At 31.5% G+C, this 182,640-nt stretch carries 186 protein-coding genes and 1 pseudogene; 114 read left to right on the top strand and 73 right to left on the bottom strand.

What is annotated here, in order from left to right; genetic code table 11:
• Window positions 1-82 precede the first annotated feature (82 nt).
• Both Q0998_RS05190 and Q0998_RS05185 read right to left on the bottom strand, forming a co-directional pair.
• Window positions 83-208: a hypothetical protein gene (locus tag Q0998_RS05190; protein WP_299667162.1), complete on the bottom strand. Its 126-nt coding sequence runs from the start codon at window positions 206-208 to the stop codon at window positions 83-85.
• A 62-nt stretch (window positions 209-270) separates the two neighbouring features.
• Entirely contained in the window at window positions 271-798 is a 528-nt protein-coding gene (locus tag Q0998_RS05185; protein WP_299667159.1) for an RNA methyltransferase, read from the bottom strand.
• Window positions 799-921: 123 nt separating this feature from the next.
• On the opposite strand from Q0998_RS05185, the gene mutS reads away from it, so the two are divergent.
• Window positions 922-3,495 carry a DNA mismatch repair protein MutS gene (gene mutS / locus Q0998_RS05180; protein WP_299667156.1) on the top strand — a complete coding sequence of 858 codons (2,574 nt, stop codon included), beginning with the start codon at window positions 922-924 and terminating at the stop codon, window positions 3,493-3,495.
• A gap of 101 nt (window positions 3,496-3,596) precedes the next feature.
• On the opposite strand, the gene Q0998_RS05175 is transcribed toward mutS, so the two are convergent.
• Window positions 3,597-4,862, bottom strand: coding sequence for a D-alanyl-D-alanine carboxypeptidase (locus Q0998_RS05175; RefSeq protein ID WP_299667153.1), 1,266 nt, complete (start codon window positions 4,860-4,862; stop codon window positions 3,597-3,599).
• A gap of 95 nt (window positions 4,863-4,957) precedes the next feature.
• On the opposite strand from Q0998_RS05175, the gene tatA reads away from it, so the two are divergent.
• Complete coding sequence (tatA, locus tag Q0998_RS05170) at window positions 4,958-5,239, top strand: twin-arginine translocase TatA/TatE family subunit (RefSeq protein WP_299667150.1); 282 nt, start codon at window positions 4,958-4,960, stop codon at window positions 5,237-5,239.
• A 457-nt stretch (window positions 5,240-5,696) separates the two neighbouring features.
• Here the strand turns inward: tatA and Q0998_RS05165 are convergent, their stop codons facing one another.
• From Q0998_RS05165 to Q0998_RS05155, 3 genes are all read right to left on the bottom strand, one after another.
• The gene (locus tag Q0998_RS05165; protein WP_299667147.1) at window positions 5,697-6,338 is read right to left on the bottom strand and encodes an O-methyltransferase; all 642 of its coding nucleotides are present in this window, start codon (window positions 6,336-6,338) and stop codon (window positions 5,697-5,699) included.
• A gap of 155 nt (window positions 6,339-6,493) precedes the next feature.
• Window positions 6,494-6,754 (bottom strand): hypothetical protein, encoded by a 261-nt coding sequence (locus Q0998_RS05160; RefSeq protein WP_299667144.1) that lies wholly within the window; start codon window positions 6,752-6,754, stop codon window positions 6,494-6,496.
• 3 nt (window positions 6,755-6,757) lie between these two features.
• Window positions 6,758-7,324 (bottom strand): sigma-70 family RNA polymerase sigma factor, encoded by a 567-nt coding sequence (locus Q0998_RS05155; protein WP_299667142.1) that lies wholly within the window; start codon window positions 7,322-7,324, stop codon window positions 6,758-6,760.
• 185 nt (window positions 7,325-7,509) lie between these two features.
• On the opposite strand from Q0998_RS05155, the gene panB reads away from it, so the two are divergent.
• From panB to Q0998_RS05125, 6 genes are all read left to right on the top strand, one after another.
• Complete coding sequence (panB, locus tag Q0998_RS05150; RefSeq protein ID WP_299667140.1) at window positions 7,510-8,328, top strand: 3-methyl-2-oxobutanoate hydroxymethyltransferase; 819 nt, start codon at window positions 7,510-7,512, stop codon at window positions 8,326-8,328.
• A 184-nt stretch (window positions 8,329-8,512) separates the two neighbouring features.
• A complete protein-coding gene (locus Q0998_RS05145; protein ID WP_299667137.1) occupies window positions 8,513-9,451 on the top strand; it encodes a 2-hydroxyacid dehydrogenase in 939 nt (312 codons plus the stop codon).
• Between the two features lie 25 nt (window positions 9,452-9,476).
• Window positions 9,477-9,935, top strand: coding sequence for a DUF1801 domain-containing protein (locus Q0998_RS05140; RefSeq protein ID WP_299667135.1), 459 nt, complete (start codon window positions 9,477-9,479; stop codon window positions 9,933-9,935).
• 1 nt (window position 9,936) lies between these two features.
• Window positions 9,937-10,323, top strand: a complete 387-nt coding sequence (locus tag Q0998_RS05135; RefSeq protein WP_299667132.1) for a VOC family protein — start codon at window positions 9,937-9,939, stop codon at window positions 10,321-10,323.
• Window positions 10,324-10,349: 26 nt separating this feature from the next.
• Entirely contained in the window at window positions 10,350-10,787 is a 438-nt protein-coding gene (locus tag Q0998_RS05130; RefSeq protein ID WP_299667129.1) for a hypothetical protein, read from the top strand.
• 9 nt (window positions 10,788-10,796) lie between these two features.
• Complete coding sequence (locus Q0998_RS05125) at window positions 10,797-11,195, top strand: DoxX family membrane protein (RefSeq protein WP_299667126.1); 399 nt, start codon at window positions 10,797-10,799, stop codon at window positions 11,193-11,195.
• A 143-nt stretch (window positions 11,196-11,338) separates the two neighbouring features.
• On the opposite strand, the gene Q0998_RS05120 is transcribed toward Q0998_RS05125, so the two are convergent.
• Genes Q0998_RS05120 through Q0998_RS05105 form a run of 4 tightly spaced genes read right to left on the bottom strand, consistent with a single transcriptional unit; the run spans window position 11,339 to window position 18,004 of the window.
• Entirely contained in the window at window positions 11,339-12,196 is an 858-nt protein-coding gene (locus Q0998_RS05120; RefSeq protein ID WP_299667123.1) for a class I SAM-dependent methyltransferase, read from the bottom strand.
• A 60-nt stretch (window positions 12,197-12,256) separates the two neighbouring features.
• A complete protein-coding gene (gene mnmG / locus Q0998_RS05115; protein ID WP_299667121.1) occupies window positions 12,257-14,134 on the bottom strand; it encodes a tRNA uridine-5-carboxymethylaminomethyl(34) synthesis enzyme MnmG in 1,878 nt (625 codons plus the stop codon).
• Between the two features lie 43 nt (window positions 14,135-14,177).
• Window positions 14,178-14,591 (bottom strand): rRNA maturation RNase YbeY, encoded by a 414-nt coding sequence (ybeY, locus tag Q0998_RS05110; RefSeq protein ID WP_299667118.1) that lies wholly within the window; start codon window positions 14,589-14,591, stop codon window positions 14,178-14,180.
• Entirely contained in the window at window positions 14,591-18,004 is a 3,414-nt protein-coding gene (locus Q0998_RS05105; protein WP_299667115.1) for a DUF4175 family protein, read from the bottom strand. Before Q0998_RS05105 ends, ybeY begins: the two co-directional genes overlap by 1 nt.
• Before the next feature lie 110 nt (window positions 18,005-18,114).
• Here Q0998_RS05105 and Q0998_RS05100 point away from each other — a divergent pair, with 110 nt between their 5' ends.
• The 4 genes from Q0998_RS05100 to Q0998_RS05085 all read left to right on the top strand — a co-directional run bounded on the left by Q0998_RS05100 (window position 18,115) and on the right by Q0998_RS05085 (window position 22,828).
• Window positions 18,115-18,951 carry a hypothetical protein gene (locus tag Q0998_RS05100; protein ID WP_299667112.1) on the top strand — a complete coding sequence of 279 codons (837 nt, stop codon included), beginning with the start codon at window positions 18,115-18,117 and terminating at the stop codon, window positions 18,949-18,951.
• A gap of 301 nt (window positions 18,952-19,252) precedes the next feature.
• The gene (gene gltX, locus Q0998_RS05095) at window positions 19,253-20,797 is read left to right on the top strand and encodes a glutamate--tRNA ligase (RefSeq protein WP_299667109.1); all 1,545 of its coding nucleotides are present in this window, start codon (window positions 19,253-19,255) and stop codon (window positions 20,795-20,797) included.
• Window positions 20,798-20,800: 3 nt separating this feature from the next.
• On the top strand, window positions 20,801-21,763 hold the full coding sequence (locus Q0998_RS05090) for a GDSL-type esterase/lipase family protein (protein ID WP_299667106.1): 963 nt from the start codon (window positions 20,801-20,803) through the stop codon (window positions 21,761-21,763).
• 138 nt (window positions 21,764-21,901) lie between these two features.
• Window positions 21,902-22,828 carry an SPFH domain-containing protein gene (locus Q0998_RS05085; protein ID WP_299667103.1) on the top strand — a complete coding sequence of 309 codons (927 nt, stop codon included), beginning with the start codon at window positions 21,902-21,904 and terminating at the stop codon, window positions 22,826-22,828.
• 270 nt (window positions 22,829-23,098) lie between these two features.
• Here the strand turns inward: Q0998_RS05085 and Q0998_RS05080 are convergent, their stop codons facing one another.
• From Q0998_RS05080 to rnr, 4 genes are all read right to left on the bottom strand, one after another.
• A complete protein-coding gene (locus Q0998_RS05080) occupies window positions 23,099-23,287 on the bottom strand; it encodes a twin-arginine translocase TatA/TatE family subunit (RefSeq protein ID WP_299667100.1) in 189 nt (62 codons plus the stop codon).
• A gap of 69 nt (window positions 23,288-23,356) precedes the next feature.
• Entirely contained in the window at window positions 23,357-24,046 is a 690-nt protein-coding gene (locus Q0998_RS05075) for a head GIN domain-containing protein (RefSeq protein WP_299667096.1), read from the bottom strand.
• Between the two features lie 185 nt (window positions 24,047-24,231).
• Window positions 24,232-24,558, bottom strand: a complete 327-nt coding sequence (locus tag Q0998_RS05070) for a heavy metal-binding domain-containing protein (protein ID WP_299667093.1) — start codon at window positions 24,556-24,558, stop codon at window positions 24,232-24,234.
• Between the two features lie 134 nt (window positions 24,559-24,692).
• Window positions 24,693-26,918 carry a ribonuclease R gene (rnr, locus tag Q0998_RS05065; RefSeq protein ID WP_299667090.1) on the bottom strand — a complete coding sequence of 742 codons (2,226 nt, stop codon included), beginning with the start codon at window positions 26,916-26,918 and terminating at the stop codon, window positions 24,693-24,695.
• A gap of 112 nt (window positions 26,919-27,030) precedes the next feature.
• On the opposite strand from rnr, the gene Q0998_RS05060 reads away from it, so the two are divergent.
• From Q0998_RS05060 to Q0998_RS05040, 5 genes are all read left to right on the top strand, one after another.
• The gene (locus Q0998_RS05060; protein WP_299667088.1) at window positions 27,031-27,972 is read left to right on the top strand and encodes a diacylglycerol kinase family protein; all 942 of its coding nucleotides are present in this window, start codon (window positions 27,031-27,033) and stop codon (window positions 27,970-27,972) included.
• Window positions 27,973-28,043: 71 nt separating this feature from the next.
• A complete protein-coding gene (locus Q0998_RS05055) occupies window positions 28,044-28,217 on the top strand; it encodes a hypothetical protein (protein ID WP_299667086.1) in 174 nt (57 codons plus the stop codon).
• A 641-nt stretch (window positions 28,218-28,858) separates the two neighbouring features.
• On the top strand, window positions 28,859-29,287 hold the full coding sequence (gene rpiB, locus Q0998_RS05050) for a ribose 5-phosphate isomerase B (protein ID WP_299667084.1): 429 nt from the start codon (window positions 28,859-28,861) through the stop codon (window positions 29,285-29,287).
• Between the two features lie 46 nt (window positions 29,288-29,333).
• Window positions 29,334-29,774, top strand: a complete 441-nt coding sequence (locus Q0998_RS05045; protein WP_299667082.1) for a GNAT family N-acetyltransferase — start codon at window positions 29,334-29,336, stop codon at window positions 29,772-29,774.
• Window positions 29,775-29,786: 12 nt separating this feature from the next.
• Window positions 29,787-29,954, top strand: a complete 168-nt coding sequence (locus Q0998_RS05040; protein WP_299667080.1) for a hypothetical protein — start codon at window positions 29,787-29,789, stop codon at window positions 29,952-29,954.
• Window position 29,955: 1 nt separating this feature from the next.
• On the opposite strand, the gene Q0998_RS05035 is transcribed toward Q0998_RS05040, so the two are convergent.
• Both Q0998_RS05035 and Q0998_RS05030 read right to left on the bottom strand, forming a co-directional pair.
• Window positions 29,956-30,525 carry a pseudouridine synthase gene (locus Q0998_RS05035; RefSeq protein WP_299667077.1) on the bottom strand — a complete coding sequence of 190 codons (570 nt, stop codon included), beginning with the start codon at window positions 30,523-30,525 and terminating at the stop codon, window positions 29,956-29,958.
• A complete protein-coding gene (locus Q0998_RS05030) occupies window positions 30,518-31,318 on the bottom strand; it encodes an aldose 1-epimerase (protein ID WP_299667074.1) in 801 nt (266 codons plus the stop codon). Before Q0998_RS05030 ends, Q0998_RS05035 begins: the two co-directional genes overlap by 8 nt.
• 112 nt (window positions 31,319-31,430) lie before the next feature.
• On the opposite strand from Q0998_RS05030, the gene recA reads away from it, so the two are divergent.
• Window positions 31,431-32,441: a recombinase RecA gene (gene recA / locus Q0998_RS05025; RefSeq protein ID WP_299667072.1), complete on the top strand. Its 1,011-nt coding sequence runs from the start codon at window positions 31,431-31,433 to the stop codon at window positions 32,439-32,441.
• Between the two features lie 208 nt (window positions 32,442-32,649).
• On the top strand, window positions 32,650-33,186 hold the full coding sequence (locus Q0998_RS05020; protein ID WP_299667069.1) for a GNAT family N-acetyltransferase: 537 nt from the start codon (window positions 32,650-32,652) through the stop codon (window positions 33,184-33,186).
• Between the two features lie 2 nt (window positions 33,187-33,188).
• Here the strand turns inward: Q0998_RS05020 and Q0998_RS05015 are convergent, their stop codons facing one another.
• Together Q0998_RS05015 and dut are read right to left on the bottom strand one after the other, a co-directional pair.
• Window positions 33,189-33,341 (bottom strand): PspC domain-containing protein, encoded by a 153-nt coding sequence (locus tag Q0998_RS05015; protein WP_299667067.1) that lies wholly within the window; start codon window positions 33,339-33,341, stop codon window positions 33,189-33,191.
• A 150-nt stretch (window positions 33,342-33,491) separates the two neighbouring features.
• The gene (dut, locus tag Q0998_RS05010; protein ID WP_299667065.1) at window positions 33,492-33,923 is read right to left on the bottom strand and encodes a dUTP diphosphatase; all 432 of its coding nucleotides are present in this window, start codon (window positions 33,921-33,923) and stop codon (window positions 33,492-33,494) included.
• Between the two features lie 97 nt (window positions 33,924-34,020).
• On the opposite strand from dut, the gene Q0998_RS05005 reads away from it, so the two are divergent.
• The 3 genes from Q0998_RS05005 to Q0998_RS04995 are packed head-to-tail and all read left to right on the top strand — an operon-like array spanning window position 34,021 to window position 36,992.
• Window positions 34,021-35,016 carry an NAD(P)H-dependent glycerol-3-phosphate dehydrogenase gene (locus tag Q0998_RS05005; protein WP_299667063.1) on the top strand — a complete coding sequence of 332 codons (996 nt, stop codon included), beginning with the start codon at window positions 34,021-34,023 and terminating at the stop codon, window positions 35,014-35,016.
• Between the two features lie 43 nt (window positions 35,017-35,059).
• Complete coding sequence (locus Q0998_RS05000; RefSeq protein WP_299667061.1) at window positions 35,060-35,719, top strand: hypothetical protein; 660 nt, start codon at window positions 35,060-35,062, stop codon at window positions 35,717-35,719.
• A gap of 4 nt (window positions 35,720-35,723) precedes the next feature.
• Window positions 35,724-36,992, top strand: a complete 1,269-nt coding sequence (locus tag Q0998_RS04995) for an MFS transporter (RefSeq protein WP_299667059.1) — start codon at window positions 35,724-35,726, stop codon at window positions 36,990-36,992.
• Between the two features lie 2 nt (window positions 36,993-36,994).
• Here Q0998_RS04995 and Q0998_RS04990 read toward each other — a convergent pair whose 3' ends face one another.
• Window positions 36,995-37,756 carry a DUF547 domain-containing protein gene (locus Q0998_RS04990; RefSeq protein WP_299667057.1) on the bottom strand — a complete coding sequence of 254 codons (762 nt, stop codon included), beginning with the start codon at window positions 37,754-37,756 and terminating at the stop codon, window positions 36,995-36,997.
• Between the two features lie 22 nt (window positions 37,757-37,778).
• Here Q0998_RS04990 and Q0998_RS04985 point away from each other — a divergent pair, with 22 nt between their 5' ends.
• Complete coding sequence (locus tag Q0998_RS04985) at window positions 37,779-38,483, top strand: TIGR04283 family arsenosugar biosynthesis glycosyltransferase (RefSeq protein WP_299667055.1); 705 nt, start codon at window positions 37,779-37,781, stop codon at window positions 38,481-38,483.
• A 60-nt stretch (window positions 38,484-38,543) separates the two neighbouring features.
• Here Q0998_RS04985 and Q0998_RS04980 read toward each other — a convergent pair whose 3' ends face one another.
• Window positions 38,544-40,202 (bottom strand): glycerol-3-phosphate dehydrogenase/oxidase, encoded by a 1,659-nt coding sequence (locus Q0998_RS04980; protein ID WP_299667053.1) that lies wholly within the window; start codon window positions 40,200-40,202, stop codon window positions 38,544-38,546.
• A gap of 163 nt (window positions 40,203-40,365) precedes the next feature.
• Here Q0998_RS04980 and Q0998_RS04975 point away from each other — a divergent pair, with 163 nt between their 5' ends.
• Complete coding sequence (locus Q0998_RS04975) at window positions 40,366-40,800, top strand: TerB family tellurite resistance protein (RefSeq protein ID WP_299667052.1); 435 nt, start codon at window positions 40,366-40,368, stop codon at window positions 40,798-40,800.
• A 13-nt stretch (window positions 40,801-40,813) separates the two neighbouring features.
• On the opposite strand, the gene Q0998_RS04970 is transcribed toward Q0998_RS04975, so the two are convergent.
• Genes Q0998_RS04970 through Q0998_RS04960 form a run of 3 tightly spaced genes read right to left on the bottom strand, consistent with a single transcriptional unit; the run spans window position 40,814 to window position 41,920 of the window.
• Window positions 40,814-41,356 carry a pyridoxamine 5'-phosphate oxidase family protein gene (locus tag Q0998_RS04970; RefSeq protein ID WP_299667048.1) on the bottom strand — a complete coding sequence of 181 codons (543 nt, stop codon included), beginning with the start codon at window positions 41,354-41,356 and terminating at the stop codon, window positions 40,814-40,816.
• Between the two features lie 11 nt (window positions 41,357-41,367).
• A complete protein-coding gene (locus tag Q0998_RS04965; RefSeq protein WP_299667046.1) occupies window positions 41,368-41,652 on the bottom strand; it encodes an addiction module antidote protein in 285 nt (94 codons plus the stop codon).
• 13 nt (window positions 41,653-41,665) lie between these two features.
• Window positions 41,666-41,920 carry a type II toxin-antitoxin system RelE/ParE family toxin gene (locus Q0998_RS04960; RefSeq protein WP_299667174.1) on the bottom strand — a complete coding sequence of 85 codons (255 nt, stop codon included), beginning with the start codon at window positions 41,918-41,920 and terminating at the stop codon, window positions 41,666-41,668.
• Window positions 41,921-42,105: 185 nt separating this feature from the next.
• On the opposite strand from Q0998_RS04960, the gene Q0998_RS04955 reads away from it, so the two are divergent.
• The gene (locus Q0998_RS04955; RefSeq protein ID WP_299667044.1) at window positions 42,106-43,581 is read left to right on the top strand and encodes a Na+/H+ antiporter NhaC family protein; all 1,476 of its coding nucleotides are present in this window, start codon (window positions 42,106-42,108) and stop codon (window positions 43,579-43,581) included.
• Window positions 43,582-43,949: 368 nt separating this feature from the next.
• Here the strand turns inward: Q0998_RS04955 and Q0998_RS04950 are convergent, their stop codons facing one another.
• From Q0998_RS04950 to pheS, 4 genes are all read right to left on the bottom strand, one after another.
• Window positions 43,950-44,345 (bottom strand): hypothetical protein, encoded by a 396-nt coding sequence (locus Q0998_RS04950; protein WP_299667042.1) that lies wholly within the window; start codon window positions 44,343-44,345, stop codon window positions 43,950-43,952.
• Window positions 44,346-44,412: 67 nt separating this feature from the next.
• Window positions 44,413-44,703 carry a helix-turn-helix transcriptional regulator gene (locus Q0998_RS04945; RefSeq protein ID WP_299667040.1) on the bottom strand — a complete coding sequence of 97 codons (291 nt, stop codon included), beginning with the start codon at window positions 44,701-44,703 and terminating at the stop codon, window positions 44,413-44,415.
• Complete coding sequence (locus tag Q0998_RS04940; protein WP_299667038.1) at window positions 44,687-45,043, bottom strand: type II toxin-antitoxin system RelE/ParE family toxin; 357 nt, start codon at window positions 45,041-45,043, stop codon at window positions 44,687-44,689. The genes Q0998_RS04945 and Q0998_RS04940 overlap by 17 nt, the downstream gene beginning before the upstream one ends.
• 165 nt (window positions 45,044-45,208) lie before the next feature.
• Complete coding sequence (pheS, locus tag Q0998_RS04935; protein ID WP_299667036.1) at window positions 45,209-46,243, bottom strand: phenylalanine--tRNA ligase subunit alpha; 1,035 nt, start codon at window positions 46,241-46,243, stop codon at window positions 45,209-45,211.
• A 197-nt stretch (window positions 46,244-46,440) separates the two neighbouring features.
• Between pheS and gdhA the strand changes: the two genes are divergently transcribed.
• From gdhA to Q0998_RS04845, 18 genes are all read left to right on the top strand, one after another.
• Window positions 46,441-47,796 carry an NADP-specific glutamate dehydrogenase gene (gdhA, locus tag Q0998_RS04930; RefSeq protein ID WP_299667033.1) on the top strand — a complete coding sequence of 452 codons (1,356 nt, stop codon included), beginning with the start codon at window positions 46,441-46,443 and terminating at the stop codon, window positions 47,794-47,796.
• A 217-nt stretch (window positions 47,797-48,013) separates the two neighbouring features.
• Window positions 48,014-48,499: a LysE family transporter gene (locus tag Q0998_RS04925; protein WP_299667031.1), complete on the top strand. Its 486-nt coding sequence runs from the start codon at window positions 48,014-48,016 to the stop codon at window positions 48,497-48,499.
• An 83-nt stretch (window positions 48,500-48,582) separates the two neighbouring features.
• Window positions 48,583-49,206, top strand: a complete 624-nt coding sequence (locus Q0998_RS04920) for a LysE family transporter (RefSeq protein WP_299667029.1) — start codon at window positions 48,583-48,585, stop codon at window positions 49,204-49,206.
• Between the two features lie 290 nt (window positions 49,207-49,496).
• On the top strand, window positions 49,497-50,336 hold the full coding sequence (locus Q0998_RS04915) for an alpha/beta hydrolase (protein ID WP_299667026.1): 840 nt from the start codon (window positions 49,497-49,499) through the stop codon (window positions 50,334-50,336).
• Window positions 50,337-50,415: 79 nt separating this feature from the next.
• Window positions 50,416-50,811, top strand: a complete 396-nt coding sequence (locus Q0998_RS04910) for an ACT domain-containing protein (RefSeq protein ID WP_299667023.1) — start codon at window positions 50,416-50,418, stop codon at window positions 50,809-50,811.
• A 2-nt stretch (window positions 50,812-50,813) separates the two neighbouring features.
• Window positions 50,814-51,896, top strand: a complete 1,083-nt coding sequence (gene dinB / locus Q0998_RS04905; RefSeq protein WP_299667020.1) for a DNA polymerase IV — start codon at window positions 50,814-50,816, stop codon at window positions 51,894-51,896.
• A gap of 114 nt (window positions 51,897-52,010) precedes the next feature.
• Window positions 52,011-52,517: a GNAT family N-acetyltransferase gene (locus tag Q0998_RS04900; RefSeq protein ID WP_299667017.1), complete on the top strand. Its 507-nt coding sequence runs from the start codon at window positions 52,011-52,013 to the stop codon at window positions 52,515-52,517.
• A complete protein-coding gene (locus Q0998_RS04895; protein ID WP_299667014.1) occupies window positions 52,514-52,963 on the top strand; it encodes a GNAT family N-acetyltransferase in 450 nt (149 codons plus the stop codon). The genes Q0998_RS04900 and Q0998_RS04895 overlap by 4 nt, the downstream gene beginning before the upstream one ends.
• Entirely contained in the window at window positions 52,964-54,088 is a 1,125-nt protein-coding gene (locus tag Q0998_RS04890; protein WP_299667011.1) for an FAD-binding oxidoreductase, read from the top strand. It begins immediately after the preceding gene.
• Window positions 54,089-55,255 carry an NAD(P)/FAD-dependent oxidoreductase gene (locus Q0998_RS04885; RefSeq protein ID WP_299667008.1) on the top strand — a complete coding sequence of 389 codons (1,167 nt, stop codon included), beginning with the start codon at window positions 54,089-54,091 and terminating at the stop codon, window positions 55,253-55,255.
• Window positions 55,255-55,980, top strand: a complete 726-nt coding sequence (locus Q0998_RS04880) for a methyltransferase domain-containing protein (RefSeq protein ID WP_299667005.1) — start codon at window positions 55,255-55,257, stop codon at window positions 55,978-55,980. Before Q0998_RS04885 ends, Q0998_RS04880 begins: the two co-directional genes overlap by 1 nt.
• 145 nt (window positions 55,981-56,125) lie before the next feature.
• Entirely contained in the window at window positions 56,126-57,178 is a 1,053-nt protein-coding gene (locus Q0998_RS04875) for a type III polyketide synthase (RefSeq protein ID WP_299667002.1), read from the top strand.
• A 60-nt stretch (window positions 57,179-57,238) separates the two neighbouring features.
• Window positions 57,239-57,799 carry a transposase gene (locus Q0998_RS04870; RefSeq protein ID WP_299666999.1) on the top strand — a complete coding sequence of 187 codons (561 nt, stop codon included), beginning with the start codon at window positions 57,239-57,241 and terminating at the stop codon, window positions 57,797-57,799.
• 55 nt (window positions 57,800-57,854) lie between these two features.
• Complete coding sequence (locus tag Q0998_RS04865) at window positions 57,855-58,295, top strand: 3-hydroxyacyl-ACP dehydratase FabZ family protein (RefSeq protein ID WP_299666996.1); 441 nt, start codon at window positions 57,855-57,857, stop codon at window positions 58,293-58,295.
• A gap of 112 nt (window positions 58,296-58,407) precedes the next feature.
• The gene (locus Q0998_RS04860) at window positions 58,408-59,682 is read left to right on the top strand and encodes a beta-ketoacyl synthase (RefSeq protein ID WP_299666993.1); all 1,275 of its coding nucleotides are present in this window, start codon (window positions 58,408-58,410) and stop codon (window positions 59,680-59,682) included.
• 83 nt (window positions 59,683-59,765) lie between these two features.
• Entirely contained in the window at window positions 59,766-60,017 is a 252-nt protein-coding gene (locus tag Q0998_RS04855; protein WP_299666990.1) for an acyl carrier protein, read from the top strand.
• A complete protein-coding gene (locus Q0998_RS04850; protein WP_299666987.1) occupies window positions 60,017-60,583 on the top strand; it encodes a 4'-phosphopantetheinyl transferase superfamily protein in 567 nt (188 codons plus the stop codon). Before Q0998_RS04855 ends, Q0998_RS04850 begins: the two co-directional genes overlap by 1 nt.
• The gene (locus Q0998_RS04845) at window positions 60,573-61,034 is read left to right on the top strand and encodes a 3-oxoacyl-ACP synthase (protein WP_299666984.1); all 462 of its coding nucleotides are present in this window, start codon (window positions 60,573-60,575) and stop codon (window positions 61,032-61,034) included. Before Q0998_RS04850 ends, Q0998_RS04845 begins: the two co-directional genes overlap by 11 nt.
• Here the strand turns inward: Q0998_RS04845 and Q0998_RS04840 are convergent.
• Both Q0998_RS04840 and Q0998_RS04835 read right to left on the bottom strand, forming a co-directional pair.
• Window positions 61,021-62,220: an NAD(P)-dependent oxidoreductase gene (locus Q0998_RS04840; protein WP_299666980.1), complete on the bottom strand. Its 1,200-nt coding sequence runs from the start codon at window positions 62,218-62,220 to the stop codon at window positions 61,021-61,023. The two genes, Q0998_RS04845 and Q0998_RS04840, sit on opposite strands and share 14 nt — an antisense overlap.
• A gap of 32 nt (window positions 62,221-62,252) precedes the next feature.
• Window positions 62,253-63,215, bottom strand: a complete 963-nt coding sequence (locus Q0998_RS04835) for an ABC transporter ATP-binding protein (RefSeq protein ID WP_299667171.1) — start codon at window positions 63,213-63,215, stop codon at window positions 62,253-62,255.
• A gap of 396 nt (window positions 63,216-63,611) precedes the next feature.
• Between Q0998_RS04835 and Q0998_RS04830 the strand changes: the two genes are divergently transcribed.
• On the top strand, window positions 63,612-64,649 hold the full coding sequence (locus Q0998_RS04830; RefSeq protein ID WP_299666978.1) for an NAD(P)/FAD-dependent oxidoreductase: 1,038 nt from the start codon (window positions 63,612-63,614) through the stop codon (window positions 64,647-64,649).
• A gap of 93 nt (window positions 64,650-64,742) precedes the next feature.
• Here Q0998_RS04830 and Q0998_RS04825 read toward each other — a convergent pair whose 3' ends face one another.
• Window positions 64,743-66,818 (bottom strand): M13 family metallopeptidase, encoded by a 2,076-nt coding sequence (locus Q0998_RS04825; protein WP_299666977.1) that lies wholly within the window; start codon window positions 66,816-66,818, stop codon window positions 64,743-64,745.
• A gap of 64 nt (window positions 66,819-66,882) precedes the next feature.
• Entirely contained in the window at window positions 66,883-69,045 is a 2,163-nt protein-coding gene (locus Q0998_RS04820) for a prolyl oligopeptidase family serine peptidase (protein ID WP_299666974.1), read from the bottom strand.
• Window positions 69,046-69,216: 171 nt separating this feature from the next.
• Here Q0998_RS04820 and trxA point away from each other — a divergent pair, with 171 nt between their 5' ends.
• The 18 genes from trxA to atpG all read left to right on the top strand — a co-directional run bounded on the left by trxA (window position 69,217) and on the right by atpG (window position 83,612).
• Complete coding sequence (trxA, locus tag Q0998_RS04815; RefSeq protein WP_299666972.1) at window positions 69,217-69,576, top strand: thioredoxin; 360 nt, start codon at window positions 69,217-69,219, stop codon at window positions 69,574-69,576.
• Between the two features lie 319 nt (window positions 69,577-69,895).
• On the top strand, window positions 69,896-70,234 hold the full coding sequence (locus Q0998_RS04810; protein WP_299666971.1) for a helix-turn-helix transcriptional regulator: 339 nt from the start codon (window positions 69,896-69,898) through the stop codon (window positions 70,232-70,234).
• Between the two features lies 1 nt (window position 70,235).
• Window positions 70,236-70,883, top strand: a complete 648-nt coding sequence (locus tag Q0998_RS04805) for a hypothetical protein (RefSeq protein WP_299666970.1) — start codon at window positions 70,236-70,238, stop codon at window positions 70,881-70,883.
• A gap of 1 nt (window position 70,884) precedes the next feature.
• Entirely contained in the window at window positions 70,885-71,301 is a 417-nt protein-coding gene (locus Q0998_RS04800; protein ID WP_299666968.1) for a hypothetical protein, read from the top strand.
• A gap of 265 nt (window positions 71,302-71,566) precedes the next feature.
• Window positions 71,567-72,265, top strand: coding sequence for a hypothetical protein (locus Q0998_RS04795; RefSeq protein ID WP_299666965.1), 699 nt, complete (start codon window positions 71,567-71,569; stop codon window positions 72,263-72,265).
• A gap of 118 nt (window positions 72,266-72,383) precedes the next feature.
• On the top strand, window positions 72,384-73,850 hold the full coding sequence (locus tag Q0998_RS04790) for a DUF5687 family protein (protein ID WP_299666962.1): 1,467 nt from the start codon (window positions 72,384-72,386) through the stop codon (window positions 73,848-73,850).
• A 22-nt stretch (window positions 73,851-73,872) separates the two neighbouring features.
• A complete protein-coding gene (locus Q0998_RS04785) occupies window positions 73,873-74,568 on the top strand; it encodes an ABC transporter ATP-binding protein (RefSeq protein WP_299666961.1) in 696 nt (231 codons plus the stop codon).
• A gap of 53 nt (window positions 74,569-74,621) precedes the next feature.
• Window positions 74,622-74,804: a hypothetical protein gene (locus tag Q0998_RS04780; RefSeq protein WP_299666959.1), complete on the top strand. Its 183-nt coding sequence runs from the start codon at window positions 74,622-74,624 to the stop codon at window positions 74,802-74,804.
• Window positions 74,805-75,251: 447 nt separating this feature from the next.
• Window positions 75,252-77,483 carry a tetratricopeptide repeat protein gene (locus Q0998_RS04775; protein WP_299666956.1) on the top strand — a complete coding sequence of 744 codons (2,232 nt, stop codon included), beginning with the start codon at window positions 75,252-75,254 and terminating at the stop codon, window positions 77,481-77,483.
• Between the two features lie 2 nt (window positions 77,484-77,485).
• Window positions 77,486-77,905 carry a polymer-forming cytoskeletal protein gene (locus tag Q0998_RS04770; RefSeq protein WP_299666954.1) on the top strand — a complete coding sequence of 140 codons (420 nt, stop codon included), beginning with the start codon at window positions 77,486-77,488 and terminating at the stop codon, window positions 77,903-77,905.
• Window positions 77,871-78,089 (top strand): AtpZ/AtpI family protein, encoded by a 219-nt coding sequence (locus Q0998_RS04765; RefSeq protein ID WP_299666951.1) that lies wholly within the window; start codon window positions 77,871-77,873, stop codon window positions 78,087-78,089. Before Q0998_RS04770 ends, Q0998_RS04765 begins: the two co-directional genes overlap by 35 nt.
• Entirely contained in the window at window positions 78,082-78,471 is a 390-nt protein-coding gene (locus Q0998_RS19380; RefSeq protein ID WP_366943599.1) for a DUF6168 family protein, read from the top strand. The genes Q0998_RS04765 and Q0998_RS19380 overlap by 8 nt, the downstream gene beginning before the upstream one ends.
• Window positions 78,472-78,551: 80 nt before the next feature.
• Entirely contained in the window at window positions 78,552-79,688 is a 1,137-nt protein-coding gene (gene atpB / locus Q0998_RS04760) for a F0F1 ATP synthase subunit A (RefSeq protein ID WP_299666949.1), read from the top strand.
• 35 nt (window positions 79,689-79,723) lie between these two features.
• Window positions 79,724-79,912 carry an ATP synthase F0 subunit C gene (gene atpE / locus Q0998_RS04755; protein WP_027076586.1) on the top strand — a complete coding sequence of 63 codons (189 nt, stop codon included), beginning with the start codon at window positions 79,724-79,726 and terminating at the stop codon, window positions 79,910-79,912.
• 97 nt (window positions 79,913-80,009) lie between these two features.
• Window positions 80,010-80,510, top strand: a complete 501-nt coding sequence (locus tag Q0998_RS04750; protein ID WP_299666944.1) for a F0F1 ATP synthase subunit B — start codon at window positions 80,010-80,012, stop codon at window positions 80,508-80,510.
• A gap of 6 nt (window positions 80,511-80,516) precedes the next feature.
• On the top strand, window positions 80,517-81,074 hold the full coding sequence (gene atpH / locus Q0998_RS04745; protein WP_299666941.1) for an ATP synthase F1 subunit delta: 558 nt from the start codon (window positions 80,517-80,519) through the stop codon (window positions 81,072-81,074).
• Window positions 81,075-81,095: 21 nt separating this feature from the next.
• Window positions 81,096-82,673: a F0F1 ATP synthase subunit alpha gene (gene atpA, locus Q0998_RS04740; protein WP_299666939.1), complete on the top strand. Its 1,578-nt coding sequence runs from the start codon at window positions 81,096-81,098 to the stop codon at window positions 82,671-82,673.
• 72 nt (window positions 82,674-82,745) lie between these two features.
• Complete coding sequence (atpG, locus tag Q0998_RS04735; protein WP_299666936.1) at window positions 82,746-83,612, top strand: ATP synthase F1 subunit gamma; 867 nt, start codon at window positions 82,746-82,748, stop codon at window positions 83,610-83,612.
• Between the two features lie 212 nt (window positions 83,613-83,824).
• On the opposite strand, the gene Q0998_RS04730 is transcribed toward atpG, so the two are convergent.
• Complete coding sequence (locus Q0998_RS04730; protein WP_299666933.1) at window positions 83,825-85,366, bottom strand: aldehyde dehydrogenase family protein; 1,542 nt, start codon at window positions 85,364-85,366, stop codon at window positions 83,825-83,827.
• Window positions 85,367-85,479: 113 nt separating this feature from the next.
• Here Q0998_RS04730 and Q0998_RS04725 point away from each other — a divergent pair, with 113 nt between their 5' ends.
• The gene (locus Q0998_RS04725) at window positions 85,480-86,532 is read left to right on the top strand and encodes an isoaspartyl peptidase/L-asparaginase family protein (protein WP_299666931.1); all 1,053 of its coding nucleotides are present in this window, start codon (window positions 85,480-85,482) and stop codon (window positions 86,530-86,532) included.
• On the opposite strand, the gene Q0998_RS04720 is transcribed toward Q0998_RS04725, so the two are convergent.
• The 9 genes from Q0998_RS04720 to Q0998_RS04680 form a co-directional block, all read right to left on the bottom strand.
• Window positions 86,520-86,864, bottom strand: coding sequence for a hypothetical protein (locus Q0998_RS04720; RefSeq protein ID WP_299666929.1), 345 nt, complete (start codon window positions 86,862-86,864; stop codon window positions 86,520-86,522). The two genes, Q0998_RS04725 and Q0998_RS04720, sit on opposite strands and share 13 nt — an antisense overlap.
• Window positions 86,865-86,938: 74 nt before the next feature.
• A complete protein-coding gene (locus Q0998_RS04715) occupies window positions 86,939-88,264 on the bottom strand; it encodes a hypothetical protein (RefSeq protein ID WP_299666928.1) in 1,326 nt (441 codons plus the stop codon).
• Window positions 88,265-88,267: 3 nt separating this feature from the next.
• Entirely contained in the window at window positions 88,268-88,792 is a 525-nt protein-coding gene (locus Q0998_RS04710; RefSeq protein ID WP_366943602.1) for an RNA polymerase sigma factor, read from the bottom strand.
• A gap of 22 nt (window positions 88,793-88,814) precedes the next feature.
• Window positions 88,815-89,216 (bottom strand): hypothetical protein, encoded by a 402-nt coding sequence (locus Q0998_RS04705; RefSeq protein WP_299666925.1) that lies wholly within the window; start codon window positions 89,214-89,216, stop codon window positions 88,815-88,817.
• Window positions 89,217-89,236: 20 nt separating this feature from the next.
• The gene (locus Q0998_RS04700; protein ID WP_299666923.1) at window positions 89,237-89,932 is read right to left on the bottom strand and encodes a hypothetical protein; all 696 of its coding nucleotides are present in this window, start codon (window positions 89,930-89,932) and stop codon (window positions 89,237-89,239) included.
• A 10-nt stretch (window positions 89,933-89,942) separates the two neighbouring features.
• Window positions 89,943-90,311, bottom strand: a complete 369-nt coding sequence (locus Q0998_RS04695; protein WP_299666921.1) for a DUF4377 domain-containing protein — start codon at window positions 90,309-90,311, stop codon at window positions 89,943-89,945.
• Window positions 90,301-90,669 (bottom strand): hypothetical protein, encoded by a 369-nt coding sequence (locus Q0998_RS04690; RefSeq protein WP_299666919.1) that lies wholly within the window; start codon window positions 90,667-90,669, stop codon window positions 90,301-90,303. Before Q0998_RS04690 ends, Q0998_RS04695 begins: the two co-directional genes overlap by 11 nt.
• A 3-nt stretch (window positions 90,670-90,672) precedes the next feature.
• Window positions 90,673-91,083, bottom strand: a complete 411-nt coding sequence (locus Q0998_RS04685; RefSeq protein ID WP_299666917.1) for a hypothetical protein — start codon at window positions 91,081-91,083, stop codon at window positions 90,673-90,675.
• Window position 91,084: 1 nt separating this feature from the next.
• Entirely contained in the window at window positions 91,085-92,302 is a 1,218-nt protein-coding gene (locus Q0998_RS04680) for a serpin family protein (RefSeq protein ID WP_299666915.1), read from the bottom strand.
• 78 nt (window positions 92,303-92,380) lie between these two features.
• Here Q0998_RS04680 and Q0998_RS04675 point away from each other — a divergent pair, with 78 nt between their 5' ends.
• The 5 genes from Q0998_RS04675 to Q0998_RS04655 all read left to right on the top strand — a co-directional run bounded on the left by Q0998_RS04675 (window position 92,381) and on the right by Q0998_RS04655 (window position 95,261).
• Window positions 92,381-93,355 carry an acyl transferase gene (locus Q0998_RS04675; protein WP_299666912.1) on the top strand — a complete coding sequence of 325 codons (975 nt, stop codon included), beginning with the start codon at window positions 92,381-92,383 and terminating at the stop codon, window positions 93,353-93,355.
• A gap of 40 nt (window positions 93,356-93,395) precedes the next feature.
• Window positions 93,396-93,854, top strand: coding sequence for a large conductance mechanosensitive channel protein MscL (gene mscL, locus Q0998_RS04670; RefSeq protein ID WP_299666910.1), 459 nt, complete (start codon window positions 93,396-93,398; stop codon window positions 93,852-93,854).
• A 205-nt stretch (window positions 93,855-94,059) separates the two neighbouring features.
• On the top strand, window positions 94,060-94,419 hold the full coding sequence (locus Q0998_RS04665) for a hypothetical protein (protein ID WP_299666907.1): 360 nt from the start codon (window positions 94,060-94,062) through the stop codon (window positions 94,417-94,419).
• A gap of 2 nt (window positions 94,420-94,421) precedes the next feature.
• Window positions 94,422-94,604 (top strand): type II toxin-antitoxin system HicA family toxin, encoded by a 183-nt coding sequence (locus Q0998_RS04660; RefSeq protein WP_299666905.1) that lies wholly within the window; start codon window positions 94,422-94,424, stop codon window positions 94,602-94,604.
• A gap of 210 nt (window positions 94,605-94,814) precedes the next feature.
• The gene (locus Q0998_RS04655) at window positions 94,815-95,261 is read left to right on the top strand and encodes a YHS domain-containing (seleno)protein (RefSeq protein WP_299666903.1); all 447 of its coding nucleotides are present in this window, start codon (window positions 94,815-94,817) and stop codon (window positions 95,259-95,261) included.
• 55 nt (window positions 95,262-95,316) lie between these two features.
• On the opposite strand, the gene Q0998_RS04650 is transcribed toward Q0998_RS04655, so the two are convergent.
• Both Q0998_RS04650 and tyrS read right to left on the bottom strand, forming a co-directional pair.
• On the bottom strand, window positions 95,317-96,084 hold the full coding sequence (locus tag Q0998_RS04650) for a sterol desaturase family protein (RefSeq protein ID WP_299666900.1): 768 nt from the start codon (window positions 96,082-96,084) through the stop codon (window positions 95,317-95,319).
• A 9-nt stretch (window positions 96,085-96,093) separates the two neighbouring features.
• A complete protein-coding gene (gene tyrS, locus Q0998_RS04645) occupies window positions 96,094-97,386 on the bottom strand; it encodes a tyrosine--tRNA ligase (RefSeq protein ID WP_299666897.1) in 1,293 nt (430 codons plus the stop codon).
• A gap of 167 nt (window positions 97,387-97,553) precedes the next feature.
• On the opposite strand from tyrS, the gene Q0998_RS04640 reads away from it, so the two are divergent.
• Window positions 97,554-98,552, top strand: coding sequence for an NAD-dependent epimerase/dehydratase family protein (locus Q0998_RS04640; RefSeq protein WP_299666895.1), 999 nt, complete (start codon window positions 97,554-97,556; stop codon window positions 98,550-98,552).
• A gap of 5 nt (window positions 98,553-98,557) precedes the next feature.
• Here the strand turns inward: Q0998_RS04640 and Q0998_RS04635 are convergent, their stop codons facing one another.
• From Q0998_RS04635 to Q0998_RS04620, 4 genes are read right to left on the bottom strand one after another with little or no spacing between them, the layout of a single operon-like run.
• A complete protein-coding gene (locus Q0998_RS04635; RefSeq protein ID WP_299666893.1) occupies window positions 98,558-99,070 on the bottom strand; it encodes a DUF4296 domain-containing protein in 513 nt (170 codons plus the stop codon).
• A 1-nt stretch (window position 99,071) separates the two neighbouring features.
• A complete protein-coding gene (locus Q0998_RS04630; protein WP_299666891.1) occupies window positions 99,072-100,412 on the bottom strand; it encodes a dihydroorotase in 1,341 nt (446 codons plus the stop codon).
• 8 nt (window positions 100,413-100,420) lie between these two features.
• The gene (locus Q0998_RS04625) at window positions 100,421-100,885 is read right to left on the bottom strand and encodes a GNAT family N-acetyltransferase (protein WP_299666889.1); all 465 of its coding nucleotides are present in this window, start codon (window positions 100,883-100,885) and stop codon (window positions 100,421-100,423) included.
• Window positions 100,882-101,613 carry a polyprenol monophosphomannose synthase gene (locus tag Q0998_RS04620; RefSeq protein WP_299666887.1) on the bottom strand — a complete coding sequence of 244 codons (732 nt, stop codon included), beginning with the start codon at window positions 101,611-101,613 and terminating at the stop codon, window positions 100,882-100,884. Before Q0998_RS04620 ends, Q0998_RS04625 begins: the two co-directional genes overlap by 4 nt.
• Window positions 101,614-101,692: 79 nt before the next feature.
• On the opposite strand from Q0998_RS04620, the gene Q0998_RS04615 reads away from it, so the two are divergent.
• Both Q0998_RS04615 and Q0998_RS04610 read left to right on the top strand, forming a co-directional pair.
• Window positions 101,693-102,334 carry a DUF4271 domain-containing protein gene (locus Q0998_RS04615; protein ID WP_299666885.1) on the top strand — a complete coding sequence of 214 codons (642 nt, stop codon included), beginning with the start codon at window positions 101,693-101,695 and terminating at the stop codon, window positions 102,332-102,334.
• Between the two features lie 18 nt (window positions 102,335-102,352).
• Window positions 102,353-103,099 (top strand): uroporphyrinogen-III synthase, encoded by a 747-nt coding sequence (locus Q0998_RS04610; protein ID WP_299666883.1) that lies wholly within the window; start codon window positions 102,353-102,355, stop codon window positions 103,097-103,099.
• A gap of 68 nt (window positions 103,100-103,167) precedes the next feature.
• Here Q0998_RS04610 and radA read toward each other — a convergent pair whose 3' ends face one another.
• The 6 genes from radA to panC all read right to left on the bottom strand — a co-directional run bounded on the left by radA (window position 103,168) and on the right by panC (window position 107,559).
• Window positions 103,168-104,529 (bottom strand): DNA repair protein RadA, encoded by a 1,362-nt coding sequence (radA, locus tag Q0998_RS04605; protein ID WP_299666880.1) that lies wholly within the window; start codon window positions 104,527-104,529, stop codon window positions 103,168-103,170.
• A gap of 130 nt (window positions 104,530-104,659) precedes the next feature.
• A complete protein-coding gene (locus Q0998_RS04600) occupies window positions 104,660-104,956 on the bottom strand; it encodes a type II toxin-antitoxin system RelE/ParE family toxin (protein WP_366943601.1) in 297 nt (98 codons plus the stop codon).
• Window positions 104,957-105,226, bottom strand: coding sequence for a hypothetical protein (locus tag Q0998_RS04595; RefSeq protein ID WP_299666874.1), 270 nt, complete (start codon window positions 105,224-105,226; stop codon window positions 104,957-104,959). It abuts the gene before it with no gap.
• Between the two features lie 154 nt (window positions 105,227-105,380).
• Window positions 105,381-106,331 (bottom strand): lysylphosphatidylglycerol synthase transmembrane domain-containing protein, encoded by a 951-nt coding sequence (locus tag Q0998_RS04590; RefSeq protein WP_299666871.1) that lies wholly within the window; start codon window positions 106,329-106,331, stop codon window positions 105,381-105,383.
• Between the two features lies 1 nt (window position 106,332).
• Window positions 106,333-106,683, bottom strand: a complete 351-nt coding sequence (panD, locus tag Q0998_RS04585; protein WP_299666869.1) for an aspartate 1-decarboxylase — start codon at window positions 106,681-106,683, stop codon at window positions 106,333-106,335.
• A 27-nt stretch (window positions 106,684-106,710) separates the two neighbouring features.
• Window positions 106,711-107,559, bottom strand: a complete 849-nt coding sequence (gene panC / locus Q0998_RS04580) for a pantoate--beta-alanine ligase (RefSeq protein ID WP_299666867.1) — start codon at window positions 107,557-107,559, stop codon at window positions 106,711-106,713.
• 97 nt (window positions 107,560-107,656) lie between these two features.
• Between panC and Q0998_RS04575 the strand changes: the two genes are divergently transcribed.
• The 3 genes from Q0998_RS04575 to glmS are packed head-to-tail and all read left to right on the top strand — an operon-like array spanning window position 107,657 to window position 112,030.
• Complete coding sequence (locus Q0998_RS04575; protein WP_299666865.1) at window positions 107,657-108,466, top strand: glycogen/starch synthase; 810 nt, start codon at window positions 107,657-107,659, stop codon at window positions 108,464-108,466.
• A 10-nt stretch (window positions 108,467-108,476) separates the two neighbouring features.
• Complete coding sequence (locus Q0998_RS04570) at window positions 108,477-110,147, top strand: DUF4270 family protein (RefSeq protein WP_299666863.1); 1,671 nt, start codon at window positions 108,477-108,479, stop codon at window positions 110,145-110,147.
• A gap of 26 nt (window positions 110,148-110,173) precedes the next feature.
• Window positions 110,174-112,030, top strand: a complete 1,857-nt coding sequence (glmS, locus tag Q0998_RS04565) for a glutamine--fructose-6-phosphate transaminase (isomerizing) (protein ID WP_299666861.1) — start codon at window positions 110,174-110,176, stop codon at window positions 112,028-112,030.
• A 48-nt stretch (window positions 112,031-112,078) separates the two neighbouring features.
• On the opposite strand, the gene Q0998_RS04560 is transcribed toward glmS, so the two are convergent.
• The 3 genes from Q0998_RS04560 to Q0998_RS04550 all read right to left on the bottom strand — a co-directional run bounded on the left by Q0998_RS04560 (window position 112,079) and on the right by Q0998_RS04550 (window position 114,162).
• Window positions 112,079-112,825, bottom strand: a complete 747-nt coding sequence (locus tag Q0998_RS04560; RefSeq protein ID WP_299666859.1) for an energy transducer TonB — start codon at window positions 112,823-112,825, stop codon at window positions 112,079-112,081.
• 145 nt (window positions 112,826-112,970) lie between these two features.
• The gene (locus tag Q0998_RS04555; protein ID WP_299666857.1) at window positions 112,971-113,576 is read right to left on the bottom strand and encodes an NAD(P)/FAD-dependent oxidoreductase; all 606 of its coding nucleotides are present in this window, start codon (window positions 113,574-113,576) and stop codon (window positions 112,971-112,973) included.
• A 1-nt stretch (window position 113,577) separates the two neighbouring features.
• A complete protein-coding gene (locus Q0998_RS04550) occupies window positions 113,578-114,162 on the bottom strand; it encodes a MarC family protein (RefSeq protein WP_299666855.1) in 585 nt (194 codons plus the stop codon).
• Window positions 114,163-114,247: 85 nt separating this feature from the next.
• Between Q0998_RS04550 and Q0998_RS04545 the strand changes: the two genes are divergently transcribed.
• The 15 genes from Q0998_RS04545 (at window position 114,248) to tsaB (ending at window position 126,743) form a co-directional block, all read left to right on the top strand.
• Complete coding sequence (locus Q0998_RS04545) at window positions 114,248-114,817, top strand: DUF3109 family protein (protein ID WP_299666853.1); 570 nt, start codon at window positions 114,248-114,250, stop codon at window positions 114,815-114,817.
• 109 nt (window positions 114,818-114,926) lie between these two features.
• Window positions 114,927-115,664 (top strand): energy transducer TonB, encoded by a 738-nt coding sequence (locus tag Q0998_RS04540; protein ID WP_299666851.1) that lies wholly within the window; start codon window positions 114,927-114,929, stop codon window positions 115,662-115,664.
• A gap of 68 nt (window positions 115,665-115,732) precedes the next feature.
• Complete coding sequence (gene deoC, locus Q0998_RS04535; protein ID WP_299666849.1) at window positions 115,733-116,479, top strand: deoxyribose-phosphate aldolase; 747 nt, start codon at window positions 115,733-115,735, stop codon at window positions 116,477-116,479.
• A gap of 2 nt (window positions 116,480-116,481) precedes the next feature.
• Complete coding sequence (locus tag Q0998_RS04530) at window positions 116,482-117,054, top strand: acyltransferase (protein ID WP_299666847.1); 573 nt, start codon at window positions 116,482-116,484, stop codon at window positions 117,052-117,054.
• A gap of 1 nt (window position 117,055) precedes the next feature.
• On the top strand, window positions 117,056-119,134 hold the full coding sequence (locus Q0998_RS04525; RefSeq protein WP_299666845.1) for a gliding motility protein RemB: 2,079 nt from the start codon (window positions 117,056-117,058) through the stop codon (window positions 119,132-119,134).
• Window positions 119,135-119,341: 207 nt separating this feature from the next.
• Complete coding sequence (cyoE, locus tag Q0998_RS04520) at window positions 119,342-120,244, top strand: heme o synthase (RefSeq protein ID WP_299666843.1); 903 nt, start codon at window positions 119,342-119,344, stop codon at window positions 120,242-120,244.
• Window positions 120,245-120,253: 9 nt separating this feature from the next.
• Window positions 120,254-120,838, top strand: coding sequence for a cytochrome c oxidase subunit 3 (locus Q0998_RS04515; RefSeq protein WP_299666842.1), 585 nt, complete (start codon window positions 120,254-120,256; stop codon window positions 120,836-120,838).
• 56 nt (window positions 120,839-120,894) lie between these two features.
• The gene (locus Q0998_RS04510) at window positions 120,895-121,875 is read left to right on the top strand and encodes a cytochrome c oxidase subunit 3 (RefSeq protein ID WP_299666839.1); all 981 of its coding nucleotides are present in this window, start codon (window positions 120,895-120,897) and stop codon (window positions 121,873-121,875) included.
• A 19-nt stretch (window positions 121,876-121,894) separates the two neighbouring features.
• Window positions 121,895-122,233, top strand: a complete 339-nt coding sequence (locus Q0998_RS04505) for a cytochrome C oxidase subunit IV family protein (RefSeq protein ID WP_299666836.1) — start codon at window positions 121,895-121,897, stop codon at window positions 122,231-122,233.
• A gap of 87 nt (window positions 122,234-122,320) precedes the next feature.
• A complete protein-coding gene (locus Q0998_RS04500) occupies window positions 122,321-122,974 on the top strand; it encodes a hypothetical protein (RefSeq protein ID WP_299666833.1) in 654 nt (217 codons plus the stop codon).
• 6 nt (window positions 122,975-122,980) lie between these two features.
• Entirely contained in the window at window positions 122,981-123,625 is a 645-nt protein-coding gene (locus Q0998_RS04495; protein WP_299666830.1) for an SCO family protein, read from the top strand.
• Window positions 123,618-124,181: a DUF420 domain-containing protein gene (locus Q0998_RS04490; protein WP_299666827.1), complete on the top strand. Its 564-nt coding sequence runs from the start codon at window positions 123,618-123,620 to the stop codon at window positions 124,179-124,181. The genes Q0998_RS04495 and Q0998_RS04490 overlap by 8 nt, the downstream gene beginning before the upstream one ends.
• Window positions 124,174-124,398, top strand: a complete 225-nt coding sequence (locus tag Q0998_RS04485; RefSeq protein ID WP_299666824.1) for a hypothetical protein — start codon at window positions 124,174-124,176, stop codon at window positions 124,396-124,398. The genes Q0998_RS04490 and Q0998_RS04485 overlap by 8 nt, the downstream gene beginning before the upstream one ends.
• A gap of 222 nt (window positions 124,399-124,620) precedes the next feature.
• Window positions 124,621-125,964 (top strand): TolC family protein, encoded by a 1,344-nt coding sequence (locus tag Q0998_RS04480; protein ID WP_299666821.1) that lies wholly within the window; start codon window positions 124,621-124,623, stop codon window positions 125,962-125,964.
• A gap of 92 nt (window positions 125,965-126,056) precedes the next feature.
• Complete coding sequence (tsaB, locus tag Q0998_RS04475) at window positions 126,057-126,743, top strand: tRNA (adenosine(37)-N6)-threonylcarbamoyltransferase complex dimerization subunit type 1 TsaB (RefSeq protein WP_299666818.1); 687 nt, start codon at window positions 126,057-126,059, stop codon at window positions 126,741-126,743.
• Here tsaB and Q0998_RS04470 read toward each other — a convergent pair.
• The 3 genes from Q0998_RS04470 to Q0998_RS04460 all read right to left on the bottom strand — a co-directional run bounded on the left by Q0998_RS04470 (window position 126,733) and on the right by Q0998_RS04460 (window position 128,218).
• Window positions 126,733-127,533, bottom strand: a complete 801-nt coding sequence (locus Q0998_RS04470; protein WP_299666816.1) for a mechanosensitive ion channel domain-containing protein — start codon at window positions 127,531-127,533, stop codon at window positions 126,733-126,735. The two genes, tsaB and Q0998_RS04470, sit on opposite strands and share 11 nt — an antisense overlap.
• Before the next feature lie 83 nt (window positions 127,534-127,616).
• Window positions 127,617-127,973, bottom strand: coding sequence for a DUF1304 domain-containing protein (locus Q0998_RS04465; RefSeq protein ID WP_299666813.1), 357 nt, complete (start codon window positions 127,971-127,973; stop codon window positions 127,617-127,619).
• A gap of 44 nt (window positions 127,974-128,017) precedes the next feature.
• Window positions 128,018-128,218, bottom strand: a complete 201-nt coding sequence (locus Q0998_RS04460) for a dodecin family protein (protein WP_299666810.1) — start codon at window positions 128,216-128,218, stop codon at window positions 128,018-128,020.
• A gap of 164 nt (window positions 128,219-128,382) precedes the next feature.
• Here Q0998_RS04460 and Q0998_RS04455 point away from each other — a divergent pair, with 164 nt between their 5' ends.
• Complete coding sequence (locus Q0998_RS04455) at window positions 128,383-128,736, top strand: nicotinic acid mononucleotide adenyltransferase (RefSeq protein ID WP_299666807.1); 354 nt, start codon at window positions 128,383-128,385, stop codon at window positions 128,734-128,736.
• Window positions 128,737-129,182: 446 nt separating this feature from the next.
• Here the strand turns inward: Q0998_RS04455 and Q0998_RS04450 are convergent, their stop codons facing one another.
• The 6 genes from Q0998_RS04450 to Q0998_RS04425 all read right to left on the bottom strand — a co-directional run bounded on the left by Q0998_RS04450 (window position 129,183) and on the right by Q0998_RS04425 (window position 140,998).
• Window positions 129,183-129,902: an energy transducer TonB gene (locus Q0998_RS04450; protein WP_299666804.1), complete on the bottom strand. Its 720-nt coding sequence runs from the start codon at window positions 129,900-129,902 to the stop codon at window positions 129,183-129,185.
• Window positions 129,903-129,966: 64 nt separating this feature from the next.
• Complete coding sequence (locus tag Q0998_RS04445; RefSeq protein WP_299666802.1) at window positions 129,967-130,251, bottom strand: VanZ family protein; 285 nt, start codon at window positions 130,249-130,251, stop codon at window positions 129,967-129,969.
• A gap of 58 nt (window positions 130,252-130,309) precedes the next feature.
• A complete protein-coding gene (gene gcvH / locus Q0998_RS04440; RefSeq protein ID WP_299666800.1) occupies window positions 130,310-130,690 on the bottom strand; it encodes a glycine cleavage system protein GcvH in 381 nt (126 codons plus the stop codon).
• 27 nt (window positions 130,691-130,717) lie between these two features.
• The gene (gene sprA, locus Q0998_RS04435) at window positions 130,718-137,887 is read right to left on the bottom strand and encodes a cell surface protein SprA (RefSeq protein ID WP_299666798.1); all 7,170 of its coding nucleotides are present in this window, start codon (window positions 137,885-137,887) and stop codon (window positions 130,718-130,720) included.
• Window positions 137,888-137,891: 4 nt separating this feature from the next.
• Window positions 137,892-138,473: a Holliday junction branch migration protein RuvA gene (gene ruvA, locus Q0998_RS04430; protein ID WP_299666795.1), complete on the bottom strand. Its 582-nt coding sequence runs from the start codon at window positions 138,471-138,473 to the stop codon at window positions 137,892-137,894.
• A 242-nt stretch (window positions 138,474-138,715) separates the two neighbouring features.
• Entirely contained in the window at window positions 138,716-140,998 is a 2,283-nt protein-coding gene (locus Q0998_RS04425; RefSeq protein ID WP_299666793.1) for an NADP-dependent malic enzyme, read from the bottom strand.
• A gap of 746 nt (window positions 140,999-141,744) precedes the next feature.
• Between Q0998_RS04425 and Q0998_RS04420 the strand changes: the two genes are divergently transcribed.
• Both Q0998_RS04420 and Q0998_RS04415 read left to right on the top strand, forming a co-directional pair.
• On the top strand, window positions 141,745-144,210 hold the full coding sequence (locus Q0998_RS04420; protein ID WP_299666790.1) for a DUF5686 and carboxypeptidase regulatory-like domain-containing protein: 2,466 nt from the start codon (window positions 141,745-141,747) through the stop codon (window positions 144,208-144,210).
• A gap of 13 nt (window positions 144,211-144,223) precedes the next feature.
• Entirely contained in the window at window positions 144,224-144,466 is a 243-nt protein-coding gene (locus tag Q0998_RS04415) for a MoaD/ThiS family protein (RefSeq protein WP_299666787.1), read from the top strand.
• A 263-nt stretch (window positions 144,467-144,729) separates the two neighbouring features.
• Here the strand turns inward: Q0998_RS04415 and Q0998_RS04410 are convergent, their stop codons facing one another.
• Window positions 144,730-145,002, bottom strand: a complete 273-nt coding sequence (locus tag Q0998_RS04410; RefSeq protein WP_299666785.1) for a DUF3817 domain-containing protein — start codon at window positions 145,000-145,002, stop codon at window positions 144,730-144,732.
• Between the two features lie 127 nt (window positions 145,003-145,129).
• On the opposite strand from Q0998_RS04410, the gene Q0998_RS04405 reads away from it, so the two are divergent.
• On the top strand, window positions 145,130-145,552 hold the full coding sequence (locus Q0998_RS04405; RefSeq protein ID WP_299666783.1) for a molybdenum cofactor biosynthesis protein MoaE: 423 nt from the start codon (window positions 145,130-145,132) through the stop codon (window positions 145,550-145,552).
• A gap of 76 nt (window positions 145,553-145,628) precedes the next feature.
• Here the strand turns inward: Q0998_RS04405 and Q0998_RS04400 are convergent, their stop codons facing one another.
• Window positions 145,629-146,687 (bottom strand): COX15/CtaA family protein, encoded by a 1,059-nt coding sequence (locus Q0998_RS04400; protein WP_299666780.1) that lies wholly within the window; start codon window positions 146,685-146,687, stop codon window positions 145,629-145,631.
• A 401-nt stretch (window positions 146,688-147,088) separates the two neighbouring features.
• Here Q0998_RS04400 and Q0998_RS04395 point away from each other — a divergent pair, with 401 nt between their 5' ends.
• The 5 genes from Q0998_RS04395 (at window position 147,089) to Q0998_RS04375 (ending at window position 155,212) form a co-directional block, all read left to right on the top strand.
• Window positions 147,089-148,363, top strand: coding sequence for a ribonucleotide-diphosphate reductase subunit beta (locus tag Q0998_RS04395; RefSeq protein WP_299666777.1), 1,275 nt, complete (start codon window positions 147,089-147,091; stop codon window positions 148,361-148,363).
• A gap of 3 nt (window positions 148,364-148,366) precedes the next feature.
• Window positions 148,367-150,145 (top strand): ribonucleoside-diphosphate reductase subunit alpha, encoded by a 1,779-nt coding sequence (locus Q0998_RS04390; RefSeq protein WP_299666774.1) that lies wholly within the window; start codon window positions 148,367-148,369, stop codon window positions 150,143-150,145.
• 250 nt (window positions 150,146-150,395) lie between these two features.
• A complete protein-coding gene (locus tag Q0998_RS04385; protein ID WP_299666772.1) occupies window positions 150,396-151,064 on the top strand; it encodes an SMI1/KNR4 family protein in 669 nt (222 codons plus the stop codon).
• A gap of 83 nt (window positions 151,065-151,147) precedes the next feature.
• Window positions 151,148-152,485 (top strand): deoxyguanosinetriphosphate triphosphohydrolase, encoded by a 1,338-nt coding sequence (locus tag Q0998_RS04380; RefSeq protein WP_299666770.1) that lies wholly within the window; start codon window positions 151,148-151,150, stop codon window positions 152,483-152,485.
• 51 nt (window positions 152,486-152,536) lie between these two features.
• Window positions 152,537-155,212 (top strand): T9SS type A sorting domain-containing protein, encoded by a 2,676-nt coding sequence (locus tag Q0998_RS04375; RefSeq protein ID WP_299666768.1) that lies wholly within the window; start codon window positions 152,537-152,539, stop codon window positions 155,210-155,212.
• A gap of 496 nt (window positions 155,213-155,708) precedes the next feature.
• Here the strand turns inward: Q0998_RS04375 and dxs are convergent, their stop codons facing one another.
• On the bottom strand, window positions 155,709-157,484 hold the full coding sequence (gene dxs / locus Q0998_RS04370; protein WP_299666766.1) for a 1-deoxy-D-xylulose-5-phosphate synthase: 1,776 nt from the start codon (window positions 157,482-157,484) through the stop codon (window positions 155,709-155,711).
• Window positions 157,485-157,594: 110 nt separating this feature from the next.
• Between dxs and Q0998_RS04365 the strand changes: the two genes are divergently transcribed.
• From Q0998_RS04365 to Q0998_RS04355, 3 genes are all read left to right on the top strand, one after another.
• Window positions 157,595-158,044, top strand: coding sequence for a nucleoside deaminase (locus Q0998_RS04365; protein WP_299666764.1), 450 nt, complete (start codon window positions 157,595-157,597; stop codon window positions 158,042-158,044).
• A 5-nt stretch (window positions 158,045-158,049) separates the two neighbouring features.
• Window positions 158,050-159,273, top strand: coding sequence for an NAD(P)/FAD-dependent oxidoreductase (locus Q0998_RS04360; RefSeq protein WP_299666762.1), 1,224 nt, complete (start codon window positions 158,050-158,052; stop codon window positions 159,271-159,273).
• Between the two features lie 117 nt (window positions 159,274-159,390).
• Window positions 159,391-161,901 (top strand): DPP IV N-terminal domain-containing protein, encoded by a 2,511-nt coding sequence (locus tag Q0998_RS04355; protein WP_299666760.1) that lies wholly within the window; start codon window positions 159,391-159,393, stop codon window positions 161,899-161,901.
• 292 nt (window positions 161,902-162,193) lie between these two features.
• Here the strand turns inward: Q0998_RS04355 and Q0998_RS04350 are convergent, their stop codons facing one another.
• The 3 genes from Q0998_RS04350 to Q0998_RS04340 all read right to left on the bottom strand — a co-directional run bounded on the left by Q0998_RS04350 (window position 162,194) and on the right by Q0998_RS04340 (window position 165,152).
• A complete protein-coding gene (locus Q0998_RS04350) occupies window positions 162,194-162,892 on the bottom strand; it encodes a Bax inhibitor-1 family protein (protein ID WP_299666758.1) in 699 nt (232 codons plus the stop codon).
• Window positions 162,893-162,954: 62 nt separating this feature from the next.
• Window positions 162,955-163,392 carry a translesion error-prone DNA polymerase V autoproteolytic subunit gene (gene umuD, locus Q0998_RS04345; RefSeq protein ID WP_299666756.1) on the bottom strand — a complete coding sequence of 146 codons (438 nt, stop codon included), beginning with the start codon at window positions 163,390-163,392 and terminating at the stop codon, window positions 162,955-162,957.
• Between the two features lie 260 nt (window positions 163,393-163,652).
• The gene (locus tag Q0998_RS04340; protein ID WP_299666754.1) at window positions 163,653-165,152 is read right to left on the bottom strand and encodes a PLP-dependent aminotransferase family protein; all 1,500 of its coding nucleotides are present in this window, start codon (window positions 165,150-165,152) and stop codon (window positions 163,653-163,655) included.
• Window positions 165,153-165,219: 67 nt separating this feature from the next.
• Between Q0998_RS04340 and Q0998_RS04335 the strand changes: the two genes are divergently transcribed.
• The 3 genes and pseudogenes from Q0998_RS04335 to Q0998_RS04325 all read left to right on the top strand — a co-directional run bounded on the left by Q0998_RS04335 (window position 165,220) and on the right by Q0998_RS04325 (window position 168,346).
• Complete coding sequence (locus Q0998_RS04335; RefSeq protein WP_299666752.1) at window positions 165,220-167,046, top strand: TonB-dependent siderophore receptor; 1,827 nt, start codon at window positions 165,220-165,222, stop codon at window positions 167,044-167,046.
• 27 nt (window positions 167,047-167,073) lie between these two features.
• Window positions 167,074-167,355: pseudogene (locus tag Q0998_RS04330) on the top strand (flotillin family protein); the annotation flags it as partial.
• Window positions 167,356-167,470: 115 nt separating this feature from the next.
• Window positions 167,471-168,346 (top strand): cupin-like domain-containing protein, encoded by an 876-nt coding sequence (locus Q0998_RS04325; RefSeq protein WP_299666750.1) that lies wholly within the window; start codon window positions 167,471-167,473, stop codon window positions 168,344-168,346.
• A 278-nt stretch (window positions 168,347-168,624) separates the two neighbouring features.
• Here the strand turns inward: Q0998_RS04325 and rseP are convergent, their stop codons facing one another.
• Entirely contained in the window at window positions 168,625-169,971 is a 1,347-nt protein-coding gene (gene rseP / locus Q0998_RS04320; protein WP_299666748.1) for an RIP metalloprotease RseP, read from the bottom strand.
• Window positions 169,972-170,142: 171 nt separating this feature from the next.
• Here rseP and Q0998_RS04315 point away from each other — a divergent pair, with 171 nt between their 5' ends.
• The 8 genes from Q0998_RS04315 (at window position 170,143) to Q0998_RS04275 (ending at window position 180,441) form a co-directional block, all read left to right on the top strand.
• A complete protein-coding gene (locus Q0998_RS04315) occupies window positions 170,143-170,823 on the top strand; it encodes an SCO family protein (protein WP_299666746.1) in 681 nt (226 codons plus the stop codon).
• Window positions 170,824-170,874: 51 nt separating this feature from the next.
• Window positions 170,875-171,105: a FeoA family protein gene (locus Q0998_RS04310; protein WP_299666743.1), complete on the top strand. Its 231-nt coding sequence runs from the start codon at window positions 170,875-170,877 to the stop codon at window positions 171,103-171,105.
• The gene (gene feoB, locus Q0998_RS04305; RefSeq protein ID WP_299666741.1) at window positions 171,105-173,213 is read left to right on the top strand and encodes a ferrous iron transport protein B; all 2,109 of its coding nucleotides are present in this window, start codon (window positions 171,105-171,107) and stop codon (window positions 173,211-173,213) included. The genes Q0998_RS04310 and feoB overlap by 1 nt, the downstream gene beginning before the upstream one ends.
• A gap of 192 nt (window positions 173,214-173,405) precedes the next feature.
• A complete protein-coding gene (locus Q0998_RS04295; RefSeq protein WP_299666735.1) occupies window positions 173,406-173,957 on the top strand; it encodes a DUF2911 domain-containing protein in 552 nt (183 codons plus the stop codon).
• A gap of 134 nt (window positions 173,958-174,091) precedes the next feature.
• Window positions 174,092-177,598, top strand: a complete 3,507-nt coding sequence (locus Q0998_RS04290) for a class I tRNA ligase family protein (protein ID WP_299666733.1) — start codon at window positions 174,092-174,094, stop codon at window positions 177,596-177,598.
• Between the two features lie 149 nt (window positions 177,599-177,747).
• Complete coding sequence (locus Q0998_RS04285) at window positions 177,748-178,002, top strand: SemiSWEET family sugar transporter (protein WP_299666731.1); 255 nt, start codon at window positions 177,748-177,750, stop codon at window positions 178,000-178,002.
• Between the two features lie 177 nt (window positions 178,003-178,179).
• Window positions 178,180-179,589 carry a HAMP domain-containing sensor histidine kinase gene (locus Q0998_RS04280; protein WP_299667165.1) on the top strand — a complete coding sequence of 470 codons (1,410 nt, stop codon included), beginning with the start codon at window positions 178,180-178,182 and terminating at the stop codon, window positions 179,587-179,589.
• A gap of 63 nt (window positions 179,590-179,652) precedes the next feature.
• Window positions 179,653-180,441, top strand: coding sequence for an enoyl-CoA hydratase-related protein (locus Q0998_RS04275; RefSeq protein WP_299666729.1), 789 nt, complete (start codon window positions 179,653-179,655; stop codon window positions 180,439-180,441).
• Between the two features lie 73 nt (window positions 180,442-180,514).
• Here the strand turns inward: Q0998_RS04275 and Q0998_RS04270 are convergent, their stop codons facing one another.
• Window positions 180,515-181,114, bottom strand: coding sequence for a DUF3244 domain-containing protein (locus tag Q0998_RS04270; RefSeq protein ID WP_299666726.1), 600 nt, complete (start codon window positions 181,112-181,114; stop codon window positions 180,515-180,517).
• A gap of 195 nt (window positions 181,115-181,309) precedes the next feature.
• Between Q0998_RS04270 and Q0998_RS04265 the strand changes: the two genes are divergently transcribed.
• Both Q0998_RS04265 and Q0998_RS04260 read left to right on the top strand, forming a co-directional pair.
• On the top strand, window positions 181,310-182,179 hold the full coding sequence (locus tag Q0998_RS04265; protein WP_299666723.1) for an AraC family transcriptional regulator: 870 nt from the start codon (window positions 181,310-181,312) through the stop codon (window positions 182,177-182,179).
• 16 nt (window positions 182,180-182,195) lie between these two features.
• Complete coding sequence (locus Q0998_RS04260) at window positions 182,196-182,378, top strand: hypothetical protein (RefSeq protein ID WP_299666720.1); 183 nt, start codon at window positions 182,196-182,198, stop codon at window positions 182,376-182,378.
• The last annotated feature ends 262 nt before the right edge of the window (window positions 182,379-182,640 follow it).

The following is a 182,640-nucleotide window of genomic DNA, read 5'->3' as shown; positions in this document are numbered from 1 at the left end:
TATATCTTGTCCTTCAAATTGTTCCATTATCCTAGTTTTATTGACTTAAATATACGGAAATTAAATGACTAACTCAACAATATTATTTATTTTTATTTGGATCATCTTCTCCATCACCACCTTCGGTTCCATCTTCTCCAGTTTCTACATCTCCAGTAGGGTTTAAATTCATTGTAATTTCTTCTAAATGTTCTTCTTGTAATTTCATTGTATTGGGGTTTTATGTTTAAGGCTCTAAAAATAGTTTTTTCGATTTGAAAAACAACTTTTTTATTGCATTTTAGTAAACAAATCCCAAATAACAACACCTGTAGTTACAGAAATATTTAAAGAATGTTTGGTACCTAATTGCGGAATCTCAATACAAAAATCAGAAGCATTTACAACTTCTTGTTGCACACCTTTTACTTCATTTCCCATTACAATTGCATATTTTTGATGTGGAATTGGATGAAAATCGTTCAGTTTTGTACTATTTTCTGCTTGTTCAATAGAAAGTACTTTTACACCTTCATTTTTCAACTTTTCAACCAATTCTAAAGTATCTTCCACATACTCCCAAGCCACAGATGCTGTTGCACCCAAAGCTGTTTTATGAATCTCTTTGTTTGGCGGCGTTGCGCAAATTCCGCAGAGATAGATTTTTTCAATCAAAAAAGCATCTGAAGTTCTAAACACAGAACCAATATTATTTAAACTTCTAATGTTGTCTAAAACGACTATTAAAGGTGTTTTTTTTACGGTTTTAAACTCATCAACTGTAATTCTACCTAACTCGTTATTCTTTAATTTCCTCATACTTTGTGAATAAGTTCACCGTAAACTGCTACTGAATACTGCCTACTAATTTTTATATTCGCAAAACTAACTACAAATTTTTAAACCTTGGCACAATCCAAAGTAAAAAAGGTAACTCCTTTAATGAAACAATACAACGCGATTAAGGTGAAATATCCTGATGCAATGCTATTGTTTAGAGTGGGAGATTTCTATGAAACTTTTGGTGAAGACGCAAAGAAAGCAGCAGGAGTTTTAGGAATTGTATTGACAAAACGTGGCGCAGGAAGTGAAACTGAAACTGCGTTGGCTGGTTTCCCGCATCATTCTTTAAATACGTATTTACCAAAACTGGTAAAAGCAGGAATGCGTGTGGCCATTTGCGATCAATTAGAAGATCCTAAAATGACCAAAACCATTGTAAAACGTGGTGTTACAGAATTGGTGACTCCTGGAGTTTCATTAAATGACGAAGTTTTACAAAGCAAAACAAACAATTTCTTAGCTGCGGTTCATTTTGACAAAAAACAACTCGGAATCTCTTTTTTAGATGTTTCTACAGGTGAATATTTGGTTGCGCAAGGCAATGCAGAATACATCGATAAATTATTACAAAATTTTTCTCCGAGTGAAGTTTTAGTCCAAAAACAACACAAACAACCATTTTTAGAACTGTTTGAAAACAGGTATTATACGTTTTATTTAGACGATTGGGTTTTTCAGAAGGAATATGCCAATGAAACTTTACAAAATCATTTTGAAGTAAAAAGCTTAAAAGGTTTCGGAATTCAGGATGTAAAAAACGGAATTATTGCAGCGGGTGCAGTGTTGTATTATTTGTCTGAAACACGACACAATCAGCTAAAACATATTCAATCTATTGGCAGAATTGCAGAAGACAATTATGTTTGGATGGATCGATTTACCATCAGAAATTTAGAGTTGTACAATCCGAATTCTATAAATGCAGTCACACTTTTAGATGTCATTGACAAAACCATTTCGCCAATGGGCGGACGTTTATTAAAACGCTGGTTGGCACTTCCTTTAAAAAATATTGATGAAATAAAAAATCGGCACGAATTGGTCAAGTTTTTTATAGATTCTGAAGCTTTTTCACAAACGGTAACCTATCAATTAAAACAAATTTCTGATTTAGAACGATTGATTTCTAAAGTGGCCACTGGTAAAGCATCACCAAGAGAAATTGTCTTATTAAAAAATTCTTTAAAAGCAATTTTACCGATAAAAGCATCCGCAGAAAAAAGTACAAACAAAACGGTAAAAGAGCTTGGGAATCAATTGCATACCTGTGAGGATTTGATTGCAAAAATTTCTGAAACTTTGTTTGATGATGCCCCTGTAAACATTAATAAAGGAAATGCAATTGCAAATAGTGTTCATCAAGAATTAGACGATTTACGTGCCATTTCTAACACTAGTAAACAGTATTTAGACGATATGTTACAGCGTGAAACAGAACGCACAGGAATTAGCAGTTTAAAAATTTCTTTTAACAATGTTTTTGGATATTATATAGAAGTTAGAAACTCACATAAAGACAAAGTTCCTGAAGAGTGGACGCGCAAACAAACCTTAGTAAATGCAGAGCGTTATATTACGGAAGAACTAAAGGAATACGAAACGAAAATTTTAGGAGCGGAAGAGAAAATTCAGGTTTTAGAACAAGAAATTTTTTCTAAATTACTACAATATATCATTCAATTTGTACAAAAAGTACAAGAAAATGCCCAAATTATTGCAAAAATTGATTGTTTGCTCTCTTTTTCAGTTCTAGCGATTGATAACAATTATGTGCGTCCGCAAATGGATGAAAGCACAGATTTAGATATTAAAAACGGAAGACATCCTGTGATTGAAAAACAATTGCCAATCGATCAAAATTATATTGCAAATGATGTGGTGTTGAATAGAAATCAGCAACAAATAATTATGATTACGGGACCCAATATGTCTGGTAAATCTGCCATTTTAAGACAAACAGCATTGATTGTTTTATTAGCACAAATGGGAAGTTATGTCCCTGCTCAAAATGCAAAAATAGGAATTGTAGATAAGATTTTCACCAGAGTTGGCGCCAGTGATAATATTTCTATGGGCGAATCTACATTTATGGTAGAAATGAATGAAACGGCTTCTATTCTAAATAATGTTTCTGACAGAAGTTTAATTTTATTAGATGAAATCGGTCGTGGAACCTCAACTTACGACGGAATTTCAATTGCTTGGGCAATTTCGGAGTTTCTACACGAGCATCCATCAAAAGCAAAAACATTGTTCGCAACCCATTACCATGAACTAAATGAAATGACGGCTACTTTTGAGCGCATTAAAAACTTTAATGTCTCTGTAAAAGAATTGAAAGACAGCATTATTTTTCTACGTAAGCTCGTATCTGGTGGCTCTAATCATAGTTTTGGGATTCATGTTGCCAAACTTGCTGGAATGCCAAATATGGTGATTCATAGAGCAAATAAAATACTAGCTCAACTAGAAAAAAACAACAAAAATGCCGAAGTAAAAGAGGTTTTAAAACAAACGCAACACGAAGAAATGCAATTGAGCTTTTTTCAGTTAGATGACCCCTTATTAGAAAATATTCGTGAAGAAATTTTGGCTACGAATATTGATACGCTAACGCCAATAGAAGCGTTGATGAAATTGAATGAGATTAAGCGAATGTTAATGAAGAAGTAGATTAATGTTTATAATATCTAAAAAGATTCTAGTCTTTTTAATCTGAATTATAATTTGGAATGGATGAATCTCACTAAATTCTTAACAATAATTTAAAACAACTAATACGTATCTCTTAACCACTCAAAAGTAGTTTGCATTTTTTCTTTTATCGCATTGTTAGTGTGCATGTAGTGGTTGTTCATATAGCTAAGTATTAATACTTTGCCTGACTTGGTAATTAAATATCCGCTAAGGCTATAATTGTTTCCTAAGGTGCCAGACTTTGCATAGATATAAGGTACTGGATTTCCTGAAAACCAATTTTTTAACGTCCCCGATTCTCCTCCTACAGGAAAAAATTGAAACAATCTTTCTTGTGGAATTTTTGCATACATATCTGTTAAAACTTCAACAAAAGAAATCGGTGAAAACAAATTATATCTACTCAAACCAGAACCATCTACCCAACGTGGTTTCTGCTGTAAATTTTTTAGTTGATGCTCTAAAATGTATGTTCTCGCTTTAGAAGAACTTAAGGTGTCTGATAAAGTAGAGGATGCTAAAATTAAAATTTGTTCTGCTAAAAAATTATCACTTACTTCCATCATTCTTTTAAATAAAGAATCTTTAGGAATGCTATATGTAATGGTAGAAGGCAAAATACTAGAAGATTTTAATATTGTTATTTTATTCGGAGCAATGTCATCCCATAAATTTTTAAGTAATGGAACATCTACAATCATGGGGATTTCTGTTTCACGCTTTCTGTTTTTACTAAAATAAAAATTATTATTTCTCTCTTCTCTCCCATATCCGTTTTCTGTAATGGCTACTTTTTTCTTAAAAAAGTTGGGTGTAACACGTAATGAATCTTCATTTTTAATTGTAACTACATTTCCGTACATAGGAAAAGCACTTCTTTCTGGGCTAAAATAGCTATCAAAATCTTCCCAAGCCCAACCAGGTCCGTATCTTTTATCAGAAATATTATCTAAAATTAAATGAACTTTTTTATAATTTTTTATCTTTTTTAATGCTGTACTATCTTTAAAATAGGGATGTAAAAAGGTAGGATCTCCTGTACCTTTTAAAATAATGGTGTCTTTATTTATAGCATATTTAAAGGCAGGTATAGAATCTGGCAATAACGCTAAGCCTGTAAAAAGCGTAAATATTTTAACATTGCTTGCGGGTGTAAAATACTTTTCTGCTTGGTAATTATAAACCACTTTCTCTGCAGCTACATCATAAATGTAAATTCCTGTAAACTGATTCTTATAAAATGAAGTATTGATATTCTTTGCAAGGTTTCTAGAGATTTTTGTTGTCTTACAACCTGATATCAACAAAGCGGAAATCAATAAAAAAACTAATTTTTTCAACATAAAAAACTGATTTTAAAGGCTTTTAACCTCTAAACTACAAATAAATTCTTTTGTTATCTTTAAATCTTTAATAAATATTTACCTTTGTATAAGTTATGAATACAGTCTTCTTATTTATTAGTGGTCCAGAAATTATGGTTATCATGTTAATTGTGGTAATGGTTTTTGGTGCAGATAAAATTCCTGAAATCGCAAGAGGTTTAGGCAAAGGAATTCGGCAAGTAAAAGATGCTACCAATGATATTAAAAGAGAAATAAAAGACAGTTCGGAAAAAACAGGTCTTAATACAGATATAACGAAAGACATCACCAAAGAAATTGACTCGGTTAAAGACGATATTGATGATTTTACGGGGCCAATTAAAAGACAGTTTTAGTTTCTCCCGAATTTGTCATTGCAAAAGAGGAACGATTGAAGCAATCTCTTTCATAAAAAAGAACAGATTACTTCGACATTTTTTCTACCGTTTATTTTAAAATGTTTAAGAGTTCTCGACTCCGCTACCATTGACGTAGCTTGTAAGTTGCTGTTTTACAGGTTATTAATATATGTCTGGTCGAGCGCAGTCGAGACCTAATTAAAACCTCTCGATAGCTTCGCTATGTACTTTCAATGAAAATGTATTTTCATTTCAGTAATGCTCGAGGAGACATTACGTCATTCCAATCGCTTGATAAAAATTTTTCTCGGGTCTCGAACAGACATGTTTACATCAATTCCTATCACTTAATTAAGATATTCCTCAGGTCTCGAACGAACATATTTACAGATATTTATTCTACCGCTTAATAAGTTTTTCAACATTTCTCGAGTTCTTACAATAGACTAGAAAACTATTTCACTCTACTAATGGTTAAGCCATCTCTAATTGGCAATAAAACGGTTTCGATTCTAGTATCTTGATTCAGTAATGTATTATACGCTAAAAGTACTTTTGTGTCCTCGTCTTTTGGGTCTAATTCTTCCACTACTTTTCCGCTCCATAAAACGTTATCTGATAAAATGATGCCACCAGCATTCATTTTATCAATAATTAAATGAAAGTAATTGATGTAGTTAGACTTGTCTGCATCAATAAACACCAAATCAAATTTTTCATCAATTTTTGGGATAATTTCCAACGCATTTCCAGAGAATTGCTCAATCTGATTTCGGTAACCCGATTTTTTAAAATATTTATTTTGAAGTGTTTCTAATTCTTCATTTTTATCTATCGTAAAAATTTTTCCTTTAGAAGAGAGTCCTTCTGCTAAACAAATGGCAGAATAACCTGTATAAGTGCCAATTTCTAAAATATTTTTTGGTGAAATTAACTTAGAAATCATTGCTAAAACTCTTCCTTGAAAAGCACCGCTTAACATTCTAGGATTTAATACTTTTTGCCAAGTTTCTCTTGTTAATTCTTGTAAAATTTTTGGCTCTTGTTGTGAATGAGCTACAACATAATTGTCTATTTTTTCTGGTAGAAAATGCATGATCTGTTTGGCCGAGCGCAGTCGAGACCTAATTTAAATTTCTTAAAAAAAATATCCCTCTCGACTGCGCTCGAGCGGACAAATCCAAAAATACAAAAAAACGGAACTTATAAATCATAAGTTCCGTTGAAATCTTTTTTAGTGAAGTAAGTACGCTAGTTTCTTTCTTCAAGTACTTTTTTTAACTGATTTTTATCTTCTAAAGACATACAGTGTTTAATTTCTTTACAGCTTTTAGAATAGCCTTTATAAAAGCTAGTTAATCTCATATTCTGTTTTGTATACAATGCGCATATTCTACATCTTATAAAATGAATATTCAATTTTATCAATTCTAAAATTGAAGCTTCTCCATATTGATTTTTATCGCAAATGGTTGTGGCTTCATCGCAGGTTATTTTTAAATTTTTAAACATTTCTTAATTATTAAACCAGTTATCTTCCATGCATTTTCTTAGCTGTGTTCTTGCCCGATGAATGATAACCCATAAATTTGACGAAGTAATATCTAACTCCTTACAGATTTCTTCCGTTTCGAATTCTTGCACTGTTTTCATTCTAAAAACCATCGCATATTTTTCTGGCAAGTTATTGATACAAGCCTCTAATTGATTTCTCAACTCCTCGTTTTCTATATTTTTTTCAGATTGATTGTCCCAACTTTGCGGCACACGTTCTTCAATCCAATTTCCTTCATTTTCTCCACTTTGATAGAAATTCATTCTAACTTCAGCTTGTCCTTTTTTCGAATTAATTTTTCTATAATAATCTATAATTTTTCTCTTCAATATAGAAACCAACCAAGTTCTCTCTGAAGCTTTTCCTTGAAAATTTTTCGCAGATTTTAACCCTGCAAAAAAAGTTTCCTGCACAAGATCTTTGGCTAAATCGCTATTATTAACACGAGAAATAGCATAATTATACAAGTAGTCTGCATAATTATCTATCCATTTATTCGAATTTATAGTATGTTTTTTTTCGGTCATTCTTTTAATAAAGTACCAAATATAATGCTAATTTTTTTATTGTTTTTCTTAGAATTGTTTGTACTAATGATGCTTATAAAACAAATAATTTATCGGGTGCAAATTGTGTTTGCAGCTCTTAAACAATCTGTAATAAGATATCTATTGCTTTTTCTTACTTTTACCACTTTAAATATATAAAAAATATGTCTGTAGCTAAAAAGCAATATAAACGCGTAACGGTAAAATCTTTGGTAGAAATGAAAGCTAACGGAGAGAAAATCTCTATGCTTACTGCCTATGATTATACGATGGCAAAAATTATAGATAGTGCAGGAATTGACGTAATTCTTGTGGGTGATTCTGCATCGAACGTTATGGCTGGTCATGAAACCACCTTGCCAATTACTTTAGATCAAATGATTTACCATGCAAGTTCTGTAATAAGAGCTATAGAACGTTGTTTGGTGGTGGTAGATTTGCCTTTTGGAAGCTACCAATCTGATCCGAAAGAAGCTTTGCGTTCTGCGATTCGAATTATGAAAGAATCTGGCGGACATTCTATAAAGCTAGAAGGTGGTAAAGAAGTAAAGGAATCTATAAAAAGAATTTTAAACGCGGGCATACCGGTTATGGGACATTTGGGTTTAACGCCGCAATCTATCTATAAATTCGGAACCTATACGGTAAGAGCCAAAGAAGAAGAAGAAGCAGAACAATTAATGGAAGATGCTTTACTATTAGAAAGAATTGGTTGTTTTGCGTTGGTTTTAGAAAAAGTACCTGCAGAATTGGCTAAAAAAGTAGCAGATGCTTTAACGATTCCTGTGATTGGTATTGGCGCCGGAAATGGTGTTGATGGCCAAGTTTTAGTGACACATGATATGATTGGTATGACGCACGAATTCCATCCTCGTTTTTTAAGACGTTATTTAGATTTGTATGCAGACATGACAGGTGCTTTTGAGAATTATATTTCAGATGTAAAAAGTGGTGATTTTCCGAATGATAAAGAGCAGTATTAAGAGCCCATCCTAACCTTCCCAAAGGGAAGTAACTTGTTGTGAAAAAATTTAAATAATGATACAAGGACTTTTTGAAACTCATATTGAAGTTCATGAAGGAAAACCAAGACCAGAAAAACGAATTATTTCTTATGAAGAATGGTTTCAATTAAAAAGTCTATAACTTTTCGTATAAAAAACAATTATGAAGATTTTACATATTGATACAAATCACCCGTTGCTACTAAATCAACTCAATGATTTGGGTTTCAAAAATGATGAAGATTATGCATCTTCAAAATCAGCAATTGAAGCGAAAATTCATTTATATGATGGTTTAATTATTAGAAGTAGATTTTCTATTGATAAAAACTTTCTAGACAAAGCCACAAACCTAAAATTTATTGGACGCGTTGGTGCGGGTTTAGAAAATATAGATTGTGAGTATGCAACATCTAAAAATATTGAGTTGATTGCTGCGCCAGAGGGTAACAGGAATGCTGTTGGTGAGCACACATTGGGCATGTTATTATCACTTTTTAATAAATTGAATAAAGCTGATAATGAAGTTAAAAACGGAAAGTGGTTTCGAGAAGAAAATCGCGGAATCGAACTCGACGGAAAAACAATTGGTTTAATTGGCTATGGAAACATGGGAAAATCATTCGCGAGAAAAATGCGTGGTTTTGATGTCCAAGTGCTCTGTTATGATGTAAAACCAAACGTTTCAGACAAAAACTCTATGCAGGTTTCCTTGTCTGAATTACAAGAAAATGCAGATGTTTTAAGTTTACATACACCAGAAACAGCACTTACGAAAAACATGGTAAATGCTAATTTCATCAACAGTTTTAAAAAGAATTTTTGGTTGCTAAATACAGCACGAGGCTCATCTGTGGTTACCAAAGATTTAGTGACCGCTCTAAAAGCTGGTAAAATTTTAGGTGCTGGATTGGATGTTTTAGAGTATGAAAAAACATCTTTTGAAAATCTTTTTTCTGACAATAAGATGCCAGAAGCCTTTACCTATTTAATTCGTTCAGAAAACGTATTATTATCTCCCCATATTGCTGGTTGGACGGTTGAAAGCCACCAAAAATTAGCTCAAACAATTATAGATAAAATAAAACAAAAATTTTACTAACTTGTAAGCATCAAAATTTGATGTTATGCAGTACAAAGCAAATTCTCCAGAAGATTATATAAGGCAAGTTCCTGAAGACCGTCAAAATGCGCTAAAAAAACTACGAAAAACAATTATAGATCATTTACCTAAAGGGTTTGAAGAAGGCATTCAATATGGAATGATTGGGTATTTTGTGCCACATTCAGTATATCCAGAAGGGTATCATTGCAACCCAAAAGAACCGTTGCCTTTTATGAGTTTTGCTTCACAAAAAAACTCCATCAATTTATATCATAGTGGAATTTACGCAATTCCGGAAATTCATAATTGGTTTGTAAATGAATATCCAAAACATGCTACTCGAAAATTAGATATGGGAAAAAGTTGTATTCGTTTTAAAAAAACAGAAGAAATTCCTTTTGATTTAATTGGAGATTTGTGTACAAAAATTTCTCTTAAAGAATGGATTCAAATTTATGAAACGAATATAAAAAAGAAATAAAATGAAAAATAGAGTTACAGGAATTGGTGGTTTATTTTTTAAATCGGAAGATACTAGAGCGGCCAAAAATTGGTATAAAAAACACTTAGGTTTTAAAACAGACGATTATGGTGCCACCTTCTGGTGGAAAGATACAAAAGGAAAAGAAGCCTCTACACAATGGAGTCCGTTTACAAAAGACACCAACTATTTCGAGCCTTCAAAAAAAGAATTTATGTTCAACTATAGGGTTGAAAACTTGGTTGAACTTCTTAAAGAATTAAAGAAAGAAGGGGTTACTATTGTAGGTGAAATGGAAGAATATGATTATGGAAAATTCGGTTGGATTTTAGATAATGAAAATAATAAAATAGAGCTTTGGGAACCCAAAGATCAAGCATTAAAATAATATAATATACTTAAAATCAATTAATTATGAATAAAAAAGAAGATAAATTAGAACCAGAAGAAATTAAAAAAACAATTTCTGAAGAATCTAAAGAAAAAGTAGATAATTTCAAGGAAAAAGCAAACGAAGTGAAAGACTCTGCTAAAGAGAAAGCTGTTGAATTTAAAGAAGATGCAACCAAAGCCTTTGACACTGCAAAGGAAAAAATTAACGAAACTTTTTCTGATAAAAATATGGATAAAGTAAAAGAAAAGTTAGCATCATATACAGAAGAAGCCAAAGAAAAAGTTGCGGAGTTTACAGAAGACGCAAAAGATGTATATGGAGATGTTGCCGAAAAAGCGGCTGAGTTTGCAGGGGAAGCTGCTGAAAGTTTAGCGGATTTGGCAGAAGATGCAAAAGAAGAAATTGAAGAAGCCACTAAAAAAACGAAGAATTTCTTTCAAAGGTTATTTGGTAAATAAAAAACACAGATGAAAATTTTATCAAATTATCCCGCAGAAGTTTTAATTCTCCTTTTCTTAATTGTCACGTTTATTCAATCTGGAATAGATAAACTTTTAGACTGGACAGGAAATGTTTCTTTTATAAAAGAGCATTTTAAAAATTCGCCACTAAAAAATAGTGTTCCTTTCTTATTGGCAATTATTTTAGCCATTGAAATTGTTGCTGGTGCTTTAATGCTTATTGGAGTCTATCAATTATATACTTCTGAAGTCAAAGAGTTGGCAATTTTAGGAATTGAACTTTCCGCAATTACTTTAATTTTTTTATTAATAGGGCAACGTCTTGCAAAAGATTATGCAGGAGCAATGTCCTTAGCGGTCTATTTTATAATAGCAATTTTAGGCATCTACTTGCTAAATCAATAAAAACTATTTAATAAAACAGAATTATAATTATTTTCTATATAAAAACTCCTTAAAACAGCTGTTTTAAGGAGTTTTTAATTTCAATTAAGTGGTTTCCACATTATAGTAGGTTATTATTATAGAATATCCCCTAATATTCGATTTTAGTAGTTTTTTATCACATATATAAGAGAAGAATACTCAGAAGTCTTAATTGCTTTTAAATTAGAAATAAAACCTCTATAAAATGCTTTCGCTGGTTTCATTTTACCTGATTTATATTTTTCGCTTAAAAGAGAAACATAATAGGCATCAAATTTCATGGGTAGTGTTGTATCTACAATCATTTTTATTTCAGAAAAAAGTTTATGAATAGATGTTTGTGAAAAATGCCACAAATGCCTCGGAACATCATAAGCAGCCCAATGTTCTTTATAATATTCCGCGTCACAACTTTTGTAGTTAGGCACTGCTACAATAATTCTTCCTTTCGGTTTTAATATTCGTTTTAAGAATTTAATGGTCTCTTCTAAATCTTCTACATGTTCTAAAACATGCCAAAGTGAAATCACATCAAATTGCTGATTCTTGATTTCTTGGATTCTCTCCATTAAATGAATTCCTTTTTTTTCTGCAATGTTTCTTGCGTCAAAACTTGGTTCAGTTCCAAATACTTCCCAGTGATTATTTTTACAAACTTTTAAAAAATCTCCCGTTCCTGCCCCAATATCTAAAACCGTTTTTGTTTTTGTTTTAAAAGAATTTAATAAAGATAGTTTTTGTTTTAAAGTATGGTTTTTTACAGATTGATACACCTTATCAAAAAAAGATTTTTTACTGTCTGTGTGAGAAATATAATTTTCACTTTTATAATAATTCTCTAGATTCTCAGGAATAGGATAGGTAACCAACATCTCATATTCCTCATTTTTCATTATTTTAAAATGGTTTTGAGAAACCGTATAATCTTTACAATTTAAATAAGGAATTAAATTGTTATAGAGTTCTTTTTCTTTCTCCATATTTTTTTTTCAATTTTTAATATTGTTCCACGAGGAACATTTTGCAATTTTTTTATTTTTCTACCTTCCCATATACACTAAAAGCACTGAAATATCACTAGGAGAAACACCGCTAATTCTACTAGCTTGAGAAATAGAAGTTGGTTTGATCTTGTTTAATTTTTCTCTTGCTTCAAAAGATAAAGATTTTAGTTTGTCATATTTAAAACTGGAGGGAATCACCACATTTTCTAACCTGTTTAACTTGTCTGCGTTGTTTCTTTCTTTCTCAATATAACCAGCATATTTTAAGTCGATTTCTGCTTGTTCTATAATCTCTTTATCAATGCCATTTTCTTCTAGAAAAGCATTTACTTTTGGAATCACTTTAAAGTCTGAAAAATCTAATTGAGGCCTTGCCGCAACTTTATAGAGCTTTACAGATTGATTGATTAAAGCCAAATTCTTTGCTTCTAAAATAGGATTTACCTCTTCTTGCTTTACACTGGTTTCATGTAAAAATTGAATTAATAAATCTGTTTTTTCTTGTTTTTCTACAACTCTATTTAACCTTTCTTGAGATGCCAAACCAAGTTTAAAACCTAAAGGAGTTAACCTTAAATCTGCATTGTCTTGTCTTAACAAAGTTCTATATTCTGCTCTTGAAGTAAACATTCGATAAGGCTCTTCTGTACCTTTAGTAATTAAATCGTCAATTAAAACACCAATATAAGCTTCGTTTCTTTTTAAGATAAAAGGTTCTTTTTCTTGTGTTTTTAAAGCTGCATTTACACCTGCCATTAAACCTTGAGCAGCGGCTTCTTCATATCCGGTAGTTCCATTAATTTGACCTGCAAAAAACAAGTTTTCAATTAATTTGGTTTCTAGTGAATGTGTCAATTGAGTCGGCTGAAAGAAATCATATTCTATCGCATACCCATATCTTAAAAATTTTACGTTTTCAAAACCTTCAATAGAACGGATTGCTTTGTCTTGAATATCTTCTGGAAGGGAAGTTGAAAATCCGTTTACATACATTTCAACAGTTGTCCAACCTTCTGGTTCTACAAAAATTTGATGCCTCTCTTTTGTTGCAAACCGATCTATTTTATCTTCAATGGAAGGACAATACCGAGGTCCTGTAGATTGTATTCTACCATTAAACATGGGTGATCTGTCAAAACCTTCACGCAATAAATCGTGTACCTCTAAATTGGTATAAGTAAGCCAACAAGATCGTTGTTTTTGTAGCGATTTTGTAGTGGGTAAATAAGAAAATTTTTCTGTGATTTCATCTCCAGGTTGTTCTGTCATTTTAGAATAATCCAAAGAACGCCCATCAACTCTTGGAGGCGTTCCGGTTTTCATTCTCCCAGATTCAAAACCTTTGGCTACCAAGTCTTCTGTGATTCCTGTGGAAGCTCCTTCACCTGCCCTACCGCCACCAAAACTTTTATCACCAATATGAATCAATCCGTTTAAAAAAGTTCCAGCAGTTATGATAACTGTTTTCGCTTTTATTTCTAAACCTAAAGCCGTCTTTACGCCAATAATTTTATTGCCATCAAACAACAAACCATTTACAGAATCTTGATAAAAATCTAAATTATCTGTTTGCTCTAACATGGTTCGCCAGCATTCTGCAAATTGCATTCTGTCTGATTGTGCTCTTGGACTCCACATTGCTGGTCCTTTAGACTTGTTAAGCATCTTAAACTGAATTGCTGTTTTGTCTGTAACAATTCCGCTGTAACCACCCAAAGCATCAATTTCTCGAACAATTTGGCCTTTTGCAATACCTCCCATAGCAGGATTGCAACTCATTTGCGCAATATTTTGCAAATTCATTGTAATTAACAATGTATGAGCACCCATATTTGCACTTGCTGCCGCTGCCTCGCTTCCTGCGTGACCACCACCAACTACTATAACATCAAATATTGTTGAAAATAAACTCATTTCTTATAGTTCCACGTGAAACTTATTTTTATATTACTGATTATCAAGTACTTAATTCAGATAAAGCGCTGTTTTCTTGAACTGTCATCTCTTTCTGATCTTCTTCGGTCTTATCTTTAAAACCAATATAATGCAAAACACCATGAATCATTACTCTGTACAATTCTTCTGTAAAAGAAACTTTAAAATCTTTTGCATTTTCTGCTACTCTTTCCAGAGAAATAAAAATATCTCCGTTTAATTGATTTCCTAAGGAATTATCGAAACTTATAATATCAGTTAAGGTATCATGTTGTAAAAACTCAACATTTAATTTGTGCAAATAAACATCGTCACAAAAAATATAATTGATTTCTCCTTCTTCACAATTATGCATTGCAATGATTTTATGGATCCAACTTTCAATCGATTTTTCGGTCTCTAACTTAAAGTTTGTTTCGTAATTAAACGTAATCATTATTCTTTCTTCTGAGGCTCAGAAAAATATTCTCGAACCTTTGTTTTATAATTTTGCTGCAAAGGTAAGGATTGTCTGTTTAATATTTCTATTTGATTGTAAAACTGCTTTTTAAAGGACAATGCTTTTACTTTATTTCTTTCAGATGCTTTTAAATTTGCTGAAGATTTGCGTTTTTTATCTTTGCCTTGTTCTAAAGCTGCTTTGTCTAATTTTAGCAATTCATAATTTAAGCGTTGCATTTTCTGAATGGTTCCTGCGTTAAAACCTTTCTCTAAAATTTCGTTTTCTAATTGTTCCATGGTTTTTAACGCTTTTTTAGCATTGCCATTTCCATTGGGGTTTCCTATTTCGGCTTCTTTAATTGCGTCTTGTAGTTGTTGTCTTAATTGAGATTGTTGTTTGTAGATTTCATACAGTTCGCCATCTAAATCGTCATTTTCTCCATTCCCTTCAGCATTTTCTCCTGACTTTCCTCCTTTGCCACTTTTTCCGCTCTCACCTGATTTGCCATTTTTTCCAATTTTCCCATCTTTCCCTTCTTCTCCCGCTTTTCCTTCTTTTCCATCACCTGATTTTTCCCCAGGTTTCTGACCAGGCTTATCTCCTGGCTTTTTTCCTTTCTTCTGCCCTTCTTTCATTTTTTCTGAAAGTTCGCCTTGTTTCTTAATAATGTCTGGTAAACTAAAACCACTTCCCTTGCCTTTTCCCTTCCCCATTTTCATAGAAGCGTTTTTCATACTGTTTAGCATGTTACTTAAATAATCTGCTAAATTATTTGTAGCAGTCATCACGTAACGCTGGTTAGAAATGCCGTTGTTAAATCTGTTCTCTGAGAAGTTTTCTAAAGACTGTTCTAAATTATAGTGCACCGTAGATAAATCGTCATTAATCTTCGCCGAAATCTTTGGCAAACGCATAGAAAGCACATACAAACTATCATCTATATGCTCAAAATAAGTTCTAATATCATTTTGACTTTTTAAATCTTTACCAAAGTCTGGATGTGTTGTAGAAATCTCATTAAATTTATTCATTAAATTTTCTTGCTTAAAAGAAAAAGTAACTAAGTTTTCTAAAATTTTACGCAAATCTTCCATATTTTCCTCAATAGATTCGCCTTCCATTTCCATCATGGCTTTCTGCATTTTAGCACTCATTTCTTTCATTTTCTCAGCACTTTTCTTCTGACTTTTCTTTGCTGATTTTGTGTCTTGCTTTTTTAAGTTTTCTTCAGACTTTTTTAATTCTTCATCAATTGCTTCTTTTTCATCTTCAACATCTGGCATTTCCATTGGCTCTTTTAACTTTTCGTTGTCCTTTGCCAATTCATCCAACTCTTCTTTTAGTTTTTTAAACTCTTTATTTATGTTCTCTTGTTCTTCTAAACTTGGAGCTTCTTTTTGTTCTAAAACTTCTTGTTTTTTAGCCAATTCTTCTAGTTTATTAGCAATTTGCATCGTTTTTTGTTCCACATAAAAACGTTTTGTTAATTCTAACATACGTTCTAAACTACGTTGCTGTTGCTTGTTCTGTTGTGCTAATTCTTTGGCTTTTTTTACGAGTTCTTCTTTGTTTAATTTTTCTGCTAATTTTGCAATCTCATCTAAAAGCTTTTGCTGTTTTTCTGTTTTTTTTAGCTCTTCGATACGTTTTTTGAGTTCTTCTTTCTTATCCTGAAGATTTTCATCTTTTACTGTTTTTTCATCTAAATTTTCTTGCAATTGGTCTGTTTGACGTTGCATCATCTTTTTGTACTGTTCCTGACGCTTTATAAAACTTTCAACTTTTTTCTTATCATTCCAACTAATTTTTTTCTTATTTTGTAACTCTTGTTGAATTTTATATAATTCCTGCTGTTGTTTTTGTTGTTTCTGAATAGAATTTTCTAAACTATTGATTGTATTTCTCTGTTCTTGCAGCAACTCCTCTTCTATTTCATCGTTTGTTTTTTGTCTGTAATTAAAAACTTTGCTTTTTGCTTTTTTATTTCCGTTTACTGCATCATTGTCAAAAACCTCGAAAAACAATTCGTAATTCATGCCTTTTTGAAGATTGAGTCCTTCAGGAAATTGATAAAAGAAGGTTTGAATATTTGCCTTAGAAATTGGTAAAACATGTGTTTTTTGGTCTTGCGGAATATTCTCATCGTAATACACCAACTGTAACTTCTTTAGTCCATAATCATCTGAAATCTGACCAGCAAATTGTGCAGTACCTCTAGAAATGCTATCTATATTTGTTTGTACAGCAATTTCTGGAACTTCATCTTTTATTACATTTACAGAAAACTGCAAATTCTCATAATCCTGTAAATTTTTGTTTGATGAAGAGATTTGATAATTTAACGGATTTCGAATTCGTTTAGAAAACTCAAAATTATTTGTAGCAATCTTATTAAAAACATTTCGCTTTTTATTATTGATAAAAACTACCTCATCTGTTTGCGATGTTGCTACCTTCCATGTAATTTTTGTACCTTCTGGTACAATTAAATTCCCTGAGTTCTGTATGGTCTCATTCCTTTTACCTATATAAAAAGGATAGGCCAACTGCAAAGAAATATTGCGAATTGTTGGCGTATTTATTACTTTTACTTGATAGTCTTGAGATTGAATTCCGTTTGCTTTTACAAAAAAAGAAATCGGTTTTTTTACGTCAGAAAAAGTATAAGAAAAAGAACCGTTTCCGTTATTTTGAAGATAATACTGCTGATTGTTAAAGATTATTTTTGCTTCCGAAGGTAAAACGGTTCCAACAGTTGCTATAGCAATTGTAATTGATTTTCCTTGAATAACTTGTAGACTTTCATTTACCAAAGAGAAAGAAAATGGCGCTGGTGGCGTATATGCTGTTCTATGATTTACAACACGCTCTAAACTTTGGGTAAAAACACCATTATTCCCTGTAAACAATGTGATTAACCAAATTAAAATAGGCACAATCGCATATTTGAGATACTTTTTATTTTTTCTAAAATCTACTGCTTTTACAAAAGGAATGGGTTGTAATTCTGCTGCTTTTTGATTGATACTTGCCAATAACAAATCAGATTGATTCGGGTTTTCTTTTAACTGCAGAACATTTAGTAATTTGTCTTTTACTTCTGGAAAATGATTTCCAATAATTTTTGAAGATTCTTTTAAAGAAATTCCTTTTCGTAAACCTATCAACTTAAAAATAGGAATGGCAATGAATCTGATTAATAAAAAACCTTCTACCAAAATAAAGACCCAAAACAAAAAGGTTCTGGCAGTTGGTTTCAACCATAAAAAATACTCTAAAAACAATGTAAAAAATAAGTACAAAAATCCTAAGGAGAAAAATAAAATAACTCCTTTAATCAATTCGTTTACGTAATATTTTTGGGTAAACTGATGTAGTTTTTTTTCAATTTTTTTAAATCCGCTCATAATTAACTAATAAAAATACTATTTTTGAAAGGATTCACAACGAAATTATTTGTTAAATGAATTGTAAGTATTTCAAAGCCAATCCTACTAAACTTCCATAAAAACAAGTTATGAAACATATTTTTGCAATGATACTCTTAGCTTTTACAACAACAGTGCTAGCACAAAGCCCTTGGACAAAAGAAAAAGGAGATCTATTTATCAACCTTTCTTACACCACAATTTCTGATTATAATGTACTTTTTGGAAATCCAGAATTTGTTCTTCTAAGAAATGTTACAGATAAAACGCATCAAATTTATGGAGAATATGGTTTTACAGATCAAACTTCTTTGGTTTTTAGTCTTCCTTTAAAAAGTATAAAAACAGTAGGGTTCAATAATAATGCAAGCATTGTTTTTGCAAATATAGAAGAAGGTTCTAAAACTTCTTTTGGAAATATTCAATTAGGTTTAAAACATCAATTTTATAATAATGGTTGGGTTTTGGCTGGGCAATTCGTTACAGAAATAAACACAAGTTCTTATGATGATGCAACAGGAATTAGAACGGGTTATGATGCTTTTACGTTTACGCCACAATTTTTAGTAGGAAAAAGTTTTGGAAAAACATTTTTACAAACACATATTGGTGCAGATATAAGAACAAATGATTACAGCAATAATTTTAAAGTTGGTGGTGAGTTTGGAGGGAAAATATTAAAAAATATTTGGTTAATTGGGTATGTAGATGTTGTAAAATCTTTAAATGATGGAAATTTTATTTCACCTATAAATAACTTAACTACAGGTTTATATGTAAATGACCAAGAATATGGTGCTTATGGTTTAAAAGGTATTTTACAATTGTGTGATTTGGGAATTACCGCAGGTTTTGGGAACGCTTTTTTCGGAAACAGTGTACCGAAACAAACGGCTATTTCTATTGGAATTTTTAACACTTTTTAGGAAGGAGATTTCTAAAAAAATTGCCACGAATTCACGAATAAATATATTTTTCAGACCTCAAAGGTTTTAAAAGACTGAAGGGTCTTTTAGCGATATAGTTCTATGCTTTCTATGAATCTATGAGGTCAACTTTTTTTAAGAAGTATTAATTTGTGAATTCGTGGCAAGGTTTTTCATTAAAAACTATCTTTGCAACACGAAAAAAGCACCTTAAAATTTCTTTAAGGTTCATTAAAAAGATCTTTCCTGAGACTTGTGCTGAACTTGTTTCAGTAAAGCAGGAATTTAAAAAAACAGAAAAATGGAATCTAATGTTCGTGTTCGTTTTGCACCAAGTCCCACAGGACCTTTACACATTGGTGGTGTAAGAACAGCTTTATACAATTATTTATTTGCTAAAAAACACAACGGAACTTTTGTGTTAAGAATTGAAGACACAGACCAAAATAGGTATGTTGCAAATGCAGAACAATACATTATCGATGCTTTAAAATGGTGTAACATTCCTTTTGATGAAGGTCCACGTTCGTCTACGCTCAGTGCTGGCTTAACAAATGAAAAATTTGGTCCTTACAGACAATCTGAGCGTAAAGAAATTTACAAAAAATATGCTGCTATTTTAATTGAAACGGGTTGGGCATATTATGCTTTTGATACTTCCGAAGCATTAGATGCGCACAGAAAACAACACGAAGCTGAAGGAAAAACCTTTATTTACAATTGGCATAACAGAGCAAAAGGGCGCTTAGAAAATTCTTTGGTTTTATCTGATGAAGAATTGCAAAACCGAATTAATAACGGCGATAATTATGTCATTCGTTTTAAAACTCCGCAAGATGAAGTTTTAGAAATGGAAGATGAAATTCGTGGGAAAATTACAATCGATACCAATACTTTAGATGATAAAATTTTATTTAAATCTGACGGAATGCCAACCTATCATTTAGCAAATATTGTAGATGATCACTTGATGGAAATTTCTCATGTTATTCGTGGTGAAGAATGGTTGCCTTCAATGCCATTGCACGTTTTACTATACAAAGCATTTGGGTGGAATGCTCCAAAATTTGCACATTTACCGCTAATTTTAAAACCAGTTGGAAAAGGAAAATTAAGCAAACGCGATGGTGATAAGTTAGGTTTCCCTGTGTTTCCTTTGGCGTATACAAATGAAGAAACTGGAGACGTTTCTCGTGGATACAAAGAAGATGGTTATTTTGCAGATGCTTTTATAAATATGTTGGCCTTTTTAGGTTGGAATCCAGGGACAGAGCAGGAAATTTTTTCACTAGAAAATTTAATACATGAATTCGATTTGAATCGTGTTAGTAAGTCTGGTGCAAAATTTAATCCTGATAAAACAAACTGGTTTCAGCAACAATACATGCAAACAAAAGAGGATGCAGAATTGACTGATTTATACATCCCTATTTTAGAAGAAAAAGGGATTTTATCAACTAGAGAGTACGTTCAAAAAGTAGTTTCATTAATAAAAGAAAGAGCTGTTTTTGTAAATGATTTTTGGGAATTATCTTCTTTCTTTTTTAAAGCGCCAACCGAATATGATTCAAAAGCTTCAAAGAAAAATTGGAAAGAAGGTACTGCTGAATTAATGCAAGAGTTAATTTCTGTTATTTCTTCAATCGAAGACTTTTCATCAGAAAATATAGAAAAAGAAATTAAAGCATGGATTACTGCGAAAGAAATAGGTTTTGGTAAAGTAATGCAACCACTTCGTTTAAGTTTGGTTGGCAAATTAGCGGGTCCGCATTTGTTTGATATTATTGCCATGATTGGTAAAAAAGAAACTATTTACAGACTTCATAATGCTATAAAATCACTTTAAATTATGAAAAAATATAGGCTTTTTTTCATCCCTTTAATCTTTTTACTCTTTTTTTCTTGTGATAGAAAAGTTGAAGAATCACTTCCGCTTCACAATAAAAGAGTATTAATTATTGGAAACAGCATTACACAAAACGGTAAATATGTCGATTTTTTAGAATATTATTTAAGAAAAAATTATCCTGAAGAATCTTTAGATATGATTAGCATTGGTCTGTCTAGCGAAACAGTTTCTGGAGATTCTGAAGTGGGACATCCTTTTCCAAGACCTTGTATACATGCACGCTTAAAAGAAGCTTTAGATAAAATAAAACCCGAAGTTGTTATGGCTTGTTATGGTATGAATGACGCAATTTTTTCTGAAAAAGATAGTACTCGATTTTCGAATTATAAAAAAGGAATTTATAATTTAAAAACAATTGTAGAAAAATATGGAGCAAGATTAATGCTATTGACGCCCACCCCTTTTGATAAATATGCTGCAAAAGATCGCCTCAGCAAAGAAGGTGAAGCACAGTCTTATAAACAACCATATTACAATTACAATAGGGTTTTGCAAGATTACGCGAATTGGTTACTTACATTAAAAGATAATACCGTTATTAATTTACACGAATATCTAAATAATGAATTAACTGAGATAAAGAAAATAAAAGAGGACAGTACTTTTATTCCTGATGCAGTACATCCGAATACAAAAGGTCATTTCTTTATGGCAAAAAAAATAATTAAAGACCTGTATCCTCACATAAAAATTGGAGATGAAATAACTGAATTAAATCAATTAGAAAAAAATGTTCTTTTTACAATAGTACAAAAAAGAAGAAAAATAAGATCTAAAGGTTGGCGAGAATTTGTAGGATATACTAGAGAAAAAACAGTAAAATCTAATCATATTGATTCAACAAAACAAAAAGTAGCAGTGTTAGATAAAAGAATACAAAACATCCTAAAAAAATCATTTTAAGAGTCTTTTAAAATCTTAAAAATAGTACTCTTTAGTTTTTAAAACTGTAACATTTTTTTAAATCTGCGTCAAATAATTAAATGCTGATTTTCAGTATCTTTACAATAAATCAATTATTAACTACTAAATAACCATGTTATGAATACTGTTCCATTTATTATTATAGCGCTTATTATCCTTCTAATTTTTGCTTCCTTTTATACTGTAAAACAACAATCAGCAGCTATTTTAGAACGTTTTGGTCGTTTTAACACGATTAGCCAATCTGGTCTGCGATTTAAAATTCCGCTTATCGATAGAGTGGCAGGAAGGTTGAGTTTAAAAATTCAGCAATTAGACGTTATTATTGAAACTAAAACTTTAGATGATGTTTTTGTAAAGCTAAAAGTTTCTGTACAATACAAAGTAATTAGAGAAAAGGTTTATGATGCTTTCTATAAATTAGATTATCCGCATGATCAAATAACTTCGTATGTTTTTGATGTAGTTCGTGCCGAAGTGCCAAAAATGAAATTAGATGATGTTTTTGTAAAAAAAGATGATATTGCGATTGCTGTAAAAACGGAATTGAATGATGCCATGTCAGATTATGGTTTTGATATTATTAAAACTCTAGTAACAGACATAGATCCAGATGCACAGGTAAAAGAGGCTATGAATAGAATTAATGCTTCAGAAAGAGAAAAAATAGCAGCACAATTTGAAGGCGATGCACAACGTATTTTAATTGTAGAGCGTGCAAAAGCAGAAGCAGAAAGCAAACGTTTACAAGGACAAGGTATTGCAGATCAAAGACGTGAAATTGCACGTGGTTTAGAAGAGTCTGTAGAAGTTTTAAACAAAGTGGGTATCAACTCACAAGAAGCATCTGCTTTAATCGTTGTAACGCAACATTATGATACGCTACAATCTATTGGGCAGGAAACCAACAGTAATTTAATTCTATTGCCAAATTCACCACAAGCGGGTAGTCAAATGTTAAACGATATGGTAGCAAGTTTTACAGCAAGTAATCAAATTGGTGAAGCGATGAAGAATCCTAAACCCAAAAAAACAACTAAATAATATGTTTTATCCTTTTTAAAAGTTTTTTTTCTTAGAATATTAAAAAGAAAAATTATAACATATGTATAGATAATTGTGGCTCTTTTCACTTTAAAAATGAATGCTCTTACGATTTTTTACAAAAAATTCGTTTTTAAGTAATATAGAAGCTACATTTGCAGGATAATTGAAATAAATCAATTGGGGGATTAATTTAGTTCAAACAATAAAAAGCGCTATTTTTTAAAAAATAGCGCTTTTTTATTGTTCAAAAAAAGAAGTTTTTTAACGTTATTTCTTTTCTTCTATTTGCTCTTCTGAATCTTCTTTAGAAGCGTTCTTAAATTCTTTAATTCCACTTCCTAAACCTTTCATTAATTCTGGTATTTTTTTACCACCAAAAAAAAGTAGCACCACCACAACAATTATGGCTATTTGCATGCCACCTATCATTCCGAAATATATAGATAAAGTATTCATCTTTTTTAATTTTTATTAATTACAAAGATACAAAAAAGGTTGTTATAGTACTCTTTTGTAGTTATTCTCTTAATTTCTTTTCTCTATAATACCACCAATTACTTTTTTGTCTTTTACAACTTCTGGGTTTCCTTTGTAGAAAATGGTACCTCCAAAACTTACTTTAGCATTTAAGGTTTCGCCAGCATTCACTTCTGCTTTTGCTCCTGTACCAGCTTTAATTGCTGAATTTCCTTCAGATATTAAGTTAAAACCATGGTAAATACCATACAAGTCTACATCTATTTCTTGATTTTTTGCAGTTCCAGAAACTTTCACAATTCCACCAGAAGAAGCTCTTACTTTTAAGTAATTTGTTTTTGTTGTTAGATTGATAAATGCTCTTTCTTGTGCATTTACACTCACTTTATCTTGATCAAAATCTTTACTTGTTATGGTTGCACCTTCATTTGCATCTATTGTTTCTATTGTTTTATTATAGAACACTTTTATTAAAATTTTACCTTCTGCGGCATTGTCTTCAGGTTTTAAAGAAAATGGTAAAGACAATTTTAAAGTATTGTCTACATTTTTAATTTTTACCATTTCAGACTTTTCTCCTGTAATTTCTAATTTCTGATCCGTAGATTTTATCAAGGCTACTTCTATTCCATTATACACTTTTAAAGTAGTATAATCTCCAAGATTTTTAGTGATGGTAGTTTGTGCATTCGTTAAAAAAGGAACAAACAGTCCTATTAAGAAAATTATTTTTTTCATCTTTTAAGGTTTGATTAGTGTACTTAAATCAATAAGCGTACCAATATAAAGAGTTTTTAGGATTATTATTGTGCTAAAATCGTTAAAAAAACGAATGAAACTTGGCTTCTGTAAGTGTATCTTATTTAATTACTTAACCTTTTTTTTTCCTTTTTATTGTTTTGAAAACTATTTTTTTTAAAATGCTATTCCTCCACTTTAACTGCAGTTCCAGTAATTGAAACTAATAAAGTTGTTGAATTTGCAACAGGTTCTATATCTAATTGAATACCTACTACAGCATTTGCTCCTAATTTTTTTGCATTATCCTTTAAATTTTGAAATGCTTTTTCTTTTATAAATTCTAGTCCTATAGCATACTTTTCATAATATTTAGAAGTACTAAACATGTCTTTAAAAGACATTTTATCTCCTTTAGATGAATAGCTAGAATCATAAGCTGTACCCGTTACAATTCCTAAATAATCTACTATATTAAAATTTTCTATGTTATGGGTGGTAGTTAAAATCATTATTTATTCTTAAAAATTAATATTGTTCTTTCCTAAAATATTCTACACAGTTTATTTTTCTAAAAGAAGCTCTATACTATGGTTGCTCACTCTTGTGTGATACGCTTTCTGCTTGACAAAACTGTGTGTATTATCTATTCTTCAATCAAATTAAAATCTAAGTGTTTGCGCTCTAAATCGGTTTTTTTCACCTGTACTTTTACAACATCACCTAATTGATACCTATTTTTACTAGATTGTCCAATAATAGCATATTGCTTTTCGTCAAAAACATAATAATCACTTTTTATATCTCTAATTCTAACCATTCCTTCACACTTGTTTGCAGTAATTTCTACGTAAATACCCCATTCTGTAACTCCTGTAATTACGCCATCAAATACTTCGTCTTTATGATCTTGCATGTATTTAACTTGCATGTATTTTATAGAGTCTCGTTCTGCTTTAGACGCTAATTCTTCTCTTTTTGAAGAATGTTTACACTTTTCTTCATATGGTGCTGGTTTTGGCGTGTCTCCGCCATCTAAATAATGTTGTAGCAACCTATGTGTCATTACATCTGGATAACGCCTAATTGGTGACGTAAAATGACTGTAATAATCAAAAGCCAAACCATAGTGACCAATATTTTGAGTAGTATACACTGCCTTAGACATGGTTCTAATAGCTAGTGTTTCAATCATATTCGATTCTGCTTTGCCATGCACATCACTTAATAACTGATTTAAAGATTCTGATGTAGACGCTTTTGTCTCTGTATTAATTTTATAGCCAAATTTACCAATAATATTTTCTAAAGAAGTTAATTTCTCTATATCTGGCTCATCGTGTACTCTGTAAATAAATGTTTTTCCAGAGGGTTTTCCTTTCGATCTTCCAATAAATTCTGCTACTTTTCTATTGGCCAATAGCATAAATTCTTCAATTAGTTTATTAGCGTCTTTAGACGTTTTAAAGAAAACACCCACTGGGTTTGCGTCTTCATCTAAATCGAACTTTACTTCTACTCTATCAAAAGAAATAGCACCTTGTTTCATTCTTTTTTTACGAAGCATTTTTGCCAATTTATCTAATTGCAATGTTGCTTCTACAATTTCTGTAGCAACCTCATATTCCTTATCAATGATAGAAATATCAACTGGCATTGTATAGGGTTGAATCTCATCAGACAATTCTACATTTTCTATGATCGCCTGCGCTTCTTCATAAGCAAAACGCTGATCTGAATACGTTACCGTTCTACCAAACCATTCCTTTACAATTTGTGCTTTGTTGTTGATTTCAAAAACGGCTGAAAAGGTCAATTTTTCTTCGTTTGGTCTTAAAGAACAAACACCATTACTTAACATTTCTGGCAACATTGGTACCACTCTATCTACTAAATAAACAGAAGTTGCACGCTCATAAGCTTCATCATCTAAAATAGTTTTTGGCTGTAAATAATGCGAAACATCTGCAATGTGAATTCCTATTTCGAAATTTCCGTTTTTTAATTTTGTAAATGATAATGCATCATCAAAATCTTTTGCATCTTTTGGATCTATCGTAAAGGTTAAATCTTTACGCATATCTCTACGCAATCCTATTTCTTCTTTGGTGATCTCTAAAGAAAGGTTTTCTGCGTCTTTTTCTACTTCCGTTGGAAACTCAAAAGGCAAATCATATTCTAATAAAATAGAATGCATTTCTGTGTTATGATCTCCAGGTTTTCCTAGAACTGCGGTAATTTTTCCAAACGGATTTTTAGAATTCTTTGGCCAATCAGAAATAGATGCTTGTACTTTGTCACCATCTTCTGCTCCATTCATTTTATTTTCTGAAATAAAAATATCTGCGTACATTTTATGATTGTCTGCAATTACAAACCCAAAAGGTTTTGTTTTATGTTTCTGTAAAACACCTACAAAATCTGTTTTTGCACGTTCTATAATTTCAACAACTTCTCCTTCTAATTTCTTTCCGCTTCGTTTTTTATACACATAAGCTTTTACAGTATCTTGATGCAAACCTTTGCCCAAATTTATATTTGGTATAAAAATATCATCTTCATAATCATCAGTAATAAAATACCCATTTCCGTTAGAGGTAACATCTAAAGTACCTACAGAGTATTTTCTATCTACATGTATTTGAAATTTACCTCTATCTACTTCTTTTACTTTTTTATTGCTGGTTAATTCTGCCAATTTCTTAATAATTTGGTTTTTTCCATCCGTATCAGAAATCTTTAATTTTGCAGCTATTTGCTTGTGGTTGTAAGACTTTTCGCTGTCTTCATTTAATACTCTAAAAATATTTCTAGTTAAGTCTTTTACAACATTACCTTTCTTTTTAAATATTCCTTTTTTCTTTTTTGTCATGTATACGTTATTCTGTTTGTATGATACTAAACTACAATTTATTCGATGAATTCTTATGAATAAACTGTTATGTTTTTATATTGTATTTTGTTTACTTATTAATTTATTTTTTATGTCTGATATTGATAAAATCAATAGGAATTCTTGGTTTATAATTGCAAACCCTACTTCTGGAAATCGGAATTTTTCTAAACGATGGAAGGAAATTCAGCAATTATTAAACAATAAGAACTTAGACTATTCTTTTGCTTTTTCACAATTTTCTAAACATGAAATTGAATTGGTACAAAACGCTATTCAAAAAGGGTTTAGAAATATTATTTCCGTTGGTGGAGATGGTACATTACATAATGTGGTTCACGGAATAATGGTGCAAACATACACAAAAACTTCGGATATAACTATTGGTGTAATTCCTTTAGGAACTGGTAACGATTGGATTAAAACCTATCACATTCCTAATCATATTGAAAAAGCGATTGAAATCATCAATAATAGAAAGACAGTTTTACAAGATATTGGTGTTCTAGAAACTGAAAACAAAAGCATTTCTTACTTTAATAACGTCGCAGGAATAGGCTATGATGGTTACATTGTAAGTAAATTAAAATCTTTAAAAAGGTTTGGAACTATTTCTTATGTATTGGCCGGACTTTATGGCTTGCTATTCTATAAAAAGTCTACTTTTAAAATTATTTTTGATGATAAAATTATAAAAACCAATTGTTTAATGGTAATTTTTGGAATCTGTAAATTTTCTGGTGGTGGAATGCAGTTTACAAAAGATGTAAATTCTGCTGACGGATTATTAGACATTAGCATTGCTAAAAATCTCACTCTTATAGATTTGGTATTGAATCTTCCAAAATTATATTCAGGCAAAATAGTAGATCATAAAAAAGTAGCTACTTATAAAACAAAAGAGATTGCAGTAATTCCACAAAACTCAAAACCTTTTATTCAGGCAGACGGTGAATTAATTGGAACGAGAAATATTAAGGTAAAAATCTTAGAAAAAGCAGTTCGATTTTGTATCAATGAATTAAAAAGTTAAAAAAATCTTAAATTTTCTGTAACGTTTTCTAAATTTATACGTCTTTATAGAAAGAAGTTATCTATTTAAAGATGAAAAATCTATATAAAATTATTACTTTATTCGCTATTATCTTTATTGCAGGTGTATTTGTAACTGTAATGACGGTAAACTCTTCTTTGAATAAAATTGAAACTCCACAAGAAACAGTAGAAGTTCAAAAAGACACTACCTATCTTTTAAAAGCTGAAAAGAAAACAGTTTAGTTTTCTGTAAATCTCATTCCCAACTATTTTTAATTCTTCCTATAATTTTACTTTTCAATATTAAATGATATGCTTTTTATTTGAAGTAAAAAGTAGCTTTATCTTTTTGTTTTTTCACTTATCAACATTCTATACTATTATACTTTTTCTTTTAATAAATTTTTAAAAAACAATGGTGTTTATAATAGTATGTGAATAGCTGCTATAAAATGTTTCTTTTTAATTTTAATATATGAGTTATTAAAAAACATCTACACTTTATGAGTAATTTAAAAGCTTAAAAATCAACCTTAAAATAGAGTTGTTAACAAAACTTATAAACAGCTATCAACCTAATTTTATGAATAAGTATGTGATCATTCTATGTAAATAAATTGTAAATTTTATGTTGATAAACTTTTATCAAAAATCAATAAAAAAAGTTGTGTATGTGAAGGAAGCCATTGTATTGTAATAAAATTTAGATTTACCAAATAAACTTATTCCTTTTTCATTGCAACTTCTTAACATTCTCTTAAAACGTTAAAAACTTAAAAACGAAACAGTTATTAAAATTGTATAAATTTTGATTGTTTATAACTGTTGATACCCATTAATTTCTATATTTTTGTCAAAGATAATTCAATTAAAATCAACTTATTATGACAATTGCTATTGGTAATGATCACGCAGGAACAGAATACAAGTTCGAAATTAAAAAACATTTAGAAGAAAAAGGTTTTACAGTTCTAAATTTTGGAACCGATACAAATGATTCTATGGATTATCCTGATGCAATTCATCCAACAGCAGATGCTGTAGAATCTGGTAAAGCAACATTTGGTATTATTTTATGCGGAAGCGGAAACGGTGCACAAATGACAGCAAATAAACACCAAGGCATTAGAGCAGCTTTGTGTTGGAACAATGAGTTGGTCTCTTTAACAAGACAACACAACAACTCGAATATTTTAGCCATTCCTGCACGTTTTGTGTCTTTACAACAAGCAATTGGTTTTGTAGATATTTTTTTATCTACCGAATTTGAAGGCGGGAGACACGCAAACAGAGTACATAAAATTTCTTGTTAAATTCGTCTGTCATTCCTGCGAAGGCAGGAATCTTTTCTTTTAAAATATGAATTTCATCACAAAACCTTTTTCAGAATTAACAACTACAGAACTTTATAAGATACTTCAATTAAGAGCAGAAGTATTTGTGGTAGAACAAGATTGTGTATATCAAGATTTAGATTTTAAAGATCAAAAATCGTTACATGTGTATGGTTTAAAAAATGATAAAGTAGTGGCATATACACGTATTTTTAAACCAGGAGACTATTTTAAAAATGCAAGTATTGGTAGAGTGGTTGTAGCTGCCAATGAACGTACATATGGTTTCGGTCACGATCTAATGAAAACATCAATAGCCGTTGTAAAAAAGTATTTTAAAGTCGATGAAATTACAATTTCTGCACAAGTATATCTGAAAAAATTTTACGAATCTCATGGATTTGAAAAAGTAGGAGAAGCCTATTTAGAAGACGGAATTCCACATATTAGAATGGATAAAAAATAAGAGAAATAAACAATGAGTAAAACACTTACATATTTTATAATAGCAATTAGTTTAGGGTCAATTTTCTTTTCTGTGTATGCAATGTTTAAAGGGCAAAAATTTTTAGATGCTTCTGGAGGAATTGTAATAGGTTTAGGGTTGTTGGGAATTTTGTATTTTGAAAAAATGAGTAAGAAATAATTTAAACCAAGCTTTCCACTTCTTTTACATCGCCAATTTTTAAGTTTTCTAATTCAATTTTACCAATTCTTACCCGAATTAAGCGCAATGTTGGGAAACCAACAGCAGCTGTCATTTTTCTGACTTGTCTAAATTTACCTTCTCTTATAACGATAGAAATCCAACTTGTTGGGCCATGACGGTCGTCTCTAATTTTCTGACTTCTTAACGGAAACTTAGGGTCTTCTATTAAAAAAGCTTTCCCCGGTTTTGTGATGTATTTTTTTCCGTCAAAACCAATTTCTACACCAGATTTTAATTTTTCTACAGCCTCTTCAGTAATAATTCCATCTACTTGAACATAATATTCTTTTTCGTATGTACTACTTCTAATTTCTTCCGAAACTTTGCCATCTGTTGTTAATAAAAGCAAACCTTCAGAAGGAACATCTAAACGACCAATTGCCATGGTTCCTTCAGGAAAAGCAAATAATTCTCCTAACAATTTTTTCTTTCTTTTTGCAGGATTTACAAATTGAGAAATCATTCCCCAAGGTTTGTGAATGATAAAATGGCGGTGAGTCTTATTCAAAGTCTAACACTTTAATTTCAAAAGAAAAGGTATTCTCACCTTCTGACAAACGCATATTTTCTTCGGAAAATTTTTGATCTGTATACGAAGTATATTTAGAAATTGGTTCAATACAAATCATATTATCTACTGCTGTCCAAAGCATAAAGTTGTCAAAGCCTTTTGTGGAAATTTCTAAATGATTTTTATCGGTATTTTCTAAAATGATTTTCTCAGTATTTAAGACGGGAAAAGCGTTATGACCTGCTTTATAAACTTCTTTTAAAGTTATTTTTTTATTGTTGGCAAGTAAAGTCTCATGACCGGTGTTCGATAATAAAAAAGCAGGATGGTAGCCCAACATAAAAGGCATTCCTACTTCCGAAGTAATTATAAAATCGATTTTTAAGGTATTATTTTCTAATGTAAAATGTTTTTTAAAAGTAAAATCAAAAGGCCAAGAGAGCATTGCTTCAGTAGATTTTTTTGGAAATTTACTATTTACAATTTGAGTATTTTTTTTATATCTTTTGATGAATTTAGCGCTGGTTTTACCCGAAGAAAAAAGTGAATATTCCAATTCTCTTAACAAACCGTGTTGATCTTGAATGGCATCTCCATTTTTAGTATGCACTCTAAAATTATTTTTAGCTGTTGGGCCAATTACTGGAAACATTTCAATATCAGAATTTCGCCAACCTTTGCTTCCTTTTTGGTGTATGTATTCAGTTGCATTCACTTTAAAAGAGATTAACTCTCCTTTTTCAATGGTTACACTACTATTTTTATGAAGTAATTTAACAACATCTTTCATCCTATATTTTTAAAGAAACAATACTACAAAAATGAATATTATTTTTTAGTAAAAAAACTATAGTTTTTCGTAACTTGCTATACTTTTTAAAATAAAATTATTAGCAGTATTTATGGCAGCAGCAGATAAAGAAAAAACAGCAAAATTAAAGGCATTACAACTTACTTTAGACAAATTAGACAAAACCTATGGTAAAGGTTCTGTAATGAAATTAGGAGATGTTGTAGTAGAAGATATAGACGCAATTTCATCTGGTTCTTTAGGATTAGATTTAGCATTAGGCGTTGGTGGATATCCAAGAGGAAGAGTAATTGAAATTTACGGACCAGAATCTTCTGGTAAAACAACCTTAACATTACATGCAATTGCAGAGGCTCAAAAAGCAGGTGGAATTGCAGCTTTTATTGATGCAGAACACGCTTTCGATCGTTTTTATGCAGAAAATTTAGGTGTAGACATAGAAAATTTAATTATTTCTCAACCAGATCATGGTGAGCAAGCATTAGAAATTGCAGAAAACTTAATTCGCTCTGGCGCCATAGACATTGTTGTAATTGATTCTGTTGCGGCATTAACACCAAAATCTGAAATTGAAGGTGAAATGGGAGACTCTAAAATGGGGCTTCATGCACGTTTAATGTCTCAAGCATTGCGTAAATTAACAGGTACTATTTCTAAAACAAATTGTACGGTTATTTTTATCAATCAATTACGTGAAAAAATTGGCGTAATGTTCGGAAATCCAGAAACAACAACGGGTGGAAACGCATTAAAATTCTATGCTTCTGTACGTTTAGATATTAGAAGAAGAACGCAAATTAAAGACGGAGATAAAGTTATTGGAAACAGTACCAAAGTAAAAGTTGTAAAGAATAAAGTAGCTCCACCGTTTCAAATTGCAGAATTTGATATTATGTACGGACAAGGAATCTCTAAAGTTGGTGAAATTTTAGATATTGGTGTAGAATTAGGAATTGTAAAGAAAAGTGGTTCTTGGTTTAGTTACGGAGACACAAAATTAGGCCAAGGTAGAGATGCTGTAAAAGGTTTAATTAAAGACAATCCTGAATTGGCAGAAGAATTGGAAGGAAAAATAAAAGAAGCTATTGAAAACCAAGAATAAGTTAGTGAAACTTAATTTTTAAAAGTTGTAGAGCAACGCATTAAAAATTAATTGTTGAACTAATCCCGCTAAAAAGCGGGATCTTTGGAAATTATTTTCCTAATGTTCTTCGAACAAAAAATTCATCTAATATTTTTGAATTTATAAAGAAGTTATTTTAACAAACTGCTATAGAAATAATCAATCTATAGCAGTTTTTATTTGAAATATGATTGAAGTCACTAAAAATATTCAATTAAAAGAGGTTTCTAATACAGATACAAAAGTGTTATTTCAATTGATGCAAGAAATCTATCCACCAGCATACAGCCATTTCTGGAAAGATGATGGTTCTTGGTATGTAAATTCTCAATATTCTAAAGAGAACACTTTAAAAGAACTCTCTCAAGCAAATGCAGACTTTTACTTTATTCTTTTTAAGAGTGAAATTGTTGGAAATTTTAGAATTGTTTGGGATGAAAAACTGCCGAATTTGCTTGAAGAAAAACAGGTAAAGTTACATCGTGTTTACTTACATCCAAAAACCCAAGGGAAAGGTTTGGGAAAGACGTTACTTTCTTGGTTAGAAGAAGAAGCGCAACAAAAAGGCTATAAAATTATTTGGTTAGATGCGATGGATGCACAGCCTCAAGCGTTTCAATTTTATAAAAAAGCGGGTTATACATACCATTCTCATACTTTTCTTCCTTTTGAATTAATGCATGATAAGGTTCGGAAAATGAGTCAGGTTTATAAAATTCTCTAAATTTATTCTTTAGAAATAATTTTCACCAACCATAATATTAAATAAGCTCCAAGGCCTAAACCAGCAAATAAAACCAATAAGACAAATACTATTCTAATATTTTTTGCTGAAAACTGCGTTTTTGTACTTAACCATTCACATACTCCTAAAATCATATTTTTTTATTTTAAAATTAAATATATAATTTACTAGTTTTTTTTAAATGTTTGTTCGGATAATTTCAATTTTTTATTGAAATTGTGCCGAGAACGAATTAAGAAAACCCAAATTATATGTAATATTTTAATGTTATTTTGGTATTATAATCAAACACCAGTACTTCCAAAACCATCGGCACCGCGATCAGTTTCAGATAAAATGGCTACTTCTTTCCAATCTACTCTTTCGTGTTTTGCAATTACCAATTGTGCAATACGTTCACCATCATTTACTACAAATTCTTCATTGGAAAGGTTTACTAAAATTACGCCAATTTCTCCACGATAATCTGCATCTACAGTTCCAGGAGAATTTAGAACCGTAATCCCTTTTTTAGCAGCCAAACCACTTCTTGGTCTTACTTGTGCTTCAAAACCAATGGGTAAAGCAATACATAAACCTGTTTTTACAAGGGCTCTTTCCAAAGGTTTCAATGTAATTGAAGATTTAATATTTGCTCGTAAATCCATTCCTGCAGCACCATTGGTTTCGTAGTTAGGTATAGCGTGTTTTGATTTGTTAATTATTTGTACGTTCATTTTTAAAGTAAGATAAGTAACAAATATAATAATTCAGATAAGTATTCATCAAAAAGATACTAATTTTATTACTTTTGAAGTTCAAAATGAATGAATGATGAATGAACAGAAAAAAATAGCGGTGCTAGGGGGTGGAAGTTGGGCAACAGCTATTGTAAAAATGCTTACAGAAAATTTAGAAACGGTTGGTTGGTATATGAGAAGTGAGGCTAGCATCGAGCATATAAAAGAGAACAACCACAATCCTAAGTATTTAAGAGCTGCAGATGTATATGCAAATCAGTTAGATTTGTCTAACGATATCAATAAAACGGTTGCAAATTATGATGTGCTTATTTTTGCGATTCCCTCTGCTTTTTTAATGAGTGAATTGGATAAACTAAAGGTATCATTAAAAAATAAAATTATTTTTTCTGCCATCAAAGGAATTGTGCCTGAAACAGGTTTAATTGTAGGTGAACATTTCCATAAAGAATACAATATTCCTTTTCAAAACATTGGTGTCATAACGGGTCCTTGTCATGCAGAGGAGGTTGCAATGGAACGCTTGTCTTATTTAACAATCGCATGTCAAAATGAAGAAAATGCGAAGTTGATTGGAAATTCATTACAGAGTTGGTATATAAAAATTAAAATTTCTGATGACATTATTGGTACTGAATATGCCGCGATGCTTAAAAATATTTACGCTGTTGCTGCAGGAATCGCACATGGTTTAGGTTATGGAGATAATTTTCAATCCGTTTTAATGAGCAATGCAATTCGTGAAATGAAACGCTTTATCAAAAAAGTTCATAAGATGAAACGCAATATTAATAACTCTGCTTATTTAGGCGATTTGTTAGTAACAGGGTACTCCGTTTTTAGTAGAAATAGACAATTTGGAAACATGGTTGGGAAAGGATACACTGTAAAATCTGCTCAAATGGAAATGAGTATGGTGGCAGAAGGCTATTATGCCACTAAAAGCGCTTTTAAAATGAAAGAAGAAAATGGCGCAAAAACACCTATTATTGACGCTGTTTTTAATGTTCTATACAATCATAAAGATGCTAAAAAAGAATTTAAAAAGTTGACGGATAAACTCGATTAATTGTTTAATTTTGAACATTATTACGTTTTATTAAACAATCAGTATGAAAACAATACAAGAAGTTGTAGAAAGTACCATTAGAAAAACACCCTTTATAGAAGAAGCTTTGCATGAAAAACTGATCAATGTTTCTTCTTTAGCAAGAATCATCTTACCAGAAGTTTCTAGTGTATTAAAGAAAGATGTAAAGGTTGGCGCAGTGATGATGGCCATTAACAGACTTTCTCCAGCAAGTGAACTTCGCATACGAAAAAACATAAAAAAGCTTGCTTTAGATCTTGGTGATGTAATTGTAAGATCAGACTTATGTGATTTTACATTTAAAAACACGCCCTCTTTATTAAGAGAAATAGCAAAGATCTTAACGAAATCTTCTGAAAGTTCTGACTATTTTTTAACGGTTTCTCAAGGAATCTTTGAAACCAATATTGTGACTAGTAAAAACCTACAACCATTTGTAGAAGAAATTTTTGAACAAGAAACCTTAATTTCTAATGTGTTAGACTTGGCTTCTATCACCATAAAATTACCAAAAGAAAATACAGAGCAATCGGGTATTTACTATTTTATATTAAAACAATTAGCTTGGGCAGACATTCCGCTTCAAGAAATTATTTCTACGACGAATGAAATGACAATTGTGGTAAAAGAGCAAGACATCAATCAAACTTTTGCTATTTTAATGGACATGAAATTGAGCTAAATAGATGTCTAAAAATGATCCTTACGCAGCATTAAGAATAAAGGAATTTAATATTTTTTTATTCGTAAGATTTCTATTGGTCTTTGGTTGGTCTATGCAGTTTATTGTAATAGAATGGCAAGTTTATTCTATTACAAAAGACCCACTTTCTTTAGGAATTATTGGTTTGATGGAAATTATTCCTGCATTTTCAATGGCATTATTTGCGGGGCATATTGTAGATCAAAAAGAAAAGAGAAATTTATTAGCCATTTGTACTGCGGCTTTTTCTTTGATTAGTTTAGGACTGTTTTTATTAACCACAGAAAGTGTTCTAGAAAGTTGGTCTACAAATTACATTTTATATTCCATTTACGGATTGGTTTTTTTCGGCGGATTTCTTCGCTCATTTTTTGGACCCACAATTTTTTCTTTAGTCGCTTTGTTAGTTCCTAAAAAAATCTATCATAATGCGGCAACTTGGAGCACAAGCACTTGGAAAACAGCATCTGTTTCCGGAGCGCTCTTTGGAGGTATTTTTATTGGAAAAATTGGTGTGGACAAAACATTATGCCTCGTTTTTATCTTAGTCATTTTAGCTTTTATTTTTACTTTCTTAATTAAAAAGAAACCAATTTTAAACACCAAAATTGGCGAACCGATGAAAGAAAGTTTAAAGGCTGGTGTAAAGTTCGTTTTTCAAAATAAAGCAATTTTAGGGGTTTTAACTTTAGATATGATTGCCGTTTTATTTGGAGGAACTGTCGCAATTTTATCCGTTTTTGCACAAGATGTTTTAAATGTTGGTCCAGAAGGTTTTGGTCTTTTAAACGCTTCTATTTCTATGGGAAGTATCGTAACCATGTTCTTAACAACCTATATCCCTATCAACAGAAATACTGGTAAAAAAATGTTGGTTTCTGTCTTTATCTTTGGATTGAGTATTATTGGTTTCGGACTGTCTTCAATTTTTTGGCTAAGTCTTTTGATGTTATTTATAAGTGGTGCCGCAGACGGAATTTCGATGGTTATTCGTCAAACAATTTTGCAATTAAAAACACCCGATGAAATGCGAGGTAGAGTTTCTTCTGTAAACTCTATGTTTGTAGGTTCTTCAAATGAATTAGGCGCTTTTGAAAGTGGTTTAGCGGCTAAAATATTAGGACCTGTGGTTGCAGTTGTTTTTGGTGGAACCATGACCTTAATAACTGTTGTTGCTACAGGAGCACTAAATCCAACGTTAAGAGAGCTAGATTTAACAGAAGAGATAGAAGCGAATGAAAATAAAGAGTAGTTTTACTTTGGAATATTTTTAAAATTACCCAAACGCATCGTCCAATCATACCTATTAAATGCTAACTTCTTAGGTTTTTCTGGTGTAATTTTATAGTCGGCTAAAATTTGTCTTGCACCACAAAGACCACCAAAATCTGCTCTAAACCATGAAAATAAAGAAACCGATTTTGCAGTTCTGGTTTCTTTGCTATAGGTAGTTTGTTCTTTCAGGTATTGTGTTGTCATAAAATCGAATTCTTTATCTAAATTCTCTGATGTAAATTTAGCAACTGGCGGACAACTTTCCGCACCACAATTCAGGGCGAAATGAATTCTCCAATCTATATTTTTAACACGCAATTTTCGCTCCCATTTTGCTCTAAAATATTTACGTAAATATCCCCAACTCAATTTAACTCTAGATTTGCGAAGAATAGCATGCTCAATAGCATCAAAAGATAAGGTCTCACCTGCAATTTTTACGCGTTCTTTTTTGAAAAAAGTACCTCTATCTTCATATTCCTTAGGGTTTTCGGTTAAAGATATTTGAATAAACGAGTTGTAAACATTTACCCAAAAAGCATTTTTTTGTTTGTCGGTTTTTAATTGACCTACCAAATCATCTAAAGAACTATTTGCTAAAATTTTTACTTCTTTATCATAGGATTTTCCATCCATAATATTTTGAAGTAAAACCTGAGAAACTTCACTGTAATTTACAGTATCTTGTGCATTGAAATTAAAAGTAGCGACTAAAAAAAGAATTAAAAAAAACGGTTTCATATAAATTTACGTAAGTTTAAGTATGCTATTAAGTATCATTATTCCTGTATACAATGAGAAAGAAAACCTTCTAAAGAGGTTGTCGTTTTTAAGTGAACAAGCTAACAAATTTCCTTTAGAAATAATTATTTCTAATTCCCCAGAAACCTCAGATGCAAGTTCAGATGTTTGTAAAAACTTTGATAAAGTTAGCTATTTAAAAAGCGATACAAAAGGAAGAGCTGCACAAATGAATTTTGGTGCAAGCAAAGCCAAAGGAGATGTATTCCTTTTTTTACATGCAGATGTTGAACTTCCGGAAGATTTTTATACTCAAATTTTTCAGGCAGTAAAAAATGGAAATAAAGTGGGTTATTTTGCGTATAAGTTTGATAAAGAATCTGCATTATTAAATTTCAACAGCAAATTTACTGCCAAAGATGGGCTATTTTCAGGAGGCGGTGATCAATGTCAGTTTTTTACCAAAGCCATTTTTAAAGAGCTCAACGGTTATAATGAAGCGTTTTGTATTATGGAAGATTTTGAAATGATAGACCGCGTAAAGAAACAAAAAATTCCGTTTAAAATTATACAATCTAAAGCCATTGTTAGCGCAAGAAAATACAAAGACCACTCTTGGTTAAAAGTAAATCTCATTAACGGATACGTGTTTTTAAAATACAAATTAGGAGTACATCCAACAAGTTTAAGAAAAACCTATAAAAGTTTGTTGCGAGAGAGTGTTTAATATACAAAAAGACCCTTCTAAAACCTGAAGGGTCTGAAGTATTATGTGAATTTTAGTTAACTACTCAAAAGTTGTGGCAGTTCTTAACATTTCTTCTAATTCTTGTTGATGCATTTCTGCCGTTTTTTTATCCCAAGAAAATGTTTTTTCAAATAGACTGAATACAAACTCTTTATGCAAAATCACGCTTTGCATGTCAAAAAATAAACGACCTGTTCTTCGCATAAAGAAGTCTGTAGGTGTGCACGTCATTTCATTTTCTATACAGAATAAAACTTCAGCTTTTATCATTTTTTTCTGATCACTTTCTTCTGACATTTCTAAAGAGAAATCATCGTATTTCTGTAGAACTACATCTGTTTGTTTTCCATAATTGTAGACCAAATATTTTGCATCTTTTTCATCAAAACCAACTTCAGCAATTCTATTATGAATGGCGTCTATATAACTTTTAACCTCCTCAGAATTTGCAAAAGTTCCTCCAGAAAGTACAATTTCTTTAGTTTTAATAGCTTCAAACTCTTTGTCGAATCTTCGTTCGTATTTTTTAGCAACCAAATCTACAATTCGTTCTGCCATTTTTCTATAGCCTGTTAATTTTCCGCCAGCAATAGAAATTAATTCTGTATCAGACACAAAAATTTCATCTTTTCGAGACAATTCTGAAGCCGATTTTCCTTCTTCATGAATTAACGGACGCAAACCTGCCCAAGAAGATTGAATATCTTCTAAAGTAATATTAATTTTAGGAAACATATTATTTACGGCTGCGATCAAATAGGTCGCATCAACCAAACTAGTGTTTACATCGTCTTTATCTTCTTGATAATTGGTATCTGTGGTTCCAAAATAAGTTACTTTTCCACGCGGAATTGCAAACATCATTCTACCATCTGGAACATCAAAATAAACAGATTGTTTTACAGGTAATTTTTCATGTGCAACTACTAAATGAACACCTTTTGTTAAATGTAAACGTTTGCCTGTTTTAGAGTGATTTGTTTGACGCAAAGTATCTACCCAAGGACCAGTTGCATTTACTACATACTTTGCCTTAATATCGAAAGATTCGTTGGTAAAAATATCTTTTACAGATGCACCAACTACCCTATTTTCCTCATAAATAAATTCTGATGCTTCTGTGTAATTGATAATTTTTGCATCATAATCTAGCGCCGTTTTTAAAACCTCTAATGTTAAACGTGCATCGTCTGTTCTGTACTCTGCATAATAACCAGCGCCATTTAGTATTTTTGACGGTAGTAAAGGTTCTTGTTCTATAGCTTCTTCTTTAGAAAGCATTTTGCGTTTGTCTTCACCCTCTACAGATGCTAAAATATCATAGACTTTTAATCCGATAGATGTTAACCAAGAACCATACGTTCCACCATCAATTAATGGTAAAATCATTTTTTCTGGAATCACTAAATGTGGTGCCAATTTATGAACAATTGCACGTTCTGTTCCTACTTCTTTTACCAACCAAAAATCGAATTGTTTTAAATAACGCAAGCCTCCATGAATCAATTTTGTAGATTTGCTCGAAGTTCCTGAAGCAAAATCATTTTTTTCTATAAGCGCGACTTTCATACCTCTAGAAGCAGCGTCTAAAGCAATTCCTGCTCCGGTAATTCCACCACCAATGATCAATACATCAAATTCGGTTGCTCGTAAATCTTTGGTAATATTTTCTCTGTTGAAGAAGGAAAAATTGTTCATATTTGAAGGTAAATTTATAAATGAATATTCATATAAATGCTATCTTTTAGCAAAATACAAAAAAGCAAAACATTCGTTTTACCTTTTTATATTTTTTTTGTTTAAAAATGTGTTTTTAATATAATTAATAGAGCATTTTAGCTACTTTTATAAAAAATTTAAAATGGCAATATCAGATTTATATTCTACAGGAAAACACAAACAAGAAATTGGTCATTTTGCCAATATTGTAAAAATTGCAAAAGTAGATGGAAAAATTAGTGATGGTGAAACAAAATTACTAATTAGAGCTGGAATAAATTTAAATATCACCTTAGAAGAGTTTTCTGTAATTTTAAACAATCCTGAAAAATTTCCAATAAACCCGCCTGCAAGTTATGAGGAAAGAATAGAGCGTTTGTATCGTTTGGCTAAAATGATTTTAGTAGATGGAGAAGCTAAATTAATTGAAGTTGAATTGATGCGAAAAATTGCTATTGGTTTGCATTTTCCTATAGATAATGTAGAAAAAGTGTGTGATGAGGCGATTCATTTAGTGATAAATAACAACGAGTTAAACGATTTTATAGTTGCAATAAAAAAAGTAGATAGCGTTTAAAAATTATAACTTTTTACTCTAAAATTTTGGTTGGTAAACCGTCAATGCTTGTTTGATTCCTGTTTTCCCAATAGGTTTTTATTCCTTCTTTGCCTTGTTCTGCTGCCCAATCATTCAATTGATTTCTTTCTTCTTTGTACTCAAAATACGGAATCGACATGCCGCAAGAAGTTTGCGCAGATTCTATGTTAATATCAAAAATTTGACGCGTTCCTGGGGTTTTTGGAAACAAAGAAATTAATGCATCCCAAGAAGCATCACCTTCTTTTATCTCTTTCCCTTTTCCGTACAAACGTAAAATATTTGGCGCACCTTCAAAAGCACAAAACATAATGGTAATACGCTTGTTTTCTAGCAAATGTGCAGCAGTTTCGTTCCCACTTCCTGTAACATTCAACCATAAAACACGGTTTTCATCAACAACTCTAAAAGAATCCATTCCTTTAGGAGAAAGATTAATTCTTCCTGAATTTGGTGCAGTAGCGACAAAGAATATTTTTTGTGCTTCGATAAACTTTTGAAGCCTTGATGTAAGTTTTGTATAGAATTTAGACATAAAAATTATTTTTAGGCAGATATTGGGTTTATTTGAACTTGTCCTCCAATAGCTTTTAAAACTTTCATTATTGTTGAAAATTGAGGTTTTGCTCCATCGGATAATGCTTTATACAAACTAGGTCTGCTTAATCCAGTTTCTTCTGAAATTTTAGTCATTCCAATGGTCTTTGCAATATGTCCAATGGCATTTATTATATCTGCATTGTCTCCTTCTTCTAAAACGGTATTAAGATACTCAGCAATCATTTCTTTGCTGTCTAAATAATCTGCTACGTCAAATTTTGAAGTTTCCATATTTTTGATTTGTTCAATTTTTCCAAATTTCTTTCGTCTTTTTAATATCTGTTTTTTGTGTAGATTTATCTCCACCAATTAAAAGAATAATTATTTCTCCATTCTTTATTTTAAAATAAATTCGATAACCTTTGGCAAAATTTATTCGTATTTCATTAATTCTGGTGCCAACAACAGGTTTGCAGTCTCCAAAATGCGCATCGCTTTCTAATTTCTGAATTCTGAACAAGATTTTCGATTTGGTCTTTACATCTTTTAGCTTTCTCAGTCATTTGTCAAATTCAGTTGTTTTTTCAATAAAAAACATATTTACTGTATCTACTTGGATACAAAATTACACTTATTTTTTAATTATTCCAATATTTAATTTTTAGTTAGGAAGCTTAATGTATTAAAACGATTTACAAAAAGAACAATAATTTACTACCTTTCCCAAAAATAAAATCTTTTCTTATGGAATACGGATTTCTTTCAGTACTACCTCCCATTGTTGCCATCATTTTAGCGTTAAGAACAAAACAAGTGTACATCGCTTTGTTATTCGGAATCTGGTTTTCTTGGTTGATTATGAAAGGATGGAACCCTTTAGAAGGAACTTTAGCAATGATTGAAGGGATGGTAAATGTGTTTCAATCGAAAGGAAATACAAGAACCATTATGTTTAGCGCTTTGGTGGGTTCTTTGTTAATATTTATTCAATATTCTAAGGGAGTTGAGGGTTTTATAAACATTATCAATAGAAAATTGGTGAAATATGAAACTAAAAAAACCGGCTATAGCAGAGTAATGGTGCAAATTTTAGCCGCTTTTACAGGACTATTATTATTTGTAGAAACAAGCATTAGTTCTTTAACCGTTGGAACATTGTACCGTCCAATTTTTGATAAGTTAGGAATTCCGCGTGAAAAACTCGCTTATATTGCAGATTCTAGTTCTGCACCTTCATCTATCTTAATTCCCTTTAATGCTTGGGGCGCTTTTATTATGGGTTTGTTGTTAACTCAAGGTATAGAAAAACCGTTTTCTGTAATGATTGCCTCGATTAAATATAATTTTTATCCGTTGTTGGCAATTGGAATTTTGTTTTTTATCATCCTATCAAAAAAAGATTTTGGATTGATGAAAAAAGCCGAAAAAAGAACCAAAGAAACAGGTCTGTTAATGAACGAAGGTTCTAAACCAATGGTTTCAGATGAAGTTACTTCATTTCCGCCAAAAGAAGGAATTGAAGCGAAAGCTTATAATATGATTGTGCCACTTTTGGTGATGGTTTTAATGATGCCCATCAACTTGATTTATACAGGTTGGAATGCCGTAACAACATCCACCTCATTTTGGAATCGTGCTTCACAAGCAATTGGCGAAGGTTCTGGTTCATCATCTGTTTTGTATGCAGTAATTACAGCAATTTTAGTGGCAATAAGCATGTATTTTATGCAAGGAATTTTAAAACCAAAGGAAGCCGTAAACTTAACACTGAAAGGAATCAGCGAGTTAATGCCTTTGGCGTTGTTAATGTTATTAGCCTTTGCAATAGGTGATGCTTGTAAAGAATTAGAAACAGGAGTGTATGTTGCCAATGCTACAAAAGAGTGGTTATCGCCAGAGTTATTACCCGCAGTAGTTTTTCTAATTAGTTCTTTTATTGCGTTTTCTACAGGAACCTCTTGGGGAACTTTTGCCATTATGTTGGCAATTGCTGTTCCTATGGCAAACATGCACGGAGCAGATATTACCATAGTTGTGGCTGCGACTTTAGGAGGAGGAATTTTTGGAGATCATTGTTCGCCAATTTCAGACACTTCTATCATTTCCTCTATGGCTTCTGCTAGTGATCATATAGACCATGTAAAAACCCAATTGCCTTATGCATTAGTTGGTGGCGCAATTACCACTATTTTGTATTTGATGATTGGGTTTTTTGGGTAAGCGAAGCGTAATTCTGAACTTGTTTCAGAATCTTATGTTAATAATTTGGGCGTTACCACAAGGGTCGCGCTTTCTACTATATCTTTTTGTGAAAAACAAAAAGGATGCCGTTTCAATCGCTAACGCGGGCGTATTTATCAACAACTTTCAATTCCGATCAGTTTGTCATTCTAGAAGAACCTTTGAAGTTATTTGCGAGAGACGCTTCCAGCGTGACAAACGAGATGTTATTAGGTTTGCGCATTTCCGCACGGTTTGTCATTCTAGAAAAATCTTTGAAGCTGTTATTGCAAATTCATATCATTTTTTGCTTTAAAAGCAAACCTTGGCGCACCCTGCAAAAAACTTTACGACTTTGCATTTAAGTATCACTTTGCTAAAACTCCACGTTTTTTCAATTCAGGAATTTCTCTTAAAGCACCTTCTTTAAGGGTATTCTCTTTAAAAAGAAATGTTTTTTCATACAAGGTATTTCCTTCAAAAAAAGAAACTTGAAAACGGTTGTTTAGTTTGAATAATTCAGGTTGCATTAACTCTATTTTTGCAAAAGAATTTGCAGGCAATTTTTCTATTTTTTTACGCAATAAAGAAGTCGTTTTTGTATCAGAAAATCCTTGGGAAACAATCACCATCATTTCCAAATCAACTTTTTTATTATTGATGATATAAACGTTCCAATCGTCTGTTTTGTAGATGTCGTTGTATTCGTAAACCACCGCCATTTCTAGGTTGGTAACTTCTGGTATTTTAATGTCTTTTTTCACGCGTGCTGAAATTGTTGAATAATTTTTTTTAATATTTATTAAAGTTCGTTGCCATAGCATTTTAAGGTTAGGCTATTTCAATATTTAAATGTTTACCTAGTCCTAATTCAATTAGCTTGTAATAAGTTGAAACTTGAATATCACTTAAACCACGTTCAATTCGTGATATATAGCTTTTTTTTGTTCCAGTTCTTTCAGCAAGTTGCTCTTGAGTTAAATTTGCCTCTTTGCGAGCTTCTTTTAGCATAACTCCTAATCGAAAAGCAAGAGAGTCAGCGTCATATTTATCACGCTTTTTAGTTCCTTTTTTTCCGTATGTTTCAACAAGAATATCTTCAAAATCAGTTACATTTTTCATATGAGTCGTTTTTATTTTTTAGGTATTCCTTTTTCAATTTTTCCGCAAGCTTAATTTCCTTTTTTGGTGTTTTTTGAGATTTCTTTACAAAGCAATTTATGAGTACCACTAAATTTCCATCGTCAAAAAAGCAAAGAATCCTTATACTTTTAAAAGCTGTAATTACACGTACTTCATAAATTCCGTCTGTATGTTCAAGATATTTAAAGAATTTTTTAGAGACTTGCCTTTCAAAACGAACCAAATCCAAAACATATCCTATTTTTTCACGAACCTTTTCGTCTTGAGCTTTAAAAAAATCAGCGAAATATTCTTTGTATGCGATTACTTTTCTTATCACACCACAAAGTTAACTAATTAGTGTACTAAAGACAAATAAAATTTAAAAATTTGATAAGAAAACAAATTTCTCGCGCTTTGGGTAAGTTATAATAACACATTTTTTTAATGAGGCCTACACTGATCGAAGCCGCCGAATTCGGAAGATTAAGATGGGCTTTTTCTTTTATAAGACCGACTTAAACTGCTCCAAGAAACGCTTGTCATTTTCGTAAAACATTCTAATATCTGGTATTTGATATAGCAACATGGCAATACGTTCAATTCCCATTCCGAATGCATACCCAGAATATTTTGTAGGATCTATATTGGCGTTTTTCAATACGTTAGGATCTACCATTCCGCAGCCCATAATCTCTAACCAACCCGTTCCTTTGGTAATTCTATAATCGGTTTCCGTTTCTAATCCCCAATAAATATCTACCTCTGCACTTGGCTCTGTAAATGGAAAATAAGAAGGTCGTAATCTGATTTTAGACTTTCCGAACATCTCTTTTGTAAAGTATAAAAGGGTTTGTTTTAAATCGGCAAAAGAAACATCAGTATCTATATACAAACCTTCCACTTGATGAAAAATACAATGCGCACGTGCAGAAATATCTTCATTCCTAAAAACTCTTCCCGGAGAAATGGTTCTAATTGGTGGTTGGTTTTCTTCCATGTAACGAACTTGTACAGAAGAAGTATGTGTTCTTAATAAAATATCTGTCCCGAAGTTTCCTCGGGATTGCTCAATAAAAAACGTGTCTTGCATATCTCTTGCAGGATGATATTCTGGCAAGTTTAATGCTGTAAAGTTATGCCAATCATCTTCAATTTCTGGACCTTCAGAAACGGTAAAACCAATTTTATTAAAAACGTCAATAATTTGATTTTTCACCAATGAAATTGGATGACGAGAACCTAATTCAATAGGTTCTGACGGACGTGTTAAATCTCCATAAAAAGATTTTTCACTCGTAGAGCTGTCTAAAGCATCATTTAATTCAGCAACTTTACCTTCTGCAGATTGCTTTAAGTTGTTTAAAGCTTGCCCAAAATCTTTACGCATTGCAGCGTCTACATTTTTAAATTCAGAAAATAAATCTTTTAACAATCCTTTACTTCCTAAGTACTTAATTCTAAACGCTTCAACTTCATCTTTGGTAGTTGCATTAAACGATTTTACATCACCAATCAATTCTTTTACTTTATCTAACATTTTCGGGTAAAATTAAAGCGCAAATTTAGTGTTTTTTGTAGAATTTTATCCATCTAAAATTTAAAAAACAACAACCGCTTTCGAAATCGATTGAAATATAGACTTCTAAAGAATAATTAAAAAATTATTTTTTAATTGCGAATTCATAAATTAACTATATTTGTCGTCTAAAATTTTTATTAAATTCATAAAAAATTATGGCTGAGAATATAGAGTCAAAAATTAAGGAGTTCATGAAAATGGTTAAAAAGAGAAATAACCATGAACCAGAATTTTTACAAGCAGTTCAAGAAGTTGCAGAAACGGTAATTCCTTATATTGCTAAAAATGATATTTACCACGGTAAAAATATTTTACTAAGAATGGTAGAACCAGAAAGATTAATTTCTTTTAGAGTTTCTTGGGTAGATGATGATGGAGAGGTGCAAGTTAATAGAGGATATAGAATTCAAATGAATTCAGCAATTGGCCCATACAAAGGCGGTTTGCGTTTTCACCCATCTGTAAATGCTAGTATTTTAAAGTTTTTAGCTTTTGAACAAGTATTTAAAAACTCTTTAACAACATTGCCAATGGGTGGTGGAAAAGGAGGTTCAGATTTTGACCCTAAAGGAAAATCAGACAACGAGATTATGCGTTTCTGCCATGCTTTTATGAGCGAATTATTTAGACATATTGGCCCAAACACAGATGTACCTGCTGGAGATATTGGCGTTGGTGGACGTGAGATTGGTTTTATGTTTGGAATGTATAAAAAACTGAACAACGAATTTACTGGAGTTTTAACTGGTAAAGGTGCTTCTTGGGGTGGTTCTTTAATTAGACCAGAAGCAACAGGTTACGGAACGGTTTATTTTGCACAAAATATGTTATTGCGTAAAGACGATTCTTTTAAAGGAAAGACGGTAGTAATTTCGGGTGCTGGAAATGTGGCACAATACGCAGCAGAAAAAGCTATAGAATTAGGCGCAACTGTTTTAACATTATCAGATTCTGGAGGCTATATTTTAGATGAAGAAGGCATTAGCACAGAAAAGTTGAAGCATGTAATGTTCATCAAAAATAAAAAAAGAGGAAGAATTAGCGAATATGTAGACAAGTATCCGAACGCAAAATATGTTGAAGGAGAAAGACCTTGGTCTGTAAAGTGTGATATTGCTTTACCATGTGCAACTCAAAATGAGTTGAATGGAGACGAAGCAAAAGAATTGATTAAAAATGGTTGTATGTGTGTTTCTGAAGGTGCAAATATGCCTTCTACACCAGAAGCTATTCACGAATTTCAGAAAGGAAAAATTTTATTTGCTCCAGGAAAAGCATCGAATGCTGGTGGAGTTGCTACTTCTGGATTAGAAATGAGTCAGAATTCATTAAGATTAAGCTGGTCTCGTAAAGAAGTAGATGATCGATTAAAAGAAATCATGGAAGATATTCATGACTCTTGTGTAGAATATGGAGAAAGAGAAGACGGAAGTGTAGATTACATTAGTGGCGCAAATATTGCTGGTTTTGTAAAAGTTGCAGACGCAATGTTAGCGCAAGGAATTATTTAAATTTGTAAAACTCAATTTTTATTCCGAAGCTTCGTACAGGGAAGCAATGAATTAAAATTTGCTAGCCGACCTGGTTCCCCTACGCTCTGCGTCGAAATAAAAAAGAAATCTCTACTTCATATCTCGTAGCCTTGGGTAGCGGTTTCTCATTTCAAATTAAAAAAGCGCATCAATTTATTTGATGCGTTTTTTTGTGTATTTTTGATGCAATAATTTTATGAATCTATTAATTTACATCGCGTTAGGTACGGCAGTTTCTATTCTAGGAAGTATTTTACCAAGTATGTTGAATTTAACGGTTGTTAAATTTAGCCTAAAAAGTGGTTTGAAGTCTGCGAAGTATTTAATTTTCGGAATCTGTTTGGTATTGATTTTTCAATCGAACCTTGGAGCCTATTTTGCGAATATCTTAATGAATAATTCTGATTATATCCTCACCATTCAAAAAATAGGAACAGGAGTTTTATTCTTAATATCACTAAACTTTTTTAGGATGTATATAAAATCAAAAAAGCAACCTAAGAAAGAAAGAATTCAAAAATCTACCGCTTTTTTACATGGTTTGGTTTTATCGCTTTTAAACGCATTTGCCATTCCTTTTTATTTTACAGCAGTTTCTTTTTTAAACAACAAAATGGATTTAATTTTAGGATGCTTAACCGCATGTATAGCAATTGGTAATGCTGCATATTTAGTGTACTAATAATCTGTTTGCGCTACTTTAAACATCAAACGCATTAGCATAGTTGCGCTTTAAATTGTTTATTTGCGCTATTAAAATAATCTATGAATTTTTTGATCTGCTTATTATTAGGTTTCGGCATTGCTTTTACGGGAAGTATTGTACCCAGTTTTTTAAATTTAACCGTTGTAAAATTTAGCTTAAAAAGTGGAAAAAAAGCAGCTTTCTATTTAATAGGTGGCTTTGCGACTGTGTTATTTTTTCAAGCAAATATTGGTGCGTATCTATCAAGTATTTTGATGAAAAACTCAGAATACATCACTTTAATTCAGAAAATAGGTACAGGCATTCTGGTGCTTCTTTCGATTAATTTTTTCAGACTGCATTTTAATTTAAACAAAAAGATAAAGAAAGAAAAAGCGCAAAAATCAAAAGCCTATTTTTATGGTTTAGGCATGTCTCTTTTAAATACCTTTGCCATCCCTTTTTATTTTACAACAATTTCAATTTTAATAGGTTTAGAATTATTTGAATACTCTTATGCAAACAGCTTCTATTTTTCAATTGGTTCTACAGTAGGTTCTTTTTCATTATATTCAATCTATGCAATTGTTGCAGATAGAATTGAACACAAGCTTACGAATATTGCTACTAAAATGGATTTGATTCTAGGTTGTTTAACAGGTTTTGTCGCTTTGTTAAACATTGCTTTTCTTTTATATAAATAGTTTTTTTTGAATATGTTTTTGCTTTTCTCCTGGGGTTATTCCTTTCTTTTGCGGAGTTATTGTTGGTTTAGATGTGATTCAACTTTTTATTTTTGATGATTTTTGCGTTATATTTTTTATTTTAGATGCTGTAATAACTACTTATTACATCTTGTTTTTATATGGAAAATTTGCAAATAGTATTCAGAAAAAAACAGGAAAATTGACAAAAGACATCAACATGATTTTGTCTATATTAACAAGATTCGTTGCTATTTTTACACTTGTAAAACTACTTATATAAAAAGATCATGAAAGTTTTAAAAAATTTAATTGTTGAAGGAAAACACAACAAACCAATGGTTACAGATGTTTTTTATAAGGAAACGCAACAACTCAAAAAAGTAGTTGTTTTTTGTCATGGTTATAAAGGTTTTAAAGATTGGGGCGCTTGGAATTTAATGGCCAAAGCATTTGCAAACGCAGAATTTTTCTTTATAAAGTTTAATTTTTCGCACAATGGAGGAACTGTTGAACAGCCCATCGATTTCCCAGATTTAGAAGCCTTTGGAAACAATAATTATACAAAAGAGCTCGATGACTTAGAAAGTATACTAGACTGGATTTCTAACAACTCAGAATTTAAGAATGAAGCAAACACGCATGCGATTTCATTAATTGGTCATAGTAGAGGTGGAGGCATTGTATTGATAAAAGCCAATGAAGACGCAAGAATTAAAAAAGTAATTTCACTAGCTGCCGTATCTGATTTTGGCTCCAGAAGTGCTACAACTGGCAATGTAGAAAAGTGGAAAAAAGAGGGCGTAAAATATGTTTTAAACGGACGGACAAAACAACAAATGCCACACTATTATCAATTCTATTTAGATTTTAAAGAGAACGAAAAACGTTTGCATATAAAAAGTGCGGTAGAAAATTTAAAAATCCCACAATTGGTAATACATGGAGATAAAGATACTTCCATTTCCGTTGATGAAGGTCGTAAAATACATGCTTGGAACCCTAAAAGTGTCATTCAAATTATAGAAAATGCAGACCATGTTTTTAATGTTTCACATCCTTGGTCAACAAAAAACATGTCTAAAGAATTAGTGGTCGTTACCCAAGCTTGTATTAATTTTTTGAAGTAATTCTTATTTATTCACGTCTTTGCAGGAATGACAAGTAAGTACTTTTCCGTATTTTTGGTACATTATCAAAATATAAAATATGAGCGGCGAAAAAGACTTACAAAAACTCTTACAACAACTAAAACCGGTTTTAAATTCTGGCGAATATGTGTTTGCTACCGTTGCTAATCTTGATGGAATTTTAAGGACAGATACAGTATTTGAATTTAAAGAAGAAGAAGGAATTACCATTGTCATAGAGAAAAATAGAGCAGTTGCTTTAAAGTTAGAATACCAATTTATTAGTTCTTGGATTACGTTAAAGATGCATTCTTCTTTAGAAGCAGTTGGTTTAACGGCAGCATTTTCATCAGCATTAACAGAGCACCAAATAAGTTGTAATGTTATTGCAGGATTTTACCATGATCATATTTTTGTTGACGTAAAACATGCTAAAAAAGCAATAGAAGTGCTCACCAATTTATCTAAAAGTTAATTGTGGAATTGCAACCTCCTTTTCGTAAAATAATTCATGTAGATATGGATGCTTTCTATGCATCTGTAGCGGAGTTAGACAACCCAACATTAAGAGGTAAAGCGATTGCAGTTGGTGGTGGCGGAGCGCGTGGAGTAGTTTCTGCGGCAAGTTATGAAGCCAGAAAATTTGGTGTAAAATCTGCGATGAGTGGTTTTTTAGCAAAACAAAAATGCCCACATATTATTTTTGTAAAGTCAGATTTTGAAAGATATAAAGAGTTGTCTGCTAAAATTAGAGAAATCTTTTACGAATATACAGATTTGGTAGAGCCGCTTTCTTTAGACGAAGCGTATTTAGATGTTACAGAAAATAAAAAAGGGAATCCCTCTGCAAATACCATCGCCAGAGAAATTCGTCAAAAAATATATGAGGAAACAGGTTTGCGAGCTTCCGCAGGAATTTCAATCAATAAATTTATTGCAAAAGTAGCTTCAGATATTAACAAACCAAATGGGCAAAAAACGGTTCATCCAGAAGAAGTAATTAAATTTTTAGAAGAATTACCAGTAAATAAATTTTATGGAGTAGGCAAAGTTACCGCCGCAAAAATGTATAATTTAGGTATTTTTATAGGGAACGATTTAAAGCAAAAAACGTTAGAGGAGCTCGTAAATTTATTTGGAAAATCGGGCACACATTATTATAATATTGTTCGCGGAATTCATAACAGTCCTGTAAAACCAAACCGAATTAGAAAATCTTTAGGAGCAGAGAGAACATTTAGTGAAAATATTTCTTCGGAGATTTTTATGTTAGAAAAACTAGAAAATATTGCAGATGAGCTAGAAAAACGCATGAAAAAGAATGATACGAAGGGAAAAACGATTACCTTAAAAATTAAATATTCAGATTTTACACAACAAACTAGAAGTAAAACAAAAGCCTCTTTTATGCAGAGTAAAAATGAGTTTTTTCCAGTAGTTAAAGAATTATTGTTTCAAGAGAATTTGGTAAACTCTGTTCGTTTATTAGGAATTTCTTTTGGAAATTTAAATACAGAAATTAAGGAACCTTTTTGGGTACAATTAAAATTTGAATTCTGATGCAGAACATCTTTATGTAATCAGCAGTATGCAATTCCAATGAGGAACAAAGAGGAATCTCAATCAAAATTAAAAAATTGTTTCATTCTTCGCAATAACAGTATTAATTATAAAATGAACATACAAAATAGTATTTTAGAAGATGTAGACGAAATCTTAAAACTTTATAAACAAGCAAGAGCGCTTCAAACCAATTTAAAAATGGTTATTTGGCCAGAATTTTCTAGAGAAATGATTGTTCAAGAAATAAAAGAAAAGAAACAGTTTAAAATTATAATAAATCATAAAATTGCCTGTGTTTGGGCCATCGCTTTTTCAGATCCTCTTATTTGGGAAGAGAAAAACAAAGATGCTGCCATTTACATTCATAGAATTGCAACGAATAAAGAAATAAGAGGCAATAATTTGGTTCAAAAAATGGTTGCTTGGTCTAAAATATATGCTAAAAAAAATTCCTATAATTATGTAAGATTAGACACTGTGGGTGAAAATAGGGGGCTTATAAATCATTATAAAAAATGCGGCTTTCATTTTTTAGGACTCTCTAAACTAAATAATACAAACAGTTTGCCTGCACATTACAAAAATGCCACGGTCAGTTTATTCGAAATTAAATTATGATAAAAGTCGTTAGAACCAATTCAAAAAATAAAGATTTTATCAACTTGATAAAAGAATTAGACGCCTATTTAAAAATTACTGATGAAGATGAACACGATTTTTACAATCAATACAACAATGTAGATGTCATAAAACATGTAGTTGTAATTTATGATGACAAGAGACCCGTAGGTTGCGCAGCTATAAAAAAGTTTAATGAGCACGCTATGGAAATAAAAAGAATGTATGTTTCTAAAGAAAGTAGGGGAAGTGGAACAGCTCAAAAATTAATAAAAGAACTAGAAAGCTGGGCGAAAGAATTGGGCTATAAAAAATGTGTTTTAGAAACAGGAAAAAGACAAAAAGAGGCTGTAAAGTTTTATTACAAATGCAACTATAAAGTGATTGAGAATTACGGACAATATAAAGGGATGGCAAATAGTATTTGTTTTGAAAAAAGTTTATAAATGAACTATAGTTATTGGGAATTAAAAGAATGGTTTACCAACATCGATTTTACAATTGTTGGTAGTGGAATTGTAGGCTTAAATTGTGCCTTAGAACTCAAAAGAAAGCACCCAAATGCCAATATTTTAGTTTTAGAGAAAGGAATGCTGCCTCAAGGAGCAAGTACTAAGAATGCTGGTTTTGCTTGTTTTGGAAGTTTGTCTGAATTAATAGACGATTTAAAAACACATACAGCACAAGAAGTTTTTAATTTAGTAAACAAACGTTGGAAAGGTTTGCAATTATTAAGAAAAAATTTAGGCGATGCAACTATTGATTTTCAGCAAAATTTTGGATATGAATTGTGTGCCTCTGAAGCTTTTTTTGAAGACTGTATTGCTAGAAAAGAGGAAATTAATCAGTTATTAACACCTATTTTTAATGCGGATGTGTTTTCAACTTCAGAGAATACTTTTGATTTTCAAAAAGTGCATTCTAAATACTTGGTAAATAATTTTGAAGGGCAGATTGATACTGGTAAAATGGCTTTTGAATTGTTGCATAAAGTTCAGAAATTAGGAATTAAAATTTTAAACAATATTTCTGTTGAAAGTTTTATGGAAACAGGCAATTTCGTGGATGTAAAAACGAATAAAATCACTTTTAAAACGAACAAATTATTTATTGCTACCAACGGATTTGCAAATCAGCTTTTAGAAGAAAGCGTACAACCTGCAAGAGCGCAAGTATGTATTACAAAACCAATTAAAAACTTACACATCAAAGGAACGTTTCATTTAGATAAAGGCTATTATTATTTTAGAAATATTAATAATAGAATTTTGTTTGGCGGTGGAAGAAATCTCGATTTTAAAACCGAGGAAACTGCTGAATTCGGACAGACAGCAATCATTCAAACTCAATTAGAACAAATTTTAAAAGAAACCATTTTACCAAACACAAATTTTGAAATTGAGCACAGATGGAGTGGAATTATGGGTGTTGGCTTTAATAATCTTTCAGGGCAGAAAAAAGCCATTGTAAAACAAATATCTAACAACGTTTTTTGTGGAGTACGTTTGGGCGGAATGGGCGTTGCCATTGGAAGTTTGGTGGGTAAAGAATTAGCAGAATTAATAAACTAAATGAAAGAAACTATTCATACAGTTAATCATACAAAAGGCAACTTCGTTGCTTTTGATGTAATAATAATTGGTGGAGGTTTAGCTGGATTGTGCAATGCCATTCACTTATCAAAATTTGGGAAGAAAGTTTTATTAATTGAAAAAAACGAATACCCAAAACACAAAGTTTGTGGCGAATATATTTCGAACGAAGTATTGCCTTATTTAGCTTTTTTAGAAATCAATCCGTTTGATTTTGGAGCTGTAAAAATTGATAATTTCCAATTGTCAACTACAAAAAATAAAATCATTTCTGCGAAACTGCCTTTGGGAGGATTCGGAATTTCGAGGTATCAATTAGATTTTATTTTATCTGAAAAAGCCAAAGAAAAGGGTGCTATTATTTTACAAGATGCTGTTGTAAATGTTGATTTTCACAATGACGTTTTTTTAGTTGAAACGAAAGAGAATAAGTCTTTCCAATCAAAAATATGTATTGGTGCTTTTGGAAAACGATCAGTATTAGATGTAAAAATGGAACGTGATTTTATCCAAAAAAAATCGCCTTATTTAGGAGTAAAAATTCATGTAAAAGGAGATTTTCCAACAGACTTGGTGGCGCTTCATAATTTTAAAGGTGGCTATTGTGGTGTTTCTAAAGTAGAAAACAATGCGATTAATCTGTGTTATATCACCAGTTTTTCATCTTTTAAAAAGTATAAAAATATTGATGATTTTCAAGAAAATGTAGTCTTTAAAAATACATTTTTAAAAGAAATGTTTCAAAACTCAAAACCAATTTGGAAGCAACCGCTTTCTATCAGTCAGATTTCATTTGAAACCAAGAAACCTGTTGAAAATCATATTTTAATGTGTGGTGATGCTGCAGGAATGATTCACCCATTGTGTGGTAACGGAATGAGTATGGCAATTCAGTCTGCACAAATTGCGTCTAAACTGATTCTAAATTATTACAAAGGTAAAATTACCACAAGAAACCACTTGGAAAAGCAGTACATTAGATTGTGGAATAAAGAATTTAAATGGCGCTTAAAAGCAGGGCATTTTATTGCAATGTTGTTTAGAAAAGACAGAATTGCAGCTGTTTTATTACAAGTTTTAAAGAAACTGCCTTTTTTATTACCAATTATCATCAAACAAACGCACGGAAAAAAGATAACGATTTAATGGATTTTTTCATCAGTACAAAACATAGAACAGACAAAGAAGAAATCATGGACGATTTTTCCATTGGTGGTGATTTATTGCGAGATACGTTAGACAAATTAGAGCATATAAACAGGTGGTTGGGTGGAAATAAAGTGACTGTAAATGGTTTAAAAGAGATTTTAAAAAACCACCCAAAAGAGCAAGAAATTAAAATTGTAGATATTGGTTGTGGTCATGGAGATATTTTACGAGACGTTGCAAAATTCGGAAGAAAAAACGACTATAAAATGAAATTGTTTGGCGTTGATGCAAATCCTACAGCGATAGCATACGCGAATGAATTGTCTTTAAATTATCCAGAATTGAGTTTTGAAACTCAAGATATTTTTTCTGACGAATTTAAAAGCAGAAAGTTTGATGTGGTTTTAGCGACTTTATTCTTACATCATTTTAAAGAACCAGAACTTGTTTCTTTTTTAGGAAACACAATAAAACAAACAAAAATTGGCATTGTTGTAAACGACTTGCACAGACATACATTGGCGTATTATTTATTTATGCTATTGTCAATTTTTATAGCAAACAAAATGATTATTGAAGACGGATTGACGTCTGTTTTAAGAGGATTTAAAAGAAAAGATTTAGAGAGCATATCAAATAAAATAAATGTAAAGCCACAAATTTCGTGGAAATGGGCATTTCGTTATTTGTGGATTTTAAAGAGTTCAAAGTTTCAACATTAAGGTTTCAAGTTGGCGTTTTAACTAATTATCTTAAACTTTACGAATTCAACATCCGTGAAAATCTGTGTTAAGATTTTAAAAAATAAAAAATAACTCCGAGAATCTCTGCGTAAAAACGCTGTGATTCTCTGTGGAACAATAATATATGAAAGTAAAAATAACATCTGTTGCAAAGCAACTACCAAAATATTATAGAGAAACAAAAGACATTATTCCTTTTGTAAAACTGTGGATGCAAGATCAAGAAGAACGATTTCAGCGAAAAGTAATCAAACTTTTTGAAGGCGCTGGAGTTGATAAACGGTATTCTATAATGGATCCTGAAGAAGTTTTTACAGCAACTTCTTTTGAAGAAAAAAATAATATCTATGCGAGAGAAATTGTACAATTGGCAGAAAAATCTTTAAGAAAATCTCTAAATAAAGCCAATTTAAAACCTACTGATATTGATTACATTATCACGGTAAGTTGTACCGGAATTATGATTCCTTCTGTAGATGCCTACTTGATTAACTCGTTGGGAATGAAACAAGATATTGTGCGTTTGCCTGTTACAGAAATGGGTTGTGCAGCAGGAGTTTCAGGAATTATTTATGCGAAGAATTTCTTAAAATCAAACCCGAATAAAAGAGCCGCAGTAATTGCTGTTGAAGCACCAACAGCAACGTTTCAATTAGAAGACTATTCGATGACAAATATTGTAAGCGCTGCAATTTTTGGTGATGGGGCGTCTGCTGTTATTTTGTCTTCTTACGAAGAGGATAAAGGACCAGCAATTGTAGATGAAGCCATGTATCATTTTTACGACGCTACAACCATGATGGGGTTTAATTTGGTGAATTCAGGGTTGCAAATGATTTTAGACAAAGAAGTGCCAAAGAAAATATCAGACCATTTTCCAGCGATTATTCACCCGTTTTTAGAGAAAAATAATTTGACAATTGATGCTATAGATCATTTAATTTTTCATCCTGGAGGAAAGAAAATTGTACAGACTGTCGAAGATTTATTTGGTGTTTTAGGAAAAAATATAGACGATACAAAAGAAGTTTTACGTTTGTATGGAAACATGTCGAGTGCAACCGTTTTATATGTTTTAGAACGATTTATGGATCGAAATCCCGCGAAAGGAGAACGAGGAATTATGCTGAGTTTTGGCCCTGGTTTTTCTGCACAAAGAATTTTATTAGAGTGGTAAGTTAGAGTCACAAGACCTCACAGGTTTCTAAAACCTGTGAGGTCTGTTAAAAGTAAAAAAATGAAATATGAAGTATTAGTAGAAGATTCTTTTTACCATATTTATAACTGTGGAAACAATAAAGAAGATATTTTTATTGAAGGACAGAATTATCTATATTTTTTAAAATTAGTAAAAAAACACCTCACAAAAACTTCTGATATTTTAGTATATTGCTTATTAAGAAATCATTTTCATTTCATTATTAGAACAAAAGAGGGAGTTTTATCCAGAGAAATATCTCAATCATTTTCTAATCTTTTTAATGCCTATTCAAAAAGCATCAATAAAAAATACGGAAGAAGTGGAAGTTTATTTAAAGATCGCTTTTCAAGAATTAAGTTGGATAGTGAAGCATATCTAAAAAATTTGGTTTTGTATATTCACTTAAATCCAACGCATCATAATTTTATTGATGATTTTAGAAATTATAAATACTCTTCATATCATTCAATTTTATCAGATAAATCTACAGATTTGTTAAGAGAGTTTGTTATTGCTCTTTTTGATGATAAACAAAACTTTATTGACGCCCATAAAATTAAAGAAGTATCTATTTTAGAATCTATAACTTTAGAGTAATAAGAAAGACCTCACAGGTTTCTAAAACCTGTGAGGTCTGGTTAAGAAAGCAAAAATGAAACAAGAAGAAATCATAAAGCATTTGCCGTATCAAAAACCATTTTTGTTTGTGGATAAACTCACAAAAATTTCAGAAAACGGAGTTACAGGAAATTACACATATAAAGAAAATGAATTTTTTTATCAGGGTCATTTTAAAGATAATCCGATAACGCCAGGAGTAATTTTAACGGAAACAATGGCACAAATTGGCGTTGTTTGTTTAGGTGTTTTTTTATTAAAAAAAGAAATTTCATTAGATAAAAAGCCACAAATTGCATTAACTTCCAATCAGGTTGATTTCTTTTTACCAGTTTTACCAAACGAAAAAGTAACCGTAATTTCAGAAAAGACGTATTTTAGATTTCACAAACTAAAATGCAACGTTAAAATGTTGAATGCTAATAATGAACTGGTTTGTAGGGGAACTATTTCCGGAATGATAAAACCAATATAGACCTCACAGGTTTTTAAAACCTGTGAGGTCTGAAAAAATTACAAGTAAACAAACTATTTTTAAACTGTGAAATCTGTGTTTAAAAAAAGATACTGAAATAAGTTCAGCATATATGAAAAATAGAGTCGTAATTACAGGTTTAGGAGTTGTTGCACCAAATGGTGTTGGGTTAAAAGACTTTACAAAAGCCATAAAATCTGGAACCTCAGGAATTACCTTTTATCAGAATTTAAAAGACAAAGGATTTTCTTGTTGTATTGGCGGAATTCCACCAATTTCCGAAGAAAAAAAACGCGAGTATTTAACGCCTTTACAGCTGCGCGGCTTCAATAGTACATCTATTTTATATGGCTGTATGGCAGGAATGGATGCTTGGAAAGATGCTGGTTTTTCTGTGGATGAAAATTCGAATTTAGACTATGATTCAGGGTTGATTTTCGGAACTGGAACATCGGGAATTGAGAAATTTAGAGAAGCTATTTACCAAATTGATGAGCAAAAAGTAAGACGTTTAGGAAGTACTTCTGTGGTACAAACCATGGCAAGTGGCATTTCTGCATATTTGGGCGGAATTTTAGGCTTAGGAAATCAAGTGACAACAAATTCATCTGCTTGTACAACTGGAACAGAGGCCTTATTAATGGGTTTTGAACGTATTAAAAACGGAAAAGCAAAACGAATGTTGGTGGGTAGTTCTAGCGATAGCAGTTTGTATACTTGGGGCGGATTTGATGCCATGCGCGTAATGTCTTACAAGCATAATGAATCTCCAGAAAAAGGCTCTAGACCCATGAGTGAAACTGCTTCTGGATTTGTGCCAGGAAGTGGCGCAGGAGCGCTCGTTTTAGAATCGTTAGAAAGTGCTTTAGAAAGAAAAGCAACCATTTACGCAGAGGTCTTAGGTGGTAATATCAATTCTGGCGGACAAAGAAACGGCGGCACTTTGACTGCACCAAATGCAGAAGCTGTTCAGAAATGCATAACGGATGCCTTGTTAGATTCAGAAATTTCTTCCAATGAAATTGATGCGATTAATGGTCATTTAACGGCAACTTCAAAAGACGCGTTAGAAATCGAAAATTGGACAAAAGCATTGCAAAGAAAAGGAGCAGATTTCCCTTATATAAATTCACTAAAATCTATGGTTGGGCATTGCTTGGCTGCTGCTGGAGCAATAGAATCTGTAGCTTCTGTTTTACAGATTAAAGAACAATTTTTGTTTCCGAATATAAACTGTGAAGACATTCATCCAGAAATTTCAGATTTTATTTCTGAGGATAAAATCCCTACTAAAATGCTTAAAACAGACATTCATATTTTAGCAAAAGCAAGTTTTGGTTTTGGTGATGTAAATGCTTGTGTTATCTTTAAAAAATATTCAGAATAAAATACTAATTAACGTCAGTTCGAGCGGAGTCGAGAACTAATAAAACGTTTCGACTCCGCTCAACGTGACAAATATATAGATTCATGACAAAAGAAGAAATCATAAAAAAGCTTACAAAAATTGTAAAGCCGTATGTTCAAAATGAAGAGGCCTTTAAAAATCTGAACGAAGACACAGACTTTATAAACGATTTAGAAATAAACTCAGCAAATTTAGTAGACATTGTGTTAGATGTCGAAGACGAATTCAACATAGAAATTGACAATGATTCTATGGAAAAAATGTTGTCTGTAAAAGCTGTTGTTATCATTATTCAAGAGAAACAAGCTGCATAATGATTGGGAATGATATTGTTGATTTAACACTTGCGAAAACCCAAAGTAATTGGCAACGCAAAGGTTTTTTAGAGAAACAGTTCACCCAAAAAGAGCAAGAAATCATTTTAAAATCAGATGCTTCTTTTTTATGTGTTTGGCTATTTTGGAGCATGAAAGAAGCCGCCTACAAATGTTATACACAAAAGCATTTAAAACGCTTTTTTGCGCCTCAAAAATTTGAATGTACTTTAGTCTCTAAAGATGAAGGAGTTGTAACTTTTGAGAATCATCAGTTTTATACAACAACGTTTTTTAGTTCATCTTATGTATCTACAATTGCTCAGAAATCTCAAGAAAATGTTCCTTTTTTCTCAGTGATAGGATCTCCAAAAACAGTTGATAAAGACATAAAGTTAAAGCTTTCTGAAGTAACAGGATTTGTATCCGAACAAATAACACAGCAGAAATCTACTATTGGAGCGCCTTTGTATTATCACAAAGAAAAACTACTCACCAAGTCTTGCTCAATTTCTCACCATGGAAATTATGGAGCTTTTGCTTTTATATTAGAAAATGAATCTTAAAGAGGAACTTTTTATTCAATGTGAAATGTTTGTAAATAAGCGGTTACAAACAGTAGAAGAAATTATTGCATCCAATCAAAAAGCATTGCAATCTGAAACGAAAAGTTCTGCAGGTGACAAGCATGAAACCGGACGTGCCATGTTGCAATTAGAAATGGAAAAAGCGAGTCAGCAATTGGCAGGAATTTCTCAAATGAAAGAGGTTTTAGCAAAAATTGATTTTACCAATACAGGAACTTCAACAGTTAAAAATGCGCATTTAGGAAGTGTCATCTTTACAGAAAAAGCACATTACTTTTTAAGTATTTCTGCAGGACAACTAACAGTTGCAGGCAAGCAGTATTTTGCAGTTTCAGCTGCTTCTCCTATTGGAAAATTATTGTTAGGGAAACAAGAGAATGAAATATTTAGTTTTAATGGAAATTCAATAAAAATTCTTAAGATTCAATAATTTTCTCATTTAGATGCTTCGCAAGAGAAGCTCCCATACTTGCACAAGCTTGTAATAAATAGCCACCAGTTGGTGCATCCCAATCTAACATTTCACCAATACAGTATTGAGTTTTTAATTTTTTGAGCTCAAAGTTCTCATCAACAGCTTGTAAAGAAATACCACCAACAGTAGAAATTGCTTCGTCTAAATTCGCCGTTTCTATAATTTCTAAAGGAAAGTTTTTGATGTACTTCACCAATAACTCTTCATTTAAAAACTGCTCTTTTGTCAAGTAATTTTTTAGCAAACCAATTTGTACTTCACTTAATTTTAGTTCTTTTTTTAGAATTTCTGTAGTGTTTCTAAAGTTAGATTGTTTTATTTTATTTTGAAGAATTTCTTCGCTAAAAATAGGTTTTAAGTCCATATAAATTTTAGCTTTATGATGCGATTCTAACTCTTTTCTAATTTCTGGACTTAAGGCATAAATAGCATTTCCTTCGATACCAAAATTTGTGATGACAACTTCGCCTTTTTGTTCTTTATTTCTACAACTAATAGCGATGTTTTTTAACGGACTTCCTTCAAATTTTTCTATAAATAGATGTTTCCAGTCGATACCAAAAGCACAATTAGAAACCTGAAAAGGAGTTGTTAAAACTTTCTGGTTGTTAAAGGTGTTTAACCAGCTTCCGTCTGAGCCTGTTACCTTCCAGCTTGCGCCACCCAATGAAAAAATGGTATAATCTGATTTTATTTCAAAATGATTGTTAAAAAGAAGTTGTTTTTCAGTAGTCCAGCCCAACCAAGTATGATTGTACTTTATACAAACTTCTTTCTTTTTTAGAACAGCCAGCATTGCGTTTAAAACTTCAATAGGTTTTATACCTTTTTCTGGGTAGACACGTTTACTACTTCCTATAAATGTTTTAATTCCGATTGCGTTTAACCAATTTTGAAATTGAAGATTGTCAAAATTTACGAATGCTTTTTTTAGAAATTTAGAAGGTGTATAACGCTCAATAAATGCTGTTATATTTTCTGAATGTGTCAAATTAAAGCCTCCTTTTCCTGCGACTAAAAACTTTCTTCCTACTGTTTTATTTTTTTCGTAAATAGTAATATCGAATTTTTGGTGATCTAAAAAAGCGGCCACAAACAATGCCGAAGCTCCACCACCAATAATTGATACTTTTTTTTTCATAAATTAAAATTATTCTTTCTTTTAAAAGGAATTTACTTCAAAGAAGCATTCTCAAATAAGAGGTTTATTTGTGTATTTTCTTTGAGGTTCTGTTGATGATTAAAAAATACTTTTTGCTCTTTAAAATCAGCTTCAATTAACCAATAAGCACCTTTGAAGTAAGAGTTAATTACTGTTACTTTATTCTCTAGTACTGAACTCGTTTCTGAAACTGAATTTTTAGCTATTTTTATTTGATGTGGATATAATAAAACAGTTTTTCCATCAATAGTAATTTCGTTTACATCATCAAACAAAGCTGCTATATATTTCTCTTTTGGATTGTTGTAAATTTCTTTTGGAGAATTATTTGCAATGATTTTTTTATTACGAATTACAATTAATTTATCAGCAAAAGAAAGTGCATCATTTTTATCATGTGTAGCAACCATACACGCGATATTTTTTTCTTTTAAATAGGTAAATAACTTTCTTCTTAAAGAGTTTTTTTTAAAATTATCAATCTGTCCAAAAGGTTCATCTAACAATAATAACTCGGGTGCTTTTGCTAAAGCTCTAGCAATGGCTACACGTTGTTTTTGTCCGCCACTTAGATTTTTTACCTTGGTGTTTTCAAAAGCGGTCATTTCTATGACTTCTAATAATTCTTGCATTCGTTTTTCACTTTCTTCAGGATAAAAACGAGATAAGAATTTTTTAATATTTTCCGCTACAGAAATATAAGGCATTAAATCGAAATCTTGTGCAACGTATTTAAAAAAATCCATTCCAGGAACTAAATGAAACTCGGGACCTAAAACTTGATTTTCTTTCCAGAAAATAGTTCCTTTTTTTAAATCTAACAAACCATAAATGGCTTTTAAAAGTGTCGATTTTCCGCAACCGCTTTCTCCCATTACGCACAAATGTTCTCCTTCATTTAATATGAAGTTAAAATTGTGTAGCACAGTTTTATTTTTAGAATATCCGAAAGAAATATTTTGGACTTGTAGCATTCCACAAAAATAGGGATTCTTGTGAATTAAAAATATCTTTCCCATATCTTAAAAATCTGAATTTTTTTCGATATAAAACATTCTATAAAGGGTTTGAATCCCGTTTTGAGCTTTGAAGGGTCTGAAATGTTCCCTTTTTGTAAATTTAAATTATTTGTCTTTTAGGTTTGCAATTTGCGTTAAGGATTGAATGGCATGTTTGAGCTCTTGCGCTTTTTTGCGCAAAGCGAGTAATGAAAGCCTGACCCTTGTGGTAACGCCCAAACAATAATAAAAACAACACTTTTACACTAGGATTTTAATTTTTATTTGATCATCATTTTATTGTCGAACTAATTCTCTAATACAAGGTTATAGCTTTTAAATAGTTTAGCTTTGTCGCTGCAATAAAGACTCATGAAGGATTATATAATTATTGGAGCTGGTCAATCTGGCTTAGCAATTGCGTATTACTTATATCAAAAGAAAGCGAATTACCTAATAGTTGATGCGAACTCAGAAACAGGTGCTCCTTGGTTAAAAAGATGGGATTCTTTAAAACTATTTACGCCTTCTGAATTTAATAATCTTCCTGGGATGGATTTTCCTCATGAAAAGGGGCATTATGCAGATAAGTATGAAGTGGCAAAATATTTAAAATCTTATGTTTCTAAATTTAAGATTCCTATTGAATTTAATCACAAAATAAAAGCTCTGAAAAAAGAAAATGGTGTTTTTAAGTTAGAAAGTGATCGTAAGAAGTTTGAAGCAAAAAATGTGATTATTGCCACGGGGCCATTTCACAAACCTTTTACCCCAAGTTGCCACACAAAAATATCAAAAGAGATTATACAGATTCATAGTGAATATTACAAAAGTCCCGATCAGTTACAAAAAGGACCAATATTGGCTGTTGGTGCTGGAGATTCTGGAGTTCAGATATTGAATGAAATTTCAAAAACAGGGAAACTTGTTTATTTTTCAGGGAACACAAACATCACCTCAATTCCGCAAGAAATATTAGGAAAAACATTGTGGTGGTGGTTTCGTAAAACAGGATTTTTAACCGTACATAAATATTCTTGGATTGGTCATAAACTAAGTAAAGGTGGGCAACCAGTTATTGGAACAAACGCAAAAGAAATATTTAAAAAGAAAAATGTGACTTGTGTTGGTAGAACGGTGGATGCCAGCGATCAAACCATTATTTTTGAAAAGCAAAAGAATACCGATATTAAAAATATTGTTTGGGCTACAGGATTTAAACCTAATTTTAATTGGATTGAAGGTGTTGAATTAGATGAAAGTCATTACCCGAAAAACTATAGAGGTGTAAGTGCTATTGAAGGACTTTATTTTTTAGGGCTTCCTTGGTTGTATACACGAGGTTCTGCTACTTTAGGGGGCGTTAAAAGAGATGCTAAGTATTTGAGTAATTATTTTTCTAAAAATTAAAAACCGACACTTTCGCATCGGTTTTAATTTAAAAATATGATTTTTATTATAGAACTCCTCACAAAGAGAATCCTACAAAAAAGGTCTGTGTACTTACCAGATTCTAACTCTTTCTTCTGGTTTTAAGTACATTTTATCTGCTTCTTTAACATCAAAAGCTTTGTAAAAAGCATCTACGTTTTTTAAAGGCATATATGCTCTGTACATTCCAGGTGAATGTGTATTTGTCATAATTAAGTTTTTTAATGCTTCATCACGCATTTTGGTTCTCCAAATGGTTCCCCAAGAAAGGAAAAAACGTTGTTCTGGCGTATAACCATCTATTTCTCCTGGTCTTCCATTCTTGTTTAAAAAGATTTGTAAACCTTCGTAAGCTGCTTGTACACCTCCTAAATCGCCAATATTTTCTCCTAACGTATATTCACCATTTAAATGCATACTATCAATTGCAATAATATCGCTGTATTGTTTTACCAATTTCTTACCAATAACGCCGAATTTTTCGGAATCTTCATCCGTCCACCAGTTTTTAAGATTTCCATCGCCATCAAAACGAGCTCCAGAATCATCGAAACTATGAGAAATTTCATGACCAATCACCGCTCCAATTCCGCCATAATTTACAGCTTCATCTGCTTTATAATCGTAAAAAGGCGGTTGTAAAATTGCTGCTGGAAAAACGATTTCATTATTTACAGGATTAAAGTAAGCATTTACTGTTTGTGGAGACATTCCCCATTCTGTTCTGTCTACTTCTTTCCCTAATTTAGCCATATTTTTGTCATAGTTCCATTTGGTAACATTAATAGCGTTTTCAAAATAAGAACCTCCATTTTCTAAGCCTTTTACATCTAACTCAGCATAATCTTTCCAAACATCTGGATAGGCAATTTTTACCGTTAATTTATGCAATTTTTCTAATGCTTTTTCTTTGGTAACTTCACTCATCCAAGGCAATTGTGCAATTCTAGCTTCAAAACCAAGCATTACGTTGTCTATCATTTCTTCTGCTTTCGCTTTTGCCTCTGGTGGAAACATTTTTTCTACATACAATTTCCCTAAAGCTTCACCAATTGCGCCATTTAAGTTTCCTAATGCACGTTCATCTCTAGCACGTTGTTTTTTGGCACCACGCATTTCTTTAGAGTAAAATTCCCAATTTGCAGTTTCTAAATCTGTAGATAAAGAACCCAAAGAACTGTTGATGGTATTCCAACGTAATAATAATTTGATATCTTCTACAGAGCGCTTCTGAAAAACGGTACTCATTGCTTTAAAATAGCCAGGGTCTGTAACAATAACTCTGTCTAAATCAGCAACACCAATTCCTGTTAAATGCGCTTTCCAATCAATTGCAGGAGCCAATTCTGAAAGTTCAGCAACAGACATTGGATTGTACATTTTACGAGTATCTCTTCTTTCTTCTTTGGTCATCATTGGTGCTGCCAGACTTTTCTCGAACGCAACAATTGTAGCAGCGTTCTTTTTTGCCGTTGCTGCATCATCACCAAATTCTTGAAACATTTTTGCTACAAACTCTTGATACTTTGCGAGTTTATCAGCAACTTTTTCATCCACATAATAATCTCTTGATAAACCAAGTGAACCACCACCTAAATAACCAGCATATTCGCTACTGTTTTTTAAATCGTTGTAAACACCAAAACCGTAAAAACCGCCACCACCGTAAGGCGCCATGTTAGTAATGTAGTTTTCTACATCTTTTTTGGTTTTTATTTCATCAACTTTTGCTAAAAAAGGCATTACAGGCGCTTTTCCTTGTTTGTTTCTAGCAACCGTATCCATTATGGTTTGGTAATAGTTTACTGCTTTTTCTTGATCTGAATCAATTTCATTTCCTTGTGCATCTTTTACTTTCGGGAAATCTCTTTCTTCAATTGCTTGATTTAAAATAACCAATACATCTGCATCTGTTTTTTTTCGGAGTTGCGCAAAACCACCCCAAGAAGTTCGATCATCAGGAATTTCAGTTTTATCGAGCCAAGTTCCGTTTACGTGTCTAAAGAAATCATCTGTTGGTTTTACGGAAGTATCCATATTTTCTAAAACGATACCTGCAGATCTTTCTTCTTTTTTATCATCATTACAAGCTACAAATGCCAAAGAAGCAATTGCAGTTGTAAAAAGGACTTTTTTAATTTTTTTCATATATGATGTGTTTGATTATTGAAATATTAGTTACAAGATATTAAAATTGTTACATTTTTTAACGTTAAGGTTTTATTTTACTTTTTGGCGGATTTGGTAATTGCTCAAAACCCATGTTAAATAAGGTAAAACCAAAAATATCTGCATATTGTTCAATGGTTTTGGCAACAGGAGTTCCTGCACCATGACCAGCATTGGTTTCTATTCGTATTAAAACAGGATGCTCTCCACTTTGTTTTTCTTGTAATTCTGCTGCAAATTTAAAACTATGTGCGGGTACAACTCGATCGTCATGATCTCCTGTGGTTACTAAAGTTGCAGGATATTCTGTATTATTTTTTACATTATGAACCGGCGAATATCCTTTTAAGTACTCAAACATTTCTTTACTGTCATTTGCCGTTCCATAATCATAGGCCCAACCAGCTCCAGCTGTAAATGTGTGATAACGTAACATGTCTAAAACACCAACTGCAGGCAGCGCCACTTGCATTAAATCTGGTCTTTGTGTCATCGTTGCGCCAACTAGTAATCCGCCATTAGAACCGCCACGAATGGCTAAAAATTCTTTCGAAGTATATTTCTTGTCAATTAAATATTCTGCAGCTGCAATAAAATCATCAAACACATTTTGCTTTTTTAATTGTGTGCCTGCATCGTGCCATTTTTTTCCATACTCACCTCCACCACGTAAATTAGGCACTGCATAAATACCACCTTGTTCCATCCAAATGGCATTGGTGATACTAAAACTTGGTGTTAAACTCACATTAAATCCTCCATAACCATATAAAATAGTTGGATTTTTTCCATTTAATTCAATTCCTTTTTTGTGTGTAATAATCATTGGAATTTTTGTGCCGTCTTTTGAAGTATAAAAAACTTGTTCACTTGTATAATCATCTGCATTAAAGTTTATGGCAGATTTTCTATACAAATCGTACGTTCCGCTTTCAGGAATAAACTTGTAGATTGAGCTTGGCGTATTGTAGTTCGTAAAAGAAAAATAGAGCTCTTCTGCATCTGTTTTTCCACCAAAACCTCCTGCAGAACCAACACCTGGTAGTTTTACTTCACGAATTAAATTTCCATCAAAATCGTATTGCATTACTTTAGAAACAGCATCAACCATGTAATTGGTGAAGAAATATCCGCCACCAGTTGAAGGATTTAATACATTTTCTGTTTCTGAAATAAAATCTACCCAATTTTCTGATGTTGGGTTTTTAGCATCAACAGTAACTACTTTTTTATTCGGTGCGTTTAAATTTGTAACAATATATAGTTTGCTTCCACGAGTGTCTATCACATAAGAATCGCTATCAAAATTATTGATTATTGGAATTAATGTTGCGTTTTTTGCTTCTAAATCTTTAATAAATAATTTATTTCCAGAAGTTGATGTCGATGCTGTTACAACCAAATATCTGTTATCTTCAGTAACATATCCACCAACGTAACGATGTTTTTCATCTGCTTTTTCGCCAAAAATTATGGTATCATCTTTTTGAGAGGTACCTAATTTATGGTAATATAATTTATGCTGATCTGTTTTTGCAGACAATTCACTTCCTTCTGGCTTGTCGTAACTGGAATAGAAAAATCCATCATTATTTAACCAAGAAATTCCAGAAAACTTTACGTCAATTAAGGTATCTTCTTTAATTTCTTTAGATTCGGCATCCATAATAATTATTTTTCGCCAGTCAGAGCCTCCTTTAGAAATAGCATATGCTGTAATTTTTCCGTTTTCAGAAAAAGATAACGAACCCAAAGAAGTTGTTGCATCTTCTGAGAATGTATTAGGGTCTAAAAAAACCTCTTCCTCTCCATCTTCACCTTTTTTTCTGTAATACACAGATTGATTTTGCAAACCGTCATTTTTAGAAAAATAAATGTAATTGCCTTCTTTAAAAGGGGAGCCAATTTTTTCGTAGTTCCATAATTCCGTTAATCTGTCTTTAATTTGTTCGCGATAGGGGATTTTACTCAAATAATCGAATGTAACTTCGTTTTCTGCTTTTACCCAATTTTCGGTTTCCTCACTTTTATCATCTTCTAACCAACGATAATTGTCAACTACTTCTTCACCAAAATAATTATCTGTAACTGGGTTTTTTGCTGTTTTTGGATATTTCACTTCAATATTTCTTTTTTTGATTTCTTCTTTGCAAGAAACAAAAATTGCACTTGCAAAAACAACGAGTGTGAGAAATTTATTTTTCATAAGTATTTGGATTTGATTACTCTCAAAATTAACAGTTATCTATCACATTTAGAGTATTTTAAAGATTTTTAACACTTCAGAACTTTTAAATACTCACTTTTTGTAATCATATAAGCTTTATAACGACTAATTTGGGAGTAAAAACGTTTATAAAAATTAGAAATTATAAAGATGACAGAAAACTTAACAAAAGCAGCCTTTTTAGAAAAGGTGTTTAATTTTGAAGAAAATAAAGAGTGGAAATTTGAAGGAAAAAGACCCGCATTGATAGATTTTTATGCAGATTGGTGTGGCCCTTGTAAAATGATTGCACCAGTTTTAGAACAACTTTCTGGAGAATATGGCGATAAACTAGACATTTATAAAATTGATACGGAAGCTGAGCAAGAATTAGCTGCAGCTTTCGGAATTAGAAGCATCCCTTCGATGTTGTTTTGTCCTGCAGAAGGAGCACCACAAATGGCAAATGGCGCGTTGCCAAAAGCAGATTTAGAACGCATGATTGCAGATGTTTTAAAAGTGACAAAATAAAGCCTTTCCTAACCTTCCCAAAGGGAAGGAACTCATACTCTTTATGATTGTGAAGAAGTATGATGTGGTAATCTTATTGATATAAATAAAATCAACAAAAAACCTGAAAATGAACTTTTCAGGTTTTTTTATAGAAAAAAATGATACATAAGTATTTGATGCATTAGAAAATTATGTATATTTGTAATTAGGAATACTTTTTTTTAAGTTTTAAAAAACTTATAAATACATCACGCTGAAAAAGCCTGACACTCGAAGTGGCAGTGAAAACAGTTTGACGAATAAGCAAATAAACAGTTACACGATTACACATCAGGAAATGGGAAATCAGAAATTATACAAAGGTTCTTTACAAACCATTATTTTAAAGTTATTAGAAAGTAACGATAAAATGTATGGGTATGAAATTACTCAAAAAGTAAAAGAACTCACCAAAGGCGAATTACAAATTACAGAAGGTGCTTTGTATCCTGCATTGCACAAATTAGAGGCAGATGGTTTGTTAGATGTTGAGGTTGCGAAAGTAGGCAACAGACTTAGAAAGTACTACAAATTAACGGAAAGTGGCACCAAAGAAACTGCCAATAAGTTGTTAGAAATGCAAGAGTTTTTAAAGACGATGCAACGTTTGGTAAATCCTAAATTTAGTTTGGAGTAATATGGAATTAACAAAACAACAAATTCAGAGCATAGAACATTACTTAAATGTAAAAAATATTACATACATAGATGTTCGTTTTGAGATTTTAGATCACATAGTTTCTGATATAGAAGAAATAATAAATACTGAAAACAAAACTTTTAACAGTGCTTTAGAGGAAGTTAAACAGAAATGGAATCCGCAATTAAAGGAAACTTCTAGTATGTATTTTGGTTTAGGCTTTACTGCTCCAAAAATGATTATTGTTAAAGCTAAAAAAATATACACAAAATACTATCTGATACTTTTAACTTCCTATTTTTTACCTTTATTAGTATTGACTCATTTTGATTTTACCATTCAAAATCCTTCAGAAGATTTTCTATTTCTAATTAGTAAAATATTTATCGTTTTATGTATAATCGCATTTTTAGTAATGTTTTTAAAGAAAGAAAATAAAGTTGAAACAACTTATGGTTTTATTTTAAAAACACAAGGTTTGGGATTATTTGTTGGTTTATTTACGGTTTTGATTTTCATGACCAAACCAAAAGAATTAAATGGAATTAACATTGGTTTGTTTTGCACATTTGCGTTTTCAACGTATAGTTATTTCCATTTTTACAAAAAACATCAATATGCTATAAAAAAGTTTAAAGCTCTTTAAGATGATAGAACTAACTAAAGAACAACTTTTACAAATAGACAACTATATGTATGTTTGTGGCATTCAATATTATGATGTTCGAACAGAAATTGTTGATCATTTTGCAAATATTTTAGAGCAAAAGCTAGCTAAAAACCCAGATTTAAATTTTAAAAGAGAAATAGAAAACATCCACAGAAATTTTAGTGATAGAGGTTTTAGTAAATTACTAAAAGAGAAAACGAAATCTGTTCAAAAAAAGTTTTACAAAGCATCTTTTAAGCATTTTATTACTTTTTTTAAGTTGCCGAAAATTAAAATTTCAGTAGGTTTATTTTATGGTTTGTATGTTTTAATGAATTGGTTTGTAGTCAAAGATGATTTCTTTGGCTTAAATGAGTTACTTAATCTTTGCAGTAGTTATGGTGCTGCTTTTTAGTTTTTTTATCAAAAGAAAGAAAAAAGAAATATTTCTAAAAACAGATATGAATCATACTTTTTTCCTATTTGTAAATTTTTCATCAACTTATTTTGCGAATGCAACCACATTTAGGAGTGATGAAAGCTTTCTAAATCCAATTCATAACAATATTCATTATAATTGTTTTTATACTTTTAATTTTGTCATTTTGGTCTTGTAATTCTGTATTTAATCAAAATAAAAAGGAAGTTCAAAAACAATATCCGAATATAATTGTATAGATATGAAACTAACAAACTCTCAAATAGACCAACTCTACAAATTCACTAGAAAACATTATGTAGAACATTATGATGTGCAAACAGAATTGGTAGATCATTTGGCCAATAATATTGAAGAAATTTGGGTGGCACAGCCACAGTTGTCATTCCAAGATGCGCGAGACAGATCCTTTAAAAAGTTTGGTGTTTTTGGTTTTATGAGTGTTGTGGAAGCCAAACAAAAAAATTTGAGTAAAAAGTGTGGCAAAATTTTATGGAGTTTTTTAAAAGAATGGTTTTCCTTGCCTAAACTAATTTTAACTTTTCTAATTTTCTTCATTTTTTATACATTATTAGATGTTAAAATAAATAAAGTTGTTTTTCTAGCAATAATGCTAGGTTTAGCAATATGTGATGTTTTTTTAGCGCGAAGACTTATTAAAAAAGCAAGTAAAAGATTCAAAGTAAAAGGCAGAAAATATTTATTAGAAGATCTAATTTTTAGAACAGGTTCTTTCAACTCAATTATTATTTTTTCTAACTTTTTTCACCTGTCAAATTTTTCTGACAATATAATATCCATCTATGCAAAAATTTTGTTTGCAAGCTTAATTACTTTGGCAATTATCTTTTCTTATGTAACATTAGTAGTGATTCCACAAAAAGCAGAAGAATTGCTACAAGAAACATATCCTGAATATAAAATTGTAAAAAACCTGTAACAAAATGATTAATTCTGATACTAATTAATTAAATCAACAATTATAATAAAAACTCCATAATTTTTCCCTTTGGGAAAATGTCCAAAGGACAAATGGGACAAACTAACTTACCAAACTTATGATTTCACGTTTTTTTAATTTAGAATGGAAACAATATTTCCGTTCTTCTCATTGGCAAAAAGGAATTGCTCTAAAAATAGTTATGGTCATTTTCGCCCTCTATTTTATCGGTATTTTTTTAGCAATTGGTGTTGGAGGCTATTTTATTTTAAAGAAAGAATACCCAGAATCTGATCCTTTACAATTGGTAAACTCTTATTTGCTTTTTGCCATTTTAGGAGATCTAATTTTTAGATATTTGATGCAGAAGTTGCCCATAATGAATATCAAACCACTGCTTATTTTACCCATTAAAAAAAGCAAATTGGTGCATTATGTGTTGGCAAAATCGTCGGCTTCTTTCTTTAATATTTTAGGACTGTTTTTCTACATTCCTTTTGCCATTGTTTTAATAAAAGAAGGCTATAACACTACGGGTGTTTTAGGCTGGTTATTTGCTATTATTCTAATTATTCAGTCTGCAAATTTCTTAAACTTTTTAATCAATAAAAATAATGTTGCCTTGGTGATCATCGTGGCAATTTTAGGGACCTTGATTGGTTTGCAAAAATTTGATATTTATGACGTTACTGCTTTTGGAGGTCAGATATTTGATGGCATTTATGCAAATCCCATCTATTCTTTCATTGGTGTTGCTATTTTAGCGGTTTTATACCATCTAAATTACAAGCAATTAAGAAACTTGGTGTATTTAGACGAAGCTGTTTCGCAAAAAGTAGAAGAGGCAAAATCTGCAGACTTGTCTTTTGCAAACAAGTTGGGTGATGTGGCGCCGTTTATTAAAAATGACATTCGTTTAATTTGGAGAAATAAAAGAACAAAAACCGTTTTTTTAATGTCTTTCTTATTTCTTTTTTATGGCTTAATTTTCTTCACTCAAAAAACATATAAAGAAATGCCAGCAATGTTAATGTTTGCCTCTTTATTTATTACGGGTGGTTTTGCATTAAATTATGGTCAGTTTATTCCTGCTTGGGACAGCGCACATTACAAAATGTTAATGAGTCAGAGTTTTAAATACAGAAAATTCTTAGAATCTAAATGGATTTTAATGGTGGTAATGACTTCATTCCTATACGTATTAAGTTTCCCCTATTTATATTTCGGTTTAGATATTTTTTTAATGATTACGGCTGGCGCGATATTCAATGTTGGTTTTAACTCACTTTTTTTATTGTATGCAGGTTCTTTCAATAGAAAGAGAATAGATTTAAACAAAGGTGGTTTTGGAAACACACAAGGTACCAGCGCCACACAGTTTATTATTATCATTCCAATCATGGGAATCCCCATGTTGTTATTTTGGTTATTCGATACATATGTTGGCGGCAATGCTGGGTATATAGTGGTTGCTTCTATAGGAATTATTAGCCTTCTTTGTAAAAAATATGTGATGAATTATATAGAGAAAAAATACATACGAGATAAATATTTGATGATTAACGCTTTCGGAAAAGAAGCATAATTTCAACTTAACAAAAAACACAATGATTACAATAGATACCATATCAAAAAAATACGGAAAAGCAGAAGTTTTAAATGTACCATCGATAGTAATACCCAAAGGACAAAGTTTTGGATTGGTTGGGAATAACGGCGCAGGAAAAACAACACTATTCAACATTCTTTTAGATTTAATTAGACCAACAACTGGCGCAATTACCAACCATGATATTGTGGTGAATTCAAGCGAAGAATGGAAAAATTTTACAGGCTCTTTTATAGACGAATCTTTTCTAATTACCTACTTAACGCCTGAAGAATATTTCGATTTTATTGGCGATTTAAGAGGTATGAACAAAGCAGACGTAAAGAAATTCTTAGCGCAGTTTGATGAGTTTTTTAATGATGAAATTGTTGGGAAGAAAAAATACTTACGAGATTTAAGCAAAGGAAATCAGAAAAAAGCAGGAATTGTTGCCGCATTAATGGGAAATCCGCAAGTGGTTATCTTAGATGAACCGTTTGCAAATTTAGATCCAACAACACAAATCAGGCTAAAACAAATTATAAAAAAACTGACAGAGAACAGAGAAATTACGGTGTTAGTTTCTAGTCACGATTTAACGCACGTAACCGAAGTTTGCGAAAGAATTGTAGTTTTAGACAAAGGAAATGTGGTAAAAGACACAGAAACATCAGCAGAAACTTTAAAAGAATTAGAAAGCTATTTTGCACTGTAGATAATTATTATTGTTTTAAATTGTTGAAAAATTAAATAAATAAGAAAAGTATTATGAAAGCTAAAGAAAATGAATTTCTTATTGATACGCTTATTTTCAAATATCAATCGTTATCAAAAAAAGAAAAATCAATTATTAATTTATGCTTAGGTATGTATTTACTATTTATTTTAATTGGAAATTTTTATAGTGGTGGAAAAGTTTTAGGTGAATTTTTGTATATTATAAATCACTAAAAAAAATTATAAAATAGCTCAATGTCAGTTTGAGACCCGAGAAAAATTTTTATCAAGCGGTTGGAATGACGTAATGTCTCCTCGAGCATTACTGAAATGAAAATACATTTTCATTGAAAGTAGCTAGCGAAGCTATCGAGAGGTTTTAATGAGGTCTCGACTGCGCTCGACCAGACATATATTAATAATTTGTAAAACAGCAACTTACAAGCTAGGTCAATGGTAGCGGAGCCGAGAACAATTGGTTTACTGAAAAATAATTAATTATAAACCATATCAATGTTAGTAATCCCTATTTTTTCACCGGAATTATATCGAGAACTTATTCAAAATAAAGAAACAAATAGTTCCTACATTTTAGACTATTCTTTAAATATTACTATTTTTACACTCTTATGTATACTATTTTCAGAAGAATATAGTTGTAGATAAGAGTTTTTTCAATTTATGAAACACATCAAAAAAATACTTTTTTTCACCCTTCTTTTTGGAGCCATGTATGCTTGTAGCACAAAAAAGGACACTGTTATCAATAGAAATTATCACGCGCTCACCTCTAAATATAATATTTTATTTAACGGTGAAGAAGCTTTTGAAAAAGGTTTGCAAGGGATAAGAGATAGTTATAAAGACGATTGGTTTCAACAATTAATTATAGAACCCATCGAATTTGATGATCGTAAAATTGTAGCACCAACTTTTAAAAATAACGGTCCAGGTGCTGGTTTTGGCAGAACAGAAAAAGAAGATGCAGAAGAAAAACCGCAAGGCCCTTTTGATAAAGCCGAAGAGAAAGCCGTAAAAGCAATTCAAAAACACGGGATGAATATTGACGGTTTAGAACGAAACCGTCAAATAGACGATGCGTATTTATTGTTAGGAAAAGCTCGTTATTATTCGCAGCGTTTTGTGCCTGCGGTAGAAGCTTTTAATTATGTAATAGCCAATTACCCAGATGCAAATTTAATTGCAGAAACCAAAGTTTGGAGAGCCAAAGCAAATATTAGAATGAATAATGAAGAGTTTGCGATAGAATCGATGAAGCTCTTGTTGGTGGTAAAAGACACGTTAGAAGCTGACTTGTCTGATGAAATTAAAGAAAAAGGACACACTGCTTTGGCAATGGCGTATATGCAAGCAGATAGTTTACAAAAAGTAAAAAAACACCTAAAATTAGCAACAAGAACCCAAGAAAACAGGTCTCAAGCAGCAAGAAATATGTTTGTATTAGGGCAAATTTATGCTCAAGAAAATAAGAAAGATTCTGCAGCAATTGTTTTTAATAGATTAAGTCAATTTAAAAAAGCACCGTATAAATATAGAATCCATTCAATCATTGAATTGGCTAAGAATTCGCCTAATGATTCTGTTTCATCAACAGTTTTAGAAAGGTTGAGAAAACTTATCAAAAATAGAGAAAACAGACCTTATTTAGATGAATTGTATTTTCAAGTAGGACTTATTCATCAAAAATATGACAGTATAGACCTTGCAAAAGAATTCTATAACAAATCTTTAAGAGCCGAAAACGGAATCGACAAACAAAAAAGTTTCACTTATGAAAACTTAGGAAATTTATATTTTAAAGATTCAGAATATCTATTGGCAAGTAGCTATTATGACAGTGTTTTAAATGTTTCTGCAAATGATACCTTAGACCTAAGAGTTCGAAGAGTAAAAAGAAAATATAAAAATTTAGCTTCTTTAATTAAGTTTGAAAACGTAGTTGCTACAAACGATAGCATTGTTAGAATTGCTTCTTTATCGAAACCAGCACAAGAAGAATACTTTCAAAATTATATTGATAATTTAAAAAAGAACGACGAAGCAGCTGCACAATTAAGGTTGAATCAGATTGCTTTTGGTGGTGTTTCTGGCAATTCTTTACAATCTGTAAATAAGGGAAAATGGTATTTCTACAATTCGCAAACATTAGGTTTTGGTAAAACAGAGTTCCAGAAAATCTGGGGAAATAGAAAATTGGAAGACAATTGGCGTTGGTCTTCTAGTGTTATTTTTGGTGGAACAGCGATAGATTCTGTAGCAACCATTCAAAAAGATGTACGCTATGATTTGGCTAGTTATTTAGCAACCATTCCTACAGAAAAACAAAAAATAGACACTTTAAAAATGGATAGGAATCAGGCTTTGTATGAGTTGGGTTTAATTTATAAAGAGCAATTTAAAGATCCGAAATTAGCCATACAAAGGTTAGAGAGAGTTTCCACTTTAAACCCCAGAAAAGAACTTATTTTGCCTATAAACTGGCATTTATACCAAGTTTATAAAGATTTAAATGAGATGGAAACTGCCGAAAAATATAAAAATGTAATTCTTACACAGTATCCAAATACAGCTTTTGCTCAAATGATAAAGAATCCAGAGGAAAAATTTGAAGAAGATGTCAAAGTAAGTGAAGTAGAAAAATCATATAAAAAATTATATTATTTATATAAAAAAGGAGAGTATAGAAATGTTTTAATTGGCATTAATGATATGCTACCAAGCCTTACAAACTCTAAATTAAAGCCTAAGTTCGAGCTTTTAAAAGCGTACGCAATTGGTAAATATTTAGACAAAGAAATTTATAAAGACGCATTAGAGTTTGTGGCTATTAACTATGGAAATTCAGAAGAAGGTAAGAAAGCGAAAGAAATCTTAAAACAATTAAACAAATAAGCATGTTTAACAGTAAAGAGAAAAATCAAGAAAAAGTAAATACCAGAACTATGGAAAGAAATGTAATTGCAAAAAACTCAACTTTTGTTGGAGATATCAAATCTGATGGAGATTTTCGAATAGACGGTTTCTTAGAAGGAACCTTAAAAACAGCAGGCAGAGTTATCATTGGTACAGAAGGTTCTATAAAAGGAACCGTAGAAGCTACAAATGCAGATATAGAAGGTACATTTTCTGGTCAGCTAACGGTAGCCAAAACTTTAACCATAAAAGGCACTGCAGATATTTCTGGTGATGTTACTATTGGTAAACTTTCTATAGAACCAGGCGCAACTTTTAATGCAACTTGCGCAATGAAAGGCGCTGTAAAAGAATTAAATACCGAAAATGAAGCAGAAAAACCCTCAGAAAAAACCGCTTAATAAAGCGTTACAACTCTCTGGAGCAGGCTTACAAATGGGTTTGACCATTTATTTAGGCTTTCTTTTGGGAGCATGGTTAGATAAAAAATTCGAATTGACCTTTTTAACAGAAACCATCACATTGTTAGCCATATTTTTAGCCATGTACTCATTGATAAAACAAGCCAATAAAATTAATGAATAAAGCGCTATTTCGTTACATACTAGTTTTTGTTGGGTTGTTTTTAGTTGGCTTTTATACACATCAGTTTTTATTAGCATATTTAGAGCTTAAAGTTTCTTTTTCTCTTGAGAAAATCTACCTCTTTCACGCCTTCTTTTCAGGGTTAATTTGTGTGAATCTAAGAGTAGTTTCTACTGTTGATAAACTTTTTCCACAACTAGGTTTCATCTATTTAAGTACCTTGGTTGTCAAGCTAATTCTATTCGTAATATTTTTCTACAACCCGCTATTTACTATAGATTCCTTTAGTTTAGCAGAAAAAACTTCGTTAGTGTTTCCACTCTTCATTTTTTTGTTAACAGAAGCAATTTTTGTGTTGAAAATACTCAACCAAAAAGAATAAAAAATTATTCAATAAAAAATGGTTTGTAGTTTTGATTTATTGCGTACCTTTGCGCGGAATTTAGAAAGCGTATTTTTACAATGAAGATTGCACAAAAAACAATCAAGTTTCTTACAATAACAGCCATAGCCCTTTTTACAACGGCTAGTTTTGCAGTAAACTCTGATCAAAAACACGACACTGAAAACGACGGCGGACGTGTAAATACGAAAAATGAAGTAGATGCATATATTCTACATCACATTAAAGATTCTCACGATTTTTCTTTATGGTCTTACACCAATGATGCAGGAGAAAGAAAACACGTCGGTTTTCCGCTACCAATCATTATTTGGACAACAGAAGGTTTGGTGACTTTTATGTCTTCAGAATTTCATCATAATGACGATGGTCATGTAATTGTTGAAAAGAAAGGCTTAAAATTTGCAAAAATTCATTCTAAAATCTACGAATTAGATCAAGAAGCCACTACGGTTTCTTTTGATGCAGACCATCATGCAACAAACGCGCATAAAGTTTTAGATTTTTCAATAACTAAAAGTGTTTTTGGGATCATATTAATAGGTTTATTATTGTTATTCTGGTTTTCTAGATTGGCAAAGCAATACAAAACAAAGCAAGTGCCAACTGGTTTTGCTAGAGTTTTAGAGCCTTTGGTTTTATATGTTCGTGATGAAATTGCGAGACCAAATATTGGTGATAAACATTACAGAAGATTTACAGGATATTTATTAACGGTCTTTTTCTTTATTTGGGTATTAAACTTAGCGGGTTTAACACCTTTAGGATTTAATGTTACAGGTCAATTAGCAGTTACAGCTTGTTTGGCAATCTTTACATTAATAATTTATAGTGCAAGTGGTACAAAAGGATATTGGATGCACATGTTGTGGATGCCAGGAGTTCCAATTTTAATTCGCCCAATTTTAGCAATTATAGAATTGGCTGGAGCTTTAATTATTAAGCCATTTTCATTATTAGTACGTTTGTTCGCAAACATTTCAGCAGGTCATATTGTGGTAATGAGTCTAATTGCAATTATGTTTACACTAAAAGAATCTTTAGGGGTTGTTGGTGCAACAGGATTGTCTTTCGTGTTATCATTTTTTATATTATTAATTGAGGTTTTAGTTGCTTTTTTACAAGCGTATATCTTTACAATGCTTTCCGCATTATTTATTGGTATGGCGGTAGATGATCATGCTGAGGCTCATTAATGCAAATTGTTTAATTAACATAAAATACATTTATTATGTACAACATGATTGGAGCAGGATTAATCGTAATCGGCGCAGGAATTGGATTAGGTCAAATTGGTGGAAAAGCAATGGAAGGTATTGCTCGTCAGCCAGAAGCGACAGGAAAAATTCAAACAGCAATGATTATTATCGCTGCATTATTAGAAGGTTTAGCATTTGGTGCATTGTTCTTAGGAAAATAATCCAAACAAAAACAACAAAACACCATTCTGTAACGGTTGGTTACAGAAGGTGTTTTTATGAAACAAAAAAGAAAAAAATATATAATTAGTTTATAAAATGGAAACTTTATTAAACGATTTTTCACCAGGGTTATTTGCAGTCTCTACAATTTTACTATTAGCTTTAATTGCTTTAATGGTAAAGTTTGCTTGGAAACCAATTTTAAATTCTCTTGAAGAAAGAGAATCTGGAATAGAAAATGCATTGGCAGCTGCAGAAAATGCACGTAAAGAAATGCAAAATTTACAAGCAGACAACCAAAGGTTAATTAAAGAAGCAAGAGCAGAAAGAGATGCCCTAATGAAAGAAGCAAGAGATATTAGCAATAATATTATTTCAGAAGCTAAAGAAGGGGCTAAAGAAGTTACTGCCGTTTTAATAGAAAAAGCACAAGCTTCTATTATTCAAGAAAAACAAGCCGCTTTAGCCGAAATAAAAAAGAACGTTGCAGAATTATCTATAGGTATTGCAGAAACTGTTATTAGAAAAGAATTATCTAACAAAGAAGACCAACTTAAATTAGTTGAAGAAATCTTAAAAGATGTTACTTTAAATTAAGTAGAAATGAAAGACGCAAGAGCAGCATTACGTTACGCCAAAGCAATATTAAATCTTGCAACAGATTCTAATTCAGAAACTGCAGTAAATGATGATATGTCATTCATTGCCGCTACAATTGCTGAGAATGCTGAATTAGAGGTGATGTTAAGAAGTCCTATTGTGAAAGCTTCCGACAAAATGAATGTCTTAAACGCCCTGTTTGACGGGAAGGTAAATAACATTACATTAGGCTTATTTCATTTGTTACAAGACAACAAAAGAATTGCAATGTTAGAGTCTATTTCTAAAAAATATGCAATTGTTTTTGATCATTTAAAAAGTACACAAGTAGCAAAAGTTACTACCGCTGTTCCTTTAACAAAAGAAGTAGAAGCACAAGTTCTAAATAAAATTATTGCTTTAACAGGCGAAAAAGCAAATTTAGAAAACGTTATAAATCCAGCTATTTTAGGTGGTTTTATCTTACGTGTTGGAGATGTACAATATGATGCAAGTATCTCTAACTATTTAAACGAATTGAAAAAGGAATTTGACAATAGTCATTACATTCCAAAAATTTAATTATACATCAAATCATAAAAGATGGCAAGTATTAAACCAGCTGAAGTATCAGCAATTTTAAAACAACAATTAACAAATTTCGAAGCAAAAGCTACTTTAAACGAAGTGGGAACTGTTTTACAAGTAGGAGATGGTATTGCTCGTGTGTACGGTCTTTCTAATGTTCAATATGGTGAATTGGTCGAATTCGAAAACGGATTAGAAGGTATCGTATTAAACTTAGAAGAAGACAATGCAGGTGTTGTATTGTTAGGAGCTTCTACTTCTATTAAAGAAGGTTCTACAGTAAAACGTACAGAACGTATTGCTTCTTTAAGAGCAGGTGAAGGAATTGTAGGAAGAGTTGTAGATACTTTAGGAAGTCCAATTGATGGTAAAGGTCCTATTACTGGAGTTACTTATGAAATGCCACTAGAGCGAAGAGCTCCAGGGGTTATTTATAGAGAGCCTGTAACAGAACCATTACAGACTGGTATTAAATCTATTGATGCGATGATTCCTGTAGGAAGAGGTCAGCGTGAGTTGATTATTGGAGACCGTCAAACAGGGAAGTCTACAGTTGCTTTAGATACTATTTTAAATCAGAAAGAATTTTACGATGCTGGTGAGCCAGTATATTGTATTTATGTTGCGATCGGTCAGAAAGCTTCTACAGTTGCAGCAATTGCAAATATGTTAGAAGAAAAAGGAGCAATGGCCTATACTACAATTGTAGCTGCAAATGCATCAGATCCTGCAGCAATGCAAGTTTATGCACCATTTGCCGGAGCTGCAATTGGAGAGTTTTTTAGAGATACGGGTAGACCTGCTTTAATTGTTTTTGATGACTTATCAAAACAAGCTGTTGCATACCGTGAGATTTCTTTATTATTAAGAAGACCTCCAGGACGTGAGGCTTATCCTGGTGATGTATTTTATTTACACTCAAGATTATTAGAAAGAGCTGCAAAAGTAATCAATGATGACAAGATTGCAAGTGAAATGAACGATTTACCAGATTCTTTAACAGCAATTGTAAAAGGTGGAGGTTCTTTAACAGCATTACCAATTATTGAAACACAAGCAGGAGATGTATCAGCATACATACCTACCAACGTAATTTCAATTACAGATGGTCAAATTTTCTTAGATGGAGATTTATTTAACTCTGGTGTTCGTCCAGCAATTAACGTAGGTATTTCTGTATCTCGTGTGGGTGGTAACGCTCAGATTAAAGCGATGAAGAAAGTATCTGGTACTTTAAAATTAGATCAAGCACAGTATCGTGAATTAGAAGCGTTTGCTAAGTTTGGTTCAGATTTAGATGCCGCTACAATGAGTGTAATTTCTAAAGGACAACGTAATGTTGAAATTTTAAAACAAGCTCAAAATGATCCTTTTTCCGTAGAAGATCAAATTGCAATCATTTATGCAGGTTCTAAGAACTTATTAAAAGATGTTCCTGTAAACCAAGTAAAGAAATTCGAGAAAGATTATATCGATTACTTAAATGCAAAACATAGAGATACTTTAGACGTATTAAAGTCAGGAAAATTAACAGCCGAAGCTACGGGTGTTTTAGAAGCTGCAGCTAAAGAAATTTCAAAGCATTTTGCTTAACATATAGTTGTCGTTCCCGTGCTTGTTTTGAACTTGTTTCAGTAAACACGGGAATTTCAAAATTCCAATAGAATGGCAAACTTAAAAGAAATACGAAATAGAATTACCTCTATAGGTTCTACAATGCAGATTACATCTGCCATGAAAATGGTATCTGCTGCAAAGTTGAAAAAGGCGCAAGATGCTATTGTAGCAATGAGACCTTATTCATCTAAACTAACGGAGTTGTTACAAAACTTAAGTGCAACTTTAGATAGTGATAGTGGAGGAGCATATTCAGCACAAAGAGAAGTTTCTAAAGTTTTATTAGTTGTAATTACATCTAATAGAGGCTTATGTGGTGGTTTTAATTCTTCTATCACAAAGAAAACTGTAAATATCATCAATGAAAAATACAGTGGTATACCTATAGATTTATTTACCATTGGTAAAAAAGGAACAGACGTTTTATCTAAAGGATATAATGTGGTAGCCACAAGAAATGATATTTATGATGATTTAACTTTTGACAATGTAGCATTGGTTGCAGAAAAGTTAATGGATATGTATGTTGACGGTACGTATGATAAAATTGAAATTATCTACAATCGGTTTAAGAATGCAGCAACACAATTGCCTCAGGTAGAACAATTCTTACCTATTAAGCCAATTGAAGGAGGAGATGCAAATGCGGTAAACTCAGATTATATTTTTGAGCCATCTAAAGAAGAAATTGTATTAGCTTTAATACCGAAATCTTTAAAAACACAATTATACAAATCGTTAAGAGATAGTTTTGCTTCAGAACATGGCGCACGTATGACGGCGATGCACAAGGCAACAGACAACGCAACAGATTTAAGAGACGAATTGTTATTAAAATATAACAAAGCACGTCAAGCAGCAATTACAAACGAAATTTTAGAAATTGTTGGTGGAGCGGAAGCTTTAAAGAATTAGACGAAGCGTAAGCGGAGTCAAATTTTCAAAAATAGCGGAAGCTTTGAAGAATTAGACGAAGCGTAGTAGAGTTAAATTTTCAAAAGACGGGAAGCTTTAAATAATTAAAACATTTTTTGACATTCACAAAAATATAAAACCACCTCAATTGAGGTGGTTTTTTAAATTAGGCGTTAACAAGGGAGCATGTTCCCTTGCTTTGTTTAAAGCTCCTACAAATCAAACTTAATTCCTTGTGCTAAAGGCAATTCATCTGAATAATTAATAGTATTTGTTTGTCTACGCATATATACTTTCCAAGCATCAGAGCCAGATTCACGACCACCACCAGTTTCTTTTTCACCTCCAAAAGCACCACCAATTTCTGCGCCAGAAGTTCCAATATTTACATTGGCAATTCCACAATCAGAACCTGCATAAGACAAGAATTTTTCAGCTTCTTTCAATTCATTTGTCATAATCGCAGAAGACAACCCTTGCACAACACCATTTTGTTGTTCAATCGCATTTTCTACATCTCCAGAATATTTCATTACATATAAAATAGGTGCAAAAGTTTCATGTTGTACAATCTCAAAATGATTTTTAGCTTCGATAATTGCTGGTTTTACGTAGCAACCACTTTCGTAACCTTCTCCTTCTAAAACACCACCTTCAACCAATACGTTTCCACCCTCAGCTTTTGCTTTTTCAATCGCGGCTAAATACGTGTTTACAGCATCTTTATCAATTAAAGGACCCACATGATTTGTTTCGTCTAAAGGATTTCCTATTTTAATTTGACCATAAGCGCCAACAATGGCATCTCTTACTTTGTCGTACACAGATTCGTGAATAATTAATCTCCTGGTAGATGTACAACGTTGTCCACAAGTTCCTACAGCACCAAATACAGCACCTGGTACAACCACTTTTAAGTCTGCCGTTGGTGTAATAATAATGGCATTATTTCCTCCCAATTCTAATAAAGATTTCCCAAAACGTTCGGCAACTGTTGCACCAACAATTCTTCCCATTCTTGTTGAGCCTGTTGCTGAAACCAAAGGAATTCTAGCATCTGTAGTCATCATTTCGCCAACCTTATAATCTCCATTGATGATACAAGAAATACCTTCTGGTAAATTATTTTCTTTTAATATTTCAGCAATAATATTCTGACAAGCTACTGTACATAAAGGTGCTTTTTCAGAACCTTTCCATACACAAACGTCACCACAGATCCAAGCCAAAGCTGTATTCCAAGCCCACACGGCCACTGGAAAATTAAATGCAGAAATTATACCAACAACACCAATTGGATGCCACTGCTCTCTCATAACATGCCCTGGACGTTCAGAAGGAATCGTTTGTCCGTTTAATTGTCTTGACAAACCTACTGCAAAATCACAGATGTCTATCATTTCTTGTACTTCACCCAAACCTTCTTGGTATGATTTTCCCATTTCATAAGAAACCAATTTTCCAAGTGCTTCTTTCTTTTCTCTTAATTTATTTCCAAACTGACGTACAATTTCTCCTCTTTGCGGAGCAGGCATGTGTCTAAATGATTTAAAAGCTTTTGTCGCTTTTTCCATCACTTTTTCATAGTCTTCTTTTGTGGTTGTTTTTACTTTACCAATTAGTTTTCCATCTACAGGAGAATAGCTTTCAATTACTGTTCCGTTAGAAAAATTATCAGAACCCGTAGAGGTTCCGTTATTTATGTCTTTTAGGCCTAATTCTAATAAGGCTTCTTTAATCCCAAAATCTGTCATTTTGCAGTTTCGTTTTAGTTGTTTAAATTCGAGGAACGAAATTACGAATTATTTAATAAATAAATAAATTAAACAAAAAGACAAATTATTGTTTAATTTTAAACAAACCAATCATGAACAAACTTTTTTTTATTGTAGCAATGGTATTGATTTCTTTTGGATGTAAAACCAATGAAACCTCACCAGAGAAAGAAAAACCTAAGAAGATAAATGATTTTGCGATTATTATACACGGAGGTGCAGGAACTATTTTAAAGAAAAATATGTCTGACGAAAAAGAAGCAGCATACATAGCAAAGCTAGAAGAAGCAATTAAAACTGGACATACAATTCTTAAAAACGGTGGAACAAGTACAGAAGCTGTAAAGAAGACGATTCAGGTTATGGAAGAATCGCCATTGTTTAATGCCGGTAAAGGAGCTGTTTTTACCCATGAAGAAACCAATGAATTAGATGCTTCGTTTATGGATGGAGAAACTTTAAATGCTGGTGCAGTTGCTGGAGTGACCAATGTAAAAAGCCCCATTGAATTGGCCATAAAAATAATGACAGATTCAGATCATGTAATGCTTTCTGGGAAAGGAGCATCTATATTTGCAAAAGAGAAAGGGTTGGACATGGTAGATCCAAGTTACTTTTATACAGAAAGAAGATTTCAATCTTTACAAAGAATAAAAAATAGAAATAAAACGGAATTAGATTCTAATGATAAAAATGCAGCTTTTTACGATGCAGATATAAAAAATTCAAAATTTGGAACGGTGGGTTGTGTTGCGCTAGATAAAGATGGAAACATAGCTGCGGGAACTTCTACTGGAGGCATGACAAATAAACGTTGGGGAAGAATTGGTGATGCGCCAATTATTGGCTCTGGTACTTATGCCAATAATTTAACTTGCGGAGTTTCCTCTACAGGTTGGGGAGAATACTTTATTAGAAATCAGGTTGCATATGATATTTCTGCACAAATGGAATATCAACAAAAAACGTTGAAAGAAGCCACATCAGATGTCATTCAAAATAAATTAACAAAGCTTGGTGGAACCGGTGGTGTTGTGGCTTTAGATAAAAATGGAAATATGTCTTTCGAGTTTAATACTGCTGGAATGTATAGAGCCTCTATGAATGATAAAAGCGAATTAATTGTAAAAATTTATAAAGAATAAGCCAACCATTTTTTAGGTATTGGTTGTAGATCTAAGTCTATAATTTCGGATTTTATTTTTTTTTGAAGTCCAATTCTAGAGACCTTAGGAACAGATAAATAAATATTATTACGTTTGCTAATAATTTTTAAAACGTCGTTTAAAGAATTATCCGAACATAAAACCAAAATATTCATCATTGCATTAGATTCTTTCTCTAAATCGAAATAATCTACAAAATATGCAGGCTTGTTATCTTGATAAATAACCCATTGATAATCTTTTTTAACAGGAAGTTCTACAACTTTTTTTATTCCGCTTAAAGTTCTGTATGTATTTGTTATAAAATTCATTATTTTTTTTTAATTAGGGTTAAAAATATTCAAGGTTGACAATACGTTTTTTTTTAAAATGTTAAAAGCACTCACTAAAAATTATATTTAACTCCAGAATAGACACCAATATTAAAAGGAGAAAAGCCATTTGAGTTTTCACTAAATGTATTTAGTTGCGCTTTAAACATAGGATTGATATGTATAGACCATTTTTTATCTAAAAAATAGTTAAAATCTACTCCAAAATTACCGCTAAAGTTTATAGCGTTTAAATTGTCTGCATTTCCAAACTGATTCACAGTATTCGTATTCAATTCTAAATTATTTCTGTTTAAAAACAAAGAACTAAAACCCGCCACAAGTTGTGTGTTAAATTTTTGATTGTTAGAGACATTATACTTTATTTCTAAAGGAATTTCGATATAACCATATTCTTGCAATAACTCTCCATTAGAACTTACCGTATTTGTTAGAGAAACATTAGAAACACTAAAAGACTCTACATTTCTGTTGCCATCAAAATTGAATGAATTACCTGTGCTAAAAACAGCAGAAGACCTACTAGAAGTAGATGTGTTTGATACCGAAATATTATTGTTTTCGTACCTCATTTTTTGTTGATGAATTCCTGACTGAATGCTCCATTTTTTATTTATTTTATAGGAAACTTGCACACCGTACGAGAAGGAGTTTTTACCAGAAGTAGAGTTTAATAAATTGTTGTCTATTGGTGAGGTATCTGAAAAAGAATTTGAATTTAAAATTGCCACAACAGGGCTTACAGACCAAGCATTATCTGTTTCTTTGATGGCTTCTGTTTCTTTGTCTTTTTCCTTTTTTACAACCGTAAGAAAATCCTTTTTCGGTTTTAAACCTTCACTAGCATTCGATTTTTTAGAAACGGGATCCTGTTTTTTAGAAGTGATGATTTTTTCATTTTTAATGGCATTGCTATCAATTTTAAAATTCTTTTGCTTGCTTTTTTCTTTTACTAGTTTTTCTTTTATAACATTATTACCAGCCATAAAAAAAGGTTGCTTGTTTACCTGTTTGTTCTTTTTTATTGTTTTTTTCTTGTTGTTTTTTTCATCTGCAATTAAAATGGTTTCTTTTTGAATGCTTTTATTCGCAACAGAATCTAAAATAGTTTTATTAGAATCATCACTTTCTTCAATTTGTTTTTCAGTAACAATAATGGGATTGTTATTGATATTATGTTGTTTTTCAGAAAAGGGAAATAGCAAAAGACCCAATATAAATAAGGCTGCAATTCCGCCAGAAAACCACCAAAAGGGAAGTACTCTTCGTTTCTTTTTATCCAATTTACTTTCAATAGCGCTCCAAACCCTTTTATTTGGAGAAGCTTCCAAATTTTTGAGTTTTTCCTGAAACAATCTATCAATATTTTTGTGATCCATTTCTTACGCTTTTTGAGCTGTTTGTTGATACATCTCTAACTTGTTTTTTAAAATTTTTCTTGCCCTAGATAAATTAGATTTAGACGTGTTTTCAGAAATATTTAAAAGTGTTGCAATTTCTTTATGCGCATAGTTATCTAATACATACAAATTAAAAACCAACCGATACCTGTCTGGTAATTGTTGAATAAATTCTAATAAGATATCTAAACTAAATAATTTACTTTCTAAAGAAACTTCTTCAATTTCATCATAGTCAGAAATTTCTTTTATGATTTCTAAAGGGGCTTTTTTTCTATATTTTTGAAGTGCGGTATTTATGGTAACTCGTTTTAACCAACCTTCAAAAGAACCCTGATGTTTGTATTGTTTTATTTTACTAAAAATGGTTAAAAAACTATCTTGCAAGGTGTCTTCTGCATCTTGATAATTTCTTGAATATTTTAGACAAAGGGGAAAGAGTTTATCAGCAAATAACTGATAAACTTCAGATTGTGCTGTTAAATTTTGATTACAGCACCCTTTTATGAGTTCTTTAAGGTTGATGTTTTTAATTTACAGGAATTACAACTTCTTCAAAAATGTTTTCTCCATCAATATCTTTTCCTTTATAAAATTTGAAAAGATAATCTTCTTCCTGGGTTACATTTACAATTAATTCGTATTCTTTCTCAATTTCTTCTTCGATACACTCAACATCTAAATCAATAAAAGCTCGCACTGCTACAATTCTTGTTGTATCTTCATATTCATAATAAACATCGTTAAAATGATAACAGCTATTAGGCAATGTATATTTTAGATAAATGGTATCTTTTTCACCATATGTAAAACTTGTTGGAGTAGTAGCTTCATCTATGGCTACAAACCCATACGTAAAATTTGGAGTATCATCATTTAAACAAGATGAAAATAAAATAACTCCCAAGGTTAAAAATGCTAATTTTTTCATGTTTTTAAATTTTATAGTTGTTAATAAATGAGTGCTGGATATCCATTCTGACATTGTACAGCGGTTGGGGGAGCAACCAAGGCACAGTCAGAAACAATATTCCATTGGATGTTGTATTCTTTTTCTGCTTTCGTGTATGCATCAATTTTTTTAAGAAAAGCAATAGTGTCTATATTTTTTGAATACGGCATATAGCCTTGGAAGCCACCACAAGCTTTAGCGCCGTAACCAACAAAAGTCCAATCTGCTGTATTTACACAGCTTGCTGAATAAGCCAAATTAGAAATTTCGTCAAAAAGTTCTAGTAAATTTCTATGGTCTTTTTCTTGATCTGTAATTACGCTTTCAACTACCAATTCGTTTTCTGTTAGCGAAATAATTTGCCAACTATAATTTGATGGATAATTTTGTGTAACAATATTTATAAGCGTATTTTCTAATTTAAAATTGCCATCAATATTAAAAAAACTTAATGGAGGTGTTCCGCACCAACCAGACGTTCGTTCTCTAAAAATACCATTGTTTTCGAATGCTATTCCGTAAGCTTCTTTTGGTAGTGCGGAAGTTCTTAAAAATGTGACTCTTTCTCCTTCGTAAATTGGTTTTTCCCATACACCAATTAATAAGTTACTTTCATCAATATGTATTTCTTTATTTTGCTCGCAAGAAAATAACGTTACTGTAAATAATAGAAATAAGAAATAATTACTTTTCATTTTTTATGTTTTAATTTGGTAAATTTTCTGAAGTTTTTTCAACTTTAGAAATCACTTTAATTAATGTATATGCTATTGAAGAACTGTCTTGTGGTGGATTTTCGATTTCTTTTTCAGAAACTAAAATCTCATATTCAAACCCTTCTTCATATTCAAAGCCACTAATAGCGCTGTAAAAATTTTGCCAACTCTCTTGTTGGTTTTCTTTTATTAAAAAACATTTTTGAGGCCCAACGCCTTGACAATCTATTTGTTTAGAAGCAATAATGTATGTTTTTTCTATCTCTGATACATCATTAGAATTTTCACAAGAAGCGAAAAATAAAATCACAGAAAAAGCAATCAAAATAACTCTAAAAAAGCGTTTTTTAGTTTCCATACAAAAGAATTTTATTGGTTGCATTATCCTCAAAGTCGGGACAGGTATTTTGACCTGCAATTCCACCAAAAATACAAACCGTTTCTCCAGAACAGTTGTAAACTATGGTTTGTCCGTCTGCAATTTGATCACAAATATTTACTTCAAAAACAATTTCTGAATTGTAGGTGTATTGTGTAATTGAGCTCTTACCACCACAATCTATAACGTCAATCGAATTTTTAGCTTCTTTTAAAAAAGCGAAGTCTTCTAATGGATTTTCTACATTACAAACGGTAGCAATCGTTTTACTTTCATCACAAAAAGAAAAAGTAAAAATGCCAATAAATAGTAATAAATAAGTTGTTTTTAACTTCATCATTTATCGTTTTAAAATATACCCAATATCATCATAAGCGATTCCAAAATCGATCATGAAGCCATCTTCATTAGATTTTATAGCGCCTTTTCTATTTTTTATAATGAGATAATCAATTTCGTTTTCAGTTTCAATTTTGTAATTGTAATCTCCAGTTTCGTTCTTTGTGAAATCGTTATTTGTGGTATTTGTAACAATTAAGTTGTTTTTAATAGAAAGTATTTTTTTATCAGTATCAAACGTCCAAGTAATACTCCCAATCTTATAGTTTTTTGGTTTAGAAAAGCCCCCAATCATCTCTGTGACATTCCATTTACCTGCTATTAAACTGTTCGCTTCGTTGCTTTCACAGCTTATGAATACTATGCTTAGCAATAAAAAAGAGAAAAATAAAGGTAGTTTTTTTATATTCATATTATTCAATATTTGGCATTCCTATCTTACCAATAAAGCAAATAGAGTTTGTTTCTTTTTCTGTGATTGCAAATAGAAAAGGTTTGTTTAGTGCCACACTTTTTTTAGATAGATCAACAGATGTTACTCCTATTCCAACTGCTGTAACAGCCGCAGCTTCTGTTCCTAATTCATTTACTTCAATAAATGTTTTTTGCAATACAAAAGAAATTGAAAGCGGTACATCACTTATATTACTAAAATCTGCAGAATTTGTAAAAGCAACACCTAAACCTAAGTCAGTAAGTTGTTCTTTCAATTCTTTTTCATAAGAAAATGTAAACTTTGGCATTTTGAGTGCTACTTCTTTTTTACTGAAATTTGCATTCCAATTTCCCCAATTCTCTGTGTTTAGTAGATTAGAAATATCCTCTATATTTTTTCCGTCTTTAGGAAGTAAAAGGGTCATTGCATATTTGTCGTTTTTATAAGGTAATTTAACGGCTGTAAAATTTGTGTTTTCATAAAAATCTAAGTCAGCTGTTAACTGCATCGTTTTTACATCTTGAGTATTATTCTTTCCGTAAAAAGGAAGTGCTGTTGTTTCTGAAGGATTAAAACTGTATTTCCAATCACTTTTAAAATAAATAGCATTGATTAAAAACATGATATCATCTGCGTTTATAATATCAATAATTTTTGAAATTTTTTGATAGGTTTTATCAGAAACCCAATTGTTAATGATATTTACTGAATTGGGATTAGAAAAATCTAATTTTTCAACAGCTGCACTGTAGTAATTTGCATTGATATTTGTAAAGTTTTCTTTTACCGGAAATGAATTTTCAATCCAAATAGAATTTGCAATTTTAAAAGTAGAACCTGCAGAATTATCAGACAAATTAGTTATAATTTCTTTATTGATTGTATTAATTTCTTCGGGTAAAAAAGAAGTGTAGTTTAAGGTGCTTTCGAATGCTGTTTTTGTGCTATTTTCTGCGCCATTGTATGTCATTCCTAAAGCTAGTGAAAGACTTACAGGAGAAATCATATAGTTTTCTTTATTTTCTTCGTTAGATATTTTTTTAAAAATATCAAAAGCAAACTTATTGTTGGCTGTCACAAATTCTTCTCCTTTTAAAACGGTGCTAAAAGGATTCTTTTTCTCATCATTTTTTTCACAGTTAAAAAACAGTAAAAAAAGGAATAGAAAATTTACAAAAAAAATATTTTTTTTCATACTATGTATAATTCTTTCTTACAAGATGTAAAAAGATGCAAAAGGTTGCGTACATAAGTATTATTTTTACCAAATATTATGAAGCATAGCATTTTTAACATACAAAACGAGCAAGAATTTACAGCATGCGCTTTAGCGGTTTTTAAACATCAATTTAATAATAATAAAGTGTACCGTTCTTTTTGTGATCTATTATACATTCATCCTTCTGATATTTCGAAGGTCGAAGAAATTCCTTTTTTGCCCATTCAGTTTTTTAAAAGTAAAAAAATAATTTCCTCTTTAGATGAAGTCGAAGAAATTTTTACAAGTTCGGGTACAACAGGAAGTATCACAAGCAAACATTTTGTTACAGATATTGAGGTTTACAAAGAAAGTTATTTAAAAGGTTTCGCTCATTTCTATGAAAACATAGAAGACTACACAGTTTTGGCTTTATTGCCCAATTATTTAGAAAGAAAAGGTTCTTCTTTGGTTTTTATGGTAGATGATTTAATTCGGAAATCTAAAAATGCAGAAAGTGGCTTTTATCTCGATACTTTAGAGGAGTTGGCTAAAAAACTAATCGCTTTAGACAAAAACGGACAAAAAACACTTTTAATTGGGGTTTCTTTCGCTCTGTTAGATTTAGTTGAAATGCAACAATTCAACCTGAAAAATACCATAATTATGGAAACTGGTGGAATGAAAGGAAGAAGAAAAGAATTAATTAGAGAAGAATTGCACCGTATTTTAGGAAAGGGTTTTGGAGTGTCTCAAATTCATTCAGAATACGGAATGACAGAATTGTTAAGTCAGGCATATTCTAAAGGAAATGGGATCTTTAAAACACCACCTTGGATGAAAATTTTAACAAGAGATACCGAAGATGCACTTACAATAAATGCTCCTGCAAAAAATGGTGGAATTAATGTGATAGATTTGGCAAATTACAATTCATGTTCATTTATAGCGACACAAGATTTAGGAAAAGTACATGAAAACGGAACCTTTGAAATTATTGGGCGCTTCGACAATTCTGATATTAGAGGATGTAACTTAATGGTTTTGTAAAAAAAAAAAGAAAAGAGAACAAAGATTAAAGAGAATAGAGATGAAATTTAAGCTATTAGAAGAATTTAAGGAGTTTGCAGTAAAAGGGAATATGATCGATATTGCCATTGGTGTAATTATTGGTGCGGCATTTAACAAAGTAGTAAATGTTTTGGTAAAAGAGGTGTTGATGCCTCCATTATCTTTTATGACAGATGGTACCAATTGGGAAAATAAAAAGCTAATTTTAAGAGAAGCCATGATTACAAACGGCGTATCGAAACCAGAAGAAATAGCCATTGGTTATGGAAAATTGGTAGAAGCTGGAATCGATTTTTTAGTCATTACTTTTACAGTGTTTGTGGTTGTAAAAATGATGAACTCCATGAGGAAAAAAGCAGATGACCCTAAAAATAAAGAAGTGGTGACACCAAAAAATATTGAGTTGATGAACAGAACCAACGAGCTTTTAGAAAAACAAAATGAGTATTTAATGAAGGTTTTGGCGGAGAGAAATTAGAAAAATAATGTAGTTTTTTTCTAAACTTATTTTCTGATAGCTTTGATGATACTAAATATATATCATTGAAAATAGATTACATTCGTCTATCATTTTTGTTTAATATTAGCAATTTAAATCTGATTTCAAGGAGCGAACTAATTGAGTGAGAGGAAGAAAAATGTATAATCTTACAGTCATTTTAACATTTATTTTTGTGTAAATAATGAAAAGAGAAAATTTAAATATCAGTAAAATTAGAATAAAAGGTACCCTTAGTGCTGTTGGTTTTAAAGAGGGAGATTCTGATGTCCTATATATACCTAGTTTGGAATTATCTTCTTATGGGGACTCTATTAAAGAAGCTCATGACTTAATGACAGAAATTCTCAAACAATTCTCTAAAGATTTACTTTCCTTAAGTGAAGAAAAGATACAATCTTTCTTATCTGATTTAGGTTGGGAGCGTAACAAATACCTGAAAAAGAGAATGGTAAACTTAAGCGAGACTACTTTTGATGATATAAAAAAACAATTTAACTTACCAGATGAGACTGAAGTAGAACAGATGTCTATTGCAGTTTAAATATGACAAAATATAATAATCCTGTACCTACGAAATGTTGGGAAGCTTATTTAAAAAGTTTAGGTTGTAATTTCGAACGAGAAGATGGTACGCATCATCATTGGAAATGCCCAAATTGCTTTAGAACAATTACTTTTTGGGGTCACAAAAAGATATACCTAGATTTCATATTAGAACAAATTTAAGAACTTTAAATAAAACAAATAAACAGTTTAATTCTTGGGCAGAAATTAATTGCTAATATCAATAAATTAAAAACCATATAAAAAACACAACTTTAGGCTAGGTTTATAGGTTTTTATTATCCCTCAACTTATGATTTTTAATTTGAAAAATCCTCGCAAAAAAATGTAATTTCCCAACCCTTTCATCGACCAATTAAAAAACCAAACTCGATGAAATATCTAATCACTATTTTATTTCTTACCATTTCCACAGCATTTTTAGCACAAGAGTATAACACTAAAAAAGGTTTTATCGCAGAAGGTTATGATGTGGTTGCTTATTTTAAGAGTGAGGCAAAAGAAGGAAATAAAAAATTCACGACAATATATGATGGTGTAAAATTTAAGTTTTCATCTCAAGAAAATTTAGAAATTTTTAAAAAATCACCCAAAAAATACATACCTGCTTATGGTGGGTATTGTGCATATGCAATTGGAGCAAAAGCAAAAAAAGTATCCGTAGATCCAGAAACTTTTGAAATTAGAGGCGGTAAATTATATTTGTTTTACAATTCTTGGGGAACAAATACACTAGAATTGTGGCAAAAAGAAGGCGCAGCAAAACTTCAGCAAAAAGCAGATGAGAATTGGCTAAAAATTATAAAAGAAAAGCAATAGAAAGCAATCTTGGGGGAGTTTGTGAATGATGAAAATTAAAACAGCTTTGAAATATTCAGGGCTGTTTTTCTTCTAATTCTGTTCTCATCAATCGATCCCAAAAGGTAAAATACAAACCGTAGTTATAATTGAATTTTGTGTGATGAGCATCATGATGCGTTGCGCCAATAATCCATTTTTTAAACTTATTGCCAAATTTTCCTGAAGGGTATACTTCAATACCCGCATGATTTATAGTTGCAGAAAGCGTCATTATTAATAAGACAGCTAATAGCGCATATATGTGTAAAGGTAAAAATACTAATACAAAAGGTAAGTAAATTGCTTGTAGAAGCGTTTCATAAGGATGAAAAGAGAAAGAGGTAAATACAGTTGTATGCACACTTTTATGATGTGTTTTATGAAAGAATTTGTAAAATTTAGGAATGTGCATCCATCTATGAATCCAATAATAATACGTATCTTGAATACACAAAAAAGCAAGAATGCTTAGCGGAATATACCACAAAGAATATTTTTTAGGATCTATATAAATTGCGGTATAATTAATAGACCATAAATAATAAATAAAAACGGCAATTCCGCCAAAAATAAACCCACTTATTAAAGACCAATAAATTTCTTTAATAATTTGTTTCTTTTTTAAAGGTTTTTTATTTAAAATTCTATTCGGAAATACTTTACCAAACCTTTTGAAGAAAACCCAATGATATACACGAGACACGATTAAATATCGCACAAAAATAATTAGGGCAAAGACCACTATTGAAAGTAGAATTACCAATACATTACTAAAATCAATTTTTAGAATTGATTCTTCCATAGCTAATTATTAATTTACAACTAATAAATAATAGGTCTTTTTACCTCTTTGTAAAAGCACATATTTATTCGCGATTAGATCTTCCTTAGAAATTGTAAAATCTTCTTTTACTTTTTCTTTATTTACAGAAATTGCATTTTCTTTTAAAGCTCTTCTTGCTTCACCATTAGACGCTAAAAAGTTTGTTTTTGCAGCCAAGGCAGCAATCATATCTAAACCTTCTTCAACAGCTGCAATTGAAACAGTTGCTTGTGGCACGCCGTCAAAAACATCTAAAAATGTTTGTTCGTCTAAAGATTTTAAATCTGAAGCGGTAGATTTTCCAAATAAAATATTAGAAGCTTTAATTGCGTTTTTATACGCTTCTTGTCCGTGCACCAACAGGGTTACTTCTTCACCAATTTTCTTTTGTAAAACACGCAAATGAGGCGTTTCTTTATGTGCTGCAATTAAAATATCAATGGTTTCTTGATCTAAAAATGTAAAAATTTTAATATATTTTTCAGCGTCCTCATCAGAAGCATTCAACCAATATTGGTAGAATTTATAAGGTGATGTTCTCTTCGCTTCTAACCAAACATTTCCTCCTTCAGATTTCCCAAATTTTGTTCCGTCAGATTTTGTAATTAAAGGACATGTAATTGCGTAGCCTTTTCCACCACCAACTCTTCTAATTAGTTCTGTTCCTGTGGTAATATTTCCCCATTGATCTGAACCCCCCATTTGTATAGAAGCATTGTTGTTTTTATACAAATGCAAAAAATCATATCCTTGCACTAATTGATAGGTAAATTCGGTAAAAGACATGCCCTCTTTCGATTCAGAACCAATTCTGTTTTTTACAGAATCTTTCGCCATCATATAATTTACAGTAATGTGTTTCCCAACATCTCTAATAAACTCTAGGAAAGAAAAATCTTTCATCCAGTCGTAATTATTTACCAAAACCGCTGCATTCTCTGCATTAGAAGTAAAGTCTAAAAAATGACTCAATTGCCCTTTTATGGCTTCTTGGTTGTAGCGTAATGTTTTTTCATCTAATAAATTACGTTCAGAAGATTTTCCTGAAGGATCTCCAATCATACCTGTTGCACCACCAACCAAAGCAATGGGTTTATGACCACATCTTTGAAAATGTGCTAGCAACATAATAGGTACTAAATTTCCGATATGCAAAGAATCTGAAGTAGGATCAAAACCCACATAGGCACTTCTCATGCTTTCTAACAAATGCTCTTCTGTGTTTGGCATGCTGTCGTGTAACATTCCTCTCCATTGTAATTCTTCAATAAAATTTTTCATTGTAAGCTTAAGTTTTTAGGAAGGTTTTATGTCAGTACGAGAACTATTTTAACAATCAGATATTTTAATATCTCTCGACTGTGCTCGATAAGACATTCTATAATTTAGAAAACCTTTTTAAGCCCACAAAGATAAACTTATCAATCAAAAAACCATAACTTCGTTGTATGATTTTAGTTACTGGAGGAACCGGTTTGGTTGGAGCACATTTATTATATCATTTAGTTAAAAATGATGAAAAAGTACGCGCCATTTATCGATCTAAAGAAAAAATTGACGCTGTAAAAAAAGTTTTTTCCTATTATACAGAGGATATTTCTTTAATTTCTAAAATTGAATGGTTTCAAGCAGACATTACTGAGGTTCCAGCCATGATTCCTGCTTTTGTAGGCGTTCAAAAAGTGTATCACTGTGCCGCATTTATTTCTTTTAACCCCAAAGATTATAGAGAAATGCGAAAAGTGAATATTCACGGAACTGCAATAATTGTAAACCTCTCTATTGATGCAAAAGTAGAAAAAATTTGTTTTGTAGGTTCTATTGCTTCCGTTGGCGATGCTGTAGATGGAGGTTTTATTACAGAAGAAAATGAATGGAACAAAGAGGTGGATAACAGCGGGTATTCTATCACTAAATTTGGTGCAGAAATGGAAGTTTGGCGCGCAAGTCAAGAAGAAGTAGCGGTTGTTATTGTAAACCCTGGAATTATTTTAGGAAGTGGTTTTTTTAAATCTGGTTCGGGAAAATTATTCAATCAAGTTGCTAACGGATTCAACTATTACACCGAAGGAATTACTGGTTTTGTTGGTGTAAGAGATGTAGTAAAAGCCATGATGTTACTTATGAATTCTGAAGTTAAAAATGAACGTTTTATTTTAGTTTCAGAAAATAAAACATTTAAAGATGTGCTGTTTTCTATCGCTGATGATTTTGGAAAAAAAAGACCGTCAAAAAAAATAAATTCTTGGCAAACAAGTATTCTTTGGCGCTTTTCTGCTTTTGTCTCTAAAATTACAGGAGTTGCGCCTTTGCTAAGCAAGTATTCAGCAAGAAGTGCGCATAGCACTTCTAAATATTCTTCAGAAAAAATTAAGAAAAGTATTCATTTTCAATTTGAAGACATCAATAGCGTTATAAAACAAGTTTGTATTGATTATAAAAATTAGCTTACTTATATGTTTGGTCTAGCTCTTTTTAGTAAATTTTCTTCTTGTATTTCAAAAGTATCTAAAATTTTACCTTTGTGCATTAAAGTGTCTGGAAAATCTAATGTTTTTAGACTATCTAATTCTTTCTGTATATTTCTTACTCGATCTGTAGAATCTTTTCTAATAGAATCTAGCCTTGTTTGAATGTTTTTAAAAAAATCACTTCTTTTTTCTAAACTGGTTTTTGCTCCCTCTAAAATTTCTTGATATATATCTATTTTAGACATATAATAATAATTGCTAGTTTCAAAACGAGTGCTATCGATTTTAAATTTTTCATACACAAAAGGCATGTAATTAATATTCTTTTGCTGATTCTTGTTATTTATAAATTTTGCGCTTGAAGCAATCATTAATTCTTGTAATAAAAGACTCATGGTGTCTTTAGGAATTAAGTCTTTTGGTTTTTCAAAAATAGTGTTACTAGTACAAGAAACTAAAAAGAGAACAATAAATAGGTAGCGTAATTTTTTCATTTTATCTATTGAATGTTATTCTTTTACCTTTAATCTTATTGTTAAACACACCTTTATGATACATTAAATTTCCGTTTACAAAAGTATGTGTAATGGTAGATGAAAATGTAGTTCCTTCAAACGGAGACCAACCACATTTGTATAAAAGATTCTTTTTAGAAACAGTGTATGATTGATTCGGGTCTATTAAAACCAAATCTGCAAAATACCCTTCTCTGATAAAACCTCTTTTCTCAATTTGAAACAAGATTGCAGGATTATGGCTCATTTTTTCAACGGCTTTTTCAATAGGAATTACGCCTTCTTTCACTTTTTCTAAAATAGCATTTATAGCATGCTGCACTAAAGGACCACCACTTGGTGCTTTTAAATAGGTATTCGATTTTTCTTCTAAAGTATGTGGAGCATGATCTGTTGCTAAAACATCTATTCTGTCATCTAACAAAGCTTTCCACAAACCCAATCTGTCTTTTTCTGTTTTTACAGCAGGATTCCACTTAATGTGCGTTCCTTTTTCTTTATAATCTTTGTCTGAAAACCATAAATGGTGAATACATACTTCTGCTGTAATTTGTTTTTCTTCTAAAGGAATATCATTTCTAAATAAGTCTGTTTCTTTTGCTGTTGATAAATGAAAAACATGCAATCTTGCGCCCGTTTTTTTTGCCAATTCAATTGCTTTTGAAGAAGATAAATAACAGGCCTCTTCGCTTCTAATTATAGGATGGTATTTGATTGGAATGTCTTCACCAAACTTTTCTTTATAAGCGGTAGTGTTTTTTTTGATGGTTGCTTCATCTTCACAATGTACAGAGATAATCATTTTTGTAGAAGAGAAAATTTTCTCTAAAACCGCTTCGTCATCTACTAGCATATCACCTGTAGAAGAGCCTAAAAATAATTTAATTCCGGCTACTTTTTGAGGATCTGTTTTTAGTAATTCTTTTAAATTATTGTTTGTACCACCAAACATAAAAGAATAGTTTGCATAAGAATCTTTGGCGGCAATCTGAAATTTATCTTCTAATAATTCTTGTGTAGTTGCTTGCGGAACTGTGTTGGGCATCTCTATAAATGTAGTAATTCCGCCTGCAACTGCGGCCCTACTTTCTGAAGCGATATTTGCTTTGTGAGTTAGACCAGGCTCTCTAAAATGCACTTGATCATCAATAAAACCAGGAATCAAATAATTTCCATTTGCTTCTATAACCTCTGTGTTTTCTTTTGCAGAAATTTCAGAAGAAATTTCTTTTATCATTTCGTTTTCAATCAAAACATCACCTACAAAAGTGCTGTTTTCATTAACAATAGTTGCGTTTTTTATTAACGTTAATTTTGTCATTTTTCTTTTTATATATCCATTTTCATATTTACCAAACCTTTGGTGAATCCAAAGCGTTCGTAAGATTTTATGGCGCCATTATTATTGCTATACACATCTAACCTTACTTCTTTAAGATTTTCTTTTTTTGCCCAATCTTTTAAAGATTCTAAAATTACATTGCTTATTCTTTGTCCTCTAAAAGAAGGTTTTACATACATAAAACCGATATAACCATGTTTCAGGTTTTTATGATAATGCTTACCGTTTTCTATTCTTAAATACCCAGAAGCGACCAATTCTTCATGAATAACAGCCACAATTAAATGAATATTTTTAGCTGCAATCATTTCTGGAATGTTGTAATAGAATAATTCACCAGCAGCTAAAAAAGGATCTAAAGGTTTTTCTGTTTCAATAATTCCTTGTTCAAATTGAAGTAATGTATTTAGATCTGCTAAATTTGCAGCTCTAAGAGAAATAGCATTTGTCATAAATTTTCTTTTGGCAATCCTTTTATTTTCATTTTTATCACTCCAAATAAAGCTTCAGAAACAATATTTCCACTCATTTTAGAAGCACCTAAGTCTCTGTCTGTAAAAACTACAGAAACTTCTTTAATTTTAAATTTATGTTTCCATGCTTTGAACTTCATTTCTATTTGAAAAGCGTAGCCAACGAATTTAATTTTATCTAAATGAATGGTTTCTAATACTTTTCTTTTCCAACAAACAAAACCAGCGGTGGTATCAAAAACAGGAATTCTAGTAATTAAACGCACATATTTTGAAGCAAAATAAGAAAGTAATAACCTTTTAATATCCCAATTTACAACGTTTACTTGATTGTCTACATACCTTGAACCTACAGAGACATCTCCGCCTTCATTCTCGCACGCATTGTATAAACGAATCAGATCTTTAGGATTGTGAGAAAAATCAGCATCCATTTCTATAATATAATTGTAAGTTTTTGCTAAGGCCCATTTAAAACCGTGAATATAAGCAGTTCCTAAACCATTTTTTCCATTCCTTTTTTCGATAAAAAGTTGTGTTGGAAACTCGGTAATTAGTTTTTCTACAATTTCGGAGGTTCCGTCAGGAGAATTATCATCTACAACTAGAATATGAAATACTTTCTTTTCATTAAAAACGGCTCTAATTATAGCTTCTATGTTTTCTTTTTCGTTATAAGTGGGGATGATAACTAAAGCGTCTGACATAAATGAAATTTCATGTGGTAAATACAAATATACATTTTTTAATTACTAATTTTGTGTTAATCTTAATCTAAGAAAAAAAGTGCAAGCACTAGAAAAAAACATAGCAACTACAAATTGGATACCTGTTATTTTGGTATTTCTATTGGCTATTATTGCTGTACTTAAAGTAATTGATGCAGAAAAACTAAAGGGCTATGTATTTACACTTTTTAATAAGGGTTTTATAGATTCTGAAGTAGAAGAAGACACGTCTTTTTTTAATTCTTTTTACAGTTTGTTATTTGTTTTTTCATCTACAGTTTTAGCGTTGGCAATAAGTTTAATTATTGTGGAAAGAGATGCAGAAATTCAGTTGAGTTTTTCCTATTTTCTTTCTATTTTAGGAGTTGTATTTGGTTACTTTACAATTAAAAGTTTTTTAGAGATTGCCATTTCAAGAATGTTTTTGATTAAAAAACAGGTTCGATTTTATTTAGTTTCTAAGTTTAGCTATCTGTATTCTATTAGTTTTTTTCTGTTCATTTCTTTTATCATATTTGAATATAGCCCATTGGAAGCCTCATTCTTTATGTATGTAGCACTCTTTTTCTTTTTATTAAGATTTGTATTTCACGTAAGGAATAACAAAAAGCTGATTTTTAGTCAGTTATTTTATTTTATTTTGTACATTTGCGCCTCTGAAATAGCACCGCTATTAACACTATATAAATTGATGCTTTAAATTAAAAAACAAAAGCGTATGAAAGTGAAAACGATTTTAGTGTCACAACCTGTACCAAAGACAGAAACTTCTCCTTATTTTGACTTGTCTGATAAACAAAAAGTAAAAATTGATTTTAGATCTTTTATTCATGTAGAAGGTATTTCTGTCAAAGAAATTAGAACTCAAAAAATTGATTTTAAAAATTTTACGGCTATTATCTTAACAAGCAGAAATGCTGTAGATTATTTCTTTAAAATTGCAGAAGAAATGCGTTTTAAAGTGCCAGACGATATGAAGTATTTCTGTCAGTCTGAAGCTGTTGCTTATTACTTGCAAAAATACGTAGTCTATAGAAAACGTAAAATTTATGTGGGTAATAGAACGTTTACGGAATTAACAAAGTTAATTAAGAAACATAAAACAGAAAATTACTTATTGCCTTCTTCAGATAAATTGAAACCATTAATTCCAGAAGAGTTAGATGCTTTAGGTGTAAAATGGACACGTTTAGATTTGTATAGAACGGTTGTTAGCGATCTGTCTGATTTGGAAGATGTTTTTTATGATATTTTAGTGTTTTTTAGTCCTTCTGGAATCGAATCATTATTTCAAAATTTCCCAGATTTTAAACAAAACGACACCAGAATTGCCGCTTTTGGTACTTCTACTGTAAACGCTGTAAAAGAAGCTGGTTTAAGGTGCGATATTCATGCGCCAAGTCCAGAAACTCCTTCTATGACTATGGCTTTAGAGAAATATATTAAAGAAGCAAATAAAAGATAAACTTATTTTAAGTTGATAATATTGATAAAAACCGTTTTGCAAGGGGTTTAAACCCCTTGTAATGCCAGTTAAGCAAACAAAGTAGCAAAAGCCTCTTCTATTTTACCCACTAAAAGCAATTTTATTCCATGGTTTTTAGAAGAAATCTTATTGTATTTAGAAGCCACAAAAGTTCTATAACCTAACTTTTCTGCTTCTAAAATTCGTTGATCTATTTTAGAAACGGGTCTAATTTCTCCTGCCAAACCAACTTCTGCCGCAAAACACACATTCGGGTTGATCGCAATATCTTGATTGGATGATAAAATGGCCGCAACAACCGCCAAATCTATAGCAGGATCATCTACATTTATGCCGCCAGTAATATTTAAAAATACATCTTTTGCGCCCAATTTAAAACCTGCACGTTTTTCTAAAACAGCCAAAATCATGTTGAGACGTTTTAGATTATAACCCGTTGTAGAACGTTGTGGAGTTCCATAAACTGCCGTAGAAACCAACGCTTGAATTTCGATCATTAAAGGTCGAATGCCTTCTAATGTGGAAGCAATTGCTGTGCCGCTTAAATCTGCATCTTTTTTAGAAATTAAAATTTCAGACGGATTGGAGATTTCTCTTAACCCGCTAGAAAGCATTTCATAAATACCCAATTCGGAGGTAGAACCAAACCTGTTTTTTTGTGATCTTAAAATTCTGTAGGTATGATTTCTATCACCTTCAAACTGTAAAACCACATCTACCATGTGTTCTAAAATTTTTGGGCCGGCAATGTTTCCTTCTTTATTAATATGACCAATTAGTAAAACAGGAGTTGCAGTTTCTTTTGCAAATTTGATCAATTCTGCTGCAGTTTCTCTAATTTGAGAAATGCTTCCAGGAGAAGCTTCTATATGATTGGTGTGTAAAGTTTGTATTGAATCGATTACCAAGACTTCAGGCTCGGTTTCTTCAATATTTTTAAAGATTTGTTGCGTGTTCGTTTCGGTAAGAATTAGACAATTAGAATTATTTACTTCTAACCTGTCTGCTCTCATTTTTATTTGAGATTGGCTTTCTTCACCAGAAACATACAAAACTTTCTGACTTATATTTAAGGCAACTTGTAATAATAATGTCGATTTTCCAATACCAGGTTCACCCCCCAAAAGTGTTACAGAACCTTTTACCAATCCGCCACCTAAAACCGTATCTAATTCGTTGTTATTGGTAACCACTCTTTCTTCAGGATTCAGCTGAATATCTGCAATTTTTAAAGGTCTATTAACGGTTTGTTTTGCCGTTGTAGATTGTTTCCAAACACGTTTTTCTTCTTTTTGAATAACCTCTTCAACAATCGTATTCCATTCTTTACAAGCGCCACATTGCCCCACCCATTTGGCATGTTGTGTTCCACAATTCTGACAGAAAAAAGTTGTTTTGGTTTTGGCCATTTTTTATTTTAAAACACAAATTTACGCTAAACTTATCAATATTTATTTGTGAAAATCTAGTAAATTTACTTTAATTTTTTGGGATAAAAAAAGACTTATCAGCTTTGTGAAAATTTACAAAAAAGAGGAATCAATCTAAAATTAATTTGTTGGGATTTTGTTTGCTACTAAAAACGTCAATAATTAAAACATAATTTATTTTTCTTTCATAAATGATTTTATAATCCCATTTAGAAACAAATCTTACAGCTTCATCATTAATTATTAAGTCTTTTGAATATTCAATATTATTATCAGATAGAGAATCACCTAATTTTGTTAATTTATTAAAAACCATCAAAGCATTTTGAGGACTTTTTTCAAATATATAATTATAAATTCCTAAAAGAGAATTCATAGATTTTGATGACCAAACAACTTTTAAAATTTAAGAGTTTCTATTGCTTAAAACATGTTCTCTAACCTCTGATGTTGTGAAAGTTTTTGCTCCATTATCAACATCTGTTCTAATTCTATTAATATGTTTTATGTAGTTTTTTTTGGTTAAAGGTTCACCATCAATTGTGTACCCAACTATTTTAGAGGAGTGTTCCTCGTTTTGATGTACATTATAAATAGCTTCCACTTCATTTAGAACGTTTTCATCTGTTTCTAAAATCCATTTAGATAATGCGATTCTTTTTTCTTTCGAGTTCATAACAATTGCTTTTATCAAAGATAATAATATTTAAATTATACCTTTGATGAATATTTTCTTAAAGTTGACAAATAGTTGCGTTAGCGATTGAAAGATATTATGGAAAGCGCGACATTTTCAGAGAACCTAACTGCGGCCGACAGGCGCTAAAAAATTACTTTTCTTTATTGTAAATTGGAAGGATAAGAAAAGCCAAACCACCAAAAACGATAATCATGGCTGTTTGTGCTGTCCACATAATCCAACCGAATGCGGTGGCAGGTTCTGTTGGAATATCAAATAAAGCCAAAGCGCCAGCAACTGCAATTGGGTATAAGCCAATGCCACCATTTGTTGCGGCAATAGAAAATCCGCCGGCAATAAAACCAATCAAAATGCCACCAAAAGGAACTTCTAAACCCTCAATTGCAGGTATTGTTGCCCAAAACATGGCCACATACATTACCCAAATAAAAACGGTATGAAAAATAAATGCCCATTTGTTTTTCATTTTAAAAATGCTGGTAACCCCTTCTATTAAACCAGAAATAAAAGTTTTAATTTTTAATAAAAAACCAGAAGTAGCCTTATTTACAAAAGACCTAAAAATAAAGAAACCGATAATTAATAGAACTAAACCGATGATGATTTTAGTAGGATCGAAGTTTTTGGTTAATAAATCATAAATAAAGTCAAACTGTACAAAAAGTGTGATTGCTACAATGGAAAGCATCATTATTAAATCTGCAATGCGTTCTGCTACAATGGTTCCAAAGCCTTTTTCAAAGGGAATTTTTTCATAGTTTGTCATTACAGTTGCTCTTGAAATTTCTCCAGCTCTTGGCAACGCTAAATTTACCAAATAAGCAACTAAGACAGCCAAAATACTATTTGTAAATTTTGGTTTAAAACCAAGAGGTTCTAACATAAATTTCCATCTGTATGCTCTAGAAAGGTGACTTAAAATACCGAAGAATAAACCAAGAAAAATCCAACTATAATTCGCTTCTTTAAAGTATTTCCCTAGCGTTTCTAAAGAAATATCAGACAAAGAGTACCAAACTAAAAAACCTCCCAATGCGAGAGGTAATATAATTTTTACTATTTTTTTTGCTGAAGAATTCAAACTACGTTAGTGTATTGTCTTTTTCATTCGGAAAAACCAACGAAGGTTTAAAAACCTTTGCTTCTTCTAATTCCATAAAGGCATACACAATTAAAATTAAAACATCTCCAACAGCAACCAAACGAGAAGCAGCACCATTTAAGGTAATTTCTCCACTTCCACGAGGACCAGGAATTGCATAGGTTTCTAAGCGATTTCCGTTGTTATTATTAACTATTTGAACGCGCTCGCCTTCAATAATTCCAGCAGCATCCATTAGGTCTTCATCTATGGTAATGCTTCCTATATAATTTAAATCTGCACCTGTAACTTTTACACGGTGGATTTTTGATTTTACTACTTGTACTAACATGCTACAAAAATAGGGATTTTTTGGTTACTAATTTTTTAAACGAATGTTATCAATCAATCTTATTTTTCCTGCAAAAACAGCAATAAAAGCTCTGTATTTCTTGTTAGATGCTGCTTTTTTAACAGTTTCTAATGATTTTTCTTCAGCAATGGTAAAATACTCTAATTCTAGTAAAGGCTGGTTTTTAAACTGATTCTCTACCCAATTGTTAATATCAGTGATGTTTTCTTTACCAAATTTCTTATTTACTTTTTTAAGAGTTTTATAAATGAACGGTACAATTTCTCTATGTTCTTTAGACAATCTTGCATTTCTAGAACTCATTGCCAAACCATCTTCTTCTCTAAAAATTGGACAACCCTTGATTTTTACTGGAAGATGATGCTTTTTAACCATTTTTTTAATCACCTGCAATTGCTGAAAATCTTTTTGCCCAAAATATGCTTTGTTTGGCTCAACAATTTCAAAGAGTGTTTTTACAATGGTGCCAACACCATCAAAATGACCTTTTCTAAACTTCCCTTCCATTTGGTGTTCTAAACCATCAAAATTAAAGTTTTTAGAAACGATGTTTTCTGCATAAATTTCTTCCACAGAAGGACAAAAAAGAACATCAGTAGCAACAGACTCAAGTAACTTTATATCATTTTCTAGCGTTTTTGGGTACTTATTTAAATCCTCAATATTATCAAACTGTGTAGGATTTACAAAAACACTTATAACAACAATATCATTTTTCTCTTTAGCTTTTTCAATTAAAGATAAATGACCTCGATGTAAAGCACCCATTGTTGGTACAAAACCAATTGTTTTTTTATTCCTTTTATGTTCTAAAATACAGTCTTTTAGATCTTTTTTACTGTTGAAAATTTTCATTCTAAAAATATTGATAAAGCGTGCAAACTTACCATTTTAACACGATATTAGCATAATAATTTGTATTTTTGCCAATCTCATAAAAAGAGTTTGATTAATGAAGGACAAGAGAATATTGTTTGTTTCGTCTGAAGTAGTGCCTTACTTACCCGAAACAGAACTATCATCAACTGCGTTTACTGCAGCAAAAAATGCACATTCTAAAGGAGTACAAACCAGAATCTTTATGCCAAGATATGGCGTTATTAATGAACGAAGACACCAATTACATGAGGTAATTCGTCTTTCTGGAATGAACTTGGTTGTAAATGATATGGACATGCCATTAATTATAAAAGTGGCTTCTATACCAAAAGAAAGAATGCAAGTTTATTTTATTGATAACGAAGAATATTTTAAAAGAAAAGCCGTTTTTACAGATGAAGATGACAATTTGTTTTCAGACAATGATGAACGTGCCATTTTCTTTGCAAAAGGAGTGATAGAAACAGTAAAAAAATTAAACTGGGCACCAGACATTATTCATGTTCATGGTTGGATGGCTTCTTTACTTCCTTTGTATTTAAGAGAGTTCTATAACGAAGAACCACTTTTTACCGAAAGTAAAATTGTAACTTCTATTTATAATAACGGATTTGAAGGCGAATTAAGTACAAATCTTGCAGATAAAGTAAAATTCGATTTAAATAAAGAAGAAAAAGTAACCACTATTAAAACACCTAATCATACTAATATTTTAAAAAGTGCCATTGAAAATTCTGATGCAATTATTCATGGTAGTGAAGATATTTCTGAAGAATTATCTTCTTTTATAGAAGATAAAGAGATGCCTGTTTTAGGATATCAACTAGAAAATCTTAAAGAAAGTTATTTAAATTTTTATGCTGATTTAGTTTCGGCCAATTAATTATTTTATAGTGAAAAATTTTATTAGAAAAAGTGTTTACATAGGTGTTGTATTATTTGTTGTTTCTTTTGTTATTTCATGTGAAGAAGACTTTACAGATATTGAAAGTGGGGTAATAAGTAATACTAAATTCTCTACAGGCGAAGTTGTATTAGATTTAGAAATAAGTTCTATAAATATAGAAAGTATTATAGCAGACAATATAGGCTTGCCTGTATTACAAAATAATAGCAGACCTCAGGTAGATTATTGGCTAGGAGTCTATAAAAAAGAGAATGCTAAAAATTTAGAAGCTGGTTTTGTTTCTCAAATTAGTCTTCCTTCTATTTTAAAAACAAGTGAAGATGTTATTGACGGAGATACGATTTATAACTTAGATCAAGTCGTTTTAAAAATTCCTTATACGGCTGTTTCATTAGGCGCAAATTCTGAAGGAATAACTACGTATCGGTTAGATTCAATTTTAGGAAATACAGCTGTTGCAACAGCTATTGAAGTATATCAAAATCCAACATTTTTAAGTGTTTTGAATCCTGCAAACCCTGCAAAAATAAATTCCTATCCTTCTAATTTCGACTATCAAGAAACAGAATTATTATCAGCAGCAGATTTTTCTTTTACACCTTCAGCTACAGACACAATTTTTGAATTCGACAGAATAGATAGAAGTGTAGATGTGAATAACACAAGCACAGTTAAAGATACGCTTAAAGTTATGGGTGCTGCAAATGTACCTGTTCCTTTTTTAGCAATTCCGCTAGACTTAAACAAAATGAAAACAACGTTTTGGGATAAGTTTAACGAAGCTGAGTTTTCTTCGTCAGACGCATTTCAGGATTATTTTAGAGGCGTTATTTTAAAAGCAAAAGGTAGTGATGGTGCTTTAGTTCCGTTTAATTTATCTTCAAATTCAGAGGCATCTATAGATTTTTTATATTCTAAGACCATTTTAAAAGATGCAGTTGTAGATACCATTATAAAAGAAGATTATTCTTTTTCTTTAACTGGTATTCAAAATAATATGTATAAAACAGACAACATTATACCGCAACCAACAAATAGTTTTGTAGTTCAAGGAACCGCTGGTTTGTCTGCCGAAATAAAGATTTTAGGTGTGAATTTAGCTAATTTAGATTCAGAGGATCCGTTTTTAGTCTATGCAAATAAAGATGTAGACAATAATAATTACCTTGATTTAGAAGAATTAGCTTCTATAAAAGATGTTGGTAATAATGAATTTGGTTTTTTAATAAATGATGCAGATTTAACTTTTGTGGTCAATAGTGCGTTAAGTTCAAACGCAGATGTTTTACCTCAAAGACTTTATGTGTATCAAAATAAAGATAATGGCAATGGAGGAGTAACACCTACACATGTATCAGACTCTTATGAAGAAGGTGCAAGTTTTAATGGGAATTTGTTTACTAACGATGCTGATGTTCCTGAAGATTATACTTTTAAAATAACCGATTATATTTCTGATATTATGGACCGTTCTTCTGATGATTTTTCTCCACTGGTTCTAAAAGTATTTAATGTTACAGACAATCCTGTAATTACTGGATTTTTAAATCAGAACGTTTTACAATACAATTGGAATCCTAGATCTGTTGTTTTATTTAATGAAAATGGAGATAAAAAAGCGAGATTAAAAATATCTTACACCAAGAAACTAAATTAACCAACCAACTTTAATAATTAACTTTTATGTGTGGAATCACAGGATATATAGGTTTTAGAGATGCTTATCCTATCGTAATTAATGGTCTTAGAAGACTTGAGTATAGAGGATACGATAGTTCTGGAATCATGATGTTTGATGGCAAAAATATCCACCTTTCTAAAACGAAAGGTAAGGTTGCTGACTTAGAACTTATTACAAACAAAGAAAAGGAAAGAAAAGTAGGAAAAATTGGTATGGGTCACACGCGTTGGGCAACTCACGGTGTACCAAATGACGTAAATTCTCATCCTCATTTTTCTCAATCTGGAAATTTAGTAATTGTTCATAATGGTATTATTGAAAATTATGATACCTTAAAGAAAGAACTAACTTCAAGAGGATATATTTTTAAAAGTGATACGGATACAGAAGTTTTAATCAATTTAATTGAAGAGGTAAAAAAACAAGAAAGTTGTAAATTAGGAAAAGCTGTACAACTCGCTTTAAACAACGTAATAGGAGCTTATGCTATTGCTGTTTTTGACAAGACAAAACCAAATGAAATAATTGTTGCTCGTTTGGGAAGCCCAATTGCAATTGGAGTAGGAAAAGACAATTCAGAGTTTTTTGTAGCTTCAGACGCTTCTCCTTTTATTGAATATACCAAAGATGCTATTTATTTAGAAGATGAAGAAATGGCAATTATCAAACTAGATAAAGGAATTGTAATTCATAAAATTCATGATGATAGTTTAGTGGATGCAAATATTCAAGAACTACAAATCAGTTTAGATCAAATAGAAAAAGGTGGTTACGATCACTTTATGTTAAAAGAAATTAACGAGCAACCAAAAGCCATCATCGATACGTATCGTGGAAGAATGCTTGCAGATGAAGGAATCATAAGAATGTCTGGTATAGACGATCATATGAACAGGTTTTTAAATGCTGAAAGAATTATAATTGTTGCCTGTGGTACCTCTTGGCATGCTGGTTTGGTAGGAGAATATCTGATTGAAGAATTTGCACGGATTCCTGTTGAGGTAGAATATGCATCAGAATTTAGATATAGAAATCCTATTGTAACTTCTAAAGACATTGTAATTGCAATCTCTCAATCTGGAGAAACAGCAGATACATTAGCCGCTATTAAATTAGCAAAATCTAAAGGAGCATTTGTCTTTGGTATCTGTAATGTGGTAGGTTCATCTATTGCTAGAGAAACAGATGCTGGGGCTTACACACATGCAGGTCCAGAAATTGGTGTGGCTTCTACAAAAGCATTTACAACACAAATTACAGTGTTAACATTAATCGCTTTAAAGTTAGCCTCTAAAAAAGGAGAAATTTCTAAGCCTGAATTAAGAACTCAGTTGCAAAAAATGCAATTAATTCCTGGTAAAATAGAAAATCTATTAAAAATAGATGGTAAAGTAAAGGAAATTGCGGCTGTTTATAAAGATGCAACAAATTGTTTGTATTTAGGTAGAGGATTTAACTTCCCCGTAGCTTTAGAAGGTGCTTTGAAATTGAAAGAAATTTCTTATATACATGCAGAAGGATATCCTGCGGCAGAAATGAAGCATGGTCCAATTGCTTTAATTGATGAAAATATGCCAATTTTTGTGATTGCAACAAATAAAGGGCATTATGAAAAAGTGGTAAGCAATATTCAAGAAATTAAATCTAGAGCTGGAAAAATTATAGCGATTGTAACTGAAGGTGATACTCAAGTGAAAGAGATTGCCGATCATGTAATAGAAATTCCAGAGACAGAAGAAGCATTCACTCCGCTTTTAACTACCATTCCTTTTCAGTTATTGTCTTATCATATTGCAGTGATGTTAAATAAAAACGTAGATCAACCAAGAAATTTAGCAAAATCGGTTACGGTAGAATAAGTTTTTAGGGTATAAATAATTATAGATAAATCCAGCTTTATGCTGGATTTATTGTCTTACTTCAAAAGTTATAGGTAAGCTATAACTAACTGTTACAGGAATCCCTCTTTGTTTGCCAGGTTGCATTTTTGGTAATGAACTAATAATTTCAACAACCTCTTTCTCTAATCTTGGATGAGGTGCTCTCGCTTTTATATTTGTCACTATACCCGTTTTATCTATTTTAAAAACTACGAATATTCTTTTTTTACCTTCACTTAAACCAAGTTCTGTTGCCAAATCTACATCAAATCTTGAAGCAAAATATGCTGTAATTTTTTTTGTAAAGCAGGCTTTTAATTCTTTATTATTTCCTTTACACCCAGGAAAAACGGGTACATCTTCAATTAAAATAAAAGGCACATCTTCTACAATTTCTTCACCTTCTTGAACTTCAAAAATATTATCTGTAGTAATAACAGCGTTTGTAACAGCTTCATTTTCATTAGTCTCGGTAGTCTCTAAAATGGTTTCGTTTACTTTTATATCATCTTCAACTACTTTTATATCATCATAGGTTGGTGGGGGAAGTGTTTTTTTTTGAGTTGGTTTCATTTTAGGTATTTTAATGATAGGTATATCTTCTTTCATTTCATCGGTCATATGAACTTCGCCTAAACTTTTAACATCAGCATGTTCGTGAGTTTTGTGTTCTATAAGGACATAGATAGTAAATAAGCTGAGTGCTAACCCTATTTGAAGGAAAATTTTACTAAAATTTTCTAATTGTTTTCTGGGATATTTTTTAACTTCCATCTGAACCCTTTTAAGTTTTTATAAAATACAAACAGGCTATTTAATAATAGTCGCGGAGAATTATATAATGAGAGATAAAATCTCTCTCAAGATGAATGCTCACACTAAAGGTAGAAAGTTTTTAAAGGTTAAAATATGATGAAGGTCATATTTTATCGTGCACTTTAGTGGGAATAGTATCATTCCAAAGTGTTAAAATATCTGTGGCAACACTTGCACCGCTGCCAGCAGCAATCGCAAACTGACTTCTGCCACCAGCAATAGTGCCACAACAATACAAGCCTTTTTTAATGAAATAGTTTGTGTTTTTTAGTTGGATTCTGTCCTTTTCAGGATGAGCTTTTTTATGAGGCTCAATAAAATTTTCGAAGCCTTTAATTGTAAAAGGTTTTGAATAATTGAGTGCTAATACTACAATTTTAGAGAAATAAATGTTTTTGTTAGTTGTTACCTTATATGCACCATTAAAATTGGCAATAGACAGTACTTTTTCGTTTTCTATTTGAGAAACATGAGCATACAGGTTTGCTAATTGTTCTTTTCCGTCAATTAAAATATCTTTTCCTAGGGTTTTAGGCTTTAGACCTAACACATTATTAAACAAAGCATTTTGAAGGTGAGAAGTCTTTTGATGCATGATAATTCCGATATTTTTATCAGCAGCAAACGCTTTGTTTTTAGCAGAGCCAAGTACTAACGCGCATTGCATTCCAGAAACACCACCACCAATAACTAACGCATCAAAAATCATCTTAAATAAATAAAGCTTTAATGTTCGCAGCAAATAATTTTACAGCAATTGCTAATAGAATCACACCAAAAACTTTTCTAATGATTTGAATTCCCGTGGGTCCAATTACACGTTCTATTTTTGATGATGTTTTTAATACTCCATAAATAACAATCACATTAAGAAATACCGCTACTATTATATTTTCTATAGAAAATTCTGCACGTAGAGAAAGTAATGTTGTTAAGCTTCCAGGACCCGCAATTAATGGAAAAGCCAAAGGAAAAACAGTAGCCGTTATAGCTCCAGAATCTGCATCATCTTTGTAAAGTGTAATTCCTAAAATCATTTCTAAGGCAATAAAAAATAAAATAAAAGAACCTGCAACTGCAAAAGAGTTTACGTCAATACCTATTAAACTTAATAAACTTTGCCCTAAAAAAAGAAATACAACCATAATTACACCCGCAATTAAAGAGGCCTTTTCAGATTGAATATGACCCACTTTTTTACGTAAGTCTATAATAATAGGAATGTTTCCAATAATATCTATTACAGCAAATAATATCATAAAGGCTGTAAAAATTTCTTTGAAGTTAAAATTCATGTTTGGGTATTTTATTTTGCAAAATTAATCAACTAACTTTATCAAAGTGTAAATTTAAAGAAAAAAAAACCCTTATTTTTACCAGATGTTTCAGTTAGGAAAAACAATTATTTCAGAAGATATTATTGAAAAGGATTTTTTTTGCAATCTCTCTGCATGTAAAGGCGCTTGTTGTGTTGCGGGTGAAGCAGGTGCACCCTTAGATAAAGAAGAGACTAAAATCTTAGAAGAGATCTATCCAAAGGTAAAACCTTTTTTACGCAAAGAAGGAATTGAGGTTATTGAAAAAAACGGAACTTGGGTAACAAGTGATTGGGGCGAATTAGAAACGCCATTAATTGGAGGAAAAGATTGTGCGTATGTTATTTTTGACGAAAAAAAGACAGCACTTTGCGGAATTGAAGAAGCCTATAATTCTGGAGCAATAGACTGGAAAAAACCTGTTTCTTGTCATTTATACCCCATAAGAGTAAAAGATTATAGCGAATTTTCTGCGGTAAATTATCATAAATGGGAAGTTTGCGATGATGCTTGTGCTCTAGGAAAAGAATTACAAATACCAATTTATAAGTTTGTAAAACAAGCCTTAGTAAGAAAGTTTGGGCAAAATTGGTACGACGAATTAGAAAAAGTTGCAGCAAAACACTTAGAATAAATTCAGTTTTTTAATAAAAATCATAATTAAAGCATCAAATTTTTTGATGCTGTTTTTTTTGGCATGTTATTTGTTTTAACAAAGTCTTAACATATAAAACTTTCTAATTATGAAAAACCTGAAAAAACTACCAACCAAACAATTAGAAAAGTTCTCTAACATTTTTACCCAGTTAGGACTTGTATTAGTGCTCTTTGTTGTTTACGTGACATTAGAACACCAAACCGAACAGAAAACGATAGCCGTTTATGATTCAGAAAATACAACAACAATTTATATTGAACCCGATACAGAAGTCCTTTTTAAAAAAGAAGTCAAGGTAAAGCCTGTAGCTCAAGTTCATCAACCTAAAGTTTTCATTCCAGATGAAATAAAAAAAGGCGATGATGATATTATAGAAACAGTTATTGATGAACCTGCAGTAGATCCTGTAGAAATAAATTTAGATGCATTTGTCGAAATTAAAGAACCAGAAAAAATCGGTCCAGAAACAGTTCCTTTTATCAATATTGAAGATGCACCCGTTTTTAAAGGATGTGAAGGCTTGTCAAAAGAAGAAAATAAAGTTTGTTTTGATAAAAAAATGAAACAATTCGTACAACAAAATTTTGATGCAGGCTTGGCAAGCGAATTAGGTTTAAATGCTGGACGTTATAAAATTCAGACACAATTTTTAATCGATGCTAAAGGCAATGTTGTAGATATAAAAATTAGAGCACCACATAAACAACTAGAAAAAGAAACCAATAGGTTGATAAAAAAGCTCCCTAAATTCACTCCAGGAATGCAAAGAAAAAAACCTGTAAGAGTCAGGTATACACTTCCCATTTCCTTTAGTGTAGAATAAATATACAAACCCAACCAAATGGTTGGGTTTTTTTATACCTGCAATTTAGATTTTAGTACTTTTGCCACATGAAAATAAATCAATTTTTAGATGCTACCCATTTAAAAACAGCAACACAAGCAGGTATTTCTGAAGAAGAAAATTTACAAAAAGTTTTACAACTTGTAGAAGAAGCAATGCTTTACGACTACAAATTGATTATGATTCGTGCTCAATATATTCTTACAGTAAAAAAAACTCTGAGGGCAGCAAATTCTAACATACTTGTAGGAACTGTCATTGATTTTCCTAAAGGAAACAATTCCGTAGAAAAGAAATTAGAAGCAGCAAAAAAAGCAATTAATTTAGGTGCAGACGAATTAGATTTTGTGATAAATTACCAAGCTTTTAAAGAAGGAAACATTCCTTTAATAAATAAAGAAGTAACGGATTGTGTAAAGCTTTGTCTTACACATTACAAAGTTGCAAAATTCATTATAGAAGTTGCTGCGTTAACAAACGAAGAAATAATTGTAATTTCACAACTGATAAAAAAAGTTGTTTTAGAAAATTTTGGCGAAGAAAATGCAAAAAATGTATTTGTAAAATCGTCCACAGGTTTTTTTAAAACGGAAGATCATATACCAAATGGCGCGACTTTAGAAACCATAAAATTGATTTCTAAAAATGCAAAACCCCTAAAAATAAAAGCTGCTGGTGGTGTAAGAGATTATAAAACAGCTTTAAAAATGATTGCTTTAGGTGTTGATAGAATTGGCACATCATCATCAAAAGAAATAATTAATAAAACACAAAACTCAAACCCAAGTTACTAATTTTGAAAGAATTTTTCGCACATAAAACTGCAGTTATAGATGCAGATTGTAAAATTGGAAAAGATACCAAAATATGGCATTTTAGCCATATCATGTCGCATTGTATTATTGGTGAAGGTTGTAATATTGGCCAGAATGTAGTAGTTTCTCCTAAAGTTATTTTAGGTAAAAATGTAAAAGTGCAAAATAATGTTTCTATTTACACAGGTGTTATTTGTGAAGACGATGTTTTTTTAGGGCCTTCTATGGTTTTTACGAATGTAATGAATCCACGAAGTGCAATTATAAGACAAGATGAATATCAAAAAACAATCGTTAAAAAAGGGGCAAGTATTGGTGCAAATGCAACAATTGTTTGCGGCAATGCTATTGGTGAATATGCTTTTATTGGTGCAGGTGCTGTGGTAACTAGAGAAGTTTTACCTTTTGCATTAGTTGTTGGCAATCCATCTAAACAAATTGGTTGGGTGAGTGAATATGGTCACAGATTAAAGTTTGATAAAAACGGATTTGCAACTTGCAAAGAGAGCAAACAAGAATATCAATTAAAAAATAATACAGTTATAAAATTATAGAATGCTTAAAAAATACTTATTAGTAGTTTTATTATTTCCTTCAATATTTTATTCACAAACAGAAAGGTACCCAGTTTACGATGGCTGTAAAGGTTCAGAAATTACTTCGATTGAAGATTGTTTTTACAACACCACAAAAAAACACTTTTTTGCAGCATTTAAAACACCATCAATTGTAGAAAACGAAAAATACACTGGTACTGCAAATGTTTTATTCGTAGTTACAAAAAAAGGAAATTTTAAAATAATTTACGTAAACAGTCCCTATAAAGAAATAAAAAAAGAGGCGGAAAGCGCTTTTAAAATTTTCCCTAAAATTACTCCTGCTAAGTTCAATAATAGAGATATAGAGATGCAATTCAATCTGCCAATTTCATTTCCCATCAATACGAAAGAACTCAATGCGGAAGAAACGGTAATCCTAAATTCAGATACAGCAAAAAATAAAGAAGACTTGTTTGCAATTGTAGAAAAAAATAGAATAGCAGATTCCGCTTTTTTAGAGCACGATAGTCAATTAAACATTCCATTTACTCATCAAAGATATGTAGATTATGAATTTGCTTTGCACAAAGCAAATGGAACTCACACTGCTTCTAAACCTTATATTTATAGTGAAATAAATAAATATTTAGATTTAACAGCACAAAAAAAGAAATTTCTAAAGCCAAATGTAAAGTCTTGGGTTGGTAATAAAATTTGGAATGAACATTTGCTACAGGTTAAAAAAGAAGATTTTTGGTTTACCGTAGATTTTTTGGTGGATGTTCAGATAGGAAAAGACAATTCAGATGCTTCTTATACGTATAATAACTCTAGAATTTTAAGTGTTAATGGAGGTTTGGGTAATAAATTCTCATATTCAGCAACCGTTTATGAAAGTCAGGCAAGATTTGCAGAGTATGTGAATAGTTATATTTCAAATAAATCGCTTTTAACAAGACCAAAAAATTCTGAAGGTTTGGTTCCAGGAAGAGGAAAAGCAAAAGGATTTAAAGAAGATGCGTTTGATTATCCTGTTGCTGAAGGATATTTAGCATTTCAACCCAATAAATTTATGCAGTTTCAATTTGGTAATGGTAGAAATTTTATAGGAGACGGTTACAGGTCTTTTATACTTTCTGATGTTTCTTCTCCAACAACCTATCTAAAAATGAAAGTAGATTTTTGGAAATTGCAATATACCAATGTTTGGATGTGGAATACAGAACCGTCTATTTCTTCTGTATCTAACCCAAATGAACATGCTAGAAAGTACATAGCAGCACATTATTTAAGCTTAAACCTTACAAAAAAACTAAATATTGGTTTCTTTGAAACTGCTATTTCTACAGGAGAAAATGGTTTTGATGCCGGTTTTTTAAATCCGGTTATTTTTTACAGATCTGTTGAGTTTAACAGAGGTGAAGATTCTGGAAATGCCATTATTGGTTTGACAGGGAAATATAAATTAAATAATAATATCTCTTTATATGCTCAACTAATTGTTGATGAATTTTCTATTGGAAATTTAGATGATCTCGGAAAGTGGCAAAATAAATTTGCGTACCAATTAGGAGTAAAATATTTTGATGCTTTTCATGTGGATGATTTATTTCTTCAATTTGAATACAATTATGCAAGACCTTATACCTTTGCTCACAAATCTCCTATTTTAAATTATGGTAATTATAGCCAACCCATGGGACATTTATGGGGAGCAAATTTTTACGAAGCTATTGCAATTGCACGTTATAAGAAAGATAGATGGTCTTTTAATGGGAAATTAACATTCGGTAAAAAAGGTTTTGATTTTCAAGATGAAGCGATTAGTTATGGGGGAAATATTTATCAATCGTATGAAGATAGATTTGGAGATACTGGCAACGAACTAGCACAAGGTAATACAGCAACTATATTTATAGCAGATTTTCAAGGAAATTACTTACTGAATCCAGCAAATAATTTAAATCTTTTTGGCGGTTTTACTTATAGGAAATTCTCTCCAAAAGTATCAACAACTCCTTACCCAGAGGGAAATACAGTTTGGTTTTCTGTAGGTGTTAGAGCAGATTTATTCAATTGGTATTTAGATTTTTAAAATTTAGTATTTCTTTAATATTTTATTTAAAAATAATCCATATATTTGTAGTGTGATTCTTTTTAAGGATCACACTTTTTCTTTTTCATAGCAATTTTCCCACTCAATTTATTGAGTGGGTTTTTTTATTTATTTTAACATCAAAAGCCTTAAAAGCTATGGTAAATTCAGATATATCAAATATCTTTGCAAACTAATTGTGGTAATATGAATACAGCAGTTATTTCAGACAAGAAAACAGCTATGCAAACGATTATTTCAGACTTTAAACAACTTACCAAAGTTGGCTTGTCGTTAAGTGTTGTGTTTTCTGCTGTTGCAGGGTATCTTCTTGCGGTAGAATCTGTAAATTATCTAACACTTTTTCTTTTAGCGCTTGGTGGTTTTTTTATGGTGGGTGCTTCAAATGCATTCAACCAAATAATAGAGAAAGATACTGATGCTATCATGAAACGTACTCAAAACAGGCCTTTGCCAACAGGTAGAATGTCTGTAAATACAGCATTAGCAACGGCCATAGTATTTACCATTCTTGGAATCGCAATTTTATATAGTATCAATCCAAAATCTGCTTTATTTGGTGCCATTTCTATATTTTTATATACCTGTGCTTATACTCCGTTAAAGGCAGTAACACCTTTAACTGTTTTTGTAGGAGCAATTCCAGGAGCAATTCCGTTTATGTTAGGTTGGGTTGCAGCAACCAATAATTTTGGGATCGAAGCAGGTTTTTTATTTATGATTCAGTTTTTCTGGCAGTTTCCACATTTTTGGGCAATTGGTTGGTTGCAATATGAAGAATATAAAAAAGCAGGCTTTAATATGTTGCCGATGGGCAAAAAAGATAAAGGAGCCATCAAACAAATTATATTTTACACATTCATTATGATTTTGGTTTCGATAGCCCCAGTTTTAAAAGTTTCTGGAGCATTTTATATCTATCCATTAACAGCAGTAATTATTGCTTTATTAGGAATTGTAATGTTGTATTATGGAATAAAACTTTATAAAAGTGAACAAAATATAGACGCAAGAAAATTAATGCTGTCTAGTGTTTTGTATATAACTGTTGTGCAAGTTATATATGTAGTAGATAAATTTTTACATTAAAGAAGGAAGATGGAAGAACAAGCATTACAACAAGAATTAACAGTTGCAAGAAAGAAAGCCGCAAAACCAATGCTATGGGTTGGTATGATTAGTATGGTGATGTTTTTTGCTGGATTAACAAGTGCCTATGTAATTAGTATGGAAAGAGATGATTGGGTAACTTTTGATTTACCTGATGCGTTTTATATAAGTACAGTCTTAATTGTATTAAGTAGCATTACATTAATTTTATCAAAAAGATTTTTAAAACAAGACAAAAGGCAATTATCTTTACTATTGCTAGTGGTAACATTATTTTTAGGAATTGGTTTTGTTTGGCAACAATATGTAGGTTTTAACCAGCTTAAAAGTATTGGGTTGTTTTTTACAGGACTAGAAAGTACAGTATCAACATCTTTTATTATCGGAATTACATTTATGCACGTTTTACACTTGTTAGCGGGCTTAATTGTGCTTTTTGTTGTTATTTATAATCATTTTAAATATAAGTATAAACCAAATGATTTACTAGGGTTTGAACTCGGTGCAATCTTTTGGCATTTTGTAGATATACTATGGATTTATCTATTTTTCTTTTTCTATTTTATTAGGTGATGAAAAATGATTAATTTTGCGAAACTATTTTAATATTCAAGTAATAGAAAACATTTATGGAAGCAAATATTGCTGTACCAACTGACAAAAAAGAAACCTGGGGTGGAGGTAACGCTAGACCGTTTGGTGCTAGCTATGGTAAAATGATGATGTGGTTCTTCATCTTATCAGATGCATTAACTTTTTCAGGATTTTTAGCTGCTTATGGTTTAACTCGATTCAAGTTTATAGATTCTTGGCCAATTGCAGACGAAGTTTTTACCCACGTACCTTTTGTTCATGGAGATTTTCCTATGATCTACGTCGCAATCATGACGTTTATCTTAATCTTTTCATCTGTAACCATGGTATTGGCAGTAGATGCTGGTCATCAAATGAAAAAAAATAAAGTTGCTTGGTATATGTTTGCTACCATTATTGGAGGTATTATTTTTGTGGGCTCACAAGCTTGGGAATGGGGTACTTTTATAAAAGGTTCATACGGAGCAGTAAAAACCACAGAAGGTAAAGTATTACAGTTTGTTAAAGATGGTAAACAAATAGCTTTGGCAGATTTTGTTGTTGGACCAAGAACAGATGTTAGAGAACAACATACTCGAAAAAATGGTTTATGGTTTCAAAGTGAAGGAACCATTGCAACGTATTCGGTAGATCAAGTTGTGAATGCATACAAAGCAAATCCTGCAATTCAAGTAAGAACAGAGTTAATAGATTTAGAAAAAAAGCAGAAAACAATTCTTTCTAGAGAAGAAGGCGCAGCACAATTGGCAAAAACAAAGATGGTTGTTGAAGGTGCAAACTTAAAAGTAAATGAATATGGAAATACCATTTTTGCAGACTTCTTTTTCTTTATTACAGGTTTTCACGGTTTTCACGTACTTTCAGGAATTATAATTAATATCATCATATTTTTTAATGTAATCTTAGGAACTTACGAGAAAAGAGGACATTATGAAATGGTAGAAAAGGTTGGTTTATATTGGCACTTTGTAGATTTAGTTTGGGTATTTGTATTTACCTTCTTCTACTTAGTATAATTAAAATAATAAGATAGCAATGGCACACGCACACGAATCAAATACAAAAAGAATATGGGTAGTTTTCGGTATTCTTTCTTTTATTACCATAGTAGAAGTATACTTAGGTATTATTAAACCAGAGGCGCTACACTTACATGGGCCAGGAACAAGTTGGTTAAATTGGATTTTTATCATTTTAACTTTAGCAAAGGCTTATGGTATTGCATGGGTTTTTATGCACTTAGAAGGAGAGAAAAAATGGTTTAGACGCTCTATAGTATGGACTGCCGTTTTTTTAGTCACCTATTTGGTTACCTTACTATTAATTGAAGGAGGTTATTTATTCGATACATTAGCACCACTTGTAAATTGGTAAGATATTTTAGAAAGGTGGTTTTAACCACCTTTTTTTTTGCTTTTTTAAATCGTTAAATATTGGTTAAAACCTTAAACAGAAACTAGAATGAAATTTTTTACAAAAAAAAGAGTCGTACTTTTTTTACTCTTTATATTTCCATTGTTATTTTATCTAGTACTTTCTTCTGGTATTAATAACTTTGCAAAATTGCCAATTGTCACAAAAAATATTGCTGATATTTCTTTGATAGATAGTACTCAATCGGTACAGTTTAAAGGAAATATTTCTGTAGTTTGTTTTTTAGGTGAAGATATTGAATCCATAAAAGGTGCCGTTTTCAACCTAAATCAAAAAATATACAAACCTTTTTATGGTTTTAAGAATTTTCAGGTAATTGCAATTTATCCGAAAAACAAAATAAAAGAAGTAGATGCACTTCAAAAGGAAGTTGGTGCATTTACGAACATGCTTAAATGGAAGTTTGTAGCTAGTTCTAAAGAAGAAATAAAAGCTTTGTATGATAGTTTTAATACAAATGAACCTCTAAATAACCTACAAACTACAAAAGCTTTTATCATAGATAAAGAAGTCAATTTAAGAGGAAGAACAGATGACGGCGATGCAGAAGATGGTAAACTCTTTGGGTACAATATGCGTTCTGTTGCCATCTTAAAAGATAAGATGAAAGACGATGTAAAAGTTCTGTTGGCTGAATACAGATTGGCTCTAAAAAAGAACGACGCAGATAGAGAAATATAAAACATTATGAACAAGAAGTATTCATATATAGGGATTGCATTTATCATTTTATTGTTTGGTATTTATACGGTTCCAAAAGTAGTAGATCGTTTTAAAGATTCAGATTTGGTAAAATTTGATAAAGTTCCAGATTTTGAGTTCATCAATCAAGAAGGAAAAACAATCACCAATAAAACCTATGCGAATAAAGTGTATGTTGTGGAGTTTTTCTTTTCTACGTGTCCAACCATTTGCCCAATAATGAATCAAAAAATGTTGACCATTCAAGATGATTTTTTTGGGAATCCAAATTTTGGAATTGCTTCCATCTCTATCACTCCAGAAATAGATACGCCTAAAATTTTAAAAGAATATGCCAAAACAAACGGAATTACACATAGAAACTGGCACCTTTTAACAGGAAAAAGCGACGAGGTTGTATATGCACTTTCTAACAAAGGCTTTAAATTATACGTAGGCAAAGGAGATGATGAACATGGTGGATTTGAACATTCTGGACTGTTTGCTTTGGTAGATAAAGATGGATATATACGATCTAGAAAAGACGAATATGGAAATCCTATCATGTATTACAGAGCCATTAAAGAGCAAATTTTTCCAGATCAAATACAAGAATTAAAAGAAGATATTAAAATTTTGTTGGATGAATAATACTGAAATAAATTCAGCGCAAGTCTTAGCGCAAGAAAAAAAGTATAAAAAGATAATTACTGCATTGTCTATTATAATTCCTATTGCCGTTGCAGCTTTATTCGGTATTAATCTAAGAAAATTAGGGTTTGATGTTGAACCTCTAAAGTTTCTTCCACCAATTTATGCTTCTATAAATGGATTAACAGCAGTTCTTTTAATTGCGGCTGTTATCGCTATAAAAAAAGGAAATAAAAAATTACATGAACAATTAAATACCACAGCAATAGCCTGCTCTTTAGTTTTCTTGCTCATGTACATTGCATACCATATGACCTCAGATGCTACTTCCTTTGGCGCAGAAGGAATTGTAAAGTACGTGTACTATTTTATTTTAATCACACACATTGTTTTATCTGTTGTGGTGATTCCTTTTGTTTTGATTACTTATATGCGAGCAAAGTTGGGGCAATTTCCAGCCCATAAAAAAATAGCGAAGAAAACTTTTCCTCTATGGCTGTATGTAGCTATTACCGGTGTAGTAGTGTATCTAATGATTTCTCCTTATTATGTGTAAGAATAAAACGGTTTTTTCTCTATTATTTTTAGTTATTTTAACTTCTAAAAATTCGTTTTCTCAATGTGCAATGTGCAAAGCTGTTGTAGAAAATGGCGATATTTCTATGGCAGAAGGTGTAAATAATGGAATTACGTATCTTATGATTTTTCCGTATATCCTTGTAGGTGGTTTGTTTTATATGATTTACAAACATAAAAAGAGCGCTAAAAATTAACATTTAAATAAGAGGAGATTGCTGTAACATATTTTACTTTTAGTCGTCTTATAAGAACTAACAAAAGATAAGAATGTTCAATTTTAAATGAAAGTGTTCGGTTTTGTAACAAAATTTAGAAATTTATTTTTTTAAATAAATGGTTTACAGAATCTTACATTTTTTTCTTTTTTTGGTATAACTATTGAAAAATCAATCAACATAATATAAAATTTAAAAATTTTGAAAACCAACCTTATTCTATTTGTAGTAGTATTCACTTCAATTGCTACTTTTTCTCAAAAACAATGGACACTTAAAGAAGCAGTAAACCAAGCATTAGACAAAAATATTTCCATCCAACAAAACAAACTAAGTCTAGAACTTGCAAAAAAAGATGTCGACATCGCAAAAGGTAATTTTTTACCTAATTTAAGTGGGAATACAGGAGGTAATTTAAACTTTGGTACTAGTTTCGATCCTACAACTCAAAATAGAACTTCTACAACTTTATTTGGGGGATCTGTAAATTTAAGTTCAAATTATACAGTATTTAACGGTTTTAGAAATACAAACACATACAAGCAAGCGCAATTAGGTGTAGAATCTGGATTATATGATTTAAAACAAATAGAAAATGATATTTCTTTAAGAGTTGTAAATACCTATTTAAATATTTTATTTGCTAAAGAAAATTTGGCGGTTGCAAATGTTCAAGCAGCAATTAGTAAAAAACAAATTGAAGCTGCAGAAGCTCGTTTTGAAGCGGGTGCCATTGCAAAAGGAGAGTTGTTAAATTTTCAATCTACCGCAGCAAATGATTTACAGAATGTAATAATACAAGAAAATGCATTAGATTTGGCAGTATTAAATTTAGCACAGTTATTACAAGAACCCGCAGAAAGTTTTGATGTTGCACCCATAGAAGTTGGTACACCTTCAGCTAGTTTATTGTATCAAAATTCATCAGCTGTATATCAGAAATCTTTAAATTATATGCCCGAAATTGCAAGAGCAAAATTAGACATTGAAAATGCAGATTTGAATATAGCTATTACTAAAGGGAGTTTTTTTCCTACAATAACTGCATCTGCAGGTTTGTCTACTAATTATGGTTTTGATCTTAAAGACAATACAATTACTACTTTTAGTTCATTAAACAAACCTTTATTCTCACAATTTAATGAAAATTTAGGGTATGGTGTTGGTTTTAATGTAAGCATTCCAATTTTTAACAGATTTCAAACTAAAAATAGAGTCGCACAATCTATGATAAACAAAGAAATTTCTGAAACGAGATTAGAAAGTGAAAAGTTACAATTAAAGCAAACGATAGAACAAGCATTTTTAGATGTAAGATCTGCGTTAAAATCTTATGAAGCTGCAAAAATTTCTTTAGAAGCACAAAAAGAAGCTTTTAAAAATGCTCAAGAAAGATACAATTACGGTGCCATGACCTTGTTTGATTTCGATTTGGTAAGAACACGTTTGGTAAATGCCGAAGGAATTATGATTCGTTCTAAATATGATTATGTTTTTAAAACAAAAGTGCTACAATTTTACTCTGGTGAATTAGTTTTCGATTAGTAAAAATAAATTTATAAATGCAGCCTCACTCGTTTTTTAAACTTGTGAGGTTTTTGTTTTTTTGAAATACTATCTTTGTAAAAAATTAGATATTGGTAACGATCCTTAACATAGAAACATCTACAAAAAATTGTTCTGCAAGTATTGCAAGAGATGGTGAAATTATTCAAATGAAAGAATTGAATAATGGTAATTATTCACATGCAGAAGTTTTACACCCTTTTATAGAAAGTCTTTTAAAAGATGGAAATATTTCTAAAAAGGAAATTAACGCGATTGCCGTAAGCAAAGGCCCAGGTTCTTATACAGGACTAAGAATTGGTGTTTCTGCAGCAAAAGGGCTTTGTTTTGCTTTAAACGTGCCATTAATAGCAATAGACACATTAACATCGCTTTCACATGTAATTTCTATAGATGAAGGTGTCATCATCCCTATGTTAGATGCTAGGAGAATGGAAGTATATTCGGCTGTTTTTAATCATAAAAATAAAAAAATAAGAGAAATTAAAGCAGAAATTATTGATGAGAAATCATTTTCTGCGTATTTAGAAAAAGAAAAAGTATATTTTCTAGGTGATGGCGCTCAGAAATGTAAAGAAATCATCAGGCATACAAATGCTATTTTTATAGATGATAAGTTTCCATCAGCCAAAGAAATGGCAGCATTATCATATGCAAAATATAAAAAAAACAACTTTGAAGATGTCGCTTATTTTGAACCTTTTTATTTAAAAGATTTTATTGTTATTCCCGAAAAGAAGAAGAAACCTACTTTTTAACAACAACTCTATGCGGATAAGGGATTTCTATTTCTGCAGCATCTAAAGCTTCCTTAATGTTCTCCATACAATCAAAATATACGGCCCAATAATCGGCAGTATTGCACCAAGGTCTCACAGCAAAGTTTACAGAACTATCAGCCAATTCTAAAACGGTAATTCCAGGTGCAGGTTCTTTTAAAACTTTTGGGTGGGCTGTTACAACATCTTTTAAAACCTGTTTGGCTTGTTTCATATCAGCATTATAACTAACGCCAATAACTAAATCTACACGTCTTGTGCCTTCTGTAGTGTAATTTATGATGTTTCCATTAGACAAGGAACCATTGGGAATAATAATTTCTTTATTAGATAAACCAATTAGTTTTGTTGTAAAGATTTCTATTTCTTTCACAGTGCCCATTTCTCCTTGGGCTTGCACCAAATCTCCAATTTTAAAAGGTTTGAAAATCATAATTAAAACACCCCCCGCAAAATTTGCTAAAGAGCCCTGCAAAGCCAAACCTATTGCCAAACCAGCAGCAGCTAAAATTGCAGCGAAAGAAGCGGTTTCTACCCCTAATTTTGCGATGACTGTTATAAATAATATTATTTTAAGAATCCAACCAAGTAAATTTCCTAAAAACTTTTGAAGTGAAATATCTACATTTCTTTTTCTTAAAATCTTTTTAGTGGTATTTAAAATTACACGAATTACAATTAGACCTATAATTAATAGGGCCAAAGCCATTAAAATATTGGGAGTATATTCTAAAAGAACACTTTTGATAATATCGATATATTCTTCCATATTTAGATTAAAGAGAATTGTAATACTTTCATTAAATCTTCTGTATTTTCCTTACTAAACTTTGCCATTTTCATACTAGAATTTTACACGAACAAAGTTAGTACTATTGCTAAAATAGCGGGTATAGATTGAATATAAAATACACTTATTTTTTTTAGTGAATATGCACCATAGATACCAGCAATTAGCACACATATTAAAAAGAACAGCACTGTTGGTTCTTTATTGTATAATAGAGACCAGATTAAGCCAACAGCTAAAAATAAATTATACAGCCCTTGGTTTGCAGCCATCACTTTCGTTTCTTCTGCAAATTCTTTTGTTTTTATACCAAAGGATTTCATAGCTTTTGTAGTTGTCCACAAAAATACTTCCAAATAAAATATATAGAAATGAATTAATGCAACCAAAACGATGAACGTAATTTTTAAATATTCCATTTTTTTTAAATTAAATCGCTTTATTAGGTGTTACTTTTAAATGATTAACTTACTTCAAAAGTAATTTTTAGATTTACTCTAAACTCTGTAACATTATCTCCATTTACAACTGCACTCTGAGATTGTACAAATGCAGATTTAATATTTTTAACAGATTTAGAAGCTTGTTTTACTGCTTTTCTGGTTGCTTCTTCCCAACTTTTTTCTGAGTTCGCTAGAACTTCAATAACTTTCATTACTGCCATGATCTTTTTTTTTTAAAGGTTCTTAATAGGTAAATGTAGTAAAAATCAATTCACCAAACATTATAATAGCTCGAATGTTAAGTTAATGTTACGTAAATGTTTGTAAATTGTTACAAAATGTTTATATTTGTAACTGTAGTGTTAACCCTTTAAATATATAAGTCATGAAAAAGATATTTACAATCGCAATTTTTTGTATCGCAGCAATAGGATATTCACAAGATATAAAGCCAACTTATAAAGCGGAAGGTGACTTAGTAAAAGCTACCTATTATCATGAAGATGGTTCTGTAAGTACTGAGGGTTATTTTAAAGATAAAAAATTAACGGGAAAATGGACTCGTTTTGACAAAGAAGGAAACAAAACACAGTTAGCATTCTATAAAGACGGAAAGAAAACAGGAAAATGGTTTTTCTGGAACGAAGGTTCTTTAAAAGAAATAACTTATAATAACAATACCATTGAAAGTGTTAATTTATGGAAAGCAGAAGCATCTAAAGTAGCGGTCAATAAATAAAACATTTTCACCAATAATTTTAAAAAATCCAAAGTATTTATACTTTGGATTTTTTGGTTATATAGCTTTGTGATATTTAGAGTGATAGATTTTTTTCAGTTTTTAAAAGCAATTTAATCGAAAGAATTTCTTTAGACGCTACCTTGAGGTTTGCGTTGAAATTGGTATTACCTTCAAACTATGCATGAAACGATCGAAATAGCGCTATCTCTCTGCCTCGAGGAGAGTTGAATTCAATATATTCTTTATGATTTACTTTTAAGATTTTTTAATAAAACGCTTAGTAGAGCTGAATGAATTCCCTTTTGATTTAGGTGAATAGAGTTTCAATTTTTATTTTTAGTTGTGTAGCATCATTTATATACTTTTTAAACAAACTATTGAGCACAAAAAAACGCTTAGAAATTCATCTAAGCGTTTTCCATATGATTTTATAATTTTTTATGCTACTCTACTATTAAAGAAAATGGAATGTTATAACTTACACCTACTGGTTTTCCTCTTTGCTTACCAGGTTTCATTCTAGGTAATAATTTCATCACCTTCACAACTTCATCTTTAATTTTTGGGTGTGGTGCTCTAGCTTGTATGTTTACAATATTACCTTGTCTATCAATCTTAAACCCAATAAAAACTCTTTTTTTACCAGGAGAAAGACCTAACTCATTAGGTAAATCTGCATCAAATTTTCTAAGAAAGTGTTTTTGTACCATTCTACTAAAACAATCTTTTAACTCTTTTTTAGTTCCTTTACACCCTGGAAATATCGGAGCATCTTCAATAATCATAAAGTTTACATCTTCTATTACTTCTTCTGCTTCTGCAATTTCTACAATTTCTTCAACTTCTACTGCTTCAGTTTCATCGGTTTCTGTAGATTCTATGACTGTTTCCTCAACCTCTTTTTCATCTTCTACAACCTCAATTTTCTCTGGAGTTGGTGGTGGTGGTGTTTTTGGTTTTACAGGTTCTATTCTTTCAGTAATAGGAATATCTTCTTCCATTTCTGCATTCATGTTTACAACACCTAAGTCTCCAATACTTTTGTCGTAAGTTTTCTTTTCAATTGCAGCATAAGTAACAAATAAAGCTAGTACAAGACCTATTTGCATAAAAATTTTGCTGTAATTTTCTAAATTTGACTTCGGATTTTTCTTAATTTCCATTATAAAGAGTTTTTAATAGTTTGCTAATTTAATTAAATTATTGTGTTCAATACAAGTCTTTTTGTTAATTAACGAGAATTTTTTTAGAAATCTGATTAAAAATCAATAAACCTAACAATACTCCTGTAGTATTTGCAAGAACATCTAAATAATCTCCTGTCCTATAATTTGTTACTGTGTGTTGTAAAACTTCAATAATTATGCCAAATAAAATACAAGATAAAACAACAATATATTTCTTAGTATTTTTTTTATAGAATGTAAACAACCAACAGATAGAAAGCACAAGATAAGCAAAACTATGCTGCCACTTGTCTATATGACTAACAGTAATATTGAATTTTGGCACTTTTATAAGACTTAAATACAAGATACTTAAAGTCACCAATATTGAAATAACTAGGATGTTACCCTTCAATAAGTTTTTGATATGTCTTAGCATCTAATAAATCATCTATTTGTGAGCTGTCTGATATCTGGATCTTAATCATCCAACCTTTGTTATAAGGGTCTGAGTTTACCAATTCTGGCTCGTCTTCTAATGCTTCATTAAAGGCTACCACTTCTCCAGATAAAGGCATAAACAAGTCAGAAACTGTTTTTACAGCTTCTACAGAACCAAAAACTTCTCCTTCTGCTACAGTATCGTCTAAAGTATCTACATCTACGTAAACGATGTCTCCTAATTCTCCTTGGGCAAAATCTGTAATTCCTACAGTTGCCGTATTTCCTTCTATTTTAATCCACTCGTGATCTTTAGTGTATTTTAATTCTGATGGAATGTTCATGGTTATAAATTTTATAATTGTTAATTGTTAGTTTCCTCCTAAATTGTAGATAATATTAAACCCACCATTTATTGCCTGTCTTGGAAAGGTGGTAGAAATAGCATATCTAGATGTTTGATGATTGTAATAAAATGATGCGGTTAAACTACTACTCAATCTATAATCGGCTGTAAATTTAATAGAAAATAATCTTTGTCCGCCACTAATTTGATTATTATCTTCATCAACAGCTCTAATTTGTGTTAAATTATCTCTTAAAGAGACATCTGCTCTTAAATTAATATCCCCTTTTAAGGTTTGTTTTTTCCCTGTAAAACGAGTATTTACCTTTACATCTTTAAAAATATAACCCATACCAACAATATATTCTGTGCCTTTAATATCTGTTAACGTACTGTTGTTAAAATTCATGGTTAAGGTTCTGTCTCTTTTAATTTCTCCTCTTAGAGAAAAAGAATTTTTCATTTTCATGTCTACTTTTACCAAAGGGGAAAATTCATCAACCAAAGTAACCGCAGAAACTAAAAGTTCCGTTTCGTAGTTTCCTGCAACATTTGTTGTTGAAAAAGGATTGCCAGCATCATATTGTAAATTATTTGTAAAACTAGAAACAGTGTAAGAAGATCTATATCCATGTGAAACCACAAAGTTGCTAAAGTTCTTTTTGAAAAAACCGAGTTTCATAAAACCGTTGTAACGTAATGTCCAGTTAGGAATTGGAATGTTTCTAAATAAACTAGTATTTACATTATCTGGATCTTTACCAGAATACGCAGCCATAAAAGCGGGTAGTAAAACTTGCTGACTATTTTCTCCAAAACCAGCAATTGGTTGCCCATTTTCTGTTGCCAACCTATTTGCAATAATACCTCTATACGCTCTCATTGTTTCAAATAAGGCATCGCTATCTGTAAAAGCGGTTGCAATCATAGAATGACTGGTACTAAAGTTTCCTGTTTCAAAAGCAGGCGCACTAAAATCTAAAGCACCATAGTCTGAACCATCTTCTACAATATCTAATTGTTGCGAGAGATCTCTTGTTTGAATTTTGTTTCCTCTAACATCTATATTTAGATCTTTAAAAGGTTTTACCGTAAATGTGTAATCTAATTTATTATAATGCGTTCTGCTATATGTTTTGTTATAGTATTCGCTATCATCAGGGTCTCTTGGGCCAACCAACCAACCATTTTCTAAAGCTTTTGTTCTAATATCTACTTGACTACCAAAAGCAAATGATGTTGGTGCACCACCTAAAAATCCAACATCTTGTGTATAGCCAGGTAAAAATTGTCCGTTATTTTCAGAATAACTTACTTTACCTTGTTTTACAGATGTTACCACATCGTACACACCTTTTAAAATTTGTTTCCCAATAGGTAATTTTTTCTTTTTGTTGACTCTTCCAGGAGCTGGAGGTAAGCCATTTCCAGGAATTCCTTTTTTATTTTTTCTTTGGGTTTTTGAAAGTAATAATTTTTCAAACCCTAAACTTTTGTAAAATTTCTCGAAAGTAAAAGTGGTATTTAAATTGTGTGTGTTTGCATTTTGAACAACATTACCAACTAAATCTACATAAGGAATGTCAATTCCCTCAACTTCAATGGTACTTTGTGCAGCAGCTTGCCAATCAAAATCTGCGGTGTATGCATAATCTGCTTTTATCCAACTTAAAAAAGGAATTTTGTCTATGGGTAATTGATAGGTTAAGTTTAATTTTTGATGGTAATGGTTGGCTCTTCCGGTATTGAAAAACTCATCAAAAATTTGAATATCATCATTAGCACCAAACGTATCATAAATATAACTATTAGTGGCATTGAAATTTACCGTTAATGATTTTGTTAAATCAAAGCCCACTGTATAATCCCAATCAAATAAAAACCTTCGTTGTATTAATTCTGGTTGTTCAGACAAACCTGCGACTAGATTTCGAGATTGTTGTTCTGTAAAATTTCTATTAATTCTCGAATTTAAAGCAACCGTAGAAGGAATAGGGTTGAAGTTAAAATCTTTGATCAATTTTAAATATTTGCTCTGTAAAAAGCTGATGTTTTTAAAGGGCTCTATCGATTTTGGTTCAAATTGATAATTATAAGTTGCACCAGCAGTTACGTTTTCGTTGATGTACTTTTTAATATTATAATCTCTATGAAATTCTTTATTATGAGCATAAGAAACAGCTATATTTTCAACATCATAGAACTTTGGTTTTTTTGTTGAATTCGGATTTCTATTCTTTTTTACATTGATAAAACTAATACTAGTTCTTTTGGTGTAGTCTTGAGAATTATTAATATTTTCTAAGGCTTGATCTCTTTCAGTACTTGCTGGTTGATTCTCAAGAAAATCTTTTGCTTCTGCAAATTCAACATCTTGATATTGAGGATCAAATTTTGGATCTATAAATTTCTCGCCAACACTGTAACTCATGGGCAACTGAATTCCCCAGTTTTGAGGCGTTAAAACTTTTCCTAAATTAATAGTCGTGGCAACATCATATTGTCTTGTTTCATCTAAACTACGTTGGTTTACTCTGTCTTCTACATTACCAAAACCTACGGTAGACATGCTTCCTGCTAGAGAAACATTGGCAACATCTGCAAAATTTGCATCTGCATTTACCACTGCAGCCCAACCCCCATCATTATCAAAACCAGCAGAACGCAATTCGTTAAACCAAATTTCTGCACTTTTAGCAGTTAAAGAGGTGTTTTTAATACCCAACATTATGGTTCTTAGTTGTGCTAAAGTTGGGTTTCCTCTTACACTAATTGTATACGGCAAACCTGCTTCTTGTTCTGTAGATGTATAAATCTTATTAATTGGTGCAATTACAGAGCCAAGAGCATCTCTTTCTAGTTTTACTTTTCCAAAAGATTCTAAAAATGCATCTAAATTGTTGGCTTCTGGCCAAATATCTAAGGCAGAAGTTCCGTTTTTAGTAACGGTTAATGGCAATTCAATTTGATAGAAGTTCTCAGTTAAATCTGTTCCTAATCTAATAATTGCCGAAAAATCTCCATCATTTACAGGAGATTCCCCTTGATTGTCTTGCAAGTGCATAAACATCTTTAAACGCTTGAAACGTCTTAGATCTACACTAATATTTTTATAAATTGCTCTGATTTCATCTTCCTCTAACCTGCTTACTTTTAAGGTTACAGATTGTTCATTTTGTAATTGAACCGTTGTACTTCCTTGCAAACGCTCACGCTCAATTCCTGGAGGTTGTATATAGCTACCTTCATTTTGTTCTATACTTACCACACCTACTTCAAAATCATTTAACTCGTCTTGTGTTAATTCTCTGTCTGGATCTATCGCTGGGTCTAAAGTTCTTACATAACGTCTCCAGTCTCCACGTACCAAATCTAATTCACCAAAACGAATCACTACAGGCATTCTAAAATTGGTTAAAAACATTCTTACAAAACGAATACTATTAAAATCTGAAATACCATTTATAGGAGTTCCACTTCTAATTGGTACTCTAAATTGATACCATTTTGTTTCTTCTGTATTTCCGTTTTCTAAGGTAACAGTCGTTGTTTTTTCATCAACAACATAGCCTACACCTTTTCTTAGATCTGCTTGATTCATAGAGACTTTATACTCATAATAACTTTCTACAGTATTCATGGTTTGATCTCTGTTGATGTCTTCTGCATCTGGATATGTTGTAGAGGAAGTTGGATAAGCTTCTCCTGATTGATTTAGCGTTGGTGAGTTACCTTGGGTATTGTTAAAATCTTTATATCGTGTAATTAAAGAGGCGTTAATGGCATCTAAATTACCGCCTCTAAAAAATTGAAAATTATCTGCTGCAGGATCACTTAAGTTTTCATAACTGGTTCCTTTAACTCCATCTAATTCACTTTCTCCGGCATCATCTAAACCGTCAAAACCAATATCTTGGTTTGTTCTGGCTTCATCTTCTTCGTTAAATGCATAAATAATGGATGGGTTTCTAGGAACATCTCCCCAAATGGTGCTGTTTACATTGACGCCATCAATTTTTACACCATCTTCAGGCAAACCGTTTTCGTACATTTTACGGTTGTCTTTTAAAATATCTTCAGAAACACTTCCTAAGTTGATGTATAAATCTCCTACTTGATTGGCAGGATTGTTTGGATCAATTCCTTGAGGTAAACCTTCTTCTTCTGTTAGAGAATAGTTTTGGTAGGGATCCATAATCCAAAATTGAATGTATTCTACATTTGCCTGGTCAAAATTATTTGTAGTTAAAGGACGCATAATTCCACCCCATCTCGTTTCAGGATTTGGTAGTGTTACTTTATCATCTTGAATAATAGCAGTCGGGTCATAATTATACGAACCTCTTTCTTGCGGAAAATAAGCCAAATCTAAGGTTCTAACCAAAGAATTTTGAGTAATGTCTAATTGTACATTAGGAAATAACTCTCTATAATTAATTTGTCTTGTTTCTGCTCTAGAAAGCTCATCTGCATCTACACTAGCAGGTGTATCACCAACACCATAAAATATTTGATCTACACTATACCACGCTAATTTTCCTCTTTTATAATTGTAAGATAAATCGTCTCTTTCTCCATTAAAATTAGGAAAGTATTTGGGGGTACTTGCTTCGTACCAATCTAATGCAGATAAAATGCTAATAGGTACTTGAGAAGCTTCAAAATCGTCTATATAAGAGGTGGCTGCACCAGTCACATCAATACCACTGGGTGATCCAGGAATTAAATAGGCCATGTCTGCCTTTACAGATAAATTAGAAGGTGCATCTGTATCTACAAAAGGTAATTTATTTGCGAGTTTTGTAAAAAATGGAACTTCTGTAGCGTAATTAAAGTTAAAACCCAGCATGGTATTGTTTATCGGTTCTGCACCAAAATTAACTTTCGGTGTGAGGGGTCTTTCTTCAATATTTAAAATGGTGGCTCCTACAATAAAATCATCAGAAAATTTATGCTCTACATCAACGCCCATAAAGGTTTTTCTTTGTTGATTAAAGACCGCATTGTTTTCTGTAGAAACACTAATGGGCACTCCAGAAGCTTGCAAACCAGGATCTATAATTTGAACTCTACCAGCTAAATAATCTACCACATAATCTACACCTTCTACCAATTGTCTTCCACCAGCAGTTACTCTTACAGAACCTCTTGGAACGTTGAAGGCTCCAATAGGAATTCCGCCAGAATTTTCTGATTTAAAATATCCTTTTAAGAAATATTTGTCTTTGTTTTGAAAGTTATTTTTAATGTTGATTTTTGTATTTAAATACAATTCTTTAAAAAGATACGTAGCATCTGCAGGACTGGTTAATTCGTCTTCTAAACCATCTCCAAAAGGTTCTGGTTCTGGAAAAAAGATGTATCCATTTTCTGAATTCACAGTAATTCCTTCTACATAATCGAAAAACCCGTCTGGATCTCTTGATTGACTTTGGTCTAACTGATCTAAATTTAAAACTTGTAATAATGGTAAGGTTGGAATACCTGGTGTTTGTGCATTTTGTAAAACGTTAGAAGGAATGCCTGTTTGGTCATCTCTATATTGAATTTCGAATCTGAAACCATCTTGTGTTAAAGGAAATGCTCCTAATGCATACACGTTTTTCATCATTAAACGCCATGTAGGAAAAGATTCTTCACCACCACTTCCATCATCTCTTTTGGTTTGTAAAATTTCACTACGTAATAATTTTACTGCTAAATTTTCTGGTGCTTGAATACCATCATTAGAAAATTCACCCACTTTAAAAGAGTTTTTAGTACTTCCGTTTACGTTACCCGCAACGGTATATTCATAAGCAACAGCTAAAACTTCACCATCATTTAGTCTTCTGTTTAAAGAAATAAAACCCAATTGTGAATTTAAACGATATTCATTTTGCTCTAACTTTCTTGCATTTTCTAACACGGAATAATCAGTTCCGTTTTGCATATTAAACTCGCTAGCTAACGTTTGTTCTACATCAGATACATCTCTAATTCCGCTTAAAATATTTGGTTCATAAATATTGTTAGATTCATTTGTTGGCAAAGCAACACCACTTACTGTTGGAGGTGAACTTGGTTGTACCGTATTTGGACCATTTGCTTCATCCACATAATTGTTTTTATTCGGCTCACCAATATCTGCAAATGCAACAATACTTCTAAAATCTTCTGTACTTGCATTTCTATTGGTAATCCAAACTTCGATTCTAGTAATGTTAATTGGGCTGTTTATTAGCGGATAATTTTTTAATGCATCTGCATACGTATCTACAAAATATTGTGATAAGAAAAAGTGTCTGTCATTATCATAATCTGTAGTTCTTAACTCAAATTGTTGAATAGAAGCGCCACCTTCTGCAACTACGGTTTTACTTTCAGAGTTTTGTTGCGAAAAAACAGCGGTAACATTGGTGTTTCCAAATTTTAAATCTGCCTTAACACCAAATAAACTTTGTGCACCGTTAATTAATGAGTTTTTAATAGGCATAGAAACGTTACCCGCTTCTAGGCCTTGAATAATATCATCTTCTGTAGGTGTAAAACCGATTTTCACTAAATTTTGAAAATCGAAAGATGCCTGTGTATCATAATTTGCAGTAAATTCTAATCGTGTACCCACCTGCGCACGAATACTTGCGTTTATTTGTTGATCAAAATCGAAGGTAAAATTACTTCTGTTTTCTTCGGAAATTTGAGGATTTTCTGTGTTTTGATAAATAAAACCAAGTTTTAAATTTAAACTTCCGGTTGGGGTTACTTTCACTTCTGTACCGCCAAAAATAGTTTCAAAAAAGGAATTGTTTACATAATAAGTGGGTAGTAAATCTTTTTGAGCGTCTTTTGCTCCTTTTTTCTTACTATTTGTTGCGCTTACCTTGTCTTTAAAATATTGCAACATATCTCGTTTTAAACGGTATTGCTGATATTCTCTAGGAGATAAATAAATAGGAGTTCTTGTGTAATAGTTTCCTATTTTTTCAACAATTACATACTTATTTAAAACTTTATCAAAAATAATTTCTTTCTCAGCTAAGTCATCTAAATACAAACCTCCTTTTTCGGTACTGTTAAAGTTATAACGCAGCTTTACAGAGTCTTTTTCAACATTTGTTGAATCTTTTTTCGTGTTATTTTGAGCATACGTAGATACGTTTACTGCAAGAGTAATAAATAAAAATAAAAAGGTACTTTTAAAAAATGGACTCAATGGATTATAAACTTTTTAAGGCTAATTTTATGATTTTCTCTACAGAAGCATCTTTGTTTTCCTTTAAAATAGCAGCCACCAATTTGTCTGACTGTTTTCTTTGAAAACCTAAAACATCTAAAGCAGATAACGCTTCATCTTTATTAGTATTGCTTGCAGATATAGAAATTGTATCCATATCAAAAGTCTTTAAAATTTTATCTTTTAAATCTACAATAACTCTTTGTGCAGTTTTAGCACCAATTCCTTTTACAGATTGAATTAATGCAACGTTTTCTGTAGCAATAGCATTTTGAATTTCTTCTGAAGTCATAGAAGAACACATGGTTCTTGCAATACTTGGGCCAACACCAGAAACAGAAATTAAAAGTTTAAAAACCTCTCTTTCTGTTTTGCTGATAAAACCAAAAAGTGTGTGTGCATCTTCGCGAATAGAAAGATGTGTATATAAAACTACGGCTTCGCCTTCTGGCAAACTAGAAAATGTATTTAAAGAAATATGCAATAAATACCCAACACCATTGCAATCTACAACAACTTCTGTTGGACTTTTTTCAACCAACCTACCCCTAACTTGTGTTATCATAAAAATCTTTTCAGGCTTCTAAAGTACTATTTTATATTTGTTGTTGCCTAATTTTTTAAAATATTGATAAAAAAGGAAAAAGAAAAGAGATGAAAGAAATTAGAAAAGAGACCAAATTTATAATTTGGTCATAAAAAGTCTTACATCAATCGTCTTTTAGCGAAGCGATCTTTTGTCAATTTTCCTTCCAATTCCCAACTTCTAACTTCCAACAGCAACTGTCTACTGAGGATAAAATTACCCTACTTTTTATTCCTTTTTTCTTTTTGTTGTGCATCTACTACTGCCAATGCAGCCATATTTACCATCTCATCTACACTTGCTCCCAATTGTAAAATATGTACGGGTTTGTTAAAGCCTAAAATTACAGGACCAATAGATTCAGCTCCTTGAACTTGCTTTAATAATTTGTAGGTAATGTTTGCAGATTCTAAGTTTGGAAAAATTAAAACATTCACTTTTTTTCCGTTCAATTTAGAAAAAGGAAACTCTTTTGCTAGCATTTCTGGATTCAGCGCAAAATCTGCTTGCAACTCTCCATCAATCACTGTGTTTGGAAAATGACGATGGGTATACGCAACCGCTTCTCTTATTTTTTTAGAAGTTTCTGAATTGGAAGATCCAAAATTAGAAAAAGACAACATCGCAATATTTGGTTTCATACCAAACATACTTGCAAAGTTAGCTGTCATTTGGGCAATTTTTGCCAAATCTTTTGCTGACGGATTTTCATTAATTGTAGTATCTGCTAAAAATAAAGGACCTTGTTTGGTCAACATTAAATTACAGGCTGCAATTCTTGAAACATCTTTGTCTTTTTCTATCAACTCTAACATCGGCTTCACCACTGTTGGATAAGGTCTAGAATATCCTGTAATTAAAGCATCTGCTTCTCCTTCATTCACCATCATTGCTGCAAAGTAATTACGCTCTCGCATTAATTTTTTTGCTTCAGAGAAAGTACGTCCTTTGCGTTGTCTATTTTTCCAATACACCTCACCAAAACGTTTTCTTCTTTCTTTTTCTTCGTCAGTTTTTGGATCTATAATTGGCACATCTGCTGTAAAACCAATTTCTTCTTTTAATGCTAAAATGACTTCTTTTCTTCCTAATAAAATAACCTTACATAGCTTTTCTTCATATACTCTTTGTGCGGCTTTTAGAACATCTAAATGATCTGCTTCCGCAAAAACAACGCGTTTTGGATTGCTTTTTGCTCGGTTGTGTAGCAATCTAATTTCTTTACTTCCAGAACCAGAACGCTCCATTAATTCTTCCCTATACTTATCCCAATCTGTTATGGGTTCTAAAGCGACGCCAGAATCTATAGCAGCTTTGGCAACTGCTGGAGGGATTTCATAAATTAATCTTGGATCAAATGGTTTTGGAATGATGTACTCTTTTCCATAGGTTAAACTTACCTCATCATAGACAATATTTACTTGCTCAGGAACCGATTTTTTTGCTAAATCTGCCAAAGCATGCACTGCTGCAAGTTTCATTTCTTCATTAATTTTGGTAGCTCTAACATCTAAAGCGCCTCTAAAAATAAATGGAAAACCAAGTACATTATTTACTTGATTAGGGTGATCTGATCTACCCGTGGCCATAATAATATCATCTCTTGTGGCAACGGCGATGTCATATTCAATTTCTGGTTCTGGATTTGCCATTGCAAAAACAATCGGATTTTTCCCCATCGCCAAAAGCATCTTTGGTGTTACTACATTCCCTGTAGACAATCCAATAAAAACATCTGCATTTTGCATTGCTTCTTCTAAAGTTTCTAAATCTCTGTCTGTAGCAAATTCTGCTTTTTGTGAAGTAAGGTTGTCTCTATCTTTTCTGATAACACCTTTGCTATCACACATCACCACATTTTCTCTTTTTGCACCTAATTTTAAATACAAACGGGTACAAGAAATTGCTGCGGCTCCTGCTCCGTTTACAACGATTTGTACTTTAGAAAAGTCTTTTCCAGAAATATCTATCGCATTTTTTAGCGCTGCTGCAGAGATAATTGCAGTTCCGTGCTGATCGTCATGCATTACAGGAATGTCTAGCTCTTCTTTTAACCTTCGTTCTATTTCAAAAGCTTCAGGAGCCTTAATATCTTCTAGGTTGATGCCACCAAAAGTGGGTGCAATTGCCTTTACTGTTTGTATAAATAATTCTACATCTGTTGCGTCTACTTCAATATCGAAAACGTCTATATCGGCAAAGATTTTAAAAAGCAAACCTTTACCTTCCATCACAGGTTTAGAGGCTTCAGGACCAATGTCTCCCAAACCTAAAACAGCTGTTCCGTTTGTAATTACTGCAACTAAATTTCCTTTAGCGGTATATTTGTAGACATTGTTTTTGTCTTTTGCTATTTCTAAACAAGGTTCTGCAACGCCAGGAGAATAGGCCAAAGTTAAATCGTGCTGAGTGGCGTATTTTTTAGTAGGAACTACTTCAATTTTTCCTGGTTTTGGTTTTGCGTGATATAGTAAAGCTTCGTGTCTTTTTCTAGAATCGCTCATAATTTAATGGTTTGTTAGAACCTACAAATATATGGTTTTCAATCAGAGAGAAAACGAATTTTCTATTCTTTTAAGAATTGGATATTTCTTTATCAAATTGAAAATTGAGGTCTTTTTACGATTGAAATTTAACGATATGGTTTTATTATATGTAAACCCGTTGTGCATTTTGATAAATTCTGTCAATTCGAGCGATTATAATAACGTAAATTAGTCTATAAATATGTCTGTTCGAGCGCAGTCGAGAACTATTAATCTACTTGAAATCAGATAATTATATAAACACGTCAATGGTAGTGAATTTCACGATTGAATTAAGTGAAATTTGTATCGAGAATAAGAATTTTCGTTTCTAAACTAGTTCTCGATACGATTTTTTTATCAAAAAATCACTACCATTGACGTAGCTTGTAAGTTACTGTTTTACAAATTATTAATATATATCTGGTCGAGCGCAGTCGAGACCTTCTTTAACCTCTCGACTGCGCTCGAGGAGACATTACGTCATTCCAACCGCTTGATAAAAATTTTTCTCGGGTCTCGAACTGACATTTTGGAATACATTTAACTCAAAATGCACAACGGGTTATATGTAAGTTAAAAATGACTTTTTTGTTTAAGTTGAAGAATGTTATTGCTTTTGAAATGGTTTAAAAAATAAGAAGTCATTATGTTTGGTTTAACAATTTTTAAACATTTGATTGTAACAGAAACTTTATGTTTGCGTCTACTAACAAAACCAACCTATGAAAAAGTTTACATTCTTTCTTTTATTTTTTACCGCATTCGCTATAAATGCACAAATTAAAGGAACTGTTACCGATAAAAAAGGAGCACCACTTTCTTTTGTAAGTGTTTATTTAAATAAAACAATTAAAGGAACCACCACAAATGATAACGGAGATTATGTTTTGAACCTAAAAAAAACAGGAAAATATACCATCGTTTTTCAATTTATAGGTTTTACAACGGTAAAAAAGGAAGTAGCTATTACTTCATTTCCTTTTGAGTTGAATGTTGTTTTAGAAGAAGAAAATATTCAACTAGAAGAAATTATTATTTCAACAAAAGACAATCCTGCAAACAGAATTATTAGAAATGTAATTGCGAATAAAGATAAAAATACAGACAAATACTCGAATTACACCGCAAAATTTTATTCAAGAGGATTGACACGAATTAAAGATGCGCCAGAAAAGTTTTTCGGCCAAACGATGGGAGATTTTGGTGGAGGTTTAGATTCTACCAGAACTGGAATTATTTATCTGTCTGAAACATTTTCTGATATTTCCTTTCAAAAAACACCTGAAAATTTCAAGGAGAAAATTGTAGCCTCTAAAGTATCAGGACAAGACAACGGGGTTAGTTTTAACAGAGCAGAAAGATCCAATATTAATTTTTATGAAAACAGTATAGAAATTTTTAATGATTTGGTTTCGCCAATCTCTACCAATGCATTTAGTTATTATGAGTATAAACTGGTAGGGACATTTTATGAAAAAGACGGCAAACTTATCAATAAGATAAAGCTAATTCCGAAGCGAAAAAATGACCGTGTTTTTGATGGTTTTATTTATGTTGTTGAAGACGACTGGGCTTTATATGGTGCAGATGTTACCACAACAGGAGCGCAAGTAAACTTACCCATGGTAAATACCTTAAAATTAAAACAGAGCTTCAACTATTATGAGGGTATAGATGCTTGGGTTTTAAATACGCAAGCCATCGATTTTGATATTTCTATCTTTGGTTTTAAACCTAGCGGGAAATTCTCTTACGTATTTTCAGATTATAATTTTAAACCACAATTTGTAGAAAATACATTTACAAATGAGGTTTTATCATTTGAAGAAAATGCCACAAAAAAAGACACTGTTTTTTGGAATAAATTAAGACCCGTAGCTTTAACAAAAGAAGAAGTTACAGATTATAGATTTAAAGACAGTATAAAGGTCATTAGAAAATCTAAAAAGTATTTAGATTCTTTAGACGAGAAAGGAAATAAATTTGGTTGGTTAGATCCTTTAACAGGCTATACACACAGAAATTCTTATAAAAATAAATCTTTTTCTTATAATGGACCTTTACTTAGAACAGGTTTTAATACCGTACAAGGCGTAAATACTTCTGCTGGTTTTAGTTATTTTGAAGAAATAAATGAAGAAGGAAAATGGTGGAACGCAGGCATAAATGCTAATTATGGTTTTTCTGATAAACGCTTAAGACCTACTTTTTTCTTTGCAAAAAAATGGAATAATTTTACAAGACCTAGGTTGAATATTTCTGGGGGAATTGTAACGCGACAATTTAATGGAAGAGATCCTATTTTTAAGTTGAATAACACGATAACCTCTTTATTTTATAGAGACAACTATATGAAAATCTATGAAAAAACGTTTGCAAGAGTTCGTTATTCTGAAGAAATTCGAAATGGATTTTATTTTGCATCCTCTTTAGAATACGCAAAAAGAACACCGCTTTTTAATACCACAGATTATTCTTTTGCCAAACAAAGTACTAATGGTTATACCTCTAACAATCCTTTAGATCCTACAGATTTTACAAACGGCGCCTTTACAGAACACAATATTGCCACTTTAAATGTAGGAGCGACTTTTGTTTTCGGGCAAAAATATTTGACATACCCAGATAGAAAAGAAAATGAAGGTAATGACAAGTATCCAACACTAAGTTTGAATTATATAAAAAGATTTGGTGCGGAAAATTCCGCTTTAAACTCAGATGTTTTTATTGCAAATGTTAGGCAAGATCTAAATGCTGGTAATTATGGTAAATTCTCTTATCATTTGCGTGCAGGTGCTTTCGTAAAGAAAAAAGATATTGCATTTATGGACAATTTACAAGCCAATGGAAACCAGTTATTATTTCCAATCGATAGAGCATTAAACAGTTTTAATTTGTTAGAGTATTATAAGTATTATACAAATGATAAGTATGCAGAAATGCATGTAGAACACAATTTCAGAGGTTTTGTATTAGGTAAAATTCCGTTGATTAATAAGTTGAACTTCCACCTTGTTGCTGGAGGAAAGGCAATGTTTATGGCAGACAAGAATCCGTATACAGAATATGCTGTTGGTTTGGCAAATTTAGGTTTTGGCAAATGGCGTTTTTTACGTGTAGAATATGTAAGCGCACGGTATGGTGGCGTAAAAGAAAACGGATTTGTATTTAGAGCAAGTTTGTTTTAACTATTTTTGAAAGATGAAAATAAATGTACTTTTCTTTGGAATTACAACAGACCTCATTGGAGCTTCTCAACTTGAAATAGATTTTGAAGAACATATTTCGATTGCTGATTTTAAATCGATTCTAAAGAATACATATCCGAAGTTAGAAAATATCAATTCGTATGCAATTGCTGTAAATGAAGAATATGCTACGGATGATTTGATATTAAATAAAGGCGATGTTGTTGCGGTGATTCCTCCTGTAAGTGGAGGTTAAAAACCCCAAGTCTAACCTTCACCCGAAGGAAAGAAACATTCAAACACAAAACCTATGTTTTCTATGTGCCTATGTGGTGAAGTCTTTTTAGTTGAAAACACTTCGACAAGCTCTTCCGAAATTTCGGAAGTGACATTGTAAATTTTTATTGCTTTACCGCCTTTAATATTTCATTATTTTAATTTTCACTAAAATAATATCCAAACTCAATACCAATTAATAATAACTACTGTCAGTCTGAGCTTGTCGAAGACTATTTTAAATTATCTCAAATATTTCTTATCAACATAAAAAGTTCCGAAAGGTAAAATAGAAGCCAGCAAAACAATTCCTAATGTTTTATTGTCCCAATTCATTTCTTTTTTAATGACGATTGCCAAAACGATGTACATCATAAATAACAAGCCGTGAGGCATTCCTAACATTTTTACATAAGAAGCATCACCTTGAAAATATTTGATAGGAACTGCTACAAAAAGGAGTAATAGGTAAGAAATCCCTTCTAAAAAACTAATAATTCTAAAGATGTGTTTCATTTTTAATAAGTTTCAAAGTTTCAAAGTTTCAAAGATTCAAAGATTTGATTTGTGAAAACCCGTAAAATTCGTATCTATTTTTAATAACCACAAAAATACAAATTTGTTTTCCTATTTTTGTTGAACAATGCAGCGAACTTCCATAAAAATTACATCAAAAAAATTAGATTTACAAGAATGTTACAATTTTGTAGAAGACGATTCTTGTGGCGGAATTTCAGCATTTATTGGAACTGTAAGAAATGATACGCAAGGAAAAGAAGTTACACAACTCGATTTTTCCACCTACAAACCAATGGCAATTAAAGAAATGCAGAAAATAGCAGATTTGGCTTTAGAGAAATTTCCCATTCATAAAATTGCGATTCATCATGCAGAAGGTTTGTTACAAATTGGTGAAATTCCTGTAATTATCACTGTTTCTTCAAAGCATAGAAAAGCTGCTTTTGAAGCTTGTGAATTTGCGATTGATAGGTTAAAAGAAACGGTTCCTATTTGGAAAAAAGAATATTTTTCTGATGGTGAAGTTTGGGTAAATGCGCATCCGTAGTATTAGTTGGCAGTTTTTCAGTCTTCAGTTGGCAGTCAGTTATTCTATTAAAAGTAAAAATAAGAGTGAGGAACTGCTAACTGCCAACTGAAGACTGCCCACTCAAAGTCTTTCGACTTTGAAGCCACAAATAAAATTGCAATCCGAATAAAATGGCACCAGCCAATAAATGTATTGCTTGTGTACCCATAGGAATTTCTGCGTAATACATTAAAATTCCTGTAATTGCTTCTAAAAAAATCAAGAAAACAATCCAATTGACCAATTTGTACCCTAAATTTTTTAGTTGGTTTAGGTAAAACATTCCTAAGTTTACCAATACAATGGCAATGGTAAAAGATCTGTGGAAATAAAATTTAAAACTCGGATCCATTAAACTGTGGTTCTTGTTTTCAAAACCATACAATTTTACTTGCTCATCTATAAATTGCCTTACTTGTGTTCCCATCGCAATTTGTATCAAAGAAAAAATTACAGAAACAATCAACAATTTATTGAAAAGGGAATTGTATTTATAATTTTTGTCATCTTGAGCGGAGTCGAAAGAATCAGAAACTATAAAATTCAACCATAATAATAGCGCAATAATAAGCAAACCAACTACCATGTGAATAGTAATTATTGCTGGTGTTAAATTGGTGTCAACCACTGTTTTTCCCAACCAGGCTTCAAACAACATTAAAAAGAAGGCAGTATAGGCAAGTATTGGTATTCGTTTGTCTTTTTTTCTGTTTTTATAAGCTCCGTAAATTAAAAATAAGAATACAAAACCTGCTAAAACAGAAACCAATCTATTGATATATTCCGTCCAAGTATGAAAGACATTAAAAGTATTGTAATCGTGTTTTGTGTATGTAGACCAGTTTTTTGGGTTGAATTCAGTTGAAGTTTCTAAATCTTGTTCAGCAACAAATAAAACTTCATCTTTAATAATAATAAAGCCTTCTTTATAGGTAGTATTTGGTTTCCATGTAATTTGTTCTTCAGAAGTTGGTGGAATGTAATAACCAAAACATTTTGGCCAATCAGGGCAACCCATTCCAGAACCCGTCATTCTAACAATAGCACCTGCTAAAAAGATTAAATAAACAGAAATTATAGCAAGTTGTACAATTTTTGGAAACTTATTTTTCATCAAAAAAACTTTTTACAAAGATACTTCAAAAATAGACGAGCAAAAAGATTTTGAAGAAGCTTCTCTTATGTGTAAAAATTCTAAATAATGAATATGTTAAGTTTGTAATCATCTTTTTTTTAAATCTACAACAAATCATAAATTTTATTTTTAGAGATATTTTTTTTCTAAGAATGTAGCTTTTAGGAATGTCAGCAGTAGCAGGAAGTTACCTATTTTTTTTCTTTTAAAAAGCTGATTGTCATTTATTTAAAAAGATGTTAATTTTTTGAATAATTCGTAAATTTTTGAATTTTGTTAAAAACTTCAAGGAATTTGTGAATAAGTATGGCTTTCATTTTGGGACAAAAAATCCAATCTTTGTATTCCCCTCATTAACATCTTAAATATACTATTATACCGTGGAAATTACTCAAATTATAAAAAGGGACTCTGGATCTAGCACTTTCGAGCTAGACAAAATCACAAAAGCGATAGAAAAAGCAATGCTTTCTGTAAATAACGGTACTAGAAAAGATGCAGTTGCAATTTCTAATATTGTAAACGGTACTTTACTAGAAAGAAAGTTAAATGAACCTGATTATGTTCCTACGGTAGAGCAAGTTCAAGACATTGTAGAATATAAATTAATGGACAGCCCTTTTCATGATGTTGCAAAGGCGTACATTTTATATAGAGACGAACAAACAAGAAATAGAAAAAGAAATATTTTTGAAAAGAGATTAAATTTAAAGCCGTATGATTACCCTGCTTTAAATGAATATGTAGACGCTATTAGACATTCTTATTGGATTCACACAGAGTTTAATTACACGAGTGATATTCAAGATTTTAAGGCATATTTAACGGAAGTAGAAAAAAATGCGATTAAAAATACCATGTTGGCCATTTCTCAAATAGAAGTAGCGGTTAAAACTTTTTGGGGAGATATTTATAAAAAAATGCCGAAACCAGAAATTGGTGCGGTGGGCGCTACATTTGCAGAAAGTGAAGTTCGTCATCACGATGCATATTCACATTTATTAGAAATTCTAGGGTTAAATAATGAGTTTAGAAACTTAAAGAAAAACCCAGTAATTATGAGACGTGTTAATTATTTAGAATTAGCATTAAAGAACGTAAATAGTGAGGATAATAAGGAGTTTTCAGAATCTATCATTTTATTTTCTTTGTTTATAGAGCATGTATCTCTATTCTCTCAGTTTTTAATTATTATGGCTTTTAACAAGCATAAAAATGTCTTAAAAGGAATTTCTAATGTGGTAGAAGCTACTTCTAAAGAAGAGCAAATTCATGGAGATTTTGGTATTGATGTGATTAATATTATTAAAGAAGAAAATCCAGATTGGTTCGATGAAGACCATAGTTTATTGGTGCAAGAAACCTGTAAAGAAGCTTTTCTTTCTGAAAGTAAATTAATTGATTGGATTTTTGAAAAAGGAGAATTAGATTTCTTACCAAAAGCAGTCATTAAAGAATTTCTTAAAAATAGATTTAATAAATCTTTAGAAAGTATTGGTATTGCTAAAGTATTTGATATCGATCAAAAATTATTATCTGAAACAGATTGGTTTGATGATGAAATTATTGGAACCAAACACGGCGATTTTTTCGTAAAAAGATCTATCAACTACAGCAAAAGAACAAAAAGTATAACCAGCGACGACTTATTTTAAATTATGAACCTAAACGACCAAAAAACGACTGAGCTTACCGAGCACGAAAGATTAATTCAAGTAAGAAACGCTTCAAGAGAAGAAATGCTTAAAAACATCAAAGAACCTGAAATTACTTGGCTCACAGAAAATAGCCGTAAATTTTTAGAATCTGGATATTTAACAGGTAAAACAACTCCAGAAGAAAGAATACGTGAAATAGCAGACAATGCAGAAGGTATTTTAAAAATAAAAGGATTTTCTGACAAGTTCTACAAATACATGGCTGCGGGTTATTATTCTTTAGCATCGCCAATTTGGTCTAATTTCGGTAAGAAAAGAGGGTTGCCAATTAGTTGTTTCGGATCGCATGTTGCAGATGATATGGGAGATATTTTATTCTCACAATCAGAAGTAGGTATGATGTCGAAATTAGGAGGAGGAACCTCTGGTTATTTTGGGAAACTACGTCAAAGAGGTGCAGATGTTAAAAATAATGGTTCGTCATCTGGTTCTGTTCATATCATGCAATTGTTTGAAAAAATGGTAGATGTTGTAAGTCAAGGTTCTGTAAGACGTGGACGTTTTTCTCCATATTTACCAGTAGATCATAAAGATATTAAAGAGTTCTTAGAAATTGGTACAGAAGGAAACCCAATTCAAGAATTAACCCATGGTGTTACTGTTGGTGACGAATGGATGCAACAAATGATTGATGGGGATGTTGAAAAAAGAGGTATTTGGGCAAAAATATTACAAAGAAGAGGAGAAATAGGATATCCGTATATACTTTTTAGAGACAATGCAAATAACGGAACGGTAGATGTTTACAAAGACAAAAACCACGAAATTTATGCAAGTAACCTGTGTACAGAAATCATGTTACCTTCTAATGAAGATTGGTCTTTTGTTTGCTGTTTATCATCTGTTAATTTATTACACTATGACAAATGGAAAGATACAGATGCCGTAGAAACATTAACGTACTTTTTAGATGCCGTAATGCAAGAATTTATTACGAAATTAGAAGTATACAAAGATTCATCAGATAGAGACGATCAATTTACGTTTCGTTTTATGGAAAAAGCCTATAATTTTGCAAAAGAAAACAGAGCTTTAGGTTTAGGAGCTTTAGGTTGGCACTCATTATTACAATCTAAAATGTTGGCTTTTGATAGTCAAGAAGCCTATAATTTAAATACGGAGATCTTTAAGACGATAAAAGAAAAATCATACAAAGCATCAGAAGAAATGGCGAAATTGTATGGCGAGCCTTCTGTTTTAAAAGGCTATGGTAGACGTAATACCACGTTAAATGCAATTGCACCAACCACATCATCTGCATTTATTTTAGGACAAGTATCTCAAGGAATTGAGCCAATTTGGTCTAATATTTATGTAAAAGATATCGCGAAGATTAAAACGACGATTAAAAACCCAATATTAGAAAACTTATTAGAGCAAAAAGGTTTTAATACGAAAGATATTTGGACAAGTATTCGTGATAATGATGGTTCTGTATTACACTTAGATTGCTTAACAGAAGCAGAAAAAGATGTGTTTAGAACGTATTCAGAAATAGATCAAAAAGTAATTGTGTATCAAGCGGCAAACAGACAAACACATATAGATCAAGGACAATCTATAAATATTATGGTACATCCAGATATGCCAATTAAAGAAGTAAATGACGTATATATTACAGCCTGGAAATTAGGCGTAAAATCTATGTATTACCAACACAGTATGAATGCTGCACAGAAATTTAAGCAAAAGAAAGAATGTGCAAGTTGTGAAGGATAATCATTTTATAAATTAAAAGTTAGGAAAAGAAGAGAGGCAGCAATGTTTCTCTTTTTTTTGAAGCTATTTCCAGCTTTCACTACTCGCTTTTTTTATTCAGAAAAAGAATAAAAAAGAGCTCAAACAGACCGTTCAATCTGGGCTAGACTTGTTTACTTACTCTTTGCTATCCTAATAAGTATAGGCAATTTAATTAAGTAACTTTTTCGTATTTTACGATTCAGAAAAATCTTCTAAAAACGATGAAATTTTGACAACAAAAACAATACTTTTTATAGTTTTAGGACTTTTTTCTTTTGGAGTTTCTTTATTAGCTAATAAGAATAAAAAGAAATCAGAAGAGATTAAAAAGAAAATGTTAGCAAAAAGAAAGCAGCAAAGAAATGTTAAAGTTTTTAAAGAATCGAAAGATTTTCAGCATCCAATTTCAAGTTCAATTTTAGCTCTATTAGAAAATTTCAGTGAACATTACGATGTAGGAAAAAGAATCAACGATGAGGAAATAAAATCAATTGAACAAAAATTAGAATTCAGTCTACCTAAATCATATAAAATTTTTCTAAAGTATTTTGGAGATGGAGGCTATTGGGTTTTTAATCAGTCTATAGACAGTATTCAAAATTACTACTGGTTAAAAGATTATAGACAAGATTTAAAAGATATAATTGAATTAGATGGAGAGAAATCAATAAGAGTAAATAGTTTATTATGTCTAATGGCAGAAGATTCCAACGGAGGAGCTTGGTGTTGGTTAACTTCAGAAAAAGATATTAATGAAGAATTGCCTTTAGTGTATTATATAGATAATGAGCTTCATTACAAAGTTAAAAACTTCACAGAATGGTTAAAAGTTCTTACAGAAACGAAATATGAAGTTATTAGGGATTTAGACAAAGAAGAAAAACTTGGTTTAGGCTAAAGATTTCGTATTTTCGAACTCTAGTAATTTCAAAGAACTTCAGTTTTTTAATCAACAAGATACTGAACTAAATTCAGCATAAAATGAACTGGGAACAACTCCTTTCTTTAAAACGTTTTGGCGATACTCAAAAACGCCCAAGAATAGCACAAGACGAAACCCGATTGGGTTTTGATGTAGATTTTGATAGAATTATATTCTCATCGGCATTTAGAAGCTTACAAGACAAAACACAGGTAATTCCGTTATCAGAAACAGATTTTGTACACACACGTTTAACGCACAGTTTAGAAGTCTCTGTTGTGGGTAGAACTTTAGGTAGAAGAGTTGGAAAAGTGTTGTTAGAACGCCACCCTAATTTAGCAGTATTAGGCTATACGTTCAATGACATAGGTGCTATTGTTGCAGCAGCTTCAGTAATGCACGATATTGGGAATCCGCCTTTTGGGCATTCAGGAGAAAAAGCCATTGGCGAATATTTTAAAACAGGAAAAGGCGCAAAATACAAAGAAGCGTTATCCGCAAAAGAATACCAAGATTTAATTGATTTTGAAGGAAATGCCAACGGATTCAAAATTCTTACAGAGTCTAGAGAAGGAATTTCAGGAGGTCTGCGTTTAAGTTATGCAACATTAGGTGCGTTTTTAAAATACCCAAAAGAAAGTCTTCCAAAAAAACCAACAAATCATATTGTCGATAAAAAATACGGATTTTTTCAGTCAGAAAAAGAAGCTTTTTTAGAAGTAGTGGAAGATTTAGGAATGCAACAAAAAACTTCAGAAAGTATTTCTTTTTATAGACATCCATTAGCCTATTTAGTAGAAGCAGCAGATGATATTTGTTACACCATCATCGATTTTGAAGACGGAATTAACCTTGGCTTAATTGAAGAAGAATTCGCTTTAGAATACATGATCAAATTAGTAAAAAATACCATTGATTCTAAAAAATACCATTCACTAAAACACAAAACAGACAGAATAAGTTATTTACGTGCTTTGGCAATAGGTGTTTTAATTAATGAAGCTGTAGATATCTTTTTAAATAATGAGGAAGCAATTTTAAATGGAGCTTTTGAAAAATCTTTATTAGACAAGTGTAAGTATGAAGCACAAATTAACGACATTATAAAAATAAGCGTAGACAAGATTTATAATAGTACAGAAGTTGTAGAAAAAGAAGTAGCCGGTTACCGAATTATAGCAGACATGCTAGATGTATTTGTTACTGCGCTAAACAATAAGTTCGATGGTACTCCGTCTAATTTTGATAAATTAGTTTTGAATTTATTACCAGAAGAATACAAAACAGAAACAGAGAGTTTGTATAACAGAATCATGCATGTTTGTAGTTATGTTTCAAGAATGTCAGACAGTTACGCAATACGAGTGCATAAAAAATTAACAGGAAATATTATATAACAGAACTAATATTCGTTAGTTTTGTTTACTTTTTTAAAGAAAATATAAAACATGAAAAAAAAAATATCCCTTTCTGTTTTGGTTATAATAGCCTTAGCTACAATCGTTTTTATAAATAATAATAAAGAATCTAAATTTGAAAAGAAACAAAAAGAATACGCAGAATATTTAGCAAATCATCCATACGCCAATAGAAAGCCATTAACCAAAGAAGAGTTAAAAGCAATGCCTAAAAAAGATCGACCAGATTTAGCATTCGAACAAGATTTTTTAAGAACGATGGATCCTAATACAAAAAGATTGCACCAAGACAGGTTGGTAAAAGCTTTGAATTATGGCAAGAAGATGAAGCGTGAAGCTACTTCAAGTAAAAAAGCAGGAACTACTTTTAATTGGGAATCTAGAGGACCCAAACAAGTAGCTGGAAGAGTAAGAGCTTTAATGTTTGATCCAAATGACACAACAGATAAAAGAGTTTTTGCAGGAGGAGTTAGTGGTGGAATATGGAAGAATGAAGACATTACAGATGAAAATTCTGCTTGGAGTTTGGTGTATCCAGAAATGTCAAATTTTGCAATTTCTGCGATGGACTATGATCCTATTCAAACAAATACATTCTATGTTGGTACGGGAGAAGGTTGGAGAAATTTTGATGCTGTAAATGGTGCAGGAATTTGGAAAAGTACGGATGGAGGAGTTACTTGGAATAATCTTCCTTCAACTACAAATTTTGAATATGTTTATGATCTTATTGTAAGAAATGAAGGAGGAGAAATAGGTGTAATTTATGCGGCAATGCAAGATACAGATGGCATAGATTCTAACGGTACAGATCTTTTTAGGTCTACAGATGGAGGAACCACTTGGACAGTAGCATCTATAGAAACAGTTAGAGATTTAGAACTTGCTTCAGATAATACAATCTGGGCGGGGAATGCAGAGGGCTCGATATTTTCGTCATCAAACGGAACAACTTGGGCTTCTAGTTATACTTCTTCTCTAGGTGCTCTAGGAAGAGTAGAATTGGCAACGGCACAATCTAATGCAAGTGTTATCTATGCTTTGATTAGCAGTAATAATAAGTTAGGTGAAATTGTTAAAACAGATGATGCTGGTGTAACTTGGACTACTATAGGAGAGCCATCCGATACAGGAGATTCAACAGTACCAAATGATGATTTTACAAGAGGGCAAGCTTGGTATGATCTTATTATAGCTATAGATCCATTAGATGCTAATAAATTGTATGTGGGTGGAATAAATACTTTTAAAAGTGATGATGCTGGAAATTCTTGGATTAAAACCTCAAGTTGGGCAAGTTTTTATGATAGTTCTGTAAGTTTTGTTCATGCAGATATTCACAATATTATTTATAGACCTAATAAAAATGAATTACTTGTGGCTACAGATGGTGGTATTTTTTATTCTTCAGATAATTCTAACACTCAAACAGCAACAGGTTTTGTTGCTAGAAATTTAAATTTCAATATAACTCAATTTTATTCAGGAGCTATAGATCCTATAAATGAAAATGGTTTTTTAGGAGGAGCGCAAGATAATGGAACTAATTATTTTTCTGAACCCAATATAAGTTCAACATTTGAGCTGTTAGGAGGAGATGGAGGTTTTTGCTTTATAGACCAAACAGTTACAGATGGTGTAGATGGAATCTACTATTTAGCATCAACGCAAAATAATGTAACCTATTTGTATGATTTTTCTAAAAGTCCAGTTTCGTTTGTTAATTTAATTAATAACGATGAAAGTGGAAACTTTATCAATGCATCCGACTATGACGATGAAAATAATGTTTTTTATTCATTTGATAGCCCAAACATAATAACTAGAGCAACTTTAAAACCAGACAATGAAAATCAAGGGAGTGGTGATAATTTTTTAGGGAAAAGAGACTCAATTCAAAGTCCTCTATTTCTTGGAGCAGACGCTTCTCATGTTAGAGTTTCTCCTTACAATCAAAATCAAAGACAAGTTTTTTTTGGTACTACTTTTGGTAGAATTCTAAAATTTAATTCACAAGATGGCACTTTTATAGATACAAACTCTCCAAGTGGAGTTTTCGGTACCGTTTCTTGTATTGAATTTGGTGCATCAGAAGATGAAATTTTATTAACCTATTCAAATTATGGAATTCCAAGTGTTTGGTACACTAATGATGGAGGAACAACTTGGACAGATATAGAAGGAAATTTACCAGATATTCCAGTAAGATGGTCTCTATTCAATCCTTTAAATAGAAAAGAAGTAATTTTAGCAACCGAGGCAGGCATTTGGAAAACAGATGATGTTACAGCAACAACAGTTGTTTGGGAACCAGCTGCTACGGGAATGGGAAGTGTAAGAGTAGACATGTTACAATACAGAGCTTCAGATAATTTAGTTTTAGCGGCAACTCATGGTAGAGGAATGTTTACAAGTTATTTTACCGACAATACAGTCTCAATTGATGAAGTTTTAATAAATACCAAAGCATTTACAGTATATCCAACAATTTCTAAAGGAAACTTTACAGTATTTGCTAAAAGTTCTTTAGGAATAGCCAAAATGAATATTTTTGATATTTCTGGAAAACAAGTGTACAAATCTGATTTAGATTTTACAAACAACGAAAGACAAGCAATTTCTTTAAATGTAAATTCAGGAATTTATATTGTAAATTTAGTTGATGAAAAGGGTAAAAAATCTTCTAAAAAAATTGTTATTGAATAACATTGAGTATAAATAAGGTAAATAATAGGTTGTATGAAAAGTAATTCATGTCCGTTCGAGACCCGAGAAAAATTTTTATCAAGCGATTGGAATGACGTAAATTAGCGTGTAAATATACTGAATTGCAAAATAATCGTTATCATAATAGTGTTTTTATACCTGTGTTCGAGTATGATTTTCAAAAAAATGGCTCGAGAGCTTGGTTTAAAAGTAATTTCAACATAATGATTATCAGGGTTTTAAAAAAGACGTCAATGGTAGATTCGAGAAAAAAAATTTTCAAGCGATTGAATGACGCGAGATAAATGCTTATAAGTATGTCTGTTCGAGCGGAGTCGAGAACTATTAATTTACGTAAAATCAGATAGTTATATAAGTACGTCAATGGTAGCGGAGTCGAGAACTTATTTAAGCTATTGATATTTAACAACCTTTCGACTCCGCTCAAGGAGACAAAAAGTTAATTAAAACTTTTCAGACAACCTTTTTTACTTTTTTATGCTTTTAAAAATTGTTTTGCTAAGCTTCTCGAATCCAAACCAATTTTATTTTGAAGTTTAGAAATTATACCATGTGCTATAAATGCATCGGGAATACCTAAAACATTAATTTTATTTCGATAATTATGTACTGAGGCAAATTCTAATATAGAAGATCCAAATCCGCCTTTGATTGTTCCGTCTTCAACAGTAAAAATAACTTTGTAATTTTTAAAAATACTATGTAACAACTTTTCATCTAAAGGTTTTACAAAACGCATGTCGTAATGAGAAAATTCAGGTCTTAAATTCCCTTCATCTATCAAATCAAGAGCGTCTGTAACATTTTTTGAAATTGTTCCAACAGATAAAATAGCTATTTCCTTTCCTTTTTTCAACTGAATTCCTTTTCCAATTTCTATTTTTTGAAAAGGTTGTTTCCAATCTATAATAGTTCCTATTCCTCTTGGATAACGAATTGCAATAGGGTTGTTGAGTCTGAATTGAGCAGTATATAAAATATTACGCAATTCTATTTCGTTTCTTGGTGCAAAAATAATCAAGTTCGGAATCAATCGTAAATAGGCCAAATCGAAAACACCATGGTGTGTAGCACCATCTTCACCCACCAAACCTGCTCTGTCTAAACAGAAAATTACAGGCAAATTCTGTAGCGCAACATCATGAATTACTTGATCATAGGCACGTTGTAAAAATGTTGAATAAATATTACAAAACGGAATTAAACCTTGTGTTGCCATACCTGCGGCTAAAGTTACTGCATGTTGTTCTGCAATACCTACATCAAACGTTCTTTTTGGATATTTTTCTAATAGAAACTTTAAAGAACTTCCTGTTAACATTGCCGGTGTAATTCCTACAATGTTGTCATTCTGTTTAGCTAATTCAACCAACGTTTTTCCAAAAACATCTTGATATTTCGTATAGAGACTCTCTTGTTTTTGAATACGTTCACCAGAAATTTTATCAAACTTACCAGGGGCATGATAGGTTACTTGATCTTCTTCCGCTTGCTGTAAACCTTTTCCTTTTTTTGTAATTATATGTAAAAATTTGGGCCCTTTTACAGATTTTAATCGTTCTAATTCTGACACTAGTTTTGGTAAATTATGCCCATCAATTGGGCCAGAATAATCAAAATTTAATGCTTTAATGATGTTGTTTTGAGTCGCTAATTTCCGATCGGTCTTTACTTTGGTTAAATATTCTTTTAGAGCACCCACAGAAGGGTCGATTCCTATCGCGTTATCATTTAAGATTATCAATAAATTAGCCTTGGAAACTCCTGCATGATTCAATGCTTCAAAAGCCATTCCGCTTGCAATAGAAGCATCTCCAATAACTGCAATGTGGTGTTTTTCAGTTGCACCTTTTAAATTAGAAGCCATTGCCATGCCTAAAGCTGCAGAAATTGAAGTAGATGAATGCCCAACACCAAAAGCATCATATTTACTTTCTTTTCTGGACGGAAAACCAGCAATTCCACCAAATTGTCTGTTGGTATGAAAAACCGCTTTTCTTCCTGTTAAAATTTTATGTCCGTATGCTTGATGCCCAACATCCCAAACCAATAAATCATTTGGTGTATCAAATAAATAATGCAATGCAATTGTAAGTTCTACAACACCTAAACTTGCTCCTAGATGACCTTCTTTAGTGGCAACAACATCAATAATAAAATCACGCAATTCTTTTGCCAGTTTTGGCAATTGAGTTCGGTCTAACTTTCTTAAATCTTCCGGATTTGATATGTTGTCTAACAAATTCTTCATCGAATTACAAAAGTACAATTTAACTTTTTGTGTTCGTAAACTGAACAGCTAAGAATTACAAATCTATCGCAAATAAATTACTTAAATTTGCGAATTAATCGAAATAGTAGATGATAGCACCTTTTGACGATATTTATTTTATGAAAAAAGCCTTTCAAGAAGCTGAAAATGCTTTTGATAAAGGTGAAATTCCTGTAGGAGCAATTATTGTGTTAAAAGACCAAATTATTGCAAGAGCGCATAATTTAACGGAAACCTTAAACGATGTAACTGCACATGCAGAGATGCAGGCATTTACTGCTGCTGCAGATTTTTTAGGCGGAAAATACTTGAAAGGCTGTACGTTGTATGTTACGCTAGAACCTTGCCAAATGTGTGCAGGCGCAAGCTATTGGGCGCAATTAGGTAAAATAGTATATGGTGCATCAGAACCAGAAAGAGGTTTTACCAATTTAAAAACAACAATACACCCAAAAACAAAAGTTGTTAGCGGAGTTTTAGAAAATGAATGTTCTCAAATTTTAAAACGTTTTTTTGTTGAAAAACGAAACTTGAACTAAATTTTATGCAAGAAAAGAAATACGATGTTGTAATTATTGGTGGTGGTCCTGCGGGAGGTCAAGCAGCTAGAAATTTATCTAAAAGAGGTTATAAGACATTGTTAGTAGAACGTTATAAAAGTTTTAACGATAATAATTTTTCTAGCGCAGGCATGACTTTAGAGCCGCTAAAAGAATTCGATTTGCCTGAGGCTGTTATTGGTTCTTATTGGAAAGACATTACACTACAATGTACAGAAAAAGGATATGACTGGTTTGGAAAAACGAAGAAAGGAGTTGTTTTAGACTTTGGGAAATTACGACAGTTTTTAGCAGATAAAGCTATTTCTGATGGAGGTGAAGTATTGTTAGGACATAGATATTTAGAAAAAAGAGTTTCAGATTCAGGGGTAGCAATAGATCTTTTAGATGTAGAAACATCAGAAATAAAAAAAATTGAATCGAGACTTTTAATTGATGCAACAGGCCCTTTAAGAAAAGTAATGTACGATGCTAAGGAAGAACAGCCTAAAATGAATTTAGGGAGTGGTACAGAATACTTAATTGAAGTAGATCAACAAACCTATGATACATACAAAGAAAGATTGGTTTTTTTCTTAGGACACAAATGGGCGTTAAAAGGATATTCTTGGATTTTTCCTATGGAAAATAGAATTTTGAAAGTAGGTTCAGGCAGAACCCATTTAAAATCTATAGATCAGGAAAATACAGATAAATCAACAAAAAAAATTACCGAAAAAATTATTAACGAATATATTCAACCAGAAAACTATACGTTGATTGATGTTCATGGAGGTATTTTAAGGTATTGTGAGGGTTTAAATGACACCTATTATAAGAACAATGTAATTGCTATTGGTGATGCAATTTCGGCAATAAATCCAAGGGGAGGAGAAGGGATTAGATATGCCATGCAAAGTGCCAATTTAGCCAGTGAATATATAGATAGTTATTTTAAAACGGGAAAAGAGAAATTTAAAGAATATGAAAAAAAATGGAAACGAAAAAAGCTTTTAAAATGGCGATTGAGTGAGGTTTCTGCTCGAAGAATGTATAGTAGATATTCTGATGCGCAAATAGAAAATAGAGTCCAATTTTTTCAGCAAAATTTTTCTATTGATGTGCTTATAGACAGTCTGTTTAACTTTAAATACAATAAAATGCTATCGAGAATTTTTAGTTTTTTATGGTTAAAATTGAAGTACAAGTTTAAAAAGAAAGATTTCTAGCGCCAGATTTTACCATTTGATAACTGTTAAATATTTAACAAATATTTCTTAAAAATTTGCAGGTGAGTTTGTTTTGAAGAACTTTAGCTGTAAATTCAAACTAAACAAACACTATAAATGAAAAATTTCATCTTACTTTTTGTGTTTTTATTTACTGTATCAGTAATTTCTGCACAAGAAACTCCAAAACCAAACTACAGAGCTGCCGCTAAATATTCGCCAAAAAACCTAGCGAAAATGGTACATTCTACCAGTGTAAGTCCGCATTGGTTAAAAAAAGGAAATCGTTTTTGGTATGCTTACAAAACTTCTGATGGTTCTAACCATTATATGGTAGATGCAGATAAAAAAACAAAAAAACCATTGTTCGACAATGTAAAAATGGCAAAATGGTTGACAGAAATCACCAAAGATCCTTATGATGCAAAACATCTACCTCGTTTCAGTTTCAAATTTAATAAAGCAGAAGATGCGATTCGTTTTCGAGTAACATCAACAGAAGAAGTGGTGGTGGTTGAAGAGGAAAAAAAGAAAAAGGAAGAAACTGAAAAAGACACAACTTCCACAAAAAAGGCAAAGAAGAAAAAGCCGAAAATGGAGAAGAAAGTATATCATTTAGAATACAGATTAGGCAGCAATGGCTTAAAAATTATAGATACTATAAAACCAAAAAAGAAACCTTGGGAGAAATGGGCAAATGTTGCTCCAGATAGTTCTATTGTTTTATATTCTAAAAATTACAATTTGTATTGGATGGATAAAATAAACTTTAAAAAGTTTATTAAAGACGAAAAAGACAGTACAGTTGTAGAAAATCAATGGACAAAAGATGGTGAGGAAAACTTTGGGTATGGAGGCGGATCTAGAGAAGATAATGTAGACAAAGAAAAAAACAAAGACAAGAGAAAAGGCGTTTGGGGAACATGGTCTCATGATTCTAAAAAGTTTGTTTTTCAAAAATCTGACTCAAGACATATTAAAGATTTGTGGGTAATTAATTCTACAGGCAAAAAAAGACCTACGTTAGAAACCTATAAATATCACATGCCAGGGGAACAAGAATATTATAAATCTGAATTGTTAATTTTTGATATTCCTACAAAATCGCATGTAAAAGTGCCACTAGATACCGTTCGTCAACAAAGCATTTCTGTATTTAGAGCACCAAGAAAACAATCGAGCAGAGATGATGATTTTAGACCTTCTTTATTGCTTTCTAAAAAAGGAAAAGTTTATTTTAGTGTCATTTCTAGAGATCGAAAAAAGTATGATGTGAATGTTGCAGACATTAACACAGGAGCATATAAAACACTAATTGAAGAGCGTTTTAATACCTATATAGAATCTCGTCCGTTAATTTTATTCAATAATGAAACCGAAATGTTGCATTGGGCAGAACGAGATGGTTGGGCGCATTTTTATTTGTATGATGCTGATGGAAATTTAAAAAATCAAGTTACAGAAGGCAATTACCATGTGGATAGCTTTGAGGGTTTAGACGAAAAAAGCAACACATTATATTTTACGGCAAATGGTGTAAATAAAGATCAAGATCCATATTATGCACACTTATATAAAATCAATTTGAACGGAAGCGGAATGAAAGTTTTAAATCCAGGAGATTTTACTACAAATACAAGTATGGCAGATTCCAATGCGTATTTTGTAAATAATTATTCAAGAGTAAATACCGTTCCAAAATCTGAATTAAGAAACAAAAATGGTAGAAAAGTGATGGATTTGGAAACAGCAGATTTATCGCAATTAATGGCTTCAGGCTATCAATTTCCAGAGCCATTTAAAGTAAAAGCAGATGATGGAATTACAGATTTGTACGGTGTACTTTACAAACCTTTTGATATGGATTCTACCAAAGTATATCCGCTTTTAGAATACGTGTACCCTGGACCACAGACAGAAGCTGTAAACAAATCTTTTTCTTACAGAATGGATCGTTTAGATAGAATGGCGCAAATTGGTTTTATTGTAATTACTTTAGGAAATAGAGGTGGACATCCAGACAGATCTAAATGGTATCATAACTATGGCTACGGAAATTTACGTGATTATGGTTTGGCTGATAAAAAATATGTTGCCCAACAATTGGCGAATAAACACGAATTCATAGACATTGAAAAAGTAGGAATTTACGGGCATTCTGGTGGAGGTTTTATGTCTACTGCAGCAATGTTAGTCTATCCAGATTTTTTTAAGGCCGCAGTTTCATCCGCAGGAAATCATGACAATAATGTATATAACTCTTGGTGGAGTGAAACACATCATGGTGTAAAAGAAGAAATTGATGAAAAAGGAAAAGTTTCTCACGTTTATAAAATTGATGACAATCAATCTTTAGCAAAAAATTTAAAAGGGCATTTGATGTTGATTCATGGAGATATGGATAACAACGTAAATCCAGCAGGAACCATAAGAATGGCAAACGAATTAATTAAAGCGCACAAACGTTTTAAATTTATGGTAATGCCTGGACAAAGACATGGTTTTGGAAGCATGACAGAATATTCTTTCTGGTTACGTGCAGATCATTTTAGTAAGTATTTATTAGGTGAAGAAGCTACAGAGGTAGATTTGATGTTTATGAATTTAGATAAACCGATGAATAGATAAAGCTACTTGTAGGCTTATATAAAGTAAAAACTCCGAATGAAAATTCGGAGTTTTTTTACTTATAAACTTTTTAGCAGAGTGCCTTAAATTTATTTGTAGTTAAATAGTCTTCGACAAGCTCAGACTGACAGTTGTTATTTTAGATTGTGAATTTAGAATCTATGAATATTTGTAATTTTAATAAGGTTTTCTTTTTTCAATTAAGATTATGGGTGTCAAACTGAGCTTATCGAAGTTTTTTACATCTAATTTAAATTATTCTTTATACTCATAAATTATGATGTAACTTGTCTTAATCTCTAGAAAAAATAGACAATACATACCAAAAAAGTAACATTAATGAAGCAAATAAACCCAAAGCTGCAGGAATATAATCTTCCGTTCCGAATTTGTTTACCAAGTTAGAAGTTTGGTACAAGATTGCACCACCAGCCAAAACACACATACCTACCGAAAACCACAACCCTAAATCGAAACCAAACAAAGCGCCTGCAACAATTAAACCCATGGCAATAAAAAAGCCAACGGTTAAGCCTGCTTTTATAAATGAAAAATTTTTTTTAGTAATAAAAACAACCGAAGAGATACCAACAAATAAAGCCAAAGTAACAATAGAAGCTTGCTGTAATAAGGCAGGACCATCCGTATAAAAAATGGCAATTGCTAAAAGCGGCACAAATATGATTGCTTCTGCAAAAATATAAATTGCATACGCTAAGTATTGTTTGTTTTTATCCGCAGTTTTTAAAGCCGTACTTTCTGCATAACTGGTAATAAACATAAAACCACCCAACATCACCAACCAACGCCAACCTTGTGTCATAGACATCATAAAATTTACAACGGTTTCACTTTGCAGCAAAATGTATTCAAAAAAAATAAATAATAAAATTCCTCCAGCAACGTGCGCATATGTTTTCTTGTAAAAATCTACACGAACTTGATCTGTAGCTTCAGCTAATAACAATCTGTTTTCAAAAGTGTTTTCCATAGTATTTATTTTAATATTTAACTTGTTTCATTTTCTTATCAATTAAGACAAATATAATAATTTTATACTTTTTTAATTACGTTTGTTACAATTCCCCAGATGACAAAATCGTTCTCTTCCGTAATTTTTATAATTGGATAATTCGGATTTTCTGGTTGCAACCAAACTTCATTTTTTTGTACTCTTAGTCGTTTTACCGTAAATTCTCCATCTAAATAACAAACGGCAATTTTTTTATCAGTGGGTTCTAAACTTCTGTCAATAACTAACAAATCGTTATCATTTAAGCCAGCATTAATCATAGATTGTCCCTTTACTTTTGCAAAAAAAGTACTGTCTTTATTTTGAACTAATTCTTCGTCTAAAGAAACTCTTTTCTGATCAAAATCTTCCGCAGGAATAGGAAATCCGGCCGAAATTCCTGTATCAATTAAAATAGCACCTTCTATAGTTGAAGGTTTCGGATTAAAAAAAATAAGGTTTTCGTTTTTTGTAGACATATTGTTTTATATTGATTAATAATCATAAAAATCTAATATTTAAGATTTAAAATATTTTGTAAGTTATGTTTGAAACACTATCCATAAAATTCAAAAAAAATGATTACAATTTACTGATGTAAAAATATGAAGGTAAAGATACAGTAAAGACCTAAAAAATGAATCTGAATTTTAATAAACGTTTTTTTTATGATGCCATTACCAAAAAAATCTATACATATATTTTCTAAAATTCCAAAAATATAAAATTAGTCTTCAATCTATAATATAGGCACCTTATGATACGCACTTTTTAGTTTTTTTATTACAGAGGTTATTTCTTCTTCATTTAAATGCCCAAAACCAAAACGAATGGCACAGGTATTTTTATCTTGATAAAGAATGGTTTTGGGTAAAAATAAATCGTTTTTTTCAGCTTCTTCTGCTAATTTTACGAGTGATATTTTAGGGTGAAACTCTATCCAAATAGCCAATCCACCAGAAGGTATTCTCCATTGTGCAATTTCTGTAAAATATTGTGTAAAAAGATCACACAAACAATCTCTTCTTTGTTTATAGATGACAATGTTTTTTTTCATCAGCCGATAAATTTCGCCTTCACTAATCAATTCAGACAACATTTGTTCTTGTATTAAATCGCCTTGTTTATCTAATAACTGTAAATAATTTTTTGCTTCAGAAATTAAATTTTCTGGCGCTACTACAAAACCTGTCTGATAACTTGGAAATAAAGATTGCCCCAATTTTCCTAAATAAATAACCATACCATTCCCGTCTGCACTTGCCATAGGCAACATTGCAGAACCATCAAACTGAAAATCGTAATCGTAATCATCTTCAATAATGGCAAATTCGTATGTTGCAGCCAATTGCAATAGCTCTAAACGACGTTCTGCGCTTAACGTTACTACCGTTGGATAATCTCTGTGAGCGCATATATACACACAGCGTATACTTCGTTTTACAAAATGCTTTTTTATATATTCAAGATCTAAACCGTTTTTATCTACAGGAATTGTTTTGATAGTTGCACCTGCTTGTTGAAAAATCATATTAGATGCATAATTGCTTAAATGACCTACTAATACAATATCGTTTTGCTTTATTAATAATTGAGACACGATATACAAACTCATTTCTGTACTACGCGTACTTATTAGGTTATTGGGTCTAATATGAAAACCTCTGGTTGCGTTTAAATAATTAGATAGCTGTGTTTGAAATAATGAATATGAAAATTCGTTAGGTCTGTTCCATTTTTTTATCAATGTTTTTCGTTTCATTGCAGCACTGTACCATCTTGTAAATTGATGTACAGGATGTAAGCGTAAATCTGGTTTCCCGTCGTTAATAGTAAACTTAGCATTTGTTAACTGATCTGTTGATGCCAAATGAAATGATTTTTGAAAAGGAAAACCTGCGGTTGTAGCATACACATATGCCTGATTTATTTTTTGTGAAGTTGCTTTTATTTTTGATTTTTTTTGTTCAGGATCTAAAACAAATGTGCCTTTATTTGGTAGTATTTCTACCCAACCTTGAGCCGCCAACTCTTCGTAAATAGCAACAGCCGTATTTCTATGAATTTTTAATAATTGACCTAACACGCGAGTTCCTGGTAACATGGTGCCTTTGGTTAAATATCTGCGTTGTATTGCATTTATAATTTGCTGTGAAACCTGTATATACAAAGGTTGAGATATCGATTTATCGAAATCGATGAGTTGTTTAAACAGTGTATGAACCGGACTATCTATCATTTTAAAACTGGACTAGTTTAATCGTCCGGAAAGTTACGACTTTTGCAACGTTTTTAAATCACTACTCATGAAAATTAAAATTACTTTAATTATTACTATATTATTTTTTGCTTTTCAAGCAAAAGCACAAGTGAAACCTGTAAAAAGAGACACTTTAAAAGAAGTTATTATTACTTCTTCTAGAATAGATTTACCGTTTAAAGAAAACTCTAGAACCATACATATTATCACTTCAAAAGAAATTATAAATAGTGCCGCAACAAATGTGGCAGATGTATTACAGCAAGTTGCAGGTGTAGATATTCGAAGAAGAGGAACTGCTGGCAGTCAAGCAGATTTATTTATTAGAGGCGGTGGTTTTGATCAAACTTTACTACTAATTGATGGCATTAAAATGGATGATTCTCAAACAGGACATCATACCATGAATGCTGCTTTACCAATTGAAGTGATTGAGCGAATTGAAATTATAAAAGGTCCTGCAGCAAGAGTTTTTGGGCAAAATGCTTTTACAGGAGCTATAAATATTGTGACTAAAAAGAAGCTAGATAACACGATTTCGGCAAATATTGAAGCTGGTTCTTTCGGACAACTAAACGGTTCTGTAACTTTTGGAAAAGAGTTTGAAAACGCATCAATTATTGCACATGTTGGTGCTTTAACTTCAGACGGGTATAGAGAAAATTCTGATTATAATAATTACAACTATTTTTTAAAAGGAGTCTTTAATAAGAGAAAACAACCGATAGAAGTTTTGGCTACTTTTTTTGATAGAAAATTTGGAGCGCAAAATTTCTACACACCAGAAGCATTTGGTTTTAACGAATATGAAGAAACTCAGAATAGTTTATTAGGGGTACAAACCACATTTAAAACTGAAAAATTTAAAATTACACCAAGAATTTATTGGAGAAGAGGACAAGATATTTTTTTGCTGAAAAGAGACGATCCTAGTTTTTTTAGAAATTTACACATCACCAATAAAGTAGGTGCAGAAGCAAATGCTTCGTACACTTCTAACGCAGGAATTACAGGTTTTGGAGTAGATATCTCTCGGGTTTCAATAAGTAGTAATAACTTAGGGAAACGAGATCGTATCATGGCAAACATGTTTTTAGAGCACCGTTTTAAATTTGCCGATGGTCAAATAGATATTACACCAGGAGTTGCAGTTACTTATTTTTCTGACTTTAAATTTCATGCATTTCCAGGGTTAGATATTGGTTTTAAATTATCAGATAATTTGAAAGCCTATGGAAATTTAGGAATTACCTATAGAATACCAACCTATACAGATTTATATTATAATGACAGAAGTACCATTGGGAATCCTAATTTAAAGCCAGAAGAGGCCTTTGCACAAGAAATAGGTTTGAAATACAACGCAGGAAAATTTTCATCTTCTATCGCAGTTTTTAATAGAGACGCTACTAATTTAATTGATTTTATTCGTCCAGATACAGGAGCGTCGAAATATACCGCAACAAATATTGCAGAGGTAAATACAAAAGGGTTTGAGATAAATGCAGATTATCGATTTAAATTAAATACGTATAATCAAACGTTAGCAATCGGTTATAATTTTTTAGACGATGATATTTTAGATCAGAATAAAGATTTGTCTCGTTATAATTTAAATACTTTAAAACATCAATTCATCACACGTTTTAGTTCTCAATTATTTAAAAACGTAAAACAAAATATTATTTACAAACATGCAGAACGTTCCGTGGGGACAAGTTATAATGTTTGGGACGCTTCTGTAATTGTAGATTTTAATGCTTTTAATTTTACAATTACTGCAAATAATATTTTTAATGCAGATTATATAGAGTCTGGTTTTGTACCAATGCCACCAAGTAGTATTTTATTTGGTTTGCGTTATAATTTTTAACAAGGGGTTTAAACTCCCCTTGTATAGTTAATTGCAGATAAATTACCAGGATTGGTTAAAATACAAGCGGAAGGAATTAAAAATATTAAGATTGATAAAGTTACTGTTTGGGAAAATGGTGGTGGAAAAGATGGAAAAACAGTTACTTCTAATTTTATTTTCGGAATGTATAAAGTGGTACCACCTTTACAAGAGATGTTTAATATGGCTGGAATGGAATTGCCAAGTTACTTAAAAGGAAAAAAGCTTACAGATATAGAAACAACAAACATGATCGAAACGAAAGACCAAGATTCTTCTAAAAAATAAGATTTAAAACCTCAAACTATAGCCATCATTCAATTTTTTCGCTGAATGATGGTTTTTCTTTTAAGGAAACAATTCACTTACAATTCCTTAACTTTGCTCCTTAATTATTTTTAGCATGCCTTTAAATTTATCTCAAATAGATTGTGTAGAAACAATCAGCAAAGAAGATTTTATAAAAAACTATTTTAAACCGCAAAAACCTGTGGTTATTAAACGATTTATAGAAGACTGGCCAGCCTATTCTAAATGGAACTTGGCATATATAAAAAAAGTTGCAGGCGATAAAGTAGTGCCTTTGTATGACGATAGACCAGTAGACTTTAAAGATGGTTTTAATGAACCACACGCCAAAATGAAAATGTCTGAATATATAGATTTACTAAAAAGTAAGCCGACTAAATTTAGAATTTTTTTATGGAATGTTTTAAAAGAAGTACCTATTTTGCAGAAAGATTTTACCTTTCCAGATTTTGGTCTGCGTTTAATGAAAGGCTTGCCAATGCTATTTTTTGGAGGAACAGATTCCTACACCTTTATGCATCATGATATTGATTTTGCAAATATTTTTCATTTTCATTTTGAAGGAAAGAAAGAAATCATTTTGTTTGATCAACAACAAAATAAATATCTCTATAAAATTCCACATTCTTTAATTACTAGAGAAGATATAGATTTTTCTAATCCAGATTTTAAGAAATGGCCCGCCTTGAAAAAAGCCAAAGGCTATAAGACAAATTTAGAACACGGGCAGGTTTTATATATGCCAGAAGGGTATTGGCACTATATGAAATACATAACGCCTGGTTTTTCTATGAGTTTAAGAGCTATTGCTAGAAAACCGAAAAACCTATCTAAAGCAATTTACAATATTTTTGTAATGCGTACGATAGATACTATCATGCGTAAAATAAAAGGGCAAAAATGGATTGATTGGAAAAATGAACAAGCCATTACTAAAACCAATCAATTTAATAATATTAAAAATACGTAGTTATACGTATATATAAATGGTTGATTTTAATTATATTGCGGACGTCTAAACAAATATTTTATTATGAAAGCGTGTCCAAGATGTAAATCTGTGTCACGGCACAGAATGAGAAGAAGAGGACTTACAAGATTAATACCTGGAACAAAAGGATATGCATGTGATAAATGCAATGCACAATATACTTGGGTTTCTTTTATAAACCGATCTGTAAGAATCTAAAAAAAAGCCTCACAATTACTAATTGTGAGGCTTTTTTTATCGTTTAGATTTTTAAATTATCATTTAAAAAGTCTAAAAATATCATTTCCGTTTGCAAAGAGTAATAAAGCAATTAATAAAATAAAGCCAACTACTTGTGCATACTCTAAGAATTTATCTCCAGGTTTTTTACCAGTAATCATTTCCCACAGTGTAAACACAACATGTCCACCATCTAAAGCAGGTATTGGTAACAAGTTCATAAAACCTAGCATAATAGATAAAAATGCAGTGATTTCCCAAAAAGATTGTGCGCTCCATTCAGCAGGAAAAATACTTCCAATAGAAATAAAACCACCCAAACCTTTATAGGCTCCAGTATTTGGATTAAAAATCTTCTTTAATTGTTTTACGTAATCTGTTAGTGTTTTCCATGATTTGTTCCATCCGGCAGGAATCGCTTCTGCAAAACTATACTCAAAATTTGCTAACTTATAATACCCGAGTCTTTCTAAATCCTTAAATGAAAGTGTGCCCAAACCAACACCTAATTTACCATCATTGGTAACCTTTACAGGAACCTCTTTTGTTTCAGTGCCTCTTTTTACAGTAACTGTAATTTCTTGATTTTTATATTTGTTGAGCTCCGTTTGCGCTTCATCAAAATACTTTATAGCATTTCCATTGATGGCAACAATAATATCTTTCTTTTTTAAATCAGCATCTAAATTTGGTGAATCTTCAGAAATACCAGAAACTGCAAAAGGATATCTTGGATACAAAAACGGACCAGCATCTTTACCTCGATCCATCAATTGAGAGATAAAATCTTCAGGAATCTCTTTATCTAGAACCTCACCGTTTCTTTCAATTTGGTAAGTATTACCATTGATAAATTCTAAAGATAAACCACGAAATTTTTTTATTTTTTGTCCGTCTACAGTTAAAATTTTGTCACCAGTTTGTAAACCTAAATTTTCGGCTAATTTATTTTCTACCCAAATACCATCTGTTACGTTTTCATTTGGTAAATACTTTTCACCGTACGCCCACATTAACATAATGTAGATAAAAATTCCTAAAACAAAGTTTACAAAAACACCACCTAACATAATTATTAGACGTTGCCACGCGGGTTTAGATCTAAATTCCCAAGGCTGTGGAGGTAAAGCCATTTGCTCAGTATCCATACTTTCGTCGATCATTCCAGAGATTTTTACGTAACCTCCTAAAGGAATCCAGCCAATACCATAAACAGTTTCGCCAATTTTTTTCTTAAAAATTGAAAATTTATAATCGAAGAACAAGTAGAATTTTTCTACTCTTGTTTTAAACAATTTTGCAGGGATAAAATGCCCTAATTCGTGCAACACAATTAGTAAAGATAAACTTAAAATAAATTGAGATGCTTTTATTAATATTTCCATTCAGCGTTAAATCATAATTAAAAAACGAACAAATGTACGGTTTTCAATAGAGTTCTAAAAGAATTATTAGGCGTTGCATTTTTTTTAACAAAGATTTTAGATAGGTATTGGTTTCCGTTGCTTTTTTAAGGTGATTTTAAGTCGTAAATTTGCAAGTATAAACCAGTTCCTATGGACATTCAATTTTTTAAAAAATCGATTCCCACACTTATTTTTTTAGGAGTATTTTCATTAGTTGTCATTCCTGTATTTTATCATTTATTAAAGGTTGATAAAAAATTGAAAGTATACAATCCTATAGATGTAAATCCTAGATTGGTAGACAATAGCATGTTGCATATTCAGAAAGATCATACAGTTGCAGATTTTAAATTAACAAATCAAAACGGAGAAATAATTACCAATAAAAACTACCAAGATAAAATTTACATCGCAGATTTCTTTTTTACACGTTGCCAAACAATTTGTATAGCGATGGCTTATAATATGAGCGAATTGCAAGATTTTTATAAAAATGATGTAGATATTATGTTTCTCTCTCATTCTGTAACTCCAACTATAGATAGTATATCTGTTTTAAAAGAATATGCAGATAGAAAAGGCGTGATTAATGGCAAATGGAACGTAACCACAGGATCTAAAAAACACATCTATGAATTGGCTAGAAAAAGTTACTTCGCAGTTTTAGATGAGGGTGATGGTGGAGAAAATGATTTTATTCATACAGAACAATTTGTGCTAGTTGACAAGCAAAGACAAATTCGTGGCTATTATGATGGTACAGAAAAAGAAGACATGAAAAAATTGAAAAAAGACATTATTTTGTTAAAGGAAGAATATGCTTCTAAATAACTTGTTTAGAATCATTCTAAATGGTTATCTTTGCTTTCCAAATAAAAAACGTTGAGCACAATTGCATCTTTACATATTGGTGAAATGGGATATATTTCTGAAGAATCTTTAGATTTTATTCCTTTAAAACTATTAGAAATGGGCTGTTTACCTGGTGCTGAAGTAGAATTGGTGCAGATTGCGCCGCTAAAAGACCCTTTATATATTTGTGTAAATGGAAGTCATTTGGCAATTAGAAAAGAAACCGCGTTTAAAATAAAAATCTTAAAAGCAAATTTATAATGTCTAAACACAATATAAAAGTTGCTTTAATCGGAAACCCTAATACTGGAAAAACTTCACTATTCAATCAACTTACAGGGCTAAACCAAAAAGTTGGAAATTATCCAGGCGTTACGGTAGACAAGAAAGAAGGTACCAGTAGATTATCTACAACTCAAAACGCAACCATTACAGATTTACCAGGAACCTATAGTATCAACCCAACTTCTATAGATGAAAGTATTGTATTAAAAACCTTATTAAAAAAAGATATTAAAGAATCTCCAGATGTAATTTTAGTAGTTGCAGATGTAGAAAATTTAAAAAGAAATTTACTGCTTTTTTCGCAAATTAAAGATTTAGAAATCCCGACCGTTTTGGCTATTAATATGGTAGACCAAATGACTAAAAAAGGAATTTCTATAGACTTATCTGCATTAGAAAAAGAGTTAAATACAGAAGTTGTTTTAATTAGCGCAAGAAAAAATCAAGGAATTAACAAAGTAAAAGCAGCCATAATACGTTGTCATGTTGCTGCAAAAGCAGCGCCTTTATGTGGAATAGACCATAAGATAGATCCAGATTATTTTGCAAAACTAAAAGAAATCAGTCCAAATTATTCTTTGTATGAATTGTGGTTGATGGTGACTCAAAATAATTATCCAGCCTCTGTTAGCAAAGAAGAAAAAGACAAACTTTTAGCTTTTAAACAAGATGTTTCTAAGTTAAAGAAATACCAACATAAAGAGACCATTTATCGGTACCAAGAAATTAATAAAATTCTTAAAAAAACCTATCTAATAGATAAGTCAAAAGCCACAGATGTTAGAAGTAGATTAGATAAAATCTTTACGCATAAAATTTTTGGGTATGCAATTTTCTTTTTGATTTTACTCGTAATTTTTCAATCTGTATTTGATTTGGCAACCGTACCCATGGACTTTATTGATGGAATTTTTGCAGAATTATCTAATTTTATAAGAGGGAAGCTAGCACCAGGAGTTTTTACAGACTTGTTAGCAGAAGGCATTATTCCAGGAATTGGTGGTGTTATTATTTTTATTCCACAAATAGCCATTCTATTCTTATTTATAGCCGTTTTAGAAGAAACAGGGTATATGAGTCGTGTTGTTTTTTTAATGGATAAAATTATGAGACGTTTTGGGATGAATGGGAAAAGCATTATTCCGTTAATTTCAGGAACAGCGTGTGCAATACCTGCAATTATGGCAACCAGAACCATTTCTAGTTGGAAAGAACGTTTAATTACCATTTTAGTAACACCCTTTACAACCTGCTCTGCACGATTGCCTGTGTATGCTATTTTAATTGCTTTGATTATTCCGAATAAAAAAATCTTCGGATTTTTAAATCTTCAAGGCTTGGTGTTGTTATCACTATATGCATTAGGATTTATCACAGCTATTTTAGCGGCTTATATACTTCATAAGACCTTAAAAATAAAATCAAAATCGTTTTTTGTGATAGAAATGCCCAATTATAAGCTTCCGTCTCTTAAAAATGTCTTTTTTGATGTTGTAGAAAAAACAAAAGCATTTGTATTCGGAGCAGGGAAAATAATCTTAGCATTGTCAATCATTTTATGGTTTTTGGCTTCAAACGGACCAGAATCTTTTAAAAATGCTGCGGCGAATACGATTGAAAATCCTGAAAACAGCAGTTTATCTGACCAAGAATTACAACAAAAAATAGCCTCAGTTAAATTAGAAAATTCTTATATTGGTATCATGGGAAAAGCCATTGAGCCAGCGATTAAGCCATTGGGGTACGATTGGAAAATAGGAATTGCACTAATCACCTCTTTTGCGGCACGTGAAGTGTTTGTAGGAACCTTAGCAACCATTTATAGTGTAGAAGCCAATGATGAAGATACTGCAACTATAAAAGAAAAAATGTCTTCTGAAGTAAATGAAACAGGTGGTAAATTATTTAATTTTCCTGTGGGTATGTCTTTAATGGTGTTTTATGCTTTTGCAATGCAATGTATGGCAACTTTAGCCATTGTAAAAAGAGAAACTAAAACTTGGAAATGGCCATTAATTCAATTGTTTGGAATGGCATTATTAGCCTATGTTTCATCATTTATTGTCTATCAAATTTTAAGCTAATGCAAGAAATTCTAGTTTATTTGTTCGTAGTAATTGCCCTATTTTTTCTAGTGAAGAAATATGTATTTCCTCCAAAGAAAAAAGGAGGTTGTGGTACCGATTGTGGTTGTCACTAAAACTTAACAGAAAATTAGTATCCTTTTTTTGTAATGATTTCTATTTTTGAATGACTTTATACAAAACAAATAACAGATGAAAAAATCAATAGTATTAGTTGCAATTTTTGCAATATCATTAATTAGTATCTCAGAAGTAAACGCTCAAAAATGGCCAAAAATGGATGTAAGTCCTTTAGATGCCTCAACATTTCCAGATAATTGGAGAGATGCAAATAAAGTTTTAAAGGTCGTTTACAGTCGTCCTCAACTAAAAGGAAGATCTTTAGATAAATTAGCGCCCGTAGGAAAAGTGTGGAGAACTGGTGCCAATGAAGCTGCGGAAATTACATTTTACAAAGATGTAATTTTTGGAGGAAAAGATGTCAAAGCAGGAACGTATTCTTTGTTTACGATTCCTTTTTTAAACGGAGATTGGACTGTAATTTTAAACTCAGCGCGCAATGTTTGGGGGCATTATTCTTACAAAGAAGCAGAAGATGTAATAAGAGTGAATGGTACAGTTTCTAAATCAGATAAGAACATAGAAGAATTTTCAATGATGTTTGATAAAGACATGACACTAAAAATGGGTTGGGCAAATACAATAGTCTCTGTTCCAATTACCATTAAAAGTAAAGAAGATTAATACTTTTTTACGAAATTAATTTTAAAGGACTGTAAACTTTGTTTGCGGTTTTTTTTTGAAAAAATTTAGCAGTTTACAAATTGTACTCTTTTGTAGAATAAACGTAAATTTGCCGCTTAAATAAAGAAGTTACAATGCAGTATCATCATCAAGAAATAGAAAAAAATTGGCAAGAGTTTTGGGCAAAAAACCAAACATTTAAAGCCAGTAATCATTCTGATAAGCCTAAATATTATGTGTTAGACATGTTTCCTTATCCATCAGGAGCAGGTTTGCATGTTGGGCATCCTTTAGGTTATATTGCAAGTGATATTTATGCGCGTTACAAGCGTCATAAAGGCTTTAATGTGTTGCATCCACAAGGATATGATTCTTTTGGTTTGCCTGCTGAACAATATGCCATTCAAACAGGTCAGCATCCTGCAAAAACAACAGAAGAAAATATAAAAACATACAGAAGACAATTAGATCAAATTGGTTTTTCTTTTGATTGGTCTCGTGAAGTAAGAACTTCAAATCCGAAATATTACAAATGGACACAATGGATTTTTATCCAGTTGTTTAATTCTTGGTATAATAAAGATACTGACAAAGCCGAAGATATTTCAACTTTAGAAAAAATCTTTAAAACAGCGGGAAATTCTAAAGTAAATGCAGTTTGTGACGAAGAGATCACTTCTTTTTCTGCGGAAGAATGGAAAGCATTTTCAAAAACAGCACAAGAAGAAATTTTATTACAATACAGACTCACATTTTTGTCTGATACCGAAGTAAATTGGTGTCCTGCTTTAGGAACCGTTTTAGCAAATGACGAAATTGTAAACGGGCTTTCAGAAAGAGGAAGTCATCCTGTTGTTAGAAAAAAAATGACACAATGGTCTATGCGAATTTCTGCATATGCACAGCGTTTGTTAGACGGATTAGAAACTATTGATTGGCCACAGCCTTTAAAAGATTCACAAAGAAATTGGATTGGGAGAAGTCAAGGTGCCATGGTTTCTTTTGAGATCCTATCCCCAACCCTTTGCGAAGGAAAGGAAGCAAATTCGGATTCTAAAAAAACGCCTTGTTATATGACTGGTGGAACAAATTCTTATTTATTGCTGGAGAAAGCAAAAGAAATGAGAGCGAATCCAACTCCAGCAGAAGCTATTCTATGGAAATATTTAAAAGGAAAAAAGCTTAAATCTAAATTTAGGCAGCAACATTTAATTAATGATTTTATTGTTGATTTTGTATGTTTAACAAAAAAGTTAATTATAGAAGTGGATGGTAAAATTCATGATTATCAATTAGAAAAAGATGAAGCAAGAACTTTAGAATTAGAGCAAAAAAGTGGTTTTAAAGTAATTAGATTTAAAAATGAAGAAGTTATTGGTAATATTGATGGGGTAATATCAAAAATTGAAACTGAATTAAATAATCAATTTTTTAATCTTCAAAAATTAGAAGAAAAAATAAAAGAAAGTCAAGAAAAAGAAGAGAATATAAAAGAAAAAAAGACAAACATAAGCCACAAACAAGCTACTCCAACAGTGTCCCTTTCCTCTGGAAAGGGAGTCAGGGATAGGAATTATATTGATGTTTTCACAACCAGACCAGATACCATTTATGGAGTTTCATTTATGACACTCGCGCCAGAACATGAGTTGGTCGCTAAAATTACAACAGAAGCTCAAAAATCTGATGTTGAGGCGTATATAAAAGCAACCGCAAAACGTTCTGAACGTGATAGAATGGCAGATGTAAAAACCATTTCTGGTGCATTTACAGGGGCGTTTGCAATGCATCCTTTTTCTGGTGAAAAGGTTCCAATTTGGATTGGAGATTACGTGTTAGCAGGTTACGGTACAGGCGCAGTCATGGCAGTTCCTTGTGGTGATCAGCGTGATTATGATTTTGCAAAACACTTTAACATTCCAATTCCTAATATTTTTGAAGGTGTAGATATTTCTGAAGTAGCACACACCGATAAAGATGGAACTAAAATTGCAAATTCAGACTTTTTATCAGGATTAAAGTATAAAAAAGCTTTAAAACTTGCCATTTTTGAACTAGAAAAACGTGGTTTTGGATACGGAAAAGTAAACTACCGTTTGCGTGATGCTGTTTTTAGCAGACAACGTTATTGGGGAGAACCTTTTCCGGTGTATTATAAAGACGGAATGCCACAAATGATCGATGCAAAACACTTGCCAATCGTCTTACCTGAAGTTGAAAAATACTTGCCAACCGAAGATGGAAAACCACCTTTAGGAAACGCAACTGAATGGGCTTGGGATGCTCGTGCAAAGAAAGTGGTTTCGAATGAAAAGTTGAAAAACAAAACGGTGTATCCGTTGGAATTAAACACCATGCCTGGTTGGGCAGGAAGTTCTTGGTATTTTAACAGATATATGGACGCTACCAATTCAGAAGAATTTGCAAGCAAAGAATCGCTTGATTATTGGAAACAAGTAGATGTATATATTGGTGGTTCAGAACATGCAACAGGGCATTTATTATACGCGCGTTTTTGGCAGAAATTCTTGTTCGATAAAGGAATTGTGCCTGTAGATGAGTTCGCGAAAAAACTAATCAATCAAGGAATGATTTTGGGAACTTCTGCATTTGTTTATAAAGCAACTTCTTTTGTAAGAAATGGTTGCAATATAGAAAAGTCGAATGATGATGTTGCGGAGAAAATTCCAACAGTTTTTGTTTCTAAAAACTTATTTACTTCAGATGAGGAGTTTGAAACTGTCGTTAAAAATTACCTGTTAGATCATAAGTTTTTAAATCCTAATGATGAAAGTTTGGTAATGGTTGCCAATAATCCTATACATGCAGATGTTTCTTTGATAAATGCTTCAGACGAATTAGATATTGATGGTTTTAAAAATCATCCTTTAAACGCAGCATACAAAAACGCAGTATTTATTTTAGAAGAAGGCGTTTTCAAAGTAGGTAGAGAAGTAGAAAAAATGTCTAAGTCTAAATACAATGTTGTAAATCCAGATGATATTGTGAAGGAATACGGTGCAGATGCATTGCGTTTGTTCGAAATGTTTTTAGGACCCTTAGAGCAAGCAAAACCTTGGAAAACATCAGGTATTTCTGGAGTGTATTCTTTCTTAAAAAAATTATGGAAATTATACTTTAAAGATGAAACTTTTGAAGTTTCCGAAGAAAAAGCAACAAAAGAGGAATTGAAGACACTTCATAAAACCATCAAAAAAGTACAAGAAGATATTGAGAATTTTTCTTTTAATACGTCTGTTTCTACATTTATGATTGCTGTAAATGAGTTAACCGTTTTAAAATGTAATAAAAAAGAAATTTTAGAACCCTTATTGGTTTTATTATCACCTTATGCACCACATATTTCTGAAGAATTATGGAGCAAATTAGGTCATAAAGAAAGTATTTCAACAGCTCCTTTTCCAGTTTTTGAGGCGAAGCATTTGGTAGAAAGTTCAAAAAACTATCCAATTTCTTTTAACGGGAAAATGCGTTTTACTTTAGAGCTTCCTTTAGATTTATCGACAGAAGAAATAGAAAAAGCAGTTTTAGAGCATGAAAAAACAATTGCTCAGTTAGAGGGTGCAACACCTAAAAAAGTAATCATTGTTCCTGGAAAGATTGTCAACATAGTCGGCTAGCACACACTGTGTGTTTTTGGTATTAACGTGGTTCTGATGAGCACTTTATTCAGATTTGTCATTCCTGTTTTTCGCCTATCAATCAAGATAAACTTTGGTAGGAATCCATAATTTGTGAGTTAGGAGTCTTATAAAAAAGAAAAAAGAATATGAATATTTACGAAGTTTTAGGAATGTTCGCAGCTATTATTACAACAGCATCGTTCTTACCACAAGTGTATAAAACTTGGAAATCTAAAGACACAAAAGCATTGTCTTTAACCATGTACATTGCTTTTTTTATAGGAGTTTCTCTATGGACTGTCTACGGTTTCTATTTAAATAGTTTACCTATGATTGTTGCCAATACAATTACTGCGATATCAACTTTAATTTTAATAAGATTAAAATTGAAATACAAATAGTACTAAGAAGAACTCATAAATAAAGTTAAAAGTCATTAGAGTTTTTGTAGTGCCTTTTTTAATTGGTTATCTTGGTAGTTTAAAAATTGAAATCAATGATGCAATCTATAATCTTAAAATACCCTAATTTTGATGCGTTTTAAAAATATCTCATTAAGAATTCGTATTTTTTTATCTATGATATTATTGGTGCTTTCGGCATCAATTTTAATATTGGTAGTTACAGTTTATCAATATGATGAGCAGACAAAAGATTATAACATTCAACGTTTTGAACGGAAAGAAGCCATTGCTCAAAAAACAATTGAATTAGAACTTACCAATAAAACTACCTACGCAGTAAATACAGAAAATTTACCTAAAATTTTCCAAAATCGTATTTATGAAATTTCTTCTATTAACAAGTTAAACATTACGATTTATAACTTAGAAGGGAGGCTTTTAAAAACCTCTATAGGGAGTGCTTTTGAAAAGTTAGATAATACACCACTAACAGATTATATTGTTTCTGAATTGGCACAAAATTCTAACCATAGAATTCTAAAAAATAAAGAAATAGATGGCACTAGTTATCAAACTTCTTATTCATACATACATGACCCTAAATTTAAACGCATAGGAATTTTAGAGTTGCAGTTTACACAAGACAATTCAGAAATTGAACACGAGCTTAGAGAGTTTATTTACAGACTAAGTTTGGTGTATGTTTTGATGTTTTTATTGGCAATTGCCTTTGCTTATTTCTTATCAAGTTATATTACACGTTCTATAAAAACCATTTCAGACAAAATGCAACATACGCGTTTAAACGAGCGTAATGAAAAAATTATTTTGAACAAAGCAAGCTCAGAAATTGAAGTTTTAGTTGCTGCCTATAATAATATGATAGATCAGCTAGAAGAAAGTGCTGCTAAATTGGCAAAAAGCGAACGTGAACAAGCTTGGAGAGAAATGGCAAAGCAGGTAGCGCATGAAATTAAAAACCCTTTAACGCCTATGCGTTTGACCGTGCAGAGTTTTGAGCGGAAATTTAATGAAGAAGATCCTAATATTAAAGAAAAATTAGCAGAATATAGCGAAACGTTAATTCAGCAAATAGATGTAATGAGTTCTATTGCATCTGCATTTTCTGATTTTGCAAAAATGCCAACACAGAAAAAAGAAAAAATAGAGGTTATTAGTGTGGTAAAATTAGCATTAGATATTTTTAATGAAAAATCAGTTAAATATCAAACGAAACACAAAGAGTTGTATGCTTTTTTAGACAAAACGCAATTGATTAGAATTGTAACTAATTTGATTAAAAATGCATTACAAGCTACAGAAAACGAAGAGAATCCTTTAATTGAAGTGGATGTTTTATCAGAAAAAGATGCGATAAAAATTATAGTTTCAGACAATGGAAAAGGAATCTCTAAAGACGTAAAAGACTTAATTTTTGAACCTAAATTTACCACAAAATCTAGCGGAATGGGATTGGGTTTGCCAATGATAAAAAATATTATTGAAGCTTACGATGGCACCATTTCTTTTACTTCAGAAGTAGGCATTGGAACGGTTTTTACCGTAATTTTACCAAAAAAATAAAAGTTATTATTCTTAAAATGAATACTGAATTTGATTCCAAAAAAGAATCTAAAAACCATAAAAATGAATTTTAAAAATATTTTAGTTGAAAAAAATAGTGCCTTGGCACAAATAACAATTAACAGACCCAAAAAATTAAATGCTTTAAACAAAGCCACCATAGAAGAATTGCATGATGCTTTTAAGGCTTTGGAAGACGATAGCGATATCAAAACAATTATTATTATAGGAAGTGGAGACAAAGCTTTTGTTGCGGGTGCAGATATTTCTGAATTTGCACATTTTTCTGTGGAAGAAGGAGCACGTTTAGCAAAAGCAGGTCAAGAAATCTTGTTTGATTTTGTAGAGAATTTATCAACTCCTGTGATTGCAGCCATCAATGGTTTTGCTTTAGGAGGTGGTTTAGAATTGGCAATGGCGTGTCACTTTAGAATAGCATCAGACAATGCAAAAATGGGTTTGCCAGAAGTTTCATTAGGTGTTATTCCTGGGTATGGGGGCACACAGCGTTTGCCACAATTGGTTGGTAAAGGAAAAGCGATGGAAATGATTATGACTGCTGGAATGATTACTGCGGAAGATGCTAAACATGCTGGTTTGGTAAACCATATAACTTCACAAGAAGAACTTTTACCATTGGCAGAAAAACTAGCAGGTAAGATTGCTAGAAATTCTTCTGTAGCTATTAGTGCTGCAATTACTGCGGTAAATGCTAATTTTCAAGACGGTATAAAAGGCTTCGATATAGAAATAGAGGCGTTTGGGGATTGTTTTGGTACAGAAGATTTTAAGGAAGGTACCACAGCTTTTTTAGAAAAAAGAAAACCAATTTTTCCAGGAAGAAATTCATAAAAAAAGCGAGCCTTAAAAGGCTCGCTTTTCCATCAAATTATAGCAGTAATTTGATGAACAATTAACTAATTGTTTAGATCTTAAAATCTTTTGTATAGGTTCTGTTATCGCTATTAATGACAACTCTATAGTCACCTTTTTCTTCTTCAGACAATTTATAAACTCTGTTTACCACCACTTTTGAGTCTTTTACCGTTTCAGAAAAAATAATTTCATCATTATAGTATAAGGCTACTTTTAAAGGTTCTTTGTTAAAAGCAATTTTAGAAATCAAAACAAGATTGTTTTCTGTTCTAATTACGGGTTTAAAAATTTTTTTTTCACCTTCAAAATAAATTTGTCCGTCTAAAATTTTAAAAGATTTTACAAGAATTTCATAATCTTTTTCTAATTCTGTAGTGTATTTTCCTTTTTTTAATTTCGATAAATCGAATGTTTTAGAATAGGTGCCAGAAGTTTCAATTTTTTGGCTATACATTACAATACCGTTTTCATCTTTAATAGATAAGGTCTGTCCTTTTTTCACTATTTTAAACTCAACTTTTACTCTTTTTCCGTCTATTACATCAATAGCGGTCTTGGTTCCATTTGCGTAGTTTATGAATGTTCCTAACATCATTACTACTACTAAGCATTTTTTGATTGTTGTTTTCATATCTTTCATATCTTTCATATCATGATTATTAACACTACAAATGTATGCCAGATTTAGAGTTCTAAAAACATCACAATTGATGAATATATGTACTAAATTACCATATAAATATATGTTAAATTAATGTAAGGTTAATATAGAATACAATTAAGTTAATTTTATACATTTTATTACTTTTTAGAATCGTAAATTTGTTTAAAAATTTGCTCCCTTATGAAAACAAAACCAACCTTAGAAAAAATTACACCAAGTTTTGGTAGTTCTTTGTTAGTTAAAAAACATGTTCAATTTTTAAAGAAGAACAAAGCTTTCTGGCATTTTCATCCAGAAATAGAAATTGTATATGTAAATAAAGGAAAAGGAAAAAGACACATTGGCAATCATATTAGTTATTTCAACAACAGTCAATTGGTATTAATTGGGTCTAATTTACCGCATTTGGGCTTTATGGATCGATTAACAACAAATGGTTCTGAAACACTTATTCAATTTAAGCCAGATTTTTTAGGAGCTGAATTCTTTAAGATTCCAGAAATGGTAGCGATAGATCAACTTTTTGAACGCGCCAAAAAAGGGCTTCGTTTTAATATTGAAATAAAGAAAAGAATTGGAGCTAAGATCGAAGAATTGTTAGATTTAGACGGAGCCAAAAGAATTATATCTTTTTTAGACATTTTAAAAGAGTTGGCAGAAACAGATGATTATACAATTTTAAATGCAGATGGTTTTGCTTTTGAAACCAAACCACAAGATAACGAAAAGATAGATTTGGTTTTTAAGCATATCAACGAAAATTTTACCAGACATATTTCTTTAGATGAAGTTTCAGATTTGGTAAGTATGACAGTTCCTGCATTTTGTAGATTTTTTAAGAAAACAACGTTAAAAACATTTACCAAACTAGTAAATGAATATCGAGTGGTACATGCCACAAAATTATTATCTGAAAGTAATATGAGTATTGCAGATATTAGCTTCGAATGTGGTTTTAATAATTTTTCTCACTTCAATAAATTATTTAAAGAATTTACGGGTAAATCTGCTTCTAAGTATCGAAGTGAAATGTTAAACCTTGTTCAATAAATTAAAAATTTTCAAAATGGAAAAGACCAAAGACAAAATTGAAGAAACTTTAAATTATTATACTTTTAAAAGTAAAGAGATTCTAAACTATATAAATGCAACGTCTAATTTAACGGTAGATGAAATTATAGAAAAAGCAGAAGAACTTTCTGTCTTAGAATATAAAATAACAGCTTTAGAGGTAGCAAAAGAAAATTAATCAAAAAGAATTCCTCGAGGAGCTAGCCTCGGGGTTTCCGCTGAAACTGTCATTCCCGTGAACCTGCCTGTATTCTATGATTAAAAAAAGCAACTTTAGTTAAAGTTATTAACATTATTTATGCTGCATATTTCATCATATCGACATAGGGTGTTTTTCTCTCTATCACAGCAAAAACTCTTGATAAAAGTTTATTTCTAATAATATTAATAGTACTCATTTTGTTTTTTCCCTCGTCTAATCTTCTATGATAATAAGCTTT

The sequence above is a fragment of the uncultured Polaribacter sp. genome, from assembly GCF_947501385.1.
Taxonomy (GTDB): domain Bacteria; phylum Bacteroidota; class Bacteroidia; order Flavobacteriales; family Flavobacteriaceae; genus Polaribacter.
The sequence above is the reverse complement of the archived record's forward strand: the minus strand, read 5'-3'. Positions and strand labels throughout refer to the sequence as shown.

Coding starts and splice junctions, on each gene's coding strand:
- Q0998_RS05190 (WP_299667162.1), bottom strand. CDS start 208: ATGAAATTACAAGAAGAACATTTAGAAGAAATTACAATGAATTTAAAC.
- Q0998_RS05185 (WP_299667159.1), bottom strand. CDS start 798: ATGAGGAAATTAAAGAATAACGAGTTAGGTAGAATTACAGTTGATGAG.
- mutS (WP_299667156.1), top strand. CDS start 922: ATGAAACAATACAACGCGATTAAGGTGAAATATCCTGATGCAATGCTA.
- Q0998_RS05175 (WP_299667153.1), bottom strand. CDS start 4,862: ATGTTGAAAAAATTAGTTTTTTTATTGATTTCCGCTTTGTTGATATCA.
- tatA (WP_299667150.1), top strand. CDS start 4,958: ATGAATACAGTCTTCTTATTTATTAGTGGTCCAGAAATTATGGTTATC.
- Q0998_RS05165 (WP_299667147.1), bottom strand. CDS start 6,338: ATGCATTTTCTACCAGAAAAAATAGACAATTATGTTGTAGCTCATTCA.
- Q0998_RS05160 (WP_299667144.1), bottom strand. CDS start 6,754: ATGTTTAAAAATTTAAAAATAACCTGCGATGAAGCCACAACCATTTGC.
- Q0998_RS05155 (WP_299667142.1), bottom strand. CDS start 7,324: ATGACCGAAAAAAAACATACTATAAATTCGAATAAATGGATAGATAAT.
- panB (WP_299667140.1), top strand. CDS start 7,510: ATGTCTGTAGCTAAAAAGCAATATAAACGCGTAACGGTAAAATCTTTG.
- Q0998_RS05145 (WP_299667137.1), top strand. CDS start 8,513: ATGAAGATTTTACATATTGATACAAATCACCCGTTGCTACTAAATCAA.
- Q0998_RS05140 (WP_299667135.1), top strand. CDS start 9,477: ATGCAGTACAAAGCAAATTCTCCAGAAGATTATATAAGGCAAGTTCCT.
- Q0998_RS05135 (WP_299667132.1), top strand. CDS start 9,937: ATGAAAAATAGAGTTACAGGAATTGGTGGTTTATTTTTTAAATCGGAA.
- Q0998_RS05130 (WP_299667129.1), top strand. CDS start 10,350: ATGAATAAAAAAGAAGATAAATTAGAACCAGAAGAAATTAAAAAAACA.
- Q0998_RS05125 (WP_299667126.1), top strand. CDS start 10,797: ATGAAAATTTTATCAAATTATCCCGCAGAAGTTTTAATTCTCCTTTTC.
- Q0998_RS05120 (WP_299667123.1), bottom strand. CDS start 12,196: ATGGAGAAAGAAAAAGAACTCTATAACAATTTAATTCCTTATTTAAAT.
- mnmG (WP_299667121.1), bottom strand. CDS start 14,134: ATGAGTTTATTTTCAACAATATTTGATGTTATAGTAGTTGGTGGTGGT.
- ybeY (WP_299667118.1), bottom strand. CDS start 14,591: ATGATTACGTTTAATTACGAAACAAACTTTAAGTTAGAGACCGAAAAA.
- Q0998_RS05105 (WP_299667115.1), bottom strand. CDS start 18,004: ATGAGCGGATTTAAAAAAATTGAAAAAAAACTACATCAGTTTACCCAA.
- Q0998_RS05100 (WP_299667112.1), top strand. CDS start 18,115: ATGAAACATATTTTTGCAATGATACTCTTAGCTTTTACAACAACAGTG.
- gltX (WP_299667109.1), top strand. CDS start 19,253: ATGGAATCTAATGTTCGTGTTCGTTTTGCACCAAGTCCCACAGGACCT.
- Q0998_RS05090 (WP_299667106.1), top strand. CDS start 20,801: ATGAAAAAATATAGGCTTTTTTTCATCCCTTTAATCTTTTTACTCTTT.
- Q0998_RS05085 (WP_299667103.1), top strand. CDS start 21,902: ATGAATACTGTTCCATTTATTATTATAGCGCTTATTATCCTTCTAATT.
- Q0998_RS05080 (WP_299667100.1), bottom strand. CDS start 23,287: ATGAATACTTTATCTATATATTTCGGAATGATAGGTGGCATGCAAATA.
- Q0998_RS05075 (WP_299667096.1), bottom strand. CDS start 24,046: ATGAAAAAAATAATTTTCTTAATAGGACTGTTTGTTCCTTTTTTAACG.
- Q0998_RS05070 (WP_299667093.1), bottom strand. CDS start 24,558: ATGATTTTAACTACCACCCATAACATAGAAAATTTTAATATAGTAGAT.
- rnr (WP_299667090.1), bottom strand. CDS start 26,918: ATGACAAAAAAGAAAAAAGGAATATTTAAAAAGAAAGGTAATGTTGTA.
- Q0998_RS05060 (WP_299667088.1), top strand. CDS start 27,031: ATGTCTGATATTGATAAAATCAATAGGAATTCTTGGTTTATAATTGCA.
- Q0998_RS05055 (WP_299667086.1), top strand. CDS start 28,044: ATGAAAAATCTATATAAAATTATTACTTTATTCGCTATTATCTTTATT.
- rpiB (WP_299667084.1), top strand. CDS start 28,859: ATGACAATTGCTATTGGTAATGATCACGCAGGAACAGAATACAAGTTC.
- Q0998_RS05045 (WP_299667082.1), top strand. CDS start 29,334: ATGAATTTCATCACAAAACCTTTTTCAGAATTAACAACTACAGAACTT.
- Q0998_RS05040 (WP_299667080.1), top strand. CDS start 29,787: ATGAGTAAAACACTTACATATTTTATAATAGCAATTAGTTTAGGGTCA.
- Q0998_RS05030 (WP_299667074.1), bottom strand. CDS start 31,318: ATGAAAGATGTTGTTAAATTACTTCATAAAAATAGTAGTGTAACCATT.
- recA (WP_299667072.1), top strand. CDS start 31,431: ATGGCAGCAGCAGATAAAGAAAAAACAGCAAAATTAAAGGCATTACAA.
- Q0998_RS05020 (WP_299667069.1), top strand. CDS start 32,650: ATGATTGAAGTCACTAAAAATATTCAATTAAAAGAGGTTTCTAATACA.
- Q0998_RS05015 (WP_299667067.1), bottom strand. CDS start 33,341: ATGATTTTAGGAGTATGTGAATGGTTAAGTACAAAAACGCAGTTTTCA.
- dut (WP_299667065.1), bottom strand. CDS start 33,923: ATGAACGTACAAATAATTAACAAATCAAAACACGCTATACCTAACTAC.
- Q0998_RS05005 (WP_299667063.1), top strand. CDS start 34,021: ATGAATGAACAGAAAAAAATAGCGGTGCTAGGGGGTGGAAGTTGGGCA.
- Q0998_RS05000 (WP_299667061.1), top strand. CDS start 35,060: ATGAAAACAATACAAGAAGTTGTAGAAAGTACCATTAGAAAAACACCC.
- Q0998_RS04995 (WP_299667059.1), top strand. CDS start 35,724: ATGTCTAAAAATGATCCTTACGCAGCATTAAGAATAAAGGAATTTAAT.
- Q0998_RS04990 (WP_299667057.1), bottom strand. CDS start 37,756: ATGAAACCGTTTTTTTTAATTCTTTTTTTAGTCGCTACTTTTAATTTC.
- Q0998_RS04985 (WP_299667055.1), top strand. CDS start 37,779: ATGCTATTAAGTATCATTATTCCTGTATACAATGAGAAAGAAAACCTT.
- Q0998_RS04980 (WP_299667053.1), bottom strand. CDS start 40,202: ATGAACAATTTTTCCTTCTTCAACAGAGAAAATATTACCAAAGATTTA.
- Q0998_RS04975 (WP_299667052.1), top strand. CDS start 40,366: ATGGCAATATCAGATTTATATTCTACAGGAAAACACAAACAAGAAATT.
- Q0998_RS04970 (WP_299667048.1), bottom strand. CDS start 41,356: ATGTCTAAATTCTATACAAAACTTACATCAAGGCTTCAAAAGTTTATC.
- Q0998_RS04965 (WP_299667046.1), bottom strand. CDS start 41,652: ATGGAAACTTCAAAATTTGACGTAGCAGATTATTTAGACAGCAAAGAA.
- Q0998_RS04955 (WP_299667044.1), top strand. CDS start 42,106: ATGGAATACGGATTTCTTTCAGTACTACCTCCCATTGTTGCCATCATT.
- Q0998_RS04945 (WP_299667040.1), bottom strand. CDS start 44,703: ATGAAAAATGTAACTGATTTTGAAGATATTCTTGTTGAAACATACGGA.
- pheS (WP_299667036.1), bottom strand. CDS start 46,243: ATGTTAGATAAAGTAAAAGAATTGATTGGTGATGTAAAATCGTTTAAT.
- gdhA (WP_299667033.1), top strand. CDS start 46,441: ATGGCTGAGAATATAGAGTCAAAAATTAAGGAGTTCATGAAAATGGTT.
- Q0998_RS04925 (WP_299667031.1), top strand. CDS start 48,014: ATGAATCTATTAATTTACATCGCGTTAGGTACGGCAGTTTCTATTCTA.
- Q0998_RS04920 (WP_299667029.1), top strand. CDS start 48,583: ATGAATTTTTTGATCTGCTTATTATTAGGTTTCGGCATTGCTTTTACG.
- Q0998_RS04915 (WP_299667026.1), top strand. CDS start 49,497: ATGAAAGTTTTAAAAAATTTAATTGTTGAAGGAAAACACAACAAACCA.
- Q0998_RS04910 (WP_299667023.1), top strand. CDS start 50,416: ATGAGCGGCGAAAAAGACTTACAAAAACTCTTACAACAACTAAAACCG.
- Q0998_RS04900 (WP_299667017.1), top strand. CDS start 52,011: ATGAACATACAAAATAGTATTTTAGAAGATGTAGACGAAATCTTAAAA.
- Q0998_RS04895 (WP_299667014.1), top strand. CDS start 52,514: ATGATAAAAGTCGTTAGAACCAATTCAAAAAATAAAGATTTTATCAAC.
- Q0998_RS04890 (WP_299667011.1), top strand. CDS start 52,964: ATGAACTATAGTTATTGGGAATTAAAAGAATGGTTTACCAACATCGAT.
- Q0998_RS04885 (WP_299667008.1), top strand. CDS start 54,089: ATGAAAGAAACTATTCATACAGTTAATCATACAAAAGGCAACTTCGTT.
- Q0998_RS04880 (WP_299667005.1), top strand. CDS start 55,255: ATGGATTTTTTCATCAGTACAAAACATAGAACAGACAAAGAAGAAATC.
- Q0998_RS04875 (WP_299667002.1), top strand. CDS start 56,126: ATGAAAGTAAAAATAACATCTGTTGCAAAGCAACTACCAAAATATTAT.
- Q0998_RS04870 (WP_299666999.1), top strand. CDS start 57,239: ATGAAATATGAAGTATTAGTAGAAGATTCTTTTTACCATATTTATAAC.
- Q0998_RS04865 (WP_299666996.1), top strand. CDS start 57,855: ATGAAACAAGAAGAAATCATAAAGCATTTGCCGTATCAAAAACCATTT.
- Q0998_RS04860 (WP_299666993.1), top strand. CDS start 58,408: ATGAAAAATAGAGTCGTAATTACAGGTTTAGGAGTTGTTGCACCAAAT.
- Q0998_RS04855 (WP_299666990.1), top strand. CDS start 59,766: ATGACAAAAGAAGAAATCATAAAAAAGCTTACAAAAATTGTAAAGCCG.
- Q0998_RS04850 (WP_299666987.1), top strand. CDS start 60,017: ATGATTGGGAATGATATTGTTGATTTAACACTTGCGAAAACCCAAAGT.
- Q0998_RS04845 (WP_299666984.1), top strand. CDS start 60,573: ATGAATCTTAAAGAGGAACTTTTTATTCAATGTGAAATGTTTGTAAAT.
- Q0998_RS04840 (WP_299666980.1), bottom strand. CDS start 62,220: ATGAAAAAAAAAGTATCAATTATTGGTGGTGGAGCTTCGGCATTGTTT.
- Q0998_RS04835 (WP_299667171.1), bottom strand. CDS start 63,215: ATGCTACAAGTCCAAAATATTTCTTTCGGATATTCTAAAAATAAAACT.
- Q0998_RS04830 (WP_299666978.1), top strand. CDS start 63,612: ATGAAGGATTATATAATTATTGGAGCTGGTCAATCTGGCTTAGCAATT.
- Q0998_RS04825 (WP_299666977.1), bottom strand. CDS start 66,818: ATGAAAAAAATTAAAAAAGTCCTTTTTACAACTGCAATTGCTTCTTTG.
- Q0998_RS04820 (WP_299666974.1), bottom strand. CDS start 69,045: ATGAAAAATAAATTTCTCACACTCGTTGTTTTTGCAAGTGCAATTTTT.
- trxA (WP_299666972.1), top strand. CDS start 69,217: ATGACAGAAAACTTAACAAAAGCAGCCTTTTTAGAAAAGGTGTTTAAT.
- Q0998_RS04810 (WP_299666971.1), top strand. CDS start 69,896: ATGGGAAATCAGAAATTATACAAAGGTTCTTTACAAACCATTATTTTA.
- Q0998_RS04805 (WP_299666970.1), top strand. CDS start 70,236: ATGGAATTAACAAAACAACAAATTCAGAGCATAGAACATTACTTAAAT.
- Q0998_RS04800 (WP_299666968.1), top strand. CDS start 70,885: ATGATAGAACTAACTAAAGAACAACTTTTACAAATAGACAACTATATG.
- Q0998_RS04795 (WP_299666965.1), top strand. CDS start 71,567: ATGAAACTAACAAACTCTCAAATAGACCAACTCTACAAATTCACTAGA.
- Q0998_RS04790 (WP_299666962.1), top strand. CDS start 72,384: ATGATTTCACGTTTTTTTAATTTAGAATGGAAACAATATTTCCGTTCT.
- Q0998_RS04785 (WP_299666961.1), top strand. CDS start 73,873: ATGATTACAATAGATACCATATCAAAAAAATACGGAAAAGCAGAAGTT.
- Q0998_RS04780 (WP_299666959.1), top strand. CDS start 74,622: ATGAAAGCTAAAGAAAATGAATTTCTTATTGATACGCTTATTTTCAAA.
- Q0998_RS04775 (WP_299666956.1), top strand. CDS start 75,252: ATGAAACACATCAAAAAAATACTTTTTTTCACCCTTCTTTTTGGAGCC.
- Q0998_RS04770 (WP_299666954.1), top strand. CDS start 77,486: ATGTTTAACAGTAAAGAGAAAAATCAAGAAAAAGTAAATACCAGAACT.
- Q0998_RS04765 (WP_299666951.1), top strand. CDS start 77,871: ATGAAGCAGAAAAACCCTCAGAAAAAACCGCTTAATAAAGCGTTACAA.
- Q0998_RS19380 (WP_366943599.1), top strand. CDS start 78,082: ATGAATAAAGCGCTATTTCGTTACATACTAGTTTTTGTTGGGTTGTTT.
- atpB (WP_299666949.1), top strand. CDS start 78,552: ATGAAGATTGCACAAAAAACAATCAAGTTTCTTACAATAACAGCCATA.
- atpE (WP_027076586.1), top strand. CDS start 79,724: ATGTACAACATGATTGGAGCAGGATTAATCGTAATCGGCGCAGGAATT.
- Q0998_RS04750 (WP_299666944.1), top strand. CDS start 80,010: ATGGAAACTTTATTAAACGATTTTTCACCAGGGTTATTTGCAGTCTCT.
- atpH (WP_299666941.1), top strand. CDS start 80,517: ATGAAAGACGCAAGAGCAGCATTACGTTACGCCAAAGCAATATTAAAT.
- atpA (WP_299666939.1), top strand. CDS start 81,096: ATGGCAAGTATTAAACCAGCTGAAGTATCAGCAATTTTAAAACAACAA.
- atpG (WP_299666936.1), top strand. CDS start 82,746: ATGGCAAACTTAAAAGAAATACGAAATAGAATTACCTCTATAGGTTCT.
- Q0998_RS04730 (WP_299666933.1), bottom strand. CDS start 85,366: ATGACAGATTTTGGGATTAAAGAAGCCTTATTAGAATTAGGCCTAAAA.
- Q0998_RS04725 (WP_299666931.1), top strand. CDS start 85,480: ATGAACAAACTTTTTTTTATTGTAGCAATGGTATTGATTTCTTTTGGA.
- Q0998_RS04720 (WP_299666929.1), bottom strand. CDS start 86,864: ATGAATTTTATAACAAATACATACAGAACTTTAAGCGGAATAAAAAAA.
- Q0998_RS04715 (WP_299666928.1), bottom strand. CDS start 88,264: ATGGATCACAAAAATATTGATAGATTGTTTCAGGAAAAACTCAAAAAT.
- Q0998_RS04705 (WP_299666925.1), bottom strand. CDS start 89,216: ATGAAAAAATTAGCATTTTTAACCTTGGGAGTTATTTTATTTTCATCT.
- Q0998_RS04700 (WP_299666923.1), bottom strand. CDS start 89,932: ATGAAAAGTAATTATTTCTTATTTCTATTATTTACAGTAACGTTATTT.
- Q0998_RS04695 (WP_299666921.1), bottom strand. CDS start 90,311: ATGGAAACTAAAAAACGCTTTTTTAGAGTTATTTTGATTGCTTTTTCT.
- Q0998_RS04690 (WP_299666919.1), bottom strand. CDS start 90,669: ATGAAGTTAAAAACAACTTATTTATTACTATTTATTGGCATTTTTACT.
- Q0998_RS04685 (WP_299666917.1), bottom strand. CDS start 91,083: ATGAATATAAAAAAACTACCTTTATTTTTCTCTTTTTTATTGCTAAGC.
- Q0998_RS04680 (WP_299666915.1), bottom strand. CDS start 92,302: ATGAAAAAAAATATTTTTTTTGTAAATTTTCTATTCCTTTTTTTACTG.
- Q0998_RS04675 (WP_299666912.1), top strand. CDS start 92,381: ATGAAGCATAGCATTTTTAACATACAAAACGAGCAAGAATTTACAGCA.
- mscL (WP_299666910.1), top strand. CDS start 93,396: ATGAAATTTAAGCTATTAGAAGAATTTAAGGAGTTTGCAGTAAAAGGG.
- Q0998_RS04665 (WP_299666907.1), top strand. CDS start 94,060: ATGAAAAGAGAAAATTTAAATATCAGTAAAATTAGAATAAAAGGTACC.
- Q0998_RS04660 (WP_299666905.1), top strand. CDS start 94,422: ATGACAAAATATAATAATCCTGTACCTACGAAATGTTGGGAAGCTTAT.
- Q0998_RS04655 (WP_299666903.1), top strand. CDS start 94,815: ATGAAATATCTAATCACTATTTTATTTCTTACCATTTCCACAGCATTT.
- Q0998_RS04650 (WP_299666900.1), bottom strand. CDS start 96,084: ATGGAAGAATCAATTCTAAAAATTGATTTTAGTAATGTATTGGTAATT.
- tyrS (WP_299666897.1), bottom strand. CDS start 97,386: ATGAAAAATTTTATTGAAGAATTACAATGGAGAGGAATGTTACACGAC.
- Q0998_RS04640 (WP_299666895.1), top strand. CDS start 97,554: ATGATTTTAGTTACTGGAGGAACCGGTTTGGTTGGAGCACATTTATTA.
- Q0998_RS04635 (WP_299666893.1), bottom strand. CDS start 99,070: ATGAAAAAATTACGCTACCTATTTATTGTTCTCTTTTTAGTTTCTTGT.
- Q0998_RS04630 (WP_299666891.1), bottom strand. CDS start 100,412: ATGACAAAATTAACGTTAATAAAAAACGCAACTATTGTTAATGAAAAC.
- Q0998_RS04625 (WP_299666889.1), bottom strand. CDS start 100,885: ATGACAAATGCTATTTCTCTTAGAGCTGCAAATTTAGCAGATCTAAAT.
- Q0998_RS04620 (WP_299666887.1), bottom strand. CDS start 101,613: ATGTCAGACGCTTTAGTTATCATCCCCACTTATAACGAAAAAGAAAAC.
- Q0998_RS04610 (WP_299666883.1), top strand. CDS start 102,353: ATGAAAGTGAAAACGATTTTAGTGTCACAACCTGTACCAAAGACAGAA.
- radA (WP_299666880.1), bottom strand. CDS start 104,529: ATGGCCAAAACCAAAACAACTTTTTTCTGTCAGAATTGTGGAACACAA.
- Q0998_RS04595 (WP_299666874.1), bottom strand. CDS start 105,226: ATGAACTCGAAAGAAAAAAGAATCGCATTATCTAAATGGATTTTAGAA.
- panD (WP_299666869.1), bottom strand. CDS start 106,683: ATGTTAGTACAAGTAGTAAAATCAAAAATCCACCGTGTAAAAGTTACA.
- panC (WP_299666867.1), bottom strand. CDS start 107,559: ATGAAAATTTTCAACAGTAAAAAAGATCTAAAAGACTGTATTTTAGAA.
- Q0998_RS04575 (WP_299666865.1), top strand. CDS start 107,657: ATGAAGGACAAGAGAATATTGTTTGTTTCGTCTGAAGTAGTGCCTTAC.
- glmS (WP_299666861.1), top strand. CDS start 110,174: ATGTGTGGAATCACAGGATATATAGGTTTTAGAGATGCTTATCCTATC.
- Q0998_RS04560 (WP_299666859.1), bottom strand. CDS start 112,825: ATGGAAGTTAAAAAATATCCCAGAAAACAATTAGAAAATTTTAGTAAA.
- Q0998_RS04555 (WP_299666857.1), bottom strand. CDS start 113,576: ATGATTTTTGATGCGTTAGTTATTGGTGGTGGTGTTTCTGGAATGCAA.
- Q0998_RS04550 (WP_299666855.1), bottom strand. CDS start 114,162: ATGAATTTTAACTTCAAAGAAATTTTTACAGCCTTTATGATATTATTT.
- Q0998_RS04545 (WP_299666853.1), top strand. CDS start 114,248: ATGTTTCAGTTAGGAAAAACAATTATTTCAGAAGATATTATTGAAAAG.
- Q0998_RS04540 (WP_299666851.1), top strand. CDS start 114,927: ATGAAAAACCTGAAAAAACTACCAACCAAACAATTAGAAAAGTTCTCT.
- deoC (WP_299666849.1), top strand. CDS start 115,733: ATGAAAATAAATCAATTTTTAGATGCTACCCATTTAAAAACAGCAACA.
- Q0998_RS04525 (WP_299666845.1), top strand. CDS start 117,056: ATGCTTAAAAAATACTTATTAGTAGTTTTATTATTTCCTTCAATATTT.
- cyoE (WP_299666843.1), top strand. CDS start 119,342: ATGAATACAGCAGTTATTTCAGACAAGAAAACAGCTATGCAAACGATT.
- Q0998_RS04515 (WP_299666842.1), top strand. CDS start 120,254: ATGGAAGAACAAGCATTACAACAAGAATTAACAGTTGCAAGAAAGAAA.
- Q0998_RS04510 (WP_299666839.1), top strand. CDS start 120,895: ATGGAAGCAAATATTGCTGTACCAACTGACAAAAAAGAAACCTGGGGT.
- Q0998_RS04505 (WP_299666836.1), top strand. CDS start 121,895: ATGGCACACGCACACGAATCAAATACAAAAAGAATATGGGTAGTTTTC.
- Q0998_RS04500 (WP_299666833.1), top strand. CDS start 122,321: ATGAAATTTTTTACAAAAAAAAGAGTCGTACTTTTTTTACTCTTTATA.
- Q0998_RS04495 (WP_299666830.1), top strand. CDS start 122,981: ATGAACAAGAAGTATTCATATATAGGGATTGCATTTATCATTTTATTG.
- Q0998_RS04490 (WP_299666827.1), top strand. CDS start 123,618: ATGAATAATACTGAAATAAATTCAGCGCAAGTCTTAGCGCAAGAAAAA.
- Q0998_RS04485 (WP_299666824.1), top strand. CDS start 124,174: ATGTGTAAGAATAAAACGGTTTTTTCTCTATTATTTTTAGTTATTTTA.
- Q0998_RS04470 (WP_299666816.1), bottom strand. CDS start 127,533: ATGGAAGAATATATCGATATTATCAAAAGTGTTCTTTTAGAATATACT.
- Q0998_RS04465 (WP_299666813.1), bottom strand. CDS start 127,973: ATGGAATATTTAAAAATTACGTTCATCGTTTTGGTTGCATTAATTCAT.
- Q0998_RS04460 (WP_299666810.1), bottom strand. CDS start 128,218: ATGGCAGTAATGAAAGTTATTGAAGTTCTAGCGAACTCAGAAAAAAGT.
- Q0998_RS04455 (WP_299666807.1), top strand. CDS start 128,383: ATGAAAAAGATATTTACAATCGCAATTTTTTGTATCGCAGCAATAGGA.
- Q0998_RS04450 (WP_299666804.1), bottom strand. CDS start 129,902: ATGGAAATTAAGAAAAATCCGAAGTCAAATTTAGAAAATTACAGCAAA.
- gcvH (WP_299666800.1), bottom strand. CDS start 130,690: ATGAACATTCCATCAGAATTAAAATACACTAAAGATCACGAGTGGATT.
- ruvA (WP_299666795.1), bottom strand. CDS start 138,473: ATGATAACACAAGTTAGGGGTAGGTTGGTTGAAAAAAGTCCAACAGAA.
- Q0998_RS04425 (WP_299666793.1), bottom strand. CDS start 140,998: ATGAGCGATTCTAGAAAAAGACACGAAGCTTTACTATATCACGCAAAA.
- Q0998_RS04420 (WP_299666790.1), top strand. CDS start 141,745: ATGAAAAAGTTTACATTCTTTCTTTTATTTTTTACCGCATTCGCTATA.
- Q0998_RS04415 (WP_299666787.1), top strand. CDS start 144,224: ATGAAAATAAATGTACTTTTCTTTGGAATTACAACAGACCTCATTGGA.
- Q0998_RS04410 (WP_299666785.1), bottom strand. CDS start 145,002: ATGAAACACATCTTTAGAATTATTAGTTTTTTAGAAGGGATTTCTTAC.
- Q0998_RS04405 (WP_299666783.1), top strand. CDS start 145,130: ATGCAGCGAACTTCCATAAAAATTACATCAAAAAAATTAGATTTACAA.
- Q0998_RS04400 (WP_299666780.1), bottom strand. CDS start 146,687: ATGAAAAATAAGTTTCCAAAAATTGTACAACTTGCTATAATTTCTGTT.
- Q0998_RS04390 (WP_299666774.1), top strand. CDS start 148,367: ATGAACCTAAACGACCAAAAAACGACTGAGCTTACCGAGCACGAAAGA.
- Q0998_RS04380 (WP_299666770.1), top strand. CDS start 151,148: ATGAACTGGGAACAACTCCTTTCTTTAAAACGTTTTGGCGATACTCAA.
- Q0998_RS04375 (WP_299666768.1), top strand. CDS start 152,537: ATGAAAAAAAAAATATCCCTTTCTGTTTTGGTTATAATAGCCTTAGCT.
- dxs (WP_299666766.1), bottom strand. CDS start 157,484: ATGAAGAATTTGTTAGACAACATATCAAATCCGGAAGATTTAAGAAAG.
- Q0998_RS04365 (WP_299666764.1), top strand. CDS start 157,595: ATGATAGCACCTTTTGACGATATTTATTTTATGAAAAAAGCCTTTCAA.
- Q0998_RS04360 (WP_299666762.1), top strand. CDS start 158,050: ATGCAAGAAAAGAAATACGATGTTGTAATTATTGGTGGTGGTCCTGCG.
- Q0998_RS04355 (WP_299666760.1), top strand. CDS start 159,391: ATGAAAAATTTCATCTTACTTTTTGTGTTTTTATTTACTGTATCAGTA.
- Q0998_RS04350 (WP_299666758.1), bottom strand. CDS start 162,892: ATGGAAAACACTTTTGAAAACAGATTGTTATTAGCTGAAGCTACAGAT.
- umuD (WP_299666756.1), bottom strand. CDS start 163,392: ATGTCTACAAAAAACGAAAACCTTATTTTTTTTAATCCGAAACCTTCA.
- Q0998_RS04340 (WP_299666754.1), bottom strand. CDS start 165,152: ATGATAGATAGTCCGGTTCATACACTGTTTAAACAACTCATCGATTTC.
- Q0998_RS04335 (WP_299666752.1), top strand. CDS start 165,220: ATGAAAATTAAAATTACTTTAATTATTACTATATTATTTTTTGCTTTT.
- Q0998_RS04325 (WP_299666750.1), top strand. CDS start 167,471: ATGCCTTTAAATTTATCTCAAATAGATTGTGTAGAAACAATCAGCAAA.
- rseP (WP_299666748.1), bottom strand. CDS start 169,971: ATGGAAATATTAATAAAAGCATCTCAATTTATTTTAAGTTTATCTTTA.
- Q0998_RS04315 (WP_299666746.1), top strand. CDS start 170,143: ATGGACATTCAATTTTTTAAAAAATCGATTCCCACACTTATTTTTTTA.
- feoB (WP_299666741.1), top strand. CDS start 171,105: ATGTCTAAACACAATATAAAAGTTGCTTTAATCGGAAACCCTAATACT.
- Q0998_RS04295 (WP_299666735.1), top strand. CDS start 173,406: ATGAAAAAATCAATAGTATTAGTTGCAATTTTTGCAATATCATTAATT.
- Q0998_RS04290 (WP_299666733.1), top strand. CDS start 174,092: ATGCAGTATCATCATCAAGAAATAGAAAAAAATTGGCAAGAGTTTTGG.
- Q0998_RS04285 (WP_299666731.1), top strand. CDS start 177,748: ATGAATATTTACGAAGTTTTAGGAATGTTCGCAGCTATTATTACAACA.
- Q0998_RS04280 (WP_299667165.1), top strand. CDS start 178,180: ATGATATTATTGGTGCTTTCGGCATCAATTTTAATATTGGTAGTTACA.
- Q0998_RS04275 (WP_299666729.1), top strand. CDS start 179,653: ATGAATTTTAAAAATATTTTAGTTGAAAAAAATAGTGCCTTGGCACAA.
- Q0998_RS04270 (WP_299666726.1), bottom strand. CDS start 181,114: ATGAAAGATATGAAAGATATGAAAACAACAATCAAAAAATGCTTAGTA.
- Q0998_RS04265 (WP_299666723.1), top strand. CDS start 181,310: ATGAAAACAAAACCAACCTTAGAAAAAATTACACCAAGTTTTGGTAGT.
- Q0998_RS04260 (WP_299666720.1), top strand. CDS start 182,196: ATGGAAAAGACCAAAGACAAAATTGAAGAAACTTTAAATTATTATACT.